General features: G+C 59.3%; 210 protein-coding genes, 6 tRNA genes, 3 rRNA genes and 2 pseudogenes (2 of these 221 running past the window's edge). 101 read left to right on the top strand and 120 right to left on the bottom strand.

The genetic code is table 11. From position 1 onward, the window contains the following. Positions 1-284 carry the 3' end of a hypothetical protein gene (locus tag ACYZT8_RS25075; protein WP_461976779.1) on the top strand. The gene continues 889 nt to the left of window position 1, outside the view, so the window shows 284 of its 1,173 coding nt (coding positions 890-1,173); its start codon lies off the left edge, out of view; its stop codon occupies positions 282-284. A 180-nt stretch (positions 285-464) separates the two neighbouring features. After that, complete coding sequence (locus ACYZT8_RS25080; protein ID WP_461976781.1) at positions 465-989, top strand: SET domain-containing protein-lysine N-methyltransferase; 525 nt, start codon at positions 465-467, stop codon at positions 987-989. A gap of 6 nt (positions 990-995) precedes the next feature. On the opposite strand, the gene can is transcribed toward ACYZT8_RS25080, so the two are convergent. Next, positions 996-1,640 carry a carbonate dehydratase gene (gene can / locus ACYZT8_RS25085; RefSeq protein ID WP_131063236.1) on the bottom strand — a complete coding sequence of 215 codons (645 nt, stop codon included), beginning with the start codon at positions 1,638-1,640 and terminating at the stop codon, positions 996-998. A gap of 141 nt (positions 1,641-1,781) precedes the next feature. Here can and ACYZT8_RS25090 point away from each other — a divergent pair, with 141 nt between their 5' ends. Then, a complete protein-coding gene (locus ACYZT8_RS25090) occupies positions 1,782-2,186 on the top strand; it encodes a serine kinase/phosphatase (RefSeq protein WP_461976783.1) in 405 nt (134 codons plus the stop codon). Positions 2,187-2,321: 135 nt separating this feature from the next. On the opposite strand, the gene rimI is transcribed toward ACYZT8_RS25090, so the two are convergent. Further along, positions 2,322-2,774 carry a ribosomal protein S18-alanine N-acetyltransferase gene (rimI, locus tag ACYZT8_RS25095; protein ID WP_054045745.1) on the bottom strand — a complete coding sequence of 151 codons (453 nt, stop codon included), beginning with the start codon at positions 2,772-2,774 and terminating at the stop codon, positions 2,322-2,324. Next, positions 2,767-3,519, bottom strand: a complete 753-nt coding sequence (locus tag ACYZT8_RS25100) for an energy transducer TonB (protein WP_461982610.1) — start codon at positions 3,517-3,519, stop codon at positions 2,767-2,769. The genes rimI and ACYZT8_RS25100 overlap by 8 nt, the downstream gene beginning before the upstream one ends. 219 nt (positions 3,520-3,738) lie before the next feature. On the opposite strand from ACYZT8_RS25100, the gene mksB reads away from it, so the two are divergent. From mksB to mksF, 3 genes are read left to right on the top strand one after another with little or no spacing between them, the layout of a single operon-like run. Then, on the top strand, positions 3,739-5,016 hold the full coding sequence (mksB, locus tag ACYZT8_RS25105; protein ID WP_461976785.1) for an Mks condensin complex protein MksB: 1,278 nt from the start codon (positions 3,739-3,741) through the stop codon (positions 5,014-5,016). Continuing rightward, the gene (mksE, locus tag ACYZT8_RS25110; RefSeq protein ID WP_077749032.1) at positions 5,006-5,707 is read left to right on the top strand and encodes an Mks condensin complex protein MksE; all 702 of its coding nucleotides are present in this window, start codon (positions 5,006-5,008) and stop codon (positions 5,705-5,707) included. Before mksB ends, mksE begins: the two co-directional genes overlap by 11 nt. Continuing rightward, the gene (gene mksF / locus ACYZT8_RS25115) at positions 5,704-8,544 is read left to right on the top strand and encodes an Mks condensin complex protein MksF (protein ID WP_438657682.1); all 2,841 of its coding nucleotides are present in this window, start codon (positions 5,704-5,706) and stop codon (positions 8,542-8,544) included. The genes mksE and mksF overlap by 4 nt, the downstream gene beginning before the upstream one ends. 224 nt (positions 8,545-8,768) lie before the next feature. Here the strand turns inward: mksF and ACYZT8_RS25120 are convergent, their stop codons facing one another. From ACYZT8_RS25120 to ACYZT8_RS25185, 14 genes are all read right to left on the bottom strand, one after another. Then, entirely contained in the window at positions 8,769-11,072 is a 2,304-nt protein-coding gene (locus ACYZT8_RS25120) for a PqiB family protein (protein WP_461976788.1), read from the bottom strand. Further along, on the bottom strand, positions 11,065-11,688 hold the full coding sequence (locus ACYZT8_RS25125; RefSeq protein ID WP_461976790.1) for a paraquat-inducible protein A: 624 nt from the start codon (positions 11,686-11,688) through the stop codon (positions 11,065-11,067). Before ACYZT8_RS25125 ends, ACYZT8_RS25120 begins: the two co-directional genes overlap by 8 nt. Then, the gene (locus tag ACYZT8_RS25130) at positions 11,675-12,334 is read right to left on the bottom strand and encodes a paraquat-inducible protein A (protein ID WP_010458357.1); all 660 of its coding nucleotides are present in this window, start codon (positions 12,332-12,334) and stop codon (positions 11,675-11,677) included. The genes ACYZT8_RS25125 and ACYZT8_RS25130 overlap by 14 nt, the downstream gene beginning before the upstream one ends. Before the next feature lie 147 nt (positions 12,335-12,481). Beyond that, positions 12,482-12,597 (bottom strand): 5S ribosomal RNA (gene rrf, locus ACYZT8_RS25135). A gap of 159 nt (positions 12,598-12,756) precedes the next feature. After that, positions 12,757-15,648: ribosomal RNA gene (locus tag ACYZT8_RS25140) — 23S ribosomal RNA — on the bottom strand. Positions 15,649-15,896: 248 nt separating this feature from the next. Beyond that, positions 15,897-15,972: transfer RNA gene (locus ACYZT8_RS25145), tRNA-Ala, on the bottom strand. 30 nt (positions 15,973-16,002) lie between these two features. Next, positions 16,003-16,079 (bottom strand) — tRNA-Ile (locus tag ACYZT8_RS25150). Positions 16,080-16,239: 160 nt separating this feature from the next. Further along, positions 16,240-17,778: ribosomal RNA gene (locus tag ACYZT8_RS25155) — 16S ribosomal RNA — on the bottom strand. Together the 16S, 23S and 5S rRNA genes with 2 tRNA genes alongside form the textbook arrangement of a ribosomal RNA operon. Positions 17,779-18,322: 544 nt before the next feature. Further along, entirely contained in the window at positions 18,323-18,943 is a 621-nt protein-coding gene (gene msrQ, locus ACYZT8_RS25160; RefSeq protein WP_461976792.1) for a protein-methionine-sulfoxide reductase heme-binding subunit MsrQ, read from the bottom strand. After that, positions 18,943-19,956, bottom strand: coding sequence for a protein-methionine-sulfoxide reductase catalytic subunit MsrP (gene msrP, locus ACYZT8_RS25165; protein ID WP_461976794.1), 1,014 nt, complete (start codon positions 19,954-19,956; stop codon positions 18,943-18,945). The genes msrQ and msrP overlap by 1 nt, the downstream gene beginning before the upstream one ends. A 63-nt stretch (positions 19,957-20,019) precedes the next feature. Beyond that, positions 20,020-20,877 carry a CDP-diacylglycerol--serine O-phosphatidyltransferase gene (pssA, locus tag ACYZT8_RS25170; protein WP_010467638.1) on the bottom strand — a complete coding sequence of 286 codons (858 nt, stop codon included), beginning with the start codon at positions 20,875-20,877 and terminating at the stop codon, positions 20,020-20,022. 144 nt (positions 20,878-21,021) lie between these two features. Beyond that, positions 21,022-22,038, bottom strand: a complete 1,017-nt coding sequence (ilvC, locus tag ACYZT8_RS25175; protein WP_007948647.1) for a ketol-acid reductoisomerase — start codon at positions 22,036-22,038, stop codon at positions 21,022-21,024. A gap of 48 nt (positions 22,039-22,086) precedes the next feature. Next, on the bottom strand, positions 22,087-22,578 hold the full coding sequence (gene ilvN / locus ACYZT8_RS25180) for an acetolactate synthase small subunit (protein ID WP_003205610.1): 492 nt from the start codon (positions 22,576-22,578) through the stop codon (positions 22,087-22,089). A gap of 2 nt (positions 22,579-22,580) precedes the next feature. Continuing rightward, positions 22,581-24,305 (bottom strand): acetolactate synthase 3 large subunit, encoded by a 1,725-nt coding sequence (locus ACYZT8_RS25185; RefSeq protein ID WP_131061795.1) that lies wholly within the window; start codon positions 24,303-24,305, stop codon positions 22,581-22,583. Positions 24,306-24,704: 399 nt separating this feature from the next. Here ACYZT8_RS25185 and ACYZT8_RS25190 point away from each other — a divergent pair, with 399 nt between their 5' ends. Continuing rightward, positions 24,705-25,118 (top strand): DUF4124 domain-containing protein, encoded by a 414-nt coding sequence (locus tag ACYZT8_RS25190; RefSeq protein ID WP_461976796.1) that lies wholly within the window; start codon positions 24,705-24,707, stop codon positions 25,116-25,118. A 132-nt stretch (positions 25,119-25,250) separates the two neighbouring features. On the opposite strand, the gene ACYZT8_RS25195 is transcribed toward ACYZT8_RS25190, so the two are convergent. From ACYZT8_RS25195 to mrcB, 3 genes are read right to left on the bottom strand one after another with little or no spacing between them, the layout of a single operon-like run. After that, complete coding sequence (locus ACYZT8_RS25195; RefSeq protein ID WP_461976798.1) at positions 25,251-25,586, bottom strand: YqcC family protein; 336 nt, start codon at positions 25,584-25,586, stop codon at positions 25,251-25,253. Continuing rightward, on the bottom strand, positions 25,586-26,320 hold the full coding sequence (locus ACYZT8_RS25200; protein ID WP_461976800.1) for a tetratricopeptide repeat protein: 735 nt from the start codon (positions 26,318-26,320) through the stop codon (positions 25,586-25,588). Before ACYZT8_RS25200 ends, ACYZT8_RS25195 begins: the two co-directional genes overlap by 1 nt. Before the next feature lie 16 nt (positions 26,321-26,336). Then, a complete protein-coding gene (gene mrcB, locus ACYZT8_RS25205) occupies positions 26,337-28,661 on the bottom strand; it encodes a penicillin-binding protein 1B (RefSeq protein ID WP_461976802.1) in 2,325 nt (774 codons plus the stop codon). A 118-nt stretch (positions 28,662-28,779) separates the two neighbouring features. Between mrcB and ACYZT8_RS25210 the strand changes: the two genes are divergently transcribed. From ACYZT8_RS25210 to ACYZT8_RS25220, 3 genes are all read left to right on the top strand, one after another. Beyond that, positions 28,780-30,336, top strand: a complete 1,557-nt coding sequence (locus ACYZT8_RS25210) for a bifunctional aminoglycoside phosphotransferase/ATP-binding protein (protein WP_461976804.1) — start codon at positions 28,780-28,782, stop codon at positions 30,334-30,336. 91 nt (positions 30,337-30,427) lie between these two features. Then, positions 30,428-30,772, top strand: coding sequence for a pentapeptide repeat-containing protein (locus ACYZT8_RS25215; RefSeq protein WP_461976806.1), 345 nt, complete (start codon positions 30,428-30,430; stop codon positions 30,770-30,772). A gap of 241 nt (positions 30,773-31,013) precedes the next feature. Continuing rightward, positions 31,014-31,286 carry a TfoX/Sxy family protein gene (locus ACYZT8_RS25220; RefSeq protein ID WP_010467623.1) on the top strand — a complete coding sequence of 91 codons (273 nt, stop codon included), beginning with the start codon at positions 31,014-31,016 and terminating at the stop codon, positions 31,284-31,286. Between the two features lie 265 nt (positions 31,287-31,551). Here the strand turns inward: ACYZT8_RS25220 and ACYZT8_RS25225 are convergent, their stop codons facing one another. The 4 genes from ACYZT8_RS25225 to ACYZT8_RS25240 are packed head-to-tail and all read right to left on the bottom strand — an operon-like array spanning position 31,552 to position 35,098. Beyond that, complete coding sequence (locus ACYZT8_RS25225) at positions 31,552-32,403, bottom strand: ChaN family lipoprotein (RefSeq protein WP_461976808.1); 852 nt, start codon at positions 32,401-32,403, stop codon at positions 31,552-31,554. A 21-nt stretch (positions 32,404-32,424) separates the two neighbouring features. Next, on the bottom strand, positions 32,425-33,192 hold the full coding sequence (locus ACYZT8_RS25230) for a heme ABC transporter ATP-binding protein (protein WP_461976810.1): 768 nt from the start codon (positions 33,190-33,192) through the stop codon (positions 32,425-32,427). Continuing rightward, a complete protein-coding gene (locus ACYZT8_RS25235; protein ID WP_461976812.1) occupies positions 33,192-34,229 on the bottom strand; it encodes a FecCD family ABC transporter permease in 1,038 nt (345 codons plus the stop codon). The genes ACYZT8_RS25230 and ACYZT8_RS25235 overlap by 1 nt, the downstream gene beginning before the upstream one ends. After that, complete coding sequence (locus ACYZT8_RS25240; protein WP_461976814.1) at positions 34,226-35,098, bottom strand: heme/hemin ABC transporter substrate-binding protein; 873 nt, start codon at positions 35,096-35,098, stop codon at positions 34,226-34,228. Before ACYZT8_RS25240 ends, ACYZT8_RS25235 begins: the two co-directional genes overlap by 4 nt. Positions 35,099-35,263: 165 nt before the next feature. Here ACYZT8_RS25240 and ACYZT8_RS25245 point away from each other — a divergent pair, with 165 nt between their 5' ends. Beyond that, positions 35,264-35,581, top strand: coding sequence for a Rieske (2Fe-2S) protein (locus ACYZT8_RS25245; RefSeq protein ID WP_461976815.1), 318 nt, complete (start codon positions 35,264-35,266; stop codon positions 35,579-35,581). Here the strand turns inward: ACYZT8_RS25245 and sfsA are convergent. Both sfsA and ACYZT8_RS25255 read right to left on the bottom strand, forming a co-directional pair. Next, entirely contained in the window at positions 35,578-36,291 is a 714-nt protein-coding gene (sfsA, locus tag ACYZT8_RS25250) for a DNA/RNA nuclease SfsA (RefSeq protein ID WP_461976817.1), read from the bottom strand. The genes ACYZT8_RS25245 and sfsA overlap by 4 nt on opposite strands. Next, the gene (locus ACYZT8_RS25255; protein ID WP_461976819.1) at positions 36,291-37,463 is read right to left on the bottom strand and encodes a pyridoxal phosphate-dependent aminotransferase; all 1,173 of its coding nucleotides are present in this window, start codon (positions 37,461-37,463) and stop codon (positions 36,291-36,293) included. The genes sfsA and ACYZT8_RS25255 overlap by 1 nt, the downstream gene beginning before the upstream one ends. 334 nt (positions 37,464-37,797) lie before the next feature. Here ACYZT8_RS25255 and dksA point away from each other — a divergent pair, with 334 nt between their 5' ends. From dksA to ACYZT8_RS25335, 16 genes are all read left to right on the top strand, one after another. Beyond that, positions 37,798-38,238 carry an RNA polymerase-binding protein DksA gene (dksA, locus tag ACYZT8_RS25260; RefSeq protein WP_109634884.1) on the top strand — a complete coding sequence of 147 codons (441 nt, stop codon included), beginning with the start codon at positions 37,798-37,800 and terminating at the stop codon, positions 38,236-38,238. Positions 38,239-38,450: 212 nt separating this feature from the next. Then, positions 38,451-39,344: a tRNA glutamyl-Q(34) synthetase GluQRS gene (gene gluQRS / locus ACYZT8_RS25265; protein ID WP_461976822.1), complete on the top strand. Its 894-nt coding sequence runs from the start codon at positions 38,451-38,453 to the stop codon at positions 39,342-39,344. A 77-nt stretch (positions 39,345-39,421) separates the two neighbouring features. Further along, positions 39,422-39,598, top strand: coding sequence for a hypothetical protein (locus ACYZT8_RS25270; RefSeq protein ID WP_003176118.1), 177 nt, complete (start codon positions 39,422-39,424; stop codon positions 39,596-39,598). Continuing rightward, on the top strand, positions 39,582-42,536 hold the full coding sequence (locus ACYZT8_RS25275) for a sensor histidine kinase (RefSeq protein ID WP_031319123.1): 2,955 nt from the start codon (positions 39,582-39,584) through the stop codon (positions 42,534-42,536). The genes ACYZT8_RS25270 and ACYZT8_RS25275 overlap by 17 nt, the downstream gene beginning before the upstream one ends. A 22-nt stretch (positions 42,537-42,558) precedes the next feature. After that, complete coding sequence (locus ACYZT8_RS25280) at positions 42,559-43,995, top strand: sigma-54-dependent transcriptional regulator (protein WP_461976824.1); 1,437 nt, start codon at positions 42,559-42,561, stop codon at positions 43,993-43,995. A gap of 865 nt (positions 43,996-44,860) precedes the next feature. Then, positions 44,861-46,261: a polynucleotide adenylyltransferase PcnB gene (locus tag ACYZT8_RS25285; protein ID WP_461976826.1), complete on the top strand. Its 1,401-nt coding sequence runs from the start codon at positions 44,861-44,863 to the stop codon at positions 46,259-46,261. A 3-nt stretch (positions 46,262-46,264) separates the two neighbouring features. Then, positions 46,265-46,756: a 2-amino-4-hydroxy-6-hydroxymethyldihydropteridine diphosphokinase gene (folK, locus tag ACYZT8_RS25290; protein WP_461976828.1), complete on the top strand. Its 492-nt coding sequence runs from the start codon at positions 46,265-46,267 to the stop codon at positions 46,754-46,756. 363 nt (positions 46,757-47,119) lie between these two features. Further along, positions 47,120-47,920 (top strand): 3-methyl-2-oxobutanoate hydroxymethyltransferase, encoded by an 801-nt coding sequence (panB, locus tag ACYZT8_RS25295; RefSeq protein WP_461976829.1) that lies wholly within the window; start codon positions 47,120-47,122, stop codon positions 47,918-47,920. Further along, positions 47,917-48,777: a pantoate--beta-alanine ligase gene (gene panC / locus ACYZT8_RS25300; RefSeq protein WP_461976831.1), complete on the top strand. Its 861-nt coding sequence runs from the start codon at positions 47,917-47,919 to the stop codon at positions 48,775-48,777. Before panB ends, panC begins: the two co-directional genes overlap by 4 nt. A gap of 187 nt (positions 48,778-48,964) precedes the next feature. Continuing rightward, positions 48,965-49,345, top strand: coding sequence for an aspartate 1-decarboxylase (gene panD / locus ACYZT8_RS25305; protein ID WP_003228271.1), 381 nt, complete (start codon positions 48,965-48,967; stop codon positions 49,343-49,345). Positions 49,346-49,570: 225 nt separating this feature from the next. After that, positions 49,571-51,235 carry a glucose-6-phosphate isomerase gene (pgi, locus tag ACYZT8_RS25310; protein ID WP_461976833.1) on the top strand — a complete coding sequence of 555 codons (1,665 nt, stop codon included), beginning with the start codon at positions 49,571-49,573 and terminating at the stop codon, positions 51,233-51,235. A 195-nt stretch (positions 51,236-51,430) separates the two neighbouring features. Beyond that, entirely contained in the window at positions 51,431-53,368 is a 1,938-nt protein-coding gene (acs, locus tag ACYZT8_RS25315; protein ID WP_461976835.1) for an acetate--CoA ligase, read from the top strand. A gap of 50 nt (positions 53,369-53,418) precedes the next feature. Continuing rightward, positions 53,419-54,288: an oxygenase MpaB family protein gene (locus ACYZT8_RS25320; protein WP_461976837.1), complete on the top strand. Its 870-nt coding sequence runs from the start codon at positions 53,419-53,421 to the stop codon at positions 54,286-54,288. A 179-nt stretch (positions 54,289-54,467) separates the two neighbouring features. After that, positions 54,468-55,484 (top strand): class I SAM-dependent rRNA methyltransferase, encoded by a 1,017-nt coding sequence (locus tag ACYZT8_RS25325; RefSeq protein ID WP_461976839.1) that lies wholly within the window; start codon positions 54,468-54,470, stop codon positions 55,482-55,484. A 116-nt stretch (positions 55,485-55,600) separates the two neighbouring features. Further along, positions 55,601-58,540: a DUF748 domain-containing protein gene (locus ACYZT8_RS25330; protein ID WP_461976841.1), complete on the top strand. Its 2,940-nt coding sequence runs from the start codon at positions 55,601-55,603 to the stop codon at positions 58,538-58,540. Further along, positions 58,540-58,836 (top strand): DUF2845 domain-containing protein, encoded by a 297-nt coding sequence (locus tag ACYZT8_RS25335; protein WP_461955751.1) that lies wholly within the window; start codon positions 58,540-58,542, stop codon positions 58,834-58,836. The genes ACYZT8_RS25330 and ACYZT8_RS25335 overlap by 1 nt, the downstream gene beginning before the upstream one ends. A gap of 198 nt (positions 58,837-59,034) precedes the next feature. Here ACYZT8_RS25335 and ACYZT8_RS25340 read toward each other — a convergent pair whose 3' ends face one another. Both ACYZT8_RS25340 and ACYZT8_RS25345 read right to left on the bottom strand, forming a co-directional pair. Continuing rightward, complete coding sequence (locus ACYZT8_RS25340; RefSeq protein ID WP_438659568.1) at positions 59,035-59,388, bottom strand: BON domain-containing protein; 354 nt, start codon at positions 59,386-59,388, stop codon at positions 59,035-59,037. 313 nt (positions 59,389-59,701) lie between these two features. Then, a complete protein-coding gene (locus ACYZT8_RS25345; protein ID WP_461955752.1) occupies positions 59,702-60,115 on the bottom strand; it encodes a pilin in 414 nt (137 codons plus the stop codon). Between the two features lie 225 nt (positions 60,116-60,340). Here ACYZT8_RS25345 and pilB point away from each other — a divergent pair, with 225 nt between their 5' ends. The 5 genes from pilB to yacG are packed head-to-tail and all read left to right on the top strand — an operon-like array spanning position 60,341 to position 64,952. After that, the gene (gene pilB / locus ACYZT8_RS25350; protein WP_461976843.1) at positions 60,341-62,041 is read left to right on the top strand and encodes a type IV-A pilus assembly ATPase PilB; all 1,701 of its coding nucleotides are present in this window, start codon (positions 60,341-60,343) and stop codon (positions 62,039-62,041) included. A 2-nt stretch (positions 62,042-62,043) separates the two neighbouring features. After that, entirely contained in the window at positions 62,044-63,261 is a 1,218-nt protein-coding gene (locus ACYZT8_RS25355) for a type II secretion system F family protein (RefSeq protein ID WP_461976844.1), read from the top strand. Position 63,262: 1 nt separating this feature from the next. Continuing rightward, a complete protein-coding gene (locus tag ACYZT8_RS25360) occupies positions 63,263-64,135 on the top strand; it encodes a prepilin peptidase (RefSeq protein WP_461976846.1) in 873 nt (290 codons plus the stop codon). Then, positions 64,132-64,755 carry a dephospho-CoA kinase gene (coaE, locus tag ACYZT8_RS25365; protein ID WP_131061762.1) on the top strand — a complete coding sequence of 208 codons (624 nt, stop codon included), beginning with the start codon at positions 64,132-64,134 and terminating at the stop codon, positions 64,753-64,755. Before ACYZT8_RS25360 ends, coaE begins: the two co-directional genes overlap by 4 nt. After that, positions 64,752-64,952: a DNA gyrase inhibitor YacG gene (gene yacG, locus ACYZT8_RS25370; protein WP_461976848.1), complete on the top strand. Its 201-nt coding sequence runs from the start codon at positions 64,752-64,754 to the stop codon at positions 64,950-64,952. Before coaE ends, yacG begins: the two co-directional genes overlap by 4 nt. Before the next feature lie 3 nt (positions 64,953-64,955). On the opposite strand, the gene ACYZT8_RS25375 is transcribed toward yacG, so the two are convergent. Both ACYZT8_RS25375 and ACYZT8_RS25380 read right to left on the bottom strand, forming a co-directional pair. Continuing rightward, positions 64,956-65,171: a hypothetical protein gene (locus ACYZT8_RS25375; RefSeq protein WP_131061760.1), complete on the bottom strand. Its 216-nt coding sequence runs from the start codon at positions 65,169-65,171 to the stop codon at positions 64,956-64,958. A gap of 63 nt (positions 65,172-65,234) precedes the next feature. Further along, the gene (locus ACYZT8_RS25380; RefSeq protein WP_461976850.1) at positions 65,235-65,924 is read right to left on the bottom strand and encodes an energy-coupling factor ABC transporter permease; all 690 of its coding nucleotides are present in this window, start codon (positions 65,922-65,924) and stop codon (positions 65,235-65,237) included. Between the two features lie 801 nt (positions 65,925-66,725). Between ACYZT8_RS25380 and ACYZT8_RS25385 the strand changes: the two genes are divergently transcribed. Further along, on the top strand, positions 66,726-66,959 hold the full coding sequence (locus tag ACYZT8_RS25385; protein WP_461976852.1) for a DUF2790 domain-containing protein: 234 nt from the start codon (positions 66,726-66,728) through the stop codon (positions 66,957-66,959). An 8-nt stretch (positions 66,960-66,967) separates the two neighbouring features. Here the strand turns inward: ACYZT8_RS25385 and ACYZT8_RS25390 are convergent, their stop codons facing one another. The 3 genes from ACYZT8_RS25390 to ACYZT8_RS25400 are packed head-to-tail and all read right to left on the bottom strand — an operon-like array spanning position 66,968 to position 70,834. Continuing rightward, on the bottom strand, positions 66,968-68,236 hold the full coding sequence (locus ACYZT8_RS25390; protein ID WP_461976854.1) for an OprD family porin: 1,269 nt from the start codon (positions 68,234-68,236) through the stop codon (positions 66,968-66,970). A gap of 16 nt (positions 68,237-68,252) precedes the next feature. Next, positions 68,253-69,473 carry a benzoate/H(+) symporter BenE family transporter gene (locus ACYZT8_RS25395; RefSeq protein WP_461976856.1) on the bottom strand — a complete coding sequence of 407 codons (1,221 nt, stop codon included), beginning with the start codon at positions 69,471-69,473 and terminating at the stop codon, positions 68,253-68,255. Next, positions 69,470-70,834: an MFS transporter gene (locus tag ACYZT8_RS25400; protein WP_461976858.1), complete on the bottom strand. Its 1,365-nt coding sequence runs from the start codon at positions 70,832-70,834 to the stop codon at positions 69,470-69,472. Before ACYZT8_RS25400 ends, ACYZT8_RS25395 begins: the two co-directional genes overlap by 4 nt. Positions 70,835-71,085: 251 nt before the next feature. Here ACYZT8_RS25400 and ACYZT8_RS25405 point away from each other — a divergent pair, with 251 nt between their 5' ends. From ACYZT8_RS25405 to ACYZT8_RS25425, 5 genes are all read left to right on the top strand, one after another. Continuing rightward, a complete protein-coding gene (locus ACYZT8_RS25405; protein ID WP_109634930.1) occupies positions 71,086-71,712 on the top strand; it encodes a DUF1780 domain-containing protein in 627 nt (208 codons plus the stop codon). Beyond that, entirely contained in the window at positions 71,709-72,236 is a 528-nt protein-coding gene (locus ACYZT8_RS25410; protein ID WP_461976860.1) for an MOSC domain-containing protein, read from the top strand. The genes ACYZT8_RS25405 and ACYZT8_RS25410 overlap by 4 nt, the downstream gene beginning before the upstream one ends. Positions 72,237-72,288: 52 nt before the next feature. Continuing rightward, positions 72,289-72,462 (top strand): DUF3094 domain-containing protein, encoded by a 174-nt coding sequence (locus ACYZT8_RS25415; RefSeq protein ID WP_008028730.1) that lies wholly within the window; start codon positions 72,289-72,291, stop codon positions 72,460-72,462. Between the two features lie 60 nt (positions 72,463-72,522). Continuing rightward, the gene (locus ACYZT8_RS25420) at positions 72,523-73,821 is read left to right on the top strand and encodes an NAD(P)/FAD-dependent oxidoreductase (RefSeq protein ID WP_461976862.1); all 1,299 of its coding nucleotides are present in this window, start codon (positions 72,523-72,525) and stop codon (positions 73,819-73,821) included. A 342-nt stretch (positions 73,822-74,163) separates the two neighbouring features. Continuing rightward, a complete protein-coding gene (locus tag ACYZT8_RS25425; RefSeq protein ID WP_461955764.1) occupies positions 74,164-74,562 on the top strand; it encodes an HvfA family oxazolone/thioamide-modified RiPP metallophore in 399 nt (132 codons plus the stop codon). 61 nt (positions 74,563-74,623) lie between these two features. Here ACYZT8_RS25425 and ACYZT8_RS25430 read toward each other — a convergent pair whose 3' ends face one another. The 8 genes from ACYZT8_RS25430 to rluD form a co-directional block, all read right to left on the bottom strand. Further along, the gene (locus ACYZT8_RS25430) at positions 74,624-76,249 is read right to left on the bottom strand and encodes a methyl-accepting chemotaxis protein (protein ID WP_461976864.1); all 1,626 of its coding nucleotides are present in this window, start codon (positions 76,247-76,249) and stop codon (positions 74,624-74,626) included. A 167-nt stretch (positions 76,250-76,416) separates the two neighbouring features. Beyond that, positions 76,417-76,493, bottom strand: a tRNA-Pro gene (locus ACYZT8_RS25435). A 96-nt stretch (positions 76,494-76,589) separates the two neighbouring features. Further along, positions 76,590-76,665, bottom strand: a tRNA-Lys gene (locus tag ACYZT8_RS25440). A gap of 5 nt (positions 76,666-76,670) precedes the next feature. Next, positions 76,671-76,747: transfer RNA gene (locus ACYZT8_RS25445), tRNA-Pro, on the bottom strand. A 9-nt stretch (positions 76,748-76,756) separates the two neighbouring features. After that, positions 76,757-76,832: transfer RNA gene (locus tag ACYZT8_RS25450), tRNA-Asn, on the bottom strand. A 298-nt stretch (positions 76,833-77,130) separates the two neighbouring features. Continuing rightward, positions 77,131-79,695, bottom strand: coding sequence for an ATP-dependent chaperone ClpB (clpB, locus tag ACYZT8_RS25455; RefSeq protein WP_461955766.1), 2,565 nt, complete (start codon positions 79,693-79,695; stop codon positions 77,131-77,133). A gap of 130 nt (positions 79,696-79,825) precedes the next feature. Continuing rightward, positions 79,826-80,551, bottom strand: coding sequence for a peptidoglycan editing factor PgeF (pgeF, locus tag ACYZT8_RS25460; RefSeq protein WP_461976866.1), 726 nt, complete (start codon positions 80,549-80,551; stop codon positions 79,826-79,828). After that, positions 80,548-81,510, bottom strand: coding sequence for a 23S rRNA pseudouridine(1911/1915/1917) synthase RluD (gene rluD / locus ACYZT8_RS25465; RefSeq protein WP_007942311.1), 963 nt, complete (start codon positions 81,508-81,510; stop codon positions 80,548-80,550). Before rluD ends, pgeF begins: the two co-directional genes overlap by 4 nt. Before the next feature lie 151 nt (positions 81,511-81,661). Between rluD and ACYZT8_RS25470 the strand changes: the two genes are divergently transcribed. From ACYZT8_RS25470 to ACYZT8_RS25485, 4 genes are all read left to right on the top strand, one after another. Beyond that, positions 81,662-82,684 carry an outer membrane protein assembly factor BamD gene (locus ACYZT8_RS25470; protein WP_461976868.1) on the top strand — a complete coding sequence of 341 codons (1,023 nt, stop codon included), beginning with the start codon at positions 81,662-81,664 and terminating at the stop codon, positions 82,682-82,684. A gap of 113 nt (positions 82,685-82,797) precedes the next feature. Beyond that, positions 82,798-83,031 (top strand): PP0621 family protein, encoded by a 234-nt coding sequence (locus ACYZT8_RS25475; protein WP_461976870.1) that lies wholly within the window; start codon positions 82,798-82,800, stop codon positions 83,029-83,031. After that, on the top strand, positions 83,021-84,610 hold the full coding sequence (locus ACYZT8_RS25480) for a sensor histidine kinase (protein WP_461982612.1): 1,590 nt from the start codon (positions 83,021-83,023) through the stop codon (positions 84,608-84,610). Before ACYZT8_RS25475 ends, ACYZT8_RS25480 begins: the two co-directional genes overlap by 11 nt. Next, positions 84,607-85,953 (top strand): sigma-54-dependent transcriptional regulator, encoded by a 1,347-nt coding sequence (locus ACYZT8_RS25485; protein ID WP_461976872.1) that lies wholly within the window; start codon positions 84,607-84,609, stop codon positions 85,951-85,953. Before ACYZT8_RS25480 ends, ACYZT8_RS25485 begins: the two co-directional genes overlap by 4 nt. Before the next feature lie 126 nt (positions 85,954-86,079). On the opposite strand, the gene thiO is transcribed toward ACYZT8_RS25485, so the two are convergent. The 7 genes from thiO to ACYZT8_RS25520 are packed head-to-tail and all read right to left on the bottom strand — an operon-like array spanning position 86,080 to position 92,844. Then, entirely contained in the window at positions 86,080-87,180 is a 1,101-nt protein-coding gene (gene thiO / locus ACYZT8_RS25490) for a glycine oxidase ThiO (RefSeq protein WP_461976874.1), read from the bottom strand. Between the two features lie 57 nt (positions 87,181-87,237). Next, positions 87,238-87,639 carry a type IV pilin protein gene (locus ACYZT8_RS25495; RefSeq protein WP_461976876.1) on the bottom strand — a complete coding sequence of 134 codons (402 nt, stop codon included), beginning with the start codon at positions 87,637-87,639 and terminating at the stop codon, positions 87,238-87,240. A 14-nt stretch (positions 87,640-87,653) separates the two neighbouring features. Beyond that, positions 87,654-90,761, bottom strand: coding sequence for a pilus assembly protein (locus ACYZT8_RS25500; RefSeq protein ID WP_461976878.1), 3,108 nt, complete (start codon positions 90,759-90,761; stop codon positions 87,654-87,656). Next, positions 90,748-91,218: a pilus assembly PilX family protein gene (locus ACYZT8_RS25505; RefSeq protein WP_461976880.1), complete on the bottom strand. Its 471-nt coding sequence runs from the start codon at positions 91,216-91,218 to the stop codon at positions 90,748-90,750. Before ACYZT8_RS25505 ends, ACYZT8_RS25500 begins: the two co-directional genes overlap by 14 nt. Beyond that, on the bottom strand, positions 91,215-91,928 hold the full coding sequence (locus ACYZT8_RS25510; RefSeq protein WP_461976882.1) for a PilW family protein: 714 nt from the start codon (positions 91,926-91,928) through the stop codon (positions 91,215-91,217). The genes ACYZT8_RS25505 and ACYZT8_RS25510 overlap by 4 nt, the downstream gene beginning before the upstream one ends. Next, positions 91,925-92,374: a type IV pilus modification protein PilV gene (gene pilV, locus ACYZT8_RS25515; protein ID WP_461976884.1), complete on the bottom strand. Its 450-nt coding sequence runs from the start codon at positions 92,372-92,374 to the stop codon at positions 91,925-91,927. Before pilV ends, ACYZT8_RS25510 begins: the two co-directional genes overlap by 4 nt. Next, the gene (locus ACYZT8_RS25520; protein ID WP_461976886.1) at positions 92,371-92,844 is read right to left on the bottom strand and encodes a GspH/FimT family pseudopilin; all 474 of its coding nucleotides are present in this window, start codon (positions 92,842-92,844) and stop codon (positions 92,371-92,373) included. Before ACYZT8_RS25520 ends, pilV begins: the two co-directional genes overlap by 4 nt. A gap of 131 nt (positions 92,845-92,975) precedes the next feature. Here ACYZT8_RS25520 and ACYZT8_RS25525 point away from each other — a divergent pair, with 131 nt between their 5' ends. Further along, positions 92,976-93,533, top strand: coding sequence for a GspH/FimT family pseudopilin (locus ACYZT8_RS25525; RefSeq protein ID WP_461982614.1), 558 nt, complete (start codon positions 92,976-92,978; stop codon positions 93,531-93,533). Here the strand turns inward: ACYZT8_RS25525 and ispH are convergent. The 6 genes from ispH to murJ all read right to left on the bottom strand — a co-directional run bounded on the left by ispH (position 93,502) and on the right by murJ (position 101,018). Beyond that, positions 93,502-94,449, bottom strand: a complete 948-nt coding sequence (gene ispH, locus ACYZT8_RS25530; protein WP_461976888.1) for a 4-hydroxy-3-methylbut-2-enyl diphosphate reductase — start codon at positions 94,447-94,449, stop codon at positions 93,502-93,504. The genes ACYZT8_RS25525 and ispH overlap by 32 nt on opposite strands. Before the next feature lie 168 nt (positions 94,450-94,617). Then, positions 94,618-95,055, bottom strand: a complete 438-nt coding sequence (gene fkpB, locus ACYZT8_RS25535) for an FKBP-type peptidyl-prolyl cis-trans isomerase (protein WP_461982616.1) — start codon at positions 95,053-95,055, stop codon at positions 94,618-94,620. 7 nt (positions 95,056-95,062) lie between these two features. Further along, positions 95,063-95,575, bottom strand: coding sequence for a signal peptidase II (lspA, locus tag ACYZT8_RS25540; protein WP_461976889.1), 513 nt, complete (start codon positions 95,573-95,575; stop codon positions 95,063-95,065). Next, positions 95,568-98,399, bottom strand: coding sequence for an isoleucine--tRNA ligase (ileS, locus tag ACYZT8_RS25545; protein ID WP_461976891.1), 2,832 nt, complete (start codon positions 98,397-98,399; stop codon positions 95,568-95,570). Before ileS ends, lspA begins: the two co-directional genes overlap by 8 nt. Continuing rightward, positions 98,400-99,350 carry a bifunctional riboflavin kinase/FAD synthetase gene (gene ribF / locus ACYZT8_RS25550; protein ID WP_461955780.1) on the bottom strand — a complete coding sequence of 317 codons (951 nt, stop codon included), beginning with the start codon at positions 99,348-99,350 and terminating at the stop codon, positions 98,400-98,402. Between the two features lie 129 nt (positions 99,351-99,479). Next, the gene (murJ, locus tag ACYZT8_RS25555) at positions 99,480-101,018 is read right to left on the bottom strand and encodes a murein biosynthesis integral membrane protein MurJ (RefSeq protein ID WP_461976893.1); all 1,539 of its coding nucleotides are present in this window, start codon (positions 101,016-101,018) and stop codon (positions 99,480-99,482) included. A gap of 252 nt (positions 101,019-101,270) precedes the next feature. Here murJ and rpsT point away from each other — a divergent pair, with 252 nt between their 5' ends. Next, positions 101,271-101,549 (top strand): 30S ribosomal protein S20, encoded by a 279-nt coding sequence (rpsT, locus tag ACYZT8_RS25560; protein WP_008154937.1) that lies wholly within the window; start codon positions 101,271-101,273, stop codon positions 101,547-101,549. A 185-nt stretch (positions 101,550-101,734) separates the two neighbouring features. Here the strand turns inward: rpsT and ACYZT8_RS25565 are convergent, their stop codons facing one another. From ACYZT8_RS25565 to rplU, 5 genes are all read right to left on the bottom strand, one after another. Further along, the gene (locus ACYZT8_RS25565) at positions 101,735-102,199 is read right to left on the bottom strand and encodes a CreA family protein (protein WP_461976895.1); all 465 of its coding nucleotides are present in this window, start codon (positions 102,197-102,199) and stop codon (positions 101,735-101,737) included. Positions 102,200-102,211: 12 nt separating this feature from the next. Then, positions 102,212-103,330, bottom strand: coding sequence for a glutamate 5-kinase (gene proB, locus ACYZT8_RS25570; RefSeq protein WP_461976897.1), 1,119 nt, complete (start codon positions 103,328-103,330; stop codon positions 102,212-102,214). A 137-nt stretch (positions 103,331-103,467) separates the two neighbouring features. Beyond that, entirely contained in the window at positions 103,468-104,691 is a 1,224-nt protein-coding gene (gene cgtA / locus ACYZT8_RS25575) for an Obg family GTPase CgtA (RefSeq protein WP_149628165.1), read from the bottom strand. A gap of 193 nt (positions 104,692-104,884) precedes the next feature. Beyond that, the gene (gene rpmA, locus ACYZT8_RS25580) at positions 104,885-105,160 is read right to left on the bottom strand and encodes a 50S ribosomal protein L27 (protein WP_003215862.1); all 276 of its coding nucleotides are present in this window, start codon (positions 105,158-105,160) and stop codon (positions 104,885-104,887) included. Positions 105,161-105,194: 34 nt separating this feature from the next. Continuing rightward, a complete protein-coding gene (gene rplU, locus ACYZT8_RS25585) occupies positions 105,195-105,509 on the bottom strand; it encodes a 50S ribosomal protein L21 (protein WP_003176051.1) in 315 nt (104 codons plus the stop codon). A gap of 240 nt (positions 105,510-105,749) precedes the next feature. Here rplU and ACYZT8_RS25590 point away from each other — a divergent pair, with 240 nt between their 5' ends. The 3 genes from ACYZT8_RS25590 to ACYZT8_RS25600 all read left to right on the top strand — a co-directional run bounded on the left by ACYZT8_RS25590 (position 105,750) and on the right by ACYZT8_RS25600 (position 107,714). After that, the gene (locus tag ACYZT8_RS25590; RefSeq protein ID WP_461976900.1) at positions 105,750-106,718 is read left to right on the top strand and encodes a polyprenyl synthetase family protein; all 969 of its coding nucleotides are present in this window, start codon (positions 105,750-105,752) and stop codon (positions 106,716-106,718) included. 190 nt (positions 106,719-106,908) lie between these two features. Continuing rightward, entirely contained in the window at positions 106,909-107,250 is a 342-nt protein-coding gene (locus ACYZT8_RS25595; RefSeq protein ID WP_010467527.1) for a zinc ribbon domain-containing protein YjdM, read from the top strand. A 206-nt stretch (positions 107,251-107,456) separates the two neighbouring features. Next, complete coding sequence (locus ACYZT8_RS25600; RefSeq protein WP_461976902.1) at positions 107,457-107,714, top strand: PA4570 family protein; 258 nt, start codon at positions 107,457-107,459, stop codon at positions 107,712-107,714. A gap of 112 nt (positions 107,715-107,826) precedes the next feature. Here ACYZT8_RS25600 and ACYZT8_RS25605 read toward each other — a convergent pair whose 3' ends face one another. The 3 genes from ACYZT8_RS25605 to ACYZT8_RS25615 all read right to left on the bottom strand — a co-directional run bounded on the left by ACYZT8_RS25605 (position 107,827) and on the right by ACYZT8_RS25615 (position 109,610). After that, the gene (locus ACYZT8_RS25605) at positions 107,827-108,444 is read right to left on the bottom strand and encodes an FKBP-type peptidyl-prolyl cis-trans isomerase (protein WP_461976904.1); all 618 of its coding nucleotides are present in this window, start codon (positions 108,442-108,444) and stop codon (positions 107,827-107,829) included. 121 nt (positions 108,445-108,565) lie between these two features. Continuing rightward, positions 108,566-108,877: a DUF6482 family protein gene (locus ACYZT8_RS25610; protein WP_461955785.1), complete on the bottom strand. Its 312-nt coding sequence runs from the start codon at positions 108,875-108,877 to the stop codon at positions 108,566-108,568. A gap of 244 nt (positions 108,878-109,121) precedes the next feature. Then, positions 109,122-109,610 (bottom strand): TIGR00645 family protein, encoded by a 489-nt coding sequence (locus ACYZT8_RS25615; protein WP_131061871.1) that lies wholly within the window; start codon positions 109,608-109,610, stop codon positions 109,122-109,124. 159 nt (positions 109,611-109,769) lie between these two features. Here ACYZT8_RS25615 and ACYZT8_RS25620 point away from each other — a divergent pair, with 159 nt between their 5' ends. Then, positions 109,770-111,599, top strand: a complete 1,830-nt coding sequence (locus tag ACYZT8_RS25620; protein ID WP_461976906.1) for a hypothetical protein — start codon at positions 109,770-109,772, stop codon at positions 111,597-111,599. Positions 111,600-111,604: 5 nt separating this feature from the next. On the opposite strand, the pseudogene ACYZT8_RS25625 reads toward ACYZT8_RS25620, so the two are convergent. Both ACYZT8_RS25625 and ACYZT8_RS25630 read right to left on the bottom strand, forming a co-directional pair. Beyond that, positions 111,605-111,944 (bottom strand): annotated as a pseudogene (locus ACYZT8_RS25625) (PA4575 family protein). Between the two features lie 295 nt (positions 111,945-112,239). Then, the gene (locus ACYZT8_RS25630) at positions 112,240-114,678 is read right to left on the bottom strand and encodes a Lon protease family protein (RefSeq protein ID WP_461976908.1); all 2,439 of its coding nucleotides are present in this window, start codon (positions 114,676-114,678) and stop codon (positions 112,240-112,242) included. Between the two features lie 280 nt (positions 114,679-114,958). Between ACYZT8_RS25630 and ACYZT8_RS25635 the strand changes: the two genes are divergently transcribed. The 4 genes from ACYZT8_RS25635 to ACYZT8_RS25650 all read left to right on the top strand — a co-directional run bounded on the left by ACYZT8_RS25635 (position 114,959) and on the right by ACYZT8_RS25650 (position 118,658). After that, positions 114,959-115,447 (top strand): DUF3015 domain-containing protein, encoded by a 489-nt coding sequence (locus tag ACYZT8_RS25635; protein ID WP_461955788.1) that lies wholly within the window; start codon positions 114,959-114,961, stop codon positions 115,445-115,447. A gap of 218 nt (positions 115,448-115,665) precedes the next feature. Beyond that, positions 115,666-117,519: an Lnb N-terminal periplasmic domain-containing protein gene (locus tag ACYZT8_RS25640; protein WP_461976910.1), complete on the top strand. Its 1,854-nt coding sequence runs from the start codon at positions 115,666-115,668 to the stop codon at positions 117,517-117,519. A gap of 217 nt (positions 117,520-117,736) precedes the next feature. After that, on the top strand, positions 117,737-118,093 hold the full coding sequence (locus ACYZT8_RS25645) for a hypothetical protein (protein ID WP_461976912.1): 357 nt from the start codon (positions 117,737-117,739) through the stop codon (positions 118,091-118,093). Positions 118,094-118,163: 70 nt separating this feature from the next. Then, complete coding sequence (locus tag ACYZT8_RS25650) at positions 118,164-118,658, top strand: GreA/GreB family elongation factor (RefSeq protein ID WP_461976914.1); 495 nt, start codon at positions 118,164-118,166, stop codon at positions 118,656-118,658. A 167-nt stretch (positions 118,659-118,825) separates the two neighbouring features. On the opposite strand, the gene ettA is transcribed toward ACYZT8_RS25650, so the two are convergent. Further along, positions 118,826-120,490 carry an energy-dependent translational throttle protein EttA gene (gene ettA / locus ACYZT8_RS25655; RefSeq protein ID WP_461976916.1) on the bottom strand — a complete coding sequence of 555 codons (1,665 nt, stop codon included), beginning with the start codon at positions 120,488-120,490 and terminating at the stop codon, positions 118,826-118,828. A gap of 285 nt (positions 120,491-120,775) precedes the next feature. Here ettA and ACYZT8_RS25660 point away from each other — a divergent pair, with 285 nt between their 5' ends. The 5 genes from ACYZT8_RS25660 (at position 120,776) to ACYZT8_RS25680 (ending at position 129,210) form a co-directional block, all read left to right on the top strand. Continuing rightward, complete coding sequence (locus tag ACYZT8_RS25660; protein WP_461976918.1) at positions 120,776-124,624, top strand: sensor domain-containing protein; 3,849 nt, start codon at positions 120,776-120,778, stop codon at positions 124,622-124,624. A 251-nt stretch (positions 124,625-124,875) separates the two neighbouring features. Then, positions 124,876-126,129 carry a serine hydroxymethyltransferase gene (gene glyA / locus ACYZT8_RS25665; protein ID WP_054051411.1) on the top strand — a complete coding sequence of 418 codons (1,254 nt, stop codon included), beginning with the start codon at positions 124,876-124,878 and terminating at the stop codon, positions 126,127-126,129. A 280-nt stretch (positions 126,130-126,409) separates the two neighbouring features. Further along, positions 126,410-127,723: a C4-dicarboxylate transporter DctA gene (locus ACYZT8_RS25670; protein ID WP_461976920.1), complete on the top strand. Its 1,314-nt coding sequence runs from the start codon at positions 126,410-126,412 to the stop codon at positions 127,721-127,723. 67 nt (positions 127,724-127,790) lie between these two features. Then, complete coding sequence (locus ACYZT8_RS25675) at positions 127,791-128,495, top strand: FadR/GntR family transcriptional regulator (RefSeq protein WP_461976922.1); 705 nt, start codon at positions 127,791-127,793, stop codon at positions 128,493-128,495. A 25-nt stretch (positions 128,496-128,520) separates the two neighbouring features. Continuing rightward, a complete protein-coding gene (locus tag ACYZT8_RS25680) occupies positions 128,521-129,210 on the top strand; it encodes a GntR family transcriptional regulator (RefSeq protein ID WP_461976924.1) in 690 nt (229 codons plus the stop codon). 124 nt (positions 129,211-129,334) lie between these two features. Here the strand turns inward: ACYZT8_RS25680 and yjiA are convergent, their stop codons facing one another. The 3 genes from yjiA to ACYZT8_RS25695 form a co-directional block, all read right to left on the bottom strand. Then, the gene (gene yjiA, locus ACYZT8_RS25685; protein WP_461976926.1) at positions 129,335-130,306 is read right to left on the bottom strand and encodes a GTPase; all 972 of its coding nucleotides are present in this window, start codon (positions 130,304-130,306) and stop codon (positions 129,335-129,337) included. Positions 130,307-130,469: 163 nt separating this feature from the next. Further along, on the bottom strand, positions 130,470-130,667 hold the full coding sequence (locus ACYZT8_RS25690) for a YbdD/YjiX family protein (RefSeq protein ID WP_007895266.1): 198 nt from the start codon (positions 130,665-130,667) through the stop codon (positions 130,470-130,472). 14 nt (positions 130,668-130,681) lie between these two features. Continuing rightward, positions 130,682-132,748, bottom strand: a complete 2,067-nt coding sequence (locus ACYZT8_RS25695) for a carbon starvation CstA family protein (RefSeq protein ID WP_461976928.1) — start codon at positions 132,746-132,748, stop codon at positions 130,682-130,684. Between the two features lie 158 nt (positions 132,749-132,906). On the opposite strand from ACYZT8_RS25695, the gene ACYZT8_RS25700 reads away from it, so the two are divergent. After that, complete coding sequence (locus ACYZT8_RS25700) at positions 132,907-133,275, top strand: PilZ domain-containing protein (RefSeq protein ID WP_131061855.1); 369 nt, start codon at positions 132,907-132,909, stop codon at positions 133,273-133,275. A gap of 45 nt (positions 133,276-133,320) precedes the next feature. Here the strand turns inward: ACYZT8_RS25700 and radA are convergent, their stop codons facing one another. Then, complete coding sequence (gene radA, locus ACYZT8_RS25705) at positions 133,321-134,688, bottom strand: DNA repair protein RadA (RefSeq protein ID WP_010467488.1); 1,368 nt, start codon at positions 134,686-134,688, stop codon at positions 133,321-133,323. A 605-nt stretch (positions 134,689-135,293) separates the two neighbouring features. Here radA and mscL point away from each other — a divergent pair. Next, the gene (mscL, locus tag ACYZT8_RS25710; RefSeq protein ID WP_461976930.1) at positions 135,294-135,707 is read left to right on the top strand and encodes a large-conductance mechanosensitive channel protein MscL; all 414 of its coding nucleotides are present in this window, start codon (positions 135,294-135,296) and stop codon (positions 135,705-135,707) included. Between the two features lie 44 nt (positions 135,708-135,751). On the opposite strand, the gene ACYZT8_RS25715 is transcribed toward mscL, so the two are convergent. Next, entirely contained in the window at positions 135,752-136,528 is a 777-nt protein-coding gene (locus tag ACYZT8_RS25715) for a ferredoxin--NADP reductase (RefSeq protein ID WP_461976932.1), read from the bottom strand. A gap of 345 nt (positions 136,529-136,873) precedes the next feature. On the opposite strand from ACYZT8_RS25715, the gene ACYZT8_RS25720 reads away from it, so the two are divergent. Next, positions 136,874-137,584 carry an autoinducer binding domain-containing protein gene (locus ACYZT8_RS25720; RefSeq protein WP_461976934.1) on the top strand — a complete coding sequence of 237 codons (711 nt, stop codon included), beginning with the start codon at positions 136,874-136,876 and terminating at the stop codon, positions 137,582-137,584. A gap of 187 nt (positions 137,585-137,771) precedes the next feature. Further along, the gene (locus ACYZT8_RS25725; protein ID WP_461976936.1) at positions 137,772-138,896 is read left to right on the top strand and encodes a methyltransferase; all 1,125 of its coding nucleotides are present in this window, start codon (positions 137,772-137,774) and stop codon (positions 138,894-138,896) included. A gap of 78 nt (positions 138,897-138,974) precedes the next feature. Here ACYZT8_RS25725 and ACYZT8_RS25730 read toward each other — a convergent pair whose 3' ends face one another. From ACYZT8_RS25730 to ACYZT8_RS25740, 3 genes are read right to left on the bottom strand one after another with little or no spacing between them, the layout of a single operon-like run. Beyond that, positions 138,975-139,142: a DUF2474 domain-containing protein gene (locus ACYZT8_RS25730; protein WP_461959393.1), complete on the bottom strand. Its 168-nt coding sequence runs from the start codon at positions 139,140-139,142 to the stop codon at positions 138,975-138,977. 57 nt (positions 139,143-139,199) lie between these two features. Beyond that, entirely contained in the window at positions 139,200-140,207 is a 1,008-nt protein-coding gene (cydB, locus tag ACYZT8_RS25735; RefSeq protein ID WP_461955806.1) for a cytochrome d ubiquinol oxidase subunit II, read from the bottom strand. Positions 140,208-140,210: 3 nt separating this feature from the next. Beyond that, positions 140,211-141,653, bottom strand: a complete 1,443-nt coding sequence (locus ACYZT8_RS25740; protein WP_461976938.1) for a cytochrome ubiquinol oxidase subunit I — start codon at positions 141,651-141,653, stop codon at positions 140,211-140,213. A 484-nt stretch (positions 141,654-142,137) separates the two neighbouring features. On the opposite strand from ACYZT8_RS25740, the gene ACYZT8_RS25745 reads away from it, so the two are divergent. The 3 genes and pseudogenes from ACYZT8_RS25745 (at position 142,138) to ACYZT8_RS25755 (ending at position 143,853) form a co-directional block, all read left to right on the top strand. Next, positions 142,138-143,376 carry an MFS transporter gene (locus ACYZT8_RS25745; protein WP_461976940.1) on the top strand — a complete coding sequence of 413 codons (1,239 nt, stop codon included), beginning with the start codon at positions 142,138-142,140 and terminating at the stop codon, positions 143,374-143,376. An 85-nt stretch (positions 143,377-143,461) separates the two neighbouring features. Next, positions 143,462-143,542: pseudogene (locus ACYZT8_RS25750) on the top strand (type II toxin-antitoxin system RelE/ParE family toxin); the annotation flags it as partial. Between the two features lie 23 nt (positions 143,543-143,565). After that, complete coding sequence (locus ACYZT8_RS25755) at positions 143,566-143,853, top strand: HigA family addiction module antitoxin (protein WP_461955810.1); 288 nt, start codon at positions 143,566-143,568, stop codon at positions 143,851-143,853. 6 nt (positions 143,854-143,859) lie between these two features. Here the strand turns inward: ACYZT8_RS25755 and ACYZT8_RS25760 are convergent, their stop codons facing one another. Together ACYZT8_RS25760 and ACYZT8_RS25765 are read right to left on the bottom strand one after the other, a co-directional pair. Continuing rightward, complete coding sequence (locus ACYZT8_RS25760; RefSeq protein ID WP_461976942.1) at positions 143,860-144,411, bottom strand: DJ-1 family glyoxalase III; 552 nt, start codon at positions 144,409-144,411, stop codon at positions 143,860-143,862. 67 nt (positions 144,412-144,478) lie between these two features. Then, positions 144,479-144,937, bottom strand: a complete 459-nt coding sequence (locus tag ACYZT8_RS25765; protein ID WP_461976944.1) for a DUF4879 domain-containing protein — start codon at positions 144,935-144,937, stop codon at positions 144,479-144,481. Between the two features lie 214 nt (positions 144,938-145,151). On the opposite strand from ACYZT8_RS25765, the gene ACYZT8_RS25770 reads away from it, so the two are divergent. Continuing rightward, positions 145,152-146,447, top strand: coding sequence for an NCS2 family permease (locus ACYZT8_RS25770; RefSeq protein WP_461955812.1), 1,296 nt, complete (start codon positions 145,152-145,154; stop codon positions 146,445-146,447). Then, a complete protein-coding gene (gene trmA, locus ACYZT8_RS25775; protein WP_461976946.1) occupies positions 146,444-147,523 on the top strand; it encodes a tRNA (uridine(54)-C5)-methyltransferase TrmA in 1,080 nt (359 codons plus the stop codon). The genes ACYZT8_RS25770 and trmA overlap by 4 nt, the downstream gene beginning before the upstream one ends. 54 nt (positions 147,524-147,577) lie before the next feature. Here the strand turns inward: trmA and ACYZT8_RS25780 are convergent, their stop codons facing one another. The 3 genes from ACYZT8_RS25780 to ACYZT8_RS25790 form a co-directional block, all read right to left on the bottom strand. After that, positions 147,578-148,024 (bottom strand): DUF2442 domain-containing protein, encoded by a 447-nt coding sequence (locus ACYZT8_RS25780; protein WP_461976947.1) that lies wholly within the window; start codon positions 148,022-148,024, stop codon positions 147,578-147,580. Next, positions 148,021-148,449 (bottom strand): DUF4160 domain-containing protein, encoded by a 429-nt coding sequence (locus ACYZT8_RS25785; RefSeq protein WP_461976949.1) that lies wholly within the window; start codon positions 148,447-148,449, stop codon positions 148,021-148,023. The genes ACYZT8_RS25780 and ACYZT8_RS25785 overlap by 4 nt, the downstream gene beginning before the upstream one ends. A gap of 212 nt (positions 148,450-148,661) precedes the next feature. Continuing rightward, positions 148,662-148,865, bottom strand: a complete 204-nt coding sequence (locus ACYZT8_RS25790) for a tautomerase family protein (RefSeq protein ID WP_131061840.1) — start codon at positions 148,863-148,865, stop codon at positions 148,662-148,664. A 110-nt stretch (positions 148,866-148,975) separates the two neighbouring features. On the opposite strand from ACYZT8_RS25790, the gene ACYZT8_RS25795 reads away from it, so the two are divergent. From ACYZT8_RS25795 to ACYZT8_RS25805, 3 genes are all read left to right on the top strand, one after another. Next, positions 148,976-149,887 (top strand): LysR family transcriptional regulator, encoded by a 912-nt coding sequence (locus ACYZT8_RS25795; protein WP_461976951.1) that lies wholly within the window; start codon positions 148,976-148,978, stop codon positions 149,885-149,887. A 140-nt stretch (positions 149,888-150,027) separates the two neighbouring features. Beyond that, positions 150,028-150,468, top strand: a complete 441-nt coding sequence (gene aroQ, locus ACYZT8_RS25800; RefSeq protein WP_461976953.1) for a type II 3-dehydroquinate dehydratase — start codon at positions 150,028-150,030, stop codon at positions 150,466-150,468. 5 nt (positions 150,469-150,473) lie between these two features. Then, positions 150,474-151,328 carry a shikimate dehydrogenase gene (locus tag ACYZT8_RS25805; protein ID WP_461976955.1) on the top strand — a complete coding sequence of 285 codons (855 nt, stop codon included), beginning with the start codon at positions 150,474-150,476 and terminating at the stop codon, positions 151,326-151,328. Between the two features lie 73 nt (positions 151,329-151,401). Here the strand turns inward: ACYZT8_RS25805 and ACYZT8_RS25810 are convergent, their stop codons facing one another. Next, on the bottom strand, positions 151,402-152,079 hold the full coding sequence (locus tag ACYZT8_RS25810; protein WP_461955817.1) for a TetR/AcrR family transcriptional regulator: 678 nt from the start codon (positions 152,077-152,079) through the stop codon (positions 151,402-151,404). A 102-nt stretch (positions 152,080-152,181) separates the two neighbouring features. Beyond that, positions 152,182-154,083: a 3-dehydroshikimate dehydratase QuiC gene (gene quiC / locus ACYZT8_RS25815; RefSeq protein ID WP_461976957.1), complete on the bottom strand. Its 1,902-nt coding sequence runs from the start codon at positions 154,081-154,083 to the stop codon at positions 152,182-152,184. Between the two features lie 307 nt (positions 154,084-154,390). Here quiC and ACYZT8_RS25820 point away from each other — a divergent pair, with 307 nt between their 5' ends. Then, positions 154,391-155,692, top strand: coding sequence for an MFS transporter (locus ACYZT8_RS25820; RefSeq protein ID WP_461976959.1), 1,302 nt, complete (start codon positions 154,391-154,393; stop codon positions 155,690-155,692). Positions 155,693-155,741: 49 nt separating this feature from the next. Here the strand turns inward: ACYZT8_RS25820 and ACYZT8_RS25825 are convergent, their stop codons facing one another. Then, entirely contained in the window at positions 155,742-156,620 is an 879-nt protein-coding gene (locus ACYZT8_RS25825) for a DMT family transporter (protein WP_461976961.1), read from the bottom strand. Between the two features lie 201 nt (positions 156,621-156,821). Continuing rightward, complete coding sequence (locus tag ACYZT8_RS25830) at positions 156,822-157,598, bottom strand: IclR family transcriptional regulator (protein ID WP_461976963.1); 777 nt, start codon at positions 157,596-157,598, stop codon at positions 156,822-156,824. Between the two features lie 254 nt (positions 157,599-157,852). On the opposite strand from ACYZT8_RS25830, the gene ypfJ reads away from it, so the two are divergent. Both ypfJ and ACYZT8_RS25840 read left to right on the top strand, forming a co-directional pair. After that, positions 157,853-158,746 (top strand): KPN_02809 family neutral zinc metallopeptidase, encoded by an 894-nt coding sequence (gene ypfJ, locus ACYZT8_RS25835; protein ID WP_461976965.1) that lies wholly within the window; start codon positions 157,853-157,855, stop codon positions 158,744-158,746. Continuing rightward, on the top strand, positions 158,747-159,706 hold the full coding sequence (locus tag ACYZT8_RS25840) for an alpha/beta fold hydrolase (RefSeq protein WP_461976967.1): 960 nt from the start codon (positions 158,747-158,749) through the stop codon (positions 159,704-159,706). Positions 159,707-159,840: 134 nt separating this feature from the next. Here the strand turns inward: ACYZT8_RS25840 and ACYZT8_RS25845 are convergent, their stop codons facing one another. From ACYZT8_RS25845 to ACYZT8_RS25855, 3 genes are all read right to left on the bottom strand, one after another. Then, the gene (locus tag ACYZT8_RS25845) at positions 159,841-160,434 is read right to left on the bottom strand and encodes an HAD family hydrolase (RefSeq protein WP_461976968.1); all 594 of its coding nucleotides are present in this window, start codon (positions 160,432-160,434) and stop codon (positions 159,841-159,843) included. Continuing rightward, the gene (tesB, locus tag ACYZT8_RS25850) at positions 160,431-161,300 is read right to left on the bottom strand and encodes an acyl-CoA thioesterase II (protein ID WP_461955825.1); all 870 of its coding nucleotides are present in this window, start codon (positions 161,298-161,300) and stop codon (positions 160,431-160,433) included. Before tesB ends, ACYZT8_RS25845 begins: the two co-directional genes overlap by 4 nt. A 103-nt stretch (positions 161,301-161,403) precedes the next feature. Then, complete coding sequence (locus ACYZT8_RS25855; RefSeq protein WP_461976970.1) at positions 161,404-161,973, bottom strand: GNAT family N-acetyltransferase; 570 nt, start codon at positions 161,971-161,973, stop codon at positions 161,404-161,406. Positions 161,974-162,047: 74 nt separating this feature from the next. Between ACYZT8_RS25855 and ACYZT8_RS25860 the strand changes: the two genes are divergently transcribed. Further along, the gene (locus ACYZT8_RS25860; protein WP_461976972.1) at positions 162,048-162,968 is read left to right on the top strand and encodes a histone deacetylase family protein; all 921 of its coding nucleotides are present in this window, start codon (positions 162,048-162,050) and stop codon (positions 162,966-162,968) included. 283 nt (positions 162,969-163,251) lie between these two features. Continuing rightward, positions 163,252-164,493: a TIGR03862 family flavoprotein gene (locus ACYZT8_RS25865; RefSeq protein WP_461976974.1), complete on the top strand. Its 1,242-nt coding sequence runs from the start codon at positions 163,252-163,254 to the stop codon at positions 164,491-164,493. A gap of 141 nt (positions 164,494-164,634) precedes the next feature. Here ACYZT8_RS25865 and ACYZT8_RS25870 read toward each other — a convergent pair whose 3' ends face one another. Together ACYZT8_RS25870 and yedA are read right to left on the bottom strand one after the other, a co-directional pair. Continuing rightward, positions 164,635-165,969, bottom strand: coding sequence for a DEAD/DEAH box helicase (locus tag ACYZT8_RS25870; protein ID WP_461976976.1), 1,335 nt, complete (start codon positions 165,967-165,969; stop codon positions 164,635-164,637). Between the two features lie 65 nt (positions 165,970-166,034). Further along, complete coding sequence (gene yedA / locus ACYZT8_RS25875; protein ID WP_461976978.1) at positions 166,035-166,961, bottom strand: drug/metabolite exporter YedA; 927 nt, start codon at positions 166,959-166,961, stop codon at positions 166,035-166,037. Positions 166,962-167,124: 163 nt separating this feature from the next. On the opposite strand from yedA, the gene ACYZT8_RS25880 reads away from it, so the two are divergent. Continuing rightward, on the top strand, positions 167,125-167,580 hold the full coding sequence (locus ACYZT8_RS25880; RefSeq protein ID WP_309675024.1) for an Lrp/AsnC family transcriptional regulator: 456 nt from the start codon (positions 167,125-167,127) through the stop codon (positions 167,578-167,580). Positions 167,581-167,708: 128 nt separating this feature from the next. On the opposite strand, the gene ACYZT8_RS25885 is transcribed toward ACYZT8_RS25880, so the two are convergent. The 3 genes from ACYZT8_RS25885 to ACYZT8_RS25895 all read right to left on the bottom strand — a co-directional run bounded on the left by ACYZT8_RS25885 (position 167,709) and on the right by ACYZT8_RS25895 (position 169,724). Continuing rightward, positions 167,709-168,320 carry a 3'-5' exonuclease gene (locus tag ACYZT8_RS25885; RefSeq protein WP_017340916.1) on the bottom strand — a complete coding sequence of 204 codons (612 nt, stop codon included), beginning with the start codon at positions 168,318-168,320 and terminating at the stop codon, positions 167,709-167,711. A 22-nt stretch (positions 168,321-168,342) separates the two neighbouring features. Beyond that, complete coding sequence (locus ACYZT8_RS25890; protein ID WP_008149222.1) at positions 168,343-168,822, bottom strand: LabA-like NYN domain-containing protein; 480 nt, start codon at positions 168,820-168,822, stop codon at positions 168,343-168,345. 140 nt (positions 168,823-168,962) lie between these two features. Further along, positions 168,963-169,724, bottom strand: coding sequence for a DUF2076 domain-containing protein (locus tag ACYZT8_RS25895; protein WP_461976981.1), 762 nt, complete (start codon positions 169,722-169,724; stop codon positions 168,963-168,965). Positions 169,725-169,902: 178 nt separating this feature from the next. Between ACYZT8_RS25895 and ACYZT8_RS25900 the strand changes: the two genes are divergently transcribed. After that, positions 169,903-170,577 (top strand): YciC family protein, encoded by a 675-nt coding sequence (locus tag ACYZT8_RS25900; RefSeq protein WP_461976983.1) that lies wholly within the window; start codon positions 169,903-169,905, stop codon positions 170,575-170,577. Positions 170,578-170,804: 227 nt separating this feature from the next. After that, on the top strand, positions 170,805-171,884 hold the full coding sequence (locus ACYZT8_RS25905) for an endonuclease/exonuclease/phosphatase family protein (RefSeq protein ID WP_461976985.1): 1,080 nt from the start codon (positions 170,805-170,807) through the stop codon (positions 171,882-171,884). Positions 171,885-172,009: 125 nt separating this feature from the next. On the opposite strand, the gene ACYZT8_RS25910 is transcribed toward ACYZT8_RS25905, so the two are convergent. From ACYZT8_RS25910 to ACYZT8_RS25930, 5 genes are all read right to left on the bottom strand, one after another. Next, complete coding sequence (locus tag ACYZT8_RS25910; protein WP_461976987.1) at positions 172,010-172,843, bottom strand: ABC transporter ATP-binding protein; 834 nt, start codon at positions 172,841-172,843, stop codon at positions 172,010-172,012. Beyond that, on the bottom strand, positions 172,831-173,634 hold the full coding sequence (locus ACYZT8_RS25915; RefSeq protein WP_461955834.1) for an ABC transporter permease: 804 nt from the start codon (positions 173,632-173,634) through the stop codon (positions 172,831-172,833). Before ACYZT8_RS25915 ends, ACYZT8_RS25910 begins: the two co-directional genes overlap by 13 nt. Before the next feature lie 9 nt (positions 173,635-173,643). After that, positions 173,644-174,630 (bottom strand): ABC transporter substrate-binding protein, encoded by a 987-nt coding sequence (locus ACYZT8_RS25920; RefSeq protein WP_461976989.1) that lies wholly within the window; start codon positions 174,628-174,630, stop codon positions 173,644-173,646. A 394-nt stretch (positions 174,631-175,024) separates the two neighbouring features. After that, a complete protein-coding gene (locus ACYZT8_RS25925; RefSeq protein WP_150630401.1) occupies positions 175,025-176,395 on the bottom strand; it encodes an aspartate aminotransferase family protein in 1,371 nt (456 codons plus the stop codon). Between the two features lie 21 nt (positions 176,396-176,416). Further along, positions 176,417-177,907: an aldehyde dehydrogenase gene (locus ACYZT8_RS25930; protein WP_461982618.1), complete on the bottom strand. Its 1,491-nt coding sequence runs from the start codon at positions 177,905-177,907 to the stop codon at positions 176,417-176,419. Between the two features lie 226 nt (positions 177,908-178,133). Between ACYZT8_RS25930 and ACYZT8_RS25935 the strand changes: the two genes are divergently transcribed. Then, the gene (locus ACYZT8_RS25935) at positions 178,134-179,054 is read left to right on the top strand and encodes a LysR substrate-binding domain-containing protein (RefSeq protein WP_461982620.1); all 921 of its coding nucleotides are present in this window, start codon (positions 178,134-178,136) and stop codon (positions 179,052-179,054) included. A 158-nt stretch (positions 179,055-179,212) separates the two neighbouring features. Here ACYZT8_RS25935 and hrpB read toward each other — a convergent pair whose 3' ends face one another. Continuing rightward, the gene (hrpB, locus tag ACYZT8_RS25940) at positions 179,213-181,729 is read right to left on the bottom strand and encodes an ATP-dependent helicase HrpB (protein ID WP_461976992.1); all 2,517 of its coding nucleotides are present in this window, start codon (positions 181,727-181,729) and stop codon (positions 179,213-179,215) included. A 363-nt stretch (positions 181,730-182,092) separates the two neighbouring features. Here hrpB and ACYZT8_RS25945 point away from each other — a divergent pair, with 363 nt between their 5' ends. Further along, positions 182,093-182,512, top strand: a complete 420-nt coding sequence (locus ACYZT8_RS25945; RefSeq protein WP_461976994.1) for a polyribonucleotide nucleotidyltransferase — start codon at positions 182,093-182,095, stop codon at positions 182,510-182,512. A 29-nt stretch (positions 182,513-182,541) separates the two neighbouring features. Then, a complete protein-coding gene (locus ACYZT8_RS25950) occupies positions 182,542-183,447 on the top strand; it encodes a cation diffusion facilitator family transporter (protein ID WP_461976996.1) in 906 nt (301 codons plus the stop codon). Here the strand turns inward: ACYZT8_RS25950 and ACYZT8_RS25955 are convergent. After that, the gene (locus tag ACYZT8_RS25955) at positions 183,432-184,484 is read right to left on the bottom strand and encodes a DUF6515 family protein (RefSeq protein ID WP_461976997.1); all 1,053 of its coding nucleotides are present in this window, start codon (positions 184,482-184,484) and stop codon (positions 183,432-183,434) included. The two genes, ACYZT8_RS25950 and ACYZT8_RS25955, sit on opposite strands and share 16 nt — an antisense overlap. Before the next feature lie 435 nt (positions 184,485-184,919). Between ACYZT8_RS25955 and ACYZT8_RS25960 the strand changes: the two genes are divergently transcribed. Continuing rightward, positions 184,920-185,399 carry an Lrp/AsnC family transcriptional regulator gene (locus ACYZT8_RS25960; protein ID WP_007894448.1) on the top strand — a complete coding sequence of 160 codons (480 nt, stop codon included), beginning with the start codon at positions 184,920-184,922 and terminating at the stop codon, positions 185,397-185,399. Positions 185,400-185,610: 211 nt separating this feature from the next. Further along, positions 185,611-185,820 carry a DUF2788 domain-containing protein gene (locus tag ACYZT8_RS25965; protein WP_109635094.1) on the top strand — a complete coding sequence of 70 codons (210 nt, stop codon included), beginning with the start codon at positions 185,611-185,613 and terminating at the stop codon, positions 185,818-185,820. Here the strand turns inward: ACYZT8_RS25965 and ACYZT8_RS25970 are convergent. Beyond that, positions 185,815-186,450, bottom strand: a complete 636-nt coding sequence (locus tag ACYZT8_RS25970) for a pseudouridine synthase (RefSeq protein ID WP_461976999.1) — start codon at positions 186,448-186,450, stop codon at positions 185,815-185,817. The genes ACYZT8_RS25965 and ACYZT8_RS25970 overlap by 6 nt on opposite strands. Before the next feature lie 71 nt (positions 186,451-186,521). Beyond that, positions 186,522-188,021 (bottom strand): AMP nucleosidase, encoded by a 1,500-nt coding sequence (amn, locus tag ACYZT8_RS25975; RefSeq protein WP_461955841.1) that lies wholly within the window; start codon positions 188,019-188,021, stop codon positions 186,522-186,524. A 261-nt stretch (positions 188,022-188,282) separates the two neighbouring features. Here amn and ACYZT8_RS25980 point away from each other — a divergent pair, with 261 nt between their 5' ends. Further along, positions 188,283-189,515 (top strand): hypothetical protein, encoded by a 1,233-nt coding sequence (locus ACYZT8_RS25980; RefSeq protein ID WP_461977001.1) that lies wholly within the window; start codon positions 188,283-188,285, stop codon positions 189,513-189,515. Between the two features lie 47 nt (positions 189,516-189,562). On the opposite strand, the gene ACYZT8_RS25985 is transcribed toward ACYZT8_RS25980, so the two are convergent. Further along, entirely contained in the window at positions 189,563-191,212 is a 1,650-nt protein-coding gene (locus ACYZT8_RS25985) for an acyl-CoA dehydrogenase family protein (protein WP_461977003.1), read from the bottom strand. Between the two features lie 73 nt (positions 191,213-191,285). Continuing rightward, a complete protein-coding gene (locus ACYZT8_RS25990) occupies positions 191,286-193,670 on the bottom strand; it encodes a hybrid sensor histidine kinase/response regulator (protein WP_461977005.1) in 2,385 nt (794 codons plus the stop codon). A gap of 324 nt (positions 193,671-193,994) precedes the next feature. On the opposite strand from ACYZT8_RS25990, the gene ACYZT8_RS25995 reads away from it, so the two are divergent. The 4 genes from ACYZT8_RS25995 to ACYZT8_RS26010 all read left to right on the top strand — a co-directional run bounded on the left by ACYZT8_RS25995 (position 193,995) and on the right by ACYZT8_RS26010 (position 197,527). After that, positions 193,995-194,792, top strand: a complete 798-nt coding sequence (locus tag ACYZT8_RS25995; protein ID WP_461977007.1) for a hydroxymethylpyrimidine/phosphomethylpyrimidine kinase — start codon at positions 193,995-193,997, stop codon at positions 194,790-194,792. A 32-nt stretch (positions 194,793-194,824) separates the two neighbouring features. After that, a complete protein-coding gene (thiE, locus tag ACYZT8_RS26000; protein ID WP_461977009.1) occupies positions 194,825-195,448 on the top strand; it encodes a thiamine phosphate synthase in 624 nt (207 codons plus the stop codon). Positions 195,449-195,463: 15 nt separating this feature from the next. After that, on the top strand, positions 195,464-196,747 hold the full coding sequence (hemL, locus tag ACYZT8_RS26005) for a glutamate-1-semialdehyde 2,1-aminomutase (protein ID WP_461977011.1): 1,284 nt from the start codon (positions 195,464-195,466) through the stop codon (positions 196,745-196,747). Positions 196,748-196,972: 225 nt separating this feature from the next. Then, positions 196,973-197,527 (top strand): tetratricopeptide repeat protein, encoded by a 555-nt coding sequence (locus tag ACYZT8_RS26010; RefSeq protein WP_461955846.1) that lies wholly within the window; start codon positions 196,973-196,975, stop codon positions 197,525-197,527. 173 nt (positions 197,528-197,700) lie between these two features. On the opposite strand, the gene ACYZT8_RS26015 is transcribed toward ACYZT8_RS26010, so the two are convergent. Next, positions 197,701-198,030 (bottom strand): DUF1820 family protein, encoded by a 330-nt coding sequence (locus tag ACYZT8_RS26015; RefSeq protein ID WP_007894425.1) that lies wholly within the window; start codon positions 198,028-198,030, stop codon positions 197,701-197,703. A gap of 134 nt (positions 198,031-198,164) precedes the next feature. On the opposite strand from ACYZT8_RS26015, the gene miaB reads away from it, so the two are divergent. From miaB to lnt, 5 genes are all read left to right on the top strand, one after another. Then, entirely contained in the window at positions 198,165-199,493 is a 1,329-nt protein-coding gene (gene miaB, locus ACYZT8_RS26020; RefSeq protein WP_461977013.1) for a tRNA (N6-isopentenyl adenosine(37)-C2)-methylthiotransferase MiaB, read from the top strand. A 243-nt stretch (positions 199,494-199,736) separates the two neighbouring features. Then, on the top strand, positions 199,737-200,741 hold the full coding sequence (locus ACYZT8_RS26025) for a PhoH family protein (protein ID WP_461977015.1): 1,005 nt from the start codon (positions 199,737-199,739) through the stop codon (positions 200,739-200,741). Further along, a complete protein-coding gene (ybeY, locus tag ACYZT8_RS26030; protein ID WP_461977017.1) occupies positions 200,734-201,228 on the top strand; it encodes an rRNA maturation RNase YbeY in 495 nt (164 codons plus the stop codon). The genes ACYZT8_RS26025 and ybeY overlap by 8 nt, the downstream gene beginning before the upstream one ends. A 5-nt stretch (positions 201,229-201,233) precedes the next feature. Next, the gene (locus ACYZT8_RS26035; protein ID WP_045062079.1) at positions 201,234-202,073 is read left to right on the top strand and encodes an HlyC/CorC family transporter; all 840 of its coding nucleotides are present in this window, start codon (positions 201,234-201,236) and stop codon (positions 202,071-202,073) included. 14 nt (positions 202,074-202,087) lie between these two features. Then, complete coding sequence (gene lnt / locus ACYZT8_RS26040; protein ID WP_461977019.1) at positions 202,088-203,611, top strand: apolipoprotein N-acyltransferase; 1,524 nt, start codon at positions 202,088-202,090, stop codon at positions 203,609-203,611. 136 nt (positions 203,612-203,747) lie between these two features. Here lnt and ACYZT8_RS26045 read toward each other — a convergent pair whose 3' ends face one another. Both ACYZT8_RS26045 and ACYZT8_RS26050 read right to left on the bottom strand, forming a co-directional pair. Further along, positions 203,748-204,509, bottom strand: coding sequence for a YdcF family protein (locus tag ACYZT8_RS26045; RefSeq protein WP_461977021.1), 762 nt, complete (start codon positions 204,507-204,509; stop codon positions 203,748-203,750). 106 nt (positions 204,510-204,615) lie between these two features. After that, complete coding sequence (locus ACYZT8_RS26050; protein ID WP_461955851.1) at positions 204,616-204,936, bottom strand: hypothetical protein; 321 nt, start codon at positions 204,934-204,936, stop codon at positions 204,616-204,618. 257 nt (positions 204,937-205,193) lie between these two features. Between ACYZT8_RS26050 and leuS the strand changes: the two genes are divergently transcribed. From leuS to ACYZT8_RS26075, 5 genes are all read left to right on the top strand, one after another. Next, complete coding sequence (leuS, locus tag ACYZT8_RS26055; protein ID WP_461977023.1) at positions 205,194-207,800, top strand: leucine--tRNA ligase; 2,607 nt, start codon at positions 205,194-205,196, stop codon at positions 207,798-207,800. Positions 207,801-207,887: 87 nt separating this feature from the next. After that, positions 207,888-208,493 (top strand): LPS-assembly lipoprotein LptE, encoded by a 606-nt coding sequence (locus ACYZT8_RS26060; protein ID WP_461977025.1) that lies wholly within the window; start codon positions 207,888-207,890, stop codon positions 208,491-208,493. Between the two features lie 39 nt (positions 208,494-208,532). Beyond that, entirely contained in the window at positions 208,533-209,570 is a 1,038-nt protein-coding gene (gene holA, locus ACYZT8_RS26065; protein WP_461977027.1) for a DNA polymerase III subunit delta, read from the top strand. 218 nt (positions 209,571-209,788) lie between these two features. Further along, positions 209,789-209,953, top strand: coding sequence for an alternative ribosome rescue factor ArfA (gene arfA, locus ACYZT8_RS26070; protein WP_065908951.1), 165 nt, complete (start codon positions 209,789-209,791; stop codon positions 209,951-209,953). A 62-nt stretch (positions 209,954-210,015) separates the two neighbouring features. After that, entirely contained in the window at positions 210,016-211,338 is a 1,323-nt protein-coding gene (locus tag ACYZT8_RS26075) for a lytic murein transglycosylase (RefSeq protein WP_461977030.1), read from the top strand. Between the two features lie 92 nt (positions 211,339-211,430). Here ACYZT8_RS26075 and ACYZT8_RS26080 read toward each other — a convergent pair whose 3' ends face one another. From ACYZT8_RS26080 to ACYZT8_RS26140, 13 genes are all read right to left on the bottom strand, one after another. Beyond that, positions 211,431-212,381 (bottom strand): S66 peptidase family protein, encoded by a 951-nt coding sequence (locus ACYZT8_RS26080; RefSeq protein WP_461977032.1) that lies wholly within the window; start codon positions 212,379-212,381, stop codon positions 211,431-211,433. A 162-nt stretch (positions 212,382-212,543) separates the two neighbouring features. Then, positions 212,544-213,569: a lipoyl synthase gene (lipA, locus tag ACYZT8_RS26085; RefSeq protein WP_374039725.1), complete on the bottom strand. Its 1,026-nt coding sequence runs from the start codon at positions 213,567-213,569 to the stop codon at positions 212,544-212,546. 1 nt (position 213,570) lies between these two features. Next, positions 213,571-214,218: a lipoyl(octanoyl) transferase LipB gene (gene lipB / locus ACYZT8_RS26090; RefSeq protein WP_128871443.1), complete on the bottom strand. Its 648-nt coding sequence runs from the start codon at positions 214,216-214,218 to the stop codon at positions 213,571-213,573. Further along, complete coding sequence (locus ACYZT8_RS26095) at positions 214,218-214,493, bottom strand: DUF493 domain-containing protein (RefSeq protein WP_064679955.1); 276 nt, start codon at positions 214,491-214,493, stop codon at positions 214,218-214,220. The genes lipB and ACYZT8_RS26095 overlap by 1 nt, the downstream gene beginning before the upstream one ends. Positions 214,494-214,573: 80 nt before the next feature. Continuing rightward, a complete protein-coding gene (locus ACYZT8_RS26100) occupies positions 214,574-215,731 on the bottom strand; it encodes a D-alanyl-D-alanine carboxypeptidase family protein (RefSeq protein ID WP_131063094.1) in 1,158 nt (385 codons plus the stop codon). A 182-nt stretch (positions 215,732-215,913) separates the two neighbouring features. Then, positions 215,914-216,927 carry a septal ring lytic transglycosylase RlpA family protein gene (locus ACYZT8_RS26105; protein WP_461977034.1) on the bottom strand — a complete coding sequence of 338 codons (1,014 nt, stop codon included), beginning with the start codon at positions 216,925-216,927 and terminating at the stop codon, positions 215,914-215,916. Beyond that, the gene (mltB, locus tag ACYZT8_RS26110) at positions 216,927-217,937 is read right to left on the bottom strand and encodes a lytic murein transglycosylase B (RefSeq protein ID WP_461977036.1); all 1,011 of its coding nucleotides are present in this window, start codon (positions 217,935-217,937) and stop codon (positions 216,927-216,929) included. The genes ACYZT8_RS26105 and mltB overlap by 1 nt, the downstream gene beginning before the upstream one ends. A gap of 17 nt (positions 217,938-217,954) precedes the next feature. Next, a complete protein-coding gene (gene rodA, locus ACYZT8_RS26115; RefSeq protein WP_461982622.1) occupies positions 217,955-219,058 on the bottom strand; it encodes a rod shape-determining protein RodA in 1,104 nt (367 codons plus the stop codon). 31 nt (positions 219,059-219,089) lie between these two features. After that, positions 219,090-220,985, bottom strand: a complete 1,896-nt coding sequence (gene mrdA, locus ACYZT8_RS26120; protein ID WP_461977038.1) for a penicillin-binding protein 2 — start codon at positions 220,983-220,985, stop codon at positions 219,090-219,092. 10 nt (positions 220,986-220,995) lie between these two features. Continuing rightward, positions 220,996-221,463 carry a 23S rRNA (pseudouridine(1915)-N(3))-methyltransferase RlmH gene (rlmH, locus tag ACYZT8_RS26125; RefSeq protein WP_007937439.1) on the bottom strand — a complete coding sequence of 156 codons (468 nt, stop codon included), beginning with the start codon at positions 221,461-221,463 and terminating at the stop codon, positions 220,996-220,998. Between the two features lie 9 nt (positions 221,464-221,472). Then, positions 221,473-221,967, bottom strand: coding sequence for a ribosome silencing factor (gene rsfS, locus ACYZT8_RS26130; protein ID WP_461977040.1), 495 nt, complete (start codon positions 221,965-221,967; stop codon positions 221,473-221,475). A 72-nt stretch (positions 221,968-222,039) separates the two neighbouring features. Beyond that, positions 222,040-222,729, bottom strand: coding sequence for a nicotinate-nucleotide adenylyltransferase (nadD, locus tag ACYZT8_RS26135; RefSeq protein ID WP_461977042.1), 690 nt, complete (start codon positions 222,727-222,729; stop codon positions 222,040-222,042). A gap of 1 nt (position 222,730) precedes the next feature. Next, positions 222,731-224,002: a glutamate-5-semialdehyde dehydrogenase gene (locus ACYZT8_RS26140; RefSeq protein WP_461977044.1), complete on the bottom strand. Its 1,272-nt coding sequence runs from the start codon at positions 224,000-224,002 to the stop codon at positions 222,731-222,733. A 189-nt stretch (positions 224,003-224,191) separates the two neighbouring features. Between ACYZT8_RS26140 and ACYZT8_RS26145 the strand changes: the two genes are divergently transcribed. After that, a complete protein-coding gene (locus ACYZT8_RS26145) occupies positions 224,192-224,890 on the top strand; it encodes a DNA-3-methyladenine glycosylase (RefSeq protein WP_461977046.1) in 699 nt (232 codons plus the stop codon). A 184-nt stretch (positions 224,891-225,074) separates the two neighbouring features. After that, positions 225,075-226,391 carry a bifunctional DedA family/phosphatase PAP2 family protein gene (locus ACYZT8_RS26150; protein ID WP_461977048.1) on the top strand — a complete coding sequence of 439 codons (1,317 nt, stop codon included), beginning with the start codon at positions 225,075-225,077 and terminating at the stop codon, positions 226,389-226,391. Here the strand turns inward: ACYZT8_RS26150 and ACYZT8_RS26155 are convergent, their stop codons facing one another. From ACYZT8_RS26155 to ACYZT8_RS26165, 3 genes are read right to left on the bottom strand one after another with little or no spacing between them, the layout of a single operon-like run. After that, the gene (locus tag ACYZT8_RS26155) at positions 226,392-226,982 is read right to left on the bottom strand and encodes an LON peptidase substrate-binding domain-containing protein (RefSeq protein ID WP_131063032.1); all 591 of its coding nucleotides are present in this window, start codon (positions 226,980-226,982) and stop codon (positions 226,392-226,394) included. A gap of 10 nt (positions 226,983-226,992) precedes the next feature. Beyond that, complete coding sequence (locus ACYZT8_RS26160) at positions 226,993-227,709, bottom strand: LrgB family protein (protein ID WP_461977051.1); 717 nt, start codon at positions 227,707-227,709, stop codon at positions 226,993-226,995. Beyond that, positions 227,706-228,068, bottom strand: coding sequence for a CidA/LrgA family protein (locus ACYZT8_RS26165; RefSeq protein WP_461977053.1), 363 nt, complete (start codon positions 228,066-228,068; stop codon positions 227,706-227,708). The genes ACYZT8_RS26160 and ACYZT8_RS26165 overlap by 4 nt, the downstream gene beginning before the upstream one ends. Positions 228,069-228,265: 197 nt before the next feature. Here ACYZT8_RS26165 and ACYZT8_RS26170 point away from each other — a divergent pair, with 197 nt between their 5' ends. Together ACYZT8_RS26170 and ACYZT8_RS26175 are read left to right on the top strand one after the other, a co-directional pair. After that, positions 228,266-228,721 (top strand): MaoC family dehydratase, encoded by a 456-nt coding sequence (locus ACYZT8_RS26170; RefSeq protein ID WP_461955868.1) that lies wholly within the window; start codon positions 228,266-228,268, stop codon positions 228,719-228,721. Between the two features lie 115 nt (positions 228,722-228,836). Next, a protein-coding gene (locus tag ACYZT8_RS26175; RefSeq protein WP_461977055.1) for a C13 family peptidase crosses the window boundary here: on the top strand, positions 228,837-229,158 show its 5' end (the start). 1,397 nt of this gene lie beyond the right edge of the window; 322 of the gene's 1,719 nt are visible here — the first part of the coding sequence; it begins with the start codon at positions 228,837-228,839; its stop codon lies off the right edge, out of view.

Genomic DNA, 229,158 nt, shown 5'->3' on the forward strand with positions numbered 1-229,158 from the left:
ACGCTACGGGCCTGAAAGTCATGGGCCAGGACTTGAGTGCCGCCTGCTGGCAGGCCGGCATGGGCAGCAAACCGGGGACCGACCCTGCCGTTCAGCTGAAAAGCTGCACGCAGACGTGGCAAGTGACCAAAAAAGAAAAAACCTGCGAGCTGTTCTACACCTCGATTCGCAACCTGACGCCTGAACAAGCCGTGGCCAAGTGCGCGACAACGCCAATCCAGTCGCAGCTTAAACAGCTGCAAGCCCCGGCGCCTGCGACGGCATCTACCGTGCCAGCGCTGTAATCGCCCCTGCACCTTTGCGCGTGAGCGAATGCTTACGCGCAAACGCGCACTTTCCTCCTGTCAGTTCTGACAGTAGACCCGTCGTTTCAATTGCGAGAATCTTGAGGCATACCCCTGTGTTGCAGGGCTGACAGGATCGTCAGTTTTGGAAGTCGCAACGCGCTGCCGACAAGGATCGTTATGAAACCTCACCCCCTGCACGGGACCGTTACGCAACCTCCAGATGGAATCTATCCCTTCGCAGAGCTTGCGCTGAGCCTCGGATTTCCCTCCCGGGCAGACTTCGAAATCATCTACAACGCCGATGGGGCGACGGTGGCCGTTGCGGCCCTGCGCGATTTCCCGCGGATCAGCCGAATCTGCCGCGTGTCGGGACATCTCCTGCCTTATCGCCATCGACATACCCGGCAACTGGCGCCTGGCATCCACGTCTATGACCCACACTTCAGCGGGCTGCTGAGGCACTCCTGCGACCCCAATGTCTTTTTCGACATGAGCGAACTGTCATTGTGGGCACTGAAGGACATTAAGAAAGGCGACAACCTGACGATGGATTACGCCGCGACCGAAGACAAACTGCTGCGCCAGTTCGCCTGTCAGTGCGGGTCACCGGAGTGCCGAGGCTGGATCACCGGATACGATGAACCGCCGAACGCCGACGGCCAGTTGTATTACCACCACTGGCGTCGGCGCAGTCTCTGTTGAACGGCCTTACAGCGTCTCGACCGGACGCAGTCGGTACTGCGGCGGCAATTGCTCAAAACCACTGATGGTCGTGTTCAGGCTTTTCCAGCGACCGTCCTTGATGCCGTAGATGCAACCGTGGATCGACAGGTTCTGCCCGCGATGCCAGGCGTTTTGCACAATGCTGGTGTGGCCGACGTTGGCCACTTGCTGGATCACGTTGAGCTCGCAGAGACGGTCGACCCGTTCTTCTTCGGTCGGCAACTCGGCCAGTTCTTCACGTTTTTCGTAGTACAGGTCACGAATCGAGCGCAGCCATCCGTCGATCAGGCCCAGCTGGCGATCCTGCATCGAGGCGCGCACACCGCCGCAGCCGTAGTGGCCAGTGACGAGGATGTGTTTGACCTTGAGCACGTCGACCGCGTACTGGATCACCGACAGGCAATTGAGGTCGGTGTGCAGCACCACGTTGGCCACGTTGCGGTGGACGAACAGGTCGCCGGGCAGCATGCCGACGATCTCGTTGGCCGGCACCCGGGCGTCGGAGCAGCCTATCCACAAGTATTCCGGCGTCTGTTGGCGGGCCAGCTTGGAGAAGAAGTCCGGATCTTCCTGTTTGATCGCTTCGGCCCAGCGTTCGTTGTTATCAATCAGATCTTGTAATTCGTTCATGCTGTAAAGCCTCAAGAATGATGCGCTGGTTTGACAGACAACCGCCCGTCGGGGTCACGCGCTTGATGCAAGTATGACCGGTGGAATTCTCGGGAGCCCAGTGGGTCCACCCTAGTAAGGCCCACAGTATGAGGAATTGCCATGACTGATTCACGACGTCCGTACGATGCGGTGCAACCCGAGCCCATCGACGACAACGAAGACCGCATGGGATCTATAAATGAGCTGGATTTCGACGAGGAAGAACCCAGCGCGAAAATCGGCGACGAACTGCCGGAAAACGAGCGCGAACGGCTGATGCCTCGTGAGCGTGTGCGTGAAGCAGGCATGACGGGCGCCTCGACCGATGACCATGAATCTACCGATGATGACATGAGCCCGGAAACATTGATCCGTGAAGACGGCGCGCGGGATGCTCACGAGGCAGGTGAAGGCAATCAGGCGGATTGGGATTTGAGCATTGTCGATGAGGACGATATTGGCGGGGGCAATGGCCTGGATGAAGAGGAACTGGCGCGGCAGGATCCGATGGATGGTAATCGTTGATTTGTAGTGCCTGACAGGACGTCATCGCCGGCAAGCCGGTCTCACTCCCACAGTTGATCTATGTTGGTCACAGAATTTGTGTACTACACAGATCTACTGTGGGAGTGAGCCTGCTCGCGATGCTTTTGAGAAGGGTCAGTCAACCAAGGTGCAGGCCATGACCACGGCATCTTCCCGGCCGCCAACGGCAGGGTAATAATCCCGACGTCGCCCGATCTCGTTAAACCCGTACCGCTCATACAGCCTAAACGCGCCACGGTTGCTGTCGCGCACTTCAAGGAAACACTCCCGCGCCTTGGCGTCATAAGCCCGGGACATCAAATGCTCCAGCAGCGTCAAACCGAGGCCACGGCCCTGATTCTCCGGCTTGACGGTGATGTTCAGCAGGTGCGCCTCATCCAGAATGATCTGCACCACACCATGACCGACCTGCTGCGAACCTTCGAACATCAGCCAGATCTGGTACTTGCCCAGCCCATCGAGAAAGATCCCGCGGGTCCAGGGATGACTGTACGCCGCGTATTCGATTTTCAGTACAGCGTCGAGGTCCGCCTCGGTCATCGGGCGGAACGATACAGCGTCACTCATTCGATTCTTTCCAGCGCGCCATCAGCCGACGCATGGCTTGCCAGACATCAGCCTTACGCTGTGGCTCTTCCATTAATAATTCCAGACCCGGCAGGGCCCAGACCGGGCCCAGGCCTTCGACCTGGAGTTCACGGTTGAAGGATTCGGCATTCGCCTCACCGGCGAAACGCACGGCTGGCAGGCCGATCAGCCATACGCAGACGCACGGGGCGTCTTCCAATCGGGCCGAGAGGAACCCTTGCACGAAGTCCCGAGCCGCTTCCGGACCTTGATCCATGTTGCCCCGGACCAGCAGCGGCCAGCGCACCGGCTCGCCGATGATCTGCGGGCTGTCCGGCAGACCGGCGGCACGCAGCATGTCCTTAAGCAACAGATAGGCCGGATCGCGGGTCTGGAACGCTTCGCCTGTGGGTAACTCGACCAACAGCAGGCAACGACCGGCGCGCAGCAATTGCAGGGAGAAACGCGGTGGCGGCACGACTGGTGCCTTGGCGACGACCGGCGCGGCCTCTTCTTCGACCTTGGCGTTCGTGCGCGAGCTGGCCAACGATGGACGCGGCACCTCGATCTTGACCCGCTCCGTCGGTGTCACTACCGGTTCAGCGACGGCTTTGGCGGCAGGTACGGGCGCAGAGGAAGGCACCACCGGCGCGACGACCAGCGGCTCCGGCAGCTCCAGCAACTCGGGACGCGAGGGCGCGGCAAAGGGCAATTCGGTGCGCGGCAGCCAGTTGACCACCTGCATGGCGGTCAAATAGGCGCGGCGACGGGACTCGATTAGCAAAGGTCGGCCACTTGTGGATAACTAAAGTGCGATGATTCTACCGCCCTTCGCTCAAGATCGCCCGCGCTTGATCGATACTCTTTCCCTTAGAAACAGCTACAGCCCGTCCCGAGAGTGAATCGCATCGGTCCCGATGCAGTACAATCGCGGCTTTTAATCGCCAACCAGCCGGCCATTCCGATGATCGAACCCAAGCGCGTCTTGCGCGCCCTCGCTGAACACTGGGCACTTCTGGAGCCACTGTGCGAGCATTTCGACCAGGGCACCTTGAGCCTCAACGAACTGCGCACGCAACTGGCCGCCCAGCAACTGGACAGTACGCCGCAGGACATCACCAGCCTGCTGGACGTGTGGATCCGCCTCGACATTCTGGTTCCCGTGGCGAAAAGCCCGAACCGTTTCGAGCTCAACGCGCAGATCCACGACTTCCTCGCCTACCTGCGCCGTGAGCACCGTCTGGGCTTGTGCCTGGAGATCGAAGCCTATTTGCGCCACCTCGAACGCCTGGCCGGTTACATCCAGGACGCCTTCGACATCCGCGACGGCCACGATCTGGCGCGTCAATTGCGCCTGCTCGACATGCGCGTGCGCGACGTTCTGAAGAAACTCGCCAACGACGAACAGGCCCTGGTGGCCGTCGCCGAACGCGCCAAGACCAGCGACCGGCAGATCCCGCTGCGTCAGCGTTACGCCGAAGTGCTGGCGACCTGGGACGAATACGTCGAACCGATGATCCAGTTGGTGAACGCCGACGGCGCCTTCGAGCAAGGCGTGCGCAAGGTCGAAAACGTTCTGCTGCGCATGCTCACCGAGCAGCAGCGCCTTGGCCATCTGGTCGACGACGACATGCTGCTGCGCACCCACGCGCGCATCCTCGAGATGCAGACCAGCGCCCAGTTGACACTGCGTCATGCCCGCGAACTGCTGCTGCCGCTGCGTGAAGAAGCCCGCCGTCACAACGCCGTGACCCGTGGCGCTGCGCTGGCCTTGTCGGCCATCCGTCGCAAAGGCATCGATGCGGTGCCCCAGGCCGCGATGCCGATGTTCACCCGGCCGCAAAGCACCTTCCTCGGCAGCGCCAGTCAGGTCGAAGCCTATGTGTACGCGCTGGCCCGATTCGAGCCGAAACCGGCGCGCTTCCCCAAGGCCCACAAGACGCAGAAAGGCGAAGCACCGCGCGCGCCACGCACCGTTCGCGAAATGCTCGAACGCTGCGAAGACGCCCTGCCAATGCCGGACCTGATGACCTGGCTGCTGGAGCAGGAACCGGACGGCGCCACTGACGAATTGCTTTACTGGTTCTCGCGCCTGTCGCGGGAAAAACGCTTCAAACGCGAGCGTCTGGAACGCCGCGATTACCACACTCATGAGCATCAGGTCAGCCTACGCTCCTTCGCCCTGCTCTCGGCCCGCGACACCGCCGCCGAGGATTCTGCGAGCATCCCCCATGCATCTTGATCTATCCGAACTGTCCCAACTGGCGCCGATCTTTCGTGAGCTGTTCAAGGGCTACCACGTCAGCCGCCGCGATCCGGAGCTGTACGCGCAACTGTCGAACTTCCAGGACCAGTACCGCACGCTGTTCAGGGCGCTGGGCTATGAGTTGGTCTGCGACACCCGTGGTTTCTATTACTTTGTGCCGGACCTCGCGGCGGCGGCGGTGAACAAGACTGCACAACGCCTGGCGCTGTTCACCTTCATCCTCGTCGAACATCTGGCCGACCAGGGCCGCGACCCGGTCGCCGTGCTCGACGGTGGCAGCCTCGGCCGTGATGAGCTGCCGTCCTTGCTGGAAAAGTACCGCGACCTGTTCATTCAGGCCGAAGTGCAGACCGTCGAAGAGCTCGAAGAAAAAATCATGCGCCGCATGACTCAACTCGGTTTCGCTGGCGAAGAAAACGGCATCTACCGTTTCCTGCCGCCGATGCACCGTTTCCTTGACGTTTGCCTGTCAGTTCAGCAGGACCGCGATCTGGCCGCCAGCCTGCACAGCGTCTTGCCGCTGCCGGTTCCGGTGCTGATCGATGACGACAGCGATGAAAAACTGCTGCAAACCGATGACCCGCTGGATCTGAGCGACTTCGAAGAAGAAAGCGAAGAAGACGCCATGGCCCGCGCCATTGCCGAAGAACAGGAGACCGACGCATGAGCAAGGAACGCTACGGCATTCGCCGCTTTGCCCTTTTGAACACCGCCGGTTACAGCCTCGGCCTGTTTCCGCTGGAAGAACCGTTGTCGGTTTACGGCGCGAACAACCTCGGTAAATCCGCGTCGATCAACGCGCTGCAGTTCCCGATTCTGGCGCGCATGTCGGACATGAGTTTCGGCAAGTACAGCCTGGAACAATCCCGGCGTTTCTACTTCGCCTCGGACACCAGTTACATCCTGGTCGAAGTCTCGCTGCCACACGGTCCGCACGTGATCGGCGTGGTCGGTCGCGGCCCCGGCGGTGGTTTCGGTCACCAGTTCTTTGCCTATGCCGGCAAACTGGACCTGGCGCATTACCAGAAGAACGACACCTGCCTGCGCCAGAAAGAGCTGTTCACCAACCTTGAGCGCGAAGGCCTGAAAGCCTACGAACTGAAACCGGATGAACTGCGTCGTTTGCTGGTCGGCGGTCACACCTCGATCCCGCTGGACCTGACGCTGATCCCGCTACGTTCCACCAGCGAGCAGAGCCTGAAGACCTTCCGCGCGCTGTTCATCAACCTGCTGCACATGCGCGAAATCACTGCGGCCAAGCTCAAGCAGTTGTTCCTCGATGCTTTCGAACACAGCCTGCGTTCCGGCAGCGTCGATTACATCGCTGCGTGCGAAGAAGCGTTCCGCGATGTACGTCGCATGGAGCAGGACTACAACTCGCTGGTCACCGCCGGCCCGTTGGTTGAAGCCCTCGCGGCAGGCGTGACCCAGCGCAATATCCTGCGCGGCAAACTGCACCGGATCTCTCCGCTGCTCGATTCGTTGCTCGGCACCTGGTCGGACTACGCCAGTGCGCGCAAGGAAGAGCTGACGATTCAGGCCGAGCACTACCGCAACGAGCAGGACGCGCTGCAAAACGATCAGCGCGGCGGCACTCAGGAGCTGATGCGTCTGGAGCGGGAAATCACCGGCATCCAGCGCTGGCTCGGCGAGTTGTCGGTGCTCAAGCATCGCTTTGCGTTGGTCACCGACGTCAAAGTCCTGGAGCAGCAACTGCTGGCGGCCAAGGACGCTCACGATGAACTGGCCGGTGCACTGGCCCAGTCGCGACAGTTCAGTGCCGAAGACCTGGAAGAGCGTCTGCGGGATCTGGAAAAACGCCTGAAGTCGGTGAAGCAGCAACTCGATCACGCCGACAACAACAGCTACGCCCGCCTGCGCGAAGAGTTCTCGCAACAGGACGTCGAGCGCCTGATGCGCCTGTTCAACAGCGCGCTGTTCAGTCTGCCGCTGGGTGAGCACGGCATTACGCTGGACGAGGACGGCAAGTGGGTCAAATCTTTGGAGCTGATCCTCGATGGCTTCAAAGGTGAGCGTTTCGACGTGCCGGGCCTGTCCATCGACATCTCGCACATCGAGCCTCCAGCGCTGCAAGCCCTGGCTGACCGCGCCGCATTGCGCGATCAGAAAGAGCGTCTGGAAAAAGAACTCAAGCAACTGAAAACCCAAGCGGCCGTGGTCGCCGACCGCGCCGCGAGCAAGACCCAGACCGAAGCGCTGTATCAGCAAGTACTGGATGCGCAGAAAGCCCTGGAAGATTTCCGTCGCGCGCAAACCCTGAGCGCCGAGGAGGACGACAAGCTTGAGCAATTGGCGCAGATGGAAGCGGCTCAGGAAGAATTGAAGCGTTCCAGCGACGCCTTCACCGAGCGCGTCCAGCAGCTGTCGGCCAAGCTGCAACTGGTTGGGCGGCAGATCGGCGACATGGAAGCCAAGCAACGCACCCTCGACGACGCCCTGCGCCGCCGCCAGTTGCTGCCGGCTGACATGCCGTTCGGCACGCCATTCATGGACCCGATCGACGATTCCATGGACAACCTCCTGCCGCTGCTCAACGACTATCAGGACAGCTGGCAGGGCTTGCAGCGCAGCGATGGCCAGATCGAGGCGCTGTACGCTCAGGTCCGCCTCAAAGGCGTGGCCAAGTTCGACAGCGAAGACGATATGGAACGTCGCCTGCAACTGCTGATCAACGCGTATGCGCACCGCACCGACGAAGCCCTGACCCTTGGCAAGGCGCGTCGTGCGGCGGTGACCGACATCGCCCGGACCCTGCGTAACATCCGCAGCGACTACGACAGCCTTGAGCATCAATTGGCGCTGTTCAACCGTGAGATCAACAAGCGTCAGGTCTCCAACCTGCAGAGCTTCCGCATCGTGCTCGCGCCGAACAAGGAAGCGCTCAAGCACATCGACCAGATCATCCACAGCGCCGGCCAGTACGAAGAAGGCGAAACCCTCTCTGTCTTCGACCTGAGCCAAAGCGCCGATCAGGACAACAAGAACGAAGAAGCCAAGGAATACCTGGCGCGGCTGGTGGCGGCGAACCACAACCAGCTGGGTCTCAAGGATTTGTTCGAGCTGGCGTTCGAGATCACCAAGGTCAATGGTCAACCGGTGATCCACACCGACATCGACGGCGCGGCCTCCAACGGCACGACGATGACCATCAAGGCGCTGACCAACATGTACTTGTTGCTGCACTTGATGGACCGCGACCAGGCCGGTCGCGTGCGCCTGCCGTATTACCTCGACGAGGCGGCGGACATCGACGAGAAGAACCAGGCAGCGTTGCTGGAAACCAGCCTGCAACTGGGCTTCGTGCCGATCCTGGCGAGTGTGAAGCCTCAGGTCTGCGCCAGTGTGGCGATTGACTTGGAAGGTGGCAGCGGACCGAACGGGATTTACATCGATGAGGCGGACTGGAAGTACATTCGTCGTCACGATGAGGTGAAGGCTGTGGTTAACGTTGAAGCGGATGAGCCGGAGCTGGATGCGGTTTGATTTGACTTAATTCAGAGCAATAAAAAAGGCCGCGATCCAAATGGATCGCGGCCTTTTTCATAGTCATGTCTTTTAGGCTTTCAGTGCATTTTAGGGCCTCTTCGCGGGCAAGCCCGCTCCCACAGGGTTCTAGGTTGAGCACAGATTCCATGTACACCGCCACTTCCTGTGGGAGCGGGCTTGCCCGCGAAGGCGTCATCACGGACGCCCAATCAGTTTCCTGCTTACTTGCCTATTGCGATTTTCGGCGCCCAAGTCAGCCACTCATCCTCAAACTTGTCGAACAGCGGGAACGTCTGCTCAGGCCGCGCCGGGCTGCCCATGCGATCACCATCCGGCGTGGCGAAGGCGATGCCGCCCTGAATCAATGTTTCCAGGGATTCAGTGCGTACCGTCGCGCCTTTGAACAAACCGTAGTCAAAACCAAAACCGCTGGTGTTCCAGAAACGCGTGCCGCTGCGCACCAATGGCGCGTACTTCGGCTCGATCAGGATGTGTACCAACACACGATCAGCGGTCTGGCCCAATTCATAACCCGTCACTTTGCCCACGGTGACCTCGCGATACGTCACCGGAACTCCGGTCTTCAGCGAACCACGGCGTGCGGCGCTCAGGACCAGACTCAAGCCGGCTTCTTGCTTGGCCGACTCCGGTGGAGTGGCCAGGGCGACGAAGTTCTTCTGCGGACCGAGGTTTTTTGGCGCCGGCTGCACCTCGATATATTGGCCGGTGACCAGCGTTTCGAGGTTCGAGGTCTTGATCAAACCCAGCTCCGGCTTGACCACCCAGAACTGACTGCCGACCCGGGCAATGCGCTCCGGCACTTCGGTGATTCGTGCGGTGAGCATCACCGATTGCAGGTCATCACTGAGGTCGACATCTTCGATCTTTCCGACGTCGAGGCCTTTGAATCTCACGGGGGTGCCGCTGCGCAAGCCATCGGCACGGTCGACCTTGATCGTGACCACGGTGCCTTTCTGATTGGCCTCCTCATGGTTGGCGAACAGACGGAACCGCGGAATGCGCTTCTGCAACGGCGCTTTGGCTTCCGGGGTTTCAAAAGCGATACCGCCGGCCATCAGGCTTTGCAACGACTCGCTTTTGACCTGGATTCCGCCGGTCAATCCGCCCGTGAGCGTGATGCCGCTGGCATTCCAGAAGCGTGTCGACGCATTGACCAGCCCCTCGTATTCCTTCTCGATGTGGACACCGATCACCAGTTGCTTCTTCTTCTTGGAGAACTGATAGCTCTGCACCGAACCGACCTTGACCTGTTTGTAGAGAATCGGACTGCCGACTTCCAGTGAACCCAGGTTTTCGGTGAAAAGCACCAGGTGCAGGCCGGGCGAACGCAGGTCCAGCGGCGGCGCCTTGGGCCTGGCCACGAACTCACGTTGTGGTGCAGCCCCTTTGTCGCCCGGTCGCACGGCGATGTAGTTACCTTTTACCAAGGCTTCCAGTCCGGTGATGCCTGCAAGTGAAATCGATGGCTTGACCACCCAGAACTGAGTGCCTTCGACCAGATAATCCTCGGCCAGTGGATCAAGGGTCAATTCGGCAGTGGCGGCATTCAGGTCCGGATCGACCTTCAGGGCTTTCAGGTTGCCGACCTGGATGCCTTTGTACATGACCGGCGTACGGCCGGCTTGCAAGCCTTCGAAATCGCTCAGTTTGACCTTGACCCGAATACCGGCGGCAGCGGCATCGAAGTCTTCGTAGAGACGGAACGGCAGGCTCGGATCGGTGGGCGGACTGTCCTTGCGGTTCTCCGGCGTGGCGAACGCGATACCACCGGCGACGATGCTGGCAAGCGATTCGCTGCGCACTTTCACGCCGGACAGGTTGGCGTCGATGCTGATGCCACTGGCGTTCCAGAAACGTGTGTGTTTGCGCACCAGATTGGCGTAGGTGGGCTCGATGAAGACTTTGAGTTCGACAGTGCTTTGGTCTTGCGACAGCAAGTAGCTTTTAACCTGCCCGACTTTGATCTGCTTATAGAACACCGGACTGCCGCGATTCAGCGACCCGAGTCGATCAGCCTTTATCGTCAGGTGCAGACCGGGTTGAGCGTCCGACAGCGGGGGTTCTTCGGCCAGTGCCTTGAACTTGCGAACGGGTTCGCCTTCACCGGGACTGACGGCGACATAGTTACCCGACACGAGGGTTTCCAGCCCGGTGATACCGGCCAGGGTCACGCTCGGTTTGACCAGCCAGAAGCGCGTGCTGGTCTTGAGGTACTGCTCAACGTCCTTGTTCATCTCAATGGTGGCGATCACGCCTTTGGAGCTGCCTTCATCATCGAGCTTGAGGGTTTTTACCTTGCCGACAGACATGCCTTTGTAGACGACTTCAGTTTTGTTGGCCTGAATGCCTTCACCGCTTTCGAAACGCACTTGAATCTCGATGCCGGTTTCGCTGTAGGCACGCCAGCCGAGCCAGCCGCCGATGATCAAGGCGATCAGGGGCAACACCCAGATGGCAGACCAGTTCGAGGCCGGTCGGGTTTTAGCTGTAGGCAAATCAGTCATGGTCGTCGTCCGACTCCGTGTTATCCCAAATCAGTCGGGGATCGAAAGTAACTGCGGCAAGCATCGTCAGAATCACCACACTGGCGAAGGCGATGGCGCCAAGATTGGCTTCGACGCTGGCAAGCCGTCCAAAATTCACAACCGCCACCAGGATAGCGATCACAAAGATGTCCAGCATCGACCAGCGGCCGATGAACTCGATAAAGCGATACATCCAGATTCGTTGACGTGCCGAGAGCGGCTGGCGGCGTTGTACTGAAAACAGCAGCAGCGCGATGCCCACGAGCTTGAACGTCGGTACCAGAATACTGGCAATAAAAACCACGGCGGCGATGGGAATCATGCCGTGCTGAACCAATTGGATGACACCGGACATGATGGTGCTGGGATCGCCCTGCCCCAGCGAGCTGACGGTCATGATTGGCAGTACGTTGGCCGGGATGTACAGAATCGCTGCGGTGATCAGCAACGCCCAGGTACGCACCAGACTGTTCGGGCGACGGGCGTGCACCAGCGCACCGCAACGGGTGCAGGTCTGCTCGTCGGTGTCAGCTTCCTGCTTGTTCAATTCATGGCATTCGGCGCAAATCAGAATGCCTGCATCAATCGCCCGCATGGGCATCCTCTCCTGACAAAGCCTGCCAGATCTGATGAGGTGACATCACAACCTCCAGCCAGACCTGGACCAACAACAAACTTATAAAGCATGCCAAACCAAGACCTACGGTAATGGCTGCCATATCTGCCAGTTTTACGATCGCCACCAGTACGCCCATGAGGTAAACCTCGAGCATTCCCCAGTCTCGTAGATGGTGATAAATACGGTAGAGCAGCAAGCCATAGCTACGTCCGATATCAAAGCGGATGCTCAACAACACGGCCAACTGGCAGAGCAGTTTGAGCAGCGGGATTCCCATACTGCACAGGAACACAATCACCGAGACGCCTTGCATGCCGGTATCGAACAGACCGACAACGCCGGTCCAGACAGTGTCTTGCGACGACTGCCCGAGTAGATTGAGCTGCATGATGGGTAAAAAGTTCGCCGGGATATACAACAATAGAGCGGCGATGACCAAAGCGAGACTGCGCTGCACCACGTTGTGCCGATGGGCGTAGAGCTCGTAACCGCAACGCGGACACAGGGCTTTCTCGCCATGGGCGAGCTCGGGTTTGCGCATCAGCAAGTCACACTCATGGCACGCCACCAAATCGTCCAGCGGTAATTCTGACAGCCCAGGGGTGTCAACCGGATCTGGCATAAGGGATCTGGCTCCGAAAAAGTTGGGCCTATTCTAGTGTTATGAGTCGAAAATAACTGTGCAAATTTGTGTGGTAACTGTAGGAGTACTTTCCTGCGGACAAAACAAAACCCCAACTGCTTGCGCAATTGGGGTTTCGGAATTTAATCTTGACGATGACCTACTCTCACATGGGGAAACCCCACACTACCATCGGCGATGCATCGTTTCACTGCTGAGTTCGGGATGGGATCAGGTGGTTCCAATGCTCTATGGTCGTCAAGAAATTCGGGTACTGAGTCGTGACCTGTTGGTCTCGCTTCAGCAAATTGGGTATGTGACAGCTTTCGGTGTTTTGCGAGTATCTCGAACTTTCGGTTCGTTTCGTCTTCACACACCGCAATCTGATGCTCTTTCGAGTAGTCAAATTGCTTGGGTGTTATATGGTCAAGCCTCACGGGCAATTAGTATTGGTTAGCTCAACGCCTCACAGCGCTTACACACCCAACCTATCAACGTCGTAGTCTTCGACGGCCCTTCAGGGGACTCAAGGTCCCAGTGAGATCTCATCTTGAGGCTAGTTTCCCGCTTAGATGCTTTCAGCGGTTATCTATTCCGAACATAGCTACCCGGCAATGCCACTGGCGTGACAACCGGAACACCAGAGGTTCGTCCACTCCGGTCCTCTCGTACTAGGAGCAGCCCCTCTCAAATCTCAAACGTCCACGGCAGATAGGGACCGAACTGTCTCACGACGTTCTAAACCCAGCTCGCGTACCACTTTAAATGGCGAACAGCCATACCCTTGGGACCGGCTTCAGCCCCAGGATGTGATGAGCCGACATCGAGGTGCCAAACACCGCCGTCGATATGAACTCTTGGGCGGTATCAGCCTGTTATCCCCGGAGTACCTTTTATCCGTTGAGCGATGGCCCTTCCATACAGAACCACCGGATCACTAAGACCTACTTTCGTACCTGCTCGACGTGTCTGTCTCGCAGTCAAGCGCGCTTTTGCCTTTATACTCTACGACCGATTTCCGACCGGTCTGAGCGCACCTTCGTACTCCTCCGTTACTCTTTAGGAGGAGACCGCCCCAGTCAAACTACCCACCATACACTGTCCTCGATCCGGATAACGGACCTGAGTTAGAACCTCAAAGTTGCCAGGGTGGTATTTCAAGGTTGGCTCCACGCGAACTGGCGTCCACGCTTCAAAGCCTCCCACCTATCCTACACAAGCAAATTCAAAGTCCAGTGCAAAGCTATAGTAAAGGTTCACGGGGTCTTTCCGTCTAGCCGCGGATACACTGCATCTTCACAGCGATTTCAATTTCACTGAGTCTCGGGTGGAGACAGCGCCGCCATCGTTACGCCATTCGTGCAGGTCGGAACTTACCCGACAAGGAATTTCGCTACCTTAGGACCGTTATAGTTACGGCCGCCGTTTACCGGGGCTTCGATCAAGAGCTTCGCGTTAGCTAACCCCATCAATTAACCTTCCGGCACCGGGCAGGCGTCACACCCTATACGTCCACTTTCGTGTTTGCAGAGTGCTGTGTTTTTAATAAACAGTCGCAGCGGCCTGGTATCTTCGACCGGCATGGGCTTACGCAGTAAATGCTTCACCCTCACCGGCGCACCTTCTCCCGAAGTTACGGTGCCATTTTGCCTAGTTCCTTCACCCGAGTTCTCTCAAGCGCCTTGGTATTCTCTACCCAACCACCTGTGTCGGTTTGGGGTACGGTTCCTGGTTACCTGAAGCTTAGAAGCTTTTCTTGGAAGCATGGCATCAACCACTTCGTGTTCTAAAAGAACACTCGTCATCAGCTCTCGGCCTTAGAATCCCGGATTTACCTAAGATTCCAGCCTACCACCTTAAACTTGGACAACCAACGCCAAGCTGGCCTAGCCTTCTCCGTCCCTCCATCGCAATAACCAGAAGTACAGGAATATTAACCTGTTTTCCATCGACTACGCTTTTCAGCCTCGCCTTAGGGACCGACTAACCCTGCGTCGATTAACGTTGCGCAGGAAACCTTGGTCTTTCGGCGTGGGTGTTTTTCACACCCATTGTCGTTACTCATGTCAGCATTCGCACTTCTGATACCTCCAGCAAGCTTCTCAACTCACCTTCACAGGCTTACAGAACGCTCCTCTACCGCATCACCTAAGTGATACCCGTAGCTTCGGTGTATGGTTTGAGCCCCGTTACATCTTCCGCGCAGGCCGACTCGACTAGTGAGCTATTACGCTTTCTTTAAAGGGTGGCTGCTTCTAAGCCAACCTCCTAGCTGTCTAAGCCTTCCCACATCGTTTCCCACTTAACCATAACTTTGGGACCTTAGCTGACGGTCTGGGTTGTTTCCCTTTTCACGACGGACGTTAGCACCCGCCGTGTGTCTCCCATGCTCGGCACTTGTAGGTATTCGGAGTTTGCATCGGTTTGGTAAGTCGGGATGACCCCCTAGCCGAAACAGTGCTCTACCCCCTACAGTGATACATGAGGCGCTACCTAAATAGCTTTCGAGGAGAACCAGCTATCTCCGAGCTTGATTAGCCTTTCACTCCGATCCACAGGTCATCCGCTAACTTTTCAACGGTAGTCGGTTCGGTCCTCCAGTTAGTGTTACCCAACCTTCAACCTGCCCATGGATAGATCGCCCGGTTTCGGGTCTATTCCCAGCGACTAGACGCCCTATTAAGACTCGCTTTCGCTACGCCTCCCCTATTCGGTTAAGCTCGCCACTGAAAATAAGTCGCTGACCCATTATACAAAAGGTACGCAGTCACCCAACAAAGTGGGCTCCCACTGCTTGTACGCATACGGTTTCAGGATCTATTTCACTCCCCTCTCCGGGGTTCTTTTCGCCTTTCCCTCACGGTACTAGTTCACTATCGGTCAGTCAGTAGTATTTAGCCTTGGAGGATGGTCCCCCCATATTCAGACAAAGTTTCTCGTGCTCCGTCCTACTCGATTTCATGACTAAGAGATTTTCGCGTACAGGGCTATCACCCACTATGGCCGCACTTTCCAGAGCGTTCCGCTAATCTCAAAGCCACTTAAGGGCTAGTCCCCGTTCGCTCGCCACTACTAAGGGAATCTCGGTTGATTTCTTTTCCTCAGGGTACTTAGATGTTTCAGTTCCCCTGGTTCGCCTCTTAAGCCTATGTATTCAGCTTAAGATAACCATCTTATGATGGCTGGGTTCCCCCATTCAGACATCTCCGGATCAAAGTCTGTTTGCCGACTCCCCGAAGCTTTTCGCAGGCTACCACGTCTTTCATCGCCTCTGACTGCCAAGGCATCCACCGTATGCGCTTCTTCACTTGACCATATAACCCCAAGCAATCTGGTTATACTGTGAAGACGACATTCGCCGAAAATTCGATAATACTCAATTAAGAGCAACTCACAAATTTTACCTTAGCCTGAGCCGTTACCAGTGAAAGTAACGTTCAGTCTATCTTTCTATCACATACCCAAATTTTTAAAGAACGATCTAGCCAAAGACTAGAAATCAACATTCACCATGTCACCATGGAATGCTCATTTCTAAGCTTTCAACAACAGAAGCAGTTAGTGGTGGAGCCAAACGGGATCGAACCGTTGACCTCCTGCGTGCAAGGCAGGCGCTCTCCCAGCTGAGCTATGGCCCCGTATTTCTACAGGCGTTTCCCACACAAAATTGGTGGGTCTGGGCAGATTCGAACTGCCGACCTCACCCTTATCAGGGGTGCGCTCTAACCAACTGAGCTACAGACCCAATTTCGAGCTATAAGGCCGACCTCACCCTGCTCTTTACCACAAAGCATGGGGTGCGCTCTAACCAACCAAGCTACAACCCTTAGGGCTGCTTCTTATCGTCTTCTTCAATGAATCAAGCAATTCGTGTGGGAACTTATGGAGCAGCTGATGTCGTCGATTAAGGAGGTGATCCAGCCGCAGGTTCCCCTACGGCTACCTTGTTACGACTTCACCCCAGTCATGAATCACACCGTGGTAACCGTCCTCCCGAAGGTTAGACTAGCTACTTCTGGTGCAACCCACTCCCATGGTGTGACGGGCGGTGTGTACAAGGCCCGGGAACGTATTCACCGCGACATTCTGATTCGCGATTACTAGCGATTCCGACTTCACGCAGTCGAGTTGCAGACTGCGATCCGGACTACGATCGGTTTTCTGGGATTAGCTCCACCTCGCGGCTTGGCAACCCTCTGTACCGACCATTGTAGCACGTGTGTAGCCCAGGCCGTAAGGGCCATGATGACTTGACGTCATCCCCACCTTCCTCCGGTTTGTCACCGGCAGTCTCCTTAGAGTGCCCACCATGACGTGCTGGTAACTAAGGACAAGGGTTGCGCTCGTTACGGGACTTAACCCAACATCTCACGACACGAGCTGACGACAGCCATGCAGCACCTGTCTCAATGTTCCCGAAGGCACCAATCCATCTCTGGAAAGTTCATTGGATGTCAAGGCCTGGTAAGGTTCTTCGCGTTGCTTCGAATTAAACCACATGCTCCACCGCTTGTGCGGGCCCCCGTCAATTCATTTGAGTTTTAACCTTGCGGCCGTACTCCCCAGGCGGTCAACTTAATGCGTTAGCTGCGCCACTAAGAGCTCAAGGCTCCCAACGGCTAGTTGACATCGTTTACGGCGTGGACTACCAGGGTATCTAATCCTGTTTGCTCCCCACGCTTTCGCACCTCAGTGTCAGTATCAGTCCAGGTGGTCGCCTTCGCCACTGGTGTTCCTTCCTATATCTACGCATTTCACCGCTACACAGGAAATTCCACCACCCTCTACCATACTCTAGCTTGTCAGTTTTGAATGCAGTTCCCAGGTTGAGCCCGGGGATTTCACATCCAACTTAACAAACCACCTACGCGCGCTTTACGCCCAGTAATTCCGATTAACGCTTGCACCCTCTGTATTACCGCGGCTGCTGGCACAGAGTTAGCCGGTGCTTATTCTGTCGGTAACGTCAAAGCAGCAAAGTATTAATTTACTGCCCTTCCTCCCAACTTAAAGTGCTTTACAATCCGAAGACCTTCTTCACACACGCGGCATGGCTGGATCAGGCTTTCGCCCATTGTCCAATATTCCCCACTGCTGCCTCCCGTAGGAGTCTGGACCGTGTCTCAGTTCCAGTGTGACTGATCATCCTCTCAGACCAGTTACGGATCGTCGCCTTGGTGAGCCATTACCTCACCAACTAGCTAATCCGACCTAGGCTCATCTGATAGCGCAAGGCCCGAAGGTCCCCTGCTTTCTCCCGTAGGACGTATGCGGTATTAGCGTCCGTTTCCGAGCGTTATCCCCCACTACCAGGCAGATTCCTAGGCATTACTCACCCGTCCGCCGCTCGCCACCAGGTACAAGTACCCGTGCTGCCGCTCGACTTGCATGTGTTAGGCCTGCCGCCAGCGTTCAATCTGAGCCATGATCAAACTCTTCAGTTCAAACATCTTTGGGTTTTTAAGAAACCCTAAACTTGGCTCAGCAATCGTTGGTTACATCTTTGATTTCTCGCGGAGTAACTTGTGATGCTGATAATCTTGTTGACTATCAGTCTGACTCCACAAGCACCCACACGAATTGCTTGATTCAGTTGTTAAAGAGCGGTTGGTTAAGATCTTTCGTCTCAACCGAGGCGCGCATTCTACAGCAGCCTCTGTTGCTGTCAAGCGGTTATTTTCAGAAGTTTTCAAAGTTTCCTTTGCAACTTCAACCACTTGCGCTTCCGATCTCTCGTTAGCGGGAGGCGAATTCTACAGCGTTACTCGCTGCTGTCAACACCTCTTTTTCTCCGCTTTCGACCGAGAAGATCGAACCGTCAATCAAGCCCTACAACCCTGCTTGATCAACTCCTTCTGGACTTCGATGACCTGAAGCAACTCGCTGCCGAAAACTGCGTAACTCTTTGTTTACCAAGGAGTTTTCCGTTTCGACTGCGCCGGAAGTGGGGCGAATTATAGACTTCCAGAATCTGCCGTCAACCCCTAATTACGCCTTTCTTGCAGAAGGTGCCTTTTTAGCTATTAAACGCGGGATTCGACGGGCAATCGGGGGAACGCGCAGCACTAATAGGAACGCCCCGATAGAGGCATAGATAGCCCACTCCTTCAGATCGGCACGAACGATCCACAACATATGCAGCAATCCAAGCCCGAGAATGACATACACCAGACGATGCAGCTTCTTCCAGCGAACACCCAGGCGTCGCTGACTATAACGATTGGAGGTCACCGCCAATGCCAGCAAACAGAGAAACCCCAACGCCCCGACAATAATGTACGGCCGCTTGCGCAACTCGACACCCAGCTGCGACCAATCAAACCCAAGAATGAACGCCGTATAGCCGCTCAAATGCAGAACCACATAAGCGAAACACCACAAACCCAGCTGTCGCCGTACGGCAATCCACCCCGCCCAACCGGTGAGTTTCTGCAAAGGCGTCATGCTTAACGTTATTAGTAGCAGGACAAGCGTCCCCAGCCCTAGCCGATCAACCAGCACCTTGCCCGGATCTGGACCCAACACATCCTGCCAGGCCTGATACAACCAAAACAGCGGCCAGACCGCTGCAGCTATAAAGACGCCAATTCGCCAAAACGGATAACGCATCAGTAGTTCTTCCGCAGATCGAGCCCTGTATAGAGAGAGGCGACTTCACCCGAGTAGCCGTTGAACATTTGCGTGTCCCGAACATTGGGCTTGAACAGACCGCTCGGCAAACGACGCTCCCGCGCTTGAGTCCAGCGCGGATGATCAACCGTAGGATTCACATTCGCATAGAAACCATACTCATCCGCGGCAATGCTCTGCCAGGTGGTTTTCGGCTGTTCGCTGACCAGGCTGATCCGCACGATGGATTTGACGCTCTTGAAGCCGTACTTCCAAGGCACCACCAAACGCAGCGGCGCTCCGTTCTGATTCGGCAGTTCGCGCCCATACATGCCCACCGCAAGAATGGCCAACGGATTCATCGCTTCGTCCAGGCGCAAACCCTCTACATAGGGCCACTCGATCAAGGCAAAACCGGATCGCTGTCCCGGCATGCTTTTCGGATCCTGCAGCGTTTCGAAGCGGATGAACTTAGCCTTCGACGTCGGCTCGACCTCCTTCAGCAAAGCCGAAAGGGGAAAACCGATCCAGGGAATGACCATCGACCAGGCCTCAACACAGCGAAGACGGTAGATCCGCTCCTCCAACTGATAAGGCTTCATGAAGTCTTCCAGCGCATACCGCCCCGGCTTGCCCACCTCCCCGTCCACCACCACAGTCCAAGGCTCAGTCTTCAACGAACCAGCATTGGCAGCAGGGTCGCCTTTATCAGTGCCGAACTCATAGAAGTTGTTGTAGTGGGTCGCATCCTTGAAAGGCGTGATCGCCTCATCCTTGACGTTGACCGCCCCCCACTTAGTAGAAGGAAGCTTTTCGGCAAACCATGAAGGCGCCTTGCCCGGTTCGACATCGGCGTAACGAGCGGCTTCATCAGCACTGACCCAACGCGGCAGACTGCTCACAGCCAGACCGGCAGCGGCTGCACCCAATAGATTGCGTCGAGACAGATAGAAGGATTCAGGCGTGACGTCCGACTCATGACAGTCAGACGCGTTGGAGACTTTGATCAGCATGGCAACTCCGCAGCATTGGAGGACAGATGCACCAATAGACTGCGGAGTATGAGGGAAATTACATCACTCGGCGTTTTTGTGCCGACGAAGATGCAACAGATATTGCACCGGACCAGACGCCGCGTAAGCGAGGAAAACCAGCAGCAGAATACGCGGTGGATCACTGAAGACCACGGCAAACACCAGCACCACCGCGAGGATCGCGACAAAGGGTACTCGCCCCTTCAAATCCAGCTCCTTGAAGCTGTTGTATTTGATGTTGCTGACCATCAGCATGCCGGCGGCGGCAACCATCAGCGCAACCAGGAACGACATCTTCGACCCCTGAATGCCGTAATCGCTGAACGCCCAGACAATCCCCGCCACCACACCAGCAGCAGCCGGACTGGCCAGACCGATGAAGTAGCGCTTGTCCGCGGTGCCGACTTGAGTATTGAAGCGCGCCAGACGCAGCGCCGCACCCGCGACATAGATGAAGGCAACCATCCAGCCGACCTTGCCCATGTCGCCCAAGGCCCAGCCAAACGCCAGCAATGCCGGCGCAACACCAAAGGCGACCATGTCCGACAACGAATCGTACTCGGCACCGAACGCACTCTGGGTATTGGTCATGCGGGCAACGCGACCATCAAGGCCGTCGAGCACCATGGCGACGAAAATCGCGATCGCGGCAAACGCGAAATACTTGCTCGCGCCAATCGAATCACCGGCACTCAAGGCACTCTGGGCGCTCATCGAGCTGATGATGGAATAAAACCCTGCGAACAGGTTCGCAGTGGTGAACAGATTCGGCAGAAGATAGATACCACGATGCCGGACTTTACGGCCTTCAGCGTCATGCCCTTCCTCGATGTGCTCATCGATGGGCAGCAGGCTTTCGGCGTCAGAAGCCTTGTTTGGCTCTTCGGGACGTTCGCTCATGGACAATACCTTGCAACGGGGTGGAAAGTTTCGACAGGTGTCTGGGACGACGGTTCGGCCGCAAACGATGCAGCTTTATACCAGAACCGGCTACCCAAACGAAAAAACGCGGCCTAAGCCGCGTTTTTCGTACAAGTGCGCGACTTAGTTTTTAGCTTTGTCGACGATCTTGTTGGCACCGATCCACGGCATCATGGAGCGCAGTTGCTCGCCGATGATCTCGATACCGTGAGCGGCGTTGTTGCGACGCTTGGCGGTCATCGAAGGGTAGCCGGTTGCACCTTCGCTGATGAACATTTTGGCGTATTCGCCGTCCTGAATACGTTTCAGGGCGTTGCGCATGGCCTGACGGGACTCGGCGTTGATCACTTCCGGACCGGTCACGTACTCGCCGTATTCGGCGTTGTTGGAGATCGAGTAGTTCATGTTGGCGATACCGCCTTCGTACATGAGGTCAACGATCAGCTTCAGTTCGTGCAGGCATTCGAAGTAGGCCATTTCCGGCGCGTAGCCAGCTTCAACCAGGGTTTCGAAACCGGCTTTGACCAGTTCAACGGTACCGCCGCACAGAACAGCTTGTTCGCCGAACAGGTCGGTTTCGGTCTCGTCCTTGAAGGTGGTTTCGATGATGCCGGTACGACCGCCACCAACGCCAGCGGCGTAGGACAGTGCAACGTTCTTGGCGTTGCCCGAAGCATCCTGATAGATAGCGATCAGGTCAGGGATACCGCCGCCTTTGACGAATTCGGAACGCACGGTGTGGCCCGGTGCTTTCGGCGCGATCATGATCACGTCGAGGTCAGCGCGCGGAACAACCTGGTTGTAGTGGATCGCGAAGCCGTGGGAGAAGGCCAGGGTGGCGCCTTTCTTGATGTTCGGCTCGATTTCGTTCTTGTACAGGGCAGACTGGAACTCGTCCGGGGTCAGGATCATGACCAGGTCGGCAGCCGCAACAGCGGAAGCAACGTCGGTCACTTTCAGGCCATGAGCTTCGGCTTTGGCAACAGTGGCCGAACCTTTGCGCAGACCGACAGTAACGTCAACGCCGGAGTCTTTCAGGTTGCACGCTTGAGCGTGACCCTGGGAGCCGTAACCGATGATGGCAACTTTCTTGCCCTGGATGATCGACAGGTCGCAGTCTTTTTCGTAATAAACTTTCATGAAATTCCCCTATATATCCAGGCCGTTCAGGCCGTTCGCTAATTTGGTTTAGATGCTGAGTACTTTGTCGCCGCGAGCGATACCGGTGACGCCGCTACGGACGGTTTCCAGGATCGAGGCGGTGCCAATGGACTGAATGAAGCTGTCGAGCTTGTCGCTGGTACCGGTCAATTGAACGGTATACACGCTAGCGCTGACATCGACGATCTGCCCACGGTAAATATCGGTGGTGCGCTTGATCTCGGCGCGCTGGGCGCCGGTGGCCTTGACCTTGACCAGCATCAGTTCGCGCTCGATGTGAGCACTCTCCGACAGGTCGACCAGTTTGACCACTTCGATCAGCTTGTTCAGGTTCTTGGTGATCTGCTCGATGATTTCATCGTGGCCGACAGTGGTCAGCGTCAGACGCGACAAGGTCGGGTCTTCCGTGGGTGCCACAGTCAGGCTTTCAATGTTGTAGTTGCGCTGCGAGAACAGGCCGACTACACGAGACAGAGCGCCGGGTTCGTTTTCCAGAAGCAGGGAAATAATATGTCGCATGATTAAGTACGCTCCGTCTTGCTCAGCCACATATCACGCATGGAGCCGTCTTTGATCTGCATCGGGTAGACGTGTTCGCCGGCGTCGACCTTGATGTCGATGAACACCAGACGATCCTTCATCGCGAATGCCTGCTCCATCATCGGCTTCAAATCCTTCAAGTCCGTGATGCGCATACCGACGTGACCGTAGGCTTCGGCCAACTTGACGAAGTCCGGCAACGATTCCATGTAGGAGTGCGAGTGACGTGCGCCGTAGCTCATGTCCTGCCACTGACGGACCATGCCGAGCACGCCGTTGTTGAGCAGGATGATCTTCACCGGCAGGTCATGTTGCAGGCAAGTGGACAGCTCCTGGATGTTCATCTGGATGCTGCCTTCACCGGTCACGCAAGCCACATCGGCTTCCGGGAAGCTCAGTTTCACGCCCATTGCTGCCGGGAAACCGAAGCCCATCGTGCCCAGGCCGCCGGAGTTGATCCAGCGATTAGGCTTGTTGAAGCGGTAGTACTGGGCCGCGAACATCTGGTGCTGACCCACGTCCGAAGCAATGTAGGCGTCGCCCTTGGTCACTTCGTGCAGGGTTTCGATAACGGTCTGCGGCTTGATGATGCTGCCGTCCCCTTTGTTGTAAGGGAACATGTCGCGATCACCGCGCCACTCTTCAACCTGCTTCCACCAGGCAGCAACCGAATCCTTGTTAGGGGTTTCGCCGATTTCCTTGAAGGTAGCGACCATTTCGGTCAATACGCTTTCCACCGGACCAACGATAGGAACGTCGGCCTTGATGGTTTTGGAGATCGAAGCCGGGTCGATATCGATGTGGATGATCTTGGCGCTTGGGCAGAATTTCGATGCACCGTTGATAACACGGTCATCGAAACGCGCGCCCACGGCCATGATCACGTCCGCATGGTGCATCGCCAGGTTGGCGGTGTAGCTGCCGTGCATACCGAGCATGCCGAGGAACTGACGGTCGCTGCCCGGATAGGCGCCGAGGCCCATCAAGGTATTGGTGACCGGCACGTTCAACAGTTGAGCCAGTTCGGTCAATGGCGCGGAGCCGTTGCCCAGAATGACGCCGCCGCCGGCATAGATGATCGGCCGCTTGGCCGCCAACAGCATTTCCACCGCTTTGCGGATCTGGCCCGAGTGGCCACGAACCGCCGGGCTGTAGGAACGCAGCTTGGCTTTTTTCGGGAAGATGTATTCGAACTTCTCGGCCGGGTTGGTCATGTCTTTCGGGATGTCGACAACGACAGGACCAGGACGACCGGATTGCGCCAGGTAGAACGCCTTTTTCATGACTTCCGGGATTTCCGAAGCATGCTTGATCATGAAACTGTGTTTCACGATCGGCCGGGAGATACCGATCATGTCGGTTTCCTGGAAGGCATCGGTACCGACCATGGTGCTAGGCACCTGGGCGGTCAGGATCACCATCGGGATCGAGTCCATGTACGCAGTGGCAATACCGGTAATGACGTTGGTCGCGCCGGGACCGGAGGTCACCAGTACGACGCCGGCCTTGCCAGTGGCGCGCGCATAGCCGTCAGCCATGTGCGTGGCAGCCTGCTCATGACGAACGAGAATATGTTGAACGGCTGGTTCTTTGAACAGTGCGTCGTAGATATGCAATGCGGCACCACCAGGGTACCCATAGATATATTTAACGCCTTCGTCACGCAAAAAGCGGACGAGCATCTCACCGCCAGATAAAAGCTCCACGTTGTTCACCTCTAAAACGCCAGAATACCGCCCACATAAAAGGGGACGGGTCTTAATAGGTTTACTTCTCAGCAGAGCATGAGCGACGGTGGTCGCCGACTACGTCAGCACTGACTGAGCAAGTATTGGGATCGTCCCAAGTGTTGCGGGCCTTTCCCACCCAGCGCGAGGTAACGCGTTGCGGGTGTAACAGGTCGGCGCGGATGTGCGCCTCATGATCTGCTGAGTGGGTCTGCTTCTGGCAGTCCCTCTACAGCGGACTTTGGATTCTTCTGTTTCGTCCCCTGCAAGTCAAGCCGTCTATGTGCTTTATTGAAGTAAGCACATGAGAAAGCAAGAAAAAACCGCTAAACAGCAACTGTGTTAGCTTCAATTGCGCAACTCTGGCAAGGAAATGGCATGCGAACGTTCTTCATCGTCACTTTGCTGATCAGCCCTTTGTGTATGGCCGGTCAGATCTACAAATGGGTCGACGCCCAAGGCGTTACTCACTTCGACGCGCAACCGCCGCAAGGCCAGGAGGCCGCCACGGTGGTGACGCCCTCCCCGTCTGCCGGCAAACCCGCCGTGCCAACGCGTAGCACAGCGATTGGCGATCAACAGGCCATCGACAACACAGTAAAAAAACAGGTCGCCGAGCAGCAGGCCCAGCTGAAGGTGTTTTGCGAGCAGGCGCGAACGAACCTGGCCCAGCTGCAAAACAATCCGCGATTGCGGGAGGATGTCGACGGTGAGCTGCGCCGCCTGACCGACGAGCAACGTCAGGAACGCACAACCGAAGCTCAGAAACAGATTGGGGAAAACTGCCAATAGGCATCTGTAGGCGCTGTCGAGTGAAACGAGTCTGCGATCTTTTGATTTTGTTTGTAAAAAAGCAAAGTCAAAAGATCGCAGCCTCGTTTCACTCGACAGCTGCTACAAAACGCCTACAACGGAAGATGGGAGTCAGCGAGAGGCGGTGATCAGCAGATCGAATTCTTTGAGCAGGACCTGCAACTGCCGATCCTTACCCTGGACATTGCGGGAGGCGAAGACCATTTCGGCCATCTCCTGAATCCCCGACGCGTTGGGCAGCGGCAGATCCTGTTCGAGGATGATCTTCATCCGCGGCAAGAAGATCCATTGCAGCCACTGCTCGAAATCCAGCGTATCGACCGAAAACGGTTCGACGCTGGATAACGCCTCAGCGGATGGCGAAACGTCGTCCCACCAACCCTGAACCCGCAATTCACGCTCGATCAACAATAGCTGCTCGGCAATCTTGGGGAAGCGTGCGTCCATCACAGCGAAACCTTGGCCTTCTGACGGGCCAGTGCAGCACCGGAGGAATCACCCTGCTTCTCACGCGCCTGGGCGATCAAATCCCACAGGCTGGCCTGAAGCGCCGGACGACCATTGGCGAACGTCAGACCACGACGAGCGAACTGTTCAGCCTGAGGTGCATCGCCTTGGGCCATGCGCACCTGAGCCAATCGATAAAGCACTTGCGGCTCACGCGGTGCAACACGCTGGGCGCGCTCGAGACTGGAGGACGCACCGTTGAGGTCACCGCCGGCCTGTTGCTGCTGAGCAGTGGTCAACAACGCCAGAACTGGACCGTCCAGTTGCTCATCGGCAGACAAGCCACCGGAGCTCGACGAAGGAATCCCGCTCGGCGTCGACGGCATGCTGTAGCTGCCCTGATTGATCGGTGCCGATTGCACCGGCGAGGTGTCGATCGGCCCTGGGGTAATCGGGCCCGGCGTGATCGGCCCGGTGCTGATCGGTGCCGACGCCACTGCGCCGCCACCTGGGACCATCACGACGACACCGGTGTCACCTTGTGGAATCGCCTGAGTCTGGGCTTGCACAGGGCGTTTTGACGTCGTCTGACGGAAACCGCCATTGGCCGACACTCGCTCACTGTTGGAGACCGCGCTGCCAGAATCCACAACCGGGATCGAACCGCGCTGTACGGAGGAACAACCGCTGAGCAAAGCCACGGCGGTAACCGCTGGAATCAACCACTTGTTCACTTGAAACCCTCTTTGCTTAATTCATCCAGCCCTTGACCCAATCCATCACCGTTTCGCCGGATGCAGGGCTTTCGCCACCGCACGCAGCGCCGGGAGGCGGTTCGCTGCCGCGAATATACGGCATCTGCACAGCACCTGGGCAGCTGCCTTCGGAACCTTGCCCGGTACGCGAATCGACCCAGGCCTGAACAATGTTATCCGGCTGCGGCATGTCCAGCGGCAGCGGATCGGCCTTGCGCATGAAACTGGTCCAGACCTGCAACGCACCGGTGGCACCGGTGAACGGCGTCTTGCCGTTGTCATCGCGTCCCAACCAGACTACTGCCAGCAAGTCCTGGCTGAAACCGGCGAACCAGCTGTCCCGCGAGTCGTTACTGGTACCGGTTTTACCCGCCAGGGTCAGGGTTTTCGGCAGCACGTTATAAACCGAACTGCCGGTACCTTCACGCATGACCCGCTGCATGGCGCTCTGGATCAGGTAAATGGAGGCCGGGTCGAAACGCTGCTCAATCTGGAACGGATAACGCTTGAGCGGCTCGCCTTCGGCGGTCAGTACACTACGAATCCCGCGCATCGGCGTATTGAAACCACCGTTGGCCAGCGTCTGATACATGGTCGCCACTTCGATCGGCGTCAAACCACCCGCCCCCAGCAACATCGAAGGGAACGCCGGAAACTCGCGACTGACACCCAGGCGCGCCAGTGTCTTCAGAACATTCGGTACACCCACCGCCAACCCGAGACGCGCCGTCGACAGGTTGTAGGAATGGGCCAGGCCCTGGTACAGGAACACCGTACCGTGGGAGCGGCGATCGTAGTTCTGGGGTTTCCAGACCTGACCATCCGCGCCTTTGATCGAGAAGGATTCGTCCGACAGCCAACTGGTCAGCGTGTACTGGCTCGGTTTCTCAAGGGCTGTCAGATACACCGCGGGCTTGATCAACGAACCGATCGGTCGCACCGCATCCAGCGCACGGTTGAAGCCGGCGAAACTCGCCTGACGGCTGCCAATCATGGCCTGGACTTCACCGGTTTCCGGGTTGGTCACGACCATCGCCGCTTCAACCTCATCGGAACCCTTGCGCCCGGCGAGGCGTTTAAAGGTGTCGTTGACCGACGCCTCGGCTTTCATCTGCAGGATCGGGTCGAAACTGGTGAAGATCCGCAGGCCCTCTTCGGTCAAGTCTTCGTCGCGGTAGTCTTCGCGCAACTGACGTTTAACCAGGTCGAGGAAGCCCGGAAAAGAACTGTCCGCCAGCTTGCCGCGAGTTGTCACACCCAGTGGCATGTTCTTCGCGGCGGCGACCTGTTCGGCGGTGGCGACGCCCTGCTGCTCAAGCACATCGAGCACCAGATTGCGTCGCTCCAGTGCCCGCTCCGGGTTGCGGCGCGGGTTGTAATAAGACGGCCCCTTGACCATCCCCACCAGCATGGCGACTTGATGCAGTTTCAGCTCGGACAATGGCTGCCCAAAGAAGAACTGGCTGGCCAGGCCGAAACCGTGCACCGCGCGCTGTCCATCCTGACCGACGAACACTTCATTGAGGTACGCCTCAAGAATCTCCCGTTTGTCGTAATGCAGCTCAAGCAGCATCGCCATCATGGCTTCGGTGAGCTTGCGGGTCAGGCTGCGTTCGCTGGTCAGGTAGAAATTCTTCACCAACTGCTGGGTCAGCGTACTACCGCCCTGGGTCATCTTGCCGCCAGAGGTGTTGACCCACACGGCGCGGGCAATCGATTTGGGCGACACGCCCCAGTGGCTATAGAAATCCCGGTCTTCGACAGCCACCAGGGTTTCCAGCAGATACGGCGGGACCTGATCGATTTTGATCAGAATGCGATCTTCGAGGTTTTTCGGGTAAATCCCGCCGATCAGCAGCGGCTCCAACCGCACGACCGAAAGCTTAGAACCGTTGGTCGCCGAAAGTTCGGCCACATAGTCGCCGGAGAAGCGCACGCGCACCGGTTGAGCCGTTTCCAGGCCTTCATAGAACTGGAAGCCACGGGTATTCAAGTCGACGGTGTTGCCGGTGACCGCCGCAGCGCCGGGGCCGTTGCTCACGGCCTCACGGCGATAGCCCAAGGCATCGAGTTCGGTAAGGAAGTCTTCCTTGCTCAGCTTTTGGCCGGTGAACAGCTCAAGCGGGCGCGCGTACACCTTGGCCGGGATGGTCCAGCGCTTGCCGGAGAACTTCTCCTGGACCACGGCGTCGAGATAAACCGCGAACCCGGCGAGCACCACGAGGCCGACCAGGCTGAGTTTAAGGGCCCAGCCCAGCCAGGGGCTCAAGCCCTTGGAAGGTGGTTTTTTGGGGGTACGGGGGGATCGAGTACGAGTCATGGCGGCGGATTATACGCACTTTATTCATACTCAACAGGAGCCCTCCGAGGTTTGCGTCAGGCGGACTTGCAGCCATAATGGCGGCCGTGAATTTTCCCAAGACTTTGAAGGATCGCCTGTGAGCCAGTCCCTGATCGCCGCCCTGCAAAACCCGGCCCTCTACCCGCATCCGGTAGACGGGTTCCAGGTCATCGAGACCCATATCTCCTGGGTCATTCTCACTGGCCCCTTTGCTTATAAAGTGAAGAAGCCAGTAAATTTCGGCTTCCTCGACTTCACCACCCTCGACGCTCGCGAGCATTTCTGCGGCGAAGAACTGCGCCTCAACCAGCGCCTGACCAACGATTTGTATCTGGAAGTGTTGCCGATTACCGGCAGCGAAGAAGCACCGCAACTGGGCGGCGAAGGTCCGGTTGTCGATTTCGCGCTGAAAATGCGTCAATTCCCACAGAGCCAGTTGCTCAGCACCCTGCAAGCCAACGGCGAGTTGACTACCGCGCACATCGACGAGATGGCCGCGCAGATTGCCCAATTCCACCTCACTGCACCGAAAGTGCCTGGCGAACACGAAGCCGGCACCCCCGATAGCGTAATGGCGCCGGTACGCCAGAACTTCGAACAGATCCGTCCGTTCCTCAGCGACAAGGCCGATCTGCTGCAACTCGATGCTTTGCAAGCCTGGGCCGAAAGCAGCTTCGAACGCCTCAAGCCGCTGTTTGCCCAGCGCAAGACTGAAGGCTTCATCCGCGAATGCCACGGTGATATCCACCTGGGCAACGCCACCGTGATCGACGGCAAAGTCGTGATCTTCGACTGCATAGAGTTCAACGAACCGTTCCGCTTCACCGACGTTTATGCGGACACCGGTTTCCTGGCCATGGACCTGGAAGACCGCGGCCTGAAAAGCCTGGCACGTCGCTTCATCAGCCAGTACCTGGAACTGACCGGCGACTATCAGGGCCTTGAACTGCTGAACTTCTATAAAGCCTACCGCGCCCTGGTTCGCGCCAAGGTCAGCCTGTTCAGCATGCCGGCCGAGGCCGACCCGGTGCAACGCGCCACCACCCTGCGCCAGTACCGCAACTACGCCAACCTGGCGGAAAGCTACAGCACCATTCCTTCGCGCTTCATGGCGATTACCCACGGCGTTTCTGCCGTCGGCAAGAGCCACGTGGCCATGCGTCTGGTGGAAGCGCTGGGCGCCATTCGCCTGCGTTCGGATGTTGAACGCAAGCGCCTGTTCGGCGAGCAAACCGTAGCGAATGACCCGCAGGCCGGCATTTATAGTGCCGACGCCAGCGCCGCCACTTACAGCCGCTTGCATGAGATTGCCGCAGTCATCCTGCGCGCCGGTTTCCCGGTGGTCATTGATGCGACGTACCTCAAACGCGACCAGCGCGACGGCGCGGCGAAAATCGCCGAGGCCACCGGCGCACCGTTCCTGATCCTCGATTGCAATGCACCACAAGCCGTCATCGAAAGCTGGCTGGCCTTGCGTCAGGCAGACAAAAAGGATCCGTCCGACGCCAACCTGGCTGTCATCGCCGCGCAGCAAGCCAGTCGCGAAGCCCTGACGCCTGCCGAGATTCTGTGCAGCAAACGTGTCCAGACCAATGAAAGTGGAACGCTCGATACCGTCGTTGCGCAGATTCGCCAGCGCATGCCAGGCCTGTAAAAAACTATTTCAGCCGTGGAGCCCTCGCCGGCTTCACGGCTGCCAAATAGTGGCACTATACTGGCGTCATAAAACCATCAGGTGATGCGACATGAGCCAGCCGAAACTTCTCGACACCCCGCTTTATGCCTTGCTGCACAAAGACGACATCGCAGGCTTCAATGCCGAACGTGCCGGTCACGCCTCTGTCGACATGGTCGGCGGCGATTTTCGTGGCCTCGATCTGCGTGAGTTGAATGCCGATGGCGTCGACTTTACCGATGCCTATTTCCGCTCCGCCGATTTGCGCGGTATCGACTTCCGCAACGCATGCCTGGAAGGCGCAAGCCTGGCTCACGCACAGATCTCCGGCGCTTACTTTCCGCCAGAACTGAGCGCTGACGAGATCCTGATGTCGATGAATTTCGGTACTCGCCTGCGTTATCGCACCCGCTAAAAACGACGTTCTTCCTGACAAGTCCAGCGCCCCCGCTTTGCGCTGGACGCTGGATTTTTTGTCGCGAAAGTTGATTCCTGCGCTTCCCCCTACTGCTCCCGCAGACCGTTACGCGGCTCTTTGAGTATTGCTCTTAGAAGCTTTTGCGTCGAAACCGACCAAACAATCACGCTTTTCCTACTGATGGCTACACTCCTGAGAGGCTCGCCCACGCACCGATCGGCCGTCGCAAGGAGGCTTGATGAATGATGAACTGCAACACCTGAAGAATCTTGGCAAGACGTCGGCGCAGTGGCTGCATGCCGTGGGCATCCACAGCGCCTCGGACTTGCGTCGCCTCGGGGCGGTGGATGCTTATCGGGCCGTGCGTACGCGCGGGTTCCGGGCGTCCAAGGTGTTGTTGTATGCGATCGAAGGCGCACTGATGGACGTGCACTGGAATGACATTCCGGCTGATCGCAAAGAAGCCTTGAACAAACAACTGGAAGCCATCTCGTCACGTCACAAGAATTGAACAGGCAGATTTCGCCTCAGGATTACCGCCTGAAGCGCAATGATTTCGGGGCTATTCAGCAAGAGGATGGAGGATTTCAAAGAAATCAAAAAACAGCGGTTGACTTGGTAATGAGAATCGCTATGATTATCACAACTGGTCGCGAGACTGGTCGATATTTGAAAAGCCCTTGGTTCGGACTCTCAGATATCTCCTCATCAGGCTAATCACGGTTATTTGACCCGACTCTTGTCGGGTCTTTTTTTGCCTGTGAAAAAGTGGTCGTTTACTGACCGAACTGCTTACGCATTTCTGCACAGTAATCCTGAGCCGGCGTGGCGGGCGTATACCAGACGTAATCAGCCATGGCCGGTGTTACCTCACCGCCCTGCTTCGCCAGCATCAAAACCGTCGGTGATTGCGGCTCTCCAAGATCAAGCACGTGGATCGGCACGCCAACATCCTTGCGCGCATGATAGGCGCCGGCAAACAGCAGCGAAGGCGTCGGTGCCGACAGCAAACGCTCAGCCATCCGCCGATCACGTTGCTGCTGGACCGCCAGCATCGCGGGCATTTGTGAGGTGGGCAGCAAGCCGCAATGGGAGTCGTTGATCTGTGCCAGCAACTCATCCTTGACCGAAGCAGCGTTGGAACGCGAACCGCTCAATGTCGGTGGCTTGGCATAGACGGTACGGATTTCAAGATTATCCAGATTGGCCGCCAGCAGCGGGTACGGTTGAGTCAGCGCAAAACCCACGATCGGTCCGTACAGATTCCAGTCCCACCCCGACTGCCAGTTCAACGCGCCAGGCAAATCTGCGGGCAGCGTAGAGGCGCGGCGAACTTCATCAATGCGCGGTTGTTGATCCGGCGTAAGCATTTCCAGCAACAGGCTGCCCTGGGGTCGACGTTCGCCCAGCGCCTGCAACAACCACAATTGCAGTTGATGGTGATCACGATTGTCATGCTGCTCGCCGACGATCAACCGCGAAGGCTCGGCCAGCCGTGCGACCAGCTCCCGAGGTGTCAGGACCTGACCGCTGCGCAGGTCACGAATCTCACCGGTGACCGGCGGCGGGTTCGAGAGGTGCTGACAGCCACCCAGGACCAGCACCGCCAACAGCAAAATCACACGCATGTTCTCACCTCGATGAAATGCTCAGCGGGCGATGATCAGCGGATGCCCACGTTCCGGGTGCTGCTGCACCAATACTTCCAGCCCGAACACAGCTTTGAGTGGTCCCGGACGCAATACCTGCTCCGGTGTATCAAGCGCCACCGGTCGCCCACCTTCGAGCAGCAACAGGCGATCACAATAGCGTGCCGCCAGATTCAGATCATGCAGGATCACCAGCACCGCAGCGCCGTGATCGGCGAATTCGCGCACCGCTTGCAGGGTGGTGTGCTGGTGCAGCGGATCGAGCATCGAGGTCGGCTCATCGAGCAACAGCGTTTGCCCCGCTTCGCCTGGCCAGAGCTGCGCCAGCACCCGCGCCAAATGCACCCGCTGACGCTCGCCGCCGGACAGGGCCAGATAGCTGCGACCACTCAAGTGCTCCGCATCGGCTGCGTGCAAGGCGGCGGCGACGATCTCGTCATCCCGGACCCGCCCGCTTTGGTAAGGCAACCGCCCCATGCCGACCACTTCTTCGACACGAAAGGCGAAGTCCAAGGTCGATACTTGCGGCAGTACCGCCAGTCGCTGGGCTCGCTGCGCGCCGGTCCAATGACTCAACTCGCGATCATCGAGCCAGACGCTGCCGTGATCAGCCTTCAATTCACCGCACAAGGCGCCGAGCAAGGTACTTTTGCCGGCACCGTTTGGGCCCAAGACGCCAAGCACTTCGCCTGGCTTGAGCTCAAGTGTGATGTCCGTCAAAACGATCTTGGTGCCTCGACGGATTTGCAGGTGCTGGGTTCGCAACATCAGGCACGCCCTCTGAGCAATAAATACAGAAAGAACGGCGCACCGATGAAGGCCGTGACAATCCCGATCGGCAATTCCGCCGGTGCCAAAGCAAGCCGCGCCACCAGATCGGCAAACAGCAGGAGACTGGCACCCGCCAGCACCGAGGCCGGTAACAACACCCGATGATCAGGACCGGCGAGCAGTCGCACCAGATGCGGCACCACCAGGCCGACAAAGCCGATCATGCCCGCTGCCGCCACTGCCGCACCAACGCCCAGCGCAGTGCAGAACACCAATTCGCGCTTGAGCCCTTCGACGTCGATGCCCAAATGACCAGCCTCGGATTCGCCGAGCAACAGCGCATTCAGGGCCTTGGCCCGGCGCGGCAACCACAGCGCCACACCGGCGCTCACCAGCAGTAACGGCCAGAGCCGCGAATAGCTGGCGCCGTTGAGGCTGCCCAGGTTCCAGAAGGTCAGTGTGCGCAAGGTCGCATCGTCGGCCAGATAAGTGAACAGTCCCACTGCCGAGCCGGCCAGCGCAGTCAATGCGATACCGGCCAACAACATGGTTGCGACATTGGTCTGTCCATTGCGCCGACCCAGCCGATACACCAGCGCCGTCACGCCCAAGCCGCCGAGAAATGCGCACGCCGATAATAAATAAGGTCCGAACGATTCAGGCAGACCGCCAAACATTGAACCACCGACAATCGCGATTGCAGCGCCCAGTGCAGCACCGCTGGACACGCCTACCAACCCAGGATCAGCCAGAGGGTTACGAAACAAGCCCTGCATCGCCACGCCGGAAAGCGCCAGCACGCCACCCACCGCCAGGCCCAACAAGGTTCGAGGCAGGCGAATTTGCCCGAGGATCAGCTCGGCCTGCTCCAGCCCGTCAGGTGCAATGGGCAAGCCGATCAGGCGCAACGCCGCGCGCAAGGTATCGAATAAAGGCAGGCTCACCGGTCCGAGCGCCAACGACAACCAGATAGCCACTAAACAAAGCAGGCTTAAACCAATGAACAACGTGCGAGGTTTAACCAGAATGCTCATTGGGCGGCTTTACCGGGAAAGAAACCGTCAGAGAGCTTTTTCAGTTCATCGGGCAACCGTGGACCGAGACCGCCCACCAGTAACGTCGGATCGAGTTCAATGACGCGTCCATCCTTGGCTGCGCGAGTCGAGGACAGAATCGGGTTTTCCTTGAACAACGCCGCACGCGCGGCATCGCCGGTCAGCGCCCGGTCGGCAAACACCAGAACGTCGGGGTCCAGACTGACCAGCGACTCGACAGAAAAGGGTTTGTAGCCGGTATGCGTTGCCAGATTGTGCCCACCGGCTCGCTGGATCAACCAATCGGCGGCGGTGTCCTTGCCGGCAATAAGCGGTTTTCCGCCCGCATGACCCAGCAACAACAGCACCCCCGGCGATTTTTCCTTCAACTGTGCGCGAGTGACCCGAACCTTCTGTTGCTCGAGTTGCTGCTGATAAGACTGGATCAATTGCGCAGCCTGGTCTTCAGCACCGAGCAACTCGCCCAGATGCGTCAGGTTGCCCTGCAACGTCGGCAGATCTGGCTGAGCCGAGAACAACTCGACCTGCACGCCCGCGCTACGAATCTGCGACAGCACCGGCGGCGGCCCCATTTCTTCGGTGCCGACCAGAATCTGCGGGCGTAAGCTCAAGATGCCCTCTGCCGACAGTTGTCGTTGATAACCGATGCTCGGCAGCGCCTTCAACGACTCCGGATGCTGACTGGTGGTATCGACACCGACCAGTTTCGACTCACCGCCCAGCGCGCTCACCCACTCGGACAGGGCGCCGCCGGCACTGACCCAACGCTGTGGCAACTCGGCCGCTGCGGCGTGATGGCTGACGAGGAGTCCGACACACAGCGCAGCAACGCGGGTACTCAGGCGCATAAACAGCTTCCTTTTAAGTTTTCCCAGGCATCGAGATGTCAGGCCAAGTATCCTCGGCATCCGGCACCTGCACCCGACGGGCGAAGCGGCCATTTGATAATTGTTTGCATTTGAACGTCAAGCTCGGACACATCCGGTCACGAGCCGCAGGAGTTGAGGATAGACATGAAGTTGCTTTGCACAGGTGCCGAACTGGCTGACAACAGCAGTCGCGGATTCGAAGTCGACGGTCAGAAACTTTTTGCCGTGCGCCGGGGCGGCCAAGTGTACGTTTACATCAATCGCTGCCCGCACCGGGGCGTCGGGCTGGAATGGAAACCCGACCAGTTCCTCGACCCCAGCAACAGCCTGATCCAGTGCGCCACCCACGGCGCACTGTTCCTGATCGAAGACGGCGAATGCGTCGCCGGCCCGTGCGCCGGGCAATCCCTCACCACCATTGCCTGCCGCGAAGACGCGCAAGGGATCTGGATCAGCCTTTAGCCGTTCAGCAGCACATCCAGACGCCGCTCGACCACCATTTCTTCGTACGTCAATCGCACGCCATAGGCCAGCACCTCGACTCCGCACGCCACCGCCTCACGCAAGGCCGCCGCGTAGGCGGAATCGATTTCTTCTGCCGGACGCACGGCGTCAATCCCCGTGAGGTTTACGCAATACAACTGCACAGCGCGAATGCCGTCCCGAGCCAGATGTGCCAGCTCCCGCAAATGCTTGGCGCCCCGCTGCGTCACTGCATCGGGAAACGCCGCCACTGATGTACCGTCGAAGCCCAGGGTCACGCTTTTGACTTCTACATACGCCGGCCCGCTCGGGTATTCGAGACGGAAATCGATGCGGCTGCTTTCCTGCCCGTAGGCCACTTCGCGTTTCAACTCGGTGAAGCCGTTCAGCTCGGTAATCACGCCCGCCCGCAACGCCTCTTCGATCAACCCGTTGGCGCGCCCGGTGTTCACGCAAAACAGCCGGCCCTGTGGGGTTTCGCCGATTTCCCAGGTGCCTGGCAATTTGCGTTTCGGGTCGTTGGAGCGGCTGAACCACACCTGCCCGCCTTCCACCTGGCAATTGAGCATCGAACCCGTGTTCGGACAATGGATGGTCAGCAATTCGCCGCCAACGGTTTCGATATCGGCGAGAAAACGCTTGTAGCGGCGGATCAGGCGACCTTCTTCGAGGGGAGGATGAAAACGCATCAGCCTTGCCAGCTCCGCAAACCACGAGCGATCCGCTCGACCGCTTCTTCCAGGCGCGGCAGGCTTTGGGTGTACGCAAAACGCACGTGATGCCCGGCCTGATAGCGCCCGAAGTCCAGGCCCGGGGTAATTGCCACGTACTCGGTTTCGAGAAAATGTCGGCAGAACGCGAAGGCATCGCCGCCGAACTTGCTGATATCGGCGTACAAATAGAATGCGCCTTCCGGTTCGACGGCGATGCCGAAACCCAGTTCTCGCAGGGCCGGCAACAGGAAATCCCGACGACGCCCGAATTCGGCGCGACGTTCTTCCAGGATGCTGATCGTGGCCGGTTCGAAGCAGGCCAGTGCGGCGTGCTGGGCCATGCTCGGGGCGCTGATGTAGAGATTTTGCGCGAGTTTTTCCAGTTCGCCGACGGCTGCTTCAGGCGCGACCAGCCAACCCAGGCGCCAACCGGTCATGCCGAAATACTTGGAAAAACTATTCAGGACAAAGGCGCCGTCATCGACTTCCAGAACACTGGCGGCATCAGTGCCATAAGTCAGGCCATGGTAGATCTCGTCCACCACCAGATGACCTTGGCGCTCCTTGATCGCAGCCGACAAACCTGCCAGTTCATCGCGAGTCAGGATGGTCCCGGTAGGGTTGGCAGGCGAGGCCACCAAGGCGCCGACGCTGTCCTGATCCCAATGACGCGCCACCAGATCCGGCGTCAGTTGATAACGCACGTCCGGGCCGACCGGCACCAGTTGCGCGGCGCCTTCGACCAACCGCAGAAAATGCCGGTTGCAGGGGTAACCCGGGTCCGCCAGCAGCCAGTGTTTGCCCGGATCCACCAGCAAGGCACTGGCCAGCAACAGCGCACCGGAACCGCCGGGCGTGATGAGGATTCGCTGCGGATCAATGTTCAAACTGTAACGTTGTTGATAGAAATTCGAGATCGCTTCGCGTAACTCGGGGATGCCGCGCGCTGCCGTATAACGAGTCTTCCCTGCCGTCAGTGCCGCCTGGCCGGCCTGGATGATCGGCTCGGCGGTGGTGAAGTCCGGCTCGCCGATTTCCAGGTGGATCACATCGTGACCCGCTGCCTGCAATTCATTGGCCCGCGCCAGCAGCGCCATGACATGGAAAGGTTCGATCGCGCGACTGCGGGCACTGTAGGACTGAGCCATTAGCCTTCCTTACAACGGAGAAAAGAATCGATTCTACCCAAGCGCCGGAACGAGCGAGAACCTAAAGCGGTCAGAGGCGTTATAACCCTGACCGTAAACGACTTAAGCGTGTACCCCAGGTTTGACTAAAATCAATAATTGATCAGGTCTCCAACGCCGCCAGACAAGGCTTTGCAATCATTTGCAAGCCCTTGGGGCCACTACCTCGACATCCGGGAGTAGCGCGCCCCGATTTGATCTGGTAAGTTCGCCCGCTTGCAGCCGCAGGGCCGGCAGGTGTCGGTGATGGAGCAATCCTGCGCAATGGATTACAAGAGTAGAGGCGGTCCATTTCATGCCCACCCAAGCAAAGCAGCAAAATACGTCGATCAGCGGCTTCGAACCCTACAAAGAAGTAAAGGGCGAGGAGTACATGGGCAAGCCCATGCGCGCTCACTTCACCAAGATCCTGAATAAGTGGAAACAGGACTTGATGCAGGAAGTCGACCGTACGGTTGATCACATGAAGGACGAAGCGGCCAACTTCCCTGACCCGGCAGACCGTGCCAGCCAGGAAGAAGAGTTCAGCCTTGAACTGCGAGCCCGTGACCGCGAGCGCAAGTTGATCAAAAAGATCGACAAGACGCTGCAGCTGATCGAAGACGAAGAATATGGCTGGTGCGAGTCCTGCGGCGTCGAGATCGGCGTCAAGCGACTGGAAGCCCGCCCTACCGCCGACATGTGCGTTGACTGCAAGACCCTGGCGGAAATCAAGGAAAAGCAAGTCGGCAAGTAATGTCGCCTTGAACGAAGAACGGAGCGTGCGAACGCTCCGTTTTTGTTTCTGATATTTGCTGATAACTGTTGTGTCTTAAAATCGCCATCGCGAGCAAGCTCGCTCCCACATTGGATCTGTGGCGTAAACAAATCCAGTGTGGGAGCGAGCTTGCTCGCGATGGCGGCATCAAGCCGTGCGCTTAACAGGCGCCACAAAGTAATATTCCAGCCATGACTGCCACCGCCTCTCCCTATATCGGGCGCTTCGCCCCCACGCCCAGTGGCCATCTGCATTTCGGTTCGCTGGTCGCAGCGCTGGCCTCGTACCTCGACGCGCGTGCGGTGGGCGGTCGCTGGTTGATGCGCATGGAGGATCTCGATCCGCCACGGGAAGAACCCGGCGCTCAGGCAGCCATCTTGAATGCCCTGGAAAGTTACGGTTTCGAGTGGGACGGCGAAATGGTCCGCCAGAGCGACCGGCACGAGGCTTACGCCGAGGTCCTCAATCGCCTGTTCAATCACGGCCTCGCTTACGCCTGCACCTGTTCGCGCAAACAATTGGAGCCGTATCACGGCATTTACCCGGGCCTGTGCCGAAATGCCGGCCATGGCACTGAAGACGCCGCGATTCGACTGCGCGTGCCCGAACTGGACTACCACTTCATCGACCGCGTGCAAGGCGAGTTCCGCCAGCATCTGGGTCGGGAAGTCGGCGATTTCGTGATCCGCCGCCGCGACGGGCTCTACGCCTATCAACTGGCGGTGGTGCTGGACGATGCCTGGCAAGGCATCACCGATATCGTGCGTGGCGCTGATCTGCTGGATTCCACGCCGCGCCAGCTCTATCTGCAAGAACTGCTTGGCCTGCGGCAACCGCGCTACCTGCACATCCCGCTGATTACCCAGCCCGATGGCAACAAACTGGGTAAATCCTACCGCTCACCGCCGCTGACCGAAGACCAGGCCACGCCTTTGTTGCTGCGTGCGTTGCGCGCACTCGGGCAAAACCCGGGCAACGAACTGGCCTATGCCACACCACGGGAAGTGCTGGATTGGGGTATCGCCCACTGGGATGCGTTATTAATCCCGCGCACACTGACCCTGCCCGAAGCGCAACTACAGTGATCACACTTGCAGTGGCGCGCCCATCCGTTACCATCGCCGCACGTTTTCGGGCACGCGCATAAAAAAGAGAGGCCGGGATGTACATCTATCGCTTGGTCCTGCTCCTGGTAGTGGGGATTTATCTGTTCTCCCCGGCCATCATGGATTGGTGGATCGACGCCACTGGCGCCTGGTATCGCCCTTATCTGCTCTGGCTGATTCTGATCGTCGTGACCTTCATCCTGCAGAGCCAAAAAGATGCCGATGAGCTTTAGCCTGACCCAGATGATCCTGATCAGCGCCGCGTACCTGGCAGTGCTGTTCGGCGTCGCCTGGATCAGCGAACGGGGCATGATCCCCCGGGCGATCATTCGCCACCCGCTGACGTACACCCTGTCGCTGGGGGTTTATGCCAGTGCCTGGGCGTTTTACGGCACAGTGGGCCTGGCCTATCAGTACGGCTACGGGTTTCTGTCCAGTTACCTCGGGGTCTCCGGGGCGTTTTTGCTGGCGCCGGTATTGCTGTACCCGATCCTGAAAATTACCCGCACGTATCAACTGTCGTCCCTTGCCGACCTGTTTGCCTTCCGTTTCCGCAGTACATGGGCCGGGGCGCTGACCACGATTTTCATGCTGATCGGTGTGCTGCCTTTGCTGGCGTTGCAGATTCAGGCGGTGGCCGACTCCATAGGCATCCTGACCCGCGAGCCGGTGCAACATCGCGTGGCCCTGAGCTTCTGCGCACTGATTACCCTGTTCACGATTTTCTTCGGATCGCGCCACATCGCCACCCGCGAAAAACATGAAGGCCTGGTGTTCGCGATTGCCTTCGAGTCGGTGATCAAGCTGATAGCCATTGGCGGCGTCGGCCTCTATGCCCTCTATGGCGTGTTCGACGGTCCGCAACAGCTGGAACTGTGGCTGCTGCAAAACCAGACCGCCCTCGCCGCGTTGCACACGCCGTTGCAGGAAGGCCCGTGGCGGACGCTGCTACTGGTGTTCTTCGCCTCGGCGATCGTAATGCCGCACATGTACCACATGACCTTTACCGAAAACCTCAACCCGCGCTCGCTGGTCAGTGCGAGCTGGGGCTTACCGTTATTCCTGCTGCTGATGAGCCTGGCAGTGCCGCTGATTCTCTGGGCCGGCCTGAAACTCGGCGCCACGACCAATCCTGAATACTTCACGCTCGGCATCGGCATCGCCGCCAACAGTAAAGCCTTGGCGCTGCTGGCGTATGTCGGCGGCTTGTCGGCAGCCAGCGGTCTGATCATCGTTACGACCCTGGCGCTGTCCGGGATGGCGCTGAACCATTTGGTGCTGCCGCTCTATCAACCACCGGCCGAAGGCAACATCTATCGCTGGCTGAAGTGGACCCGCCGGGCGCTGATCGTTGCGATCATCATGGCCGGTTACGGTTTCTACCTGTTGCTGGGCGCCGAACAGGATCTGGCCAACCTCGGCATCGTCGCGTTTGTTGCCACACTGCAATTCCTTCCGGGCGTGCTGTCGGTCCTGTATTGGCCGACCGCCAACCGTCGCGGCTTCATCGCGGGTTTGCTGGCGGGGATTCTGGTGTGGCTGGTGACCATGCTGTTGCCGCTGGTCGGCAATCTGCAGGGCTTCTACATTCCGCTGCTGAACATGATCTACGTGCTGGACGACACCAGTTGGCACATGGCCGCGATCGCGTCCCTGGCCGCCAACGTGCTGATGTTCACCCTGATCTCGCTGTTCACCAACGCCAGCCCCGAAGAGGCCAGCGCCGCCGAAGCCTGTGCCGTGGACAACGTGCGCCGGCCGCAACGCCGGGAATTGCACGCCGCCTCACCCCAGGAATTCGCCACGCAGCTTGCAAAACCATTGGGTGCCAAGGCCGCTCAGAAAGAGGTCGAGCAAGCCCTGCGCGATCTCTATCTGCCGTTCGACGAGCGCCGGCCTTATGCCTTGCGCCGTCTGCGTGACCGGATCGAAGCCAACCTCTCCGGCCTGATGGGGCCAAGCGTGGCTCAGGACATGGTCGAGACTTTCCTGCCCTATAAGGCTGGCGGCGAAAACTACGTTACCGAAGACATCCACTTCATCGAAAGCCGCCTCGAGGACTACCACTCGCGCCTCACCGGTCTTGCCGCCGAACTCGATGCCCTGCGCCGTTATCACCGCCAGACCTTGCAGGAATTGCCGATGGGCGTTTGCTCGCTGGCCAAGGATCAGGAAATCCTCATGTGGAATAAAGCCATGGAGGAGCTGACCGGGATTGCCGCGCAACGCGTGGTCGGCTCGCGCCTGAGCACTATTGCCGATCCGTGGAAAGAACTGCTGCAAGGCTTCATTAATCTGCCGGACGAGCATTTGCACAAACAACACCTGGCCCTCGATGGCCAGACTCGCTGGCTGAACCTGCACAAAGCAGCGATCGATGAACCGCTCGCGCCGGGCAATAGCGGCCTGGTTTTGTTGGTGGAAGATCTGACCGAAACGCAGATGCTCGAAGACAAGCTGGTGCACTCCGAGCGTCTGGCCAGCATCGGTCGACTCGCCGCCGGCGTGGCCCATGAAATCGGCAACCCGATCACCGGCATCGCGTGCCTGGCGCAGAACCTGCGCGAAGAGCGTGAAGACGATGGCGAGCTGAAGGAAATCAGCGGGCAGATCCTTGAGCAGACCAAACGCGTGTCACGCATCGTGCAGTCGCTGATGAGTTTCGCCCACGCCGGCAGTCATCAGCACAGCGACGAGCCCGTCTGTCTGGCCGAAGTGGCTCAGGATGCCATTGGTTTGCTGGCCCTGAACCGACGCAATTTCGAAGTGCAGTTCTATAATCTGTGTGACCCCGATCACTGGGTCGAAGGCGACCCGCAGCGCCTCGCCCAGGTGTTGATCAACTTGCTCTCAAACGCCCGTGACGCCTCGCCTCCCGGCAGTGCGGTGCGGGTCAAAAGCGAAGCCGGCGAACACACGGTCGACTTGATCGTGGAAGACGAAGGCAGCGGAATTCCGAAGAACATCATGGACAGATTGTTCGAACCTTTCTTCACCACCAAGGATCCTGGCGAAGGCACCGGTCTGGGCCTTGCACTGGTCTATTCCATCGTTGAAGAGCATTATGGACAAATCACCATCGACAGCCCGGCTGATGTACAAAGCCAACGCGGCACCCGTATCCGGGTGACCTTGCCGCGTCATGTCGAAGCGACGTCCGCTGTGAACTGAGACCGTCGAGAGTATCGAATCAATGCCGCACATTTTGATCGTCGAAGACGAAACAATTATCCGCTCCGCCTTGCGCCGCCTGCTGGAACGTAACCAGTACCAGGTCAGCGAAGCCGGTTCAGTGCAGGAAGCACAAGAACGCTTCACTATTCCCACGTTCGACCTGATCGTCAGCGACTTGCGTCTGCCGGGCGCTCCGGGCACCGAGTTGATCAAACTCGGCCAGGGCACTCCGGTGCTGATCATGACCAGCTACGCCAGCCTGCGTTCAGCTGTCGACTCGATGAAGATGGGCGCGGTGGATTACATCGCCAAGCCTTTCGATCACGACGAAATGCTCCAGGCCGTCGCCCGTATCCTGCGGGACCGCCAATCGCTGCCGGCCGGCGGCGAACCGGTTACCGGCAAAGCCGGCAATGGCGCGGCGAAACCGGGGGTCGATAACAGCAACGGCGAAATCGGCATCATTGGTTCGTGCCCGCCGATGCAGGACCTGTACAGCAAGATCCGCAAAGTCGCGCCGACCGATTCCAATGTCCTGATCCAGGGCGAATCAGGTACCGGTAAAGAACTGGTGGCCCGCGCCCTGCACAACCTGTCCAAACGCGCCAAGGCACCGATGATTTCGGTGAACTGCGCAGCCATTCCGGAAAGCCTGATCGAGTCCGAACTGTTCGGCCACGAAAAAGGCGCGTTCACCGGCGCCAGCGCCGGGCGTGCCGGTCTGGTGGAAGCGGCGGATGGCGGCACCTTGTTCCTTGATGAAATCGGCGAACTGCCGCTGGAAGCCCAGGCCCGCTTGCTGCGCGTGTTGCAGGAAGGCGAAATTCGCCGGGTCGGTTCGGTGCAGTCGCAGAAGGTCGATGTGCGTTTGATCGCCGCGACTCACCGGGACCTCAAGAGCCTGGCGAAGATCGGCCAGTTCCGTGAAGACTTGTATTACCGCCTCCACGTGATCGCCCTGAAACTGCCGGCCCTGCGTGAGCGCGGTGCTGACGTCAACGAAATCGCCAATGCCTTCCTGGCGCGCCAGAGCGCGCGGGTCAACCGCACCGACTTGAAGTTCGCCGCGGACGCCGAACAGGCGATTCGTCATTACTCCTGGCCGGGTAATGTGCGTGAACTGGAAAACGCAGTAGAGCGCGCCGTCATTCTGTGCGAGAGCCCGGAGATTTCCGCCGAGCTGCTGGGGATCGACATCGAACTGAGCGATCTGGAAGACGACGACTTCATCGGCCTGCCCCCGCAACAGGGCAACAACGCCAGCAATAACAGCCACGAGCCGACCGAAGACCTGTCACTGGAAGACTACTTCCAGCACTTCGTGCTTGAGCATCAGGACCACATGACGGAAACCGAACTGGCCCGCAAACTCGGGGTGAGTCGCAAATGCCTGTGGGAACGTCGTCAGCGCCTGGGTATCCCGCGGCGCAAGACCGGGGTGGCCAGCGAGAGCTGAACCGCACCTGTCTGATGTGGGGGTAACACGTGACTTTGTGAAAAAACTGTTACCTCACGTATTTCACGTAACAGAAGCCGGGGCTTACGGTAACGAAGCCCCGGTTTTTTTGGGCCTCGAATAACCCCACCAACCTGCCTAACCCCTTGTTTTACTGGGCCTCGCAAAAGTTGGCACGCACCCTGCTATATGTTCAGTACAAGAACAATAACAAGCAATGCACAAGACAATAAAAATAAGACGAATCGACTCACGCACAATAAAAACAAGACGGCGAGAGGCGCAGCTAACTGATTCTTTTGGAGAGGCGTTGTATTTGGGGCTTGCCCCACGACCAGGCCGAGAATAATAAAAAACTGTCATAAGACAGTGCCTGAACTGGTTGGATCGAAAGATCACTGCAGCACAGCGACCAAAGCAATCCGTTTGCTCTTGGCTCCCGATTGGGAGGGTCATGAAGGAAAAACTTCATGGCGAGGGCACTTAACAAAAACAAAAAGCCCGAATCAAAAATAAAAATAGAGCATGCAACTACTTTCTTGGGGAGCTTCGGCTCCCCTTGTAGTTTCTGGTGTTTGAGTCCCTGTAGCAGCTGTCGAGCAGCGCGAGGCAGCGTTCGGTTGCGTAGCAGCCGCAATACAGACAGCCGGTTTCTTCTGACACACCGCAATCTCTGATTTACGACGGCTTCGCCGCCGAACGCTGCCTCGCGCTGCTCGACAGCTGCTACAGCGGTACCTTCCGGACATGCCCTTCAAGCGCTTGCGCAGCTTCCTACACCATCCCCCGACTAAATGCTAGAATCCCCGCCCATCATGCGGTCATTCTTCGTTATGGCCGAACATTCCTTCAAACAGTGCATCCCATGCTGAAGAAGTTGTTCCAGTCATTCCGTTCTCCCAAGCGTCATACGCAACACATTCGCAGTACGCCTGAAGTGCTCAACAGCGGCCAACATTCGCTGCAAAAGGCCCAATTCAGCCGTTATGCGGTGAACATCGTCGAACGCCTGCAGAACGCCGGGTACCAGGCTTATCTGGTTGGCGGCTGTGTGCGTGACATGCTCCTGGGCATCACGCCCAAGGATTTCGACGTCGCCACCAGCGCCACGCCTGAACAGGTTCGAGCCGAATTCCGCAACGCGCGGATCATCGGTCGTCGCTTCAAACTGGTGCATATCCACTTCGGCCGCGAAATCATCGAAGTCGCGACCTTCCGCGCCAATCACCCGCAAAACGACGAGGAGGAAGACAGCAACCAGTCTTCCCGTAACGAGAGCGGGCGCATCCTGCGCGACAACGTCTACGGTACGCTGGAAGAAGACGCGCAACGCCGCGATTTCACCATCAACGCCCTGTATTACGATCCGGTCAGCGAACGCATTCTCGATTATGCCAACGGCGTACACGACATCCGCAATCACCTGATCCGCCTGATCGGCGATCCGAAACAGCGCTACCAGGAAGACCCGGTACGGATGCTGCGCGCCGTGCGCTTCGCCGCCAAGCTGAATTTCGGCATTGAAAAGCACAGCGCCGCGCCAATCCGCGACCTGGCGCCGATGCTGCGCGAGATCCCGTCAGCCCGTCTGTTCGAAGAAGTGCTCAAGCTGTTCCTCTCCGGCCATGCCGCGGACACCTTCGAGATGCTGGTCGACCTGCAGTTGTTCGACCCGCTGTTCCCAGCCAGTGCCGAGGCGCTGGAATACAACCCGACGTACACCCACACCTTGATCAGCGAAGCGCTGATCAACACCGACCTGCGGATCAAACAGAACAAACCGGTGACCCCGGCGTTCCTGTTTGCAGCCCTGCTGTGGCCTGCCCTGCCGGCCCGTGTACTGCGTCTGCAAGAACGTGGCATGCCGCCGATTCCGGCGATGCAGGAAGCGGCTCACGAGCTGATTGCCGAACAGTGCCAGCGGATCGCGATTCCAAAACGTTTCACCATGCCGATCCGCGAGATCTGGGACATGCAGGAGCGTCTGCCACGGCGCAGCGGCAAACGTGCCGACCTGCTGCTGGACAACCCGCGGTTCCGTGCCGGTTACGACTTCCTGCTGCTGCGTGAAAGCGCTGGCGAGCAGACCGATGGCCTGGGCGAATGGTGGACAGACTATCAGGACGCCAACGACAGCGAACGTCGCGACATGATCCGCGACCTCAGCGGCAAGGATGAAGGCACCGGCGCTCCACGCAAACGTCGTCGCAGCGGTGGCGCCAAGCGTAAACGCGCAGCTGGCGCACCGAGTGCCACGGGCGAGTAATCCATGGAACGCATCTACATCGGCATGGGCAGCAATCTGGCTGACCCCGCCGAACAATTGCGCAGCGCCGTCGAGGCGCTGGCGCAGTTACCGCAGACCGAAATGGTCGGGGTGTCCGGGTTTTATCAAAGCGACTCACTCCTGCCTGGCCAACCGCGTTACACCAACGCGGTCGCCGCCCTCGACAGCACGCTCCCACCGCTGGACCTGCTTGATGCGCTGCAAGCCATCGAGAACGAACAAGGCCGCGAGCGTCTTGAGCGTTGGGGCCCACGCACACTGGACCTCGACATCGTGCTGTTTGGCGATCGGCTGATCGACGAGCCGCGCCTCAAGGTGCCGCACTATCATATGCAGGAGCGGGCCTTCGTTCTGTATCCGCTGGCCGAACTGGCACCTGCGGATTTGCGTCTGGCCGATGGCCGCAGCCTGAGTGACCTGCTCGCCGCGTGCCCGTTCGTCGGTCTGGAAAGACTTCCTCACCCTAAATGCTAATCCCTGTGGGAGCGGGCTTGCCCGCGATGGCCAACTACCAGTCAACATTGATGTTGAGTATAAAGTCGCTATCGCGGGCAAGCCCGCTCCCACAGTGTTTTGTATCGGTCTCAAGATCGACGAAAAACCTGCTGAAACGCATCAGTTACCCCGGTAACACCCCACGCGTAACAATGCGGTAACACATGCAATTGACTTCCCGAGTTCTCCTCACGACTATAGGCGTCCCGCTGCCGCCAACACGGCGTTGAAGGGCGCAATCCAGGCCTTAAAAGCACGACAACAGAGCGTGCGCCTGTATTTAACGAAGAATCACGCGCGTTACTCGCAGTAGTTTCCAAGCGCCTGAATGAGGAACTTTTCATGCCAGCCATCACCCTGACCACTCTGCAAGGTCTCAAGCAAAAAGGTGAAAAAATCACCATGCTGACCTGCTATGACGCGACCTTCGCCCACGCCTGCAATGAGGCTGGCGTCGAAGTGCTGCTGGTGGGCGACTCCCTCGGCATGGTGTTGCAAGGTCACGACAGCACCCTGCCGGTAACCACCGCGGAAATGGCTTACCACGTGGCAGCCGTCAAACGCGGCAACGCCGATGCGCTGATCCTCGCCGACCTGCCGTTCATGGCCTACGCCACCACCGAACAAGCCATGACCAACAGTGCCCTGTTGATGCAGGCCGGTGCGCACATGGTCAAGGTTGAAGGGGCATTGTGGCTCGCCGACTCGATCCGTCTGCTGGCCGAACGTGGCGTACCTGTATGCGCACACATGGGGCTGACGCCGCAATCGGTGAACATTCTGGGCGGTTACAAAGTCCAGGGCCGCAGCGAGAACCAGGCGCGACAGATGCGTGCCGACGCCATAGCGCTGGAACAGGCCGGTGCCTCCATGTTGCTGCTCGAGTGCGTACCGAGCGAACTGGCCCAGGAAATTACCCAGGCAGTGGGCATTCCGGTGATCGGCATCGGCGCTGGCAGTGACACCGATGGCCAGGTCCTGGTTCTGCACGACATGCTCGGTCTGTCCATTACCGGCCGCGTGCCAAAATTCGTAAAGAACTTCATGAACGGCCAGACCAGCATTCACGCCGCACTCAGCGCCTATGTCACTGAAGTCAAAGCAGCAACTTTCCCTGGGATCGAACACGGATTCTCTGCATGAACACCGTAAAAACCGTACGCGAACTGCGGGCCGCCGTGGCCCGTGCCCGCAACGAAGGCAAGCGCATCGCCTTCGTGCCGACCATGGGCAACCTGCACAGCGGCCACGTTGCACTGATTACCAAAGCTTCCCAGCGGGCGGATTTCGTGGTCGCGAGCATTTTCGTCAACCCGCTGCAATTCGGCGCTGGCGAAGACCTCGACAAGTACCCGCGCACCCTCGCCGCTGACCAGGAGAAACTGCTCCAGGCCGGTTGCCACTTGCTGTTCGCGCCAACCGTCGAGGAAATGTACCCCGACGGCATGGCCGGCCAGACCCGCGTCAGCGTCCCGCAACTCTCCGAAGGCTTGTGCGGCGCCAGCCGTCCCGGGCATTTCGAAGGGGTTGCGACGGTGGTCAGCAAGCTGTTCAACATGGTCCAGCCGGACCTGGCGATCTTCGGCCAGAAAGACTTCCAGCAACTGGCGGTGATCAAATCCCTGGTCCATGACTTGAACATGCCGGTCCAGATCATTGGCGAACCGACCGTACGTGCGGCCGATGGCCTGGCGCTGTCGTCGCGCAACGGTTTCCTCAGCGAAGAGCAACGGGCCGTGGCGCCCGTGGTGTATCGCGTCCTGAGCCAGATGGCCGAGGCGATCAAACAGGGTCAGCGAGATTTCCCGGCGTTGATCGACGCACAGATCAAACAGCTCGAAGCGGCGGGTTTGCGCACCGATTACCTGGAGATTCGTCACGCGCAAACCTTGCGCCCGGCGACCCCGGAGGATCGGGATCTGGTGATTCTGGTAGCGGCATTCCTGGGCACCACGCGGTTGATCGACAACCTGCACCTGAACCTCGACGCTCTCGCCTGAACACAAATCCCCTGTAGGAGCCGGCTTGCTGGCGATGGCCTCACCGCGGTGCATCTGCCGGACCGAGGTGATGCCATCGCCAGCAAGCCGGCTCCTACAGGGGGCTGCTCCCTCGCGCCTTGTATTGCCGCCCCCAAAGCCTTCGGGCAAACTGCCCGCCGTTCGATTCCGACCTGGGAAAACACTCATGCACGCCATCATGCTCAAAGCCAAGCTGCATCGCGCCGAAGTCACTCATGCAGTACTCGATTACGAAGGTTCTTGCGCCATCGACGGCGAATGGCTGGACCTGTCCGGCATCCGTGAATACGAACAGATCCAGATTTATAACGTCGACAATGGCGAACGCTTCACCACCTACGCGATTCGTGGCGAAGAAGGCTCGCGCATGATTTCGGTCAACGGCGCTGCCGCGCACAAGGCCAAGGTCGGTGATCGGGTGATCATCTGCGCTTACGCACATTACAGCGAAGCCGAGCTGCTCAACTTCAAGCCGCGCATGCTTTACATGGCGCCGGGCAATGAACTGAGCCACACCAGTAATGCCATTCCGGTTCAGGTCGCCTGATCGAACCGACGCCCCTCCCGCTTGTCGAAACGTTCCCTGCTGTGTGTATAAAAAAGTACCGGGAACGTGTTAGACAAAGTCAAGACAGATCGCAGCGCGAGGTTTACTGTATTCGCCCTGTGTCTTTGAATTCGAGTCGACGCAGTTGACCGGATGCCTGCCCACGGCGCTCCGGGATTTTCAGTGTTCAAAAAAGCCGTTCAAGTAAAAAGGAAACCCGCAGCGATGGCGTACTACCGCACTCCTCAAGACGTTACCGCTCTGCCCGCCTGGCAAGCGCTGAATGACCACCGCCAAGCCATGCAGGATTTCAGCATGCGCGAGGCCTTCAATGCCGATCCGCAGCGCTTTACTCAATTCACCCTCAGCAGCTGCGGCCTGTTTCTCGACTACTCGAAGAACCTGATCAACGCCGAGACCCGCAATCTGCTGGTGGGCCTGGCCAACGAAGTCGACCTCAAGGGCGCGATCAAGTCGCTGTTCGAAGGCGAAATCGTCAACGCTTCCGAAGGTCGTCCGGCCCTGCACACCGCTCTGCGCCGCCCGGTAGGCGACAAGCTGTCGGTCAATGGCGTCAACGTGATGCCTGAAGTGCACAAAGTGCTGAACCAGATCACCGACCTCGTTGGCCGCATCCACGACGGTTTGTGGCGCGGTTACACCGAGAAGCCGATCACTGACGTGGTGAACATCGGCATCGGTGGCTCGTTCCTCGGCCCTGAGCTGGTGTCAGAAGCGCTGCTGTCCTATGCCCATAAAGGCGTGCGTTGCCACTACCTGGCGAACATCGATGGCAGTGAGTTCCACGAACTGACCATGAAGCTGCGCGCTGAAACCACGCTGTTCATCGTTTCGTCGAAATCATTCAATACCCTAGAAACCCTGAAAAATGCTCAGGCCGCTCGCGCCTGGTATCTGGCCCAGGGGGGTTCGGAAGCCGAGCTGTATCGTCACTTCATCGCCGTTTCCAGCAACAACGCGGCGGCCGTGGCGTTCGGTATCCGTGAAGAAAACATCTTCCCGATGTGGGACTGGGTCGGCGGTCGTTACTCGCTGTGGTCGGCCATCGGCTTGCCAATCGCCCTGGCCATCGGCATGTCGAACTTCAAGGAACTGCTGTCCGGTGCCTACACCATGGACCAGCACTTCCAGAGCGCGCCATTCGAGCAGAACATGCCGGTGCTGCTGGCCTTGCTCGGCGTCTGGTACGGCAACTTCTGGGGCGCGCAAAGCCACGCGATCCTGCCGTACGACCACTACCTGCGTAACATCACCAAGCACTTGCAACAGCTGGACATGGAATCCAACGGCAAGAGCGTGCGTCAGGACGGCACGCCAGTGTCCACCGACACGGGCCCGGTGATCTGGGGCGGCGTGGGCTGCAATGGTCAGCATGCGTATCACCAGTTGCTGCACCAGGGCACCCAACTGATTCCGGCCGACTTCATCGTGCCGATTGTCAGCTTCAACCCGGTCTCCGACCACCACCAGTGGCTGTACGCCAACTGCTTGTCGCAAAGCCAGGCATTGATGCTCGGCAAGACCCTTGCCGAAGCCGAAGCCGAGCTGCGTGACAAAGGCATGAGCGAAGAAGAGGTGCATAAACTCGCGCCGCACAAGGTGATCCCGGGCAACCGTCCGAGCAACACCCTGGTGGTCGAGCGCATCAGCCCGCGTCGTCTCGGTGCTCTGGTGGCGATGTACGAACACAAAGTCTTCGTGCAAAGCGTGGTTTGGGGCATCAACGCCTTCGACCAGTGGGGCGTGGAGCTGGGCAAAGAACTGGGCAAAGGCGTCTACAACCGCCTGGTCGGCAGCGAAGAAACCCCGGCTGACGATGCTTCCACCCAAGGCCTGATCAACTACTTCCGCGGTCGTCACCGCGGTTGATCTAAACGCCACATTTGCTACCCCTGTGGGAGCGAGCCTGCTCGCGATAGCGGTCTGACAGTCGACATCTCTGTTGAATGTTAAGCCGCCATCGCGAGCAGGCTCGCTCCCACAGTTGTTTTGCGTATGACTTGAACCCGTTAGTCACTCGGCGCATCTTTAGATCTTGTCGCAAAACAAGAATAAGGAACCGTCATGTTCGATATCAGCACTTTCCCCAAAGCCGATGCCGTCCGCCGGGCTGCAAACCTAAGTCAAGACGACTACCACCGCCTCTATCGCCAATCCATCGAACACCCCAGTGAGTTCTGGGCCGAGCAGGCCACCCGCTTTCTCGACTGGAGCACGCCGTGGGAAACCGTCCAGCGCTATAACCTGAAAACCGGCGAGGCCAGCTGGTTTGCCAGTGGCAAACTGAACGTCAGTTACAACTGCATCGACCGTCATCTGGAAACACGCGGCGATCAGATCGCAATCATCTGGGAGGGCGACGACCCCGCCGAATCCGTGCAGATCACCTACAAAAAACTCCATCACAACGTCTGTCGCCTGGCCAACGTGCTCAAAAGCCGTGGCGTGAAAAAAGGCGACCGCGTGTGCATCTACATGCCGATGATTCCCGAAGCGGCTTACGCCATGCTCGCCTGCACGCGGATTGGCGCGGTGCATTCGGTGGTGTTCGGCGGCTTCTCTCCAGACTCTGTGCGCGACCGGATTCTCGACGCCGACTGCCGCACGGTGATCACCGCCGATGAAGGTGTGCGCGGCGGAAAATTCGTACCGCTCAAACAGAAAGTCGACCAAGCGCTGCAAAGTTGCCCGAACGTCAGCACCGTTATCGTCGTCGAACGCACCCAGGGCGAAGTGGACTGGGTTGAAGGTCGCGACCTCTGGTATCACCAGGCGCTGCGCGACGTCAGCGACGATTGCCCGCCGGAACCCATGGACGCCGAAGACCCGTTGTTCATCCTCTACACCTCCGGCAGCACCGGCAAACCCAAAGGCGTGCTGCACACCACCGGCGGCTATTTGCTGCAAGCGGCGATGACCTTCAAGTACGTGCTCGACTACCGCGATGGCGAAGTCTTCTGGTGCACCGCCGACGTCGGCTGGGTCACCGGCCACAGTTACATCGTCTATGGCCCGCTGGCCAACGGCGCGACCACGCTGATCTTCGAAGGCGTGCCGAGTTACCCGAGCAGCTCGCGCTTCTGGCAGGTGATCGACAAACACCACGTCAACATTTTCTACACCGCACCGACTGCGCTGCGCTCGCTGATGCGTGAAGGCCCGGAACCGTTGAAGGAAACGTCGCGCCAGAGCCTCAGATTGCTCGGCAGCGTCGGTGAGCCGATCAACCCGGAAGCGTGGGATTGGTACTTCAACGTCGTCGGCGAGCAGCGTTGCCCAATCGTCGACACCTGGTGGCAGACCGAAACCGGCGGCATCATGCTCAGCCCGCTGGTCAGCGCTCAACGGATCAAACCCGGCTGCGCCACACAACCGATGTTCGGCGTGCAACCGGTGTTGCTGGATGAAACGGGCAAGGAAATCAAAGGCGCCGGCAGCGGCGTGCTGGCGATCAAATCCAGCTGGCCGGCGCAGATCCGCAGCGTCTATGGCGACCCGCAACGCATGGTCGACACCTACTTCAAGCCCTACCCCGGCTACTACTTCACCGGTGACGGCGCGCGGCGCGATGAGGACGGCGATTACTGGATCACCGGACGCATCGACGATGTGATCAACGTCTCGGGGCACCGCATCGGTACTGCGGAAGTAGAAAGCGCGCTGGTGCTGCACAACAGCATCGCCGAAGCGGCCGTGGTCGGTTATCCCCACGACCTCAAGGGCCAAGGCATTTACGCTTTCGTCACACCCATGAACGGCACCGAGCCCAATGACGAACTGAAGAAAGAACTGCTGGCCCATGTCAGCAAAGAAATCGGCAGCTTCGCCAAACCGGACTTGATCCAGTGGGCCCCGGCCTTGCCAAAAACCCGTTCGGGCAAGATCATGCGGCGCATCCTGCGCAAGATCGCCTGCAACGAACTGGACAGTCTGGGTGACACTTCGACCCTTGCTGACCCGAGTGTCGTCCAGGAGTTGGTCGACAAACGCCTGAACCAATAAGCCCCGCGCGGCCAGTAATGGCCGCGTTTTATTTTCGCCACTGAGTTGCCATGGAATTCATCCGTACCCGCATCGAAAGCCAGCTCATGAGCCTGACCGGTCTGTCATTGGGCAAGCTCGACCTGGAAAATCCCAAAGGCGATCCCGGCATGTTCGGGCCCGATTCGGTGAGCTGGCAAGTCCATGGTGATTTCAGCAGCATGCTCATCGGCGGCATTAGCGCGCTGATGCTGCAAGCTCTACATCCACTGGCCCTGGCCGGGGTTTGGGATCACTCGAATTTTCGCGAAGACATGATCGGCCGATTGCGCCGCACCAGTCAGTTCATCTCCGGGACGACGTTCGGTTCGAGCAAGGACGCCGACTGGCTGATCGAGAAGGTTCGCACCATTCACCTGCAAGTGGTCGGCATTGCACCAGACGGCCGGCCTTACGCCGCCAGCGATCCCGACTTGCTGACGTGGGTGCACGTGGCCGAGGTCAGCAACTTCCTCGCCGCGCACCTGCGTTATCGCAATCCGCACCTTTCATTGATTGATCAGGACCGTTACTACGGCGAAATCGCACGGGTGGCCGAACGTCTGGGCGCCCGCGATGTGCCGCGCAGCCGCAAGGAAATCGCTGATTACCTTGAACGAATCCGCCCGCAATTGCTGTGCGACCAACGCAGTCGTGAGGTGCTGCGACTGCTGTTGAATGCGCCCGCCCCCAGTCGCCTGGCCAAACCGTTTGGCGGCTTGATGATGCAGGCCGGGATCGATCTGCTGCCGGATTGGGCCAGTGACATGCTCGGCGTCAATCAGAACCCGTTGCACCGCCAACTGATCCGCGCCAGCGTCAAGCGCAGTGCGCCAATGCTGCGCTGGGCAATGCGTAATGGCTCGGTGCAGCGGGCCAAGCGGCGGATGGGGTTGTTGTAAGTTCGATCGTTCCCACGCTCCGCGTGGGAATGCAGCCCGGGACGCTCTGCGTCCCGATAGCGGACGCGGAGCGTCCATTGAGGCATTCCCACGCAGAGCGTGGGAACGATCAGTGGCTCGGGATCAGGTGCAATGCTGTTAAACTCCCGCGCCAAATTCCCTCCTGCAAGGCGCCCAGCATGTCTTCCTTGAATCAGGCGCTGCGCGCCGCCCTCGATCATCGCCAGGACCTGCTCGCCGAGCTGCATCAGCAAGGCACCGATTGCTATCGCCTGTTCCACGGCAGCCAGGAAGGTGCCGGCGGCCTGACCATCGACCGCTACGGCCCGCAACTGCTGGTGCAAAGCTTCCACCAGTCGCTGGAGCGTGATGCGCTGCTGCAACTGCACGAGACCATCAATCATCATCTGGGCCTCGAAACGCTGCTGGTCTACAACGACCGCTCCCGGGGCAACTCGCGCATCGACCGTGAAGACACCGTCTACCGCGCTGACGAGACGGCCCTGCAGGATCTGGTCGGCCACGAATGGGGCCTCAACTACCGGGTTCGCGGGCGTCACGCCGGTCAGGATCCACTGCTGTTTCTCGACCTGCGTAACACCCGCGGCTGGGTCAAGGAGCACAGCAAAAACAAAAGCGTGCTCAACCTGTTCGCCTACACCTGTGGTGTCGGCCTGAGTGCAGCAGCCGGCGGGGCAAGCGAGGTGTGCAACCTGGATTTCGCCGAAGGCAATCTGGCGGTCGGCCGTGAGAACGGTCTGCTCAATCCGCAGCTGCCAGCGATGGAGTTCATCCAGTCCGATTATTTCCCGGCCATCCGCCAACTGGCGGGGCTGCCAATCAGTCAACGGCGCGGGCAGAAATTGCCGAGTTACCCACGTCTGGAACAGCGTCAATACGACCTGGTGCTGCTCGATCCGCCGGCCTGGGCCAAGAGCGCGTTTGGCACGGTCGACCTGCTGCGCGACTACCAGAGCCTGCTCAAACCCGCGCTGCTGACCACCGCCGACAACGGCGTGCTGATCTGCTGCAACAATCTGGCAAAGGTCAGCATGGACGATTGGCGCGAACAGGTTTTACGTTGTGCTGAGAAGGCCGGGCGTCCGGTGCGTGAGTGGACTGTGATGAAACCGGGTGGCGATTTCCCGTCGATGGATCAACAGCCGCCGTTGAAAACATTGATTCTGCAACTCTGAGCACGCAGGAAATTTCCTACGCTGTTTTCTGAAAAAGCAGAACAGTGCGATCACTTCGGAACCGGAATCGCGTGCCATACTCCAACGCACTCCGATTCAGACAGATGAAGCCGCACATGCCCAAAGGATTGATTCGCGCTATTGGCGCTTTGTTGACTGCTCTGGCCCTTTATAGCCTGCTGGGGTTTCTGATTTTGCCGGGCATCGCGTTGCGGGTTGCCAACCAGCAATTGGCCAATTACGCCACGACGCCCGCGACGATTTCGCGGATTGAACTCAACCCTTTCAGCCTGGAAGTGACCCTTTGGGGCCTGATCATCGGCGAGCCGGGCAAAGAACAGGTCGGTTTTGAACGCCTGTACGCCAACTTGCAGATCGACAGCCTGTGGACCAAGGCGCTGCACCTGTCCGATGTCGAACTGGACAAACCCAAGACCGAAATCCTCTTTGGCAAGGACGGCAAACTCAATCTGCTGGGCCTGTTCAAAATCCCCGTCAGCGAACCGACCCCGGCCGACCCGGACGCCAAGCCGTTTCCATTGCGTATCGAGCGGATCAAACTGGCGGGCGGTAATGTGCATTTCCTGGATGCGCGCCCCAGCGAACCCATTGAATTCCTCTACGACAAGCTCGATTTCGAACTGAAGAACCTCAGCACCCTGCCCGAAGACAGTGCCGACATGACGTTGGTGGCCATCGGCCCGGCAGGCGGGCAGATCGACTGGACCGGTAACTTCAGCCTGATCCCGATTGCCTCCGAAGGTAAGCTGAAGATCACCGACGGCAAGATGAAAGCCTTTTGGCCGTATGTGCGCGACGCGTTGCCACTGGTGCTCAAAGACGGCGTCATCAACCTCAGCACCGACTACAAACTCAACTTATCCAAGGAAACCGAACTGCTGCTGAGCAATGTCGCGGTCAGCATCGCGCCATTCGCCGTCAACGCACCGGACGGTCGTCCACTGGCAAAGCTTGCGCGTCTGGACGTCAGCGAGACCACCGTGGACCTGGCCAAGCAGCAAGTGGTGGTCGGCAAGATCCGCAGCCAGAAGCTCGAAACCTGGGCCGCCCTCGATGCCGATGGGCAACTCGACTGGCAGAAGCTGTTTGCCAGCCAACCGTCCAAAGCAGCCGTGAAGGCAAAAGCCGAACCGACCAGCACACCGGCAGCCGCTGACTCACCGAAACCTGAACCTGCTCCACCCAGCAAACCTTGGCAAGTGCTGCTCAAGGACGTGCAACTGCGCGATTACCAGGTGCATCTGGCCGATCGCAAAGCGCAACCCGTCGTGGCACTGGACATTGGCCCGCTGAACCTCGATTTGCAGAATTTCGATAGTCTCAACGGCTCGCCTTTCAACCTCAAGCTCGACACCGGCGTGGGCAAACAGGGCAAGCTCATGGCGGACGGAGTGGTCAATCTGGCACCGGTCAGCGCCAAACTGAACGTGCAGACCAAGGACATCGACCTGCGTATCGCCCAGTCCTACATCAACCCGTTCATTCGCCTGGAACTGCGCAGCGGCATGCTTGGCAGTGACCTGGCGGTCGATCTGAAAAGCACCGAGCCATTGGCATTCAGCGTCACCGGTAAAGCACAGGTTGATCAGCTGCATACCCTCGACACCCTCAAGACCCGCGACTTCCTCAAGTGGCAGCAGTTGGTGCTCGAAGGCCTGAACTATCAACACGGCGACAGCCTGTCGATCGACAAGGTCAACCTGTTCCAGCCTTACGTGCGTTTCATGATCAACGATGACCGCACCACCAACATCGATGACCTGCTGATCCCGCAACCGACCGATTCCGGCACCAAGACGGCGGCGGCCAAACCCGCCAGCAAGGAAAAACCGCTGGGCATCCACGTTGGCGGCGTTGCCATCAATGACGGTTCGGCGAACTTCGCCGACTTCAGCCTGACCCCGAACTTCGCCACGGCCGTGCAACAGCTCAACGGGCAGATCGGCACCATCGACAGCCGCCAGGCAAAACCGGCCACTGTCGATATCAAAGGCAAGGTCGACCGCTACGCGCCAGTGACCATCAAGGGTTCGGTCAACCCGTTCGACCCGATGGCCAGCCTCGACATCGCCACCAGTTTCAAACGTGTGGAACTGACCACCCTGACGCCCTACTCCGGCAAGTTCGCCGGTTACCGCATCCGCAAGGGCCGGCTCAATCTCGACCTGCATTACATCATCACCAAGGGCCAGCTCAAGGCCGAAAACAAAGTGGTGGTCGAGCAACTGCAACTGGGCGAGAAAGTCGACAGCCCGGACGCCACGAGCCTACCGCTGAAACTGGCAATCGCCCTGCTCAAGGACGTCGACGGCAAGATTTCCATCGAGCTGCCGGTGACCGGCGACCTGAACAACCCGCAGTTCAGCGTCATGCCGATTGTGTGGCAGACACTGCGCAACCTGATCGTCAAAGCCGCCGCAGCACCATTCAAAATGATTGGCGGACTGGTCAGTGGCGGGGGTTCTGAAGATCTGGGCACGGTCTCGTTTGCACCGGGTTCAAGCGAGCTGAGCAAAGACGCCGAAGGTTCGTTGATCAAACTGTCCCAGGCGCTCAAGGAACGTCCTGCCCTGCGTTTGGAAATCGAAGGCACGGCGGCGGCCAGCAGCGACGGCCCGCTGATTGCCGAGCAACGGCTCGAGCGCGAATACCAGTACAACTACTACAAAATGCTTCAGCGACGCGGTGACAAGGTTCCGGCCCAGGCTTCATTGCTGCAAGTACCGGACGGCGAGAAAGGTCCGCTGCTGGAAGGGATCTACCGCACGCGCCTGAAGAACCAGCCACCCGCTGAATGGAAGGATCTGGGCAAGGAAGAACGCACCGCAAAAATGCGCGCAGACGTGATCACGTTCTGGAGTTCCAGCGATGTGCTGCTGCGCCAGCTCGGTCAGGAGCGCGCCAGTAGCATCAAGGACTACTTGGTGGACAAGGCGCAAATGGCCGACGACCGCGTCTACTTCATCGACGCCCAACTGGGCGAGGCGCAAAGTGACGGTCGGGTGGTGACGCCAATGCACCTGGATGCCGAGTGATGATCAGGCGATTACTGATCAGCCTGACCCTGGCACTGGCGGCCAGTCAGGCCTCGGCGGCCGATACCCTGCGTTGCGGCAGCCAATTGGTCAGCGTCGGCGACCGGTCCAGCGAAGTGCTGCAGAAGTGCGGTGAACCGGTCAGCCGCGATCTGTTGGGCTACAAGCGCAGCGCCAACCGACGGGAAGAGTTTCAGGTCGAGGAATGGACCTACGGGCCCAATGGCGGGATGTATCAGTACCTGCGGTTTGAAGGTAATCGGCTGAGACAGATCACCAGCAAGCGCGGTAACTGAACCCACCTCAATCTTATGTGAGCTCACTCCCACATTGGTTTTTGCGGCGCCCACAATAGAACAGGCCCCCGACACGAATGTCGGAGGCCTGTAATGACCACATCCTTGTGGCCTTTCGCATGAACTCTCCAGAGACGACAGGCGTATTGCTTGGCCCGCCTGCCGCGCCTTCTCCCAGTCCAGGCGAGAAGTCTTGCCTTACTCGGCTTTCAGGCCGGCAGCGGATACGTCTTTAACGCCTTTGATTTTCTTGGCGATAGCCACTGCGACGTCTTTCTGAGATTCAGTCACGGCAGTGGTGGAAGACAGGGAAACAACACCTTTGTTGGTTTCAACCTTGATGTCGGTGCCAGGAATGCCTTTCTCGGTCACCAGGTCTGCTTTGACTTTGGTAGTGATCCAGGTATCGGAGACATCTGCTTTTGCTTCGGTGACTTCACCGGCAGCCAGGACCATTGGAGCCTGGGTCGCCTGGGTTTGAGCGAATGCAGCGTTGGCCATGGTCAGGGTCAGCGCGGTAGCAGTAGCGGCAGCGATAGCGAACTTCTTCATACGAGTAACTCCTGTTTTTCTAGAAAGTCTGCTGCGTGTCTTGTCAGCAGGGTTACCAGAGATATTGCGAACGCTGTGCCAACTTTGAGACAGATAATAAATCGTTATAAATCAGCAGCTTAGTAAAAACGTCGATTTTCGGAATCATGCAAAATGCATGACTTGGAATTTATCGACATGCAAGTTGCAGGTTTTACCGTGGGCCTAAGGCCATGAATTGTCGGGGTTTTCTTTCTTTGGCGGGTTTTTCTGTGTAATAGGCAAAAAAACGCCCCGTCTCTGCAGACAGGGCACTCATTAAACCGTCGAGAAACTACGTCCCGGTGGCGTTACAACCTTTCGGCGCGTAATCAGGTGCAACCGTGGTGGCGCATGTCCAGCCAGTCAACGTGCGCGACAGGGTGATTGTTTTACTCAATACCGGACCGGGCGCATTGAGAATCGTGCAACCAATAGAGCCGGTACCATCAGTCGCGGTACCCGATGCTGTGGTTGTGCAGTTGGAGGTTGTGGCGGTTCCGCCGACCTTCGTCAGATCCGGGTTGGTGCCGGAGTTCATAAGGTCCTCAAACGGGACTTTCAACGCCGTGATCTCCGCCAGACCGGCCGTCACCTTGGCCCGCGCCTGATACTTCGAGTAAGCCGGCAACGCAAACGTCGCCAGAATCCCGATGATCGCCACCACGATCAGCAGTTCGATCAGGGTAAAACCTTTTTGAGTATTCATAGACAGGCTCCATGCATGAGTCGAAATCTCATGATCTGAATGAGCTTCAGCACAGCCCGTGCCAAGCGCCCCGCCCCCTGTTCCCGGGGCGCAAAGCCGGAGCAAAGACCTTTCCTACCCCCAGGATCCGCACTATCTGACACTATTTGTCACCTGATGGCCGCTGGTTTGGCTCAGCTCCTTGACTAGGCTATAAGTCATGAACTGTCTGCGTCCGGTATCCCAATGAATGACATCGCCCTTAGCGGTCTGGCCAAGCAATTGGTCCTGGCCGAATTGCTCACTGACCAAAGCGCGCAACAGGCGTATCAGCAAGCCCAACGCACTAAAATCTCCCTGGTCAGTTACCTGGTGCAAAACAAACTGGTGAAGAGCCGACAGGTTGCGGAGATTGCCTCGGAGCATTTCGGCATGGTGCTGCTTGACCTCAATTGCCTGGACAAGGAAACCCAGCCCCGAGAGCTGGTCAGCGAGAAACTGATTCGTCAGCATCACGCCTTGCCCCTCTGGCGACGCGGCAACAAGCTGTTCGTGGGGATTAGCGACCCGACTAATCATCAAGCCATCAACGACATCCAGTTCAGCACCGGGCTGAACACCGAAGCCATTCTGGTGGAGGACGACAAGCTCAGCGACGCCATCGAGAAATTCTTCGACAGCCAATCGACCGGCCTGGAAGACATGGCTGATGTTGACCTTGATGGGCTGGACATCGAGTCGGTCGATGACAACAAAAAGGACTCCATCCCGGGCCAGGATGCCGATGACGCGCCAGTGGTGCGTTTCGTCCACAAGATGTTGCTCGATGCGATCAAGAGCGGATCGTCCGACCTGCATTTCGAGCCCTACGAAAAAACCTACCGGGTGCGGATGCGCACCGACGGCATGCTGCGAGAAGTCGCCAAGCCACCGAGTCAACTGGCCAACCGTATCGCGGCGCGGCTGAAAGTCATGGCCAGCCTCGACATCTCTGAACGGCGCAAACCTCAGGACGGGCGGATCAAGATGCGCCTGTCCAAGACCAAGTCCATCGACTTCCGGGTCAACACCCTGCCGACCCTGTGGGGCGAGAAAGTGGTGATCCGGATCCTCGATCCGTCCAGCGCGCAAATGGGCATCGACGCCCTCGGCTATGAGCCTGAACAGAAAGACTTGTACATGGCTGCGCTGAAGCAGCCACAGGGCATGATCCTGGTCACCGGGCCCACCGGTTCGGGCAAGACCGTGTCGCTCTATACCGGGCTGAATATCCTCAACACCGTGGACATCAACATCTCTACCGCCGAAGACCCGGTGGAAATCAACATGGAAGGCATCAACCAGGTCAACGTCAATCCCAAGCAAGGTCTGGACTTCGCCCAGGCGTTGCGCTCATTTCTGCGTCAGGACCCGGACGTGATCATGGTCGGTGAAATCCGCGACCTCGAAACCGCCGAAATCGCCATAAAGGCTGCCCAGACCGGGCACATGGTGCTGTCCACACTGCACACCAACAGCGCGGCGGAAACTCTGACCCGCTTGCACAACATGGGCATTCAGGGCTTCAACATCGCGACGTCGGTCACCTTGATCATCGCCCAGCGTCTGGCGCGCAAATTGTGCAGCCACTGCAAAAAACCCATCGAGATTCCCCGCGAAGCGCTGATCAAGGAAGGCTTCCCCGAGGAACGCATCGGCTCTTTCACGATCTATGAGCCGGTCGGTTGCGATCAGTGCAACGGCGGTTACAAAGGGCGAGTGGGGATTTATGAAGTGGTGAAGAACACGCCGGACCTGCAACGGCTGATCATGGCCGAAGGCAATTCACTGGAAATCGACATCCAGATGCGCAAGGACGGTTTCAATGACTTGCGCACCTCGGGCTTGATCAAGGCCATGCAAGGCGTCACCAGCCTTGAAGAAATCAACCGGGTTACCAAGGACTGAACATGGCGGTCAAAGCAGCAAAAATCAGCGTCTACGCCTGGGAAGGCACGGACAGGAAAGGCACAAAAATGACCGGCGAATTGAGCGGCCTCAACCCGGCGCTGATCAAGGCCCAGTTGCGCAAGCAGGGGGTCAACCCCGGCAAGGTGCGCAAGAAGTCCGCCTCGATTTTCAGCTTCGGCAAACGTATCAAGGCTCAAGAAATTGCCCTGTTTACCCGGCAGATGGCGACCATGATGAAAGCCGGCGTGCCATTGCTGCAGTCGTTCGACATCATCGGCGAAGGCTTCGATAACCCGGCCATGCGCAAGCTGGTGGACGAGGTGAAGCAGGAAGTCGCGGCGGGTAACAGCTTCGCCGCGTCCCTGCGCAAAAAGCCGCAATATTTCGATGAGCTGTACTGCAACCTCGTAGACGCCGGTGAACAGGCCGGCGCGCTGGACACCCTGCTCGAACGGGTGGCGACCTATAAGGAAAAGAGCGAAAGCCTCAAGGCCAAGATCAAGAAAGCCATGACCTATCCACTGGCAGTGGTTTTCGTGGCGATCATTGTCACCGGGATTCTGCTGGTCAAGGTGGTGCCGCAGTTCGAGTCGGTGTTCAAGGGGTTCGGCGCCGAATTACCGGCCTTTACCGTGATGGTCATCGGCTTGTCGGAGTTCATGCAGGCCTGGTGGTGGATGCTGCTGGGCGTGTTGATCGCGGCCGTCTTCGGCATGCGCCACGCCTTTAAAACCTCCCAGGCCTTTCGAGACTGGATGGACACCTGGCTACTGAAGCTGCCGCTGATCGGCACGTTGATGTACAAGTCCGCCGTGGCCCGTTACGCCCGTACCCTGTCGACCACGTTCGCCGCCGGCGTGCCACTGGTCGAGGCCCTGGAATCGGTGGCGGGCGCAACCGGCAACATCGTGTTCAAGCGTGCGGTGCTGCGCATCAAGCAGGATGTGTCGACCGGTATGCAGTTGAATTTCTCCATGCGCACCTCGGGCATCTTTCCCAGCATGGCGATTCAACTGACGGCCATTGGCGAAGAGTCCGGTGCACTGGATGACATGCTCGATAAGGTCGCGAGCTTCTACGAGGATGAAGTGGACAATATGGTCGACAACCTCACCAGCCTGATGGAGCCGTTCATCATGGTGGTGCTGGGTGTTATTGTCGGTGGCCTGGTGGTTGCGATGTACCTGCCCATCTTCCAACTCGGCGCAGCGATCTGACATGCCCTTGAACGACATCCTGACCCTCTATCCGCTGGTCTTCCTGGTCATCGCATTGGCGCTCGGCCTGCTGATGGGCAGTTTTCTCAACGTGGTGGTCTGGCGCCTGCCGAAAATGCTCCACCGCGAATGGCGGCTGCAAGCCCATGACGTTTTGGGCGTACCGCCCGAAGCGCCGGGCCCGGCCTACAACCTGATGCTGCCTCATTCCCAGTGCCCGCATTGCGACCATCGAATTCGCGCCTGGGAAAACATTCCGCTGCTCAGTTACCTGTTTTTACGCGGTCGATGCTCGAACTGCGCGGCGCCGATCAGCAAGCGCTATCCGCTGACCGAACTGGCCTGCGGCCTGCTCTCGGCATTTATCGCCTGGCATTTCGGTTTCGGCTGGCAAGCCTGCCTGGTGCTGGTGCTGACCTGGGGCTTGCTGGCCATGAGCCTGATCGACGCCGAGCACCAACTGTTGCCGGATGTGCTGGTGCTGCCGCTGCTGTGGCTGGGGTTGATCGTCAACAGTTTCGGGCTGTTCGTGTCATTGCATGACGCACTGTGGGGTGCGGTGGCCGGTTACATGACGTTGTGGTCAGTGTTCTGGCTGTTCAAGCTGCTCACCGGCAAGGACGGCATCGGCCACGGCGATTTCAAGCTGCTAGCCATGCTCGGGGCCTGGGGCGGCTGGCAGATGTTGCCGCTGACCCTCCTTCTGTCATCGCTCGTGGGGGCCATCATCGGGGTGATTTTGCTGCGCCTGCGCAACGCGAAAACCTCGACACCGATCCCCTTTGGACCCTTTCTGGCGATTGCCGGCTGGATTGCCTTGCTCTGGGGTGGTCAAATAACCGGCTTCTATTGGCAGTTTGTCGGTTTGAAATGAATACCCCTGTGGAAAAACCCTGGATTCTCGGCCTGACCGGCGGCATCGGCAGCGGCAAAAGTGCGGCGGCCCAGCACTTCATCGACCTCGGTGTGCACGCAGTGGACGCCGATCATGCGGCGCGCTGGGTGGTGGAACCGGGTCGCCCGGCACTGGCAACGATTGCCGAGCATTTCGGCCCCGGCGTGTTGCAAGCCGACGGGCAACTGGATCGCGCAGCGCTACGCAAGCTGATCTTCGAAGTGCCGGAGGAACGCCGCTGGCTCGAAGCGTTGCTGCATCCGCTGATCGCCAAGGAAATCACCGATCATCTGGCCAAGGCACAATCGCCTTACGCGATTCTGGTTTCGCCGCTGCTGATCGAGTCCGGCCAGTACGCCATGACTCAACGGGTCCTGGTGATCGATGCCCCGGAACAGCTACAGATTGAACGCACCTTGCAGCGTGACCAGACCAGCGAGCAACAGGTCCAGGCGATCCTCAAGGCGCAATCCAGCCGCCAGGACCGCGTGAGCCACGCCGACGATGTGGTGGTCAACGACCGCGACCTCGCCTGGCTGCACAGCGAGGTCGAACGCCTGCATCACTTTTACCTTACTTTGCGTGGAGGCCAGTCATGAGCCAGATCCCAACCGTCGAATGCCCAACTTGCGGCGCCCCCGTTGAATTTAGCCCGGAGAGCACATTCCGGCCGTTCTGTTCGGACCGCTGCAAACTGATCGACCTGGGCGCCTGGGCGTCGGAAGAACACAAGATTCCGGTCAGCCCGGATGCCGAAGACGACCTGTTCAGCGAAGACTTCGAACCGCGCCACTGACACTCAGGGCCGCATAAAGCCGTAGTCCTGGCCTTCATCGAGGTTTTCTGCAAGAAAACGCAACTCGTCGGCCAGGTCTTCGGCACTGCGCACGGCTTTGCTCTGCTGTACCACTGCACTGAGCAAGGCGCGCAAGCTCAATCCCGGATCAAACCCCACTTCCTGCGCCCCATCCAGACTCTGACGCAACTCCTGCCTTGCCCATTCGTAGACACTCATTTCGATGCTCCTGAAGGTTTTGCGGAGCATGGAAGCGTCAGCGGTTTTTGCATTTGATGTGGATCAAGAGTTGGGATCGTCGTCCTTCCAGGGCGCCGAAAGGTAACGTGTGCGATTGAAGGTCTCCAGCCATTCCGGACTGAACACCACCAGCGCGCTGACAATCATGCCGTTGATGAACGCCTCCGGAAAAATGATCAGCCACAGGTAACCGACAAAATCCTCAAGCCAATAGGGCATGGCAAAACGTTCGTCAAACCACAGCAACGTCAGCGCCAACACCAGGCATAACAACGCCGAGAGGGCCGCGGCAAAGAAACCGGAAACAAAGATGTACACGAAGGGATTACGCGGCTGCGCTCGCTCCACCAGGATCGCGCAGCACTCGGTGACCAGCACCGGCAGCAGAATGAACAGCCCGCCGTTAACCCCCATCGCCACCAGGTCCTGGCGCCCGAGCAGCACCAATCCCGCTTGCGCGACCAACCCGCCGACAATCGCCAGGGGCCAGTCAAGCAACAGAGTCACGGCGGTCATGCCGATAAAGTGGTAGGACACGCCGGTATCGAAGTCCCGTCGCACCAACCAGAGCATGAACAGTGCGAACACCGTGCCGAACAACAGATGCTGGCGGCGCCTGTCGCTGAACAGTTCGACCCACGGCGCTCGGGCAACGGCCCAGATCAGCACGGGAACATAGATCAACCAGCCCGCGATGAGGGTTTCAGGTGACAGCAACTCGGCGCCGATCATGGCTGGGCACACTCCCTTGTCTTGCCGAAAGAGAACAGGCCCTCAGTCTACACCGGGCTTTGAGTGCGCTTCGATTTCGGGAGGGGCTCCATGACTGGGAGCGTGTCCGTTTCTGCGGTAACGGCTGCTATGGGTTCCGGCCTTCCGACGGGGCAGATCAAGATCAAAAGCAAGGCTGCCTGATAGCCGAGCTGTTGTCCGTCCCGGTCATCGGCAGTGAACACCCATGTCATGCCCGCCAAAAATCCCCTGTGGGAGCTAGCCTGCTAGCGATGGATGTCCAGACACCGCGTTCATTCAGACCGCACGCATAATCGTTAACGTCCATCGCTAGCAGGCTAGCTCCCACAGGGGAAATGCATACGAACGAAGAGCCAGGTCGGCCCGAAGGCCGCCTCGCGTTGCTGTGGCGGTAGTCGCACCCTCAAGAGGCTTCGTTCCGGTTCTGCGCAGTGGGCAACCCGGCAAGGATGCCGGGTTAGCCGCCCCCGGCCATGGATGGCCGATGGCGGCGGGCCCACGGAGCAGGACCGGAGCGAGGGCATGCCGAGCCTGGGCGAGGCACCGAACGTCAGGGGCAAAGCGCTTTGGTTACTTTGTGCCGGGCCGCGCAGGCTTTTCGAAAGTGACTCGCTGTAAAAGCGAAACCATAAGTCGCCATTACCGCAGAATCGTCTATACCCCCATCAAACATCAGCGATTGTTACGTTCTACGTAAAGCTGAATCAAATCCCGCCCCCTTTATCACTCACTGCCAAAGACTAAACTTCAAACATCAAAATCAACCCCGAGCCCACAAAAATGAAAACCCTGACCAGCCTGTTTCTGACCCTGATCGCAACCTCCGCCATGGCTGCCAGCAACGAGCCGGCCACCACCCCATCACAGTCGATGGACATCGCCGAAGTGGTTTCAGTCACCGATACCGCCACCGCGTGCGACGTCGTGCCAGCCACCATGGTCTACATCGATCACCAGGGCCAGACGCATCAAGTGACCTATCAAGTCATGGGCAACTGCACGAGCAACCTGTAACTAGCGCCTCATAGCAACGTCCACGTATAGCTGAGGATCAAACGGTTCTCGTCGATATCGCTGCGGTAATTGGAGCGTGCCATAACGTTGCGCACGCGAATCCCCAGGCCTTTGAGGCTGCCGCTCTGCAGCACATAGCCGAGATCGAGATCCCGCTCGCGGTCCTTACCCTCGAAACCTTGGCCGGTATCGACATTGTTGCCGCTGATATAACGCACGGTGCTGGTCAGCCCCGGCACGCCGAGGGCGGCGAAATCGTAGTCGTAACGGGCCTGCCAGGAACGCTCGTCGGTGTAGGCAAACTCGTAGGTTGGCACCTCGTTGCCCAGCGGTGAGATGTTGGCAAAGACTCGCGGGAAGGCGCTGTCGCCGAACATGCCCTGATAGCCGAGATAAAACGTGTGCCCGCCGCGCTTGGCCGACAGCAAGGAGAAGAACGCCTGGTTGTCGATATTGCCCAACAGCTTTTTGCCGTCTTCGCGTGAATCGTAATAGCCAAGATTGGCGCCCAGGGTCCAGTTACCCAACGGCTCGCTGTGCTTGAGGCCGAGGAAGCGCTGGTTGTAGATATCTTCCAGTTGCCCGAACCAGGCGCTGACCGAGCTGCGTTTATCGTTGAAGGCGTAATCGGCGCCGGCAAAGTTAAAGCCATCACTGCTGACCTGTCGCTGCGGCACATGGCCGAGCATGGCTTGCATCTTTTCGTCGCCAGCCTCGTTGCGCAGGCTGGTCGAGTTCAAGTGCCCTACTTGCACCGTCAGGCCATTGATCTCGTTCGAGCTGATGCTTGCGCCTTGATAGCTGGGTGGCAGCAAACGGATATCACTGAAGGCGAGCACGGGCAGGTTGGGTTGCAGTTCGCCCAGCTTCAATTCGGTTTTTGAGAACCGCACCTTCAATGCCCCCTCCAGACGGCTGTAATCATTCGCGGCACGACCGTCATCGTGCACCGGCAGCAATCCTGTATTGACCCGGTCCGGGCTGCTGTCGAGTTTGAGGCCGAGCAGGCCAATGACATCCACACCAAAACCGACGGGGCCCTGGGTATAACCGGATTTGACGTTGAGGATGAAGCCCTGTGCCCACTCTTCGGCCTTCGACTGCTTGTTCGCCCCGACGATGTCGGAAAAGTCCCGGCTGAAGTAATAATTGCGCGCTTGCAAGGTCGCCGTGGTGTCCTCGATGAACCCACCCTCGGCCGCCATCGCGCTGGCGGAGAAACTCGAGACGACAGCCAGGGACAACGCTGATCCGGTTGTTGGAAAAATCTGCTTCATGTTTTTTCTCTTATTTTTATTGATCGACAGGTTGAAGTGCTTCAGCCGCAGCGGATTCGCGGCGGGGAACGGGACGGCGGGCGTTTAACAACAGGTGCGTGACCATGCCGAAAATCAGCCCCCAAAAAGCGGCGGACAAACCCAACAACGACAGGCCCGACGCGGTGGTCAGAAAGGTCACCAACGCGGCTTCGCGATCACTCGGCACGGCCATTGCGCCTGCCAATGCCCCGGCAATCGCAGAGAACAGCGCCAGCCCCGCCAGGGCCGCGATCAGTTCTTTGGGGAATGCCGAAAACAGTGAAACGAGGGTGGCACCGAAAATCCCCAGCACCAGGTAGCACAGCCCGCCCACCACCCCGGCCACATAGCGTCTGCCGGGATTTTCATGGGCCTCGCGCCCGGTACAAATCGCCGCGGTGATGGCCGCCAGATTCAGCCCGTGACAACCGAACGGTGCCAGCAGCGCTGTGCCCAACGCACTGCTGGCGATGATCGGGCCGGCCGGCGTGGCGTAACCACTGGCGCGCAGCACCGTCATGCCGGGCACAAACTGGCCGGTCAGCGCCACCATCACCAGCGGCAAGGCGATGTTCAGCGTCGCGCTCAGGCTGAACACGGGCGTGATCCACACCGGCGTGGCCAAACCGATCACCAATGCTTCGCTGTGCAAATCGCCGGAGAAAAAGGCGATGGAACACCCCACCAGCAGCACCATCACCACCGCATAACGCGGCATCAGCCGTTTGCAAATCAGGTATGTTGCGAACATCGCCAGCACCAGCACCGGTTTGCCCTGCAGCGACACAAACAACCCGGTGCCGAAGCTGAACAGAATCCCCGCCAGCATCGCCGCCGCAATGGCCGCTGGCAGTTTTCCGATGATCCGGTCAAAGGCACCCGACACCCCGACCAGGAAAACAATCAGGCTGCTGACCAGATAGGCGCCCACCGCTTCCGGCATGGAGATCCCCGGCAACAACGCCACCAGCAACGCCGAGCCCGGCGCCGACCACGCAATGATCACCGGCACGCGGTAACGCAGGCTCAGACCGATGCCAAGCACGGCGCTGCCGATCGAAATCGCCCAGACCCAGGACGACAACACCTCCCGCGAGAGATGCGCCGCCTCGGCAGCCTGAAAAATGATCACCAACGGCCCGGCGTAGGAAATTACCGTGGCGATAAATCCGGCCACGGCCGCTGACAGGGAAAAGTCCTGGAATAACCTTTTCATGAAGCCTCGCCGACAGCCCCGTCAGGCGATCCGTGCAAGCCCGGTAACGTCCGTTTGACACTGCGTCGACTGCTGATGGCGAACACGGTCATGGCAATCGCGGCCACTGCACCGGGCAAGGCAAAAGCCATGAAGTTCAGTTGCAGCGGCAAGCTGATCCCAAGCAACGCACCGCCCAGCAGCGGGCCGACGATGGCACCGTTGCGCCCGATACCCGAGGCCCAGCCCAGACCGGTGGAGCGAATGGTCATGGAGTAGAACTGCGCGGCGCAGGCGTACAACAGAATCTGCGAGCCAATCGTTGTGGCGCCCGCAATGGCGATCAGCAGATACAACAGCGGCATCGGGCTGTTGAAACCCAGCAAGGTGATCGACACGGCCGCCACGGCGAAGAACACCGCCAACACCCGCGGCAGATTGAGTTTGTCCCCCAGCACACCGCCGCCGACCGCGCCGAAAATGGCACCGAAGTTCAGCACCAGCAGGAACGACAGACTCGAACCCAGGCTGTAACCGGCATTGGCCATCAGTTTTGGCAGCCAGGAACTCAAGGCGTAGACCATCAGCAGGCAGCAGAAGAACGCCAGCCACAGCATCAGCGTGCGCAGCGCACGACCCTCGCGGAACAATTGCAGGACCGGGGTGCCGGTGCCCTTCACTTCGCTCATGTGCAACAGATCGCTGGCGTGGGCGACGTAAGCCGGATCAATCCGTTTCAGAATGTGGCGCGCCTCTTCATTGCGCCCCTGACGCAGCATGAAACCCACCGACTCGGGCAGGAAGTACATGATCAGCGGCAACAACAGCAACGGCAGCACCGCTACGTAAAACACCGATTGCCGGCCAAAACTGGGGATCAGCACGATACCGAGACCCGCCGAGAGCATGCCGCCCACCGAGTAGCCGCTGAACATGATCGCCACCAGCGTGCTGCGAATTTTCTTCGGCGCGTACTCGTTCATCAGCGCCACGACGTTGGGCATCACCCCGCCGATGCCCAGGCCAGCGATGAACCGGCACAGGCCAAACTCGGTGGGGTTACGGGCAAAACCATTGAGCACGGTGAAACCGCTGAACAGAATCACGCAGATCGTGATGGCTTTTTTGCGGCCGATCTTGTCTGACAGCGGCCCGAAGAACAGCGCGCCAAACATCATTCCGAACAGTGCGTAACTGCCCAGTGCGCCCGCTTGCAGGGGACTGAGCCCCCACTCTTTCATCAGCATCGGCAGCACCACGCCGTAGATCACCAAATCGTAACCGTCGAAGATGATGATCAGGGCACACCAGAACAGCACCATCCAGTGAAAGCGATTGAATCGTGCGTTGTCGATAACCTCATGTACGTCGATCTTGCGCATGGCATTTATCTCTTGTTGTTGTTTTTTTAGAACGTCGGTAACGCGGCGAACGTCCGTACAGCCGAGGGTAAAGGCGCCAGGCACGGGGCAATATCCGCTTTGCGCAGATCGCTATCCGTTTTGTGCGTTGCCCTGAACCGGGCGAGGGATGAGAATTGGCGCGGTGATAACGCGCCGCAGATCCGGCAGATCTGACGCTCTCCGATAAACTGACTTCTTTGCGATCGCATTTGAACGCTAAGCTTGGGCCTATGGATGACTCAGATTATTTACGCCTGCTGACCATTGCGGCCGAGCAAGCCAACGCGTTCCTGTCCAATGCCCGCAAATGGGAGCGTGAGCGTTGGGTCTGCCAGCGCCTGCTGCAAGGCCTGAACATTCCCTATCGCGCCGACGAGTTCGCCCCCGCCGGGGAGCCGCCGGACGTGCTGTTCCGTGACGCCAGTTTCGAGGTGTTCTTCGTCCTCGACGAAGGCCGGCGCCTCAACGATGAATGGCGCGATGAGCTGCAACGCCGGCGCAGCGCGTTTTCCCTGAGCCAGCTGGTGCGCCGCGAGGCCAAGCCCCGGCGCATTCCGGCCAATGAGTTTCTGCTGAGACTCGCGCCGACCTTGCGTAAAAAAGCGCACAACTACAAAGAACGCGGCATGGACCTGGGGGAACTGGACATCATCGCGTTCGCCAGCCTCAAGCGTGAAGTGCTGGACCTCAACAGCCATTTCCCGCCGCCGACCGAGTACTTGCGTCAGGGCTGGCGTTCGCTGTCGCTGGTCGGCCCGACGTTCGCCCGGGTGCTGTTCGCTCATCCGGACGCGCCGGATTTCTTGCGCAACAACCTCGGGCGCAGCATCGTCTTCGACGTCGGGATCAGCCTGTGAGTCCGTTGCAGGAATTAATCGCCGAAGTTCCGCAAACGGGCCGCGTGCGCTGGATCGGCGTGCGTCCGGAACCTCACGTGCCGATGATCGAACTTGACGCCGTGGAGGCGCGACTTGAAGCCGGCCTGACCGGCGATCGAGCCCGTCCCGGTATCCGTAATGCGCGCCAGGTGACGTTGATTCAGTGGGAACATCTGGCGGTGATCAGTTCACTGATGGGCCGTGCGGACGATAAGCCGGTATTGCCTAATGATTTGCGGCGCAACCTCGTTATCAGCGGTATCAACCTGTTCAGCCTCAAGGGTCGTCGCTTCCGCATCGGCCAGGCGATTTTCGAAACAACCGGCTGGTGCCAGCCTTGCGCACGTCTACAGAACAACCTCGGCCACGGGACGTTTCAGGCCGTTCGCGGACATGGCGGAATCACGGCCCGGGTGTTACAAGGTGGAATCATTCGCCTGGACGATACGGTGAGCGTCGAGCCTGTTCCAGCCAGCGGCTATGCTCCGTTCAACGTTCGTTAAATCAGCCTGTAGCTTCTACACATTCAGCAACGTCTACCTGACGAGGCCCAATATGACCAGCCGCCTGAACCCCGACGACCAGAAGCATGTCGAAGAGTACCTGCACCTGTCCCAGCACCGAGTCGAGCGCCGGCCTTTCCGGCCGTGGATGCTCCTGGTGGTGGTGTTGGCAGTGACCATTGGTTTAGGCCTGTTGAGCCGCTTTATCAGTTACCTGACGCTATGAGCAGCATTGCGCTCGCGAGGGTAATTGCACCGATTTCTTTTAGCCTTGCGAGATATCCCCATGACTCATCGTATTGTCATCGTTGGCGGCGGCGCCGGCGGTCTGGAGTTGGCTACCCGTCTGGGTAAGACTCTGGGCAAACGTGGCACGGCCAGTGTGATGCTGGTCGACGCGAACCTGACCCACATCTGGAAGCCGTTGTTGCACGAAGTGGCGGCCGGGTCGCTGAACTCTTCCGAAGACGAACTCAACTATGTTGCCCAGGCGAAATGGAACCACTTCGAGTTCCAGCTGGGGCGCATGAGCGGGCTCGATCGCACGCAGAAGAAAATCCAGCTGGCGGCCACCTACGACGAAGCCGGCCTGGAACTGGTCCCGGCGCGTGAAGTGGCTTACGACTCGCTGGTGATTGCCGTCGGCAGCACCACCAACGATTTCGGCACTCAAGGCGCGGCGCAGCATTGCCTGTTCCTCGACACGCGCAAGCAGGCTGAGCGTTTCCATCAGCAACTGCTCAATCACTACCTGCGCGCCCATGCCGGACAGACCGACAAGGTCGAGCAGATCAGCGTCGCCATCGTCGGCGCGGGTGCCACCGGGGTTGAGCTGGCCGCTGAGCTGCACAATGCCGCGCACGAGCTGGCGGCCTATGGTCTGGACCGGATCAAACCGGAAAACATGCACATCACCCTGATCGAAGCCGGACCACGGGTGCTGCCAGCCCTGCCGGAACGCATCGGCGGGCCTGTGCATAAAACCCTGGAGAAACTCGGGGTCAATGTGATGACCAATGCCGCGGTCAGCGAAGTGACCGCCGACAGCTTGATCACTGCCGACGGCAAAGTGATCAACGCGAGCCTGAAAGTCTGGGCCGCCGGCATTCGTGCACCGGGTTTCCTCAAGGACATCGATGGCCTGGAAACCAACCGCATCAACCAGCTGCAAGTGCTGCCGACCCTGCAAACCACCCGCGACGAAAACATCTTCGCCTTCGGTGACTGCGCGGCCTGCCCGCAACCGGGCACCGATCGCAACGTACCGCCCCGCGCCCAGGCCGCGCATCAGCAGGCTTCGTTGCTGGCCAAATCGCTGAAATTGCGGATCGAAGGCAAGACGCTACCGGAGTACAAGTACACCGACTACGGCTCGCTGATCTCGCTGTCGCGTTTTTCGGCTGTGGGTAACTTGATGGGCAACCTGACCGGCAGCGTGATGCTTGAGGGCTGGCTGGCGCGGATGTTTTACGTGTCGCTGTACCGCATGCACCAGATGGCGCTGTATGGCGCGTTTCGCACGGCGATGCTGATGCTGGGCAGCAAGATCGGGCGCGGGACTGAGCCGCGGCTCAAGCTGCATTAAGATCTTCAACGTCCATTAGGGCCTCTTCGCGGGCAAGCCGCGCTCCCACAGGTTATGTGTCGACCATGAAGTCTGAGTCCGGCACATAACCTGTGGGAGCGTGGCTTGCCCGCGATGCAGGCGCCCCGGTCTAACCTGCGGACACTTGTGTGTCTCACTGTATCCCCCCCCGCGAATTCCCCCCTTCGCTTACAAACTCCCCCCTTGCGCGACACAGTAGCGATACACCCCGCCCTTTAAATGGACACATCCGAGCAAGGCAACTCGCCCGCTACGGTTATCGCCGCACTCACGTGGCGTCCTTTATCGAACGGTTGTGTCGTGCAACCCAGGAGTATTGAAATGTCCCGTACTACCAAAAACACTATTGGTCTGCTCGGCGCTGTTCTGGCGGGTGGCATGATGTTGTCCGGTTCCGTATTCGCTGCGCAGCCTCTGACTCAGGGCTACCTGCTGGCGTCGGCTGAACAGGTGGTGAAAACCCCTGAAGGCAAATGTGGCGAAGGCAAGTGTGGCGATGCGTCGATGGCGAAGACCGACACGGATGGCGATGGCAAAGTTTCGCGCGCCGAATTCCTGAAAGTCGCGCCGAAGTCCAATTTCGACAAGATCGACACTAACCATGACGGCTTCATCGACGAGCAAGAAGCATTCGATAACGTGAAAGCCAACTACGAAGCCAACGGCAAGAAAATGCCAAAAGGTCTGTTCGAACACTTGAAAGACCAAGACGGCGCCTAAGCTTCCAAGCGTCAAACCGCGCTTTCCCATTGGGAAGCGCGGTTTTTTTCGTCTGGAGGATTTAAACCTGGAAGCGCTGCACCATGGTTCGCAACGAATTGGCCAGCTGTGAAAGCTCCTGGCTGGAGGCGCTGGTCTGATCCGCGCCAGCAGCGGAGCGCACCGACAAATCGCGGATGTTCACCAGGTTGCGATCGACTTCCCGCGCCACTTGCGCCTGCTCTTCAGCGGCACTGGCGATGACCAGGTTACGTTCGTGAATCTGGTGAACCGACTCAGTGATGGTCTGCAACGCCTCGCCCGCACGCTCGGCCAGGGCCAGCGTGCTGGCCGCACGGGTCGAACTAGCTTGCATGGAGTCCAGCGCCTGGGTTGAGCCGCTGCGCATGCCCTGCACCATTTGCTCGATTTCCTGGGTCGATTGCTGCGTGCGATAGGCCAGCGCACGCACTTCGTCCGCCACCACCGCAAAACCTCGACCGCTTTCCCCGGCCCGCGCCGCTTCGATGGCCGCGTTGAGCGCCAGCAGATTGGTCTGCTCGGCAATCGCCCGAATCACATCCAGCACCTTGCCGATGTCCTGCGACTGGTTGGCCAACGACTGCACCAGCCCGCCGGTAATCTGCACATCGCTGGCGAGTGCGCCGATGGCGGTGACCGTTTCGCTGACGCGCGCCTGGCCAACGTGTGCGGACTCACTGGACTGGCGCGTGGCGTCGGAGGTCGACACCGCGTTGCGCGCAACCTCCTCCACGGCGGTGGTCATTTCAGTGACGGCGGTGGCAGCTTGTTCAATCTCGTTGTTCTGTTGTTGCAGGTTTTGCGTGCTGTCGAGGGTGACGGCGTTCAATTCATCCGCTGCCGTGGCCAATTGCGCCGCCGAACCGCTGATGCCTTGCAGGGTTTCCCGCAGGTTCTGCTGCATGGTCGCGAGTGCTTTGAGCAAGCGGCTCACTTCGTCGTTGCCATGGGTTTCAATCGGGCGAGTCAGATCGCCTCGGGCTACGTTTTCTGCGGCGTGCAACGCTTCGCCCAGCGGTTTGACGATGCTGCGCGTGAGCAGCATCGCGAGGCCAACGGTGGCCAGCGCTGCCAATGCGATGAACAGGCTGACGATCATTCGCGACGTTTCGTAATGCGCTTCGGATTTCTGGCTTTCGGCGGCGACCTGTTTGGCGAAAAGGTCCGCCAGTTCATTGAGCTGTTTACCGGAGCCATCGACCACGGTTTTCATGTCTATCAGCAGCAGCTTGGTCAGTTCGTCACGGCGTCCCTGTTCAGCCAGGGAGAACGATTGGGCAATGCCGGCACGATACGCCGCGAAGGTGGTTTTGAACTGGTCATACAACGCCTTGCCTTCGACGGTGTTGACCAACTGGTCGTAGGCCGCAATCTTCTCGCTCAGTTCTTTGTCGCGGGTATCCATCTGGCCGCGATACACAGGAATGTTCTTCGGGTCCTGATCCAGGGCCATGCGCAGGGAAATGGTGCGGATGCGCAGCATGATCTCCCGGATCTCGTCACCGCCGCGGATACTCGGCAGCCATTGTTTCTCCACGGCCACCTCGCTGTCGCGAATGCTCGACATCTGCCCCAGTGCAAAAATCCCGAGCAAGGCAACCAACACGGCAATCAGGGCAAACCCCAAGGCGGCCCGAGGAGCAATATTCAACTGACGAAGTAACATAACGAACGCCCTATTCTTGTAGTGGCTTGGAAAAGGGGCGTTGTTTCGGCAGTACCCCGTCGCCTCGCTATCGGCAAGTTGTACGATGACTGAAGTGTTGGTTCTCGAAAACAAAAAATCGAAGACAAAAAAAATCCCCGTATCTTTCGATACGAGGATTTTTAATATGGTCGGGGTAAGGGGATTCGAACTCCTGACATCCTGCTCCCAAAGCAGGCGCGCTACCGGACTGCGCTATACCCCGGTAAAAAAAAGGCGACCTTCACAAGTCGCCTTCTTCGATCAGTGCTTTTGGCCTCTGATCTTAAGATCTGATCCCAGCGTTAACTGGTTTCAAAAATGGTGGGTCGTGTGGGATTCGAACCTACGACCAATTGGTTAAAAGCCAACTGCTCTACCAACTGAGCTAACGACCCAAAAATGGTCGGGGTAAGGGGATTCGAACTCCTGACATCCTGCTCCCAAAGCAGGCGCGCTACCGGACTGCGCTATACCCCGGTTTGAAATTGGCTCCGTGACCAGGACTCGAACCTGGGACCCAATGATTAACAGTCATTTGCTCTACCGACTGAGCTATCACGGAACTACATATTTCAATTTACAACTGTGAAGCTTGCTTCACCTCTTCGACCCGTTCGCATCGCTGCGTTCGTGTGTCTGAGGCGCGCTATTCTACAATCTTAAGCACCTCTGTCAACCCCTTAAATTGCATTCAAGTTAATGATTTGCAACTTATTTCAGATTCCTGCTTGGGGAGCAGAAACCCTTCCGGGTGACTTACTGCGGGGCGCACTTTACAAGCCTTTTCCTTTCAGTTCAACAACCTGACGAAAAAAAGGCCTCGCGATGCGAGGCCTTGTTTATTTCACTGCCGTTGCGGGTCAGGCAAATACGATTTCGTCGTTTTCCACCGTACCGACAGCCGTATCGCCGGGCATGAAACGGCCGGACAGAATCAGCTGCGCCAGCGGGTTCTCGATCCAGCGCTGGATCGCTCGTTTGAGCGGTCGCGCGCCGTAGACAGGGTCGTAACCCACCGCGATCAGCTTGTCCATGGCCTCTGGACTCAGCTCCAGTTTCAGCTCGCGCTCAGTCAGACGACTGCGCAGACGACCCAATTGGATCTCGGTAATGCCCGCGATCTGATCCCGTGCCAATGGCTCGAAGATCACCACTTCGTCGACCCGGTTGATGAACTCCGGCCGGAAGTGCGTGGAAATCGCATCCATCACCGCCGCACGCTGCGCCTCGCGATCACCGACCAGTTCCTGGATCTGCACCGAACCCAGGTTGGACGTCATAACGATCACGGTGTTCTTGAAATCCACCGTGCGGCCATGGCTGTCGGTGAGGCGGCCATCTTCCAGCACCTGCAGCAAGATGTTGAACACATCCGGGTGGGCCTTCTCGACCTCGTCCAGGAGGATCACCGAATAAGGCTTGCGACGCACCGCCTCGGTCAGGTAACCGCCCTCTTCATAGCCCACGTAGCCCGGTGGCGCGCCAATCAGTCGGGCCACGGAATGTTTCTCCATGAACTCGGACATGTCGATCCGCACCATCGCCTCTTCGGTATCAAAGAGGAACTCGGCCAGCGCCTTGCACAGCTCGGTTTTACCGACACCGGTCGGGCCGAGGAACATGAACGAACCGCTCGGGCGATTCGGGTCGGACAAACCGGCTCGCGAACGGCGCACCGCGTTGGAAACCGCGATCACCGCTTCGTCCTGACCGATCACGCGCTGGTGCAGCAGGCTTTCCATCTTCATCAGCTTGTCGCGCTCGCCTTCGAGCATTTTCGACACCGGAATGCCGGTCCACTTCGAGACGACTTCGGCGATTTCTTCCTCAGTCACCTTGCTACGCAGTAACTGGTTCTCGCTTTTGCCGTGCTGGTCGACCATTTGCAGGCTGCGCTCCAGGTCCGGGATAACCCCGTACTGCAACTCGGCCATGCGGTTCAGGTCGCCTTTACGGCGCGCGGCTTCCAGTTCCTGGCGGGACTGTTCGATTTTCTGCTGGATCTGCGCAGAACCCTGGACTTCGGCTTTTTCCGAGTTCCAGATTTCTTCGAGGTCCGAATACTCACGCTCAAGACGAACGATTTCTTCCTGGAGTTTTTCCAGGCGCTTGATCGCCGCTTCGTCGCTCTCTTTCTTCAGCGCCTGGGACTCCACCTTCAGCTGAATCAAACGGCGCTCCAGACGATCCAGTACTTCCGGCTTGGAGTCGATCTCCATGCGGATGCGGCTGGCCGCTTCGTCGATCAGGTCGATGGCCTTGTCCGGCAGCTGACGGTCCGTAATGTAGCGATGGCTGAGCTTGGCCGCGGCGATGATCGCTCCGTCGGTGATCGCCACTTTGTGGTGAACCTCGTAACGCTCTTTGAGGCCACGCAGAATCGCGATGGTGTCTTCTTCGCTCGGCTCGTCCACCAGGACTTTCTGGAAGCGCCGTTCGAGGGCCGCATCCTTCTCTATATATTGGCGGTACTCATTGAGCGTGGTCGCGCCGACGCAATGCAGTTCACCACGAGCCAACGCTGGTTTTAGCATATTGCCCGCATCCATCGAGCCTTCGCCTTTACCGGCGCCGACCATGGTGTGCAGTTCGTCGATGAACAGAATGATCTGCCCTTCCTGTTTCGACAGTTCGTTGAGCAAGGATTTGAGGCGTTCTTCGAACTCGCCGCGGTACTTGGCGCCGGCAATCAGCGACCCCATGTCCAGGGACAACAAGCGCTTGCCCTTGAGACCGTCCGGCACTTCACCGTTGATGATGCGTTGGGCCAGGCCTTCGGCAATGGCGGTTTTACCCACGCCTGGCTCGCCGATCAGCACCGGGTTGTTCTTGGTGCGGCGTTGCAGCACCTGAATGGTCCGGCGAATTTCGTCGTCACGGCCAATCACCGGGTCGAGCTTGCCTTCTTCGGCACGCTTGGTCAGGTCGACGGTGTATTTATCCAGCGCCTGACGCGACTCTTCGTGGTTGGCGTCGTTGACCGCCTCACCGCCGCGCAGGTTGTTGATCGCATTTTCCAGGGCTTTTTTGCTGACGCCCTGGCCGAGCAGCAACTTGCCGAGTTTGCTGTTCTCGTCCATCGCGGCGAGCAGCACCAATTCGCTGGAGATGAACTGATCGCCCTTCTGCTGGGCCAGGCGATCGGCCTGATTGAGCAAGCGCGCCAAGTCCTGCGACATGTTCACGTCGCCGGTCGGGTTCTGGATTTTCGGTAGCTGGTCGAGCTCTTTGGTCAGCTCTTTACGCAAGCTGTTGACGTCGAAACCGACCTGCATCAGCAGGGGTTTGATCGAACCACCCTGCTGTTCAAGCATGGCCTGCATCAAGTGCGCCGGCTCGATACCGGGGTGGTCAAGGCCGACGGCCAGAGATTGGGCGTCGGATAGAGCTAACTGCAATTTGCTGGTTAAACGATCTATACGCATGGGTCACCTTCCTTTTGAGCAGGCCGGACCTATAAAACATCCTGAATGAAGAAACCTGCCAGATACCGTTATAGATGCGGTCGATTCTGGGAGTTTCAAGCGTCGTGACGTTGATGCAGATCAGGCAAGTCTAGTCTTCGAGCCAGATCAGGGAGGCAAACCGACCAGTGCGAGGACTGCGGCGGTAAGAAAAGAAGCGAGGATCGGTCACGGTGCAGAAACCGCCACCATAAACAGCGGTGACACCGCGCACCGCCAGACGCAAACGCGCCAGCTCGTAGATGTCGGCCATGAACTTGCCAGCGTTTTGGCTGGGCACAAAGGCTTTGGCCGCTTCGGGCAGTTGCTGGACGAAGGTTTCGCGCACTTCGGGGCCGACTTCAAAGGCTTGCGGGCCAATGGCCGGACCGAGCCATACCAGCACTTCTTCTGGTGGCACGTCGAGACTGTCGAGGGTGGCTTCGAGCACACCCGCCGCCAATCCACGCCATCCGGCATGAGCCGCCGCAACGCGAGTGCCGGCACGGTCGCAAAACAATGCTGGCAGGCAATCGGCGGTCATTGCCGTGCAGGCAATCCCGGGGGTTGCCGTCCAGCTGGCGTCGGCGGTAGCGACCAGCCTCGGGTCGGCATGAGCCACGACAATGCCGTGAACCTGCTTTAACCAGGCCGGTTGAATAGAAAAGTGATCGGTAAGGCGACGGCGATTCTCGGCAACAGCTTCGGGGCTATCGTCGACGTGATCGCCGAGGTTGAGGCTGTCGAACGGCGTCAGACTGACGCCGCCCGCACGGGTGGTCACACAGGCTTTCACCCCGGCAGGCGCAGGCCAGTCGGGAATCAGCCAGTCACTCATCCGATGAATGCCTCACGGTCTTGCTTGAGCAGGGTCAGCAGCCAGACGAAGTCGTCCGGCAGTGGCGATTCCCAGCTCATGCGTTTACCGGTGGTCGGGTGATCCAGCTCCAGGAACCGCGCATGCAGGGCCTGACGGGGGAACGCCTTCAACGATTCGACCATGGTCACACTGGCTGCCGGCGGAATACGGAAGCGACCGCCGTAGGCAGGATCTCCGACCAGCGGGTAGTTGATGTGGGCCATGTGCACACGAATCTGGTGCGTACGACCAGTTTCCAGCTTAACCCGCACATGCGTGTGGGAGCGGAAACGCTCGAGCACGCGGTAATGGCTGACGGCTTGCTTGCCACCTTCCATCACGGCCATGCGCTGGCGTTGCTGGCCGTGACGACCGATCGGCGCGTTGATCTTGCCGCCGGCAGTCACCACACCGATCACAATGCATTCGTAGATCCGGCTTACGCTGCGGCTCTGCAATTGCGTGACAAGCTGTGTTTGCGCCTGAATGGTCTTGGCCACCACCATCAGACCGGTGGTGTCCTTGTCCAGGCGATGCACGATACCGGCGCGGGGCACATTGATAATGTCCGGCACGTGGTGCAGCAAGGCGTTGAGCAAGGTGCCGTCCGCGTGACCGGCGGCAGGATGCACCACCAGGCCTGCAGGTTTGTTGATCACCAGGATGTCGTCGTCTTCATAGACGATGTCCAGCTCGATGTCCTGAGCGATCCATTCGCCCTGAGCTTCCTGCTCGGCAGTCAGTTCAAGAATGGCGCCACCATGAACGATGTCTCGCGGGCGGATAACCGCCCCATCCACAGTCAGGCGGCCGTCTTTGATCCAGGCGGAAAGGCGCGAGCGCGAGTGCTCAGCGAATAATTGTGCGGCGACTTGATCGAGGCGTTGGCCGCCCAATTCGGACGGCACCTCTGCGCGAAGTTCAATTTTATCGGACATGCTCAGACTAGGCGTCGGCACAGCCTTTGGTTTCGGCTGCGCGCTTGTGGTTAAATACGGCGTCTTTTGCCCCGAGGCTATTCAACGGGGCGCTCATCATAACAGGACGGCCTCGCCCAAGACAGCGGCCGTCATAGGGACGCAAGCCGCCATGCAAGTGAAACACCTGCTGCTGATCGCCATCCTCGCATTGACCGCTGCTTGCTCATCGAAGGAAGTCGTAGACGAAAACCTTAGCGAAGTCGAGCTGTACCAGCAGGCTCAGACCGACCTGGACAACAATAGCTACACCGCCGCCACAGCCAAGCTGAAGGCGCTGGAGTCGCGTTATCCGTTCGGGCGCTACGCCGATCAGGCTCAACTCGAGCTGATCTACGCCAACTACAAGAACGCCGAGCCTGAGGCTGCCAAGTCTGCCGCAGAGCGTTTCATTCGTTTGCACCCACAGCATCCGAACGTGGATTACGCGTATTACCTCAAAGGTCTGACGTCTTTCGACCAGGACGTCGGCCTGTTGTCGCGTTTCCTGCCGCTGGACATGACCAAGCGTGACCCGGGCGCTGCCCGCGACTCCTATAACGAGTTCGCCCAGCTGACCAGCCGCTTCCCGAACAGCCGCTACTCGCCGGACGCCAAGCAGCGCATGATTTACCTGCGCAACCTGCTGGCGGCCTACGAGATTCACGTTGCCGACTATTACCTGACCCGTCAGGCCTATGTCGCTGCCGCGAACCGCGGCCGTTATGTGGTGGAAAACTTCCAGGAAACCCCTTCGGTCGGTGACGGCCTGGCGGTGATGACCGAAGCCTACCAGCGTCTGCACCTGGACGACCTGGCAGCCACCAGCCTCGAAACCCTGAAGCTCAACTACCCGAACCACCCAAGCCTGGTGGACGGTCAGTTCAAGCCTTCGGTCGACGAAGCCGACAACCGTTCGTGGCTGAGCAAAGCTACTTTGGGCATGATCGAATCCCGTCCTCCGCTGCCGCCGGGCGAAACCCGCGCCAACCAGGACGTGCAGAAGCAATTCCAGGATGCCAAGGACGCGATTCCGAACGATCTCAAGCCTAAAGATGCAGATGGCGACGTGATCGAAGAAGAGGAACACGAATCCGAAGCTAACAACGAAGACCGCTCGTGGTTCAGCTACATGACCTTCGGCGTGTTCGACTGACACATCGGGTTATGCAAAAAGGGAGACTCTTGAGTCTCCCTTTTTTATTGCGCTGTGCGCGGGTCAGGTCCTTGGCTAAACTGCCTGTTCATTAGCTAATAAAGCCGCCCACCATGCTTCGTTTATTGTTCTGGATTGCCCTGATTGCCGCTGCGGTATGGTTCTGGCGCAAGTACAAGGCTTCGACTTCCGCTCCAAAATCCTCCGCCGAGCTGGATGCGGCACCCATGGTCCGCTGCGCTCATTGCGGCGTTCACCTGCCCCGCGACCGCGCGCTGAGCCTTCAACAACAGTGGTATTGCAGCCAGGCTCACCTTGAGCAAGGCCCGGGCCCAAGTGGTCGCTGAGACGTCCAGTCCCGGCGGCAAACAGGCCCAGCGACTGCTGCGCCTTTATCATCTCTACCGTTTGAGCGTCGGCATCACCCTGGTGCTGTTGATCTCCAGCAACATGGACAATCAGTTGCTGGCTTTCGCCAAGGACGACCTGCTGCGCAGTGGCAGTTGGTTGTACCTGGTGCTGAATATCTTGCTGGTGGTCTTTTGGGAGAACACCCGACGACCGGCACAGCTTTTCAGCCTCGCATTGATCGACGTCCTGCTGCTGTGCGGCCTGTTCTACGCCGCTGGCGGATTGGCCAGCGCCATCGGCAACCTGCTGATCGTGTCGGTGGCCATCAGCAATACCTTATTGCGCGGGCGTATCGGCCTGCTGATAGCGGCAGTCGCCGCCCTTGGTATCGTCGGCTTCAGTTTTCTCCTGAGCTTAAGTCACCCGATCAGTCCCAGCGAATACCTGCAAGTCGGCACCCTCGGCGCGCTGTGTTTTGCCGCCGCCTTGCTGGTGCAAGGGCTGATCAGACGCCTGGAAGACAGCGAAAGCCTGGCCGAACAGCGGGCCAGTGAAGTTGTTGGCCTGGAAGCGCTCAACGCGTTGATCCTGCATCGCATGCGCACGGGCATTCTGGTGCTGGACGATCAGCGGCGGGTGCAACTGGCCAACCACAGCGCCTTGATTTTGCTGGGGCAGAAAAACCTCGACGGGCGGTTGATCGACGACTATTCGCCGACATTGGTCGAACGCCTTCAACTGTGGTTCAACAATCCGTCGCTGCGCCCGCAAAGCCTGAAGATCGCCAGCAGTGGCCTGGAACTGCAACCCAGCTTCATTGCGCTGGACCAAAGCCCGAATCATCAGACCCTGGTGTTTCTCGAGGACCTGGCCCAGATCGCTCAACAGGCGCAGCAACTGAAACTCGCCGCACTCGGTCGCCTGACGGCCGGTATCGCTCATGAAATCCGCAATCCACTGGGCGCCATTAGTCATGCCGCGCAGCTATTACAGGAATCCGAGGAACTGAACGGCGCGGATCGGCGTCTGACCCAGATTATCCAAGACCACTCTCAGCGAATGAATCGGGTTATCGAAAACGTCCTGCAACTGTCCCGCCGTCAGCAAACCGTGCCGCAAAGGCTCGATCTGAAGCCGTGGCTGGAGCACTTCGTCGCCGAAACCCGCGAAGGGGCGACCGATCGTCAGCTGATTCACCTGCGCATCGGCTCGGGGGACTTCAAAACCCTGATGGACCCCAATCAGCTGACCCAGATTCTCGACAATCTGTTGCGCAATGCCTGGCGCCACAGCGCCCTGAATCACGATCTGGCGCAGGTCTGGCTCGAGTTGTTTGTCGACCCTGACAGCCAGTTGCCGACCCTCGAAGTCCTCGACAACGGCCCTGGCGTGGCGCTGGACCAACAGACGCATTTATTCGAACCCTTCTTCACCACCAGTAGCCAAGGCACAGGCCTGGGGCTTTATCTGTCCCGTGAGCTGTGCGAAAGCAACCAGGCCCGCCTAGACTTCAAACCACGCCAAGGCGGCGGCTGCTTTCGCATCACTTTTGCTCACGGACGGAAACAAAGTTGAACACGAGCCCACGGCCCAAAGTCCTGATCGTCGACGACGAACCGGATATCCGCGAACTCCTGGAAATCACCCTGGGACGGATGAAACTCGATACCTACAGTGCCCGCAACCTGAGCGAAGCCCAGGCCTTGTTGACGCGGGAGACATTCGACCTGTGCCTGACCGACATGCGCCTGCCCGACGGCACCGGCCTTGAGCTGGTGCAGTACATCCAGCAGCGTTACCCACAAGTGCCGGTGGCGATGATCACCGCCTACGGCAACCTCGAAACGGCCATCAATGCCCTCAAGGCAGGCGCCTTCGACTTCCTGACCAAACCGGTCGACCTGACACGGCTGCGCGAACTGGTCACCAGCGCCCTGCGCTTGCCGGCACCGGGCGGCGCCAGTACCGCTATAGATCGCCGGTTATTGGGCGACTCACTGCCCATGCGCAACCTGCGCAAACAAATCGACAAACTCGCCCGCAGCCAGGCGCCGGTGTACATCAGTGGCGAATCCGGCAGCGGCAAGGAATTGGTCGCCCGGCTGATTCACGAGCAAGGTCCGCGGGCGAATCAGCCATTCGTCCCGGTCAACTGCGGGGCAATTCCGTCGGAGTTGATGGAAAGCGAATTCTTCGGTCATCGCAAAGGCAGTTTCAGCGGCGCCATCGAAGACAAACCCGGGCTGTTTCAGGCCGCCCATGGCGGCACCCTGTTTCTCGATGAAGTGGCTGATCTGCCATTGGCGATGCAGGTCAAACTGCTCCGGGCCATACAGGAGAAAGCCGTTCGCAGCGTCGGCGGGCAGCAAGAAATGGTGGTCGACGTCCGCATCCTTTGCGCCACCCACAAAGACCTCGATGCCGAAGTCTCCGCCGAACGCTTTCGCCAGGATTTGTACTACCGGTTGAACGTGATCGAGCTACGCGTTCCCCCTTTGCGTGAGCGCCGCGACGACATCGAACCGCTGGCCAGCCATGTGCTTAAACGTCTGGCAGCCGGCAGCGGCCAACCCGCCGCAAAACTCCACCCACTTGCCCTCGATGCGCTGAAAAGCTACCGCTTTCCAGGCAACGTACGGGAACTGGAGAACGTGCTGGAACGGGCCTACACCCTGTGCGAGAACAAACAGATCGAGGCCAGCGACCTGCGACTGGCCGAAGGGAACTGCACAGCCGAGAACGGCGTGGCGGACCTGACGCAGATCGACAACCTGGAAGACTATCTGGAAAACGTCGAACGCAAACTTATCCTCCAGGCGTTGGAGGAAACCCGCTGGAACCGCACGGCGGCGGCTCAGCGGTTGAATTTGTCGTTCAGGTCGATGCGTTATCGACTCAAGAAATTGGGCCTGGATTGAGGGCCCCATCGCGGGCAAGCCCGCTCCCACAAGGATTGGCGTCGATCACAGGTCCAAGGTGGGAGCGAGCCGGCTCCGGGCGGCGTTCCGACGATGGCTATCTAACCGTCGCCGAAGATCCTGCGACTAGATCCGCCCGGTCGGCGCATACGGCGCCGGATCAATAATCGGCGCCCGCCCCAGCATCACATCCACAAACAACTGACATGACGCTGGTGCCAGCACCAGCCCATTACGGTAATGCCCGCAATTGAGCCAAAGCCCGTCAAACCCTGGCACTCGGCCAATATAGGGAATCCCCTCCGGCGAACCCGGGCGTAATCCGGCCCAATGCCCCACCACTTCGGCATCCGCCAGCGCAGGAATCAACTCCACTGCCGATGCTTTCAGACTCTCCAGCGCCGAGTCGGTCGGCGTCTTGTCGTAGCCTTCATGTTCCAGCGTGCTGCCAATCAGAATGTGCCCGTCGCGCCGGGGAATTGCATAGCGCCCCTTGGCCAGGACCATGCTCGGCAAGAAGTCCGCCGCGCACTTGTACAGAATCATCTGTCCTTTGACCGGTTCGACCGGCAATTCAAGGTCGAGACTTTTGAGCAAGTCGCCACTCCAGGCGCCAGCCGTCAGGACCACCTGATCAGCGTGAACAGGGCCTGTCGAGGTCTGAACGCCGACAACCGTATCGCCTTCACGAATAAACCCGCTGACTTCGCACTGCTCACGGATCGTCACGTTCGGCAGCGCCAGCAACGCAGCCTTGAGGGACTTCACCAGCCGCGGATTGCGCACGTTGGCCACGTCGGCCATGTAGATCGCCCGGGAAAACCCACCACCCAGCACGGGTACGGCGTCGTGTGCCGCCGAGATATCGACAGCCAGTAGCGGACGGTTTTCACGCTCAGCCCAGACCAGCGCCTCGGCCTCGTCATCCAGATCCAGCCAGTACAGGCCGGTGGTGTGCACTTCAGGATCAACCCCGGTCGCGGCGAACAGCCGCTCACCGAGCTGTGGATAAAAATCCTGCGACCAATGCGCCAGCGCAGTGACTGCCGAGCTGTAGCGCCACGGATAGAGCGGCGAAACAATCCCGCCACCGGCCCATGACGATTCCTGACCGACGCTCGAACGATCCAGCAACACAACACTTTGCACTTCGGACGCGAGATTGAACGCCGTCAGCAGCCCAATCACGCCGCCGCCGACAATCACCACTTGCTGTTGCCTGCTCATGTTCTGATCCAACCGATAAATAGACAGAAGGCGCAAAAAGGCGCCCGAAAAAGGAACTCAGCGACCCCAGCAATCTTTGGTGACGAGCCCGGACGTCGCATTGACCATGCTTCTGACGCCCGTATTAGTGAGGGTGAAATCCCCACACTTGTCGGTCGCCATCGCTGCGCCGGTCTTGCGCGTCGCTGTCAGCAAGAAGGTCTGGTCGGTCAGGGTCGGGGTGATGGTGTAAAAGTCATTACCGGCGCTCAGTCCGGTGGCTGCGGTGTAGACATTGTTCTTCGAGTAGAACCGCTCAAGGATCTGCGCCTGCTCGGACAGCAGCCCGGCCACGTCGGTGCGGCGGCCCTTTTTCACGTACTCGGTGAGACTCGGGGCGGCAATGGTCATGACGATCCCGATGATCGCAATCACGATCATGATTTCGATCAGGGTGAAACCTCGGTTGGATCTGTGCATTCCTCAACTCTCACTTACTGTATTTGTCGCCACATGATGCGACGGCTGCCGCCGCCGGATTTTTCCACCAGGGTGCTGATGCCGCCACTGGAATCGTTCACGATTTTGCGGGACGCGCCGTTGACGATGGCGTTCAGGGTCGGGATGCCACCGGTGAAGATCACTCCGCTGGACACCGTGTCCGTGCTGTCGACCGTCCCATCGTTGTTGGTGTCGAGCACCGCGTAGTTGAGCATCTTACCGCTGAACGCATCCAGTTCGACCAGTTTGCCGGTGCCGAAGCTGGCACACGGGTCCGTGGTGTCCACACTCGCCGTGGTAAAGATGATCCGCCCCAGCACCAGATTGGCCTGATTGATCACCCGTTCCCCCGTGAGCACGTTGTTGTACACCAGCGGCAAGTACCAGCCCTTCTCCGCCGGATAGGTCACTTCGTTCTGGCTGGTGGTGATGAATTGCCCGTTGCTGCCCGAGAACACACCGGTCACCGCTTGCGCCTGCAAACTGGACACGGTGATCTGACCGGCTCCGCCTTCCGCATCCCACACGGCGTAGAACGCCTGCAAATCCTTGTTGGTCTTGTCGGCTGTCTCGTTGAATTTGCCGGTACCGAAAAACACTTCCTTACCGCCCAGTGAATTGTCCGCCAGCAATGGCTGCACGGTAATGGGCTGGGTGGCGCCACCCGCGGTGGTAAACAGCGGCTTGCCGGAAAATGCCACGCCCCAGGTGTCGGGGGCGGTAGCGCTCAAATCGAACTTCCATAACCGCCCTTTCAAGTCGCCACCGTAGGCGGCCTGCACCACATTCTGCGAATTGACCCTGAGCTTCACCGACGACAGCCCATTGGTGGTGTCGGTGCTGTCGACCACGATTTTCTTGATCAACGAGCCGTCACGAATGTCCACCACGTACAACGCTGCCACCCCGGAGTTGCTGCCATAACCGTTGGAAATGAACGCGGCCCATCGACCGTCGGCCAAGCGTGCCACTTCCGGTCGTGCATAGGCATAACCCAGATCATTGAAAATGTTCGCGGTACTGGCCGTGGCCGGCGCGCTGATTTCCCACAGCGCCTTGAACACGTTACCCGCAGACGCATCGAACAACTGCAATGCATAAAAAGTCCTGCCGCCCGCCCCTGTTCCGCCAATCGCGACCGTTTTCCAGGCACTGCTGAATTGGGCGTCGAACACTGCGACCTGACCGTCGACCAGAAACTTGTGGCTCACACCATTGATGTAGGTCGGGTCGGCGATGTAGCGCAGCGATGGCAACACGCTGGAAGGCATATAGGCATAACGCCGGACGCCATTGGCCGAGTTGATGACATTCACGAACCCGTCGTTGGCATTCACCACCAGGCTGGAACTCATGGAGGTGGATTTGGTGGTCAGGTAGGCGCTGTAGGTGGTGTCGCCCACCAGATCGGAGGCGGTTTTATCCGTGGGTGACGCCAGTACAAGCGGCGAATTGATGATGTCGCCAAGCAGCACGCTGCGCACCTTGAGCCCGGTTTTGTTGGTGCCTTTGCTCCACTCCACCAGATCGCTGCCGGTGATGCCGGTGGGCAGGCCTTGGCTGAGTGAGGTCTGCTGCGCCGGGGAGAAACTGGCATACGCCAAGGTGACGGCGGCGTTGGCCAGGGTATTCCAGGACTGGTAAGTCGGCGCTGTGGCACCGGGGACGATGGTGGTGTCAGTGGTCCACAGCGCTGCGGCGGTGTTCACGATGCCCGCCGAGGTGAAGCCAAAGGATTTGATCGTGCCGCGCCAGTCCTTCGGGTCATAACTGGTCTGGAAGTAACTTGAATTGCTGGCCAGAGTGGTGCCGCTGGTGACGCCGCTACCACCGGAACCGGCCTTCGAGGTGATGTCGCTCAGCGCCGAGGACAGTGCACTGTTGAGTCCTGCGCTGTCGGTCGCCTGATAGTACTTGCCCTGTCCGTAGCTGGCGGCATCCGACAACATCTGATTCGTGGCGGTAAAACCCACGGTGTAGGTGTTCATGTTCTGTTTCGGGAAGTCCGCGGCGTTCCAGCTTTTGCCGGCCAGATCGGTGCCTGTGGAGCGCATGTCGATGTCGAAGGAAAACTTGGCGATGTCGTCCAGATACAGCGTGTCGCCTTCTCCGTCACCGTTCAGGTTGTCGCCATCGTTATTCACGCCATCCCAGTTGGGCAAGCGAGTACCGCCCAGGGGATCGGTAGTCGGGAAAGTCCGATCATAGGTCGGTAACCCATCGGTTATCACGACGCCATAGTTTTTCTGACAGCGATACTGAATCGGACTGGTGTAACTGGTTGGCGTCGAGTTGTAGTACGGCGCCATGCCGCGCATGTAACGTGTGATCTCGTAATAGGTTTCCGCCAACGGGGTATTGGCGATTGCACTCAAACCATCGATCGATGAAATCAGGTTGTTGAAGTTGGTTTGCGCCTGACTCTGGGTGATGCTCCCGCCAGCAGATAGATCACTGACAGCGCGAGGGATAAACCCGCCGGGGCCGGAATTACTTCCCGCGGGCGGGTTGAATGTCGCAAGCCCGATACGCAGCTCGCGATTACTGGTGACCAGATTAGTAGAAACATCCTTTGCTACGTTCATGCGGAAATCGTTGGGGATGGCACCGGTGCCCGTGGTGAAATCCCTGTTCGAACCATTGGCCAGGCTCACCAGATAAGACAGATAGTTAGCCGTATAACGCGTATTTTCATTACCCACAGGGTCGGGTAGCTTCAGGCATATCGATGACAATCCCAAAAACCCCCGATAAAAACCGTACCAGTTGCCGTTGTTGGAGCAGTTGCCGCGTTTAAGGCTCGATAAGGCGATATTGGTATCGTCCATGTCCAGGTTCTGTCCGTTCACACATGAGCCGTTTGAATTGCAGTTCGCAATTTGCGCGCGGCTGACAGTCGGATCGAAATCCGGCGCCCAGATGATGTTGTTCATGCTCCCCGAGTCATCGATCAGCAACATAACGTTCGGAGCGACGGCCGCAGCGCTCAACAGCGGAGAGTCCGAGGGTGTGAAGGCGTAGACCGGAGCCGACAGGTAAAGCCCCATTACCACGCCGCAAATCAACTGCCACACGCCACTGCGCCTTTCAGTATTTCGCATAAATACTCTCCACGACGCTGCGCGAGTTGCCCGCGATGCCAACGGCGGTCACCCGGTAAAGCGTCGCCGAGGTGTTGCTCGGCACATTCACGGCGTTGACCGTGGTGCCAATGTTCTGCACCCCGTAAAACCCCCTGCCAGAAGCGATCCAGGTCACCCCGGAGGTGGAACTGGCGCCGGCGGCGGTGATCGTCGACGCGTCGGCCGGTGGTGCGCACTGGCTGCAGACCGGCAATGAATAGCTGTCGAGCTGCACCGCACTTTCTCCCACACGTAACGCTGCTTCGGCGCCCTGGAACGATTGGTTGCGCAAGCTCACGCTACCGGCCATTTTCTCCTGCAGGGTGGCGTTCTGCATCGATGAAAGCCCGATCAAGGTCAGCAACAGCAGGAACACCAGGCTGACCAGCAGCGCCATGCCCCGCTGGGCGTGAAAAGTCATGGAAGCCTTCCTCATGGCAACCTGTTGCGCACGGCGGCAACCACGTTGAAGGTTTGATTGCGCACCCGGTTGTTCGGGTCGGTGAGGGTCAAGCTCAGGCGTACGCTGCGAATTCGTGCGGGGTCGGACGGGTTCGTGCTGTAGCTGGTAGCGGCTACGTCAGTGGCGGAGCTGGCGAGGCCGAAGCTCACGCTGAAAGCACTGACGTTATCGACCAGCACGAACTGGGCCGGAGTGCCGGTACCGGAGCCCATCATGATTTTGTTATTGCTGAAGCTGTAGATCAGCCGCCGGATCGGAAACGCCAAAAAGCCCGAGGCCGGTACTCGCGTGCCGGTGTAGGCCGTCGCCGTATTTCGGCAGTCGGAGATCACTGTCCAGGCCGGCACCCCGCCACTGCCCCCGACATCGGCGGTGACCAGCGTCAACTTGAGGTTGGCGTTATCCCAGCTGACGGGCGTTATCTGGCTGGCGTTGAAATCGCCGGCAGTGCTTGAGTCGGTGATCGTCCCCAGGCAGCCAAACATGCCGACCATGCGAATTTCCTGAATCATCTTGCTCAGCACGAAACGCGCATCTTCCTGCATGGCTGCGGCAGTGTTCTGGCTGACGTAGGTGTTCTTGGCGGCGATGAAAATCTGCGCCACGCCCAGCACCACAACCAGGCTCAATGCGAGGGCGATCAACAATTCGATCAGCCCAAAACCGCTGTTGGACCGCCTCATGGTGTTGCCACCGGGTCGACAGCGGCGCGGCTGGTCAAGACAAAGCTGCGGCGTGAATTGGCAGTATTGGCGGCGCGCGAGTCATCCCAGGTGATGGTGATGGTGTACACCCGCTGGTTCAGCGTAACGGTGCCGGTGGCCGTCGCGCCGCCGAAATTGACGATGTTGGTGGTGAAATCGTAGAGGTCCTGATCGCGAGCGACGTTCAGGTTGCCTGACGTCGGCGGCGTCACGGTGTAATCGGCGCCGGAGTTGGCGCGGATGCGGTCCATCATGTCGTAGGCGATAAAACTCGCCTGGCTGGTCATCCGCGAGCTGTCGGTGTATTTCAGCGCGTTGAGCTGGATTGCCGCCGCGCCCAACAGCCCCACGGTCAGAATCACCAACGCGACCAAGACTTCGATCAGCGTCATGCCCTCCTGTGCATGTTTACTCCGTTCCCTCATCCGCAACTTCCACCCAATAGAATTCGTCCGTTCAAACACACATTCAGCGTCCTGCTTTGCGCCCCCAGCACGTAGCTGATCACCACGGGGGTGGATGGCGCCGACAAACCGCCCAGATTGTTGAAATCGATGGCGGTCACTCCTGAGGTTAGCGTCAGAGTCGCCCCGCTGCTCATCGCTGGAACAACCCGCAATACATTGGCCAGATTGCCAGTACCGTCATAGATAGCTAACTCACCGGTCCAGACGCTGCCACCCGCCGTCGGACGAACCCGAGTGGCAACGCCACGATCGATGGCCTCAAGTCGTGCGAAATTGAGTCCGCGTTGCAGGTCGCCGATTTCGGTGTCGGCCCTGGTGCCTTGCACCGACCGGGTAAACGCCGGCACGGCCAGGGTGATCAGGATCAGAAATACCGCGAGCGAGACCAGCAGCTCGATCAGCGTGAAACCTTTTGTACGATGATCCATCGATGCCCTCCGTTGCCGTCGGCTATACCTGCTTCTACACGCTAGAACATTCAACCGACCGGCGTACGGTTGATTTGCCATTACTCGCGCACGGATTGCGCGGGCTACAGCACTCCACGGAGGGAGATGACATGCATCAACGAGGTTTCAGCCTGATCGAACTGCTCATGGGACTGACAATTGCCGGGATTGTTCTGCTGTTGGTCAGTCCGGCATTCGCATCACTGACAGAATCGAATCATCGTGAGGAGGCGGCGAGGTCTCTTGCCAGCGGTATTCGCAGCGCCAGAAGCGAAGCACTTGCGCGTAATCAGACCGTCGTCATTCACGGCATCAACGACGACTGGGGTCAGGGCTGGCGAATTATTCTGGATATCAGCGGCAAAGGGCCGGAGGACAGCAGCAATCCGCTGCTTGTTGAACACGCGAGTAGCGCTGGGGTGCCCGTTGTCGGCAATTGGCCGGTCAAGCGATACGTACGTTTCAGCCGTATCGGAGAACCACAGATGCCTGGGCGGGCCTTTCAAGCGGGGACGCTGCACATTTGCGCAGCCCGCGAACCGGTCAGCCAGCTCCAGGTGGTGCTGGCCGCGACCGGTCGCGTCAGCCTGCGCAGCGATAAGGCTGAGCAGGCGCTGTGTCCCGGAGGGAAAACAGTTAAAGCAGGGAGCGCACGCGCAACTCTTTAGGCATGGAGAATGTGATGTTCTCCTCGCGACCGGCCAATTCATCGGCCCCGGTAGCACCCCACTCCTGCAACTGCTGGATCACGCCACGCACCAGCACTTCCGGAGCAGAGGCGCCAGCGGTGATGCCGATACGCTCGACACCGTCGAACCAGCTCTTTTGCAGGTCTTCGGCGCCGTCGATCAGGTAAGCCGGGGTGGCCATGCGCTCGGCGAGTTCACGCAAGCGGTTTGAGTTGGAGCTGTTAGGGCTGCCGACCACCAATACCACGTCGCATTCGTCGGCCAGTTGCTTCACAGCGTCCTGACGGTTTTGCGTGGCGTAGCAGATGTCGTCCTTGCGCGGACCACCGATCGCCGGGAAACGAGCACGCAGAGCGTCGATCACGCGACTGGTGTCGTCCATGGACAGGGTGGTCTGGGTGACGAACGCCAGTTTTTCGGGGTTGACCACTTGTAACGAGGCGACGTCTTTCTCGTCTTCAACCAGATAGATCGCACCACCATTGCTGCCATCGTACTGGCCCATGGTGCCTTCGACTTCCGGGTGACCGGCGTGGCCAATGAGGATGCATTCACGGCCGTCGCGGCTGTAACGCGCGACTTCGATGTGCACCTTGGTCACCAGCGGGCAGGTCGCGTCGAACACTTTCAGGCCACGGCCAGCGGCTTCGGTACGCACAGCCTGGGAAACGCCGTGGGCACTGAAGATCACGATGACGTCGTCCGGCACCTGATCCAGTTCTTCGACGAAGATCGCCCCGCGAGCACGCAGGTCTTCGACGACGAATTTGTTGTGAACCACTTCGTGGCGCACATAGATCGGCGGCCCGAAGACTTCCAGGGCGCGGTTGACGATTTCGATCGCCCGGTCCACACCGGCGCAGAAGCCACGGGGGTTGGCGAGTTTGATTTGCATGCTGTGCCTCGTGTCTTGCGCGCGAAAACAATGAAAAACAAACTGTGGGAGCGAGCTTGCTCGCGATGGCGGAGTGTCAGACAACATCAATATTGAATGTCAGGCACTCATCGCGAGCAAACTCGCTCCCACAGGGTCCGGTGGCAACAGGAGCTGCCCCGTAATGCCTCAGAGCGATTTGACGCTGAAGATCTCGACGTCAAAGGTCAATGTCTTGCCGGCCAGCGGGTGGTTGAAGTCGATGGTCACTTGCTCGTCATCGAATTCCTTCACCACGCCAGGCAACTCAGTATTGGCCGCATCGTTGAAGATCACCAGCAAACCCGGCGACAGGTCCATGTCCTTGAACTGCGAACGCGGGATGATCTGCACGTTCTGCGGGTTCGGCTGGCCAAACGCGTTTTCCGGTTGAATGGTCAGCGTGCGCTTGTCGCCCGCCTTGAAGCCGAACAGTGCAGCTTCGAAACCTGGCAACAGGTTGCCATCACCGACCTGGAAGGTCGCCGGGGCTTTGTCGAAGGTGCTGTCGACGGTGTCGCCATTCTCCAGGCGCAATGCAAAGTGCAAGGTGACTTCCGTGTTCTGGCGGATGCGTTGCTCAGCCAATACCTGTTCAGTCATGAACGGCTTCTCCGGTTTTTTTACTTTTGAACATATCCAGCGCAAGCATCACGGCACCGACAGTAATTGCGCTGTCGGCAAAGTTGAACGCCGGGAAATACCAGCGGTTCTGCCAATGCACCAGAATGAAATCGATCACATGGCCATAGGCAATGCGGTCATACAGATTGCCCAGCGCGCCGCCGAGCACCAGGGCCAGCGCAACGGCCAGCCAGGTTTCATTGCGCCCCAGGCGCTTGAGCCACACCACCAGCACGGCACTGACCACCACTGCGATCAAGGCAAACAACCAGCGCTGCCAGCCAGAGCTGTCGGCCAGGAAACTGAACGCCGCGCCTGTGTTGTAGGCCAGTGTCCAGCTGAACAGGTCGGGGATCACCACGATCTGCTGGTACATCTCGAGCTTGTCTTCGAAGTAGAACTTGCTGACCTGGTCGATGACCAGGACCAGCAAGCTCAACCAGAGCCAGCTCAGCCGTCCGAAACGGCCAGGAGCATTAGGCATAGTGACGAACCTCGCCCGCGCCGCTGATGTTGTCGACGCAACGACCGCAGATTTCCGGATGCTCCGGGTTCACGCCCACGTCTTCACGGCAGTGCCAGCAACGGGCGCACTTGGCGAAGGCCGACTTGACGATTTTCAGCCTCAGGCCGCTGACTTCGGTAACTACCGCGTCCGCTGGTGCCTGAACAAAAGGCGCAACGCTGGCAGTCGAGGTGATCAGAACGAAGCGCAGTTCGTTGCTCAGCTTGGCCAGGTCGGCGCTCAGCGCCTCTTCGGCGAACAGCGTCACTTCGGCTTGCAGGTTGCCACCGACAGCCTTGGCCGCGCGCTGGATTTCCATTTCCTTGTTGACCGCGACCTTCACCGCCATGATCCGCTCCCAGTAGGCGCGGCCCAGTTCGACGTTTTCCGGCAGTTCGGTCAGGCCTTCGTACCAGGTGTTGAGCATCACCGATTCGTTACGCTCGCCCGGCAGGTATTCCCACAGTTCGTCGGCGGTGAACGCGAGGATCGGCGCGATCCAGCGCACCAGCGCCTCGGAGATGTGGTACAGCGCGGTTTGCGCCGAACGGCGGGCCTTGCTGTTGGCGCCAGTGGTGTACTGACGGTCCTTGATGATGTCGAGGTAGAAACCGCCCAGCTCCTGAACACAGAAGTTGTGGATCTTGGAGTAGACGTTCCAGAAGCGGTATTCGCCGTAGTGCTCTTGCAACTCGCGTTGCAGCAGCAAGGTGCGGTCCACGGCCCAACGGTCCAGCGCGAGCATTTCTTCTGCCGGCAGGATGTCGGTGGCCGGGTTGAAACCGGTCAGGTTGGAGAGCAGGAAGCGCGCGGTGTTACGGATACGCCGGTAGGCGTCCGCACTGCGTTGCAGGATCTGCTCGGAAACCGCCATTTCACCCGAGTAATCGGTGGAAGCCACCCACAGACGCATGATGTCGGCGCCCAAGGTGTCGTTGACTTTTTGCGGCGCGATCACGTTGCCCAGGGATTTGGACATCTTGCGACCGGACTCGTCGACGGTGAAGCCGTGAGTCAGCAGCTCGCGGTACGGCGCGTGATTGTCGATGGCGCAACCGGTCAGCAGCGACGAGTGGAACCAGCCACGGTGTTGGTCCGAGCCTTCCAGGTACAAGTCGGCACGCGGGCCGGTCTCGTGGCCCATCGCGTGCGAACCGCGCAGGACGTGCCAATGCGTGGTGCCCGAATCGAACCAGACGTCGAGGGTGTCGCTGATCTTGTCGTACTGCGGCGCTTCGTCGCCTAGCAGCTCAGCGGCGTCCATCTTGAACCAGGCTTCGATACCTTCGACTTCAACGCGCTTGGCGACTTCTTCCATCAGCTCGGCGGTACGTGGGTGCAGCTCGCCGCTTTCCTTGTTCAGGAAGAACGGGATCGGCACGCCCCAGTTGCGCTGACGGGAGATGCACCAGTCCGGACGGTTGGCGATCATCGAGTGCAGGCGCGCCTGGCCCCAGGCCGGGACGAACTGAGTCTCTTCAATGGCTTTAAGCGCGCGTTTACGCAGGGTGTCACCGTTGACAGGCTCTTTGTCCATGCCGATGAACCACTGCGCGGTAGCGCGGTAGATCAGCGGGGTCTTGTGGCGCCAGCAGTGCATGTAGCTGTGTTCGATGATAGTGGTGTGCAGCAGCGCACCGACTTCGGTCAGCTTGTCGACGATGGCCGGGTTGGCCTTCCAGATGAACTGGCCGCCGAAGAACTCCAGCGACGTCACGTAAACGCCGTTGCTCTGTACCGGGTTGAGGATGTCATCGTTGACCATGCCGTATTTCTTGCAGGTCACGAAGTCGTCCACGCCGTAGGCCGGAGCGGAGTGAACCACACCGGTGCCAGCGCCCAGTTCAACGTAATCGGCCAGGTAAACCGGCGACAGGCGATCGTAGAACGGGTGACGGAAGTTGATCAGCTCCAGCTCTTTACCGGTGGTGGTCGCGATGACCGAACCTTCCAGGCTGTAACGGGCCAGGCACGACTCGACCAGCTCTTCAGCCAGCACCAACAGCTTGTCGCCGACGTCGACCAGGGCGTAGTTGAATTCCGGGTGAACGTTCAGCGCCTGGTTGGCCGGGATGGTCCACGGGGTGGTGGTCCAGATCACGATCGAAGCAGGTTTGCCCAGCGACGACAGACCGAAAGCGGCAGCCAGTCTTGCTTCGTCGGCAATCGGGAAAGCCACGTCGATGGTCGAGGACTTTTTGTTCTCGTACTCGACTTCCGCTTCAGCCAGGGCCGAACCGCAGTCAAAGCACCAGTTCACAGGCTTCAGGCCCTTGAACACGAAACCGCCCTTGACGATTTCGGCGAGAGCACGGATTTCACCGGCCTCGTTCTTGAAGTCCATGGTCTTGTACGGGTTGGCGAAGTCGCCCAACACACCCAGACGGATGAATTCGGACTTCTGGCCTTCGATCTGCTCGGTGGCGTAGGCACGGCACAGTTCGCGGGTCTTGTCCGCGCCCAGGTTTTTGCCGTGGGTCACTTCGACTTTGTGCTCGATCGGCAGACCGTGGCAGTCCCAGCCCGGAACATAAGGCGCGTCGAAACCCGACAGGGTTTTCGAGCGGATGATCATGTCCTTGAGAATCTTGTTCAGCGCATGACCGATGTGAATCGTGCCGTTGGCGTACGGAGGACCGTCGTGCAGGACGAACTTCGGACGATCCTTGCCAATCTCGCGCAACTTACCGTACAGGCCAATGCTGTCCCAGCGCTGCAGAATCTGCGGTTCGCGCTGAGGCAGGCCGGCCTTCATTGGGAAGGCGGTGTCCGGAAGGTTTAGCGTGGCTTTATAGTCGGTCATTTAAGGCTCTTCATTAGCGATTGGCGCTAGGTGCGACAGGGCACGGGCGGCGGCAACATCCGCATTGATCGCCGTCTTAAGCGCCTCCAGAGAGGCGAAACGCTGCTCTTCACGCAGCTTGTGGTGGAAAACCACCGTCAAACGCCGGTCATACAGATCGCCGGCAAAATCTAAAAGGTGTACTTCGAGGTGGGCTTTGCCATCACCTTGTACCGTGGGCCGCACGCCAATGTTGGCGACGCCGGGCCAGGTCTTGCCGTCGATGTCGACGTCGACCAGGTAAACCCCGGTCAGCGGCACGCGGCGACGCTTGAGTTGAATGTTGGCAGTTGGTGTACCCAGCTGGCGCGCCAGCTTCTGGCCATGCAGGACCCGCCCGGTGATCTGGAACGGACGACCGAGCAGCCGCTCGGCCAAGGCAAAATCGGCAGCGGCCAGGGCATTGCGGACCTGGGTGCTGCTGACACGAATGCCGTCCAGCTCGACAGTTTGCGCTGCTTCAACGGTAAAGCCCTGAACGATGCCGGCCTGTTGCAGGAAATCGAAATCCCCTACCCGGTCACAGCCGAACCGGAAGTCGTCACCGACCTCCAGGTGCTGGACGCCGAGGCCGTCGACCAGGATGGTGTCGACGAACTCACTGGCGCTGAGCTTGCTCAGACGCTGGTTGAAAGCCAGGCACAGGACCCGGTCGACGCCTTCGTCGGCCAGCAGCTGCAGTTTGTCCCGCAGCCGGGCCAGACGGGCCGGGGCCGTGTCCGGGGCGAAGAATTCTCGCGGCTGCGGCTCGAAAATCACCACGCAGCTGGGCACGCCCAACTCGATAGCGCGCTCACGCAGCCTCGCCAGGATAGCCTGGTGGCCACGGTGAACACCGTCAAAGTTGCCAATAGTGGCGACACAGCCCCGATGCTGGGGGCGCAGGTTGTGGAGGCCTCGAACCAGCTGCATAACGCGCTTCTTGCTCATAAAGTGGTCGATTATAACCACACCCGGCGGCCGACGACAGGCAACACCGTAACCCAAAGTAATCGAGCCGACAAAACTGCCGGTTCGCCCATGTTTATCGAGGCCAAAGCCTCAGCTCAACGCCTTGCGATTGAAGTCGCGCAAACGAAAGCCCATCAACAGCAGCATGCCGAAATAACTGACCACGCCGGCACCGACCAACGCGCCCAGACGCAGGAATCGCTCCAGCATATGCCCTTGATCCCAGGCCGGCATGAAATGCATCCCGGTCAGCAGTACAGCAGACATCACCAACACCGCGATCACAAGCTTGGCGCCGAACTTGGCCCAACCCGGTTGCGGCTGATACATCTGCTGCTTGCGCAGCTGATAGAACAATAGCCCGGCGTTGATGCAGGCACCGACGCTGATGGCCAGGGCCAGGCCGGCGTGAGCCAGCGGGCCGATCAGCACCAGGTTGAACAACTGGGTAACGATCAGGGTGAAAATCGCGATTTTTACCGGGGTACGGATGTTTTGTTGCGCATAAAAGCCCGGCGCCAGCACTTTGATCACGATAATCCCGAGCAACCCGACCGAATAGGCGATCAGCGCCCGTTGGGTCATGGAGGCGTCAAACGCACTGAATTGACCGTACTGGAACAGCGAAACCGTCAGCGGCTCGGCCAGAATCCCCAGCGCCAGCGAACACGGCAACACCAGCATGAAGCACAGGCGCAGACCCCAATCGAGGATGCGCGAGTACTCCTGGCGATCCTTGCTGGCGTAGGTCTTCGCCAGGGTTGGCAGCAGAATCGTGCCCAATGCCACGCCCAGAACGCCAGATGGCAACTCCATCAGGCGGTCGGCGTAATACATCCACGACACGGAGCCGGCGACCAGGAACGAGGCGAAAATGGTGTTGATGATCAGGGAAATCTGGCTCACGGACACGCCGAGAATCGCTGGCAACATCTGCTTCAGGACCCGCCAGACGCCGCTGTCACGCAGATTCAGGCGTGGCAGCACCAGCATGCCGATCTTTTTCAGGTGTGGCAGCTGATAGAGCAATTGCGCCAAACCACCCACCAGCACCGCCCAGCCCAAGGCCATGACGGGAGGATCGAAGTACGGCGTCAGGAACACCGAAAAGATGATCATGCTGACGTTGAGCAAGGTCGGCACGAAAGCCGGCACCGAGAAACGGTTGTACGTATTGAGGATCGCACCGGCCAATGAAGACAGGGAGATCAGCAATATATAGGGGAAGGTCACCCGCAACAGACTGGAGGTCAGCTCGAATTTTTCCGGGGTATCGGTGAAACCCGGCGCTGTCGCCCAGATGACCCACGGCGCGGCGAGCATGCCCAGCGCGGTAACCAGGGCCAGTACCAGCGTCAGCAGCCCGGAAACGTAAGCAATGAAGGTTCGCGTCGCCTCTTCGCCCTTCTGGCTTTTATATTCGGCCAGAATCGGCACGAATGCCTGGGAAAAAGCCCCTTCGGCGAAGATTCGTCGCAACAGATTGGGCAGTTTGAAGGCGATAAAGAAGGCGTCAGTCGCCATCCCGGCGCCAAATGTGCGCGCGATAAGAGTGTCACGAACGAACCCCAAAACGCGGGAAAGCATCGTGATAGAGCTGACGGCGGCCAACGATTTGAGCAGATTCATTGAAAGAGTTTGTGCCTGTCGATAAACAGCAGGCGAACAAAGCGCCTACTTATGCGATACTCCGCGCCGCAGCAGCACAGAGCCAAAGCTCGCGAGTTTACAGGTCAAGCGCCGGAAATAAATATCCCGCCTCTTTATACCTACCACTTAGCGGAACGTCTCAACCGCCCTTGACAAGACATCAACTCATCGGCATGATTCGCGGCCTATTTTGTTTGCTATTTCCTAAAAAGTCTTTCGAGGAGCTCGACGGTGGCCAACACACCTTCCGCCAAAAAACGTGCAAAACAGGCTGAGAAGCGTCGCAGCCACAACGCCAGCCTGCGTTCCATGGTTCGTACCTACATCAAGAATGTAGTTAAGGCCATCGACGCAAAAGACGCTGAAAAAGCTCAAGCAGCTTACGTTCTGGCTGTGCCAGTTATCGACCGTATGGCCGATAAAGGCATCATCCACAAGAACAAGGCAGCTCGTCATAAGAGCCGCCTGAACGGTCACGTCAAGGCTCTGAACCTTGCTGTTGCCGCATAAGCGATAAGCTTGTTAAAAAACCGACCTCAGGGTCGGTTTTTTATTGCCCGCAATTTAACGAACGCCACGCAAAAAAATGTGGGAGCGAGCTTGCTCGCGATAGCGGACTTTCAGCCAACAGAGATGTTGAATGTTAGTCAGTCATCGCGAGCAAGCTCGCTCCCACAATTTGGATCTTCATTTGCTTATTGAGCGTGTGTCCACGGCAAAATCGGGATTGCCGTTACCGCATTCTGCGGGCTGCCTTCAATCAAGCGATCACTGTAGACCAGGTACACCAGCGTATTGCGCTTCTTGTCGAGGAAGCGCACCACCTGCATGGTCTTGAACACCAGCGACGTGCGCTCCTTGAATACCTCATCGCCATCCTTCAGTTCACCCTTGAAGCTGATCGGACCGACCTGACGGCACGCGATAGACGCCTCAGCACGGTCTTCCGCCAACCCCAGCCCACCTTTCACGCCACCGGTTTTGGCCCGGGACAGGTAGCAGGTCACGCCCTCGACCTTCGGATCATCAAATGCCTCGACGACGATACGGTCGTTCGGCCCGACGAATTTGAACACCGTCGACACCTGACCAATTTCCTCGGCCGAGGCCAGCAGCGGCAATGCCAACAACAGCCCCAACAATCCTTTTGCCACACGCATTCAGATATTCCTTCAGACGAGGATCAGGTTATCGCGATGAACCAGTTCCGGCTCAGCCATGTAACCCAACAGACCGACAATCGCCTCAGACGACTGACCGATGATTTTTTGTGCTTCCAGCGCACTGTAGTTGGCCAGGCCACGGGCGATTTCACGACCGTCCGGCGCCACGCACACCACCATTTCGCCACGACGGAAACTGCCCTGGACCAGCTTGACGCCGACCGGCAGCAAACTTTTGTTGCCCTGGGACAGCGCCGCTACTGCGCCCGCGTCCAGCACCAGCGTGCCACGGGTTTGCAGGTGACCGGCCAGCCATTGCTTACGCGCCGCCAGCATGCCGCGCTCAGGCGACAACAGAGTGCCGATGCGCTCGCCCGCCTTCAGACGATCCAGCACACGCTCGATGCGCCCGCCGACGATGATGGTGTGCGCACCAGAACGCGCTGCCAGACGCGCAGCGCGCAACTTGGTCTGCATACCACCACGACCCAACGCACCACCGGTACCGCCAGCGACTGCGTCCAGCGCCGGATCATCGGCGCGCGCTTCGTAAATCAGGTTTGCATTGGGGTTATTGCGCGGGTCAGCGTCGAACATGCCGTCGCGATCAGTAAGGATCACCAGCAAATCAGCCTCAACCAGGTTGGCCACCAGCGCCGCCAGCGTGTCGTTGTCGCCGAAACGGATCTCGTCGGTGACCACGGTGTCGTTTTCGTTGATCACCGGGATCACTTTCAGCTCGACCAGCGCACGCAAGGTGCTACGGGCGTTCAGGTAGCGCTTGCGATCGGACAAGTCATCGTGAGTCAGGAGAATCTGCGCAGTATGCCGGCCATGCTCGGCAAAGCTCGACTCCCAGGCCTGCACCAGACCCATCTGACCGATGGCGGCAGCGGCCTGCAGCTCGTGCATCGCACTGGGTCGTACGGTCCAGCCCAAACGACTCATCCCCGCCGCTACCGCCCCGGAGGACACCAGCACCAGCTCAACGCCAGCCTCATGCAAAGCCACCATCTGCTCGACCCAGACACCCATTGCCGCGCGATCCAGGCCCTTGCCGTCCGCCGTCAGCAAAGCGCTGCCGATCTTCACGACCCAACGCTGCGCACCTGTCACCTTGCTCCGCATCATCTTCAACCTTAGCTTGAGGACAGCGCGACCTGGCACTGCCCGTGACGTTAATCGTGGCTATTACTGACCAACGATCGATTTCCAGATACTAAAACGCCGCTCGATTGAGCGGCGCTTAAGTTTACTGCAACGAATCAGTCACGCACGTAAATGATTTCCGGACCGTCTTCGTCATCCACATCTTCTTCGTCCCAATCATCGTCGCCGATGTCATGGACCGACTTCACGCCGCTGCGACGCAGGGCACGCTGGTCATCCAGCGCTTGCAGCTGAGCACGGGCTTCGTCTTCGATGCGCTGATCGAGCTCGGCCAATTCTTCTTTGTAGACCGGGTCGTTCGCCAGACGGTCTGCACGATCTTCCATGTAACGCATGATGTCGTGACACAGACGCTCGGTACCGAGCTTGGAAATGGCGGAGATCACGTAAACCGGACCGGTCCACTCCAGGCGCTCAACGATTTCCTTGACGCGAGCGTCATGCTCTTCTTCAAGGATCTGGTCGCACTTGTTCAGCACCAGCCAGCGATCACGCTCAGCCAGGGACGGGCTGAACTTGGTCAGCTCGCTGACGATGACTTCAGCGGCATCCGGGGCGCTGGCGTCATCCAGCGGCGCCATGTCGACGAGGTGCAGCAGCAAACGGGTACGCGACAAGTGCTTGAGGAAGCGAATCCCCAGGCCCGCGCCATCGGAAGCGCCTTCAATCAGGCCCGGAATGTCCGCGACCACGAAGCTCTTCCAGCGATCGACGCTGACCACACCCAGGTTCGGCACCAGCGTGGTGAACGGGTAATCGGCAACTTTCGGCTTGGCGGCCGATACCGAGCGAATGAAGGTACTTTTACCGGCATTCGGTAAGCCCAGGAGGCCGACGTCAGCCAACACCTTCATTTCCAGCTTGAGATCACGCGCCTCACCCGGCTTACCCGGAGTGGTCTGACGTGGAGCACGGTTGGTACTGGATTTGAAACGGGTGTTGCCCAGACCGTGCCAGCCGCCATGAGCCACCAGCAGACGCTGACCGGCCTTGGTCAGGTCGCCGATCACTTCCTGGGTCGCGGAATCGATGACGGTGGTGCCGACCGGAACACGCAGTACCAGCTCTTCGCCTTTCTTGCCGGTGCAGTCGGTGCTGCCGCCGTTGGAACCGCGCTCGGCATCGAAGTGCCGGGTGTAACGGTAGTCCACCAGGGTGTTGAGGTTTTCGTCGGCGATCATGTAGACCGAGCCGCCATCACCACCATCACCGCCGTTCGGGCCGCCGTTTTCAATGAATTTCTCGCGACGGAAGCTCATGCAACCGTTGCCGCCGTCACCGGCCTTTACTCGAATCGATACTTCATCAACAAACTTCATAACAAAACGCCTCTCGTCATACGGACGAGCCGAAAAAATCCAGACATAAGACTCTTGCAAAAATGAGCGCAGCGACCTCAATCAACGACCGAAAATCCAGCGCTGGAGCCCATCACAAACAGCTTTGCAAGAGACTCACCCCACAAACGAAAAAGCCCCGTCGCGAGACAGGGCTTTTCCAGCAACTACGTAATTATGCCGCGACGACTTCAGTCTTCGGGACAATGCTCACGTAACGGCGGTTGAAAGCGCCTTTTACTTCGAACTTGATCACGCCGTCGATTTTAGCGAACAGAGTGTGATCTTTACCCATGCCAACACCGTAACCGGCGTGGAATTGGGTGCCGCGCTGACGCACGATGATGTTGCCCGGAATGATAACCTGGCCGCCATACATCTTCACGCCAAGGCGTTTGGCTTCTGAGTCGCGACCGTTACGGGTACTACCACCAGCTTTTTTGTGTGCCATGAGTCAATTCTCCTAGTGAGGAATTAGGCTGAAATTAAGCCTGAATACCGGTGATTTTGATCTCGGTGTACCACTGGCGGTGGCCCATACGCTTCATGTGGTGCTTACGACGACGGAACTTGATGATGCGGACTTTATCGTGACGACCTTGGGAGATCACTTCAGCCACAACGGTAGCGCCGGCAACAACTGGAGCGCCGATGTTCACGTCATCGCCATTGGCGACCAACAGAACGCGATCAAAAGTAACGGATTCGCCGGTAGCGATTTCCAGTTTTTCGATCTTCAGGTATTCACCTGGGGCGACCTTGTATTGCTTGCCACCAGTAACAATTACTGCGTACGACATGGTATTTCTCCGATAATCCTGCTCACCCAGCTCTTTATAAGAAGAGGTATTGGCTGGCATGGCTGCATAAGGCTGGAAGGCCTGTTTGCAATTGCGTAAGGCAGGTGCTGCCCAGGAAGTTCAGGGTGCGCGATTGTACGCAAGCTGCCGGGGCGATGCAAGAGGCCGTCCATCGTGCCTTGACACCCGCCGACGTGGGTCCTAGCATGCCGCGCAACCCTTCTGGAGCAACTGTCGCTGATGCAACCCCAAGCTTTCTACCGCGCGGTGGCGGACGATTTTAGCGCCGTCGACGGCATCATCAAGAAGCAGCTGACTTCCCGAGTGCCGCTGGTATCGAAAATCGGCGACTACATTACCTCGGCTGGCGGTAAACGCCTGCGTCCTCTATTAGTGTTGCTGTGTGGCAAGGCCCTGGGTCGCGAAGGCGATGACCTGCGCCTACTGGCGGCGACCATCGAGTTCCTGCACACCGCCACCCTGCTGCACGACGACGTGGTCGACATGTCCGGCATGCGCCGTGGCCGCTCGACCGCCAACGCCATGTGGGGCAATGCTCCGAGCGTGCTGGTCGGCGACTTCCTGTACTCGCGCTCCTTCGAAATGATGGTCGAACTGGGCTCCATGCCGGTGATGAAAATCCTTTCGCAAGCCACGCGCATCATCGCCGAAGGCGAAGTGCTGCAGCTGTCCAAGGTTCGTGACGCCAGCACTACTGAAGAAACCTACATGGAAGTCATCCGCGGTAAAACCGCGATGCTTTTCGAAGCCTCGACCCACAGTGCGGCAGCCCTGTGTGAAGCGACACCGGAACAGGCCGAAGCCCTGCGCACGTTTGGCGATCACCTCGGTGTAGCCTTCCAGCTGGTCGACGACCTGCTGGACTACAAAGGTGACGCAGAGACCCTGGGCAAGAACGTCGGCGACGATCTGGCCGAAGGCAAACCGACCCTGCCGCTGATCTACACCATGCGCGAAGGCACTCCGGAGCAGGCTGCACTGGTGCGCAAGGCGATCCAGAAAGGCGGTATCGAAGACCTGGAAAGCATTCGCGAAGCCGTGGAAGCGTCCGGATCGCTGGATTACACCGCAAATCTGGCCCGTGATTACGTGGCTCGTGCGATCAAATGCCTCGATGCGCTGCCAGCCAGCGAGTATCGCGATGCATTGGTTGAATTGAGTGAATTTGCAGTAGCCCGCACGCACTGATTCACTGGCTAGAACCCGGCTCCAGTGGGAGCTGGCTTGCCTGCGATGACATCACTGCGGTACTCCTGACACACCGTGGTGTCTGAATCGCGGGCAAGCCCGACTCCCACAGGAATCGCGCAGACCCACCAGCAGCCTAAAACCCTATACAATGTGCGCTTTTTAGCGATCCTGAATCCAAGGAGCTTTAGTGAGCACGTTGCCACCCTGCCCAAAATGCAATTCCGAATACACCTATGAAGACGGCGCTCAGCTGATCTGCCCTGAGTGCGCCCACGAGTGGTCCGCCAGTGGCGAAGCCGAAGCGGCTTCCGATGACACCGTGAAAAAGGATTCGGTCGGCAACGTCCTGCAGGACGGCGACACCATCACCGTGATCAAGGACCTGAAGGTCAAAGGCACATCGCTGGTGGTCAAGGTCGGTACCAAGGTCAAGAACATCCGCCTGTGCGATGGCGATCACGACATCGATTGCAAGATCGACGGCATCGGCCCGATGAAGCTCAAATCCGAGTTCGTCAGAAAAGTCTGAATCTGCTGTCTTCCATCCCGCGCCCTGCGTGGGATGGTGCTTCACCCTCCCTCACTCCGCCCAGCTATCCCTCGCAATAGCCAAACGCCAGCCGTTTTGACCTTACGCAATCTTTACCCGGAAAAAACCACAAACTGCCAATAGGCCCTTGCTATTTGATGAATAAGAATTATTCTCATTGAAACCTATCAATGGAGATGAGACCCATGACTTATTTGATCGATGCCTGGCTGGACCGCCCACACCCGTACCTCAGGATCCTGCATCGGGAAACCGGGGAAGTCTGTGCAGTGCTTGAAGAAGAAGCCTTGAACGAGCTGCAGGATCAGGGTGATCTGGACGTCAACGGCTTGAGTTCCAGCGAGCCGGTGGTGCTCAAGGAACTGGTGCGCAATCTGTTTCTGTTCTGCTATGCCCGGGCGTTGCGCCCGTCGCATGAATTGCAGCACAAGATAGAGATATGAGAATCACAAAACCTGTAGGAGCCGGCTTGCTGGCGATCCAGGCGCCGCGGTGCTTCAGGAACACCGCGGTGATGCTATCGCCAGCAAGCCGGCTCCTACAAGGTAATCAGGCTTACAGAACGTCGAGCAGCTCGACGTCGAACACCAGTACGCTGTGCGGCGGAATGCTGCCAACGCCTTGAGCGCCGTAAGCCAGTTCGCTCGGCACGTACAGACGCCATTTGCTGCCGGCATTCATCAGTTGCAGGGCTTCGGTCCAGCCAGCGATCACGCCGCCGACCGGGAATTCTGCAGGCTGGCCACGATCGTAGGAGCTGTCGAACACAGTGCCGTCGATCAGGGTGCCGTGGTAGTGAGTGCGCACTTGATCTTCACGGGTTGGCTTGGCGCCTTCGCCTTGAGTCAGCACTTCGAATTGCAGGCCGGAAGCCAGGGTGGTGATGCCGTCACGCCTGGCGTTTTCAGCCAGGAAGGCCAGGCCTTCGCCAGCGGCCGCTTCAGCTTTTGCAGCGGCTTCGGCTTGCATGATTTCGCGGATGACCTTGAAGCTTGCGGACATTTCTTCCTGACCCACACGGCTAGGCTTACCGGCGAACGCGTCGGTCAGGCCAGCCAGGATCGCGTCCAGGCTAACGCCCGGTGGCGGGTTGTCGCGCAGTTGGTCGCCCAGCTGACGGCCAATACCGTAGCTGACGCGGGTTTCGTCGGTGGACAGATTTACTTCGGACATGACACTGCTCCGCTGTGCGGACGGCCCTGGAACTTGCCGTGCGTGCACAGCGCGTCCCGGAGCGCCCGGAACCAAAAGGGCCAGCAGACTAGCACAGATGTCGTTGCGCTGATGAGAGGTGTCAGTGGTGCCAGGCTGAACGGAAGGCAATTGGCACCTTGAGGCTTTCCTCTGCACCGGAACCCATCCCGCACATCTCATCATGAACAGACGTGTGGACAAGGTTGAACGACAGGGACGGGAAGTCATGAAGCACTTCGCGCGCATGCTCGACCGAACGCAGGTGAAACATCTCACCGCGAGCATCACTCAAGGGATACGCCGCACCATGCATGCGCGCTTCCAGCAGGTAGATTCCACCTTCCATGGAGATCAGGTTCAGCTCATCGATTTTCCCGGCGATGGCATAAGCACGCAACTCAACGAAGTTCATGAAGGCACCTCATACGGTGTCGAGCCAAGATACTTACAGGCATATGCCTTGATGCATCAAAGTACAAGCCACGAACGACACCGCCCGTCTGGTTTGACGAAGAACCTGTGGCGAGCGAGCTTGCTCGCGCTCGGCTGCGCAGCAGTCGTCAATGCTGCAAGGGAAACCACTGGAGATAAAGCGGGGCCGCTTCGCAGCCCAACGGGAGGAAGCTCCCTCGCCACAGGGAGCGTTCCTGGCAGGATCAGTGCTTCGTGAGTTTGTCCAGATAGCCCATGGCAAACGCCGACACCACAAAGGTCATGTGAATGATCACGTACCACTTCAAATGCTCGGGATCGACGTTCTTGGCGTCCATGAAAACCCGCAGCAGGTGGATCGACGAGATCGCCACGATGGAGGCCGCCACTTTCATCTTCAGCGAAGACGAATCCATGGTGCCCAGCCAGTTGAGCTTTTCCTTGCCGTCGTCGATGTCCAGTTGGGAAACGAAGTTCTCGTAACCGGAAATCATCACCATCACCAGCAAACCACCCACCAGCGCCATGTCGATCAGCGACAGCAGCACCAGGATCAGGTCCGACTCGGCCATCGAGAATACGTTGGGAATGACGTGGAAAACTTCCTGAAAAAATTTCAGCGCCAGCGCCAGCAGACCAAGGGACAGACCGAAGTAGATCGGCGCCAGCAGCCAGCGGGAGGCATACATTGCATTTTCGATAAAGCGTTCCATTGAATCTCACACGTGGGCTGGAAATGGTGGCGAGTATACCAGCCCCCCGTTACAGCCAGAAACCGTCGGGAAATCCGCCACCTGCGCGTGTGTCACAAAGTTTTTCTGCTAGTGTCCAGACTATTGACAGCTCAGCGACATCGGACAGGAAGACTGGAAATGGATGTGCGATTGCCTATAACGAGTGCCGGCATTTGCCTGGCTCTGCTGCTGAGCGGCTGCTCACCCAGCGATGAGAAGCGCCAGACCAGCCTCGAAGAAAAGACCGCGCAGTTCGAGAAGTCTCTGGACGCGATTCAGGACCCGAAACTCAAGGATGCCGTCGCCGAACTCGGCGGTTCGCTGTTGTTGCTCGAGCGTGCGCAACTCAAGCTCGACAGCAAACCCGTGGAAACCGAATACGGCGAAGACGCTCTCGCCGTGCTCAAGCACTACCCCACGCCACAGGCCCTGGTCGAGACCTACATCAACGGTTTGTTCGTGCTGCACAAAGACTCCAGCTCCGACTACCTGACCGATCTGCAACCGGTGTTCCCTTTCAACTTCAACATTCCGGCTGCGTTTCTCTTTCCCCATGGCCTGGAATGGCAATCGGTGACCCTGAGCAACAAGCGCGTCATCGCGTTCCAGCCGGAATGGTCGGAAACCGATCCCGGTATTCAACTGAGCCCGTCGAGTTCCAATTTGACCAACCCGGATGATCTGACGGTGACCTATCCGTTCATCGACGGCCTGGACGTGGACAACAAGAACCAGCCCCAACCCGTAAGCCTGCAAGGCAAGGTCGAGGTCATTGCCCCGCGCAAGCTCTACACCTTCGACCTGACCAAAAAAGACGTTGGCCAGACCCGCACCAACGATAACCTCAGCGTCACCCTGCTGAAACTTGGCAACAATTACGCCGAAATCGAATTCAACAACAGCGCGCCGTTGGCCCCGGAAGTCCGCGAAACACCGTTGAACCCGCTGATCGTCCAGGCCAAAGACTCCACTGGGCAATTCCTCTCGCGCTCGGGCTCGATCAATGAAACCGCCGCGCAAATCACCTTCTATCAAAAACAACTGGCGAAATTGCAGCAACAGAAGGCCTGGAGCGAGACCTTTGGAAATCAGATCGAAGAAGAACAGCGCAGCTTCGAGGAGCAGCAGAAAAATCATTACACCAAAGTGTATTTCAACGGACCGGTCGAAACCGTTGAGGTCAGTGTGCTGGACTTCTCGGCCGCCACGGTGACCCGCAAGGACCTGAACCTGCCGGTGCGCCGCTTCGACTCACACACCACGGAAAAAGCCATCCAGCCACTGACCTTGCCGGTGGTGGTGTATGACGATCACGCCCCGACCTGGCTCAAAGGCGCGACGTTGAGTGAGGAACAACTGAAGAAGGGCATCATCGTCAGTCAGTCGGTGGATGACCCCAGCGCCGCGCGCATCGAGTTCGATCACCCCAGAAGCTTCAATGATGAGCTGCTCGGCACATCGTTCAGCCCCGGCGATAGCCCGGTCACTTTCTTTACAGAGGATGGCAGCGGCAAGCGCGATGAGCCGATCGAGCTGCCAACTGAGGCTTACGAGGTCGATCCCCTACGTGGCGTCATTACCTATGACCTGAACCTGTTTCCGGAAACGCCAGCCTATGCAGTGGGCTCCATGCCGCTGTTCCTGGCGACGGTCGACAAACAAACGCTCGACGCCCATGCCCTACCCAAAGGCCTGGAACTCAAAGGCAATGCGCTGGTGGTTGATTTGAAGCTGTTTCCTGCCCAGGACTGGCGATTTTTCGCCAAGGACGACTCCGGAAACTATCTGAAAGAAATTCTTTCGGTCAGTCACGACGCGAGCGCAGAAGGCCCGGCGTTATTTGGCGTGCATTACTTCTATGGCCAGCCAACACGTCTGGAAAGTTATCAGCGAACCGACCTCACCACGGTGCAATATGGTTTCGAGGTCAAACTGGCCAAGGCTGATCTGACCCACCTTGATCAATAGCCGGTTCAGTGCTCGGGCCGAAACTCAGCCACCGAGGTTGCGGCAACGGCCGCCGTTGATTTCCCGCAGTTGGGCTTGCAGGTGCAGGCACCAGATCTGTGGGTCATCGGCCAGCTCGTAGCCATGCAGCGTCAGGCTTTCAACAATCGTGTCGAGGATGGATTCAGCCACGAAAGGCCCATGAAACGGACCCTGCGCCTTGATGGCGGAAGGTTGTTCGCCGGCCATTCCGGCGGCAAAAAGCAAGGTCCACATGCCCGTATCCCCCGCCAATGGGCGGATAGCACACTCGATACGGGTCACAAGGCCCAAACATTGACGGGTGAGGCAGAGGTTGCGCGACATGGCGGCGACCCTCGGTAGATCCGGTATTCAGCCCCCACGGGAAGGCTGTCTCGATCCAGTGATTACTGTCGATATCCTTGAGCTGAGAATAGAAGAAAAGTCTGACTAGCACGTCAAGTGAGACCAGAAGGCGCCGAATGGTCATTGTGTGAATGTTGACGTCAGACTGATGGCACTGATCGTTCCTCACGCTCTGCGTGGGAATGCAGCCCGGGACGCTCCGCGTCCCTTCAAAGCCGAACGCGGAGTGTCCGAAGAGGCGTTCCCACGCAGAGCGTGGGAACGATCATCACCGTCAGGCCGGTTTGGCCTCGACCAGTGCTTCCAGCGCCGCTTCTTTCTCGGCTTCCTTGAGGTCTTCCTCGCTGATCATTTCCGCGATCACCCGCAAGCGTTCCACCACCCGCGCGTTGACGCTGCCTTCAGGGAACTGGCCATCGGCATCCGGCGCACCGGCCGGCTCGCCGACCAACAGGCTCAACGCCTCGTCAGCCTGGCGCACGGCATAGACATGGAACTGCCCCGCCCGCACCGCCGACAACACCTTCTCGTCGAGCATCAGCGTGGCCACGTTGGCCTGCGGAATGATCGCCCCCTGCTCACCCGTCAGCCCGCGGGCCTCGCAGAGTCGGAAGAAGCCTTCGATCTTCTCGTTGACCCCGCCCACCGCCTGCACTTCACCGAACTGGTTGATCGAGCCGGTGATCGCAAAGCACTGCTTGAGCGGCGTTTTCGACAGCGCCGAGATCAGCGTACACGCCTCGCCCAGCGACGCACTGTCACCATCGACGTAACCGTAGGACTGCTCCAGCGCGATACTCGCGGAAATCGCCAGCGGGAATTCCTGGGCGTAACGGCTGCCCAGATACCCAGTGAGGATCATCACGCCTTTGGAGTGAATCGGCTGGCCGAGGTTGACCTCACGCTCGATGTCGACGATGCCGCTGCCGCCCGGGTAGACCGTGGCGGAAATCCGCGCCGGCACACCGAACGCCGAGTCGCCGACTTCCAGCACGGTCAGCCCGTTGCACTTGCCGACGGCCGCGCCGTCCGTGTCGATCAGGATGATCCCTGCCAGCATGTCATCGAGAATCCGCGCCGAGACGCGCCCGGTGCGCGTGGCCTTGGCCTTGAGCGCACGTTCGATATGCCCGGCATCGGTCATCTCGTCACCCGCCAGGTGACGGATGAAATCCGCCTCGCTGACCAGCTGGAACAGATCACCAATGCGCGCCGACAAACGCCCCTGGTGTTCGGCCAGACGCGCGCTGTAGGTCGCCAAACGCGCCACGGCGTCGGCCGTCAGCGGCGCCATGCCTTCTTCCGAGGTGCGGGTTTTGAGCAACTGGGCGAACTGCTCCAGGCTCTCATCGACCATCGGGATGTCTTCGTCGAAGTCCACCAGGACGCGGAACATCTCCTGGAAGTCCGGATCGAGGTCTTGCAGCGTGTAATACAGCTGACGCGCACCAATGATGACGACTTTGACCTGCAACGGAATGTGCTGTGGCGTCAGCGTCACCGTGGCCAGACGACCCAGTTCGCCCAGCGGCGATTCCATTTTCAGTTTGCGCGATTGCAGGGCGCGTTTGAGCGCATCCCACACGAACGGCTCGCTGAGCATTTTTTCCGCTTCAAGGATCAGGAAGCCGCCGTTGGCGCGGTGCAATGCACCCGGACGCAGCTGCCGATAGGTGGTGTAGAGCGCGCCCTGATCGGTGCTGTATTCAATGCGGCCAAACAGGTTTTCGTAAGTCGGGTGCGGCTCGAAGACCACCGGTGCACCACCGCTGGACGAATGCCCCACCACCAGACTCGGGGCGTATTGTTCTTCCAGCAGCTTGCGGGCGATGGCGTCGGTCTTGCTGTCGTCCACCAGTTGCTCGACCACGGTCTTGAGCAGGTAGACCTGCATGGCTTGCAGGTAACCGCAAACGGCCGCGTTTTCTGCGTACTTCTCCGACAACGGCGACAGCAACGGCTGCAAGGCCAGGGTGATGGTTTCTTCGTTGAGGTGGCGCAGCTGATTGCTCGACTCGCGCTTCCATTGCGGCAGGCTGGCGAGCTCTTCGTTCAGGCGCTCCTCCAGACCGGAAATATCGTCATGGAAACGCTCACGATCGGCTTCGGGTAGCTGGGCAAATTCCGCTTCGTCCAGGGCCTTGCCCTCGGCCATCGGCGTGAACGCGATGTTGCTGGCGTCGCGGTACAGCGCGACTTCCTTCTCCAGCGCCAGGCGCTCGATCACGTCCAGCGCCTTGTCGTAGCGCTGGTTGAAGGCGCGGTCGATGGCGCTTTTCTTCTGCTGGTAGGACGGGTGTTCGAACACCGCCGGAAAGGTCGCCAGCAGGTTGTCGATCAAACCATTGATGTCACCGATGAAGGCGCCGGCGGTGCCCGATGGCAACTCCAGCGCGCGAGGCTCGCGAGGTTCATCGAAATTATTGACGTAGACCCAGTCCGCTGGGGTTTGCAGGCGTTTGCCTTCGGCTTTCAGGTAACGTTTGACGAACGAAAACCGGCCGGTACCGGGCTCACCCATGACAAATACGTTGTAACCGGGGCGCGGCATGGCCACGCCGAACTGCAACGCTTCGACCGCACGTTCCTGGCCAAGCACACCGCGGAAGGGCTCCAGATCATTGGTGGTAGAGAAGCTGAACTGTTCAGCGGAAAACGGACGGGTCAGCGCTTCAGGCGCTAGACGCAAGCTGGCAGCAACAGGATCAGGCATCGGGCTTCCTTACATCAGGCGGGGCAGATAGCGGCATTCTGGCGCTGCCCATACCTCACTTGCAAGGCGCGCCTCCAGCCAAAGCATAGACAAACCGTCATCTCCAGGCCGGCCGGGCGTAAATCAATGATTTCAGCGAATGTTTTGCAAAAAATCACGGAACCCCGGGAACGTGCCTAAACTCCAAACTGCGCGGCTGGATTAATAACTGGCCCACTGGCGTCCAGATGGCGCCAGACTCCCCTTGTCCATTGGTACGCACATAAAAGAGAACATAGCTATGAAACGGATTCTTCTCGGTACTCTCTTCACCGCTGTATCCATCAACGCCATGGCACAGGCGCCAGGCGGCCCGGATTGCGGTTGGGGCAACATGCTGTTCGAAGGTCAGCGTGGCACCCCGGCTCACTTCCTGGCATCCACCACCAACGGCACTTCCGGCAACGCAACCTTCGGTATGACCTCCGGTACCAACGGTTGCTCGACTAATGCGTCGCTGACCTATGGCGGCAAATCCTGGATTGCCATGAATGGCATGATGAACGAGCTGTCCGAAGACATGGCCAAAGGTAACGGCGAAGCGCTGACGACCTACGCTGTGGTACTGGGCGTGGCGCCGGAAGACCGTGCGCACTTCGCTGCCGTGACTCACGAGCACTTCCAGCAGATCTTCAGCAAGGCTGACGTGACCGCCGACGACGTGCATACCAACACCCTGGCCGTTCTGAAGAGCGATCCGCGTCTGGCCAAGTACGCGACTCAAGCTTAAGCTCGACCCGCCCGCTCCTTTTCGGGGGAGCGGGTTTTGTTTTTTTGACCTGCCCCTTTTCGGACATACCGTCCAACTGTAGGAGCCGGCTTGCTGGCGATAGCCGCGCCGCGGTGTATCTGGACAACCGCGTTGATGCCATCGCCAGCAAGCCGGCTCCTACAACGATGTATTTTCCGTACTGGGTCTTTGTTTTTTTTCGACTTAAGTTGCCCACTATGCTCAAACGCCTTGCCTGGCTGGCGCTCTGTGTCTGCGCCCCGCTGTCCGCCGTGCCACATGTCGACAATCAACGTTTGCAGCAACTGGCCAACGACCCCTTCTGGATTTCCCTGGGCCATTACGAAACCGCCAAACTGGGCGGCTGGCGCAGTTATGTCAGCGACAGGAAGTTCTTTCTCGCACCCGACGGCAACGAACACCCCGACCGCGAACTGGCGGCCACCGTGCAGGCGCTGTACGCCCCGGCCAGTGCTGGCGAAAAGCACGCCCAATGCGTCTATCCGGCACGCACCCGCTGGCTGAAAGCACAACTTAATCTGACCGATCTGCCGGCGCTGGACTGCACTGAATTCAAGCAATGGTTCAAGGATGTTTCACCCCACAGTGCGGTGATGATTTTCCCGGCGGCGTATCTGAACAGTCCGTCATCAATGTTCGGCCATACCTTGCTGCGCATCGACCAGGCCAATGTGCAGAGCGATCAAACCGCCCTGCTCAGTTATGCGATCAACTTCGGCGCGTACATCGAAGGCTCGGACAACAGCATCCTCTACGCCTGGAAAGGTTTGATGGGCGGCTATCCGGGACTGTTTGCGCTGGTGCCATATCAGGAAAAACTCTCGGAATACCGCAGCCTCGAGAACCGGGACCTGTGGGAGTACCGGCTGAACCTGACGCAGGCAGAAACCGAGCGCATGGTCGAACATGTCTGGGAGCTTAAGCAGATACAGTTCGACTACTTCTTCTTCGACGAAAACTGCTCCTATCGCCTGCTTGAGCTGCTGCAAGTGGCGCGGCCAAGCCTGCGCCTGACCGAACAGTTCCCGCTGACCGCGATTCCGACCGACACCGTCAAAGCGGTGAAAGAAGCCGGGCTGGTGGAATCCATTCAGTATCGTCCGTCTCGTGAACGAGAGCTGCTGAGCCGCGCCGAGCCGTTGACCAGCGAAGAGCAGGATTGGGTACTGAAAGTCAGCGCCGACCAGAAGCAGTTGCAGGAACCGGCGTTCAAGGCTCAACCCAAGGATCGTCAGGCGCTGATCATCGACGCGGCCTATCGCCTGGAGCGCTACCGAGCCAACGGCCAGGAGCGAGACCCGCAACGAGCGCAACGCAGTTTCGAACTGCTGCGGGCGATCAATCAGAACCCCCCGCCTGAGCTGGACATTGCGCGACCCGGCTTGCCCGAGGACGGACACGAATCCCGCACCTGGCAGGCCGGTGTCGGCATCCGGGGCGACAAGGCATTCGCCGAATACGGCCTGCGCATGGCTTATCACGATCTCAACGATAACGCCGAGAGCTTTCCACTCGGCGCGCAGATCGAAATCCTGCAGATGAAGCTGCGCCAGTACGAAGGCAATCACTGGCAGTTCCAGCAACTGGACCTGGCGACCATTCGCTCCCTGACGCCGCGCAATGAGCTGCTGCAGCCGTTGTCGTGGCAAGTGACCGGCGGTCTGGAACGCGTACCGGGCAAGCATGACGACGAAACGTTGGTCAGCCACGTCAACGGCGGTGGCGGCGGCACCTGGCAACTGGGCGAAGACATGCTCGGCTTCGCACTGGGCACCGTGCGTGTCGAGCACAACAATGACTTCGCGGGGTTTATTGCACCGGCGGCAGGTTTCAACAGTGGCCTGCTGTGGAAAAACCCGCTGGGCAATTTCAGCCTGGAAGCCAAGGGAGATTTCTTCACCAATGGCGAAGTGCGCCGCAGCATGAGCCTGAATCAGCAGTGGGAATTGTCACGCAACCTGGGTCTGCGCCTGAGCGCCCAGCGCGAATTCAGCCACCTCGCCTCGCCCGAGAACGAGGTGATGCTTGAGGTGAAGTGGTATCACTATTGATCCGAACCCACCAAAAAACCCATGTGGGAGCGAGCCTGCTCGCGATAGCGGTGTGTCAGTCGACATCAATGTTGGCTGACACACCGCTATCGCGAGCAGGCTCGCTCCCACACTGGTTCTGTGGTGTTCAATGGATTTTTCACAGCCCTTGCACATCCCCCTCACGATTCCACTCCTAGACTTCACGTATGGCCGTTCAACGGACCGGGAGTCAGAGATGTGGCATTGCGCAGGTGTGTTGGGGTTGTTGATGTTGATCGCGGGTTGCCAGACAACCCACGAGGATTTGATCGCCAAAGGTTATCCCCCGGCGTTCGCCGATGGTTTCGATGACGGTTGCAGCAGTGGCCGGCAAGCAGCAGGCGCAATCACCGGGGAATTTCGCAAGAACGTCCCGCGTTACCTCAAGAACAAACAGTACGCCGAAGGCTGGAGCGACGGGTTTCGCCAGTGCCAGGCCATGCGAGAAAGCGAGGATCGCCAGGACTATCGCAGCCACCATTGGGACGACCGGGATAAAGCCTGGCAGCAACAGAAGGACCAGGACGCAGCCCGCGCCTATCGCTCGCAATGAGTCGCGGGCAGACATCCGTCGAAACTAAAAGCCTGCAACCATGGCCCAAACCCTATAACGGGAGAAAACCATGAGTCGCGCCTTCGTCAATGAAGATAATGCCGCCGCGCAAGCCGATCAGCCAGTCGAACGGCAGGTCAGCGCGCAGCCCAATTACGTCACGCCCGCCGGGCTTGCGCAGCTTCAGGCGAAAGTCGCCGAGGTGCAAAACCTGCTCAATGAACAAAGTGCCAAGGGTGAACTGGCGGACAAACAACGCCAGGCCGACCTTGAGCGTGACTGGCGGTATTTCAATCAACGCCTGCAAAGTGCTCAGCTAGTGGTACCGGCCTCTTCGACCGACAAAGTCCAGATGGGCGCCTGGGTGACCTTTGCGGATGAACAGGGCAACGAACAACGCGTGCAGTTGGTGGGCGAGGATCAGGCGGATGCTGCGAGCGGGTTGATCAACTGGGGCTCGCCGCTGGGGCGGGCGTTGCTGGGCGCGCAGGTGGGTGATGAGATTGTATGGAAGCGGCCGGTGGGGGATTTGGTGATTGAGGTTTTGCACATAGAGATTGGGTGATCTTTAGGCCGCCATCGCTAGCAGGCTAGCTCCCACACGGGATTTGTGTCGATCGCATACCCCCTGTGGGAGCTAGCCTGCTGGCGATGGCCGCACCACGGTGTAACTGACAGCCCATAAAAAAACGGAGCCCTAAGGCTCCGTTTTTTCATGCAACCCACCCGGTATCAGGCCAGTTTCTTGTGCCGTACACGATGCGGCTGGGTAGCGGCTTCGCCGAGGCGCTTGCGGCGATCGGCTTCGTACTCGGTGTAGTTACCTTCGAAGAACACCGCTTGCGAGTCGTCTTCGTACGCCAGGATGTGCGTCGCGACGCGGTCAAGGAACCACCGATCGTGAGAGATCACAATGGCGGCGCCCGGGAAGTCCAGCAGGGCTTCTTCCAGGGAACGCAGGGTTTCAACGTCGAGGTCGTTGGACGGTTCGTCGAGCAGCAATACGTTGCCGCCCTCTTTCAGGGTCAGGGCCAGGTGCAAGCGACCGCGCTCACCACCGGACAGGTCCTTGACGAACTTCTGCTGGTCGCCGCCCTTGAAGTTGAAGCGACCGACGTAGGTGCGCGACGGGATCTCGTAGTTGCCGATGCGGATCTGATCGGAACCGTCGGAGATTTGCTGAAACACAGTCTTGCTGCCATCCAGGTCTTCGCGGCTCTGATCGACGCAGGCCAGTTGCACGGTTTCGCCGACTTCAATAGTGCCCGAATCCGGTGTTTCCTTGCCCATCAGCATACGGAACAGAGTCGATTTACCGGCACCGTTACCGCCGATCACGCCAACGATGGCGCCTTTAGGCATGGAGAACGACAGGTTGTCGATCAACACGCGATCGCCATAGCCTTTGGAGACGTTCTTGAACTCGATGACCTTGTCACCCAGGCGCGGACCGGCCGGAATGTAGATCTCGTTGGTTTCGCTGCGCTTCTGGAATTCCTGCGATTGCATTTCTTCGAAGCGTTGCAGACGAGCCTTGGATTTGGACTGGCGGGCCTTGGCGCCTTTGCGCACCCACTCCAGTTCTTCCTTCATGGCTTTTTCGTGGGCCGACTGCGACTTGGATTCAGCCGCCAGACGATCGGACTTGGCTTCAAGCCAGCCCGAATAGTTGCCCTCGTACGGGATACCGGCGCCGCGGTCGAGCTCGAGGATCCAGCCGGCAACGTTGTCCAGGAAGTACCGGTCGTGCGTGATCGCTACCACGGTGCCCGGGAAGTCGTGCAGGAAGTGTTCCAGCCAGGCGACAGAATCGGCGTCCAGGTGGTTGGTTGGTTCGTCGAGCAGCAGCATGTCGGGGGCGGACAGCAGCAGACGGCACAGGGCCACACGACGCTTTTCACCACCGGAGAGGAATTCGACCTTGGCATCCCACGCTGGCAGACGCAGCGCATCGGCGGCGACTTCCAGCTGGCGATCCAGGTTGTGACCGTCGCTGGCTTGCAGGATGGCTTCGAGCTTGGCCTGTTCGGCGGCCAGCTTGTCGAAGTCGGCATCTTCCTCAGCGTAAGCGGCGTAGACCTCATCCAGGCGCGCCTGGGCGTTCTTGATCACGCTGACCGCTTCCTCGACCACTTCACGTACGGTCTTGGTCGGGTCCAGGATCGGTTCCTGTGGCAGGTAGCCGATGTTCAGCTCCGGCATCGGACGGGCTTCGCCCTCGAACTCGGTGTCGACGCCGGCCATGATTTTCAGCAGCGTAGACTTACCCGAACCGTTGAGGCCGAGTACGCCGATCTTGGCGCCGGGGAAGAAGGACAGCGAAATGTTTTTCAGGATTTCCCGCTTCGGCGGAACAACTTTGCCCAGCCGATGCATGGTGAATACGTATTGAGCCATGGAGAACCTTGGGTCAGTGACAGATGAATGATTGGAGCGCAGGCGAAGCCCGGCCAGACTGTGCGCGTCGTCCGATTGATGGTTATCAATACGTGCGCGCTGAAAAAGTCTGATTCTAGGAGCTGGAACGCTCCCGCGTAACCGGCAAAGCTACCTTAATGACAGATGGCAGTCCAGCCGTGAGGGGCTGGCACTTCGCCACAACTCAAGGCATGCTAGCCGCCCTTCGGGCGTCCGGCTTATAGTGCACGTCGCGCCAGTCCAGCCAAACCGCAGGATTACAGTTTGTCTAATGTCCCTCCGCCATCGTCCGTGAGCGCACCCAGTCCTGCGACCGGCTCGCCCCTGCGCGGATCCTTGAAGGGTGCGCTGGCGACACTCGTGCTGTTGCTGCTCGCGCTGCTGTTCTGGCAACTGCTGGATCAACTTCGCGAAACCCAAAAACACCAGCGTCAATACACCATCGACTACACCGCCGACCTGGCCGCGCAAGTCAGCCTGAACATGGCGCTCAACGCCCAGATCGCCCTCAACCTGCTACCCATCGTCGAACAACCGCAAACTGCCGACGAACAGCAAGCCTTGCTGCGCAAGCTGCAACAGTCGCTGCCGGAACTGCGCAGCCTGGCGTTGCTCAGTCCTTCCGGCAAAGTCCTCAGCGACAGCGCCGCCGACAGCCAGGACGCCGACTATCTCAGCGAGCTGGTCCGACGCAGCCGAGCCCAGGCCCACTATTTCAGCAATGCCGATGACGGCTCAGTGGTGCACCTGCTGCTGCATCAGGCCAGCGGCAGCAGCCGCGGTTACTGGGCCCTGCGCCTGACGCCGACATTTTTCTCGTCACTGAGCAAACAAAACGAAGCTGGCATCCGTCCGCTGTGGCTGGTGGAAAACCGGGTCAATCACCAGATCATCAGCCGCGATGAAGCGTCACCTTCGGTCAAACCGAGCGCATTGTCCCCGGATGATATGGCCAACAGCGTGCTGACGGTGCCCCTGAGCAGCAGCGATTGGCAGCTGCGCGGGCTGTTCGATCGCCAGCAAGTGCTCGAACAACTGTTGCCGGCATTCATTGGCAAATGCCTGTTGGGCCTGGCCTTCTCCCTGTTGCCGTTCATCGCGCTGCTGAACATTCGCCGCCGTCAACGCCAGCTGCATGAAGGCCGTCGGCGCTATCACGATATTTTCGAAGGCACTGGCGTCGCCCTGTGCGTACTTGATGTCTCAGGGCTCAAGACCTTTTTCGACAAGGCTCACTTGCACAACAGCGAGCAACTCAAAGCCTGGCTCGAAACACCGGAGCAGCGCAAACAGCTGCTTTCGGAACTGCGCATCACCGAGGTCAACCAGGTCGCCCTGCAACTGTTGAACGTCAACTCCTGCGCTCAAGCCTGGAAACTGCTGATTGAGGGCTGCCCGCTGGACGGCACTGCCATCGGCCATCAAGTGCTCGAAACGGTGCTCAACCAGCAAAAACAGCTTGAGCTGGAAATCCAGCTTAAAGATACCAATGGCCGCGACCAACACCTTTGGCTTGTACTGCGCCTGCCAGAAGACCAGGACGACTACAAAGCGGTGATCCTGAGCATCACCGACATCACCAGCCGCAAACTCATCGAACTGTCGCTGCTCGAACGCGAAGGCTTCTGGTCCGATGTAGTGCGCACCGTGCCAGATCACCTGTACGTGCAGGACGTGATCAGCCAGCGGATGATCTTCAGCAACCATCACTTGGGCCAGACCCTCGGTTACAACCGCACCGAGCTGCACCAGATGGGCGAGTACTTCTGGGAAATCCTCCTGCACCCCGAAGATGCCGATTACTACCACCGCTCGCGCCAGACTCAGCGCCACGCCGGTTACACCCAATTGCTGCAATGCCAGCTGCGTTTCCGTCATCGCGACGGCAAGTGGCGGCGTTTCGACATTCGCGAACAGGCATTGGCGCGGGACAAACATGATCAAGTCACGCGGATCATCGGCGTGGCCAAGGACATCACCGATCAGATCGAAGCCAGTGAGTCCCTGCGCGACAGCGAGCAGCGTTACCGGATGCTCGCCGAAAGCATCAGTGACGTGATTTTCTCCACCGACAGCAAAATGTCGCTCAACTACGTCAGCCCGTCGGTGCAAGCCGTGCTGGGCTACGACGCCGAGTGGATCTTCCAGAACGGCTGGCAATCGACCATCGCCAACCCGCAGCAACTCACTGGCATTTACACCTTGATGGACCGGGTCAGCAAAGCGCTGGATAAACCCGAACAACTGGCGTTGTTGCGCAGCCAGGTGCAGACCCAACTGTTCCTGTTCGATTGCCTGCGGGCCGACGGGCGCAAGATTCCGATTGAGCTGCGCCTGGTGCTGGTCTGGGACGAACACGGTGCGTTCGAAGGCGTGCTGGGCGTCGGTCGCGACATCAGCCAGCAACGCCGGGCCGAGAAAGACCTGCGCATGGCGGCCACGGTATTCGAACATTCGACGTCGGCGATCCTGATCACCGACCCGGCCGGCTACATTGTCCAGGCCAACGAAGCGTTCAGTCGCGTCAGCGGTTATGCCGTGGAGCAAGTGCTGGACCAGTTGCCGAACATGCTGACCGTCGACGAGCAGCAGGAAGCCCACCTGCGTTATGTGCTCAAGCAACTGCATCAGAACAGCACTTGGGAAGGCGAAGTCTGGCTCAAGCGGCGTAACGGCGAGCATTACCCTGCCTGGGTCGGCATCACGGCGGTGCTCGACGATGAAGGTGATCTGGCCAGTTACGTGTGCTTCTTCAGCGACATCAGCGAGCGCAAGGCCAGTGAGCAGCGGATCCACCGCCTCGCCTACTACGACGCCCTGACCCACCTGCCCAACCGCACGCTGTTCCAGGATCGTCTGCACACCGCGCTGCAATCGGCCGAGCGGCAGAAGTCCTGGGTGGTGCTGATGTTCCTCGACCTCGACCGTTTCAAACCGATCAACGACTCCCTCGGCCATGCCGCCGGCGACCGCATGCTCAAGGAAATGGCCACGCGCCTGCTCGGTTGCGTCGACGATGACGACACCGTGGCGCGCATGGGCGGCGATGAATTCACCTTGCTGCTGCAACCGCGGGTCAACCGTGAAATCGCTTTGAACCGGGCGATTCATGTGGCCGAGCAGATCCTCGCCAGCCTGGTAAAACCGTTCGTGCTGGAAGGCCGCGAATTCTTCGTCACCGCCAGTATCGGTATCGCCCTGAGCCCGCAGGATGGCAACGAACTCAGCCAGCTGATGAAGAACGCCGACACCGCGATGTACCACGCCAAGGAGCGCGGCAAGAATAACTTCCAGTTCTATCAGGCGGACATGAACGCCAGCGCCCTGGAGCGCCTGGAACTCGAAAGCGACTTGCGGCATGCCCTGGAGCAGGATGAATTCGTTCTGTACTACCAGCCGCAGTTCAGCGGCGACGGCAAACGTCTGACCGGCGCCGAAGCCTTGCTGCGTTGGCGCCATCCGCGACGCGGGCTGGTGCCGCCCGGGGATTTCATTCCCGTGCTCGAAGAGCTCGGGCTGGTGGTGGATGTCGGTGACTGGGTGATCAGCGAAGCCTGCCGTCAGCTCAAGACCTGGCATCAAGCCAAGGTGCGGGTGCCGAAGGTGTCGGTGAACATCTCGGCCCGGCAGTTCTCCGACGGCCAGCTCGGTACGCGGATCGCCACCATTCTCAAGGAAACCGGCCTGCCGCCGGCGTGCCTGGAGCTGGAGCTGACCGAAAGTATCCTGATGCGCGAAGTCAGCGAAGCGATGCAGATTCTCGCTGGCTTGAAAAACCTCGGCCTGAGCATTGCGGTCGATGACTTTGGCACCGGTTATTCATCGCTCAACTACCTCAAGCAATTCCCCATCGACGTGCTGAAAATCGACCGCACTTTCGTTGATGGCCTGCCGTCGGGTGAACAGGATGCGCAGATTGCCCGGGCGATCATCGCCATGGCCCACAGCCTCAACCTCGCTGTGATTGCAGAGGGCGTGGAAACCCACGAGCAACTCGACTTCCTGCGTGAGCATGGCTGCGATGAGGTTCAGGGGTATCTGTTCGGGCGGCCGATGCCGGCGAGCCGGTTTGAGGCGCAGTTCAGCAATGATGCGCTGTTCATGTTCGACTGAAGCGCGGTCATTGTGGCGAGGGAGCTTGTCGGAACGCCGCACCGTCCCGCTTGAGTGCGCAGCGCTCACAGGATTTTTGGGGCCGCTTCGCAGCCCAGCGGGAGCAAGCTCCCTCGCCACAGGTCAGCATGATCACCGCTGATCCCGACATGAAGCCCACTTGTCTGCGACATGATGTCCTTTCATATGCCATCTAAAACCCATTGGGTTAGAATGCCCCCCTTTTCTGCCCCCGATCCTTGAGGACCGCCATGTTCAGCCGTGATTTGACTATTGCCAAGTACGACGCCGATCTTTTTGCCGCCATGGAGCAAGAAGCTCAGCGCCAGGAAGAACACATCGAGCTGATCGCTTCGGAAAACTACACCAGCCCAGCGGTGATGGAAGCTCAAGGCTCGGTACTGACCAACAAATACGCCGAAGGCTACCCGGGCAAGCGCTACTACGGTGGTTGCGAGTTCGTCGACGTGGTTGAGCAGCTGGCCATCGACCGCGCCAAAGAACTGTTCGGCGCCGATTACGCCAACGTTCAGCCGCACGCCGGTTCGCAAGCCAACAGCGCCGTTTACCTGGCCCTGCTGCAAGCGGGCGACACCATCCTGGGCATGAGCCTGGCCCACGGCGGTCACTTGACCCACGGCGCCAGCGTTTCCTCCTCCGGCAAGCTGTACAACGCCGTTCAATACGGCATCGACGCCAATGGCCTGATCGACTACGACGAAGTCGAGCGCCTCGCCGTTGAACACAAGCCGAAAATGATCGTGGCCGGTTTCTCTGCCTACTCGCAGATCCTCGACTTCCCGCGCTTCCGCGAAATCGCTGACAAGGTTGGCGCCTACCTGTTCGTAGACATGGCCCACGTGGCCGGTCTGGTCGCTGCTGGCGTCTACCCGAACCCGGTTCCATTCGCTGACGTCGTGACCACCACCACGCACAAGACCCTGCGCGGTCCACGTGGCGGCCTGATCCTGGCTCGCGCCAACGCCGACATCGAGAAGAAGCTCAACTCCGCTGTATTCCCGGGCGCCCAGGGTGGCCCGCTGGAGCACGTGATCGCCGCCAAAGCGATCTGCTTCAAGGAAGCGCTGCAGCCTGAGTTCAAGACTTACCAGCAACAAGTGGTGAAGAACGCCAAGGCCATGGCCGGCGTGTTCATCGAGCGCGGTTTCGACGTGGTATCGGGCGGTACTGAAAACCACCTGTTCCTGCTGTCGCTGATCAAGCAGGAAATCTCCGGTAAAGACGCCGACGCCGCTCTGGGCAAAGCGTTCATCACCGTGAACAAGAACTCCGTGCCAAACGATCCACGCTCCCCGTTCGTCACCTCCGGCCTGCGCTTCGGTACTCCGGCTGTGACCACTCGCGGCTTCAAGGAAGCAGAGTGCAAAGAGCTGGCCGGCTGGATCTGCGACATCCTGGCAGACCTGAACAACGAAGCGGTGATCGACGCCGTCCGTGAGAAGGTCAAGGCCATCTGCAAGAAGCTGCCGGTGTACGGCGCTTAATTGCACCGCTGAACCGCAGCAGTAAAAAACCGGCCAGTGATGGCCGGTTTTTTTTCGTCCGCATTTTTTTCAAACCGGCAAAAGGCTCAAGGTCGGGCTATTGCGCTCAACTGGTAAGACCGGTCATGCCAATTACACAATTTCCGCTTGCGAACACTCAAAAACAGCGCCTAGACTGCGCCTGCACTGGACATACCGGTAAGACCACAATAATTAAGTCCTGAATCTGATGCGCCCCCTCAAGCGCACGGCAGCCAGGACACCGACCAGGATTCCTCCCATGCTCAGATGGTGCTCGCGTTCAATCTTCCTCCAAGTGGTTCTCGGACTGGTGCTCGGCATCGTCTGCGGGCTGACCCTTCCTGAATACTCCGCCCAGCTCAAACCGCTCGGCGACGGCTTCATCAAACTGATCAAGATGCTCATCGGCCTGATCGTGTTCTGCGTCGTGGTCAGCGGCATCAGCGGTGCCGGCGACCTGAAGAAAGTCGGCCGCATCGGCCTGAAATCGGTGATCTACTTCGAGATCCTGACCACCATTGCCCTGGTCATTGGCCTGGTGCTCGCCTTCACCACCGGGATCGGCAGCGGCGCGAACATTCATCTGGATCAGCTTTCCGCTGCCGACATGGGCGACATCGCCCAGCGCGGTCAGCACATGCAAACCACCTCCCAATTCCTGATGAACCTGATCCCGACCTCAGTGATCGGCGCCTTCGCGGAGAACAATATTCTGCAAGTGCTGCTGTTTTCGGTACTGTTCGGCAGCGCGCTGAACCTGGTGGGTGAAGCAGCTTCGGGTATTTCCCGGCTGATCAATGAGCTGAGCCACGTGATCTTCCGCATCATGGGCATGATCGTGCGCCTGGCGCCGATCGGCGTGTTCGGTGCCATTGCCTTCACCACCAGCAAATATGGCCTGGATTCGCTGCAGCACCTGGGCAGCCTGGTCGGCCTGTTTTACCTGACCTGTGTGGCGTTTGTGACATTGATTCTCGGCCTGGTGATGCGCCTTTCGGGCCTGAAGATGTGGCCGTTGCTCAAGTACCTGCGCGAAGAACTGCTGATCGTCATGGGCACCGCATCTTCCGACGCTGTGCTGCCACAAATCATGCGCAAGCTTGAGCATCTGGGCATCGGCAGTTCGACGGTCGGGTTGGTGATTCCTACCGGTTACTCGTTCAACCTCGACGGGTTCTCGATCTACCTGACCCTCGCCATCGTCTTCATCGCCAATGCCACCGGCACGCCGCTGGCCATGACTGATTTGCTTACGATTCTGTTGGTCTCGCTGATCACCTCCAAAGGCGCACACGGGATTCCCGGTTCGGCACTGGTGATTCTGGCGGCAACACTCACGGCGATCCCGGCGATTCCGGTGGTGGGCCTGGTGCTAGTGCTGGCGGTGGATTGGTTCATGGGCATCGGCCGGGCGCTGACCAACCTGATCGGCAACTGCGTCGCTACCGTGGCCATCGCCCGCTGGGAGAAGGACATCGATATTCAACGGGCGAACAAAGTGCTTTCCGGCCAGGTGGGTTATACCTTCCAGCCAAGAAAACCGGTTGCCCCGGCGCATCAGCAGGAATTTTGAATAACCGCCGTGCCTGCCGACGGGCAGGCACGGCCATCAATCGTTTTGGATGCTCATGGAGCGAACAGTGATTACCTCGTCGACCGTTGTGAACTCAGTCGTAGAAAAACTCCGGGCCGCTTTGGCCCGTGGTCAGTGGCGCTCCGGCGAAATGCTGCCGGGGCAGCGTGAACTGGCCGAACAACTGGGCATCAGCCGCCCGAGCCTGCGTGAAGCGGTGATCGTGCTGGAAACCCTTGGCCTGGTGCGCTCCATGCCCGGCAAAGGCGTGGTGGTGCTGGACGCGAATCTCAGCGACAGCAAAAGCCACGACAGCGCGGTGGCCGGCGCCAGCCTGGAAGACGTGCTGCAACTGCGCTACACCCTCGAGCCGTTTATCGTCGGCCTGGTCGCGCAATCGATCAGCAGCAAGGAAGTCGGGCAACTGCGCCTGACCCTGATGGACATGCGCGAAGCCCTGGAAGCCAACGACAGCGAAGCCGGGGTCAACGCCTACATCGCGTTCCACGAAGAACTGTTCACGCTGACCTCAAACCCGATTTTCCAGAGCGTGGTGCAACAGACCAGCAACGCCCTCAAGCAAAGCGCCGAGGTGCTGCGCAATTCTCCCGAGCATCTGGCTGAGCGCCTGGAGGAGAACGAAGCCGTGGTGCGCGCGATCCGCAGCAAAAACAGCGCCCAGGCCAGCGCCGAGATGCGTCGGCACATCCTTCGGGAAGGCCAGCGGATGGGCATCGAATTGAATATTCCGGACGACAACTTCGTCAGTTGAACCCTCTTCGAACTGGAGACAGGCCATGAATAGCTTCGCTTCACCGCAGACCCTCACTGCCCTGCCCTTTCCACCGCGGGCGGATGATCTCTATTCGCGGATCTTCGACGCCATTCTCGAACAGCGCCTCAATGCGTCCAGCCGCTTTACCGAAGAAAGCCTGGCGCAGATGTTCAGCGTTCGACGCAGTGAGATTCGTGGCGTACTGACGCGCCTGTCCCATCAGCAGATCATCGTCCTTCGGGCGAACCATCGGCCCCGCGTTGCCGCGCTTGATGCCGAGCAGACCCGGCAAACGTTGCATGCCCGGCGGCTGACCGAGATCACGCTGGTGCGTCTGGCGTGCCGACAACCCCGTGCGCGAGACTTGACTCGCTTGCACGCCCTGATCGATCGCGAGCGCAGCTGTACCGGTCGTGGACCGGCGATTCGGTTGTCAGGGGAGTTTCATTTGCAGTTGGCGGAAATGGCGGGGAATGCACCGTTGGCGCATTTTCTGGGCAGTCTGGTGCCTCTGACATCGCTGGCGATTGCGCAGTTTGATGCGCAGGTGGAGGGTTATTGCGGGTGGCAGGTGCATGAGGAGATTGTGGATGCGGTGGAGCGTGGGGATGCAGTGAGTGCCGAGGCATTGTTGAGCCAGCATCTTGATCTTCTTGAAGAGGCGTTGCTGAACTCTGGATCGAGTTCAGGCCAGAATCGTGTTGCCGGGTAAATCGCCATCGCGGGCAAGCCCGCTCCCACAGTGATCTTTGGAGCTCACTGATTTTTCCCTCACCCGAAAAACCTGTGGGAGCGGGCTTGCCCGCGATGACGGCATGACAGGCGCTGACAATTCTTCAGATAGCCGCCACCCGCGCAAACCCTTCGCGAATCTTCTCTTCCGGCAAATCATCGGCAATAAACACGATCACGCTTTCCCGCGCCTCGCCTTCCGCCCACTCCGTGTCCCAGTCGAAACCGTACAATTTCAGCACCCCTTGAAACACCATCCGCCGTGGCTCGCCAACGATGTTCAACACACCCTTGTAGCGCAGCAATTGCTTGCCATGGTCTTCGAGCAATTCGTTCATGAATTCGCTGAGTTTGTCGATATCCAGCGGCTTGTCGGTGCGCAGCACCAGGCTGGAAATCCGGTCGATGGACGGCGCTTTGCCCACCGGACGCAGGCTGATGCCGCCACCCAGGTCGGCATTGAGATTAAAACCGCGCACGTCGAGCAATTCGGCCAGATCGATCTTGCCGTGTTCGACCACGCGAATCGGCGCGCGACGGTTGATGCGGGTCAGGCGTTCGCTCAGCGCGGTAAACGTCGCTTCATCCACCAGATCGCGCTTGCTCACCAGCAAGCGGTCGGCAAAACCGATCTGTGCCTGGGCGATGGTCTGGGTCAGGTGAGTGTCGGCGTGCGCCGCGTCTACCAGGGTGATGATGCCGTCGAGGATGTAACGCTCGCGCAGCTCTTCATCGATGAAAAAAGTCTGCGCCACTGGCGCCGGGTCGGCCAGGCCAGTGCATTCAATGACCAGACGATCAAAGGCGATTTCGCTGCTGTCCAGGCGTTCGAGCAGCAGGTACAAGGCCTTGGTCAGGTCGGTGTGGATGGTGCAGCAGACGCAGCCGTTGGACAACGTCATCACCTGCACGGGTTCGTCGCCCAACAGCTGGGTGTCGATACCGGCATCACTGAATTCGTTCTCGATCACGGCGATTTTAAGGCCGTGTTCGGCTTTGAGCAGGTGGCGCAGCAGCGTGGTCTTGCCCGCGCCGAGAAAGCCGCTGAGGATCGTGACTGGGATGGGAGAGGACAACTGGAATCTCCTGTTTCACAAAATTAAAGTATCAACACAAAACAACTGTGGGAGCTAGCCTGCTAGCGATGGCGGACTGTCAATCAACAGTGATGTTGAATGTTCAGCCGTCATCGCTAGCAGGCTAGCTCCCACAGGAATTGCTGTTAACCCGACAACCGGGTCAACAGCACTTCGGCCCACCCTTGCCACCGTAACGAGCCTCTTGGCGTTCCCGGAAGAACATCTCGTAGCTCATCACCGGTTTGTCCGGGTGTTTGGTTTGCATATGCTCGACGTAGTTGTCGTAGTCGGGCATGCCGACCATCAGGCGCGCGGCCTGACCGAGGTATTTACCGAGGCGACTCAGGTCATTGAACATCGTGCATTCCTCGATTACGCATCCGGCAGTACCTGGAACGGTGCTTCTTTATCTGTTCGCTCTTTGCTGCCCCAGGCGGAAATACCGACCTTGAGCGCATAGAACAGGATGCTGAAGACCACGAACAGGAACAGTGCGGTGAGCGTTGCGTTGGTGTAAGCGTTGAAGATCACGTGCTGCATCTGCGTGATGTCCTTGGCCGGGGCGAGGATCTGACCGTTGGCCAGGGCATCGCTGTATTTTTTCGCCAGCGACAGGAAGCCAATCGCCGGGTTGGCGTCGAACAGCTTGATGAAGCCTGCGGTGGTGGTGCAAATCAGCAGCCAAACCGCTGGCAGCATGGTCACCCAAACGTAGCGTTGGCGTTTCATTTTGATCAGCACAACGGTGCCGAGCATCAGCGCGATACCGGCCAGCATCTGGTTGGAGATACCGAACAACGGCCACAAGGTGTTGATGCCGCCCAGTGGATCGATCACGCCCTGGTACAACAACCAACCCCACATTGCCACGCAACCGGCGGTTGCGATCAGGTTGGCGGTCCAGGATTCGGTGCGTTTCAGTGCCGGCACGAAGGAACCGAGCAAGTCCTGGAGCATGAATCTGCCTGCACGGGTACCGGCGTCGACTGCGGTCAGGATGAACAGCGCTTCAAACAGAATCGCGAAGTGGTACCAGAACGCCATGGTGTTTTCACCCGGCAGGACACTGTGCAGGATCTGCGCGATACCGACCGCCAGGGTCGGCGCACCACCGGCACGGGCCAGGATGGTGGTTTCACCGATGTCCTTGGCCACCGCTTGCAGCGCTTCCGGGGTGATTGCAAAACCCCAGCTGCTGACAGTTTGGGCCACAGCCACCACGTCACCACCGACAACTGCCGCCGGGCTGTTCATGGCGAAATACACGCCTGGCTCGATCACCGAAGCCGCGACCATCGCCATGATGGCGACGAAGGACTCCATCAGCATGCCGCCGTAACCGATGTAACGGGCGTTGACTTCGTTATCCAGCAGTTTCGGCGTGGTGCCGGAGGAGATCAGCGCGTGGAAACCGGAGACCGCGCCACAAGCGATGGTGATGAACAGGAACGGGAACAGACCGCCCTTCCACACAGGCCCGGTGCCATCAATGAACTGTGTCAGCGCCGGCATTTTCAGCTCGGGCATGGTGATCAGGATGCCGATCGCCAAGGCCACGATGGTGCCGATTTTCAGGAACGTCGACAGGTAGTCACGCGGTGCCAGAATCAGCCAGACCGGTAACGAGGCAGCCACGAAACCGTAACCGACCAGCATCCACGTAATCTGCACGCCAGTGAAGGTAAACGCCTTGGCCCAGACCGGATCGGCAGCAATCTGCCCACCCAGCCAGATCGAACCCAGCAGCAGCAACACGCCGACCACGGAGATTTCACCGATGCGGCCCGGGCGGATGTAGCGCATATAAATGCCCATGAACATCGCGATCGGGATGGTCGCCATCACCGTGAAAATCCCCCACGGGCTCTCGGCCAGGGCTTTCACGACGATCAGCGCCAGCACCGCGAGGATGATGATCATGATCAGGAAGCAGCCAAACAGCGCGATGGTCCCGGGGATGCGGCCCATTTCCTCACGGACCATGTCGCCCAGAGAGCGGCCATTGCGGCGGGTGGACATGAACAGAACCATGAAGTCCTGAACCGCACCGGCCAGCACCACGCCAGCAATCAGCCACAACGTACCGGGCAAATAGCCCATCTGCGCCGCCAATACCGGACCGACCAGCGGCCCCGCGCCTGCGATGGCGGCGAAGTGGTGACCGAAGAGGATGTGTTTGTTGGTGGGGACGTAGTCCAGACCGTCATTGTTGATCACGGCGGGGGTGGCCCGTCGCGGGTCGAGTTGCATCACATTGTTGGCGATGAACAGACTGTAATAGCGGTAGGCAACCAGATAAATGGCCACGGCCGCGACCACAATCCACAAGGCGTTGATCGCCTCACCTCGGCGCAATGCCACGACACCAAGGGCGCACGCTCCTACGATTGCCAGCAGCAGCCAAGGTATATGGCGTAGCAGGCTATTATTATTTTTCATTTTATGATTCCAGCCAGGGTGGACAAGAAAGACAGCCACCCCGAGTTTAGCTCGCCTGACGGCAAAGGCCATACCCCAACATTGGTCTAGAGGCCAGCCTGAGTGGCAGGCTTTCACCATGCGGGTCTATAGTCAGCGAACATCTAGAGGATTGCGCCATGAGCGAACACCCTGCCGATCGCCGCCGCTTCAAACGTATTGCGTTCGATGCCCGAACCGAGCTAAGCCAGGGGGAATTCATCTGGCCGGTGAAGCTGATCGACCTGTCACTCAAGGGGCTGCTGATCGAAAAGCCCGAGCCGTGGCTGGGCAATCCGGATTGGCATTTCCTGGTCGATATTCATCTCAACGAAGAGGTCGAGATCAAGATGGATGTGATGCTGACCCACGATGATCATGGCCAGCTCGGGTTTGTCTGCAAACACATCAGCCTGGAATCCATCGAGCGCCTGCGGCGGTTGATCGAATTCAACCTGGGCGATCCCGAGGAACTGGAGCGCGAATTGGGCGCCCTGATCGAAATCTGAAAACCCGACACTAATCCAATGTGGGAGTGGATCCTGCCAGAATGTTTATTCGAACAACGCGTCGAGGGCCTGTTCCAGTCGGGTTACGGCAATAATCTGCAACCCCGGCGGTGCTTCCTTGGGCGCATTGCCCTTGGGCACGATGGCGCGTTTGAAGCCGTGCTTGGCGGCTTCCTTCAAGCGTTCCTGGCCACTTGGCACCGGGCGCACTTCGCCCGACAGCCCGACTTCACCGAACACCAGCAAATCATGCGGTAGTGGCCGGTTGCGCAAGCTGGACATGACCGCTGCCATCAGCGCCAGGTCGGAGGCCGTTTCCAGAACCTTCACCCCGCCAACCACGTTGAGGAATACGTCCTGATCGTGAGTCGGAATGCCGCCGTGACGATGCAGCACCGCCAGCAACATCGCCAGACGATTCTGATCCAGCCCCAGCGTGACCCGACGCGGGTTCGCCAAGTGGCTGTCATCCACCAGCGCCTGGACTTCCACCAGCATCGGCCGGGTGCCTTCCCACGTCGCCATGACCACGCTGCCCGGCACTTCTTCCTGCGCACGGGTCAGAAAAATCGCCGACGGGTTGGAGACTTCTTTCAGGCCCTTGTCGGTCATGCCGAAAACGCCCAATTCGTTGACGGCTCCGAAACGGTTTTTCACCGCACGTAACAGACGCAGCCTCCCATCGGATTCGCCTTCGAAATACAGCACCGTATCGACCATGTGCTCCAGCACGCGCGGCCCGGCCAATGCGCCTTCTTTCGTCACGTGGCCGACCAGGAAAATCGCAGTGCCACTCTGCTTGGCATAACGCACCAGCAATGCCGCACTTTCCCGAACCTGCGACACGCCGCCCGGTGCCGATTGCAGTTGTTCGGTGAAGATCGTCTGAATGGAGTCGATCACCATGACCTTGGGCTTTTCGACCCGGGCGGTGGCAATGATGGTTTCGATGCAGGTTTCGGTCATCACCCGCAGTTGATCCTGAGGCAAGCCGAGACGGCGGGCGCGCATGGCCACTTGTTGCTGGGATTCTTCGCCGGTGACGTACAGCGCCGGCATGACTTTGGCGAGGTTGCACAAGGTTTGCAGGAGAATGGTCGATTTACCGATACCCGGATCACCGCCGATCAGCACCACCGAACCATCCACCAGGCCGCCGCCCAACACCCGATCGAGTTCGCTGGATGCGGTGGAGAAACGCGGGATCTCTTCGACGCTGACTTCGGCCAGAGTCTTGATCTGTGCCTGTTGGCCGGTCCAACCGGTGCGACCGCTGGGTGCTGCGGCACCGCCGCTCTCGACCATGGTTTCGGTCAGCGTGTTCCAGGCCCCGCACTCGCCGCACTGGCCGGCCCACTTGGGGAAGGTTGAGCCGCACTCGGTGCAGCCGTACATGCGCTTGGCCTTGGCCATCTGAACTCCCGGCAAAAAACCGCGATGATAGCCCAGCTGACGCGGATCAGCGCGGCGAAGTTACCCAGCGGGTATTCAGGAGTAACTTTTCAGGATTGGCCATACATCCCCCATAATGCGATGCACGAGAACCTGTACAACTTTATCCAGCAATAAACTGGACAACAGCCAACGTCTCGAAATCAAAACTGTACAAACCTTTAATATCTCAAACCCAGCTGTACAACTCTAACGCTCATACAAATATTTCAACGTCACCAATAAAACTTCAGCCCTTGCCTATTAACCCACCATTGCTAGCACTACGCAATCACGTAACACCTTAAATAATTCTTTATTGATAACTACGCTTTAAACACATATCCCTTCTATCGAAGGTCAGTGCTCAACAAGCTCTCCCAAAAAATAGAAATGCACAACGGATCGACAGAAAAGAACCGAGACCACAAGCTCAGGGTCTTTCACTTCAATGATGGCATTTTGTAAACTTTTTCCATTGGCCAGGTCGATAGCACCGCAAGCACCGCAGCGGTTGTTTCGAGCAAAATGCGTTTTGCTGATTTACACTGCGCTCACCAACCTCATCTGTAACAAGGAAATAACCTATGGGCGTGATAAGTGAGTTCAAGGCCTTCGCGGTCAAAGGTAATGTGGTCGACATGGCCGTCGGTATCATCATCGGCGCCGCCTTCGGCAAGATCGTTTCATCGTTCGTCGGCGACGTGGTGATGCCGCCAATCGGCCTGCTGATCGGTGGGGTGGACTTCAGTGACCTGGCCGTTACGCTCAAGGCAGCCAACGGGGATGTCCCGGCGGTGGTGCTGGCCTACGGCAAGTTCATTCAGAGCCTGATCGACTTCATCATCGTCGCCTTCGCAATCTTCATGGGCGTCAAGGCCATCAACCGTCTGAAACGCGAAGAGGCCGTTGCGCCAACCCTGCCACCGGTCCCAACCAAGGAAGAAGAGCTGCTGACCGAGATCCGTGATCTGCTTAAAGTCCAGAAGAATCAGCCCTGAAGGCTGATTGCAGGTAGAAACGGCGCCTTCGGGGCGCCGTTTTTTTACCAGAAGTTTTCCACCGCCACTTGGCCGGGTCGTCGGCTGAGGCTCAAGTGCATGTTGCGCTGTTTGAGCAACTTGCGCGTGTCATCGATCATCTGCGGGTTACCGCAGAGCATGACCCGCGAGTGTTCGGCCGTCAGCGCCACCCCTGCCACCCGCTCTAACTCACCATTTTCTATCAGCGTAGTAATTCGCCCGTTCAGGGCACCAGGGTGCTGCTCGCGCGTGACGGTCGCGATGAACTGCAACTTGTGCGCGTACTCGGCCAGATAGTCGCGCTGCGCCAGGCCTGCAATCAGCTCCTGATAAGCCAGCTCCCTGGCCTCGCGCACGCTGTAGACCAGGATGATCCGCTCGAATTTCTCCCACACCTCGAAGTCCTGCAGGATGGACAGAAACGGTGCCACGCCCGTGCCTGTGGATAACAACCAGAGATCTCGACCATCGACGAAACGATCCAGCGTCAGGTAACCAAAGGCCTGACGGTCGACCAGCAGCGTATCGCCGACCTCCAGCCGACTCAGTTCACTAGTGAACTCCCCGCCTGGCACGACGATGGAAAAGAACTCGAGAAACTCGTCATAGGGCGAGGAGACCATCGAATAGGCGCGCCATACCGTGCTGCCGTCGGACCGGGTCACGCCAAGACGGGCGAATTGCCCCGCGCGAAATCGAAAGCCGGAGTCTCTGCCGGCCCGCAACGTGAACAGGTTCGGGGTCAACGGCTGAACATCGGTCAGGGTCTGGCGAGTGAATTTTTCTGCACTGGCAGTCATGAGGTGCTCCATTCAACAGATGACCCAGTGTCCCGCAAAGCAGGCGATGTAAACACCGGTGATTTGTAGTGGCATTAGACAATGCCTCCCTGTCCTGCCGTCATTGCCGGGGTTAAAATGACTCACTTTTCACACTAACCAAAAGGTACAAAATAAAGTTTAAACAATTGCATTGCGCACAACATACAACTTTGTATTTTTCCGGTTAAGAACCAGTTATGTACTTTTCTGCCTTCTCAAGAGCGAAAAAATTGCAGCGCATGCGTAGGAATACTCCTACACTCGTGACGTGCCGGATTTCGGATCCAATATGCACCCTCAAGATGCCTACATGGAGTTACACCGATGGAAATGTGGAAGGAGTCACAATTAAGACAGATATCTAATGCAAGGGATGTTGAGTCTGCATACGAGATCTCACTTAATCTCGTTAAAAACCTTGGCTTTAATTTCTGTGCCTTTTCAATAACATCGTACTCGCGAGGCCCACATTTCAAGAGAGTGAATCTCAATAACTACCCAACCGACTGGAATGCAAAATATGAACAAAACCATTTCGGTGAAACAGATCCGATACTGGCTCATTGCAAGCAATCGAGTTTGCCGATTCTTTGGGTGGATGAGGTTTTCTCAAAGACTCCTGGAATGAGAGAAGCGCAAAAAAAACAAGGCTTGCAGCATGGTTGGTCGCAATCGCTCCACGACGACGGCGGGCTCTGCAGCATGTTGAGCCTGGCCAGAAGCGACTGCCCAATCACGGCCTATGAACTGTATGAAAATCTGGGCTATGCGATGTTCATTAGCCAACAACTGCATGGGCTCGTCGCTCGAAATTTGCCTTCACGCACACCTCATTCGTGCAATCCTGTTTTGTCGGCACGCGAAATTGAAATATTGAAGCTATCGGCCGATGGAAAGACGGCATACGAAATATCCAGAATCCTGAACCTCTCTGAGCGCACCGTAAATTTCCATATACACAATGCGATCCATAAACTGGGCGTCAACAACAAGATCGCCGCCGTCATCGCAGCGGCAAGGGCCTGCATGATCTGAGCATTGCGCCCAGATACCCAAGGACGAAAAACCCGCGAGTATTCCAAAAGAAAAAAACGTACCATTTGCGGTTCCTCCAGAGTGATGACGAGTGAAACATCCGTCGCAGTCCACTCGGACGGCCCCGCCGCTACAACGCTTCAGGCAGCGGGACCCCACACCCGTTGACTACCCAGAGCCCCGCCTCATGCCCCTGCTCGAAACGCCCTTCGCCCAACTCGATCTGATCCGTCAGCCAGAACAGCAGAACGAACCACTGCAAGCGTTCGATGCCGCCGATGAATACCTGCTCAATCATCTGGCCGAGCAGCAGCCGGCCGCGGACACCCGAGTGCTGGTGCTCAACGATAGCTTCGGCGCGTTGGCAGCGAGCCTGGCGGGCAAAGTCCTGGTGACCAGCAGCAGCGATTCGTTCCTGGCTTTCCAGGGCCTGGAAAAAAATCTGATCCGCAACGGCCAGGCATTTGATGCGGTACCGGTTGTTCCGGCGAACGAAGCGTTCACTGGCCCGTTTGACCGCGTGTTGATCCGGGTGCCGAAAACCCTGGCCTTGCTGGAAGAACAGCTTATTCGCCTGCAGGGCCAACTGGCTCCAGGCGCTCAGGTGATTGCTGCCGCGATGGTCAAGCATCTGCCGCGCGCTGCGGGTGATCTGCTGGAACGTTACATCGGCCCGGTGCAAGCCTCGTTGGCGTTGAAAAAGGCCCGGCTGCTGATCGCAACGCCTGAAGCCAAAACCCCTGCCGTGTCCCCCTACCCTTCACGCTATCAACTCGACACACCGGCGATCGAACTGCTGAACCACGCCAATGTGTTCTGCCGCGAAGGGCTGGACATCGGCACACGAGCCTTTCTCCCACATTTGCCACAGAACCTCGGTACAGCGCGAGTCGCCGACCTCGGTTGCGGTAACGGTGTATTGGCAATCGCCAGCGCTCTGCAAAACCCTGATGCCCATTACACGCTGGTGGACGAGTCATTCATGGCAGTGCAATCAGCGGCTGAAAACTGGCGCGCTGCGCTCGGTGATCGTGACGTGATCGTGCGCGCCGGCGATGGCCTGGCCGGGCAAGAACCGCAATCGCTGGACGTGGTGCTGTGCAATCCACCGTTTCACCAGCAACAAGTCGTCGGCGACTTTCTCGCCTGGCGGATGTTCCAGCAGGCGCGCGAGGCCCTGGTGACAGGTGGTGCGCTGTACATCGTCGGCAACCGTCACCTCGGCTACCACAGCAAGCTCGCGCGGCTGTTCCGTGGCGTAGAGCAAGTGGCGGCCACGCCGAAATTCGTCATTCTCAAAGCCCGTAAATAATCGCACGTAAAAAAAACCCTCCGTGACAGGAGGGTTTGAATCCGCGCCACAAGGCAACGGGATGGGAATGCAGGTATTTCAGTGCGTGGACAGACCTGCGGCATTCATGAACATGCGCATCAGGCTGGCCACGATAAACAGGGCCCCCACGCTACCGACCCAGATCAAGGCCAGCCAACCGAGCCGCTGCCAGAGCGGTTTTTGCTCTGCTGCCTTGATTTCCTCCAGGGAATGTTTGCCAGCCATCATCGTGACCTCCTCTGAAACGGCGCAGGAATCGACCCTGCGCCATTGTCGTGCGTTCTAGTGATAACCATCTTCGTGAGTCACCTTGCCGCGGAACACGTAGTAGCTCCAGAAGGTATAACCCAGGATGAACGGGATGATGAACAGCGTACCGACCAGCATGAAGCCCTGGCTTTGCGGCGGTGCAGCGGCGTCCCAGATCGAGATCGAAGGCGGCACGATGTTTGGCCACAGGCTGATGCCCAGTCCGCTGTAACCCAGGAAGATCAGCACCAGGGTCAGCAGAAACGGCGTGTAGTTCGCATTGCGGGCCACGGCACGGATCAGACCGTACATGGTCACCAGCACGAGAATTGGCACCGGCAGGAACCAGAACAGGTTCGGCAGGGTAAACCAGCGAGCCGCGATCTCGGCATGGGTCAGCGGGGTCCAGATACTGACGATACCGATCACCGCCAACACCACGAACGCCAACGGCCGCGCCAGATTATGCATCTGCTCCTGCAACTTGCCTTCGGTCTTCATGATCAGCCAAGTGCAGCCGAGCAGCGCATAAGCCACCACCAACGCGAGGCCGCAGAACAGGGTGAACGGTGTCAGCCAGTCCAGTGAGCCGCCTGCAAACTGGCGATTGACCACCGGCAAGCCATCGATGAATGCACCCAGCGCCACCCCCTGGAAGAAGGTGGCGGCAATCGAACCACCGATGAACGCCTTGTCCCACAGATGGCGCTTGTCATCCTTGGCCTTGAAGCGGAATTCGAACGCGACACCACGGAAAATCAGCCCGATCAGCATGAAAATCAGCGGCAGGTACAGCGCCGAGAGCACCACCGAATAGGCCAGCGGAAACGCGCCGAACAACGCCGCGCCGCCCAGGACCAGCCAGGTTTCGTTGCCGTCCCAGACCGGGGCGACGGTGTTCATCATCACGTCACGGTCGGTCTTGCCCGGGATGAACGGAAAGAGAATCCCGATCCCCAGGTCGAAGCCGTCCATGACCACGTACATCATGATGCCGAAGATGATGATCACGGCCCAGATCAGCGGAAGATCAATACCCATGACTCAAATCTCCTTGGTCAGGCTGGGGCTGTGGTCAGCGTCCGCACCATCGTCGTCGGCGGCGGAAAGCGGACGGGCCGGAGTGCGTTTCTGGCCAGGGCCACCGTCGTTGGTTTCCTTGCCTTCGTCGATCTTCGGCCCTTTGCGCACCAGGCGCATCATGTAGCCCAGACCGGCACCGAACAGCGCGAAATACACCACAACGAACAGGATCAGCGTGATGCTCATCTGCATGAAGCTGTGATTGGAGGACGCGTCCGCCGTACGCATCAAGCCATAGATCACCCACGGCTGACGGCCGATTTCAGTGGTAAACCAACCGGCGAGGATCGCGACCAGGCCGGACGGGCCCATCCACAATGCCAGGTAGAGGAACGGTCGCGAGGTGTATAGCTTGTCGCTTTTGCGAAGCCACAGGCTCCACAGACCGGTGAAGATCATCAGCATGCCCAGACCCACCATGATCCGGAACGACCAGAAAACGATGGTTGAATTCGGCCGGTCTTCAGGGGGAAAGTCCTTGAGCGCCGGCACTTGCTTGTCCAGGGAATGCGTCAGGATCAGGCTACCCAGGTACGGAATTTCTACCGCGTATTTGGTCCGTTCTTCTTTCATGTCCGGCCAGCCGAACAGGATCAGCGGGGTCGGCTCATCGCCGTGATTTTCCCAGTGACCTTCGATCGCGGCGATTTTCGCCGGCTGATGCTTGAGCGTGTTGAGACCGTGAAAATCACCGATGACGGCTTGAATCGGCGCCACGATCAATGCCATCCACATGGCCATCGAAAGCATGGTGCGAATCGCCGGGTTGTCCTTGCCGCGCAACAAGTGCCAGGCCGCCGAGGAGCCGACAAAGAAGGCGGTCGCGACGAACGCGGCCGTTGCCATGTGCATCAGGCGGTAGGGGAATGACGGGTTGAAAATCACTGCAAACCAGTCGGTTGGAATGACCTGGCCATTGATGATTTCGAACCCCTGCGGGGTTTGCATCCAGCTGTTGGAGGCGAGAATCCAGAAGGTCGAGATCAGCGTACCGATGGCGACCATGACCGTGGAGAAGAAGTGCAGGTTGCGCCCGACCTTGTTCCAGCCAAACAGCATGACCCCCAGGAAACCGGCCTCAAGGAAGAACGCTGTCAGGACTTCGTACGTCAGCAACGGCCCGGTCACGGACCCGGCGAAGTCCGAGAAGCGGCTCCAGTTGGTGCCGAACTGATAGGCCATGACCAACCCGGAAACCACGCCCATGCCGAAATTGACGGCAAATATCTTCGACCAGAAATGGTACAGATCGCGGTAAGTGTCGTTGTTCGTCTTCAGCCACAGGCCTTCGAGTACCGCCAGGTAACTCGCCAGGCCAATGGTGATGGCCGGGAACAGGATGTGGAACGAGATGGTGAACGCGAACTGAATTCGGGCGAGATCAAGCGCCTCCAAACCGAACATAAGTCTTCCTCTGTCAGGTAATACCGGCTGAAGGCTTGCGGCCTGCACCCACGGCCCCCACGGATATGGAGTGTGGCGAATTTGAATTCGTTCTTTTTTTACAAACATCACAACGTAGGGAGTCTGGCCATCTGGCCGCCGGATCATTTCCACAAGGGTCTTGATCTGGATCAAGCAATGGTTAAAAGAGTAGTCCCATTTTTGACGATGGACGGTGTGGTCTTTTGACGCGTGACAGGTTGCCTCACAGGTCTGCTCATGAACTGAAACACATTACCTGTGGGAGCGAGCCTGCTCGCGAAGCGGTGTGTCAGACGAAGGGGTATCGACTGATACGCCGCCATCGCGAGCAGGCTCGCTCCCACAGGGTGATGTCAGTGTTTCCGAGATCGGTGTCTAGCTAACTAATTTTTCCAACCCTGCAACTTCTGGTTACAGGTTGGTGATAATCTCGACCCTCCCCTCGCTCAAGACTTTCCCCCAGATGCCCAGCCAAGCGCCCTTGCTGTTACGTCATCACCGTCCTTTTATCGCGTTCTGGTTGGCTCGGGTGTTTACCGCCAGTGGTTTTCAGATGCTCACCGTGGCCATCGGCTGGAATCTGTATCAACTGACCGGCAATGTGCTCGACCTGGGTCTGGTGGGGCTGGTGGAGTTTGCCCCGCGAGTGCTGTTCATGCTGCACACCGGGCACGTCGCGGACCGCTATGACCGGCGCAAAGTCGCGGCGATCTGTCAGTCCCTGCAAGCGCTGATTGCCCTGTCCCTGGCGATCGGAAGCGCGACCGATCATGTCACCCGGGAGATGATCTTCATTCTCGCGTTCCTGCTCGGCGCCGCCCGCTCCTTCGAGATGCCGACCACCCAGGCCTTGCTGCCGAGCATCGTTCCAAGCGCGCTGTTTCCCCGTGCCGTCGCAGCCGCGCAGTCGGCTCAACAATCAGCCACCATCGTTGCCCCGGCCCTTGGCGGTTTGCTCTATGCCTTCGGCAGTGTCTGGGTGTATGGCCCGACGGTGATCCTCTACATCATTGCCTGCTTGCTGATGCTCAACCTGCCGGCCCGGCAAACGCCGCTGAACAAGGGCAAGGCGACCCTCGATTCGTTGCTCGCGGGTATCCGCTTCATCCGCAGTCGCCCGGACATTCTCGGGGCGATCTCTCTGGATCTGTTTGCGGTGCTGCTTGGTGGTGCGACGGCGTTGCTGCCGGTATTCGCCAAGGACATCCTGTTGACCGGCCCATGGGGCCTGGGCCTGTTGCGTTCAGCCCCGGCAGTCGGTGCGCTGCTGATGTCGCTGTACCTCGCTCGATTTGCCGTGGAGCGCAAGGTCGGGCGGGTGATGTTCACGGCCGTCGGTGTGTTCGGCGTCGCGACCATCGCATTCGGCCTCTCGACCTCGTTCTGGTTTTCCCTGGCCGTGCTGGTGGTACTGGGTGCGGCGGACATGATCAGCATGGTGATCCGCGCCTCCTTCGTGCAACTGGAAACCCCGGACGAAATGCGCGGCCGGGTCAGCGCCGTGAACGGTTTGTTCATTGGCGCTTCGAACCAGTTGGGCGAATTCGAATCCGGCCTCACCGCCCATTGGTTCGGCACCGTGCCGGCGGTGGTCATGGGTGGGATTGGCACGTTGGTGGTAACTGGGGCGTGGATCAAACTGTTCCCGACCCTGGCCAACCGCGACCGCATGCATGTGTCGGTGGAAGAAGTGAAGGTCTGAAGCAGGTTCCGTTCACAGTTTTGTCGACCAGGTGCACTACATAAATAGTGCATCAAGTGTAATGTATCGCCTTACACTTTCCCCCATGATCAAATCCTTCCAACACAAAGGCCTTCGTGGCTTCTATGAAACAGGTTCGACTCGCGGGATCCGCGCAGACCATGCGATACCACTGACAGGAGGCAGGACATGCCCATGCACAACCCACCGCACCCTGGCGAAACGCTTTTGATGGATGTATTGCCCGAGCTAGGCATCAGTGTCACAGAGCTGGCCCGCCACTTGGGGTTCGCTCGTCCGCATCTTTCGCGCGTACTGCATGGCCACGCACCGATCAGTCCGGATTTGGCGGTGCGTCTCGAGCGAGCCGGAATTGGCAAGGCGCGGATGTGGTTAGGGGTTCAGGCCGACTACGACCTCTGGCAAGCGGAGCATCGTGAGCAACCGTTTATCGAACCCATTGCCATTCACGCCTGACGCTTTTCAAACCACCAACTCCCCCGCCACAGCAGCCCGCGTGGCTTTACCGCAGAGTTGCTCCACCAGCGTCAGGGCAAACTGCAGTGCCGCACCCGATCCCTGCGCGGTGATGCAGTTGCCATCGACCACCACTGGCTGGTCAACAAAATTGCAGCCAGACAATTGATGGCTGGCCGATGGCAGGCAGGTCATGCGCCGCTGACGTAATACGCCAAAGGCTTGCAGCGCCAACGCCGGGGATTCGCCAATGCCGGCGAACAGACGCCCGGCGGAGGCCTGGTCCTTTATCAACTGTTGCAGGGGTTGATGCGCGGCGAGGTGTTGCGAGCCGACTTCTCCGCCGGGCAAAGCGATCAGGTCGAACGGCTGGGCCAGCAGATCCACCAGCATCGCATCGGCGGTCAAGCGGGAACCACGGGCACAGGTGATCATGCGTCGGCCCTCGATGCTCGCCACTACCACTTCAACCTTGGCGCGGCGCAGCACATCGATCAGGGTGACGGTTTGCAGGTCATCGATGCCCTCGGCGAGGGTAATCAAAGCTCTAAAGGTCATGGGTACGGTCCACAGAATGATCTTTAAAGCGTAGTCAGCTTTCCTGACCCTTGTTCGAGCGCAGGCGTTACTTGATGTAAAGCTGGGTCGACATCTTGTCGCCCGGTGCATTGATCGAGGTGTTGCTGAACGTGAAGATCCCGTCCTGCTTGCCCGCAAGATTGAAGATATACAGATAGCCGACGGTTTTTGCCCCAGGCGTGCACTCGGTCAGGTTGCCGGTTTGAAAGGCACACACCGGCGTCCGGGTGCCGTCCACTTCAAAACCATCCAGCGCGACATGCGGACTGGGACTACCGTAGCCGACTTCCAGTACGTAGACCTTGATGCTCGGACCGCTGTGGTCGCAACTAGTCTCGGTCTGCCCCTCGGCAATGTTTTCAAATCCACAGGCCGGCGATTCAACCTTGACCACTTTCAACTGGCTCAATCGCGGCGCCATCGCCGCCGAGGCAGTTTGCGCCCCCAGCAACAACGCCATCGCGACGCCAATAACCGCAACCCCACACTTTTTAATGCAATCCATAACGCCCCCCAAAACCAGCGCGCAGTATGGCTCACTTCGCTTTACGGCAAAACATCGACGACGATCACAGCCATAAGCAGCCACAACCCCACGCTGCTGGTATGATGCGCGGCTTTTTCCGACCCACAGAAAATTACCAGGCGCCTGCAGTGGTCTGTGCTTTGCTGTTGAGGTCGATACATTCACGGCGCCGGGCGCGCCACGGGGAGCAGACATGCTGGAAAGGCTGTTTCAACTCAAGGCACACAACACCAACGTGCGGACCGAGATTCTGGCGGGCGTCACGACCTTCTTGGCCATGGCCTACATTTTGTTCGTCAACCCGAGCATTCTCGGCGAGACCGGCATGGACAAGGGCGCGGTGTTTGTCGCGACCTGTCTGGCAGCGGCCATCGGTTCCACAGTGATGGGCCTGATCGCCAACTACCCGATCGCGCTCGCGCCGGGCATGGGCCTGAACGCCTTCTTCACCTACACCGTGGTCCTGCACATGGGCCACACCTGGCAAGTGGCGCTGGGGGCGGTGTTCATCTCGGCGGTGCTGTTCTTCCTGCTGTCGATCTTCCGCATCCGCGAATGGATCATCAACAGCATCCCGCTGCCGCTGCGCTCGGCGATTGCCGCCGGTATCGGCCTGTTCCTGGCGCTTATCGCCCTGCACAACGCGGGCATCGTGGTCAGCAACCCGGCCACCATGGTCGGCCTCGGTGACTTGAAGCAACCCGCTCCGATCCTCGCTACCCTCGGCTTTGCCCTGATCGTGGCACTCGAAGCCCTGAAGATTCGTGGTGCGGTACTGATCGGCATCCTGGTCGTGACCATCGCGTCCATCGCATTGGGCTTCACCCCGTTCGGCGGCGTGATGTCGATGCCGCCGTCCCTGGCGCCGACCTTCCTGCAACTGGACATCAAAGGTGCGCTGGACATCGGTCTGGTCAGCGTGATCTTCGCCTTCCTGTTCGTCGACCTGTTCGACAACTCCGGCACCCTGATCGGCGTTGCCAAGCGCGCCGGCCTGATGGGCAAGGACGGCCATATGCCGAAAATGGGTCGCGCCCTGATCGCCGACAGCACCGCGGCCATGGCCGGTTCGCTGCTGGGCACCTCGACCACCACCAGCTACATCGAATCCGCTGCCGGCGTGAGTGCCGGTGGCCGCACCGGCCTGACTGCCGTCGTGGTGGCGATTCTGTTCCTGCTGGCGCTGTTCTTCTCGCCATTGGCCGCCAGCGTTCCGGCGTTCGCCACTGCACCGGCGCTGCTGTTCGTCGCTGTGTTGATGACATCCGGCCTGGCCGAAATAGACTGGGATGACATCACCGTTGCCGCACCGGTCGTGGTCACCGCGCTGGCCATGCCGTTCACGTACTCCATCGCTAACGGCATCGCCTTCGGTTTCATCTCCTGGACCGCGATCAAACTGCTGTCTGGTCGTGGCCGTGAGCTGAATTCAGCGCTGGTGATTCTGTCGATTCTGTTTGTGATCAAGTTGGGTTGGTTCAACGCATGACTTTTGATTCCCAGGCCTACGCCGTCCAGCTCGAAGAAAAGGTCACGCGCCTGCGCGACCTGCTGGCCCCGTTCGATGCACCGGAACCTGCGGTGTTTGACTCGCCGCTGAAAAATTTCCGCCTGCGTGCCGAATTCCGCCTGTGGCGCGAAGGCGGAGAGCGTCACTACGCGATGTTTTCCCAGGAAGACAAACGCACACCGATCCTGATCGAAGAGTTCCCGATCGCCAGCCTGCGCATCAATGAATTGATGCCGCAGCTCAAGGCCGCATGGAAAGCCAGTGCGGCGCTGAGCCACAAGTTGTTTCAGGTGGAGTTCCTGACCACCCTGGCCGGCGATGCGATGATCACCCTGTGCTATCACCGCCCGCTGGACGAACACTGGCACACGGCGGCGTCGAAACTGGCCACCGACCTGAACGTCAGCGTTATCGGTCGCTCGAAAGGCAAACGCGAAGTGATTGGCCATGATTACGTGGTCGAAAAACTGGAAGTCGGTGGCCGCACATTCAGCTACCGCCAGCCCGAAGGCGCATTCACCCAGCCCAACGGCACAGTGAACCAGAAGATGCTCAACTGGGCTTACGACGCCCTCGGTGATCGCCCGGACGATTTGCTGGAGCTGTATTGCGGCAACGGTAACTTCACCCTGCCGCTGGCGACGCGCGTGCGCAAAGTGCTGGCCACCGAAATCAGCAAGACTTCGGTTAATGCCGCACTGAGCAACCTCAGCGAAAACGCTGTGGATAACGTCACCCTGGTGCGTTTATCCGCCGAAGAACTGACCGAAGCCTTGAACGAAGTTCGCCCGTTCCGGCGCCTGCACGGCATTGACCTTAAGAGCTACGAGTTCGGTAGCGTCTTCGTCGACCCGCCTCGTGCCGGCATGGACCCGGACACCTGCGAGTTGACTCGGCGCTTCGACAACATCCTCTATATCTCCTGCAACCCGGAAACCCTGGCGGCCAACATCGCCCAGTTGCATGACACCCATCGCATCACTCAGTGCGCGATGTTCGACCAGTTTCCGTGGACGCACCACATGGAATCCGGGGTGTTGTTGACGCGTCGTTGAATGCAGCCACCCCATACAAAACAGCCGTCAGTACGACGGCTTTTTTGTGGGCGGTCAAAGAGTCGCATCAACCTTGCGTGGGCGGCCGCCCTTTTTGCCATTGGCCCGCGCAGCTTCGGCTTTGGCGGCGCTGCTTTGGCGGCCATTGCGCGAGGCGATGACTGAAGACGCCATGTCCATCAGCGGCTTGCTCGCCGAAATCATTCCGGCTATTGAAACGTGCAGATCCTTGCCTTCATGACAGAGAGCGGTTCCAGAGAAGCCAACCTTCAAATCACTGAAATCGCCTACGTCAAAACCATCAAATTCCGAGTAGTTCCCCACTGGCAGGAACACACCGCTGCCATCCTCGAAACTGACTGCCAGACAAGTCCCTGACAAGGTGACCGCCGTCGCGTTCAACCCGCTACGGCGACTTGCCTCGCCTCGCTCGATGGCCTGGCCCAATGCTTCTTCGGTGACTGGCCGATCCGTCTGCTCTCTTGCCTGTATCGTTTTCATAATTCGATCTCCACTCCCTCCGGTGCCCCCATCAGGGCCAGCAGAGTCTTGTTCGATTCAGGCTCATAACTCGCCGAGCCAATCATGTACGTCGTGCTGGCTACCCTCTTCATAACAACTACCTCATTGCCGTCCCAATCCCACAACTGATTGTCGAGGCAAGCTGTGCGCAATTTGCTCCACCAGATACCACGGGCTCGGCGTAGATGGGCAGGTTGCCGGAGCGCCTGTCGTAATCCCTCCAGTACCGCGGAGGGTGGTCGCTGCGACTGCGGGACGACATCCCAGAGCTCGACGCCGTTGTGCCAGAAACTGAACTTGAACCGTGCGCCCCACGCCCCTGCGTCGACATGTACGTGGGGTGGACAATGTTCATCGCGCAGCATGATGACCAGCGAGAAGCCTTTGTAGCGGCATACATTCATACTAACCCATCCGTTAGGTTATTAATTGCGAAGATTCTCCGTTCCCTGAAGAACCCGATAACTGGTGCTGATTGTTCGATGATCAATCCGTATTTGAGATTAGCGCTTGAGAGCTTTTCGACTCGCTCGTCTCAATGCCAATTAGTAAGCATTCCTTTCAACACGACCACAAAAAAGCCGTCACAAGGACGGCTGTCTTGATTTACACACCATCATCCAGGCTGCTTCCGATACTCAGTGGTGGTGATGCCCGCATAACCCCAGTTATCGGTATCGACTTCCTCGATCACGATGTGGGTCAGCTCCGGTGGCTTACCGAGAACTCGCTTCAAGGTGTCAGTGATTTCGGCGATGACCTGGGCTTTCTGCTCCCGGGTGACGCCGTCACGGGTAATTCGCACGCTGACGAAAGGCATGATGCTGCTCCTGTCGGTTATCAAATGAGATGCCGGCCAAGTAAAGCACTGCTTCACCGATTTCATCTACAGTGGCGAAGTCCCTCATTTGATCCCCGGTGTCATCAATCATGCAGCGCGTATTCGACGATCTTCAGTTGGGCAGCATCGAACTGTTTTGCCTGGCGGCCGAGGCCGGCAGCTTTACGGCGGCCGCATTGGTGGCCGGCGTAACACCGGCAGCCGTGAGTCGTTCGGTGTCGCGCATGGAAGAGCGCCTGGGTGTGCGGCTGTTTGCGCGCACTACCCGCAGCGTCAAGCTGACCGACAGTGGTCGCCGTTATTACGAGGAATGTCGTCAGGCGCTGGCGCAGTTGGTCGAGGCTCAGCGCGAGGTGATGGGCCAGCAACAGCAACCGTCCGGCACACTGCGCATCAGTATTCCCACGACGTATGCGCACCACCGGATCTTGCCGTTGCTGCCGGCATTTCGGGCGCGCTTTCCAGACGTGAAAGTCGAGTCGCACATCAGCAATCGCAACATCGATTTCGTCGGTGAAGGGTATGACATGGCGATCCGCGTGCGGGCGATTCCGGATTCCGGCCTCATCGCCCGTCACCTTGAGGACGCCGCGCTGGTGATGATTGCCAGTCCCGATTACCTGAAGCGCGCAGGTATTCCGCAAAGCCTGGATGACCTTGCGCAGCACGAATGCATTCAGTACGAACTGCCCAGCAGCGGTCGACGCATTGCCTGGCTTTTTAACGACAACGGCGCGCTGCGGGAGATTCTTGCCGAGGGCAGCCTGAGTTGCTCCGACGATGTGCTCGGCGGCGTGACCTTGGCCAAACACGGGGCGGGGTTGTTTCAGACTTACCGGTTTATTGTCGAAAACGAACTGGCCGATGGCTCGTTGGTGGAAGTGCTCAAGCCTTACGGCGGACGCTCCCGGCCATTCACCCTGCTCTATCCACAGAGCCGTCATATGCCGTTGAGACTGCGGGCGTTTATCGATTTTCTGGTCGAGCATCTGCCGCGATAAGCCTCGCGACTGTCCGATCACCGCACACAAAACCTCAATCAAGCCTCTCTTCAATTGACCGAACTAACCAGCTAGTACAATTTATCTCCACAGGCTGAACCCCACAGCCCATTCCAAAAATAATATGTGGAGAGACTTCGATGTCCCCTATCGTTCTGGTGCTCAACGGCCCGAATCTGAACCTGCTCGGCACTCGCGAACCGGCGACTTACGGTCACGAGACCCTGGCAGACATCTCGGCGCTGTGCGGACGCGCCGCCGAAGAATTCGGCCTGACGGTGGAATTTCGCCAGACCAACCACGAAGGCGAATTGCTCGACTGGATTCACGCGGCCCGTGGCCGTTGCGCCGGGATCGTCATCAACCCGGCTGCGTGGACACACACTTCAGTGGCGATCCGCGATGCCTTGATCGCCAGCGAATTGCCGGTAATCGAAGTCCACCTGTCCAACGTTCACGCCCGCGAGCCCTTCCGGCATCACTCCTTCGTTTCGGCCATTGCCACCGCTGTGATGGCCGGTTTCGGCAGCCATGGTTATCGCCTGGCGCTGGATTATTTCAGCCAACGTTTGAAGGGGTGAACGCCGTGACTCAGAACAACGTGGTACTGGCCGGGCTGATCGGCGCCGGCATCCAGGCTTCCCGCACCCCGGCGCTGCACGAGCATGAGGGCGATGCCCAGGGTTTGCGCTACCTCTATCGCTTGATCGACCTCGATCAGTTGAAACTCGACAGCAGCGCGCTGCCCGACTTGCTGATGGCCGCCGAGCGCATGAACTTCACCGGCCTGAATATCACCTTCCCATGCAAGCAAGCGATCATTCCGCTGCTCGACGAATTGTCGGCGGAAGCTCGCGGCATCGGAGCGGTGAACACGGTCGTGCTGAAGGACGGCAAGCGCATCGGCCACAACACCGACTGCCTGGGTTTTGCCGAAGGTTTTCGTCGGGGATTGAAGGATGTTGCCCGTGAGCGTGTGGTCCAGATGGGCGCTGGCGGCGCGGGTGCGGCAGTGGCCCACGCGCTGTTGAGCGAAGGCGTACAACTGCTAAGTATTTTCGACGTGGAGATCAGCCGCGCCCAGGCGCTGGCGGACAATCTCAATCAACACTTTGGCGCTGGCCGGGCCGTGGCCGGGCATGATTTGCCGAGTACGTTGGACCAGGCGGACGGGTTGGTGAACACCACGCCCATGGGCATGAAAAAACTGCCGGGCATGCCCGTGCCGGTGGAGTTGCTTCGATCTGAGTTGTGGGTGGCGGAGATTGTTTATTTTCCACTGGAAACCGAACTGCTACGCAACGCCCGCGTGCTGGGTTGCCGGACGCTGGATGGCGGCAACATGGCGGTGTTTCAGGCAGTGAAGGCGTTTGAGTTGTTTAGCGGCGTGGTGCCGGATGTGAAGCGGATGCTGGCGCATTTTCAGAGCATGAACACATGAAAAGCATCGCGGGCAAGCCCGCTCCCACAAGTGCACTGCTTTTCCTGTGGGAGCGGGCTTGCCCGCGAAGGCGTCAGGCCTGCAAATACCGCAAAACCGACTCGCAGATCATCTCCCGATGACGCTGCTTGATGCTTTCGTCCGGCAAGTCGATCTGAAAGATCTCACCGAAGGTATGGCGGTTCGACACCCGATAAAAGCAAAACGAGCTGATCAGCAGATGCACATCCAGCGGCTCAAGCCCTGTGCGGAACACACCCTCTTCGGCACCGCGACGCAAAATCACGCCCAGTGAATCGAGGATGGTGTTGTTCATCGCCTTGATCGCATCGGAGCGCTTCACGTATTCAGCGTTGTGGATGTTCTCGATGCTGACGATGCGCACGAAATCGACGTTGCGATCATGGTGATCGAAGGTGAACTCCACCAACCGTCGAATCGCCTCCACCGGTGCCAGTTCGGCAAGGTGCAGATGGTTTTCCGTATTGCGGATGTCACCGTAGAGTTTCTCAAGCACCTCGACGTAGAGCTGTTCCTTACTGCCGAAGTAGTAATAGATCATGCGCTTTGAGGTGTGGATGCGCTCGGCGATCGCGTCAACGCGAGCACCGGAAAGCCCCTGCTGGACGAACTCGACAATCGCCTCTTGAAGGATGTTCTCGCGGGTCTTTTCCGGGTTGTTCTTGCGACTCTTGCGCGGCCCTGCGATGGGTTCGGCGGGCGCTGCGGAGAGTTCTGAAGTTATCGTCATTGCGGGCTCACGGCCATCACTGCACAGGCTGGCGATTATGGGCCGCGCCGCACAGTGAAGGAAGCCGCGCGGCAGCGGTTTGTCGCCGTGTTTACGATTTTCCTACAACTTTGCCTGACGTACGGCACCGCTTCGGGATTTGGCCATGGCCGCCAGGCGCACCGCCACGTTGGCCGCGCCGTAACCCGCATAGCCATTTTTGCGCTGGATGATCTCAAAGAAGAACCGCCCTTCAAACGGCTCGGTGTACACATGGAACAGCTCGCCTCCCTGGGCATCACGGTCATAAAGAACGTTGAAGTACGCCAGCTCACTGAGGAATTCATCGTCGAAGTCGAACCGTGCCGCGAGGTCATCGTAGTAATTGAGCGGGATGTCCAGCAGCGGCACGCCCGCCTCCTTGGCACGACTGACTTCGGCAAAGATGTCATCGCAGTCGAACGCGATGTGATGCACGCCGGAGCCGCGATAACTCGACAGCGCATGTGAGATCGCGGTGTTGCGGTTCTCGGAAATATTCAGCGGCAAGCGAATCGAACTGTCACGACTGCGCAAGGCCCGGCTCTTTACCAGGCCGTACGGATCGGGCAACACCACTTCGTCGTCGGCTTCAAAATCCAGCAGGCTTTTGTAGAACAGCACCCAACTGTCGAGGCTGTCGGCCGGCAACGCCATCGCCATGTGATCGATGCGTTTGAGGCCGCCACTGGCCGCGGCGGCCGGTTGCAGATTGAAGTCGGTGCCGTAGACATCGGCGTCTTGATCCACCAGATAGATCAGGCTGCCATCCGGCGCGCGTACGGCAGCGAGTTCCAGCTCGTTGGGGCCAACCAGCCCGCGATACGGTTGACCTTTATAGGCCACGGCCCGGGCCAGCGCACTGGTGCTGTCCTTGACCCGCACGGCGGTGGCGCACAGCGAAGGACCGTGAGCTTCGAAAAAACTGTGGGCAAACGAGTAAGGCTCGGAATTGAGGATCAGGTTGATATCGCCCTGACGCAACAGGCTGACGCTCTTGGAGCGATGTTGCCCGGCCTTGACGAAACCCAGTCGCTCCAACCAATGGGAGAGCTTGGCGCCAAGGCTTTCGTCCACTGCGAACTCGAGAAACTCGATGCCGTTGTATTCGCTGGCCTTGGGCGTCTCGAACAGAATATCGAGGCTGGCTGCCGGTATCGCTTCCTGCGCCAGACGCTGGCGGGTTTTTTCCTCGAGGTACAGCAACGAACGCAAACCGTCGGCGGCGTTGGCCCGAGACGGTGCGGCGCGGAAACCGTCGTTGAAGATTTCCAGCGACAGCGGCCCGGTGTAACCACTCTTGATGATCGGGGCAAGGAAGCCCGGCAAATCGAATTCGCCCTGGCCCGGGAAGCAGCGAAAATGTCGGCTCCACTCCAACACGTCCATGGCCAGAATCGGCGCGTCGGCCATTTGTACGAAGAAGATCTTGTCACCGGGAATCTCGGCGATCGCGCTTGGATCACCCTTGAGCGACAGCGTGTGAAAGCTGTCCAGCAACACGCCAAGGCTTGGATGATCGGCCTGACGGACGATGTTCCACACCTGTTGCCAAGTGTTCACATGCCGGCCCCAGGCCAGTGCTTCGTAGCCGATGCGCAAGCCACGCGCACCCGCGTGTTCGGCCAGCAGGCGCAAGTCATCGACTAAAATCTGCTCATCCCCGATGGAGTCGGCCGAGGCATTGCTGCACACCAGCACCAGGTTGGTGCCCAGTTCCTGCATCAGGTCGAACTTGCGCTCGGCCCGTTCCAGATTGCGCGACAGGCGGTCGCGACGGCAGCCTTCAAAGTCGCGGAACGGTTGAAACAGCGTGATCGCGATCCCGAGATCGGCGCACATCTGTTTGATTTCCCGCGGGCTGCCGTCGTAGTAGAGAAGGTCGTTTTCGAAAATCTCCACCCCGTCGAAACCGGCGGCGGCAATGGCTTCGAGTTTTTCCGGCAGGGTACCGCTCAAGGAAACGGTGGCAATGGAACGCTGCATGTTTCGACTCCCGGTGGAGGCTTCGGCTACAGGGAATTTGCGCCGCTTTTAAAAGAGTGAGCGAATTATTGGGCGAGCTTGTTTAATGAGCAATTCAAAGTGTACTACCCGGTTAGTTTTGCGTGCGATTATCGAACACAATGCCCATTGGTGAATTGACGATTTTTCGTCCACTGCCCAACATCGACGACACATTGAGTCCGGTCGCACACATCGGTCTCGGTGACCAAAGACCCAGAACACCACATAAAAATAATCGGTGGCCTACATGACTCCTTCTCAAAGCTCTCCCGTGGAGCGTTCCTCCATGACTCCTGCCTCCGGCGGCATCGGCGACAAGATTCGCGGCGCCATGGCAGTCGGCAAAACCCGTTGGGGCATGCTGGCGCTGGTGTTTTTCGCCACCACGCTCAATTACATCGACCGCGCCGCACTGGGCGTCATGCAGCCCATCCTCGCCAAGGAAATGAGCTGGACGGCGATGGACTACGCCAACATCAACTTCTGGTTCCAGGTCGGCTACGCCATCGGATTCGTGCTGCAAGGCCGGCTGATCGATCGGGTCGGCGTGAAGCGCGTGTTCTTCTGCGCGGTGTTGCTCTGGAGCCTGGCGACCGGCGCCCACGGCCTGGCCACTTCGGCGGTCGGTTTCATGGTCTGCCGATTTATCCTCGGTCTGACCGAAGCCGCCAACTACCCGGCCTGTGTGAAAACCACGCGATTGTGGTTCCCGGCCGGCGAACGCGCCGTGGCCACCGGCATCTTCAACGCCGGCACCAACGTCGGCGCGATGTTTACCCCAATGTTGTTGCCGCTGATTCTTCACGTGTGGGGCTGGCAGGCCGCGTTCCTGTGCATGGCGTCACTGGGCGGGATCTGGTTGCTGTTCTGGGGTTTGAAGTACTACAACCCGGAAGAGCATCCGAGCGTGAAACAATCGGAACTGGACTACATCCAGAAGGAAGTCGAACCGGAACAGACCCGCGTACCGTTCTCGAAAATCCTGCGCATGCGTGGCACCTGGGCCTTCGCCCTCGCCTACTCCATGACCGCGCCGGTGTTCTGGTTCTACCTGTACTGGCTGCCGCCGTTCCTCAATCAGCAATACAACCTGGGGATTAACGTGACCCAGATGGGTATCCCGCTGATCATTATTTACCTGACTGCTGACTTCGGCAGCGTCGGCGGCGGAATCCTCTCTTCGTTCCTGATCGGCCGCGGCATGAACCCGATCAAGGCGCGACTGTTGTCCATGTTCCTGTTCGCCTGCTGCATCATCGGCGTGGTCATGGCGGCGGGTTCCAGCAGTCTGTGGGTCGCGGTGTTCGCCATCTCCCTGGCCATAGGTGCGCACCAGGCCTGGACCGCGAACATCTGGAGCCTGGTGATGGACTACACGCCTAAACACATGATGAGTACGGTGTTCGGCTTCGGCGGCATGTGCGCCGCGATCGGTGGGATGTTCATGACCCAGTTGGTCGGCCACATCCTGACCATCACCAACAACAACTACACCGTGCTATTCACCATGATTCCGGCGATGTACTTCATTGCCCTGATCTGGATGTACTTCATGGCGCCGCGCAAGATTCCTACCGTTACCGAGTAAAATCCCCTCCCTCGGCAGGCCTGATTCCAGGCCTGCCTTTTTGTTTTTCCTACCGACGACTCTGCTGCCACGCCGCCGCCAACCCGCTGCAGCAAATCACCGCGATCCCGATCACCGTGGTCAAGGTCGGTGTGTGGGAAAACAGCAGCCAGCCCAGCAAACCGGCGAAGACAATCTGGCAATAACCAAACGGCGCCAACAGCGCAGGGGCGGCGTAGCGGAATGCCTGGGTCAGAAACAAGTGCGCCGTCATTCCGCACGCGCCCAGCGCCACCATCATGAAGCCATGCCCAACGCTCGGCACTTGCCAGAAGAACGGCACCAGTGCGCTCATCACCAAGGTGTTGCACAGGCCGGCAAAAAAGTTGCTGGTGGTCGGACTGTCGATGTTGCTGAGCTTGCGAGTCAGCAGCTGGTAGAAGCAGAAAAACAGCGCCGAACAGAGCGGCAGCAGCACCGCTGGCGTGAACAGATCGCCACCGGGATGAACGATGATCAGCACGCCGACGAATCCGCAAATCACTGCAATCCATTGACCACGCGTCACGCGCTCACCCAGCAGCGGCACCGACAGCGCGGTCACCAAAACCGGTGCAAGAAAGTTGACCGCCGTCGCCTCGGCCAACGGGATGTACTGCAAGCCGGTGGTAAAAAACAAACTGGTGCCCAACAGGCACAACGCCCTCACCAACTGCAGCATCGGCCGTTTGGTCCGCAGGACGCGCAGCCCGGATTGCGGCAGAAAAATCCCGGCCATCAACAAGGTGTGAACCACATAGCGGGCCCAGACCACCATTACGATCGGATAGAACCCCGAGAGGTACTTCGAAAAGGCGTCATGACTGGAAAACAGGAAGGTGGCGACGACGATCAGCAAAATCCCTTTGAAGGGTTGGTTTACGCCGGAGAGCGGAGTGCTTGCTGTCATGGGTATCCCTTGCGAAGTGAAACGTGTCGCTGGCGGCGAATTCCAATAATTTAGAACCTGGTTCCATATTCCAATACAAGCATAGGCCGAAAGTGTTCGAATAACGCACGGTTTTCAACACGACCAACGATCAACTGCAGGAGTGAGCCTGTGGACCCCTCACCACAGGCTCACTCCTACAATGGAGTTGTGCTGAATGAATTAACTGAACAACTCCGACGCCAGACTCGCCGCCGACAATTCCTCGGCATACTTCAACAACAGCGGCGCCAACTCATGCAGCCGCGCCCCCGGCATCCGCGCACTCGGCCCGGCGATGCTCAGCACGCCGATCACCCGCCCCTCGCTCGGATGCCGCACCACCGCCGCGATCGCCGATGTGCCCACCGCCGAACTTTCCTCGACCCAGGCATAGCCCTGCTCCCGCGCCAGACGCAGACGTTCCAGCAGTTCAATATTGGAACGTGGAGCATTCGGCCCGAGGTCTTTGGGCCGTTCGCCGCCCTGCCGTTCCACCAGTGACAACGCCTCGGCATCGCTCATGCACGCCAGCCACGCATGGCCCGACGCGGTATAGAACAACGGCGCATCACGGCCCATCTCCGGGTCGTAACGCAGGCCGGAACGAGCCCCCTGGGACTTGGCGATCCAGACCTGCCGCTCGCCTTCAATCACCCCGAGACGCACCAGTTCCCCGGTTTCCTGGGCCAGGCGATCCAGCACGGGCTGAACGATATCGGCGCCACTGCCCGACAGGTAACGGAAACCCATGGCCACCAGTTTGGTGGACAAGTGATAACGCAGGTTCTCCGGATTCTGCCGCACGTAACCCAACCGGATCAGCTCCGCGAGCAAACGGTGGGTTGCGCTTTTAGGGATGTCCAGTTGCTCCGCGAGCATCTGCATCGGCAGACCGCGAGGGTCACTGGTGAGGCTTTCCAGCACGCTGAAGACACGTTCGATCTGACTGCCGGCCATTGGAGGTTCCACATACAATTTGCCTGATTCTAGAAGATGAACCGTGTAATGCGAAATCTGGAACCCGATGCTTAATAGACGCTGAGGCCCGCCTACTTGATAAAAACCCGCCTCCTGACGGAATTCGATGGGATATCCATGTTCCTACAGTCAGCAAAGCCTACCATCCAGTGCGAAAAAGCCGGACAGCCGGACTGGCGCCGCCCCCACACACCAGCAACACTCATCACCACGGACAATCAGAGGATTCCCACATGCTATGGAAAAAAGGCCGACGCAGCGACAACGTGGTCGACGCCCGTGGTGATGATGTCGGCGGCGGTGGCGGCGGGATGCGCTTTGGTGGCGGCAAAGGCCTGAGCCTGACCGCGATCATCCTGATTGTCGGGATCGGCTGGATCACCGGCCAGGACCCGATGCAAATCCTCGGACAACTGACCGGCCAGATGACCGAGCAATCAGCCCCGGCCACCAACCAGAGCCGCAAGGCACCGCCGGCCAACGATGAAGGCGCCGAATTCGTGCGCTCGATCCTCGGCGATACCGAGGACACCTGGGGCCAGATTTTCCAGCAGGCGGGTCGACAGTATAAGAACCCGACGCTGGTGCTGTTCAGCAACCGGGTGAACTCGGCGTGCGGCATGGCGACATCGGCGACCGGGCCGTTCTATTGCCCCGCCGACCAGAAGGTCTACCTGGACACGGCTTTTTTCCAGGAAATGTCGCAACGCTTTTCCGCTGCAGGTGACTTCGCTCAGGCCTACGTCATCGCGCACGAAGTCGGACATCACGTTCAGACGTTGCTCGGCGTTTCCGCAAAAATTCAGGCAGCCCGCCAGCAAGGTCGTCAGATGGAAGGTGATGGCGGTTTGTTGGTGCGTCAGGAGTTGCAGGCCGATTGCCTGGCCGGTGTCTGGGCCAACAATGCACAGCAGCGCCTGAACTGGCTGGAACCGGGTGATATCGAAGAAGCCTTGAACGCGGCCAACGCCATCGGCGATGACCGTTTGCAACAAAAGGGTCAGGGCCGCGTGGTACCGGACTCGTTTACCCATGGCACATCGGCGCAAAGGGTGCGCTGGTTTAAAACCGGATTTGCGCAAGGCCAGGTGGGCCAGTGCGATACCTTTGCGGCGAAAACCCTGTAAATGAAAAATTGGCTGTTGATTGTGTTTTTCACGTGTGCAAGCACCCAGGCTGCGGAGCATGGCGTCAAGGAACTCAGCCCCGGGCGATTATTGTTGAAAGAAGGCGAGATGGCGGTGAGCCTCGGCCCGGCGCCTGCGAAAATCGAACGCGTACTGATCATCATCCATGGTCGTTTACGCAATGCTGAAACCTATCGCCAGAGCGCCGAGCACGCTGCGGAGCTGGCCGGGCAAAGTTCAAGCACCCTGGTGATCGCCCCGCAGTTCCTCAACGAAACCGACATCGCGCTTCATCCGGTGGCGGACACGGTGTTGCGCTGGCAGGGCAATGACTGGATGGCAGGAGGTTTATCCACCGCTCCATTTGCGCTGAGCTCCTACGCGGCCCTTGATCAAATCATCGAGAGAATCAGCGACCGTCGGCAGTTTCCGGATGTGAAGCAAATCATTATCGCCGGGCACTCCGGCGGCGCTCAGGTGGTTCAGCGCTATGCGCTGCTGGCGCGTGAGCAACCGTCCCTGACGGCCGCCGGCGTGAAGCTTCGCTACGTCGTCGCCAACCCTTCGTCCTACGCATACTTCAATGAGCAGCGGCCGGTGGCGTTCAACCATGCGGCGTGTCCCGGATTCAATCGCTGGAAGTACGGGTTGGCGGATTTACCCGTTTATGCCAGTGGGCAAACGGCACCGCAAATTGAAGGCAATTACGTCAAACGGGACGTGACTTATCTGCTTGGGCAGCAAGACACTGACCCGCAGCATCCGGCGCTCGACAAAGGTTGCGAGGCCAAAGCCCAGGGTGCTTATCGTCTGGTTCGCGGGCAGAATTTTTTCAATTACCTGCTGCGTCGCAACCCGAAAGGGGTCAATCAGCGTTTGGTTGAAGTGCCCGGAGTCGGGCATAACGGGGATGGGATGTTGACGTCGCCGGAGGGGCAGAAAGTTTTGTTTGGTCAGTGAGTTCTGTACTGCCTGATCTGACGCCATCGTCGGAACGCCGCCCGGAGCAAGCCCGCTCCCACAGTTATGTGTCAGCCTGAATTATCCGACCGACACACAACCCTGTGGGAGCGGGCTTGCCCGCGAAAGGGCCCTCAAGCGGACAACATATCCCGCAACACCAGGCAATCCGCCGCATGCCAATCCGTCAGCTCAGGCCACGGATTATCCGGCAAATTCACCAACACCGTCCGCGCCCCTGCCGCTCGGCCGCAATCCAGATCAAAGCGGTAATCCCCGACCATCACCATCTCGCTCGCCGACACGTTCCAGGCCTCGGCCAACTTCAGCAAACCACCGGGATGCGGTTTTGGCGGCGCCTCATCACGGCCCAGCACATCCTCCACGGCAAAGCAGTCCGCCAGGCCGATCGCCTCCAGTGTCACGTGCGCCAGTTCCCGGGCATTGCGCGTGAGAATACCCAGGCGATAACCGCGCCCAGCCAACTCACGCACCAGCTCCACTGCACCCGGCGCCGCTTTCGAACCCAGTGCCAGGTCCCGTTCGTGCTCCAGCAGCCACGCATGTTTGGCGGCCGCTTCGTCGGCCGGCAGCGCTGCGAGGTGGGTCAGGATGTCGTCTTCGGCCGGGATCGCCAACGCCACGCGAATCGCCGCAAAGTCATGCACGGCCACCGTCAGGGTGCCGTCCATGTCGAACACCCAGTGCCGCACCTCGGCCAGGCTCATGCCCAATCCTTGCGGTGACGAATCAAGCCTTCCTGAGTCACCGAAGCCACCAGTTGCCCGGCACGATTGAACACGCTGCCACGGGTGAACCCGCGAGAATTGCCGGCCCACGGGCTGTCCATCGCGTACAGCAACCAGTCATCGGCGCGCAGATCAGCATGGAACCACAGCGCGTGATCGAGGCTGGCGACCTGCATGTCTTTCTGCCAGACCGATTTGCCATGGGGCTGCATCGAGGTGGTCAGCAGACCGAAGTCCGACGCGTAGGCCAGCAGGTATTTGTGCAGCGCCGGAGAGTCGGCCAAGGCGCCGTCGGCGCGAAACCAGACGTACTTGACCGGATCGGACGGTTGCGGGTTGTAGGGATCTTTCTCGGTGATCGGTCGGAATTCGATCGGTTTGGGGCACAGAAACTTTTCGCGCATGTGCTCGGGAATCAGGTGCGCACGCTGTTGGGTGAGTTCCAGCTCCGAGGGCAGGTTTTCCGGGCCGACCACGGTTGGCATCTGTGCCTGGTGCTCGAAGCCTTTTTCGTCGTACTGGAACGAGGCGCTGCAAGTGAAGATCGGGTTGCCTTTCTGGATCGCCGTCACCCGACGCGTACTGAAACTGCCGCCATCACGCACCCGGTCAACCTGATACACCACGGGCAACGCAGAATCACCCGGGCGCAGGAAATAGCCGTGCATCGAATGCACATGGCGCGCTTCTTCGACCGTCTGACTGGCCGCCGACAAGGACTGACCGATCACCTGACCGCCGAACAACTGACGAAAACCCAGGTCCTGACTGCGGCCACGGAACAGGTTTTCTTCTATCGGTTCCAGGGTCAGCAAGTCGACCAGATCATCCAACACTTGGCTCATTCAGACTCTCCTCACACAAAGCATGCCGCGCAGTCTTGGCTGCGACGGTCGATTCAGTTTATGGCCAGGGCCCATGGGGGCCATTGTAAACGTCCGCGCCTGCTTATCCATGCAAGGTTTGCAGCCATTGTTCACGGGTGATGCGATACAGCACATGGTGACGCAGGGGATGATCGGCCGCGAGCTTGGGATGTTCAAAATCATCGGCTGAATCATGGTGCATGCCGATTGCCTGCATGACTTTCTGCGACGGCATGTTGGTTTCTGTGGTGAAGGACACGACTTCTTTCAACGGCATCCGGTCAAAGCCGCAGCGCAGAGCGGTCCACGCTGCTTCACTGGCATAACCCAGCCCCCAATGCTCGCGCGCCAGGCGCCAGCCGATTTCTGTGGCCGGGGTAAACGGTGCATCGAAACCGACCACACCCAGGCCGGTGAAACCGATGAATGCCCCGGAGTCCTTGCGCTCCAGCGCCCAGAGGCCAAAGCCATGCTCGGCAAAATGCCCGCGAATCCGTCCGATCAGCGAAGCACTTTCGAGACGACTCAAAGGCGCCGGAAAATAACGCATGACCTGTGGATCGGCGCACATCGCCGCAAACTCCGGCAAATCCTCATCGCGCCACTGCCGCAACAGCAGTCGCGCGCTCTCGAGTTCCAGTATCGGCTCCATCGTGTCCCCCCCTTTCCATGCCTCAAGTCTACAACGCTGGTAGGATCCTTCACTCATTCCTGACTGAATTCGTTATGCCGCTGCCGCTGATCTACCACGAAGACTACAGCCCCGAATTCCCGGTGGATCACCGCTTCCCCATGGACAAGTTTCGCCTGCTGCGCGATCACCTGGTGGACAGCGGCCTGACCCGGGACGCCGACCTGCTGCGCCCGGAACTCTGTCCCCCGGAGATTCTTGCCCTCGCGCATGACGCTGCCTATATCGAACGCTACATGAGTGGCGAGTTGTCTCGCGAAGACCAGCGGCGCCTCGGCCTGCCGTGGAGCGAAGCGCTGGCCCGGCGCACGGTGCGGGCGGTCGGCGGATCGTTGCTGGCGGCGGAACAGGCGCTGGAGCACGGGCTGGCCTGTCATTTGGCCGGTGGCACCCATCACGCGCATTACGACTATCCGGCGGGTTTCTGCATTTTCAATGACTTGGCGGTGATCAGCCATTTCCTGCTGGAAAGCGGTCGTGTGAATCGGGTGCTGATCTTCGATTGCGACGTGCACCAGGGCGACGGGACTGCACGAATTCTGCACAACACCCCGGACGCGATAACCGTGTCCCTGCACTGCGAAAAGAATTTTCCTGCACGCAAGGCTGAAAGTGACTGGGACATCCCGCTGCCCAAAGGCATGGGCGATGCGGATTATTTGAAGGTGGTGGACGATGCGCTGAATTATTTGCTGCCGCTCTACCAACCCGATCTGGTGTTGTATGACGCCGGCGTCGATGTGCATAAGGACGACGCACTCGGTTACCTGAAGCTGACAGACGAAGGCGTTGCCGCTCGGGATGAAAGCGTGATGCGCCATTGCCTGGGGCGGGATATTCCGGTGGTCGGGGTGATTGGCGGCGGCTACAGCAAGGACCGCAAGGCGTTGGCGCGCCGCCACGGAATCCTGCATCACAGTGCGCAACGGGTCTGGCAGTCATCAGGTTGTCATTGAAGCGTGGGTCTTTACCCACAATGCCTGTGGAACTGCCTGTGGATAACCTGAGTGAAAGGGCCTGCGGGCCATACGGCGTATAGCCTACAACTCGGTGGTTGTTTTTTAACCACCCATTTTGAAACCACCAACAAATCCTGTGGGAGCGGGCTTGCCCGCGATGGCGGATTGTAAGCCGACAAAGATGTTGAATGTGCTGACCTCATCGCGGGCAAGCCCGCTCCCACAGGGGTTTGTGCTGATAGAATGCCTGGCTTCATTCCGGCATACCATAGCGCTTCCCATGACCAAAGCCAGTACTTCCCCCTCCCCACACGTCACCATCATCGGCGGCGGCCCCGCCGGTCTGATGGCGGCCGAAGTGTTGAGCCAGGCCGGGATCAAGGTCGACCTGTACGACGGCATGCCATCAGTGGGGCGAAAATTCCTGTTGGCCGGTGTCGGCGGCATGAACATCACCCATTCCGAAGCCTACCCGGCGTTCCTCTCGCGCTACGCCGAACGCGCGCCGCAAATTGCACCGTTGCTTCGCTCATTCGGCGCTGATGCGTTGTGCCAATGGATTCATGACCTGGGCATCGAAACCTTTGTCGGCAGCTCCGGCCGGGTGTTTCCCACCGACATGAAAGCCGCGCCCCTGTTGCGCGCCTGGCTCAAACGCCTGCGAGAGGCCGGCGTGGTTATCCACACCCGCCACCGTTGGCTCGGCTGGGATGACCACGGTGGATTGCGCATCGACAGCCCCGAGGGCGAAAAGATCATCAAGCCCGACGCCACCTTGCTGGCCCTCGGCGGCGGCAGTTGGTCACGCCTCGGATCGGACGGCGCGTGGACGCTGCCACTGGAACAGCGCGGCGTAGGACTGATGCCGCTGCAACCGAGTAATTGCGGCTTCGAGGTGCAGGCCTGGAGCGAATTGATGGTCAGCAAATTCGCCGGTGCGCCGCTGAAAAACATCGCCATTGGCCTCAATGACGACGCGCCGCGCTTGGGCGAATGTGTGGTCACCGCGACCGGCATTGAAGGCAGTCTGATCTACGCGCTGTCAGCGCCGATCCGCGAAGCCATCAATCAGCACGGCTCTGCGACCATTCACCTCGACCTGCTGCCGGGCCGGCCTGTGGATAAAGTTCAGGCTGCGCTGAGCAAACCGCGTGGGTCGCGCTCCATGTCCAAACATTTGCACAGCCAGCTTGGGATTGATGGCGTGAAAGCGGCGTTGCTGCGCGAACTCACGCCGGCCGAACGCTTCGCTGATCCTGCGCTGCTGGCCAAAGCGATCAAGGCGTTGCCCCTGACGTTGGTGAAAACCCGTCCGCTGGACGAGGCCATCAGTAGTGCCGGTGGCGTGATGTTCGAGGCGATGGATGAACGATTGATGCTCAAGCAAATGCCTGGCGTGTTTTGCGCGGGGGAAATGCTGGATTGGGAAGCGCCGACGGGCGGCTATCTGCTGACCGCGTGTTTTGCCAGTGGGCGCGCTGCGGGGATGGGGATGGTGGAGTGGTTGAAGAGAGGCGGCTAATTCAGAACCGCGGCTTCAAGATGATCGTTCCCACGCTCTGCGTGGGAATGCCTCTTCGGACGCTCCGCGTTCGGCTGTGAAGGGACGCGGAGCGTCCCGGGCTGCATTCCCACGCAGAGCGTGGGAACGATCTTTACGAGATCAAGGCTTCTTCTTGCGCGGCCCGGTATTGAACACCGGCACCTTGCGCACAGGCTTGATCGAAGGCTCCGGCGCCGAAGCATCCCCGCTCTCAACCCACTTACCCAGGTTGCGCTTACCACCACCGGAGGTCTTCGGTTTCTTCGGTTTTTTCGGCTTCTTCACCACCTGACCGCTGGCATCGGTATCCGGCACCCGATGCTCAGGCTCGAAGTCGTGTTCCATCTGCCGAGGCAACGTCTGACGGGTCAACGTCTCGATGGCTGACAGCAAATTCACTTCATCGGCGCACACCAGCGAAATGGCCTGCCCGGTGGCACCCGCACGGCCGGTACGACCGATCCGGTGGATGTAGTCCTCAGCCACGATCGGCAGGTCGAAGTTGACCACCAATGGCAAATCTTCAATATCCAGACCACGGGCCGCGACATCGGTGGCGACAAGAATCTGCACTTCACTGGCCTTGAACCGGTCCAGCGCACGCTGACGAGTCGCCTGCGGTTTGTCGCCGTGGATGCCGTCGGCGTTGACGCCCAGGCCTTGGAGTTTTTCCACCAGCGCGTCCACGCCATTGCGGGTCTTGGCGAACACCAACACCTGCTTCCACTTGCCCTTGCGCAGCAGGTGAATGAACAGCTCCGGCTTGCGCTTCTTGTCCACCACCACAACCCATTGCTTGACGGTGCTGGCGGCGACGTTGCGCGGGCTGACTTCGATGCTCAGCGGATCGTTGAGCATCTGCCCGGCCAGCAAACGGATGGCGTCGGAGAAGGTCGCGGAGAACAACAGCGTCTGACGTTGCTTGGGCAGTACGCGGTAAATATTCCCCAGCTCCTCGGAAAAACCCAGATCGAGCATGCGGTCGGCTTCGTCAAGAATCAGGGTTTGCAGCTGATTGAACTTGAGGGCCTTCTGGCGATACAGGTCGAGCAAACGACCCGGAGTCGCCACCAGCACGTCGACACCTTTGCGCAGCTTCATCATTTGCGGGTTGATGCTGACGCCGCCGTACACCGCATAAGTGCTCAACGGCAGGTTCTCGGCGTACTGACGCACGGCTTCGTGAACCTGTTCCGCCAGTTCGCGGGTCGGTACCAGGATCAGGGCGCGCACCGAGTTGGAGGCAACTTTCGGCCCTTCCATGGCCAGCAACTGCAGCAGCGGCAGCGCGAAACCGGCGGTCTTGCCGGTGCCGGTCTGGGCCGCGGCCATCAGGTCGCGACCGGCCAGCACCGCCGGAATGGCTTGCGCCTGAACCGGCGTCGGGGTCTGGTAGCCGAGCGTCTCGAGAGAGCGCAGCAAGGGTTCGATCAGGCCAAGGGTGGCGAAAGTCATGGGATTACCGTAGGAAAATTCAGCGCGGGTGTGCGAAACGAGTGTGCAATGGCGCGCAGTTTACCCTAATTCACGCTCGATTCTGTCTGCACCGCGGCAGCCGGTCGAACCGGCGCCCGTCGCCATTGCGGCAACCCGATCAACACCACGGCGCTGATAATCACCAACATGGCCAGCGCTTCTTCGATCCCGATGGTCTCGCCGACAAACACGATCCCCAGCAACACCGCCACCGCCGGGTTGACATAGGCATAACTGGTGGCCGCCGCCGGACGCACGTTTTTCAACAGATACATGTAAGCGTTGAAGGCGATGATCGAGCCGAAGACCGTCAGGTAGGCCAAGGCTGCCCAACCTTCAATCGGCGGCATGCTTTGCAGATGCTCGCCACTCACGGCGCTGCCGATCAACAACGCCACGCCGCCCACCAGCATTTCCACAGCACTGGCCATCGCGCCCTGGGGCAGCGGCAAGTGTTTGCTCCAGACCGAACCGAAGGCCCAGGAAGCCGCCGCGAATATCAGCAATGCGGCGCCCAGCGGGCTCGATTGCAGGTTGGAACCGAGGTTGAGCATGGCGATACCGATCAGCCCGAGCACAATCCCGGCCCATTCGAGACGGGTATTACGCGCGCCCCAGAAATAGCCGCACAGCAAGGTAAACAACGGCACCGTCGCCACCGCCAACGCAGCCACACCGGAGGCGACGCCCGTGTGTTCAGCCACGCTGACCGCGCCGTTACCGCAGGTCAGCAGCAAGATGCCGATGATCCCGGCGGCTTTCCACTGCGCCCAGGTCGGTGCCGGTGCACCGCGCCAGCGTAGAAACGCATACATCAACGTCCCGGCGATCACGAAACGGATACCGGCGAGCAGCAACGGCGGCCAATACTCCACGCCGATGCGGATCACCAGGTAGGTCGAGCCCCAAATCACGTACAACGCGAAAAAGGCAGCGATCAACGGTAAGGGAAAACGACGTAAGCCAGGCATGGGGTAGCTCGTAGGCAAGACAAGTGAACAGCTATTCTAGAAAGGCCAGCGGCTTAAAATAAGTTACAAAACCTGTTTATAGCGCCGGTACACTTTTCAAAACACGGAGATCAGCGCTATAAGCCGTGTTTTCGTAAGTCAGCCATTTTTCAGGAGTATGACCATGGATAAATACGACCGCATGCTCCTCAGCGCCCTGCTGGAAAACGGTCGTGCGTCCTACGCCGACCTGGCGCGCAAGGTCAACCTGTCCGCCCCGGCCGTGGCCGAGCGCGTGGCCAAACTCGAAGCCTGCGGGGTGATTACCGGTTACCAGGCGAAAGTCGACATGGCCAAGTTGGGGCTACCGATCCAGTGCGTGATCGAACTGCGCTTGAACCAGCATGGCAACCAGAAGGCCTACGACGACCTGATCAAAATCCCACAACTGACGGAGTGCCACCGGGTGACGGGGGATCCGTGCGTGATCATGCAAGCGGCGGTTGGTTCGATGCCGGAGCTGGAAGAGTTGATCAATCGGATTGCCAAGTTCGGGTTCAGCAAGACCTCGATCGTGCTGTCGAGCGCCATCGAGAAGCGCGTGCCGTTGGGGCAGTTGGAAGGAAATGGAAAAGTTTGATTAGATCGTTCCCACGCTCTGCGTGGGAATGCAGCCCGGGACGCTCCGCGTCCCAGAAGCGGACGCAGAGCGTCCATTGAGGCATTCCCACGCGGACGGTTCGACGCCTCGACGTGGGAACGATCACTCTAAAACCCGCGATGGCGCTTGAGATGCTCGTTGATCTTCGCCGCCGGCACTTTCTGCAAGCTGACCAGCAGATCATGGGACAACTCGCGCAACCCGTGTTTCTGCCGCAGCTCTTGCGCCAAATGCGCCGTCAGGTTGGCCGCCATCTCGGCATCGGCCATGGCCCGGTGAGCCTTGCCGGTGTTGGGCAGGCTGGCGAAAGTGGTGAGGGTGCCGAGTTTGTGGTTCGGCGCGGCGGGCATCAGGCGGCGGGCGAGTAGCAGCGAGCAGGCGAAGTTCTGCAAGCGTGTGCGTTTGATGCGCCCCAGTTCAAAGTCCCAGAACTTCTGGTCGAACGCAGCGTTGTGGGCCAGCAGCGGCGTGATGCCGACGAATTCGTTGACCTCGTTCATCACCTGCTCGGCCGATGGTGCGGTGCGCAGCATGGCGTTGCTGATGCCGGTGAGTTGTTCGATGAAGGCCGGGACGCGCACGCCGGCGTTCATCAGGCTCTGGTAACGCTCGACGATGCGCCCCTGTTCAAGGATCACCACGGCAATTTCCGTGGCCCGGCAGCTGCTGCTCGGGGAGATCCCGGTGGTTTCAAAGTCGATGACTGCTATGCGTTCCAAACTTGTTTCAACTCCGTAAAAGTCAATTCTTGAGCAGCAGCGCGCCTTCGATCGGCACGTAGCGGCTGGCGGCACGGATCAGCGAGTTGGCCGTCAGGCCCGGCACGCCGTAGGCCACTGCCTGCACGCCGTGCTTGGTGATGATGCGCTCCAGCAGCATGTCGAAATCACCGTCACCGGACGCCAGCACCACTTCGTCGACATGATCGGCGGCGTCCATGATGTCGAGGGTGATGCCCACGTCCCAGTCGCCTTTGGCCGAGCCGTCGCTGCGCTGGATGTAGGGTTTGAGCTTCACGACGAAGCCGAGGTTGCGCAGGATTTGCTGGAATTGCTGCTGCTTGCTGTCGCCGCGATCGATCGCGTAGGCATAGGCCTCGACGATCTCGCCCTGTTTGCTGATATCAGCCCACAGCGCGGCGTAGTTGAAGTGGCAACCATAGGCCTGACGCACGGTGTAATAGAGGTTCTGGACATCGGCGAACACTGCGATTTTTTTCACCGGGCATCCTCTTTGGCGCAGTTGCGCGCAAGCTGGGTCAGGCACCAGGCCCGAAAAGTGGCCCAGTATGCCAGCCTGAAGGAATGTTCCGCGAATAATCGGCCATGTGGCGAGGGAGTTGCTCCCTCGCCACAGGTGAATCAGACGAAGGAGTCGTCGTCGCCACCAAAGAACGATGAACTGTCATCGCTATAGTCGGCGTCGGTAAAGCCGCCCTGATCGTTGGCGTTGTTGTCCGCCACGCGCTGGTCATCGCCCCAGCCGTTGCCGCTGTCGCTCTGATCGTTGACCTGAGCCGGCTCTTCCTTGATGACTTCCGCCACTTCCGGTTGCTGATTGTGCTGGAACAGGCTGCTGATGCCTTGCGCCAGCATCACGCCACCGGCCACGCCAGCCGCGGTTTTCAGCGCGCCGCCGAGGAACCCGTTGCCAACAGGCTGTTGTTGCGGCGCGTAGTTCTGCTGAGGCGGTGCTGCACCGAAGTTTTGCTGTGGCGGCGGCGAGTTGAACGACGGCCGCCCCGGCTCACGCCATCCACCGTTGGAGGGCGGCGCGCTTTGTGTCGGTGCCGGCTGCTGATCACGGGAACCGCCACCGAAGATGCTCGACAGGAAACCACCGCTGGCGGGCCCGGGTGCCGGCGCCTGTGCCTTGGCCGATTGCAGTTCGGCCTGCAATTGCTGTACTTGCTGGGCGAGTTGCTTGTTCTGCTCGTCGAGGCTTTTGATGGCGGCTTCTTGAACCAGAATCGCCTGGGTCATGAAATAGCCCGCCGCAGGTTGGCGAGTCAGGTGTTCCTTGATCCGCGCCTCAGCCTGGGCGTCGCGTGGGGCTGAATCCGTTTCGGCCTGTTGCAGCCGGGAAAACAGTCCATCGATCAGGGTTTGTTCTTCGCTGTTCATGGCGACCTCGTAGATTGCCGGAGAAATCGTTGACCTTTACCAAAGAGGATAAGGTGCTCGACCTTAATGGAGGCTGAAACAAGTTGTTTCAATGACCTTTACCGAACGTTTACGTTTGCGCCCCAAAGGGCTTCATCGGTTAAAGTGGGCCACTGCTTTCAACCTGCGATACCGACTGATGAATTCGTTCGATGTGCTGCGTGACTCTCTGTATTTCTTCAAGCGCAATCTGGGCCAGATTGTGCGGCTGTGCCTGCCGCTGGTGATCTTCGAAGCGCTGCTGCAACAAGTGGTTGATCGCTCCACCGAGCCGGACAGTTTTCCCGGTATCAGCGTGATGGTTGGCTTACTGGTGTATCCGCTGTACACCGCCGCACTGATCCTGTTTCTCGATGCCCGCAGCCGTGGCGAATCGCCGAGCAACCGCGAGCTGCTGTCGAGGTCGGCTTACTTGTGGCCGCGCTTTGCCTTGCTCACCGCCCTTAACACCTTGCTGATCCTGATCGGCCTGTCGCTGTATTTCCTGCCGGGCATCTGGCTGATGGTGACGCTGGCGTTTGGCGAGTACCTGCTGGTGTTGCGCGGCCTGGCCCCGTTGGCGGCGATGAAGGAAAGCCTGCGCCTGACCCGCGGCCATTTCCTGCGCATCCTGGTGTGCATTTTGTGTGTGATGGGCCCGTTGTGGGTGCTCAAGGGCGCGACCCTGGCGATTTACCCGGAGCCACAGAACCCGGTGATTTCGCTGCTGATCGACAGCGCACACAGCTTTTTGCAACTGTTCACCAGCGTGGTGTTGTTCCGGTTGTTCATGCTCATCAGCGATGTGCCCGAGAAAATTGATGGACCTCTTTGAAGAGCAACGCGGCCCTTTGTAGCAGCTGGCGAAGCCTGCGTTCGGCTGCGAAGCAGTCGTAAAACCGGCACGCGCGGTTTGCCAGATGCACCGTGAGCACTGATTTTACGACTGCTTCGCAGCCGAACGCAGGCTTCGCCAGCTGCTACAGGGTCATGTGGTATGGCTTATTGATGGGCATGCCGTTTATGCTCGGGCTCATCTTTTGTAACGCTATAAGCCGAGCCATGACCCGTCTACTGCGCTACACCCTGCTGGGCCTGCTGATCGCGGCAGGCCTGATTGCGTTGCTGATCTACAACCTGACCTGGCGCCCCGGTGCCAAGGAAGCGTTGCCAGTCAGTTGCAGCACTCAGACACCCACGCTGGTGCCCGGTCAGGCGCTGAAAGTGATGACCTGGAACGTTCAGTACCTCGCAGGTAAACGCTACGTGTTCTGGAATGACCAGGCCGAAGGTGACGACGAAAGCCCCACCCCCGAAGACATGGCCTTCAGCCTCGATGAAGTGGCGCGGGTGATTCGCGACGAGCAACCGGACGTTGTGCTGTTGCAGGAACTGGATGACGGCGCCAAGGCCAGCGATTACCAGAACCAGTTCAAGTTACTCCAGGAACGGCTCGCCGACCTTTACCCGTGCAGTGCTCACGCCTTCGACTGGAAAGCCGATTTCGTGCCGCAGCCGCACATCTTCGGCAGCGTCGGCCGGCAACTGGCAACCCTCAGCCGTTTCCAGATCGAACACGCCGAACGCCTGCAATTGCCGGTCGCCTCGGCCAACATCATCAGCCGTCAATTCAAACCGAAGAACGCCTTGCTGGTGACGTACCTGCCGTTGAGCGACGGTGGCCAGATCGCGGTGCTCAATACCCATCTGGACCGCGTCACTCAACCCGACGAAACCCTGCAAGCCCAGGTTACCGCAGTGGCCAAGGTGCTCGACAAGCTTGAAAGCCGCGGCACCCCGTGGTTGATCGGTGGCGACTTCAACCTGTTGCCGCTGGGCCAGTATCGACGCCTGCCCGACGAACAACGCGCGCCGTACTCCATCGACAGCGCATTGCATGTGCTGTGGGACAAATACCCGATGATCCCCACAAACAACGAAGCCGGCGGGGTCGATCGGGCACGGTGGCTGACCCACTACCCGAACGATCCAGGCTTGAACGGCCCGGACCGGACGGTGGATTACATCTTTTACAGCCCGCGGATAAAACGGGTCGAGGCCATGGTGAGGCAGGACGATACCTTGCGGATCTCCGATCACCTTCCGGTGATTGCGCGGTTCCTGCTGCCTGCGGTGCCCTAACGGCAAATCAGCACAAAACCTGTGGGAGCGGGCTTGCCCGCGATAGCGGTGTGTCAGGCTGCAATTATATCGACTGACAGAATGCAATCGCGGGCAAGCCCGCTCCCACAGGGATTGCGGTGTACTCAATGTTCCTCCAGCTCATCATGCAATAGCCCAAAAATCCTGCGCTTCATATCGATAAACGAGCGCTCCATGACCATGTCCAGGGTCCGTGGGCGTTCGATCGGCACGTCCAGAATCTGCTTGATCCGACCCGGCCTGGCGCCCATCACGTAGACCCGATCCCCCAACAGAATCGCCTCGTCGATATCGTGGGTCACGAACAGCACGGTCTTCTTGCTGTTGCCCCAGACCCGCAACAACAGCTGCTGCATTTGCAGGCGCGTCTGGCTGTCGAGCGCGCCGAAGGGTTCGTCCATCAGCAGGATTTGCGGGTCATTGGCCAGCGCCCGGGCAATCGCCACACGCTGCATCATGCCGCCGGACAACTGCTTGGCGTAGTTGTCGGCGAACCCGGTGAGGCCCACTTCGTTGACGTAGTAGTCGACGATCTCCTTGCGTTGGGCCGCCGCCATGCCGCGCCGCTTGAGGCCGAATTCGACGTTCTGCCGCACGGTCAGCCACGGGAACAATGTGTAGCTCTGGAACACCATGCCGCGATCCGCGCCGGGGCCTTGCACTTGCTGGCCGCCGACGTAGATCTCGCCTTCCGTGGGTTCATTCAGGCCGGCGGTGAGGTACAGCAGACTCGACTTGCCGCAGCCCGACGGCCCGACCAGCACGGCGAATTGTTGATCCGGCACTTCGAACGACACCTGCTCCAACGCGGTGAACATCCCGCCGTCAGGTTTCTGATAACGCAGGCTGACCTTGTCCACTTGCAACCGTGGCGCGGCCTGCACCGGGGCGGCCGTGGGTGTGACGAAACGCGGGTTGACGGCGCTTACTGAGCCCATGCGGCGATCCTCAGACGTAGGAAACGGAACAGTTGATCGGTGACCAGACCCAGCAGGCCGATGATCGCGATTGCCAGGAAAATCACATCCACTTGAAAGCCGCGCATGGCTTTGAGGCTCAAGTAACCCAGACCGCTGGAAGCGGCGACCAGCTCGGCGACGACCAGATAGGTCCAGGCCCAGCCCATGGTCACGCGCAGTGTGTCGAGCACACCCGGCAAAGACGCCGGAGCGATCACATGCAGCACCGCATCGCGGCGAGTGGAGCCCAAGGTGTAGGACGCGTTGATCAGGTCCTTGGAGATGCCTTTGGACACGTCCGCGATCATCACCAGTTGCTGGAAAAACACGCCGAAGATAATCACCGAGACCCGCTGCTCAAGACCGATGCCGATCCACAGAATGAACAGCGGCACGAACGAGGTGACCGGCAGGTAACGGATGAAATTGACCATCGGCTCAAGGAACGCCTGGACGATGCGGAAGCTGCCCATCAGCAGCCCCAACGGCACCGCCACCAACGACGAGATGATGAAACCGACCATCACCACTTCGAGACTGGCCCACACGTGTAAACCGAGGGTGCCGTCGCGGCTCAGGCGTACGGCGGCTTCAACCACCGCGCCCGGTGTCGGCAAGAACATTCCCGGCACCACGCCGCCATACGACAACCCGGCCCACAGGCCGATCAATAACACCCAGGCCAGACCGCTCGCGCTCCAGATCACCTGCACGGGCAGGCCGGTCTTTGGCGTGATGCAGCGGCTCAGCCATGAATTGCGCTTGAACATGCGGACCTCCTACAGCGGGCTGACGAAGCGGTTGTCGATCAGATCGTCATTGCTGACGTTGTAGGGTTTGCCCTGCAATTCGCTGGCGGTTTCGTTGGCCAGTTTGATCAGCCGTTCGCTGTCGCCCGGTTTGCCCGGCGAGCCCAGGAGTTTTTCGCTCATGGCCTGATCGTAGAAGCGCACGCCTTGCGCAGCAGCGGCCAGTTCCTTCGGATCGGCGAGGTAACCGCCGACGCCTTTGGCCATGATTTTGTAGGCTTCTTCCGGATGGTCCTTGGTGTACTGCACCGCTTTGTAGAGACCGGCGACCAATGCCTTGACGTCTTCCGGTTGTTTCTCGATGACCGTGCAGTTGAGCGCAACCACGTCGACAATCACCCCCGGCGTACTGCTGCTGTCGATCAGCACTTTGCCTTGCTGCTTGTTGCGAACCATCGACAGATGCGGTTCCCACGTCACGGCGGCTGGCACACGACCGGCGATGAACGCGGTGGCGGCGTCGTCAGCCGTCATGTTCTGCACGGTGATGTCGCTCATGGTCATGCCGTGTTTTTTCAGCAAGTACGACAACCAGAACTGCGAGGTCGACCCTTCGTTCACCGCCACCGCTTTACCTTTCAGCTCTTGCAGACTCTTGACGTCCTTGCCCACCAGCACGCCGTCGCCACCATGGCTGTCATCGAGTGCAGCTACGGCTTTGAAACAGAATTGCGGACGGTACTTGAGCACTTCGTCGATGGTCGACGCCGAGCCTGACAACTCGCCCGAAGCCTGGGCAGCCATGTACATCGAGGCTTCTTCGACGACGGGCAATTCGACGGTCAAACCGCCTTCCTTGAAGTAGCCCAGGTCCTGGGCCAGGTAGAGCGTGCCGTAACCGACCCACGTGGTGTGACCGATGGACAGGGTGCCGGCCTGGGCGCTGGTGGCGACCGTAGCGGCGATGGCGGTGATCGCCAGTGGATGAGCGACGCGTGTAAGCAAGGACTTGATCATGGAGCACTCCCAAAGCTGTTGATTTAGTTTTGTCATGGGCAGTACGGCCAGCGGCTTTGGAAAAGCGCTGCCACGGGTGGTCTCTGATGGACCTTTTTGTGGGCAGCGTTCGGCTGACTGGCGAGGTCGATGTTGGACCAGGGGCGGGAATAGGAAAATTAGGAAATATGTCGAGGCGAGCGATGAAAAAACTGGGTAGCGTGCGCCGTAAAAGTGCGGTGTGGGCGAGGGTGCACGGGGTGGGTGCAAACAGAGAACAGGAGGTTGTTTTCGCAGGAGTGATCGTTCCCACGCTCTGCGTGGGAATGCCTCAATGGACGCTCTGCGTCCGCTTTGGGACGCGGAGCGTCCCGGGCTGCATTCCCACGCGGAGCGTGGGAACGATCAGTTGGTGTCAGAGTCGGCCGTATTCCTGAGCCGTACGATCAACCGCTTTCAGGGTTTTTCCAACAAGCTCATCAACCTCTTCCCGACTGGCAATCAACGCCGGCGCCATGATCATCCGCCCCAGCGTCGAGCGAATAATCACTCCTTCTTCAAAGCCAATCGTGCGGCAGCGCCAGGCGATGTCATTCTCATTGGCAAAGCGCTTGCGGCTGGTTTTGTCCTCCGCCAATTGCAACGCCGCGACCATGCCGACACCCTGAATATCACCCACCAACGGGTGATTGCCGAACACCTCGCGCAGGCACTGTTGCAGGTACGGCCCGATGTCATCCTTGACCCGCGTCACCACCCCTTCATCGCGCAACGCCTTGAGGTTGGCGATGGCCACCGCCGCTGCCACCGGGTGCCCGGAATAGGTCAGGCCGTGGGCAAACACCCCGCCCTGCTCCACCAGCACCTGGGCCATTTTCTTCGACAGAATCAGCCCGCCCATGGGGATGTAACCGGAGGTCAGCCCCTTGGCGATCGACAGCGTGTCCGGCTCGAAACCGAAGTGTTCGTGAGCGAACCATTCGCCGGTGCGACCGAAGCCGCCGATCACTTCGTCGGCGCACAACAGCACGTCGTACTTACGGCAAATCCGTTGAATTTCCGGCCAGTAACTTTCCGGTGGAAAGATCATCCCGCCCGCGCCCTGGAACGGTTCGGCGATGAAGCCTGCGACTTTGTCCGCGCCCAGTTCAAGAATTTTCGCTTCCAGTTGCTGCGCCGCCCGCAGGCCAAATTCGGCCGGCGTCAGGTTGCCTTCGTGGGCGAAAAAGTACGGCTCATCGATGTGTTCGATGTCGGGCAGCATGCCGCCCATTTCATGCATGAATTTCATGCCGCCGAGCGCCGTCGCCGCCAGGGTCGAGCCGTGGTAACCGTTCCAGCGACCGATCATGATTTTCTTCTCGGGCTTGCCGAGGATCGTCCAGTAACGCCGTACGGTACGGATCAGCACTTCGTTGGCTTCGGAGCCGGAGTTGGTGTAGATCGCGTGGCTGTAGTGGCCCGGCAACAGGCTGAACAGCAGCTCCGAGAGCTCGATCACCTGCGGGTGGGTGGTGTGGAAAAACATGTTGTAGTACGGCAACTGCTCAAGTTGTCGGGTCGCCGCAGCCGCCAGGTCCTTGCGCCCGTATCCGAGGTTGGTGCACCACAAACCGGACATGCCGTCGAGGTAACGCCGACCATCGTTGTCCCACAGGTGCAAGCGCTCGCCACGGACCATCACCCGGGGTCCTTCATCGTTGAGCGCTTTCTGATCGACGAATGCGTGGATGTGGTGCGCAGCGTCGGCGGCCTGGTAGTCGCGGGTTTCACGTGGTGTGGTCATCGCCAGTTCTCCGTTTTGTTGTTAGCGCAGCTGAAACCAGGTGGTCTTCAACTGGGTGTATTTATCGAATGAGTGCAACGACAGGTCGCGACCGAAACCGGACTGCTTGCCGCCGCCGAAAGGCACGGTCACGTCGAGCGCATCGACGCTGTTGACCGACACCGTGCCCGCTCGCAATTGCCGCGCCACACGGTGGGCTCGATTCAGGTCGTCGGTCCACAGCGAGGCCGCCAATCCGTAGACGCTGTCGTTGGCCAGTTGCAAGGCGTGGGCCTCGTCGTCGAACGCCGTGACCGCCAGCACCGGGCCGAACACTTCATCGCGAAACAGCGGCATGTCCGGGCTTACGCCAGTAAAAATCGTCGGCTGAATGAAGTTATCGGAACCGTTGAAAATCGACTGCCGGCCACCGCACACCTTGGTCGCGCCCAGGCGTTCGGCCTGCTGGATGAACTTCATGATGCGTGCAGTCTGACGGCTGTCGACAATCGCCCCGGCGCTGCTCGACGGGTCCAGCGGATCACCCGGCTGCCAGCGCTCGGCCTGCACTTTGAGGCGCTCAACGAATTCATCATGAATCGAGCGCTGCACCAGCAAACGCGAGTTGGCCGAGCAGACTTCGCCCTGATTGAAGAAGATGCCGAACGCCGCTTTCTCGGCGGCCAGATCCAGGTCCTGGCAATCGGCGAACACCAGATTGGCGCTCTTGCCGCCGCACTCCAGCCACACCTGTTTCAGGTTCGATTGCGCCGAATACTGCATGAAATATTTGCCGACTTCGGTAGAGCCGGTGAACACCAGACAATCGACCTCCGGGTGCAAACCGAGGGCTTTGCCGGTCAGATCTCCGAGACCCGGCAGCACGTTCAGCACGCCTGGCGGCAGGCCGGCCTCGAGCGCCAGTTCGGCCAGACGCAGGGCAGAAAACGGTGATTGCTCGGCGGGTTTGAGGATCACCGAATTGCCGGCCGCCAACGCTGGCGCGAGTTTCCACGCGGCCATGTCCAGCGGGAAATTCCACGGCACCACGGCAGCGACCACGCCCAGCGCTTCGCGGGTAATGGTCGCCAGCACGCTTTGCGCACTGGGGGCGATCTGGTCGTAGAGTTTGTCGAGGCTTTCGGCGTACCAGCGAAACACCCCGGCGGCGCCCGGCACGTCGATGTTGTAGGCATCCATGACCGGTTTGCCCATGTTCAACGAGTCGAGCAGCGCCAGTTCTTCGCGGTGGGTCATGATCAGATCGGCCAGACGCAGCAACACTTGCTTGCGCTCACTCGGTGAACGCGCCGACCAGGTGCCAGCCTCGAACACTTGCCGTGCATTGCGAACCGCTGCGTCCACGTCTTCATCAGCGCAAGCGGTCACGTTAGCCAGACGCTGGCCAGTGGCGGGGTTGATCGCCGTGAAGGTCTGCCCCGACTGCGCCGAACGGGGTTTGCCGTCGATCACGGCCTGATCGGGAAACCGCAGCGCGGCAGCTTTGTTTTGCCAATATGCAAGCTCGAACACGTTCAGATGCTCCATGGGCTTTTCTTGTGTTTTGGATGGTGGCCCAGGCCCGAGTCCAGTAAAAATAGTAAAAATGTCTTCGCAGACCATGAAAAAACTGGGCAGCCAATCTCCCCGGTGGCGCGGGATGTGGTTATTGTTCAGGCATAACAACACCGTCGTCAGAACGGATGCAGTCGGCGCAAAAATTGCCTGGATGTCGAGTCCATCCAACCCGAGGTTTGCCGTGGCTGCCTACAACCTGCGTCAATTGAAGTACTTCATCACCACCGTCGAATGCGGCAGCGTCGCCGAGGCCTCGCGCAAGCTGTACATCGCTCAACCGGCGATCTCCACCGCGATCAAAGGCCTGGAGGACAGCTTCGGCGTGCAACTGCTGATCCGTCATCACGCCCAGGGCGTGTCCCTGACGCCGAGCGGTGCGCGCTTCTATCGCAAGGCCCAGGAACTGCTGCGCATGGCCAAGGAGTTCGAACAGAACGCCCTGGCCGACAATGACGTGGTGGCCGGGCAAATCGATATCGGCTGCTTTGAAACGGTTGCGCCGCTGTACCTGCCGCAATTGATTGCAGGGTTTTCGGCGCTGTACCCGGGGGTGAAAATCCGCATCCGCGACGGCGAGCAGCAAGAACTGGTGCAAGGCCTGACGTCGGGCACCTTCGACCTGGCGATCCTCTATGAGCACGACCTCGACGCCACCATCGAAACCGAACCCCTGATGCCGGCGCAGCGGCCTTATGCGTTGTTGCCGGCGGATCATCGTTTTGCCCAGCTCAAGCAAGTATCGCTGCGCGATCTGTGCCTGGAGCCGATGATTCTGCTGGACGTGCAACCGAGCCGGACCTATTTCGTCAGCCTGTTCGAAGAGCTGAACCTGTCGCCGAACATTGCCTTCAGCTCACCGTCGATCGAGATGGTGCGGGGGATGGTCGGGCAAGGGTTCGGATTTTCGATCCTGGTCACTCGGCCGCATTCGGAATGCACCTACGATGGCAAGAAGGTGGTGTGCGTGGACATCATCGAAGACGTCACCGGCTCAGGGCTGGTGGCGGCGTGGTTGAAGCGCGGGCAGCTGACCAAGCCGGCGCAGTTGTTTGCTGATTATTGTAGGGAGCAATTGACCGCCAAGGCTGGGGCCAGGCCTTGAAGTAGATCGATCGTTCCCATGCTCCGCGTGGGAATGCCGCCGGGGACGCTCCGCGTCCCGCTGTTATTGCAAGGCTTAAGTCTTGCGCAATGGTGACGCGGAGCGTCACGGGATGCATTCCCACGCGGAGCGTGGGAACGATCATCACAATTCAGGCGTTACTTGCGGGGCTTGATCCGCGCAGTCGCCTCAGCCACCAACGGATCATCCGGCCAGTAATGCTTCGGATACCGCCCCTTCAAATCCTTCTTCACCTCGGCATACGTGCTGCGCCAGAAGTTCGCCAGATCCTGAGTCACCTGCACCGGCCGCCGTGCCGGGGACAGCAGATGCAGCTTCACCACTTGCCGCCCCCCGGCAATGCGCGGGGTTTCGGCCAGGCCGAACAGCTCCTGTAAACGCACGGCCAGAATCGGTGGCTGCTCGCTGTAATCCAGACGAATCGAAGAACCCGACGGCACGCTCAGATGATGCGGTGCCAGCTCATCCAGGCGTTGCGGCAGCGGCCATGGCAGCAGATTGTGGACGATGCTCGACAGGTCCAGATTGGCGAAATGACTGAGCCGCGAGACTTTACCCAGATACGGCATCAACCAGTGCTCAAGGCTTTTGAGCAGCGCGGCGTCGCTGACATCCGGCCATTCACTTTCGCCGTTGCTGCCAAGGTCCAACTGGCGCAACAACGCCACCCGCGCCTGCCACTGACGCAGCTCCGGGGTCCACGGCAACAGCTCCAGCCCCTTGCGGCGTACCAGATTCACCAGCGCCTGACTGCGCGCGGTTTCGTCGAGGCCCGTCAGCGGTTCACGGCTGAGGATCAATTCACCGACCTTGCGCTGACGCTCGGCACGCAACATGCCTTCACGCTCGTCCCAATCCAGTTGATCGACCACGCGCACTTGCTCGGCCAGCACCGAATCGAACAGCGCCGGATCGAAATCCGTCGCCAGATAAATCCGTTCCTCACGCTGGCCCTGACGGCTGCCCAGATCAGCAATCACCAACCACGATTGCTTCATCAAACTGTCCGCTTCAGCGAACAACGCCGCACGGCCGTTGGCCAGGCGATATTCAGCGCCACCGGCCCGACGTTGCTGGGCGACGCGGTCGGGATAGGCCAATGCGAGTAATGCGCCAAGCCAGCGCGGATGATCCGGATCGCTGACCGGCTCCGACGCTTTACCGCGCAGGTAACCGCGATATTGCCGCGCCAGTTGCCGGGCGCGTTGCACGCCGCCCTGAGCACCGCGAGCGGCCCGCTCTTCGCCGGACAACAACACCAATCGGCTGTGCAGATCCGCTCCGGCGCCACGCAAGATATCCCGTTCGCCAAGCAATGCCGCGACATCGCAAGCCATGTCGGCCAAACCGAGCGCCTGACCACGCAACAACAAATGCGCGATGCGCGGATGGGCCGGCAGTTCGGCCATGGCCTGACCGTGACGGGTCAGCGCTTCGCCGTCCAGCGCGCCCAGGCGATCAAGCAGATCCTGCGCCTGTGCATAAGCCGCCGCGGGCGGTACGTCGAGCCACACCAATTGCGTCGGCGTCACGCCCCAGCGTCCGAGCTGCAAGGCCAGACCCGCGAGATCGGCCGAAAGAATTTCCGCGCTGGCATAGGCCGCCAGTTGCTCGTGCTGATCCTGCGACCACAGCCGATAACACACGCCCGGCTCCAGGCGCCCCGCCCGGCCGGCGCGTTGAGTGGCGCTGGCTTTGGAAATCCGCTGAGTGTCGAGCCGGGTCATGCCGCTGCCCGGATCGAAACGCGGCACCCGCGCCAACCCGGCATCGATCACCACGCGCACGCCATTGATGGTCAGGCTGGTCTCGGCGATGTTGGTCGCCAGCACCACTTTGCGTTTGCCTGCCGGGGGCGGATCGATAGCCGCGCGTTGAGCCGCGAGGTCCAGTTCACCGTGCAACGGGCAAAGCAAAACCTGTGTGCTCTCGCCCAGCGCATCCGCCAGTTGCTGATGAACGCGACGGATTTCCGCCTGCCCCGGCAGGAACACCAGTACGCTGCCGGTCTCATCATTCAAGGCTTCGAGAATCGTCTGCACCAGACGCGGCTCGATGAACTCACCGGGCTGGAACGGCCGGCCCCAGCGCATCGCCACCGGGTACATGCGGCCTTCACTGCGCAGGATCGGCGCATCATCGAGCAACCCGGCCAGGCGTTCGCCCTCCAGAGTTGCCGACATCAAGAGGATTTTCAACGGTTGATCGTCGCGAAACAGCTCCCGGCCATTCAGGCTCAGGGCCAAGGCCAGGTCCGCGTCGAGACTGCGCTCGTGGAATTCGTCGAAGATCAGCAGGCCAACGCCTTCGAGTGCGGGATCATCCTGCAAACGTCGGGTGAGAATGCCTTCGGTGACCACTTCGATACGCGTTTTGGGGCCGACTTTGCTGTCCAGTCGAATGCGATAGCCGACAGTTTCACCGACCTTCTCGCCCAGCTCACTGGCCAGCCGCTCCGCCGCCGCCCGCGCCGCCAGACGGCGCGGTTCAAGCATCAGAATGGTCTGCCCGGCCAGCCACGGCTCGTTGAGCAAGGCCAGCGGAACACGGGTGGTTTTACCGGCACCGGGCGGTGCTTCGAGCACCGCTTCGTGGCGTGTAGCCAAGGCTTCACGCAGAGCGGGTAAAACTTCATCAATCGGCAGAGAAATCATGCTGGCTCCACAGGGCGTGCCCACAGTAAATTGCGAGTCGCGTTGAAGTTGTGGGCGTGCCAGGCAAGGCGCGGGACGCTGGTAAGGGTCGTTTCCTTACCAAGTCTCGCAACGCAGCATGGCGCGTCCACAGCTTCAGCCCGGAGGGCCGAACCCCGATAAAATTTATCAGCCGTTACACGTGGTTGATCTGGAAAAAACAACTTCAGTACTCAACTATTCCAGGAAGGGGTGAGACGCGGCCGCAATTTACTGTGGGCACGCCCTGCCGCCGCGAGTATAACGGCGAACTGCTCGGGGTTTATCACGGTCCTAATTCATATAGACGCCCCTTCGTTTACCAGATGACTCAGGAGATTTCCTATGCGTGTTCCCTCTCGCTTGATTGGCGGTGTTTTGGTCGCCACCCTGCTCACCCAGGTGACCGCTTGCGGATCGATTTTCTACCCCGATCGCCGTGGGCAGATTGACGGCAAGATCGACCCGGCCATCGCCGCTCTGGATGCCGTGGGCCTGCTGTTCTACATCATCCCCGGCCTGATCGCGTTTGCCGTGGACTTCGCCACCGGCGCGATTTACTTCGAGCCTGGCCGCACTGCCCAAGTGGCCCCGGAAAAACTCAAGGAAGCGATCGGCACCGACGGCAAGGTCGATAACCATAAGTTGCAGACCATTCTCGAAACCGAGCTGGGCCGCAGCTTCCCGCTGGATGACCCACGCCTGATCCAGCACAAGGGCAGCGCCCAGCAACTGGCCATGTTCGGCCTGCAACCTGCCGCGTAACCCGTGTATTTAAAGGAATAGCCGCACCTATGATTTCCAGCTCCGAACACGCCCGCCTGCTGCGGCTGGCAACCCGTGCCTCGGTGGCGGTGGCGTGTACGCTGATCGTCGCCAAAGCCATCGCCTGGTGGTTGAGCGGCTCGGTGAGCATGCTCGCCGGGCTGACCGACTCGGCGCTCGACGGCGTCACCTCCTTGCTCAACTTGCTGGCGGTGCATTACGCCTTGCGCCCGGCCGATGCCGACCACCGTTACGGGCATGGCAAAGCCGAGTCACTGGCGGGCATGGCTCAAGCGCTATTCATTGGCGGCAGCGCGGTGCTGATTGCCTTGCAGGCGATCGAGCGACTGAAACATCCGGAACCGGTGGGAGCGCCGTGGATCAGCATCGGGGTGATTGTGTTCTCCCTGGCGCTGACTCTTGCGTTGCTGATGTTGCAACATCGGGTGGTCAAGGCCACCGGCTCGAATGCGGTGCGCGCCGACTCCCTGCACTACCGCTCGGACCTGCTGCTCAATGGCAGCATTCTGGTGGCGCTGGTGTTGGCCGGGTTTGGCTGGCATCAGGTCGACCCTTGGTTCGGACTGGGAATCGCCGGGTACATTTTCTGGAGCGCAATTCAGATCGCCCGGGAAAGTTTTACGGTGCTGATGGATGAGGAGCTGCCGCCGGATGTCAGTCAGCACATGCTCGAACTCGCCTGCGGCGTACCGGGCGTATTGGGAGCGCATGACCTGCGCACGCGGATTTCCGGCAACCAGTGGTTTGTGCAGTTGCACCTGGAATTGCCGGGGGACCTGACCCTGTCAGTCGCCCATGGCATCAGCGATCAAGCCGCCGATGCGATTCACGCCGCTTACCCGCGAGCCGAAGTGCTGGTGCATGCCGACCCGCAAGAAGTGGTAGTGGCCGCCAGGGCTCAGAAAGAAACCTGATAACCGCGACTGCTCAGGCAATTACCCTGGGCCTGTCGGTAAGCTTGCACCACCGAGGGGTCTGGCTGGTAGGTGGCCGTCCGCGGATTGAAGCCACTCTGCTGCACCGCGTATTGATAGCACTCGTAACCGTCCCGAGTGACCTGCTCCGGCGACTGACCGTTAGCCGGATAGGCCTCTACGTCGTAACTATTGCTGACCGGTTGCGGCTGCGGTTGCGACTGCATCGGCGGCTCGACCACCACATAGTCTTGAGTGTTTTCCTGATAGGCGTAATACGAACCCGCCGCCAGGAACAGCAGCGCCCCGCCGATCCACACCTCACGCGCGTAATCGGGCAAATAGCTGACTCGAATCCCGCGAGGCGGTTGCACCACTACATAACGCGGGCCTTGCGGGCGATACCAGTAGCCACCGGAATAGAAATAATCCCGACCACCATAAGGTACGCGGTAGTCACGGTCGGGGAAGCGGTCGATCACATGACCTGGACGATATTGCGGGCCGGGGCCCCAGCCATTACCGTGCCCGTCCGGGCGACCGGCCCAACGGCGATCATCGGGACGTGGACCGTTGTTCTGCCAGTGCTGGTTGTAATCGTTGCGCCGCGGAACGTCCTGATAGTAGCCACGTTGCGGCTCCTGGGTCTGGCGCACGGTGTCGGGGCGACCCTGGATCGGCAGATCATTGGCCGGTAGTTGCGGCGGTGGCGGAGGTGAACGAACAGGATTGTTGTAGTTGGGCTGCTGACGGTTCTGCCACTGGCCGTTGTTCTGATTCTGGTTGTTCTGATTCTGGTTGTTCTGATTCTGGCCGTTGTGCTCGAACTGGCGGCTGTTGTCGCCACGAATGATGTCGTTGTTCTGCGGGCGCGACTGATGATTGCCGCCACGCCCCTGATTGTTGCCCTGATGGCCGTCCGATCCACGCTGCCCGTCATCGGGGCCACGGTTTTGCTGATCATCGGCCAGCGATTGCGCAGTGACACTCACACACAGCAAACCAACACCGGCCAAACGCCAGATGCGCGACTTCATGCTTTTCCTCACTGCGGGTTAGGGCCTGTACGTAAGACTGGGAAAGTACAGGGCGGTTCTGCAACAGGTTATCAGTCGCGCAACTTATTTATTGAGGGCGGCCCACAAATTCCGGGCAAAAGAAAAGGGAGACCCGTCGGCCTCCCTTTGAGAACTTCGTCCGTGCTCGACGCTTATGACGTCGGCTCACCTCACGCCGTCTTCTGGACAGTGTGTAGCTCGGGGGCCGGCACATCCCCTGTGGGGGTGGCGGCCGCCGCTGGCCTGATTGGGCGAGCGGCTGTGGACTGTTTGTCCGAGCAGTGATTCTGGTGATAAGAATAGGCCGGACGCGCCGACAGAGGATTGCGAAGATTGCTCAATTAAACATCACTTGCGCAATTTTTAACCCTGGATAGATAATCTGCCGCAATAGTTATGACAAAGGCCTGACTGATGAGCAAACTCGACCGATACGACTTGAGCATTTTGGCGGAATTGCAGCGTGATGCGCGCATCTCCAACCAGGAGCTGGCCGAACGCATCGGCCTGTCGCCTTCGCCTTGCTCGCGCCGGGTCAAGCAACTGGAAGACGACGGTTACATCACCCGCCAGGTGGCGCTGCTGGATCGCAAGATGCTCGGTTTGAGCCTCACGGCTTACGTGCTGATCGGCATGGACCGACATACGCCGGAGCGTTTCGAGAACTTTGAAGCTGCGATTCGCACCTTGCCGCAAGTGCTGGAATGCAGTTTGGTCACGGGGATGGATGCGGACTATCAGCTTAAAGTCGTCGTGCCTGATATGGATCACTACCAGAAACTGCTGCTGGGACATTTGACCCGGATTGAAGGGGTGACGAGTGTGCGGTCGAGTTTTGTGTTGAACCAAGTGTTAAACAGTACCGAATTGCCGCTGACTCATCTTCGCAGCTAAGGACGCCTTCGCGGGCAAGCCCGCTCCCACAGGTCATGTGTCGCGCCTGAATCCTGAGGCCGACACAAATCCTGTGGGAGCGGGCTTGCCCGCGATGGGGCCGGCACAGGCGACGAATAGCTGCGACACACTGCCGCAGGTCAATCCTCCACCACTCCCCCATGCCGTATACTCCAGCGCCTTTTAGCCTCGCCCGCGCTGGAGATATTCAATGGATCCTGCAGTATTCGAAGAGTGGATGATGACTGGACTGGTCAGCATCCTGATCATTTTCATGGGTTTCATCGTCTGGGATCTGGCGAAGAAATCCAAGGCCGGACGCTTTGGCTCGGTCATCCTGTTCTCCGTACTGGGCTTGGGCGTAGCGGCGTTCGTGATCAAAAGCGTGGTGATCGGCCTGATCGAATCCGGCGCGTTATAAGCGCGCCGGCACTTCCTTCCACTGGCCCTGATCGAGCCCTTCGATCGTCCAGTCGCCTATTCTGACCCGTACCAGACGCAACGTCGGCAAGCCGACCGCCGCCGTCATGCGCCGCACCTGACGGTTTCGCCCCTCGCGAATCACCAATTCCAGCCAGCTGGTCGGCACGCTTTTGCGAAAGCGCACCGGCGGGTTGCGTGGCCACAGCTCGGGTTCATCCAGTTGCCGCGCTTCGGCCGGCAAGGTCATGCCGTCATTGAGCTCGACGCCGTCACGCAATCGCTGCAACTGCTCAGCGCTCGGCTCGCCCTCCACTTGCACCCAATAGGTCTTCGCCAGTTTGTGTTTCGGGTCGGCGATCCGCGCTTGAAGCTGGCCATCGTTGGTCAGCAGCAGCAAACCTTCGCTGTCACGGTCCAGCCGTCCTGCCGGGTAGATCCCCGGAATCTCGATGTAATCCTTGAGCGTCGCCCGCCCTCCTTCGTCGCTGAACTGCGTCAGCACATCGAAGGGTTTGTTGAACAGGATCAGCTTCGGCTCGGCCGGTGGCGCTTTGGCGACACGGCGGGGGGCTGATGGCGGGTTGTTCGGGCCAGGGCGGCGAGAAACGGGACGTGGAGGACGGGGCATGGCGAAAAGAACATCTAGCGGTCAGGGCTGCTAATGCTAGTGCCCTGACCGCCAAATGACCATGACAACTGTCAGCGGAACGGCGGCTCGTCGAAGCTGCGCAGTTTGCGCGAGTGCAGCGAGTTGAGTTCGGTGCGCAACAGATCCACCGCCTCGATACCGATCTTCAAGTGCTGGCTGACCGCACGCTCATAGAAGGCGTTGGCCGAACCCGGCAGCTTGATTTCGCTGTGCAGCGGTTTGTCCGAAACGCAGAGCAACGTGCCGTACGGCACCCGCAAGCGATAGCCTTGCGCTGCGATGGTGCCGCTTTCCATGTCCACCGCCACGGCGCGGGACAAGTTGATCAGCGGACGCTCCTGAGCCCAGCGCAATTCCCAGTTACGGTCGTCGTACGTCAGTACGGTGCCGGTGCGCAGGCGTTTCTTCAGCTCGTCGCCCTTCTCGCCGGTAATGTTGGCGGCCGCTTGCTGCAAGGCCATCTGCACTTCGGCCAGGGCCGGGATCGGAATGTTCGGCGGCACGACCCGGTCGAGAATCCCGTCGCGACGCATGTAGGCGTGAGCCAATACGTAGTCGCCAATGGTCTGCGACTGACGCAAGCCGCCGCAGTGGCCGATCATCAACCAGCAATGTGGACGCAGCACCGCCAAATGGTCGGTGATGTTCTTGGCGTTGGACGGGCCGACGCCGATATTCACCAGGGTCACGCCGTGGCCATCGGTGGCGATCAGGTGATAGGCCGGCATTTGATAGCGGTGCCAGACCACGCCGGCAGCAATCGCCGAGGCTTCGCCGTGATCCATGCTCTTTTCGATGATCACGTTGCCCGGTAGCACCATGCGCACGAAACGCGGATCGCTGCGCAACTGTTCCAGGCCATGGACGATGAACTGGTCGACATAGCGGTGGTAGTTGGTCAACAGAATCCACGGCTGCACATGACGCCAGTCGCTGCCGGTGTAGTGCACCAGACGGCGCAGCGAGAAATCCACCCGCGCGGCGTCGAACAGGGCCAGTGGCAGTGGATCGGTGTTTTCCCAATCGTACAAACCATCGGCGATGCCGTCGGTCGCGGCGGACAGGTCCGTACTCGGGAACACCCGCGCCAGCACGGCAGCGGTGACGCCGGAACCGGCCAGCTCATCGCCCTGCTCGACCACGTATGGATAAGGAATGTTTTGCTGGCTGATGCCGACTTCCACGGTCACGGTGAAGTCGTGCATCAACGGCACGAGTTGTTCCAGCAGATACTTACGAAAGGCCGCCGGATGGGTGACGGTAACGCTGTAAGTTCCGGGCAGTTGAACCTTGGCATAGGCGCGAGTGGTCTGTGGGACTTCGCCCTGGCAGTGGTAGGTCAGACGCAGTTCGGGATAACGAAACATCGCACGCTGTTCAGCGTCCGGTTCAACTCGATCCTTGAGATAACGCTTGAGCGCCTGGTTCAGCGCGGTGGTTGCACGGTTGTGCAAAAGCGCAAGCCGGTCCACGGCTTGCTCGGCGGTTTGAACGACAATAAAAGCTTCGGTCACGATCAGCATCCTGTGTTCTGACTTGCAGAGCTTCATCTTGCCTGCATCGCAAAGCAAAGGCACGAGCAAGACGTCGATCAAGTGTTCACTCACGCGTCTGATCGTGCCAAACGATTCGAGGACGACACCGGGGACCCAATCACTCCTCATAGGCCCCTTCAATCAATTGAAAGGTATTGATACCTGTCAAAGTTGACAGCTATTCGCACTCTTGGTCCAAGCGTAGATTCTGCGAGCAGAACAAATTTTTATCTGCGCAGATCCGATGCTGTCGCGCACCACAGAAAGGAAAAATCCATGAGTAATATCCTTGGTAGCGGCAGACCTGACCCACACTTCGCAGATAATGGCCTCCTGCGGTTTGCCGTGCCATCAGGTTTCAGAGGTCACTCAAAGGTACTGCCGGACGATACATACATCTCGATCGGTTCTACCACCCCGGACTTAATTGCTGACAGCATCGCAATTCTGAGGCATGACATTGCGGGGAAGCCCATCGGCAACGTGGCCACTTTGCAACTGATCCGGGACACCTCCTTTGTACTTCGAAATTTACTTGTGCAAGCAAACCGGAGCGTTGTGATCTTTGGTGCACTGGAGGGTAACAAGACACTGTTCGCCCGGGTGCTGCCAGACAACACCCTTGATCGGTCATTCGGCACGAATGGTTTCACTATCTTCAGCCTCAAAGATGATTATTCACCGGGTGATCGCCACGACAGGTCAGGCATGGTTGCCCGCAACGATGGCAGCATTGCGGTAGCCATTGAGTTGAAAATTGGCGGGAATAATGACGGCGGCGCTCTATTTTCGATTGATGAAAGTGGAAGACCGGAAAATGATTTTGGTGATGAAGGCGTTACCTACAGTGAAGGGGAATCATCCTTCCAGGGGCTGGCAGCACGACCTGACGGAAAATTGCTCGTCGTAGGGCGACGCGACAAGGGGGGATTGGTTGCACTGTTTACCCGTGATGGCGCACCGGACAAAACCTATGACCAGTATGGCAATGGGTATGTACTTATCGATGGAACAGGAGCCTACCACGTAGAGCTGGTTGCGATTTCAGAGGCGCAAGGCGAGAAAACGCTAGTGTCGGGTTACCTCCTGAAAGGCCAAAACGGCACTCCCGTCTTTCCCTCCATCGCATTGGTAGCTCGACTTGAGTCTGATGGCTCTCTGGACAAAACCTTCAATAACGGACAATCACTCGAAATCAAGAGTGATGTTAGCCAGATTGCCAGAGGACTGGCCGTTCAGTCCGATACAAGCAAGGATTCCTCATCTAGCACCCGCGCTATACGAAAAATCCTGGTATGGATCCCTGAAAACATAGCCTCTACAGGAGCCATATTGAGGCTGGATGATACTGGCAAACCTGACCTTACCTTCGGCCCTGAGGGCATGTTTTATGTCGACACTGGGGATTATCAGAATGGATTTGAGCAGTTGTCGAATACCAAGGCTGCTATTTATGGCTCGTCCACGGAAGGAACGACAGGTGCGATCGCTCGCTTCCTGACTCAATAACTACTGACGATGAAAGGAAGGGTTTACCCCTTCCTTTCCAAAACACTTCAAAAACCCTGCGGAGTCGATCGAGCGACGATCGCTTCCACATCCAGCCCACGCGGCAACGCGCCATACACACGACCGGCCGAACCGAGGCGGCTGGCGATGAAGGCATCGCTGACCGCCGAGTTACCGGCCTCCAGCAGCAGCCTGGCCTGAAGCCCCAACGCAATATCTTCAGTGAGCTGCCGAGCGCGGTATTGAATATCGCCGGTGTCCTTGAACGCCGTCTGCAATTGGCTGATGTGCGCGGCCAGACGTTTATCGCCGTGACCATCACCCAACTCGCTGAACAGCACATCGAGCACACCCGGCTCCTTCGACAACGCTCGCAGCACGTCCAGGCATTGCACGTTGCCGGAGCCTTCCCACGTCGAATTGACCGGCGCCTCACGGTACAGACGCGGCAAGATGCTTTCTTCGACATAACCTGCGCCGCCCATGCATTCGGCGGCTTCGTTGATCATTGCCGGCGCACGTTTGCAGATCCAGTACTTGCCCACCGCTGTAACGAGTCGGGCGAATTTGGCTTCATGACTGTCATCCAGATGATCCAGCGCGTTGCCCATGCGCAAGCTCAAGGCCAGGGCCGCTTCGCTTTCCAGCGCCAGATCGGCCAGCACGTTCTGCATCAACGGCTGTTCGCTGAGCAGCTTGCCGCCGACCATGCGGTGGGCGCAGTGATGGCTGGCCTGGGTCAACGCCTGGCGCATCAAGGCGCTTGAGCCGACCATGCAATCGAAGCGAGTCATGGCGACCATTTCAATGATGGTCGGCACACCGCGCCCTTCTTCGCCGACCATCCACGCCAGCGCACCGCGAAACTCCACCTCGCTGGAGGCATTGGAGCAATTGCCGAGTTTGTTCTTCAGGCGCTGGATGTAGAACTGATTGCGTGTGTCGTCCGGACGATGGCGTGGCAGCAGGAAACAGGTCAAACCCTTGTCCGTCTGCGCCAATGTCAGGAAGGCATCGCACATCGGCGCAGAACAGAACCACTTGTGGCCCACCAACTCATAGGCTTGGCCCGGGCCACTGGCGCCCACCGGATACGCCTTGGTGGTGTTGGCCCGCACGTCGGTGCCGCCCTGTTTCTCGGTCATCGCCATGCCGATGGTGACACCGGCCTTGTGGGCCATGCCAACATTGCGCGAGTCGTATTCGGTCGAGAGGATTTTCGGCAGCCACTGCTCGGCCAGATCCGGTTGCAGGCGCATCGCCGGAACGCTGGCGAAGGTCATGGTCAGCGGGCAACCACTGCCCGCTTCGGCCTGGCTGTGCAGATACGTCATGGATGCGCGAGCCACATGGGCGCCAGACTGCGGATGCGCCCACGGCAACGAGGTCAAACCGTGCTCCACCGCCGTGCGCATCAACTCGTGATACGCCGGGTGAAATTCCACCAGGTCGATGCGATGGCCGTAACGGTCATGACTGACGAACACCGGTTTGTTTTGATTGGCAAGGAACCCTGCTTCCATCAGTGGCCCGCCGGCCAATGCGCCATACGCGTCGATCCGCGACTCGGCCCATCCGGCACCAAAACGCCGCGACCACTCCTGTAAAGGCAGGTCGATGCGATAGAGGTTGGTGCCGTCCAGCGACGGAGGCTGGTTGGTGACTTCGTGGGTTTCGGCGAACTGATGCAGGTTCATGACGGGGCTCCTTTGGTCAGCCAAGGCATTCAGTTAAGCACCGCCCCCTGACCGAACAAAGTGTCATACCCGCCTAAATGTCGGCGCTTTCGCCTTGCCCCGGATTGAGCACACGCCGATAGAGCGCCGCTTGCAAATCCTCGAATTTCACCGGTTTGCTCAGGTAATCGATCAAGGCGCCGGTCGGGCAGCGCTCCCGGTCGGCGCTCACGGCAACCACGAACACCGGCAACTCGGCACAACCCGGCAAGGCGCGGATCTGGCAGCACAGGGAGGTGCCATCCAGGGCCGGGGCCTGACAATCGAGCAGGACCGCATCGAAGGTTTCACGCTGCAAGAGATCGAGCGCGGCAGCGCCGCTGTCGGTAGCGCGCACCCGGAAGCCGAGCTTGAGCAACATGCCACGCATCACCAATTGGTTGATGCTGTTGTCATCCACCAGCAGCACCGTGCAGTCCTGGGGCAATCGAAGACGGGGAAACTCGCGGGTCATCAAGGGCACTGCCGACCGCTCGACCACGGGCAACTCAAACTCGACGTCCAGCTGGAAACGGCTACCGCTGCCGGGTTCGGAGCGATGGGTCAGACGCCCGCCAAGCAATTCGACCAGTTGCCGGCAGATCGCCAGGCCAACCCCCAGACCACCGTGTTCGCGGGTCATGGAACCGTCGAGCTGGAAGAAGCGCTGATACATCGTCGCCTCCCCCAGATCGGTAAAGCCGATACCGGTGTCGATCACCGCAAACGACAACGACACCCGACCGTTCTCCACCGGTTTGCCCGTCACACGCAGTGCCAGCCCGCCGACCCGGGTGAACTTGATGGCGTTATCCAGCAGGCACTCCAGGCATTGCGCCAGCTTGACACTGTCGCCGTTCAAGCGATCCGGCAGACCCGGCATCACTTCGACTTTGAAATCCAGCGACTTGCTTGAAGCATTGCCCTCGAACTGCGCGCGCAAGGTCTCGACCACGCCCCGCAAACTGAACGTTGCGGGACTGGCCTTGAGCTTGCCGGCCTGCAATTCGGTCAGAGTGAGGATGCCGTTGACCATGCGCATCATGTCCCGCGCAGAACCGGCGGCGGTTTGCTGGTATTGCTCCAGTTCCGCGTCCATCTCGACCGTCTGCATCAATTCAAGCGAACCAATCACACCGTTCATGGGCGTGCGCAATTCGTGGGTCAGGGTGGCGAGGAATTCGTCCTTGAGCTTGTTACTGTGAGCCAATTGCTGGTTCAGCACTTCGAGCTTTTGACCGGCATCGAACAGCGTCTGCGCCTGCTGCTCGCGCATGGCGTTGATACGGTCGGCCAAGGCCAGGGACAGCAACGCCACTTCGATGGCCGAACCGATCTGGCTGGAATACATCGTCAGGAACACGTTCGGCAGGTAACCCAGCACCATCATGGTGTTGACGATGCCGCCGAGCAGGAACGCCGACCAGGCGATGATGAAATACCGCGCCACCCGCAGGCCTCGCAACCAGGCGCACAACCCGGCGATGAAAATCACCACGGTGAAGACCAGCGCCAAGGCTGTCGCCAGACGCAAGGCCAGCGCGTAACTGGCCATCAATGACAACCCGATCACCACCGCACTGAACGCAATTAACGCCAACAATAAGCGGTCGAGCCAGCGACCGTGGCTGGCCGTCTGCAAGAAGCTACGGGCGAACTGGCTGCCGAATAGCCCTGCGCAGCCGATGAAAAACGGCGTCGCGGCGTTGGCCCACCACGGATTGTCCGGCCAGAAATACTCCACGGCGGCGCCGTTCACTGACAGCTGATACAGGCCGAATGAAGCGATGTAGAAAATGTAATAGAGGTAGCTGGTGTCGCGAACGCTGAGGTAGATGAACAGGTTGTAGACCAGCATCCCCAGCAACACGCCATAAATCAGCCCCAGCACATAAAGGCGGACCGGCTGCTCTTCGAGATAAGCGGTGCTCGACCACAAGGTGACCGGCGCCTGGATCGACCCTTCGCTTTGCAAGCGCAGGTACACCGTTTGCGCCTGGTCAGGCGTGAAATTCAGATCGAACAGGTAGTTGTTCTGGCGGAACTCGCGACTGGCGAACGGTAACGCATCGCCGGTTTGCCGGGCCAATCGAAAGTCACCGCCAGCATCGGGCAAATAGAGATCGAGGTGATCGAGGGGCGGATAGGCCAGTTCCAGCAGCCAGGTCCGTTGCGCCGCCGGGTTAGTCGGACGGTAATGCAGATCGATTTTCAGCCAGAATACCGAACGCGAATAACCGGCGTTGAGGGTGGCTTTATCGTGGGATTTGAAGTTTCCAGCCGCGGCTTGCGCACGAACATCGGCGATGGTCGCCTGACCGCCCGCGTCTTCGTACACCTGCAGGGCTCGGCCCAAGGGAAGGCTCTGGGTGAACTCATCGAATTCGACGGCGCTCGCCATGAGGGGCAAGCACAACAGCAGTATCAGCAAATAGCGCATTTAAGCCCCAGCGTGGCCTGTCCGGTTATCTCAGGAAGCCCCTCATTCCCTTTGAGTAGACGTAAAACCGGTATTACCTGTTATTGGTTTGGATCCACTCTAGCATAGCCGTTGATGGCCATTGAGCACCATTGAAACTTTTCCTACAAAGGCTCTAGTACGGGCGTTCCAGCGGCATGATTGGAGTAGATCTGTTTGTACGGTCAGCTTGTGACAATGCATCGGCCGTTTCACCCATTCCTGTAGCAGCCGAACGCAGGCTTCACCAGCGGCTACAAGTCCCTCTCATGACTCGTTGGTCGACTGGTGGTAAGCTCGCGCACCATGAATATCTACAGCTCTCGCCCCGTTGTCCTCTGTCTCTCCGGCCACGACCCAAGTGGTGGCGCCGGCTTGCAGGCAGATATCGAAGCCCTGCTCGCCCAGGGTTGTCATGCGGCCCCGGCCGTCACCGCCCTGACCGTGCAAGACACGGTCAACGTCACTGACTTTCGCGTGCTCGACCGCGAGTGGGTGTTGGCCCAGGCCAATGCCGTGCTCAACGACTCCGAAGTCGCTGCCGTGAAACTGGGCATGCTCGGTTCCCTGGAGATGGTCGACACCGTGGTCGAACTGCTCTCGGCGCACCCGCATTTGCCAGTGGTCTGCGACCCGGTGCTGCGCGCCGGTGGCGGCGGACGCCTGGGCAAGGATGAAGTCGGCTACGCCATGCGCGAACGCCTGCTGCCCCTGTCCATCATCGCCACCCCTAACCTTCCCGAAGCCCGCATCCTCGCCGAACTGCCCGAAGGCACCGCGGACGAGTGCGCTGAAAAACTCTTGCCGTTCGTCAAACACCTGCTGATCACCGGCGGCCATGGCGACGAACACGAAATCCACAACCGCCTGTACAGCCGCGACGGCCACCGCGAAACCTATACCTGCCAACGCCTGCCCGGCAGCTATCACGGTTCCGGTTGCACCTTGGCCAGCGCCCTCGCCGGTCGCCTGGCTCAAGGTGAAAACCTCGCCAGCGCCGTGCAGACCGCGCTTAACTACACTTGGCGTACCCTGCGTGATGCAGAGCAGCTGGGCAAAGGCCAGTTCGTGCCGCGTCGCCTGCCGCTGGATTTCTGTTCGTAACTTTCTATTCGCACTGCGGTGAGGCTTGTCCGATGAAACTACGTGGCCTGTACGCCATTACCGACAGCCAGTTACTGGCCGGTAAATTTCTCTCGTACGTGGAGGCGGCGCTGGAAGGCGGCGTCACCTTGCTGCAATACCGTGACAAAAGCAGTGACGAGGCCCGGCGTTTGCGCGAGGCCGAAGCCTTGCGCGATCTGTGCGAACGCTACAAGACACAGCTAATCATCAACGACGATGCCGAACTGGCCGCTCGCTTGAACGTTGGCGTACACCTGGGCCAGACCGATGGCCCGCTGTCACCGACCCGCGCCCTGCTCGGCTCAAAGGCCATTATCGGTTCGACCTGCCATGCGCAGCTTGAACTCGCCGAACAAGCGGCCAAGGAAGGCGCGAGTTATGTCGCCTTCGGCCGTTTCTTCAACTCCAATACCAAACCCGGCGCACCGACTTGCAGTCTCGACCTGCTCGACCAGGCCCGCAGCAAACTGCACCTGCCGATCTGCGCGATTGGCGGCATCACCCTGGACAACGCCGCGCCGCTGGTGGCCCACGGGGTCGACTTGCTGGCGGTGGTGCATGGTCTGTTTGGCGCCGACAGCACGGCTGAAGTGACCCGCCGCGCCCGCGCCTTTAACGAATTACTGAAAATCTGATTTGAGAGCCCGATCATGTCTCGTTCCGAAACCCTGTTTGCCAATGCCCAGAAACACATCCCCGGTGGCGTGAACTCGCCTGTTCGCGCATTCAAAAGCGTGGGCGGCACGCCGTTGTTCTTCAAACACGCCGAAGGCGCCTACGTCACCGACGAAGACGACAAGCGTTACGTTGACTACGTCGGCTCCTGGGGCCCGATGATTCTCGGCCACAGCCACCCGGACGTGCTGGACGCTGTGCGCAAACAACTGGAACACGGTTTGTCCTACGGCGCCCCGACCGCGATGGAAACCGAGATGGCCGATCTGGTCTGCTCGATCGTGCCTTCGATGGAAATGGTGCGCATGGTCAGCTCCGGCACCGAAGCGACCATGAGCGCCATCCGTCTGGCCCGTGGTTTCACCGGCCGCGACAACATCATCAAGTTCGAGGGCTGCTACCACGGTCACTCCGACAGCCTGCTGGTCAAGGCCGGTTCCGGCGCCCTGACCCAGGGCGTGCCAAGCTCGGCCGGTGTGCCGGCGGATTTCGCCAAACACACCCTGACCTTGCCGTTCAACGACATCGACGCGGTAGAAACCATGCTCGCCGACGTCGGCCAGGACGTGGCCTGCATCATCGTCGAGCCGGTGGCTGGCAACATGAACTGCGTACCGCCGGCGCCAGGTTTCCTCGAAGGCCTGCGGACCCTGTGCGACAAGTACGGCGTGGTGCTGATTTTCGACGAAGTGATGACCGGTTTCCGTGTCGCCCTCGGCGGTGCACAAGCGCACTTCGGCGTGACGCCGGACCTGAGTACTTTCGGCAAGATCATCGGTGGCGGCATGCCGGTCGGCTGCTTCGGCGGCAAGCGCGAAATCATGTCGCACATCGCGCCACTGGGTCCGGTCTATCAGGCTGGCACTCTGTCGGGTAACCCTCTGGCGATGGCGGCGGGCCTGACGACGTTGCGTCTGATCAGCCGTCCCGGCTTCCACGACGAACTGGCCGATTACACCAGCCGCCTGCTCGATGGTCTGCAACAGCGCGCCGATGCCGCGGGCATTCCATTCGTGACCACCCAGGCCGGCGGTATGTTTGGTCTGTACTTCAGCGGTGCCGACGACATCGTGACCTTCGATGACGTGATGGCCAGCGATGCAGCACTGTTCGGTCGTTTCTTCCACTTGATGCTCGAAGGCGGCGTGTACCTGGCGCCAAGTGCTTTCGAAGCCGGTTTCACCTCGATCGCTCACGGTGACACCGAGTTGAAATTGACGCTGGATGCCGCCGAGCGTGCATTCGCTGCGTTGAAATAACGTTGTGCCGCTGACGCTGGCGAATGCCAGCGTCAGCTTTCACCTGGATTTGCCCCCTTATTCCTGTGCTTCTGCTAATAATCTCCCGCAAAAGGGGCGATATATTCCCCGCGCAGCAGAAAAACGAGTAAAGACTTTGTAAGGTTGGCCCTGCTTATTTCATAATGCGCGCTTATTGGATCCCCTCGATGGGTCCGCGCGCCCTTCAGAGGTAAGTCGATTCCCATGAACCGCACCGGCCGCGCCCTTTCACTGGGCTGCCTGTTGCTCCTTCAGCCCCTGCTCGCGCTCGCACAAGCAGGCGGCAACTCGTTGTTAATCCCAGCGATGGGTCGCTGCACCCTCAATACTCAGCCGCAAGACCTGACGCAAGCGCTCGCTGCCTGCCAGAAAGCGTCGGATGAAGGGGATGCACAAGCGCAATACGAGTTGGGTGAGTTCTACTACGACGGCAAAAACACCCCGCGCGACCTCAAGATAGCCCTGGGCTATTTCGAAAAAGCCTCGCTGCAAGGCCACGCCCAGGCGCAATTCAAACTCGGCACCATGTTCTTTCACGGCGAAGGCGTGCCGGCCAATAACGTTCAGGCGTATATCGTGCTGAAAATGGCCGCGGTCAACGGCGCTGAAGATGCGCTGGATACGGCCGACGAAGTGGCCGAGAAGATGCCTCGCGAAGATCTCGAAGTCGCTACTCAGGTGCTCGGGCAAATTTTTCGCAAATATTTGATGGAACTGCAAAGCGCCGACGGGCGTACGCCTTTCTCGCCACTCCCCTGAAGCAAACACAGCCCCCTGTGGCGAGGGAGCTTGCTCCCGCTGGAGCGCGAAGCGGCCCTAAGTCCTGCAACTACTACCTTTCCGACACACCACACTCACAGGTTTTACGACTGCTGCGCCCGGGCGCGGATCGGCCGGCGGGAGCAAGCTCCCTCGCCACAGGAGCAACTTGCTTACTTCTCAGGCATCGGCATCGGAAACGGCATGACATTGCCGACCGCGCCTCGGGCTTCGCTGATTTTCGGAGTGCCCAGGCGTTCCACTTCGTCGATGCGCACAATCGAATGCATCGGCACGAAACTGCGCACCACGCCTTCGAACTGAGCTTTCAACTTCTCTTCGCTCGGGTCGACGACCACTTGCGTGCGCTCGCCAAAGACGAACTCTTCCACTTCCAGGAAGCCCCACAGATCACTTTGATAGATCTGCTTGGCATACATTTCGTACACCTGGCCCTGGTTGAGGAAAATCACCTTGTAGATTGGGGCTTCACGTTTGGTCATGGTGGGCGGGCAACACATCGGGGATAAAAATGAGGGCGCGAACTATAGCATAGCCACTGGACGCACAGCGGTAGGAACCTGGGGACATGTTCCCTATAATGCGCGGTTCTTTGAATCACGTGATGACTGTGTCCATGGCCAAGAAGCTTTACATCGAAACCCACGGTTGCCAGATGAACGAGTACGACAGCTCGCGCATGGTCGATCTGCTGGGTGAACATCAGGCCCTGGAAGTTACCGCTCGCGCTGAAGACGCCGACGTGATCCTGCTCAACACCTGCTCCATTCGCGAACGCGCCCAGGACCGGGTGTACTCCCAACTTGGCCGCTGGCGCGAACTGAAACTGGCCAACCCGGACATGGTGATCGCCGTCGGCGGTTGCGTGGCCAGCCAGGAAGGCGCCGCCATCCGCGATCGCGCCCCATACGTGGACGTGGTCTTCGGCCCGCAAACCCTGCACCGCTTGCCGGAAATGATCGACGCCGCGCGCGCCACCAAGCTGCCGCAAGTCGACGTCTCGTTCCCGGAAATCGAAAAATTCGACCATTTGCCCGAGCCGCGCATCGATGGCCCGAGCGCTTATGTGTCGGTCATGGAAGGTTGCAGCAAGTACTGCACGTTCTGCGTGGTGCCTTATACCCGCGGCGAAGAGGTCAGCCGGCCGTTCGATGACGTGATTGCCGAGATCATTCACCTCGCCGAAAACGGCGTGCGGGAAGTGACGCTGCTGGGTCAGAACGTGAACGGTTATCGCGGGAAGACTCACGACGGACGCCTGGCGGATCTCGCCGAGCTGATCCGCGTGGTGGCCGCCGTCGATGGCATCGACCGGATTCGCTACACCACCTCACACCCGCTGGAATTCTCCGACAGCCTGATCCAGGCTCACGCCGATGTGCCGGAACTGGTGAAACACCTGCACTTGCCGGTGCAATCGGGTTCGGACCGCATTCTCTCGGCGATGAAACGCAACCACACCGCGCTGGAATACAAATCCAAACTGCGAAAACTGCGTGCCGCCGTGCCGGGGATCTGCATCAGCTCTGACTTCATCGTCGGCTTCCCGGGCGAGACCGAAAAAGACTTCGAACAGACCATGAAGCTGATCGAAGACGTCGGTTTCGACTTCTCCTACTCGTTCGTCTATAGCCAGCGCCCGGGCACCCCGGCGGCAGACCTGGCCGACGAGACGCCGGAAGAACTGAAAAAAGAACGCCTGAACGCGCTGCAACATCGCCTGAACCAGCAAGGCTTCGAAATCAGCCGACAAATGGTCGGTTCGATCCAGCGGATCCTGGTGACCGATTACTCGAAAAAAGACCCTGGCGAGCTGCAAGGCCGGACCGAGAATAATCGTATCGTCAACTTCCGCTGCGACAATCCAACCTTGATTGGCCAGTTCGCCGACGTGCACATCGACGCCGCGCAGCCGCACTCGCTGCGGGGCTCGCTGGTCCAGTAACAGATTCCGGAAACATCAAGGATCCTGTGGGAGCTGCGGTGCGACGATTCGACTTGCCAGCGATGAGGCCATCAACTCCGACAAATTTGTCGCCTGTTGCACCGCCATCGCTGGCAAGCCAGCTCCCACAGTGGATTGCATTGTTCTCGAGAATGGGCTTATCCATTTAAGAGCTTTCGCACCCGCGCCACTGGCGTTATCCTTGATTTCATCTTAATTGCCCCAGGGCGGCTAAATACGACCTTGAACGCACCCATAGAACCACATCGTTTTATCCTCGAGCCCTTTGAGGCCCGTCGCTTCGCCAATCTGTGCGGGATGTTCGACGAGCACCTGCGCCTGATCGAGCAACGCCTGACCATCGAGATCCGCAACCGCGGAAACCAGTTCGAGCTGATCGGCGACCCCAAACACACCACCTCCGCGGAAAACCTCCTGCGCCGTCTGTACCGGGAAACCAAGGGTACTGAACTGTCGCCGGACATGGTTCACCTGTTCCTGCAGGAATCGGCCGTCGAAGAGCTGGACAACGTCTCCCCGTCCGAACCCTCCGTCGCCCTGCGCACCAAAAAAGGCATGATTCGCCCTCGCGGCTTGAATCAGCTGCGCTACGTGAAGGAAATCCTCGGTAACGACATCAATTTCGGCATCGGCCCGGCCGGTACCGGCAAGACCTATCTGGCCGTTGCCTGCGCGGTAGACGCGCTGGAACGCGAGCAGATTCGGCGCATTCTGCTGGTCCGCCCGGCGGTTGAGGCCGGCGAAAAGCTCGGCTTCCTGCCGGGTGACCTGTCGCAAAAGATCGACCCGTACCTGCGCCCGCTCTACGACGCACTCTACGAGATGCTTGGCTTCGAACACGTCGCCAAACTGATCGAGCGCCAGGTCATTGAAGTTGCGCCCCTGGCCTACATGCGCGGTCGCACGCTGAACAACAGTTTCATCATCCTCGACGAAAGCCAGAACACCACCGTCGAACAGATGAAGATGTTCCTGACCCGGATCGGCTTCGGCTCTACGGCCGTCATCACCGGTGACATTACCCAGGTCGACCTGCCGAAAGGCACCAAATCCGGGCTGCACCATGTGATTGAAGTGCTCAAAGACGTACCGGGCATCAGCTTCACCCATTTCGAGTCCAAGGACGTTGTGCGCCATCCACTGGTGCAACGCATCGTCGAAGCCTACGAGCGCTTCGAGAATCGCGTGGCAGACGAAACGCCAAAGGACAGCCGCCGCGATGCTTGAGCTTGATCTGCAACTGGCTACCCAAGCGCCTGCCCCCAGCGAAGCCGAGTTCCGCCAATGGTGTGAACTGGCCCTGCGCCAGCGCACCGCCGACTCTGAAATGACCATCCGCTTGGTCGATGAAGAAGAAGCCCGCGAACTGAACCACACTTGGCGGCAGAAGGATTACGCCACTAACGTCCTGTCGTTTCCTGCCGATGTGCCTGACGAGTTTCTTGACATCCCGCTGCTGGGCGATCTGGTGATCTGCGTGTCGGTGGTCGAGCGCGAAGCCGCCGAGCAAGGCAAGGAACTAAAGGCCCACTGGGCACATCTGGTGATTCACGGCTGCTTGCATCTACTGGGTTACGACCACATAGATGACGACGAAGCCGAAGAAATGGAAGCACTGGAACGAACGTTGCTTGCCGAGTTGGGCTATCCCGACCCTTATGCGGACGACGAAACAGACACAACCCCTATCGTTACAACAAAGGATTCAGAGTAATCGCTATGAGCGAAGATCGATCGAGCAACGGGCAAAAGTCTTGGCTGGGTAAGCTCACCCAGGCTTTTGCCCACGAGCCGAAGAACCGCCAGGAGCTGCTGGAGCTGCTGCGCGATGCACACCAGAACAAACTGTTGGACAGCGAAGCGCTGGCCATCGTTGAAGGCGCCATCCAGGTTGCGGACCTGCAAGTACGGGACATCATGGTCCCACGCTCGCAGATGATCAGCATCAAGGCGACCCAGACACCTCGCGAGTTCCTGCCGGCCGTGGTCGACTCGGCCCACTCCCGCTACCCGGTCATCGGCGAAAGCCATGATGACGTGATGGGCGTGTTGCTGGCCAAGGACTTGCTGCCGTTGATCCTCAAGGAGAACGGCGACAGCTTCAACATCAAGGACTTGTTGCGCCCGGCCACCTTCGTGCCGGAGTCCAAGCGCCTGAATGTGCTGCTGCGTGAATTCCGCGCCAACCATAACCACATGGCCATCGTCATCGACGAATACGGCGGCGTGGCGGGCCTGGTGACCATCGAAGACGTACTGGAACAAATCGTCGGCGACATCGAAGACGAGCATGACGTCGAAGAAGACAGCTACATAAAGCCGCTGCCCAGCGGTGACTTCCTGATCAAGGCCCTGACGCCGATCGAGAACTTCAACGAGTTCTTCGACAGCGAATTCTCCGACGATGAGTTCGACACCGTTGGCGGTCTGGTGATGAGTGCGTTCGGCCACTTGCCAAAACGCAACGAAATCACTGAAATCGGCCCCTATCGCTTCCGCATCCTGAACGCCGACAGCCGTCGGATTCACTTGCTGCGCCTGACACCTATCGCCCGGTAATTCTAAGGACTGAAATGCATCGTATGACCCGCCCCGGCTGGCCCGGTAACCTGCTGGCCGTGGCGGCCGGTGCACTCACCACCCTGGCCCTGGCGCCATTCGATATCTGGCCGCTGGCATTGCTGGCGGTCGGCTTCTTTTATGCCGGTTTACGCGAGCTGAGCCCCCGTCAGGCCTTGGGCCGTGGCTGGTGTTTCGGTTTCGGCCTGTTTGGCGCCGGCACCAGCTGGATTTATTACAGCATCCACCACTTCGGCGGCGCTTCGGTGTTGCTGGCCGGTTTCCTGATGCTGATCTTCACGGCGGCGATTGCCTGGTTCTTCGCCCTGCCCGCCTGGATCTGGGCGCGCTGGCTGCGTCGTAACGAAGCGCCGCTGGCGGATGCCTTGGCGTTTGCAGCGCTGTGGGTCGGCCAAGAGGCGTTTCGCGGCTGGTTTCTCACCGGTTTCCCGTGGCTCTACTCCGGCTACAGCCAGCTCGACGGCCCCTTGGCCGGGCTCGCGCCGGTCGGCGGGATGTGGCTGATCTCCTTCACCCTGGCCCTGACGGCTGCGTTGATCTACAACGCGTTGCGTCTGGTGCGTACGGGCCGTAAAGGTTTCATCGCCGCCGGTGTCTTGCTGTTGGTCGGCCCCTGGGTGGCCGGCATGGCGTTGAAAGAACATGCCTGGACCAGCCCGGCGGGTCCGGCGCTGAGCGTCGCAGCCATTCAGGGCAATATCGAACAAAGCATGAAGTGGGACCCGGCACAGCTCAACGCGCAGCTGGCGCTGTACCGCGACATGAGTTTCAGCTCCAAACCGGTCGACCTGCTGATCTGGCCGGAAACGGCCGTCCCGGTGCTCAAGGAGTCCGCCGAGGGCTACCTGAACATGATGGGAAATTTCGCCGCAGAGCGTAAATCTGCGCTGATTACCGGCGTACCGATCCGCCAGGAAGTCCGCCACGAGAAGCGCTTCTTCAACGGCATTACCGTCATCGGTGAAGGCGACGGCACTTATCTCAAGCAGAAGCTGGTGCCGTTTGGCGAATACGTTCCGTTGCAGGATGTGTTGCGCGGACTGATCGCGTTCTTCGACCTGCCAATGTCCGACTTTGCCCGTGGCCCGGCTGACCAGGCCATGCTGCAAGCCAAGGGCTATCAGATCGCACCGTTCATCTGCTACGAAGTGGTCTACCCGGAATTCGCCGCCAGCCTGGCGGCTCGCAGCGATTTGCTGCTGACCATCAGCAACGACACCTGGTTCGGCACCTCCATCGGCCCGCTGCAACATTTGCAGATGGCGCAGATGCGCGCGCTTGAGGCAGGCCGCTGGATGATCCGCGCCACCAACAACGGTGTGACCGGCCTGATCAACCCGTTCGGTCAGATCACGGTGCAGATTCCGCAGTTCGAACGCGGCATCCTGTACGGCGAAGTCGTGCCAATGCACGACCTGACGCCTTACCTGGAATGGCGCTCGTGGCCGCTGATCATACTTTGCGTGTTGTTGTTTGGCTGGGCGCTGGTGGCGAACCGGATGGCCAAGACTGTTTAAACCCACACCAAATCGTTCCCACGCTCTGCGTGGGAATGCCGCCATGGACGCTCCAGCGTCCGCTTCGGATGTGACGCGGAGCGTCACGGGATGCGTTCCCACGCGGAGCGTGGGAACGATCAACATCTTTTGATGTTCAGCGGTAAAACATCGAGTAACCGATCTGCCCCACCGCCTCGTTCAACAATTGCCCGCTCTGCCAGATCGACTTGAATTCCGGCATCCAGCCGCCCAGCGGTCGGGCATTGTCCACACCTAGAAACCCCACTGGCGCCGGCACCACTTCAAATCCCGCCCGCTGGAAACTCCAGACCGATCGCGGCATGTGCCAGGCCTGAGTCACCACCACTACCCGTTTGATCCCCTGCGGCAACAACACCTCAGCGCTGAACTGCGCGTTCTCCCAGGTCGTGCGGCTGCGCCCTTCCTGCCAACGCACGGTCACGCCGAAATCATCGAGCAACGAATCCGCCATCAACTTTGCTTCAGAGGGCGGCGTGCCGTAATGCAGGCCGCCGCTGGTAAGAATGGGCAACCCGGAAGCCTTGGCCAGGCGTGCCGCATAACGTTCACGCTCCAGACCAATACCCGTCGGCTGATCAGCCCCCCAGGCAATATCGCCACGTTCACGCCCAGAGCCCAGCAGCACAATCGCATCCGCACGCTGACTCAGGGTGGTCCACTCCTCGCGCGCCAGCGGCGGTTCACTTTCCAGGGCCTTGGCGCCGTACTGCACCACCACCGGCAGACTCATCAAAAAGAAGCCGCCGAAACCCAAGGCAAAGCACACGCCCGCAAGCCTCGGCCTTGAGCGGCGAAACCACCACGCAAGCGCCAGCAACAGCAAAAGAATGCCGGGAGGCAACAGAAGTTGTTTCACGAAATAGCGAAAAGGCATCGAGCATCTCCATAAGATGCCCGAAGCCTAAGTGGGTTGACGCAATGCGACAACAAATGCGGAAGGATTATGCTTTGAATAAACCATGGGTCATGGCTTGTAGCCGTTACTTGAATTGCAGAGACCGGACCTTTTCCGCGCCCCTGCCAGGTGCCTTGTCCTTGAGCCAGATGATCTTGGCCGAACGTGGTGCGTCGAGTTGCTTCACTGCTGCGGACAAGCATCCGTGTGTTTCACGTTCACTGCGATCCAGATAGGCTTTGACCAGTGCAAACTCTGCGGGGCTCAACCCACGCAGTTCCAGCTCCAAGGGACGCTCATCGCGTAGCCGGTCAGCGGTTTTTGCAGCGTCCAGGGCCATCCCCAGACGATCGATCAGTCTTTCGTACAGCACCGGTTTCGTGACTTTTTGCTGTGACTCAACCATCCCTCACCTCATTGAAGATAAGACTCACTCCCCATTTAGAGCTTAGCTTCCATGAACAAACCGGCTGAGTGCCGCGACCAACGGCCCTCGGGGTGCAATCAGGGTTTCCCTCGGTAGAGCGCGGTCATGTATGCTACGGCGCTTCCTGTAACTCCACTTCCAGCTCGTCTGGGCACCGAAACGCCAATTTGGCGTCGTCACCGTCCAGCGTTGCATTGAAGAGGATTAGGCCACCCCTATTCAGTTCAAAAGTAGCCATGCACGAACAATATCAGCCCCGTGAAATCGAAGCCGCCGCCCAGTCGTTCTGGGACGAGCAAAAGTCCTTTGAAGTCAGTGAACAGCCAGGCAAGGAGACTTTCTACTGCCTGTCGATGTTCCCTTACCCCAGCGGCAAGCTACACATGGGGCACGTGCGCAACTACACCATCGGCGACGTGATCTCCCGCTATCAGCGCATGCAAGGCAAGAACGTCCTGCAACCCATGGGTTGGGACGCCTTCGGCATGCCCGCGGAAAACGCCGCGATGAAGAACAACGTAGCGCCCGCCAAGTGGACCTACGAAAACATCGCCTACATGAAAACCCAGCTGCGCAGCCTGGGCCTGGCGGTGGACTGGTCCCGCGAAGTCACCACCTGCAAGCCTGATTACTACCGCTGGGAACAATGGCTGTTCACTCGCCTGTTCGAAAAAGGCGTGATTTACAAAAAAAGCGGCACCGTGAACTGGGACCCGGTCGACCAGACCGTCCTGGCCAACGAACAAGTGATCGACGGTCGCGGCTGGCGTTCCGGCGCGCTGATCGAAAAGCGCGAAATCCCGATGTACTACTTCAAGATCACCGCCTACGCGGATGAGCTGCTGGAGAGCCTCGACGAACTGACTGGCTGGCCTGAGCAGGTCAAGACCATGCAGCGCAACTGGATCGGCAAATCCCGTGGCATGGAAGTGCAGTTCCCGTACAACGTCGATTCCATTGGCGAAACCGGCGCGCTGAAGGTTTTCACCACCCGTCCGGACACCCTGATGGGCGCAACTTACGTTGCCGTGGCCGCCGAACACCATTTGGCCACCCTGGCCGCGCAGAACAACCCTGAGTTGCAAGCGTTCATCGCTGAATGCAAGGGCGGCAGCGTTGCCGAAGCCGACGTCGCCACCCAAGAGAAGAAAGGCCTGCCGACCGGCCTGTTCGTCGAGCACCCGCTGACTGGCGAAAAACTGCCTGTGTGGGTCGCCAACTATGTGCTGATGCACTACGGCGATGGTGCGGTCATGGCCGTACCGGCTCACGACGAGCGCGATTTCGAATTCGCCCACAAGTACGACCTGCCGATCAAATCGGTGGTGCGCACCAGCTCTGGCGAGACCAACCCGGCCCCGTGGCAAGACGCCTACGGCGAGCACGGCACACTGATCAATTCCGGTGAGTTTGACGGTCTGGACTTCGCCGGCGCGTTCGACGCCATCGAAGTCGCGCTGATCAAGAAGAGCCTCGGCGCCTCGCGCACCCAGTTCCGCCTGCGCGACTGGGGCATCAGCCGTCAGCGCTACTGGGGCTGCCCGATCCCGATCATTCACTGCACCACCTGCGGTGATGTGCCGGTCCCGGAAGATCAACTGCCAGTCGTGCTGCCGGAAGACGTGGTGCCGGATGGCGCCGGTTCGCCGCTGGCGCGCATGCCGGAATTCTACGAGTGCAGCTGTCCGAAATGCGGCCAGCCTGCCAAGCGTGAAACCGACACGATGGACACCTTCGTCGAGTCGTCGTGGTACTACGCCCGTTACGCCTCGCCGCACTATGAAGGCGGTCTGGTGGAAAAATCCGCGGCTGACCACTGGTTGCCGGTGGATCAGTACATCGGCGGTATCGAACACGCCATTCTCCACCTGCTCTACGCGCGCTTCTTCCACAAGCTGATGCGCGACGAAGGCCTGGTGAGCTCCAACGAGCCGTTCAAGAACCTGCTGACCCAGGGCATGGTGATCGCCGAGACTTACTACCGTCGCGAAGCCAATGGTGCCTACACCTGGTTCAACCCGGCGGACGTCGAACTCGAACGCGACAGCAAGGCCAAGGTTATCAGCGCCAAGTTGATCGCAGATGGTCTGCCGGTGGAAATCGGCGGCACGGAGAAGATGGCCAAGTCGAAGAACAACGGCGTCGACCCACAGTCGATGATCGACCAGTTCGGCGCAGACACCTGCCGCCTGTTCATGATGTTCGCCTCGCCACCTGACATGAGCGCGGAATGGTCCGACTCCGGAGTCGAAGGTTCGCATCGTTTCCTCAAGCGCGTCTGGCGCCTTGCTCAAGCGCACGTCACTCAGGGCCTGCCGGGCAAACTGGACGTCGCCAGCCTGAACGACGAGCAGAAAGCCATTCGCCGTTCGATCCACCTGGCCATCAAGCAGGCCAGCCACGACGTCGGCCAGAACCACAAGTTCAACACCGCCATCGCTCAAGTGATGACGCTGATGAACGTGCTGGAAAAAGCCGCGCAAGGCACCGAACAGGATCGCGCACTGGTTCACGACGGTCTGGAAGCCGTGACGTTGCTGCTGGCTCCGATCACCCCGCACATCAGCCACGAGCTGTGGAATCAATTGGGTCACGCTGGCCCAGTGATCGACGCCGGCTGGCCGGTGGTGGACGAAACCGCGCTGGTGCAGGACAGCCTGACGCTGGTCATCCAGGTCAACGGCAAGCTGCGCGGCCAGATCGAAATGCCGGCCACCGCGACTCGCGAAGAAGTCGAAGCCGCTGCCCGTATCAACGAGAACGTGCTGCGCTTCGTCGATGGCCTGACTATTCGTAAAGTGATTGTAGTGCCCGGGAAACTGGTCAATATCGTCGCCAGCTAATTGGATCAGGCGCCAGGCAAGCCTGGCGCCGAGTTAAACCTTTCGGGCCGCACGATCGGCCCACATGGTTTCAAGGGGAGCAACAAGATGATCAAACGCAATCTGCTGGTGATGGGCCTCGCAGTCCTGTTGAGCGCCTGCGGTTTCCAGCTGCGCGGCACCGGCACCAATGAACTGGCGATCAAGGAACTCGACCTGAGCGCCCGCAACGCTTACGGCGAAACCGTGACGCAATTGCGTCAGCTGCTGCAAAGCAGCGGCGTCAAGGTTTACACCGGAGCTCCGTACAAACTGGTGCTGACCGATGAGCAGGAAAGCCAGCGTATCCTCAGCTACGCCGGTGCCGGCCGTACTGGTGAGTATCAGGTGAGCACCGTGCTGAGCTACGACATCCGTGGCGCGCGCGACCTGCCGCTGATGAGCGACAAGCTCGAAGTGCAGAAGATCTTTATCCACGACGGCAACAACCTGGCGGGTTCCGACCAGGAAGCCAGTACTGTTCGCGTAGAAACCCGTCGCGAGTTGGTTCAACGCATGATGCTGCGCCTGTCACAGCTCACTCCGACTCAGTTGGAGCAGTTGCAACAGACCGCCGATGCTCGGGCAAAAGCTGAAGCCCAGGCACTGGAAGCAGCGCAGAAGGCTGAAGCGGAAACCCCGCGCCAGTCGCCCATCGAAATCCCGCAGCAATAAGACTTACGGGGCGCCCAGGCGCCCCGTTCGCCCTTTCTTATGAAACTCGCCCCCGCCCAACTCGGTAAACACCTGCAAGGTGCCCTCGCGCCGGTCTACATCATCAGTGGCGATGACCCACTGCTGTGTCAGGAAGCCGCGGACGCCATTCGTGTCGCCGCCCGCCAACAGGGCTTCGACGAACGCCAGGTCTTCGCCGCAGACGCCAGTTTCGACTGGGGTACGCTGCTGCAGGCTGGCGCCAGCATGTCGCTGTTCGCCGAAAAGCGCCTGCTGGAACTGCGCTTGCCGTCCGGCAAACCCGGTGACAAAGGTGCCGCTGCGTTCATCGAGTACTGCTCGCGCCCGGCCGAAGACACAGTGCTGCTGATCAGCCTGCCCAAGCTGGATGGTAGCGCGCAGAAAACCAAGTGGGGCAAGGCGCTGGTCGAAGGGCAGCAGACGCAGTTCGTGCAGATCTGGCCGGTGGATGCCAACCAGTTGCCGAGCTGGATTCGTCAACGGTTGTCCCAGGCCGGGCTTTCTGCCAGCCAGGATGCCGTGGAACTGATTGCCGCGCGGGTCGAAGGCAACCTGCTGGCCGCCGCCCAGGAAATCGAAAAGCTCAAGCTGATGGCCGAAGGTGGCCAGATCACCGTTGAAACCGTGCAAGCAGCGGTGGCTGACAGCGCGCGCTTCGATGTCTTTGGCCTGACCGATGCGATTCTCAACGGAGAAGCCGCGCATGCCCTGCGTATCCTCGAAGGGCTGCGCGGTGAAGGCGTCGAACCACCGGTGATTCTCTGGGCGCTGGCCCGGGAGCTGCGTCTGCTGGCCAACCTTTCGCTTCAGTACAGCCAGGGTGTGCCATTGGACAAAGCCTTCAGCCAGGCCCGCCCGCCGGTCTGGGACAAGCGCAAACCGCTGATGAGCAAAGCCCTGCAACGCTACCCGGCGCAACGCTGGGCGCAGTTATTGTTGGAAGCGCAGCGCATCGACGCGCAGATCAAGGGCCAGGCCGCCGGTTCGCCGTGGATGAGTTTGAGTCGTTTGTCGTTGTTGATGGCGGGCCAACGCCTGTCGTTGCCCGCCGAGTAAGGTTTCTGTGGCGAGGGAGCTTGCTCCCGCTGGGTTGCGAAGCGACCCCTGTTCTGTCAGTCAAACCAAGTTCGCCAACTAGCGGCTGCTGCGCAGCCGAACGGGAGCAAGCTCCCTCGCCACAGGTATCCTTTCCCACACAATATAAGGTCTAGACAGAACCCCAACTTCAGCAGATTATTTCCCCCGCAAAAACCACTCAATCGAGAGATCTGATCATGAGCAAAAAGCCATCCAGGCATGGCCCCAACAAGGCCAAATCCATCATCGCCCAGCCACTGTTCCGCAGCCGTCAGGAACGAGCCGGCAAGGGCAAAGGCAGCTACCGCCGCGAAGCCTTCCAGTCTAATAGCTGGGAGGCTTCTTACTTTCTGGCGGCCTGAAAGGCAAGCGCCCGCTCAACATGTTAAGGTCTGCACCTGATTCGTATTCCCTGGACCTGTGCATGCCCCTTAGTCTTTCCCGTCGTTGGCCCCTGCGCCAACTGATCGCTGCCTCCAGCCTCATTTTGCTTGTCGCCTGCGCGGAAAAACCGACCGCCGCCGACGCCCAGCCGCTTCAGAGCCTCCCCATCGCGACAGCCCCTGCGGTCATTCCGCCCGTGGTGCCGACCGGTGAAAACCTCGACATCCAGCCCACCCAGACCTTCGCCGAATGGCAGGCAGGTTTCCGCAAAGACGCGCTGGCCGCCGGCATCCGCGCCGATCTGTTCGACCGCGCCTTCGCCAATGTCAGCCTGGACACCAGCGTGATCCGCGCCGATCGCAGCCAGCCCGAATTCTCCCGCCCTGTGTGGGAATACCTCGACGGCGCCCTGTCGCCGCTGCGGGTCCGTAAAGGTCAGGCGCTGGTCAGCCAATACGCCGACATTCTGCAAAGCATCGAACAGCGCTACGGCGTCGACCGCCAGGCATTGGTGTCGGTGTGGGGCATGGAGAGTAACTTCGGTCAGTTCCAGGGCAACAAATCAGTGATCAACTCCCTGGCGACCCTGGCCTACGAAGGCCGGCGTCCAGGCTTTGCTCATGCGCAACTGATCGCCGCCCTGCAAATCCTGCAACAAGGCGATATCGAGCCGGAGAAAATGCTCGGCTCCTGGGCCGGTGCCATGGGCCAGACCCAGTTCATCCCGACCACCTACAACACCCACGCCGTGGACTTCGACGGTGACGGCCGCCGCGACATCTGGAACAGCCCCGCCGATGCCCTGGCCTCGACGGCCCATTACCTGCAAAGCTCCGGCTGGCAGAGAGGCCAGCCATGGGGCTTTGAAGTGCAGTTGCCGGGTAGCTTCAACTACGTTCTGGCCGACGGCACGATTCGCAAGAGTGTCGCTGAATGGCAACAGTTAGGTGTCTCACTGGCCAATGGCGCCCAGGTTCCGGCGGGTTCCGAACACCTGTCCGCCGCCCTGCTGCTGCCGGCCGGTTATCGTGGCCCGGCGTTCCTGGTGCTCGACAACTTCCGTGCGATCCTCAAGTACAACAACTCGTCGTCTTATGCGTTGGCGGTGAGCCTGTTGTCCGAGCGCTTCAATGGCGGCGGCCTGATCAACGGCACCTGGCCGAAAGATGATCTGCCGTTGAGCCGCACCGAGCGGATCGAACTGCAAAGCCTGTTGAGCGCGCAGAATTACGATGCGGGCACTGCTGACGGGATTATCGGCGCGAATACTCGCAAGGCGATTCGCAGTGCACAGCAGTCGTTTGGCTGGCCGGCGGATGGGTATCCGACGCACAAGCTGCTTGAAGGCCTGCGCAGCCGCTAAAAGCATCGCGGGCAAGCCACGCTCCCACAGGTTATTCGCAAACCCTGTGGGAGCGGGCTTGCCCGCGATGGCTGACTATCAGAGCTAACGAACTACCGCTTGACCACCACATCCTGCTCCAACACCAACTCCTTCTTCCCCGCATCCAATCGAACCAACGCGCCCATCGGCAACGTCAGGTTCGGATCACAATGCCCGCTACGCCATCCAGCCAGAACCGGTATCCGCAACGGCTCGAATGCTTGCTTGAGCAATCGCTCCAGCCCAACCGCATCAACCCCCGCCACATCCCCCACCAGTACGCCGCGCAACTTGCCCAGCGTGCCGGCCAGACGCAGGTGAGTCAGCAACCGGTCGATGCGATACAGCGGCTCGTTGATGTCCTCGATAAAAAGAATGACGCCTTCAGCCTCCATCTCATACGGCGTACCCATTGTCGCGGCAATCATCGACAGATTGCCCCCCAGCAAACGCCCGTGAGCGATGCCTGGCTCGATCGTGGTCAGCGGGTAAGCCACCGGGTGCGAAATCACACTGCCCGCCTTCACCTGCCCTCTGAGCATGTTGAAAAACGAAGACTCGGTCGGTTTTTGTTTCTCGCCCAGCAGATCGGCATTGAGCAACGGACCGTGAAAGGTCACAAAACCGGCATAACGGCTGATCGCCACGTGAAGCGCCGTGATGTCGCTGTAGCCGATGAACGGCTTGGCGTTGTTTTGCAGCAATTCGAAATCGATGCGATCGAGCAAACGCGGCGTGCCGTAACCGCCGCGCAGACAAATGATCGCGTCGACTTCGGTGTCGGCGAACGCCGCGTGCAAGTCATTGAGCCGCACGTCGTCGCTACCGGCCAGGTAGCCATCCTGTTCGTACACCCCGGGAAACACTCGCAGCGCATAACCGCGAGCGCGCATCCAGGCCACGGCTTTATCGGTGTCCAGCCCGGCAGGACCGGCGGGCGCAATGACACCGATCAGCCCTTGCGAGGGCAAGGCCGGAACGGGTGAGTGAGGAAACAGAGTGTGAGTCGGTCGAACGGTCATCCATGAATCTCCCTGCGCGAAAAGCTTCAGCACACAGTAGTCAGGAACGGGGACAAACAGAAGAGGATCAGTCGCCCCGCAGGTTGCAGGAAAAGACTGTAGTGGCCGTAGGCACGGCCAACAAAAACGCCCGCAAGGCTGAAAAACCTTGCGGGCGCTTTCTTACAGAGACGACATCAATTCAGCTTTAACCAGCTTCGCCTGCTCGTCGGCGTGATACGAGGAACGTACCAGCGGGCCGGAAGCAACGTTTTTGAAGCCCATTTTGTAACCTTCCTCGGCGAACCAGGCGAACACGTCCGGGTGCACGAAACGCTGAACCGGCAAGTGGCTGCGGGACGGTTGCAGGTATTGGCCCAAGGTCAGCATGTCGATGTCGTGTTCGCGCATGCGCTTCATGACTTCGATGACTTCTTCGTCAGTCTCGCCCAGGCCCAGCATCAGGCCGGACTTGGTCGGAATGTGCGGCATCATCTGCTTGAAGCGTTGCAGCAGTGTCAGCGACCACTGGTAGTCCGAACCCGGACGCGCGGCCTTGTACAAGCGAGGCACGGTTTCCAGGTTGTGGTTGAACACATCCGGTGGCTCGGCTGCGGTGATTTCCAGCGCGACGTCCATACGGCCACGGTAGTCCGGGACCAGGGTTTCGAGCTGTACGTTCGGCGACAGCTTGCGGATCTCGCGGATGCAGTCGGCAAAATGCTGGGCACCGCCGTCACGCAGGTCGTCGCGGTCAACCGAGGTGATCACCACGTACTTGAGCTTCAGGTCTGCGATGGCGATGGCCAGGCTTTCCGGCTCGTTGGTGTCCAGTGGCTTTGGACGACCGTGACCCACGTCGCAGAACGGGCAGCGACGGGTGCAGATGTCGCCCATGATCATGAAGGTCGCGGTGCCGCCGGAGAAGCATTCGCCGAGGTTCGGGCAGGACGCTTCTTCGCAGACGCTGTGCAGCTTGTGTTTGCGCAGCAGGGCCTTGATGCGGTCGACTTCCGGCGAAACCGGGATACGCACGCGGATCCAGTCAGGTTTCTTGGGCAGTTCGGTCGTCGGAATGATCTTTACCGGGATGCGTGCAACCTTCTCGGCGCCGCGCAGCTTGACGCCGGCTTCAACCTTGGCACGCGGGGCCGGACGCTCGGTTACATCGAGCGTCGGGATCATGGTTTGCACTGCATCAGTAGTCATATCAGTCGATTCCGCCCGTTAGGGTCGTCTGCTCAGCATAGTCGAGGTGTTTGACGAGCTGCGCGCGCAGCCGGGCACTTACCTCGGCAAATTCAATCGATCCTGCGTGATCGCTTAGCTGGGTCATCGCCAGCCCGGCGTAGCCGCAGGGATTAATCCGTCGAAACGGTTCCAGGTTCATGTCCACGTTCAGGGCCAGGCCATGAAAGGAGCAACCGTGGCGAATCCGCAGACCCAGAGACGCGATTTTCGCCCCATCGACGTAGACACCTGGTGCATCAGGCTTGGCCGCCGCGGTCACGCCGTAGCTGGCCAACAGCTCGATCAGGCAGTGTTCCATGCGGGTGACCAGGTCACGCACACCGAACCCGAGCTTGCGCACGTCGAGCAGCAGATAGGCCACCAATTGGCCGGGACCGTGGTAAGTCACCTGACCACCGCGATCGACCTGCACCACCGGAATATCCCCCGGAAGCAGCAAGTGCTCGGCCTTGCCGGCCTGGCCTTGAGTAAACACCGGAGGATGTTCGACCAGCCAGATCTCGTCCGCGGCATCGCTGCCACGTTCGTTGGTGAAGCGTTGCATGGCATGCCAGACCGGCTCGTAAGCCATCTGGCCGAGCTCGCGAAAGCCCAGCGTGCCAGACATCACAGCACCATGTGCACGAAACCGGTAGCCCGCAACTCGCTGTTGATGTCGTACAGCTGTTCTTGACCGGTGGCGATGATGTGCAACTGGATGGTGGTGTACTTGCCGTTGGTGCTCTGGCGCTCGGCCAGGGTCTCGTGGTCAACGGTCGCGTGTTTCTCAAGGATCGCAATGATCTTGTCCTTGAAACCCACGCCGGTATCGCCGATCACCTTGATCGGGTAATCCGCGCAAGGGAATTCGATCTTTGGCGCCTTTACTTCGGTATCTGTCATGGCGTAACGGCCTCGTAAGCCGTGGCAACGGACATGGCCCCGCTCCGGATTGGAACGGGGCCATGCAAGTCCACACTAATTCAGTTGAACAAGCCGTAGAAGAATAGACGGATGCTATCCCACATGCGGCGGAAGATACCACCCTCCTCGACAGCGTCCAGGGCGATCAGGTCGGCGCTGTGCACCACCTTGTCGTCCAGTTTCACTTCGACTTTACCGATCACGTCGCCCTTGGCGATTGGCGCAACCAGTTGCGGGTTCATGGTCATGCTGGCGGCGAGCTTTTTCAGCTGGCCTTTTGGCAGGGTCATGGTCAGGTCTTCAGCCAGGCCGGCCTTGACTTGATTGGTGCTGCCCTTCCAGACAGGGGCCTGAGCCAGCTCGGCGCCTTTCTGATAGAAGGTCTGGGTTTCGAAGAAGCGGAAACCGTAGGTCAGCAGCTTCTGGGTTTCAGAGGCACGGGCCACTTCGCTGTTGGTGCCGAACACCACGGCGATCAGGCGCATGCCATCACGTACAGCTGAAGACACCATGCAGTAGCCGGCTTCGTCGGTGTGACCGGTTTTCAGACCGTCGACGGTCTTGTCACGCCACAGCAGCAGGTTGCGGTTAGGTTGCTTGATGCCGTTCCAGAAGAACTCTTTCTGCGAGTAGATCGCATAGTGAGCCGGGTCTTCGTGGATGATCGCGCGAGCCAGCACGGCCATGTCGTGAGCCGAAGAGTAGTGCTCAGGGTTCGGCAGACCGGTCGGGTTCATGAAGTGGCTGTTGGTCATGCCCAGGTCGGCCACGGTTTTGTTCATCATGTCGGCGAATGCGTCTTCGCTGCCGGCAATGTGCTCGGAGAGCGCAACACTGGCGTCGTTACCCGACTGAATGATGATGCCGTGCAGCAGGTCGCTGACAGTGACTTGCGAGCCGACCTTGATGAACATCCGCGAACCGCCGGTGCGCCAGGCGTTTTCGCTGACGGTCACCGGATCGTTTTCACCGATCTGGCCACGACGGATTTCCAGGGTCGCGATGTACGCGGTCATCAGCTTGGTCAGGCTGGCCGGCGGCAGACGCTGGTCACCATTGTTCTCGACCAGCACGTTACCGCTGCTGGCGTCCATGAGCACATAGGCTTTGGCGGCCAATTGAGGTGGCGACGGCATCATCTCGACCGCGAACGCGGCAGGCGAGAGGAGCAGCGGGACTAGCAGGCACAGGCGTTTGGCAAAGGTGGTGATGTTCATCCGTCTCTCGAAATCGCTAATGGAAACTGCCCGAAGGCAAAACTAATCTAGATGGTTTTCTATCGAACCATCGCGTGTTCAGTCGTTCACTCAGAACCCTTGCCGGGCTTTTGTTCTTCAACGAGCCAACAACCAGGTCCACCCCCCAAACCGCAAGCGAACCGTCACTCAAGTACTACGTATTACTCGGCGGTGACCACGCTCGGCGAACCGAGATTGGCCAGGCGCACGCTGTTCTGCACTTGCTGGATTTCACCCGGCGAACCGATCGGCCCCAGGCGCACCCGGTGCAGGGTCTGTTGATTGCGCACGATCGAGCTGATGAACACCGGAGCGCTCACCATCCCGCTTAGCTTCGATCTCAGGAGTTCTGCAGCGTCCGGGTTGGCGAACGCGCCCACCTGCAGATACTGGCCAGAGGCTGGTACAGAAGCGTTTTTTTTTGCATCCATCTGCACGGGCACTACGGCCGCCGCGTGTTGCTGCGGCGGTGGCGTCCATTGCTCGACGGTGCCGGCCGAAGCGGTAATCGTCGGCGCGGCATTTTGCGCTACTTGCGGCTCGTTGAGCATCAAAGGCGCCGGACGGCCCTTTTGTGCCCACCACTGTTGCGGATCGATACCTTCAACCTTGACCCGCGCGGTGCCGGTTTCGGCATAACCGAGTTTTTTCGCGGCGGCATAGGACAAGTCGATAATGCGGTCCGAGTAGAACGGCCCGCGATCGTTGACCCGCAGGATCACGCTCTTGTTGTTGTCCAGGTTGGTCACCCGAACGTAACTTGGCAGTGGCAAAGTCTTGTGAGCGGCACTCATGCCGTACAGGTCATACACCTCGCCATTGGCCGTGTTCTGACCGTGGAATTTGGTGCCGTACCAGGACGCCGTGCCCGAGGCGACATAGGTCTTGGATTCCTGCAACGGGAAGTAAGTCTTGCCCAGCACGGTGTACGGGTTGGCTTTATAAGGACCGGAGTGCAAGGTCGGCGTGGCATCCGGGATGCGCGAAACGTCGACATCCCACCATGGCGCGCCATCTTTGTGCGCACGGTTGATGTCCAGCCCCGGCGTAGAACGCACGGCAGTGGATGAAGATTTCTGAGCCGGCGCGCGGCTGGTCGAACAACTGGCGACCAGCACCGCCAACGCGGCGAAAGCCATCAGCTTCAGGGGTTTATTCATAGGCAATGCCCGCATTACTTGACGCCCCGTGCTTGGACCAGCTGTTCAGACAGTTGATGTACCGCCATGGCGTACATCACGCTGCGGTTATATCGCGTGATTGCGTAAAAATTCTTCAGGCCCATCCAGTATTCAGGACCATTGTCACCTTCCAGGCGGAAAGCCGTGACCGGCATATCATCGCGCAGCGCATCATGACTCGACCAGCCCAAGGCTCGCAACTCCCCGACCGTTTTAGTCGGCTCGATGCCCGTCGTCAAACCTGCGGCCACCTGCTCGCCACGCACATCGGCGCGGCTGACCACCGGTTCACCGGCAACCCAGCCGTGACGCTTGAAATAACTGGCGACGCTGCCAATGGCATCGTCCGGGTTGGTCCAGATATTAATGTGGCCGTCACCGTCGAAGTCCACCGCATAGGCGCGAAAACTGCTCGGCATGAACTGCGGCAAGCCCATTGCGCCGGCGTATGAGCCTTTAAGGGTCAGCGGATCGACCTGCTCCTCACGGGCCAGCAACAAGAACTCACGCAATTCCTTGCGGAAGAATTCGGCACGGGGAGGATAGTCGAAACCCAGGGTCGACAAGGCGTCGATCACCCGGAAATTGCCGGTATTGCGGCCGAAAAAGGTCTCAACGCCGATGATCGAGACAATCACCTGAGCCGGCACGCCGTATTCCTGCTCGGCACGGGCCAGTACTGCCTCGTGCTGACGCCAGAAGTCCACACCACGGGCGATGCGCGCGTCGGTGATGAACATCGGGCGGTATTCGTTCCACTGCTTGACCCGTTCGGCAGGTTTCGAGATCGCGTCCAGAATCGACTGCTTGCGCTCGGCCTCGCGGAACACGCCCATCAGCTGTTCACCGGCAAAACCGTAGTCGCGGGTCATTTCACCGACGAATTCGGCCACCTGGGGTGAGCCTTCGTAATCGCCGGCCAACGCGTCCTGCGTTGTGCCAAGGATGCTTACCAGGCCGACCCACGGCGCGTATCGAGTCGCCCAGCCACGCATTACTTGCATTGACATCTTCACCTTATTCAAACCTGTGCGATCCACTTACGATGGGTATGGATCGACATCAAAACCCCAAACGCTGACAGCAGCGTTACCAGCGAAGTTCCTCCGTAGCTAATGAACGGCAACGGCACCCCCACAACCGGCAACAGGCCACTGACCATACCGATGTTGACGAAAACGTAAACAAAAAACGTCATGGTCAGGCTGCCCGCGAGCAATTTGCCGAACAATGTCTGGGCCTGGGCGGTAATCACCAGCCCGCGGCCGATCAACAACAAGTAAATCAGCAGCAGTGCGCAGATGCCGACGAGGCCGAACTCTTCGCCCATCACCGCAATAATAAAGTCGGTGTGGCTTTCCGGCAGGAAGTCCAGGTGCGACTGGGTGCCGAGCAGCCAGCCTTTGCCGAACACGCCGCCGGAACCGATGGCGGCTTTGGACTGAATGATGTTCCAGCCGGTGCCGAGCGGATCACTCTCGGGATCAAGGAATGTCAGGATTCGCTGCTTCTGGTAGTCGTGCATGATGAAGAACCACATCGCCACGGCCACCGGCACGGCCGCCGCCAGCACGCTCATGATCCAGCGCCAGCGCAAACCACCCATGAACAATACGAACGCCCCCCCAGCGAGAATCAGCAGCGAGGTGCCAAGGTCCGGCTGACGTACGATCAGGATAAAGGGCAAGCCGATCAGGAACAGACTGACGCCCACATGCTTGAGCTGCGGCGGCAACGTGCGCTTGGACAAGTACCAGGCGATGGTCGCCGGCATCAGGATCTTCATGAATTCGGAAGGCTGAAAGCGGATCACCCCCGGAATGTTGATCCAGCGCGTGGCGCCCATGGCGTTATGGCCCATGACGTCCACCACCACCAGCAACAGCACGCCGACCACATAACCGACTGGCACCCAGCGGGCCATGAAGCGCGGCTCGAACTGGGCGATGACGATCATCGACACCAGGCCGATGCCGAACGACGTGGCTTGCTTGGCCAGCAGGTCCCAGCTCTTGCCACTGGCCGAATACAGCACGAACAGGCTGCCGGCGGCGAGGGTCAGCAGCAGGATCAGCAACGGGCCGTCGATGTGCATGCGTTGCAACAGCGTCGCACGGCGACGCATCACATCCTCACTGGAGAGGATGCGATCGAAATTACTCTTCACGGGCCGTAGCCTCCGCACTGATAGGGCTGGCGTATTCGGCCTTCAACCGACCGTCCTGGTCCAGAAGCCAGGCGTCCATGATTTGACGCACCACGGGCGCGGCGACTCCGGAACCGGATTCACCGTTCTCGACCATCACCGACACCACGATTTGCGGGTTGTCGGCCGGCGCGAAGCCGACGAACAAGGCGTGGTCGCGATGGCGTTCCTGAACCTTGGAGCGGTCGTACTTCTCACCCTGCTTGATCGCGACCACCTGAGCCGTACCACTTTTGCCCGCGATGCGGTATTGCGAACCGATCGCCGCTTTGCGCGCCGTACCCCGGGCACCGTGCATCACCTGCTGCATGCCGTGGTTGACCCTAGTCCAATCGGACGGGTCACGCAGGACGATGTCCGGCATCGGGTTTTCATCCTTGGGCCGCTCGCCTTCGACGGTTTTGGCCAGGTGCGGACGGTTCCAGATGCCTTTGTTGGCCACCAGCGCCGTGGCCTGGGCCAGTTGCAGCGGCGTGGACTGCATGTAGCCCTGGCCGATCCCCAGAATCAGTGTTTCGCCTGGGTACCAGGCCTGACGGCGGGTTGCACGCTTCCACTCACGTGTCGGCATCAGCCCCGGCGACTCTTCGAACATGTCCAGCGAAACCTTCTGGCCGATGCCGAACTTGGTCATATACGCCGACAAGCGATCGATTCCCAGCTTGTGGGCCAGGTCGTAGAAGTAGGTGTCGTTGGACCGCATGATCGCCGTGTCCAGATCGACGTAGCCGTCACCGGTACGGTTCCAGTTACGGTATTTGTGATCGTAGTTGGGCAACTGGTAATAGCCGGGGTCATACACCCGACTCGACGCGGTCACCACGCCAGCATCCAGGCCGGCAATCGCCACCGCCGGCTTGATGGTCGAGCCCGGCGGGTACAGGCCGCGCAGCACGCGGTTGAACAGCGGCCGGTCAATGGAGTCGCGCAGCTCGGAATAGGCCTTGAAGCTGATGCCGGTGACGAACAGGTTCGGATCGAAACTCGGCGCACTGACCATCGCCAGCACTTCGCCGGTTTTCGGATCGAGCGCCACCACGGCGCCACGACGACCACCGAGTGCCGCTTCGGCGGCTTCCTGCAATTTGATGTCCAGGCTCAGGACGATGTCCTTGCCGGGAATCGGATCGGTACGCTTGAGCACGCGCAAGACGCGGCCCCGAGCGTTGGTCTCGACTTCTTCGTAACCCACCTGGCCGTGCAGTTCGGGCTCGTAGAAACGCTCGATGCCGGTTTTGCCGATGTGGTGGGTGCCGCTGTAATTGACCGGATCGAGCGACTTCAGCTCTTTCTCGTTGATCCGCCCCATGTAACCCACCGAGTGCGCAAAGTGCGGGCCCTGCGGATAGTGACGCACCAACTGCGCGACCACTTCCACCCCCGGCAGACGGAACTGATTCACCGCGATGCGGGCGATCTGTTCTTCGGTCAGCTCGAACAGGATCGGCACCGGCTCGAACGGCCGGCGCCCCTGACGCATGCGTTTCTCGAAGATCACCCGGTCTTCGGGCGTCAGCTCCAGCACTTCGACAATCACGTCGAGCACTTGCTGCCAGTCGCCGGACCGCTCGCGGGTCATGCTCAGGCTGAAACTGGGCCGGTTATCGGCCACCACCACGCCATTACGGTCGAAGATCAGCCCGCGAGTCGGCGGAATCGGCTGCACATGGACGCGGTTGTTTTCCGACAGGGTCGAGTGGTACTCGTACTGAATCACCTGGAGGAAATACAGCCGCGCGATCAGCACACAGATCAGCAGCACCACCGCAATGGCCCCGAACACGACGCGGCCACGCACCAGACGGGCGTCTTTTTCGTGGTCCTTGATGCGGATCGGCTGGGGCATGAGGGCAGAACTACTTGTGGTAAGGGTGGCCGGACAAAACTGTCCAGGCACGATACAGCTGTTCGCCGATCAGAATCCGCACCAGCGGGTGCGGTAACGTCAACGGCGACAACGACCAGCGCTGATCGGCACGCGCACACACTTCCGGCGCCAGCCCTTCGGGGCCGCCGACCATGAAATTGACCGTGCGCGAGTCCAGCCGCCAGCGATCGAGCTCGACCGCCAACTGCTCGGTGCTCCAGGGCTTGCCGTGGACTTCGAGGGTCACAACCCGCTCATTCGGCCCGACCTTGGCCAGCATGGCTTCGCCTTCCTGACGGATGAAGCGCGCCACGTCGGCGTTCTTGCCACGGGTGTTGAGCGGTATTTCCACCAGTTCCAGCGCCAGCTCGGACGGAAGACGCTTGGCATATTCATGCCAGCCTTCTTCCACCCACTTGGGCATGCGTGAACCGACGGCGATCAGTCGCAGTCGCACAGCGGTCCCTTATTGCTGGTCTTTGTTGAGCTTGATGAAATGCTCATGGGTGTTTTCCGGGCTGTGGTGAGCCGCGTTCAGAGCACGGCTCTGTTCCGCACCGGACCACAGACGCTCGAGGTCGTAAAACTGACGAGCCGAGGCCGTCATCATGTGAACGATGACGTCATCCATGTCCAGCAGCACCCAATCGCTGTCGCCCTTGCCTTCTTCACCCAATGGCTTGACGCCCAGGGCTTTGACGGCCTCGCGGACTTTGTCCAGCATCGCGCCGATCTGACGGTTCGACGTACCGGTAGCGATGATCATGAAGTCAGTGATGCTCTGCTTTTCACGAACGTCGATGACCTGGATGTCCTGGCCCTTGACGTCTTCCAGGGCCGCGACGGCAACCTTGACCAGCTCATCACCCTTCAGGGGCTCGGTGGTGAGAACCGGCTCAGGCAGCGGGGCGCTCTTGAACGTGCCTTTGCGCTTTACTTTAGTTACGTCTTTGTTCGTCATATAAAACTCGTTTTGCTCGTATGTTCGGGCGCTTCGGTACACGCGTTCACGTGTTTTGAAGCGCTCCCTTTTTCAGTTCGACGCACGGTAGAGACCGTGCGCATCGATGTAGGCCAGGACCGCGTCGGGCACCAGGAAACGTACCGACTTACCGCTGGCCAGCAGTTGACGGATCTGGGTGGCGGATACCGCGAGCGGCGTCTGCCAGACGAATGCAATCTGTCCGCTCGGCCCTTTGAGGGCCAGCGGGTCGCTCACCGAGCGTGCCGCCAACAGATTGCGCAAGGCATCCGGCGGTTCGCTGTCGGCATCCGGGCGTTGCAGCACCAGGATGTGGCAATGCTGGAGCAACTCTTCCCAGCGGTGCCAAGTGGGCAGGCCGCAAAATGCGTCCCAGCCCAAAAGTAGAAAAACCTGGTCAGACACGGCCAATTCAGCGCGCATCAGTTCCAGGGTGTCGATGGTGTAGGACGGTTTGTCCCGCTGCAATTCGCGGGCGTCCACCACCAACGGCGCCACACCGGCCACCGCGCACTCGACCATCGCCAGACGGTCCTTCGCCGACACCTGCGGCGTACCGCGATGTGGCGGCCTGGCACTGGGTGTCAGGCGTAATTCATCGAGCGCCAGCGATTCGGCGACCTCCAGTGCACCGCGCAAATGGCCGATGTGCACCGGATCGAAAGTCCCGCCCAGCACGCCAATGCGTCGAGGCGCAGGCTCGCTGGCAGTTTGCGGGGCTGACGTTTTGAAGTCGCCCAAGTCAGACCGACGCCTGGCCGCGCAACTGGCCATCACCGACCACGATGTACTTCTCGCAGGTCAGTCCTTCGAGACCCACCGGGCCGCGGGCGTGCAGCTTATCAGTAGAAATGCCAATCTCGGCACCCAATCCGTATTCGAAGCCATCGGCGAAGCAGGTCGGCGTGTTGATCATCACCGACGATGAATCGACTTCCGCCACAAAACGCCGTGTGTCGGCGAGGTTTTCGCTGACGATCGAGTCGGTGTGATGCGAGCCGTACTGATTGATGTGTTCGATGGCCTGGTCCAGCCCGTCGACGACGCGGATCGAGAGAATCGGCGCCAGGTATTCGGTGTTCCAGTCTTCTTCAGTTGCCGCAATAGCCTCGATGATCGCACGGGTACGTTCGCAACCGCGCAGTTCGACGCCTTTTTCGCGGAACTGTGCAGCCATGGACGGCAGGAAATCTTTGGCAACGGTTTGATCCACCAGCAGCGTTTCCATCGCGCCGCAGATGCCATAACGGTGAGTCTTGGCGTTGAAGGCGATGCGCTGGGCTTTCGGCAGATCGGCATGGGCGCTGACGTAGACGTGGCAAATGCCGTCCAGGTGCTTGATCACCGGCACGCGGGCATCGCGACTGACCCGTTCGATCAGGCCACGGCCACCACGAGGCACGATGACGTCGACGTATTCCGGCATGGTGATCAACGCGCCAACGGCCGCACGATCGGTGGTTTCGACTACTTGCACCACCGCAGCGGGCAATTCGGCCTCGGCCAGGCCGCGCTGGATGCAGGCAGCAATGGCGCGATTGGAATTAATGGCCTCGGAACCGCCACGCAGGATCGTCGCGTTGCCGGACTTCAGGCACAGGCTCGCGGCATCGATGGTCACGTTCGGCCGGGATTCGTAGATGATCCCGATCACGCCCAACGGCACACGCATCTTGCCGACCTGAATCCCCGATGGCCGGAAGCTCATGTCGCGGATCGCGCCGACCGGGTCCGGCAGTGCCGCCACCTGACGCAAACCGACGATCATGCCGTCGATGCGTTCCGGGGTCAGCGCCAGACGTTCAAGCAATGCCGGTTCAAGACCATTGGCCCGACCCGCGGCCAAATCCAGTTCATTGGCAGCCGTCAGCTCGGCGCGTGCAGCGTCCAGCGCATTGGCAGCCGCCTGCAACGCGCGGTTTTTCTGCGCAGTGCTGGCACGGCCAATGACGCGAGAAGCTTCGCGGGCGGCGCGACCCAGGCGGGTCATGTAGTCAAGAACGGACTCAGTCATTGTCTGTGGTGGTCTTTGCTAAGGTCTTGGTAAAGAGTAAAGCGGCAGATTATAGCTGTCGCGTCCCGGGACTAACAGCGGTGACGGGCGGATGGTCGAAATGGAGGGCAATTAGCCGACGTTCAGCCGGGATTAAGCTGCAAATTGTTATCATCACGACTCAATCAGCCTTGATTAACACCGTTCATCATGTCCAATCTGACTGTTCGAGCGTCCACCGCAAGCCTGCCCACGGGGCTCCCGGACGCTTTTTTCGACCGAGACGCCCAAACCCTGGCCCGGGATTTACTCGGCAAGGTCATCCGTCATCGAGTGTGCGATCTGTGGCTCAGCGCCCGGATTATTGAGACCGAGGCCTATTACTGCGAAGAAAAAGGCAGCCATGCGTCCCTCGGCTACACAGAAAAGCGTAAGGCTTTGTTTCTGGATGGCGGACACATTTATATGTATTACGCCCGCGGCGGTGATTCCCTGAACTTCAGCGCTCAGGGACCGGGCAACGCAGTGCTGATCAAATCCGCCTATCCATGGGTCGATGAGTTGAGCGGGTCGGCAAGCCTGGCGCAGATGCTGTTGAACAATCCAGACGCCCAAGGCCGCCCTCGCCCTTCGCAAAAACTCTGTGCCGGGCAGACCTTGCTCTGCAAGTCGCTGGGTTTGAAGGTGCCGGTCTGGGACGCCAAACGCTTTGACCATGAGGTGTTGCTGGTCGAAGACGTCGGCCCGGCGCCTGCTCACATCATTCAAACCACGCGCCTGGGCATTCCCCACGGACGCGATGAGCATTTGATGTACCGCTTTGTCGATGCGGCTTACGCGCCGTATTGCACACGGAACCCGCTGCGACGGGGGCAGGTCGAAGGTCGCGATTATTTTTTGCTGTCCTGATGTTTGATTCAACGCGAACCCACTGTAGGAGCGAGCCTGCTCGCGAAAGCGTCCGTCCAGGCGATGTTGGTGGCGTCTGACGCGACGCCATCGCGAGCAGGCTCGCTCCCACAGGGTTCGGTGGTGTTTGGGAAACTGTGTTCGTCCCTTCAGGCGATTATAGAAATTCAATGGAGTTGTTTTTATGGGCCCATGGCTCGATAGCGTGACCGGTTGGCTGGCGGCAAACCCGCAATGGCTGGCCGCGGCGGTGTTCATAGTGGCATTTGTGGAGTGCCTGGCGATTGCCGGGTTGATCGTGCCCGGCACGGTGTTGCTGTTCGCCGTGGCGGTACTGGCCGGCAGCGGCGCGCTGTCATTGAGCGAAACGCTGTTGCTGGGGTTCGTCGCCGGCGTGCTGGGCGACATCGCTTCGTACTTCATCGGCCGACATTTCCACCAGAACATCCGACGCCTGCCGGGGTTGCGCCATCATCCGGAATGGATCGCCGGCGCCGAGGCATATTTCCAGCGCTACGGCATCGCCAGCCTCTTGGTCGGACGCTTTATCGGCCCGCTGCGCCCGATGCTGCCAATGGTCGCGGGGATGTTCGACATGCCGTTCCCGCGGTTCGCCGCTGTCAGCTTGCTCGCCGCCGCAGGCTGGAGCATCGCTTACTTGCTGCCCGGCTGGGCCACGGGCGCGGCGATTCGCTTGCCATTGCCCGACGGTTTCTGGCCAGAGGCAGGGATCGTCGCCGGCAGCATCGCCGTCATGGTGGGCTTGAGCATCACCAGCAGCATGCGCCGCCATCGTAAAGCGACGGTGCTGATTGCCGGCATGAGCCTGCTGATTCTGGCAGGGCTGTTTATCGGCTATCCGCACCTGACTGCACTCGATCAGGGGGTGATGACCCTGGTGCAGGAACACCGCAGCCCGATGCTCGATGAAGTGGCCGTCACCTTCACGCTGATCGGAGAGTTCCGCAACATGCTGCTGTTCAGCGCCCTGCTGACCGGTTTGCTACTACTCACCCGGCAATGGCGCCAGGCGATTTTCGCGGGCGGCACCCTGCTCTTCACTGCCCTCGGCAACACGTTCACCAAGCAGTTTTTCGCCCGCGTGCGCCCGGAAGTACTGAGCGATCCGCTGACCAGCTACAGCATGCCCAGCGGCCACGCCTCGGGTTCCTTCGCGTTGTTCCTGACCCTCGCCGTATTGGCCGGCCGCGGCCAGCCGCCGCGGATGCGCCTGACCTGGTTGCTGCTGGGTTGCCTGCCGGCGCTGGCGATTGCCTTGTCGCGGGTGTACCTGGGGGCGCATTGGCCAACGGATGTACTGGCCGGCGCAATGCTGGCGGCGTGCGTGTGTGCAGCGAGCTTGTGGTTGAACCAGCGCCAGGCACCGCTCAACGCCATGCCGCCAAAAGTCTGGTGGCTGGTGTTGCCGGCGATGGTGGCGTTGTTCGGGTTCTTTGCGTTGCGGCATTTGCCGCATGCGATGTTGCGGTATGCCTACTGATCAGGCAAACAACTCACCCTGCAATTCATCCAGCAGCGCCTGAATCGCATCCAGTCGCTGCTGGGGATCATCGAGTTGCAGCAGATCAATCTTGTCCAACTCAGCAAACGGCAGCAGGTAGGCCAGCTGATTGGCCAAGGATTGTTGCCCGGTCGCTTCGGTGCCCATGTTCAATGCTTCGACCATCGGGTGTTCGGCCAGGGCCTTGAGCAGTGCGACCAGGTCCGCGTCCTCGTCCTGCAGCGGTTGCTCGGGCTCGTCTTCGAGCCACTCGACGTCAGCGACGGTCAATTGATCGCGCTGCACCTCGGTGCGCAATACATGGAAACGCCGTCCACCTTGCACGCGAATGCCCAGCAGACCGTTGTCTTGCTGTTTGAAATCGGTGATCAACGCTTCGCAGCCCACCAGTGCATAGCCCGCCGGCGCGATGCCCACTTCTTCGCCGTCGAGAATGCACACCACGCCAAAACCGCCGCCCTGTTTCATGCAGCGGCTGATCATGTCCAGGTAGCGCGCCTCGAAGATCTGCAAGTCGAGGATGCAGCCAGGAAACAGCACCGTGTTAAGCGGAAAAAGCGGCAAGCTCATAGACATTTCCTTACACCACCATCGACACTGCCAACGGCAGGAACACCGCCGTGGCCACGCCCATCAGACTCATCGCCAGCGCCGCGAAGGCGCCGCATTCTTCACTTTCCTGCAAGGCCACTGACGTGCCGACCGCATGGGCGGTCATGCCCAAAGCCATACCGCGGGCTTCAGGGCTGTGCACACCCAGTCGGGTCAACAGACTCGGCCCGAAGATCGCACCGATCACGCCCGTGATCAACACGAACACCGCCGCCAGCGCCGCGACACCACCGATCTGCTCGGCCACCAACATGGCAATCGGCGACGTCACCGACTTCGGCGCCATGGTCATCAGAATCATGTGTTCGGCGCCAAACCACCAGCCCAGCAACACGCCCATGCCCGTGGCAACCACGCCGCCTATCACCAGCGTAGTAAATATCGGCCAGAACAACTGCCGGATTCGTCGAAGATTGAGGTACAGCGGCACGGCCAGTGCAACAGTCGCAGGCCCGAGCAAGATGCTGAGGATCTCGGTGCTCTTGCGGTACTCGGCAAAGTTGATCCCACAAAGCACCAGCACGCCGATCACCAACAGCATGGAGACCAGCACCGGCTGCAGAAAGATCCAGCGGGTTTTCTCGAAGGCCGCCAGCACCAATTGATAAGCGCCCAGCGTAATGCCGATACCAAACAACGGATGATGAATCACCGACTCCACCGCGCCGTGCCAATCGAGGATCATTGGCTGTCTCCGCGATGTGTATGACGCTTGACCATGCGCTGCATCAGCACCCCGGCAAAGGCCATGGACAGCACCAGCGACAACACTAAAGCGCCGACGATGGCCCAGAAATCCGCGGCAATGTCCTTGGCGTAAACCATGACGCCCACGGCCGGCGGAACCAGCAGCAGGGGCAAGTATCGCAGCAGGCTGCTGGCGGCCAGGTTCAACGGCTCACCGACTTGTCCGCGTGAAATCAGGTACACCAGCAACAGCAGCAGGCCGACAATCGGCCCGGGCAGCACCGGTAAAAACAAATGGTTGATGGCTGTGCCCAGCAATTGGAACAGCACCAGCCAGGTCAGGCCACGTAACAACATCCAGCATCTCCCGCACGCACTCCCCACCAAAAAGGGGCCGGGCATTATAAGCACGTCAACGCTATGGATCGGCATTCGCCAAAAGCATGGTCAGTTGACCGGAGCAATTTGCCATGTTGATCTAAAGTGGTTCACAGGGAGGTCAAATCCCCCCACTCGAAAAACTATAAATCCGATGAAACCCAAGGAGAGTCTCAATGCCCTATGTTCCCGTTGCAGAGCTCAAAGATTATGTCGGCAAGGAACTCGGACGTTCCGAATGGCTCACCATCGACCAGGACCGCATCAACCTGTTCGCAGAAGCCACAGGCGATTATCAGTTCATTCACGTCGACCCGGTCAAAGCCGCGCAAACGCCATTTGGCAGCACCATTGCACACGGATTCCTGTCGCTGTCGCTGATCCCGAAACTGATGGAAGACATCCTGATCCTCCCTCAAGGGGCGAAGATGGTGGTCAACTATGGCCTGGACAGCGTGCGTTTCATCCAGCCCGTGAAGGTCAACTCCAGGGTTCGCCTCAAGGTCGACATGAACGAAGTCATCGAAAAGAAACCCGGCCAATGGCTGCTCAAAGCCACCGCCACGCTTGAAATCGAAGGGTCGGACAAACCGGCGTATATCGCCGAGCCGCTGTCCCTCTGCTTCGTCTGACACATGCCTGATTGCGAAACAGCTCACGCTGTTTCGCGCTGTGTCTCTGCCGTGTCTCTATAAATGCGACACATAGCTGCGGCATACTCCGTCGCATAATTGCCCGGATCCCGCTATGCGCTCACTTGCACTCCTTGCCCTGACCCTATTGCTCACCGCTTGCGGCGATGGCGAATCGCTGCTGCCCCCCGATGCCCGCTTGCCGGACGGCGGGCGCTATCGCGGTGATCTGGTCAACGGCTTGCTGCAAGGCCAGGGCCGCATCGACTACCCGAACGGCAGCTGGTACGCCGGCGAGTTCGACAAGGGCCAATGGCATGGCCAGGGCGAATGGCATGGCAGCAACGGCGAGGTCTATCGCGGACAATTCAATCAAGGCTTGTTCGACGGCCAAGGCACGCTGACCACCCCCGGCAGCAGCTACACCGGCGGATTCA

The organism is Pseudomonas sp. LB3P93 (genome assembly GCF_054898025.1).

Bases quoted from the DNA above. Each gene is read 5' to 3' on its own strand.
- ACYZT8_RS25245 (WP_461976815.1), top strand. From the start codon at position 35,264: ATGAAGTTGCTTTGCACAGGTGCCGAACTGGCTGACAACAGCAGTCGC.
- ACYZT8_RS25100 (WP_461982610.1), bottom strand. From the start codon at position 3,519: ATGCAGGTGGTCAACTGGCTGCCGCGCACCGAATTGCCCTTTGCCGCG.
- yedA (WP_461976978.1), bottom strand. From the start codon at position 166,961: ATGCCTGGCTTACGTCGTTTTCCCTTACCGTTGATCGCTGCCTTTTTC.
- ACYZT8_RS25680 (WP_461976924.1), top strand. From the start codon at position 128,521: ATGAATAGCTTCGCTTCACCGCAGACCCTCACTGCCCTGCCCTTTCCA.
- ACYZT8_RS25915 (WP_461955834.1), bottom strand. From the start codon at position 173,634: ATGTTCAAGCGCAATTCATGGCTGAGCCGCTGCATCACGCCAAAGACC.
- ACYZT8_RS25130 (WP_010458357.1), bottom strand. From the start codon at position 12,334: ATGCCAGATCCGGTTGACACCCCTGGGCTGTCAGAATTACCGCTGGAC.
- leuS (WP_461977023.1), top strand. From the start codon at position 205,194: ATGCACGAACAATATCAGCCCCGTGAAATCGAAGCCGCCGCCCAGTCG.
- ACYZT8_RS26045 (WP_461977021.1), bottom strand. From the start codon at position 204,509: ATGCCTTTTCGCTATTTCGTGAAACAACTTCTGTTGCCTCCCGGCATT.
- ACYZT8_RS25275 (WP_031319123.1), top strand. From the start codon at position 39,582: ATGCCGATGAGCTTTAGCCTGACCCAGATGATCCTGATCAGCGCCGCG.
- mksE (WP_077749032.1), top strand. From the start codon at position 5,006: ATGCATCTTGATCTATCCGAACTGTCCCAACTGGCGCCGATCTTTCGT.
- ACYZT8_RS25395 (WP_461976856.1), bottom strand. From the start codon at position 69,473: ATGAAAAGGTTATTCCAGGACTTTTCCCTGTCAGCGGCCGTGGCCGGA.
- rluD (WP_007942311.1), bottom strand. From the start codon at position 81,510: ATGTCCGATAAAATTGAACTTCGCGCAGAGGTGCCGTCCGAATTGGGC.
- mksF (WP_438657682.1), top strand. From the start codon at position 5,704: ATGAGCAAGGAACGCTACGGCATTCGCCGCTTTGCCCTTTTGAACACC.
- ACYZT8_RS25745 (WP_461976940.1), top strand. From the start codon at position 142,138: ATGCCCAGCCAAGCGCCCTTGCTGTTACGTCATCACCGTCCTTTTATC.
- ACYZT8_RS26150 (WP_461977048.1), top strand. From the start codon at position 225,075: ATGGGCCCATGGCTCGATAGCGTGACCGGTTGGCTGGCGGCAAACCCG.
- ACYZT8_RS26145 (WP_461977046.1), top strand. From the start codon at position 224,192: ATGTCCAATCTGACTGTTCGAGCGTCCACCGCAAGCCTGCCCACGGGG.
- ACYZT8_RS26140 (WP_461977044.1), bottom strand. From the start codon at position 224,002: ATGACTGAGTCCGTTCTTGACTACATGACCCGCCTGGGTCGCGCCGCC.
- ACYZT8_RS25715 (WP_461976932.1), bottom strand. From the start codon at position 136,528: ATGACTGCCAGTGCAGAAAAATTCACTCGCCAGACCCTGACCGATGTT.
- ACYZT8_RS26035 (WP_045062079.1), top strand. From the start codon at position 201,234: ATGAGCGAAGATCGATCGAGCAACGGGCAAAAGTCTTGGCTGGGTAAG.
- ACYZT8_RS25355 (WP_461976844.1), top strand. From the start codon at position 62,044: ATGGCGGTCAAAGCAGCAAAAATCAGCGTCTACGCCTGGGAAGGCACG.
- rodA (WP_461982622.1), bottom strand. From the start codon at position 219,058: ATGCGTCGCCGTGCGACGCTGTTGCAACGCATGCACATCGACGGCCCG.
- ACYZT8_RS26010 (WP_461955846.1), top strand. From the start codon at position 196,973: ATGAACCGCACCGGCCGCGCCCTTTCACTGGGCTGCCTGTTGCTCCTT.
- ybeY (WP_461977017.1), top strand. From the start codon at position 200,734: ATGCTTGAGCTTGATCTGCAACTGGCTACCCAAGCGCCTGCCCCCAGC.
- rsfS (WP_461977040.1), bottom strand. From the start codon at position 221,967: ATGACGAACAAAGACGTAACTAAAGTAAAGCGCAAAGGCACGTTCAAG.
- ACYZT8_RS25905 (WP_461976985.1), top strand. From the start codon at position 170,805: ATGACCCGTCTACTGCGCTACACCCTGCTGGGCCTGCTGATCGCGGCA.
- ACYZT8_RS25270 (WP_003176118.1), top strand. From the start codon at position 39,422: ATGTACATCTATCGCTTGGTCCTGCTCCTGGTAGTGGGGATTTATCTG.
- ACYZT8_RS25845 (WP_461976968.1), bottom strand. From the start codon at position 160,434: ATGAGCCTGGCCGAGGTGCGGCACTGGGTGTTCGACATGGACGGCACC.
- ACYZT8_RS25720 (WP_461976934.1), top strand. From the start codon at position 136,874: ATGGAAATGTGGAAGGAGTCACAATTAAGACAGATATCTAATGCAAGG.
- clpB (WP_461955766.1), bottom strand. From the start codon at position 79,695: ATGCGTATAGATCGTTTAACCAGCAAATTGCAGTTAGCTCTATCCGAC.
- ACYZT8_RS25785 (WP_461976949.1), bottom strand. From the start codon at position 148,449: ATGAATGTATGCCGCTACAAAGGCTTCTCGCTGGTCATCATGCTGCGC.
- lnt (WP_461977019.1), top strand. From the start codon at position 202,088: ATGCATCGTATGACCCGCCCCGGCTGGCCCGGTAACCTGCTGGCCGTG.
- hrpB (WP_461976992.1), bottom strand. From the start codon at position 181,729: ATGATTTCTCTGCCGATTGATGAAGTTTTACCCGCTCTGCGTGAAGCC.
- ACYZT8_RS25600 (WP_461976902.1), top strand. From the start codon at position 107,457: ATGACTTATTTGATCGATGCCTGGCTGGACCGCCCACACCCGTACCTC.
- rimI (WP_054045745.1), bottom strand. From the start codon at position 2,774: ATGAGTGACGCTGTATCGTTCCGCCCGATGACCGAGGCGGACCTCGAC.
- ACYZT8_RS25230 (WP_461976810.1), bottom strand. From the start codon at position 33,192: ATGTTGCGAACCCAGCACCTGCAAATCCGTCGAGGCACCAAGATCGTT.
- ACYZT8_RS25640 (WP_461976910.1), top strand. From the start codon at position 115,666: ATGCTCAAACGCCTTGCCTGGCTGGCGCTCTGTGTCTGCGCCCCGCTG.
- ACYZT8_RS25855 (WP_461976970.1), bottom strand. From the start codon at position 161,973: ATGGAGCCGATACTGGAACTCGAGAGCGCGCGACTGCTGTTGCGGCAG.
- murJ (WP_461976893.1), bottom strand. From the start codon at position 101,018: ATGAATCTGCTCAAATCGTTGGCCGCCGTCAGCTCTATCACGATGCTT.
- ACYZT8_RS25860 (WP_461976972.1), top strand. From the start codon at position 162,048: ATGCCGCTGCCGCTGATCTACCACGAAGACTACAGCCCCGAATTCCCG.
- ACYZT8_RS25995 (WP_461977007.1), top strand. From the start codon at position 193,995: ATGAATATCTACAGCTCTCGCCCCGTTGTCCTCTGTCTCTCCGGCCAC.
- mrdA (WP_461977038.1), bottom strand. From the start codon at position 220,985: ATGCCCCAGCCGATCCGCATCAAGGACCACGAAAAAGACGCCCGTCTG.
- dksA (WP_109634884.1), top strand. From the start codon at position 37,798: ATGCCCACCCAAGCAAAGCAGCAAAATACGTCGATCAGCGGCTTCGAA.
- ACYZT8_RS25770 (WP_461955812.1), top strand. From the start codon at position 145,152: ATGCTGGAAAGGCTGTTTCAACTCAAGGCACACAACACCAACGTGCGG.
- ACYZT8_RS25405 (WP_109634930.1), top strand. From the start codon at position 71,086: ATGGATGACTCAGATTATTTACGCCTGCTGACCATTGCGGCCGAGCAA.
- ACYZT8_RS25865 (WP_461976974.1), top strand. From the start codon at position 163,252: ATGACCAAAGCCAGTACTTCCCCCTCCCCACACGTCACCATCATCGGC.
- ACYZT8_RS25190 (WP_461976796.1), top strand. From the start codon at position 24,705: ATGCGAACGTTCTTCATCGTCACTTTGCTGATCAGCCCTTTGTGTATG.
- ACYZT8_RS25650 (WP_461976914.1), top strand. From the start codon at position 118,164: ATGAGTCGCGCCTTCGTCAATGAAGATAATGCCGCCGCGCAAGCCGAT.
- ACYZT8_RS25900 (WP_461976983.1), top strand. From the start codon at position 169,903: ATGAATTCGTTCGATGTGCTGCGTGACTCTCTGTATTTCTTCAAGCGC.
- ACYZT8_RS25755 (WP_461955810.1), top strand. From the start codon at position 143,566: ATGCCCATGCACAACCCACCGCACCCTGGCGAAACGCTTTTGATGGAT.
- ACYZT8_RS25780 (WP_461976947.1), bottom strand. From the start codon at position 148,024: ATGAAAACGATACAGGCAAGAGAGCAGACGGATCGGCCAGTCACCGAA.
- ACYZT8_RS25255 (WP_461976819.1), bottom strand. From the start codon at position 37,463: ATGGCTCAGTCCTACAGTGCCCGCAGTCGCGCGATCGAACCTTTCCAT.
- ACYZT8_RS25970 (WP_461976999.1), bottom strand. From the start codon at position 186,450: ATGCCCCGTCCTCCACGTCCCGTTTCTCGCCGCCCTGGCCCGAACAAC.
- ACYZT8_RS25925 (WP_150630401.1), bottom strand. From the start codon at position 176,395: ATGACCACACCACGTGAAACCCGCGACTACCAGGCCGCCGACGCTGCG.
- radA (WP_010467488.1), bottom strand. From the start codon at position 134,688: ATGGCCAAGGCCAAGCGCATGTACGGCTGCACCGAGTGCGGCTCAACC.
- ACYZT8_RS25590 (WP_461976900.1), top strand. From the start codon at position 105,750: ATGCAACCCCAAGCTTTCTACCGCGCGGTGGCGGACGATTTTAGCGCC.
- msrQ (WP_461976792.1), bottom strand. From the start codon at position 18,943: ATGCGTTATCCGTTTTGGCGAATTGGCGTCTTTATAGCTGCAGCGGTC.
- mscL (WP_461976930.1), top strand. From the start codon at position 135,294: ATGGGCGTGATAAGTGAGTTCAAGGCCTTCGCGGTCAAAGGTAATGTG.
- pssA (WP_010467638.1), bottom strand. From the start codon at position 20,877: ATGAGCGAACGTCCCGAAGAGCCAAACAAGGCTTCTGACGCCGAAAGC.
- ACYZT8_RS25820 (WP_461976959.1), top strand. From the start codon at position 154,391: ATGACTCCTGCCTCCGGCGGCATCGGCGACAAGATTCGCGGCGCCATG.
- hemL (WP_461977011.1), top strand. From the start codon at position 195,464: ATGTCTCGTTCCGAAACCCTGTTTGCCAATGCCCAGAAACACATCCCC.
- trmA (WP_461976946.1), top strand. From the start codon at position 146,444: ATGACTTTTGATTCCCAGGCCTACGCCGTCCAGCTCGAAGAAAAGGTC.
- ispH (WP_461976888.1), bottom strand. From the start codon at position 94,449: ATGCAAATCAAACTCGCCAACCCCCGTGGCTTCTGCGCCGGTGTGGAC.
- thiE (WP_461977009.1), top strand. From the start codon at position 194,825: ATGAAACTACGTGGCCTGTACGCCATTACCGACAGCCAGTTACTGGCC.
- ACYZT8_RS26075 (WP_461977030.1), top strand. From the start codon at position 210,016: ATGCCCCTTAGTCTTTCCCGTCGTTGGCCCCTGCGCCAACTGATCGCT.
- ACYZT8_RS25810 (WP_461955817.1), bottom strand. From the start codon at position 152,079: ATGACGATAACTTCAGAACTCTCCGCAGCGCCCGCCGAACCCATCGCA.
- ACYZT8_RS25945 (WP_461976994.1), top strand. From the start codon at position 182,093: ATGCGTGTTCCCTCTCGCTTGATTGGCGGTGTTTTGGTCGCCACCCTG.
- ACYZT8_RS25980 (WP_461977001.1), top strand. From the start codon at position 188,283: ATGAGTAATATCCTTGGTAGCGGCAGACCTGACCCACACTTCGCAGAT.
- ACYZT8_RS26080 (WP_461977032.1), bottom strand. From the start codon at position 212,381: ATGACCGTTCGACCGACTCACACTCTGTTTCCTCACTCACCCGTTCCG.
- arfA (WP_065908951.1), top strand. From the start codon at position 209,789: ATGAGCAAAAAGCCATCCAGGCATGGCCCCAACAAGGCCAAATCCATC.
- ACYZT8_RS25120 (WP_461976788.1), bottom strand. From the start codon at position 11,072: ATGACTGATTTGCCTACAGCTAAAACCCGACCGGCCTCGAACTGGTCT.
- ACYZT8_RS25615 (WP_131061871.1), bottom strand. From the start codon at position 109,610: ATGGAACGCTTTATCGAAAATGCAATGTATGCCTCCCGCTGGCTGCTG.
- ACYZT8_RS25610 (WP_461955785.1), bottom strand. From the start codon at position 108,877: ATGAACTTCGTTGAGTTGCGTGCTTATGCCATCGCCGGGAAAATCGAT.
- ACYZT8_RS25920 (WP_461976989.1), bottom strand. From the start codon at position 174,630: ATGATCAAGTCCTTGCTTACACGCGTCGCTCATCCACTGGCGATCACC.
- tesB (WP_461955825.1), bottom strand. From the start codon at position 161,300: ATGAGCCAAGTGTTGGATGATCTGGTCGACTTGCTGACCCTGGAACCG.
- ACYZT8_RS25495 (WP_461976876.1), bottom strand. From the start codon at position 87,639: ATGCACAGATCCAACCGAGGTTTCACCCTGATCGAAATCATGATCGTG.
- panC (WP_461976831.1), top strand. From the start codon at position 47,917: ATGAACACCGTAAAAACCGTACGCGAACTGCGGGCCGCCGTGGCCCGT.
- ACYZT8_RS26160 (WP_461977051.1), bottom strand. From the start codon at position 227,709: ATGATCCTCGATTGGCACGGCGCGGTGGAGTCGGTGATTCATCATCCG.
- ACYZT8_RS25470 (WP_461976868.1), top strand. From the start codon at position 81,662: ATGCAAGTGAAACACCTGCTGCTGATCGCCATCCTCGCATTGACCGCT.
- ACYZT8_RS25240 (WP_461976814.1), bottom strand. From the start codon at position 35,098: ATGCGCCTGAGTACCCGCGTTGCTGCGCTGTGTGTCGGACTCCTCGTC.
- ACYZT8_RS25565 (WP_461976895.1), bottom strand. From the start codon at position 102,199: ATGCGTGTGGCAAAAGGATTGTTGGGGCTGTTGTTGGCATTGCCGCTG.
- thiO (WP_461976874.1), bottom strand. From the start codon at position 87,180: ATGAGCAGGCAACAGCAAGTGGTGATTGTCGGCGGCGGCGTGATTGGG.
- ACYZT8_RS26170 (WP_461955868.1), top strand. From the start codon at position 228,266: ATGCCCTATGTTCCCGTTGCAGAGCTCAAAGATTATGTCGGCAAGGAA.
- ilvN (WP_003205610.1), bottom strand. From the start codon at position 22,578: ATGCGACATATTATTTCCCTGCTTCTGGAAAACGAACCCGGCGCTCTG.
- ACYZT8_RS25950 (WP_461976996.1), top strand. From the start codon at position 182,542: ATGATTTCCAGCTCCGAACACGCCCGCCTGCTGCGGCTGGCAACCCGT.
- ypfJ (WP_461976965.1), top strand. From the start codon at position 157,853: ATGCTATGGAAAAAAGGCCGACGCAGCGACAACGTGGTCGACGCCCGT.
- ACYZT8_RS25830 (WP_461976963.1), bottom strand. From the start codon at position 157,598: ATGGCCGGCAGTCAGATCGAACGTGTCTTCAGCGTGCTGGAAAGCCTC.
- ACYZT8_RS25225 (WP_461976808.1), bottom strand. From the start codon at position 32,403: ATGCGTGTGATTTTGCTGTTGGCGGTGCTGGTCCTGGGTGGCTGTCAG.
- ACYZT8_RS25695 (WP_461976928.1), bottom strand. From the start codon at position 132,748: ATGAAAAATAATAATAGCCTGCTACGCCATATACCTTGGCTGCTGCTG.
- ACYZT8_RS25280 (WP_461976824.1), top strand. From the start codon at position 42,559: ATGCCGCACATTTTGATCGTCGAAGACGAAACAATTATCCGCTCCGCC.
- acs (WP_461976835.1), top strand. From the start codon at position 51,431: ATGTTCGATATCAGCACTTTCCCCAAAGCCGATGCCGTCCGCCGGGCT.
- ACYZT8_RS25965 (WP_109635094.1), top strand. From the start codon at position 185,611: ATGGATCCTGCAGTATTCGAAGAGTGGATGATGACTGGACTGGTCAGC.
- ACYZT8_RS26105 (WP_461977034.1), bottom strand. From the start codon at position 216,927: ATGCGGGCATTGCCTATGAATAAACCCCTGAAGCTGATGGCTTTCGCC.
- mltB (WP_461977036.1), bottom strand. From the start codon at position 217,937: ATGCAAGTAATGCGTGGCTGGGCGACTCGATACGCGCCGTGGGTCGGC.
- ACYZT8_RS25990 (WP_461977005.1), bottom strand. From the start codon at position 193,670: ATGCGCTATTTGCTGATACTGCTGTTGTGCTTGCCCCTCATGGCGAGC.
- pgi (WP_461976833.1), top strand. From the start codon at position 49,571: ATGGCGTACTACCGCACTCCTCAAGACGTTACCGCTCTGCCCGCCTGG.
- yacG (WP_461976848.1), top strand. From the start codon at position 64,752: ATGAGCCAGATCCCAACCGTCGAATGCCCAACTTGCGGCGCCCCCGTT.
- panB (WP_461976829.1), top strand. From the start codon at position 47,120: ATGCCAGCCATCACCCTGACCACTCTGCAAGGTCTCAAGCAAAAAGGT.
- pilV (WP_461976884.1), bottom strand. From the start codon at position 92,374: ATGAGGGAACGGAGTAAACATGCACAGGAGGGCATGACGCTGATCGAA.
- ACYZT8_RS26050 (WP_461955851.1), bottom strand. From the start codon at position 204,936: ATGGTTGAGTCACAGCAAAAAGTCACGAAACCGGTGCTGTACGAAAGA.
- ACYZT8_RS25375 (WP_131061760.1), bottom strand. From the start codon at position 65,171: ATGAGTGTCTACGAATGGGCAAGGCAGGAGTTGCGTCAGAGTCTGGAT.
- ACYZT8_RS26165 (WP_461977053.1), bottom strand. From the start codon at position 228,068: ATGTTGTTACGTGGCCTGACCTGGCTGGTGCTGTTCCAATTGCTGGGC.
- amn (WP_461955841.1), bottom strand. From the start codon at position 188,021: ATGAAGCTCTGCAAGTCAGAACACAGGATGCTGATCGTGACCGAAGCT.
- quiC (WP_461976957.1), bottom strand. From the start codon at position 154,083: ATGCAGCGTTCCATTGCCACCGTTTCCTTGAGCGGTACCCTGCCGGAA.
- ACYZT8_RS25235 (WP_461976812.1), bottom strand. From the start codon at position 34,229: ATGAGCATTCTGGTTAAACCTCGCACGTTGTTCATTGGTTTAAGCCTG.
- ACYZT8_RS25500 (WP_461976878.1), bottom strand. From the start codon at position 90,761: ATGCGAAATACTGAAAGGCGCAGTGGCGTGTGGCAGTTGATTTGCGGC.
- ACYZT8_RS25700 (WP_131061855.1), top strand. From the start codon at position 132,907: ATGAGCGAACACCCTGCCGATCGCCGCCGCTTCAAACGTATTGCGTTC.
- cgtA (WP_149628165.1), bottom strand. From the start codon at position 104,691: ATGAAGTTTGTTGATGAAGTATCGATTCGAGTAAAGGCCGGTGACGGC.
- ACYZT8_RS25955 (WP_461976997.1), bottom strand. From the start codon at position 184,484: ATGAAGTCGCGCATCTGGCGTTTGGCCGGTGTTGGTTTGCTGTGTGTG.
- lspA (WP_461976889.1), bottom strand. From the start codon at position 95,575: ATGCCTAATGCTCCTGGCCGTTTCGGACGGCTGAGCTGGCTCTGGTTG.
- msrP (WP_461976794.1), bottom strand. From the start codon at position 19,956: ATGCTGATCAAAGTCTCCAACGCGTCTGACTGTCATGAGTCGGACGTC.
- ACYZT8_RS25415 (WP_008028730.1), top strand. From the start codon at position 72,289: ATGACCAGCCGCCTGAACCCCGACGACCAGAAGCATGTCGAAGAGTAC.
- lipB (WP_128871443.1), bottom strand. From the start codon at position 214,218: ATGTCTGGCACGCTGGGCTTTCGCGAGCTCGGCCAGATGGCTTACGAG.
- glyA (WP_054051411.1), top strand. From the start codon at position 124,876: ATGTTCAGCCGTGATTTGACTATTGCCAAGTACGACGCCGATCTTTTT.
- ACYZT8_RS25080 (WP_461976781.1), top strand. From the start codon at position 465: ATGAAACCTCACCCCCTGCACGGGACCGTTACGCAACCTCCAGATGGA.
- ACYZT8_RS25910 (WP_461976987.1), bottom strand. From the start codon at position 172,843: ATGGGCTCAGTAAGCGCCGTCAACCCGCGTTTCGTCACACCCACGGCC.
- ACYZT8_RS25125 (WP_461976790.1), bottom strand. From the start codon at position 11,688: ATGCGGGCGATTGATGCAGGCATTCTGATTTGCGCCGAATGCCATGAA.
- ACYZT8_RS25840 (WP_461976967.1), top strand. From the start codon at position 158,747: ATGAAAAATTGGCTGTTGATTGTGTTTTTCACGTGTGCAAGCACCCAG.
- miaB (WP_461977013.1), top strand. From the start codon at position 198,165: ATGGCCAAGAAGCTTTACATCGAAACCCACGGTTGCCAGATGAACGAG.
- ACYZT8_RS25400 (WP_461976858.1), bottom strand. From the start codon at position 70,834: ATGCGCAAGATCGACGTACATGAGGTTATCGACAACGCACGATTCAAT.
- ACYZT8_RS25795 (WP_461976951.1), top strand. From the start codon at position 148,976: ATGCAGCGCGTATTCGACGATCTTCAGTTGGGCAGCATCGAACTGTTT.
- ACYZT8_RS25090 (WP_461976783.1), top strand. From the start codon at position 1,782: ATGACTGATTCACGACGTCCGTACGATGCGGTGCAACCCGAGCCCATC.
- can (WP_131063236.1), bottom strand. From the start codon at position 1,640: ATGAACGAATTACAAGATCTGATTGATAACAACGAACGCTGGGCCGAA.
- ACYZT8_RS25880 (WP_309675024.1), top strand. From the start codon at position 167,125: ATGGATAAATACGACCGCATGCTCCTCAGCGCCCTGCTGGAAAACGGT.
- aroQ (WP_461976953.1), top strand. From the start codon at position 150,028: ATGTCCCCTATCGTTCTGGTGCTCAACGGCCCGAATCTGAACCTGCTC.
- ACYZT8_RS26095 (WP_064679955.1), bottom strand. From the start codon at position 214,493: ATGACAGATACCGAAGTAAAGGCGCCAAAGATCGAATTCCCTTGCGCG.
- ribF (WP_461955780.1), bottom strand. From the start codon at position 99,350: ATGCAGCTGGTTCGAGGCCTCCACAACCTGCGCCCCCAGCATCGGGGC.
- cydB (WP_461955806.1), bottom strand. From the start codon at position 140,207: ATGGGTATTGATCTTCCGCTGATCTGGGCCGTGATCATCATCTTCGGC.
- ACYZT8_RS25220 (WP_010467623.1), top strand. From the start codon at position 31,014: ATGAATGATGAACTGCAACACCTGAAGAATCTTGGCAAGACGTCGGCG.
- holA (WP_461977027.1), top strand. From the start codon at position 208,533: ATGAAACTCGCCCCCGCCCAACTCGGTAAACACCTGCAAGGTGCCCTC.
- ACYZT8_RS25425 (WP_461955764.1), top strand. From the start codon at position 74,164: ATGTCCCGTACTACCAAAAACACTATTGGTCTGCTCGGCGCTGTTCTG.
- ACYZT8_RS25330 (WP_461976841.1), top strand. From the start codon at position 55,601: ATGCCCAAAGGATTGATTCGCGCTATTGGCGCTTTGTTGACTGCTCTG.
- ACYZT8_RS25215 (WP_461976806.1), top strand. From the start codon at position 30,428: ATGAGCCAGCCGAAACTTCTCGACACCCCGCTTTATGCCTTGCTGCAC.
- ACYZT8_RS25340 (WP_438659568.1), bottom strand. From the start codon at position 59,388: ATGAAGAAGTTCGCTATCGCTGCCGCTACTGCTACCGCGCTGACCCTG.
- proB (WP_461976897.1), bottom strand. From the start codon at position 103,330: ATGCGGAGCAAGGTGACAGGTGCGCAGCGTTGGGTCGTGAAGATCGGC.
- ACYZT8_RS25385 (WP_461976852.1), top strand. From the start codon at position 66,726: ATGAAAACCCTGACCAGCCTGTTTCTGACCCTGATCGCAACCTCCGCC.
- ACYZT8_RS25645 (WP_461976912.1), top strand. From the start codon at position 117,737: ATGTGGCATTGCGCAGGTGTGTTGGGGTTGTTGATGTTGATCGCGGGT.
- rplU (WP_003176051.1), bottom strand. From the start codon at position 105,509: ATGTCGTACGCAGTAATTGTTACTGGTGGCAAGCAATACAAGGTCGCC.
- ACYZT8_RS25620 (WP_461976906.1), top strand. From the start codon at position 109,770: ATGGATGTGCGATTGCCTATAACGAGTGCCGGCATTTGCCTGGCTCTG.
- ACYZT8_RS25630 (WP_461976908.1), bottom strand. From the start codon at position 114,678: ATGCCTGATCCTGTTGCTGCCAGCTTGCGTCTAGCGCCTGAAGCGCTG.
- ACYZT8_RS25960 (WP_007894448.1), top strand. From the start codon at position 184,920: ATGAGCAAACTCGACCGATACGACTTGAGCATTTTGGCGGAATTGCAG.
- ACYZT8_RS25335 (WP_461955751.1), top strand. From the start codon at position 58,540: ATGATCAGGCGATTACTGATCAGCCTGACCCTGGCACTGGCGGCCAGT.
- pilB (WP_461976843.1), top strand. From the start codon at position 60,341: ATGAATGACATCGCCCTTAGCGGTCTGGCCAAGCAATTGGTCCTGGCC.
- ACYZT8_RS25520 (WP_461976886.1), bottom strand. From the start codon at position 92,844: ATGGATCATCGTACAAAAGGTTTCACGCTGATCGAGCTGCTGGTCTCG.
- ACYZT8_RS25510 (WP_461976882.1), bottom strand. From the start codon at position 91,928: ATGAGGCGGTCCAACAGCGGTTTTGGGCTGATCGAATTGTTGATCGCC.
- ACYZT8_RS26015 (WP_007894425.1), bottom strand. From the start codon at position 198,030: ATGACCAAACGTGAAGCCCCAATCTACAAGGTGATTTTCCTCAACCAG.
- ACYZT8_RS25825 (WP_461976961.1), bottom strand. From the start codon at position 156,620: ATGACAGCAAGCACTCCGCTCTCCGGCGTAAACCAACCCTTCAAAGGG.
- pgeF (WP_461976866.1), bottom strand. From the start codon at position 80,551: ATGAGTGACTGGCTGATTCCCGACTGGCCTGCGCCTGCCGGGGTGAAA.
- sfsA (WP_461976817.1), bottom strand. From the start codon at position 36,291: ATGCGTTTTCATCCTCCCCTCGAAGAAGGTCGCCTGATCCGCCGCTAC.
- rpmA (WP_003215862.1), bottom strand. From the start codon at position 105,160: ATGGCACACAAAAAAGCTGGTGGTAGTACCCGTAACGGTCGCGACTCA.
- ACYZT8_RS25195 (WP_461976798.1), bottom strand. From the start codon at position 25,586: ATGGACGCACGCTTCCCCAAGATTGCCGAGCAGCTATTGTTGATCGAG.
- coaE (WP_131061762.1), top strand. From the start codon at position 64,132: ATGAATACCCCTGTGGAAAAACCCTGGATTCTCGGCCTGACCGGCGGC.
- ACYZT8_RS25505 (WP_461976880.1), bottom strand. From the start codon at position 91,218: ATGAGGAAGGCTTCCATGACTTTTCACGCCCAGCGGGGCATGGCGCTG.
- panD (WP_003228271.1), top strand. From the start codon at position 48,965: ATGCACGCCATCATGCTCAAAGCCAAGCTGCATCGCGCCGAAGTCACT.
- ACYZT8_RS25670 (WP_461976920.1), top strand. From the start codon at position 126,410: ATGCTCAGATGGTGCTCGCGTTCAATCTTCCTCCAAGTGGTTCTCGGA.
- ACYZT8_RS25430 (WP_461976864.1), bottom strand. From the start codon at position 76,249: ATGTTACTTCGTCAGTTGAATATTGCTCCTCGGGCCGCCTTGGGGTTT.
- ACYZT8_RS26100 (WP_131063094.1), bottom strand. From the start codon at position 215,731: ATGAACATCACCACCTTTGCCAAACGCCTGTGCCTGCTAGTCCCGCTG.
- ACYZT8_RS25790 (WP_131061840.1), bottom strand. From the start codon at position 148,865: ATGCCTTTCGTCAGCGTGCGAATTACCCGTGACGGCGTCACCCGGGAG.
- ileS (WP_461976891.1), bottom strand. From the start codon at position 98,399: ATGACCGACTATAAAGCCACGCTAAACCTTCCGGACACCGCCTTCCCA.
- ACYZT8_RS25870 (WP_461976976.1), bottom strand. From the start codon at position 165,969: ATGACTTTCGCCACCCTTGGCCTGATCGAACCCTTGCTGCGCTCTCTC.
- gluQRS (WP_461976822.1), top strand. From the start codon at position 38,451: ATGACTGCCACCGCCTCTCCCTATATCGGGCGCTTCGCCCCCACGCCC.
- ACYZT8_RS25635 (WP_461955788.1), top strand. From the start codon at position 114,959: ATGAAACGGATTCTTCTCGGTACTCTCTTCACCGCTGTATCCATCAAC.
- ACYZT8_RS25730 (WP_461959393.1), bottom strand. From the start codon at position 139,142: ATGGCTGGCAAACATTCCCTGGAGGAAATCAAGGCAGCAGAGCAAAAA.
- ACYZT8_RS25760 (WP_461976942.1), bottom strand. From the start codon at position 144,411: ATGACCTTTAGAGCTTTGATTACCCTCGCCGAGGGCATCGATGACCTG.
- folK (WP_461976828.1), top strand. From the start codon at position 46,265: ATGGAACGCATCTACATCGGCATGGGCAGCAATCTGGCTGACCCCGCC.
- ACYZT8_RS25475 (WP_461976870.1), top strand. From the start codon at position 82,798: ATGCTTCGTTTATTGTTCTGGATTGCCCTGATTGCCGCTGCGGTATGG.
- ACYZT8_RS25320 (WP_461976837.1), top strand. From the start codon at position 53,419: ATGGAATTCATCCGTACCCGCATCGAAAGCCAGCTCATGAGCCTGACC.
- ACYZT8_RS26155 (WP_131063032.1), bottom strand. From the start codon at position 226,982: ATGAGCTTGCCGCTTTTTCCGCTTAACACGGTGCTGTTTCCTGGCTGC.
- mksB (WP_461976785.1), top strand. From the start codon at position 3,739: ATGATCGAACCCAAGCGCGTCTTGCGCGCCCTCGCTGAACACTGGGCA.
- ACYZT8_RS25690 (WP_007895266.1), bottom strand. From the start codon at position 130,667: ATGTTCAATGACCTGAGTCGCCTCGGTAAATACCTCGGTCAGGCCGCG.
- ACYZT8_RS25740 (WP_461976938.1), bottom strand. From the start codon at position 141,653: ATGTTCGGTTTGGAGGCGCTTGATCTCGCCCGAATTCAGTTCGCGTTC.
- ACYZT8_RS25420 (WP_461976862.1), top strand. From the start codon at position 72,523: ATGACTCATCGTATTGTCATCGTTGGCGGCGGCGCCGGCGGTCTGGAG.
- ACYZT8_RS25380 (WP_461976850.1), bottom strand. From the start codon at position 65,924: ATGATCGGCGCCGAGTTGCTGTCACCTGAAACCCTCATCGCGGGCTGG.
- ACYZT8_RS25345 (WP_461955752.1), bottom strand. From the start codon at position 60,115: ATGAATACTCAAAAAGGTTTTACCCTGATCGAACTGCTGATCGTGGTG.
- ACYZT8_RS25325 (WP_461976839.1), top strand. From the start codon at position 54,468: ATGTCTTCCTTGAATCAGGCGCTGCGCGCCGCCCTCGATCATCGCCAG.
- lipA (WP_374039725.1), bottom strand. From the start codon at position 213,569: ATGACTACTGATGCAGTGCAAACCATGATCCCGACGCTCGATGTAACC.
- ACYZT8_RS25985 (WP_461977003.1), bottom strand. From the start codon at position 191,212: ATGAACCTGCATCAGTTCGCCGAAACCCACGAAGTCACCAACCAGCCT.
- ACYZT8_RS25765 (WP_461976944.1), bottom strand. From the start codon at position 144,937: ATGGATTGCATTAAAAAGTGTGGGGTTGCGGTTATTGGCGTCGCGATG.
- ACYZT8_RS25605 (WP_461976904.1), bottom strand. From the start codon at position 108,444: ATGTCCGAAGTAAATCTGTCCACCGACGAAACCCGCGTCAGCTACGGT.
- ilvC (WP_007948647.1), bottom strand. From the start codon at position 22,038: ATGAAAGTTTATTACGAAAAAGACTGCGACCTGTCGATCATCCAGGGC.
- ACYZT8_RS25895 (WP_461976981.1), bottom strand. From the start codon at position 169,724: ATGAACAGCGAAGAACAAACCCTGATCGATGGACTGTTTTCCCGGCTG.
- ACYZT8_RS25725 (WP_461976936.1), top strand. From the start codon at position 137,772: ATGCCCCTGCTCGAAACGCCCTTCGCCCAACTCGATCTGATCCGTCAG.
- ACYZT8_RS26060 (WP_461977025.1), top strand. From the start codon at position 207,888: ATGATCAAACGCAATCTGCTGGTGATGGGCCTCGCAGTCCTGTTGAGC.
- mrcB (WP_461976802.1), bottom strand. From the start codon at position 28,661: ATGACTCGTACTCGATCCCCCCGTACCCCCAAAAAACCACCTTCCAAG.
- ACYZT8_RS25285 (WP_461976826.1), top strand. From the start codon at position 44,861: ATGCTGAAGAAGTTGTTCCAGTCATTCCGTTCTCCCAAGCGTCATACG.
- ettA (WP_461976916.1), bottom strand. From the start codon at position 120,490: ATGGCTCAATACGTATTCACCATGCATCGGCTGGGCAAAGTTGTTCCG.
- ACYZT8_RS25360 (WP_461976846.1), top strand. From the start codon at position 63,263: ATGCCCTTGAACGACATCCTGACCCTCTATCCGCTGGTCTTCCTGGTC.
- ACYZT8_RS25525 (WP_461982614.1), top strand. From the start codon at position 92,976: ATGCATCAACGAGGTTTCAGCCTGATCGAACTGCTCATGGGACTGACA.
- ACYZT8_RS25390 (WP_461976854.1), bottom strand. From the start codon at position 68,236: ATGAAGCAGATTTTTCCAACAACCGGATCAGCGTTGTCCCTGGCTGTC.